General features: G+C 68.9%; 208 protein-coding genes, 2 tRNA genes and 1 pseudogene. 111 read left to right on the forward strand and 100 right to left on the reverse strand.

The window, feature by feature from the left end; all coding sequences use genetic code 11:
- Positions 1–204: 204 nt before the first annotated feature.
- The 8 genes and pseudogenes from CAL24_RS02080 to CAL24_RS02115 all read right to left on the reverse strand — a co-directional run.
- Positions 205–1,542: an NAD(P)H-dependent oxidoreductase gene (locus tag CAL24_RS02080; protein ID WP_028355145.1), complete on the reverse strand. Its 1,338-nt coding sequence runs from the start codon at positions 1,540–1,542 to the stop codon at positions 205–207.
- The gene (locus tag CAL24_RS02085) at positions 1,539–2,414 is read right to left on the reverse strand and encodes a phytanoyl-CoA dioxygenase family protein (protein WP_028355144.1); all 876 of its coding nucleotides are present in this window, start codon (positions 2,412–2,414) and stop codon (positions 1,539–1,541) included. Before CAL24_RS02085 ends, CAL24_RS02080 begins: the two co-directional genes overlap by 4 nt.
- 78 nt (positions 2,415–2,492) lie before the next feature.
- Positions 2,493–3,167: a GntR family transcriptional regulator gene (locus CAL24_RS02090; protein WP_038853753.1), complete on the reverse strand. Its 675-nt coding sequence runs from the start codon at positions 3,165–3,167 to the stop codon at positions 2,493–2,495.
- Between the two features lie 87 nt (positions 3,168–3,254).
- Positions 3,255–3,815, reverse strand: a complete 561-nt coding sequence (locus CAL24_RS02095) for a 5'-3'-deoxyribonucleotidase (protein WP_028355142.1) — start codon at positions 3,813–3,815, stop codon at positions 3,255–3,257.
- A 56-nt stretch (positions 3,816–3,871) separates the two neighbouring features.
- Positions 3,872–4,438, reverse strand: a complete 567-nt coding sequence (thpR, locus tag CAL24_RS02100) for an RNA 2',3'-cyclic phosphodiesterase (RefSeq protein WP_028355141.1) — start codon at positions 4,436–4,438, stop codon at positions 3,872–3,874.
- 59 nt (positions 4,439–4,497) lie between these two features.
- On the reverse strand, positions 4,498–5,982 hold the full coding sequence (locus tag CAL24_RS02105; RefSeq protein ID WP_094806474.1) for an efflux transporter outer membrane subunit: 1,485 nt from the start codon (positions 5,980–5,982) through the stop codon (positions 4,498–4,500).
- 15 nt (positions 5,983–5,997) lie between these two features.
- Positions 5,998–9,183, reverse strand: a complete 3,186-nt coding sequence (locus tag CAL24_RS02110) for an efflux RND transporter permease subunit (protein ID WP_028355139.1) — start codon at positions 9,181–9,183, stop codon at positions 5,998–6,000.
- Between the two features lie 19 nt (positions 9,184–9,202).
- Positions 9,203–10,393, reverse strand: a pseudogene (locus CAL24_RS02115) (efflux RND transporter periplasmic adaptor subunit); the annotation flags it as partial.
- Positions 10,394–10,639: 246 nt separating this feature from the next.
- Here CAL24_RS02115 and CAL24_RS02120 point away from each other — a divergent pair.
- The 3 genes from CAL24_RS02120 (at position 10,640) to CAL24_RS02130 (ending at position 13,718) form a co-directional block, all read left to right on the forward strand.
- The gene (locus CAL24_RS02120; RefSeq protein ID WP_094806475.1) at positions 10,640–11,653 is read left to right on the forward strand and encodes a LysR family transcriptional regulator; all 1,014 of its coding nucleotides are present in this window, start codon (positions 10,640–10,642) and stop codon (positions 11,651–11,653) included.
- A 173-nt stretch (positions 11,654–11,826) separates the two neighbouring features.
- Positions 11,827–12,930, forward strand: coding sequence for an AI-2E family transporter (locus CAL24_RS02125; RefSeq protein ID WP_028355136.1), 1,104 nt, complete (start codon positions 11,827–11,829; stop codon positions 12,928–12,930).
- Positions 12,931–12,947: 17 nt separating this feature from the next.
- A complete protein-coding gene (locus CAL24_RS02130) occupies positions 12,948–13,718 on the forward strand; it encodes a phytanoyl-CoA dioxygenase family protein (protein ID WP_249278464.1) in 771 nt (256 codons plus the stop codon).
- Here the strand turns inward: CAL24_RS02130 and CAL24_RS02135 are convergent.
- The gene (locus tag CAL24_RS02135) at positions 13,637–15,496 is read right to left on the reverse strand and encodes an ABC transporter ATP-binding protein/permease (protein WP_094805609.1); all 1,860 of its coding nucleotides are present in this window, start codon (positions 15,494–15,496) and stop codon (positions 13,637–13,639) included. The genes CAL24_RS02130 and CAL24_RS02135 overlap by 82 nt on opposite strands.
- A 56-nt stretch (positions 15,497–15,552) precedes the next feature.
- On the reverse strand, positions 15,553–16,461 hold the full coding sequence (locus CAL24_RS02140; protein WP_094805610.1) for a LysR substrate-binding domain-containing protein: 909 nt from the start codon (positions 16,459–16,461) through the stop codon (positions 15,553–15,555).
- 103 nt (positions 16,462–16,564) lie between these two features.
- On the opposite strand from CAL24_RS02140, the gene CAL24_RS02145 reads away from it, so the two are divergent.
- Positions 16,565–17,731: a mandelate racemase/muconate lactonizing enzyme family protein gene (locus CAL24_RS02145; protein WP_094805611.1), complete on the forward strand. Its 1,167-nt coding sequence runs from the start codon at positions 16,565–16,567 to the stop codon at positions 17,729–17,731.
- Positions 17,732–17,752: 21 nt separating this feature from the next.
- On the opposite strand, the gene CAL24_RS02150 is transcribed toward CAL24_RS02145, so the two are convergent.
- Genes CAL24_RS02150 through CAL24_RS02165 form a run of 4 tightly spaced genes read right to left on the reverse strand, consistent with a single transcriptional unit; the run spans position 17,753 to position 20,696 of the window.
- A complete protein-coding gene (locus tag CAL24_RS02150; protein WP_094805612.1) occupies positions 17,753–18,511 on the reverse strand; it encodes a LamB/YcsF family protein in 759 nt (252 codons plus the stop codon).
- Complete coding sequence (locus CAL24_RS02155; RefSeq protein ID WP_028355131.1) at positions 18,508–19,524, reverse strand: biotin-dependent carboxyltransferase family protein; 1,017 nt, start codon at positions 19,522–19,524, stop codon at positions 18,508–18,510. The genes CAL24_RS02150 and CAL24_RS02155 overlap by 4 nt, the downstream gene beginning before the upstream one ends.
- Positions 19,521–20,243 (reverse strand): 5-oxoprolinase subunit PxpB, encoded by a 723-nt coding sequence (pxpB, locus tag CAL24_RS02160; protein ID WP_094805613.1) that lies wholly within the window; start codon positions 20,241–20,243, stop codon positions 19,521–19,523. Before pxpB ends, CAL24_RS02155 begins: the two co-directional genes overlap by 4 nt.
- 21 nt (positions 20,244–20,264) lie before the next feature.
- Positions 20,265–20,696, reverse strand: a complete 432-nt coding sequence (locus tag CAL24_RS02165) for a VOC family protein (protein WP_028355129.1) — start codon at positions 20,694–20,696, stop codon at positions 20,265–20,267.
- A 139-nt stretch (positions 20,697–20,835) separates the two neighbouring features.
- Here CAL24_RS02165 and CAL24_RS02170 point away from each other — a divergent pair, with 139 nt between their 5' ends.
- The gene (locus CAL24_RS02170) at positions 20,836–21,723 is read left to right on the forward strand and encodes a LysR family transcriptional regulator (RefSeq protein ID WP_094805614.1); all 888 of its coding nucleotides are present in this window, start codon (positions 20,836–20,838) and stop codon (positions 21,721–21,723) included.
- On the opposite strand, the gene serA is transcribed toward CAL24_RS02170, so the two are convergent.
- From serA to phoB, 3 genes are all read right to left on the reverse strand, one after another.
- Positions 21,698–22,897, reverse strand: a complete 1,200-nt coding sequence (gene serA, locus CAL24_RS02175; protein WP_028355127.1) for a phosphoglycerate dehydrogenase — start codon at positions 22,895–22,897, stop codon at positions 21,698–21,700. The genes CAL24_RS02170 and serA overlap by 26 nt on opposite strands.
- A gap of 96 nt (positions 22,898–22,993) precedes the next feature.
- Positions 22,994–24,292 (reverse strand): phosphate regulon sensor histidine kinase PhoR, encoded by a 1,299-nt coding sequence (gene phoR, locus CAL24_RS02180; RefSeq protein ID WP_028355126.1) that lies wholly within the window; start codon positions 24,290–24,292, stop codon positions 22,994–22,996.
- 12 nt (positions 24,293–24,304) lie between these two features.
- The gene (gene phoB, locus CAL24_RS02185; RefSeq protein ID WP_028355125.1) at positions 24,305–25,003 is read right to left on the reverse strand and encodes a phosphate regulon transcriptional regulator PhoB; all 699 of its coding nucleotides are present in this window, start codon (positions 25,001–25,003) and stop codon (positions 24,305–24,307) included.
- A 284-nt stretch (positions 25,004–25,287) separates the two neighbouring features.
- On the opposite strand from phoB, the gene ubiE reads away from it, so the two are divergent.
- The 5 genes from ubiE (at position 25,288) to CAL24_RS02210 (ending at position 30,645) form a co-directional block, all read left to right on the forward strand.
- On the forward strand, positions 25,288–26,049 hold the full coding sequence (gene ubiE, locus CAL24_RS02190; protein ID WP_094805615.1) for a bifunctional demethylmenaquinone methyltransferase/2-methoxy-6-polyprenyl-1,4-benzoquinol methylase UbiE: 762 nt from the start codon (positions 25,288–25,290) through the stop codon (positions 26,047–26,049).
- 181 nt (positions 26,050–26,230) lie between these two features.
- The gene (locus tag CAL24_RS02195) at positions 26,231–27,223 is read left to right on the forward strand and encodes a Tim44 domain-containing protein (RefSeq protein ID WP_028355123.1); all 993 of its coding nucleotides are present in this window, start codon (positions 26,231–26,233) and stop codon (positions 27,221–27,223) included.
- A gap of 163 nt (positions 27,224–27,386) precedes the next feature.
- Complete coding sequence (locus CAL24_RS02200) at positions 27,387–28,025, forward strand: ubiquinone biosynthesis accessory factor UbiJ (RefSeq protein WP_094805616.1); 639 nt, start codon at positions 27,387–27,389, stop codon at positions 28,023–28,025.
- A 4-nt stretch (positions 28,026–28,029) separates the two neighbouring features.
- Positions 28,030–29,583 (forward strand): ubiquinone biosynthesis regulatory protein kinase UbiB, encoded by a 1,554-nt coding sequence (gene ubiB, locus CAL24_RS02205; RefSeq protein ID WP_028355121.1) that lies wholly within the window; start codon positions 28,030–28,032, stop codon positions 29,581–29,583.
- Between the two features lie 177 nt (positions 29,584–29,760).
- Complete coding sequence (locus CAL24_RS02210) at positions 29,761–30,645, forward strand: ferritin (RefSeq protein ID WP_028355120.1); 885 nt, start codon at positions 29,761–29,763, stop codon at positions 30,643–30,645.
- A gap of 13 nt (positions 30,646–30,658) precedes the next feature.
- Here CAL24_RS02210 and CAL24_RS02215 read toward each other — a convergent pair whose 3' ends face one another.
- The 3 genes from CAL24_RS02215 to CAL24_RS02225 form a co-directional block, all read right to left on the reverse strand.
- The gene (locus tag CAL24_RS02215; protein WP_094805617.1) at positions 30,659–31,072 is read right to left on the reverse strand and encodes an OsmC family protein; all 414 of its coding nucleotides are present in this window, start codon (positions 31,070–31,072) and stop codon (positions 30,659–30,661) included.
- Between the two features lie 32 nt (positions 31,073–31,104).
- Positions 31,105–31,968: an NAD(P)-dependent oxidoreductase gene (locus CAL24_RS02220; protein WP_419670660.1), complete on the reverse strand. Its 864-nt coding sequence runs from the start codon at positions 31,966–31,968 to the stop codon at positions 31,105–31,107.
- Between the two features lie 107 nt (positions 31,969–32,075).
- Positions 32,076–32,657 carry a TetR/AcrR family transcriptional regulator gene (locus tag CAL24_RS02225; RefSeq protein WP_094805618.1) on the reverse strand — a complete coding sequence of 194 codons (582 nt, stop codon included), beginning with the start codon at positions 32,655–32,657 and terminating at the stop codon, positions 32,076–32,078.
- Positions 32,658–32,754: 97 nt separating this feature from the next.
- On the opposite strand from CAL24_RS02225, the gene rfaE2 reads away from it, so the two are divergent.
- The gene (gene rfaE2 / locus CAL24_RS02230; protein WP_028355117.1) at positions 32,755–33,240 is read left to right on the forward strand and encodes a D-glycero-beta-D-manno-heptose 1-phosphate adenylyltransferase; all 486 of its coding nucleotides are present in this window, start codon (positions 32,755–32,757) and stop codon (positions 33,238–33,240) included.
- Here the strand turns inward: rfaE2 and CAL24_RS02235 are convergent.
- The 6 genes from CAL24_RS02235 to CAL24_RS02260 form a co-directional block, all read right to left on the reverse strand.
- On the reverse strand, positions 33,237–34,568 hold the full coding sequence (locus tag CAL24_RS02235; RefSeq protein ID WP_094805619.1) for a TolC family outer membrane protein: 1,332 nt from the start codon (positions 34,566–34,568) through the stop codon (positions 33,237–33,239). The two genes, rfaE2 and CAL24_RS02235, sit on opposite strands and share 4 nt — an antisense overlap.
- A gap of 10 nt (positions 34,569–34,578) precedes the next feature.
- Positions 34,579–35,259, reverse strand: a complete 681-nt coding sequence (locus tag CAL24_RS02240) for a protein-L-isoaspartate O-methyltransferase family protein (RefSeq protein WP_094805620.1) — start codon at positions 35,257–35,259, stop codon at positions 34,579–34,581.
- A gap of 90 nt (positions 35,260–35,349) precedes the next feature.
- A complete protein-coding gene (gene thiD / locus CAL24_RS02245) occupies positions 35,350–36,192 on the reverse strand; it encodes a bifunctional hydroxymethylpyrimidine kinase/phosphomethylpyrimidine kinase (RefSeq protein WP_028355114.1) in 843 nt (280 codons plus the stop codon).
- Positions 36,189–36,998, reverse strand: coding sequence for a thiazole synthase (locus CAL24_RS02250; protein WP_028355113.1), 810 nt, complete (start codon positions 36,996–36,998; stop codon positions 36,189–36,191). The genes thiD and CAL24_RS02250 overlap by 4 nt, the downstream gene beginning before the upstream one ends.
- Before the next feature lie 199 nt (positions 36,999–37,197).
- A complete protein-coding gene (locus CAL24_RS02255) occupies positions 37,198–38,082 on the reverse strand; it encodes an ABC transporter substrate-binding protein (protein ID WP_249278465.1) in 885 nt (294 codons plus the stop codon).
- A 131-nt stretch (positions 38,083–38,213) separates the two neighbouring features.
- Positions 38,214–40,229, reverse strand: a complete 2,016-nt coding sequence (locus CAL24_RS02260) for a TonB-dependent receptor (protein ID WP_094805622.1) — start codon at positions 40,227–40,229, stop codon at positions 38,214–38,216.
- A gap of 322 nt (positions 40,230–40,551) precedes the next feature.
- Here CAL24_RS02260 and metH point away from each other — a divergent pair, with 322 nt between their 5' ends.
- Positions 40,552–44,325, forward strand: coding sequence for a methionine synthase (gene metH, locus CAL24_RS02265; protein ID WP_094805623.1), 3,774 nt, complete (start codon positions 40,552–40,554; stop codon positions 44,323–44,325).
- A gap of 39 nt (positions 44,326–44,364) precedes the next feature.
- Here metH and CAL24_RS02270 read toward each other — a convergent pair whose 3' ends face one another.
- A complete protein-coding gene (locus CAL24_RS02270) occupies positions 44,365–45,135 on the reverse strand; it encodes a class I SAM-dependent methyltransferase (RefSeq protein WP_094805624.1) in 771 nt (256 codons plus the stop codon).
- 110 nt (positions 45,136–45,245) lie between these two features.
- Here CAL24_RS02270 and CAL24_RS02275 point away from each other — a divergent pair, with 110 nt between their 5' ends.
- Positions 45,246–46,082 carry a helix-turn-helix transcriptional regulator gene (locus CAL24_RS02275; protein WP_094805625.1) on the forward strand — a complete coding sequence of 279 codons (837 nt, stop codon included), beginning with the start codon at positions 45,246–45,248 and terminating at the stop codon, positions 46,080–46,082.
- A 9-nt stretch (positions 46,083–46,091) separates the two neighbouring features.
- On the opposite strand, the gene CAL24_RS02280 is transcribed toward CAL24_RS02275, so the two are convergent.
- Both CAL24_RS02280 and mutY read right to left on the reverse strand, forming a co-directional pair.
- Complete coding sequence (locus CAL24_RS02280) at positions 46,092–46,322, reverse strand: hypothetical protein (RefSeq protein WP_094805626.1); 231 nt, start codon at positions 46,320–46,322, stop codon at positions 46,092–46,094.
- 80 nt (positions 46,323–46,402) lie between these two features.
- The gene (gene mutY / locus CAL24_RS02285; protein WP_094805627.1) at positions 46,403–47,461 is read right to left on the reverse strand and encodes an A/G-specific adenine glycosylase; all 1,059 of its coding nucleotides are present in this window, start codon (positions 47,459–47,461) and stop codon (positions 46,403–46,405) included.
- Positions 47,462–48,204: 743 nt separating this feature from the next.
- Here mutY and CAL24_RS02290 point away from each other — a divergent pair.
- The gene (locus CAL24_RS02290) at positions 48,205–51,810 is read left to right on the forward strand and encodes an indolepyruvate ferredoxin oxidoreductase family protein (RefSeq protein ID WP_094805628.1); all 3,606 of its coding nucleotides are present in this window, start codon (positions 48,205–48,207) and stop codon (positions 51,808–51,810) included.
- A gap of 28 nt (positions 51,811–51,838) precedes the next feature.
- Here CAL24_RS02290 and cheD read toward each other — a convergent pair whose 3' ends face one another.
- The 3 genes from cheD to CAL24_RS02305 all read right to left on the reverse strand — a co-directional run bounded on the left by cheD (position 51,839) and on the right by CAL24_RS02305 (position 54,320).
- Entirely contained in the window at positions 51,839–52,498 is a 660-nt protein-coding gene (gene cheD, locus CAL24_RS02295) for a chemoreceptor glutamine deamidase CheD (RefSeq protein ID WP_028355105.1), read from the reverse strand.
- 248 nt (positions 52,499–52,746) lie between these two features.
- Entirely contained in the window at positions 52,747–53,655 is a 909-nt protein-coding gene (locus CAL24_RS02300; protein ID WP_028355104.1) for a cell division protein FtsX, read from the reverse strand.
- A complete protein-coding gene (locus tag CAL24_RS02305; RefSeq protein ID WP_028355103.1) occupies positions 53,652–54,320 on the reverse strand; it encodes a cell division ATP-binding protein FtsE in 669 nt (222 codons plus the stop codon). Before CAL24_RS02305 ends, CAL24_RS02300 begins: the two co-directional genes overlap by 4 nt.
- A 196-nt stretch (positions 54,321–54,516) precedes the next feature.
- Between CAL24_RS02305 and CAL24_RS02310 the strand changes: the two genes are divergently transcribed.
- The 4 genes from CAL24_RS02310 to CAL24_RS02325 all read left to right on the forward strand — a co-directional run bounded on the left by CAL24_RS02310 (position 54,517) and on the right by CAL24_RS02325 (position 58,753).
- Positions 54,517–55,533 carry an amino acid ABC transporter substrate-binding protein gene (locus tag CAL24_RS02310; protein ID WP_094805629.1) on the forward strand — a complete coding sequence of 339 codons (1,017 nt, stop codon included), beginning with the start codon at positions 54,517–54,519 and terminating at the stop codon, positions 55,531–55,533.
- Positions 55,534–55,659: 126 nt separating this feature from the next.
- Positions 55,660–56,850 carry an amino acid ABC transporter permease gene (locus CAL24_RS02315; RefSeq protein WP_028355101.1) on the forward strand — a complete coding sequence of 397 codons (1,191 nt, stop codon included), beginning with the start codon at positions 55,660–55,662 and terminating at the stop codon, positions 56,848–56,850.
- A gap of 1 nt (position 56,851) precedes the next feature.
- Positions 56,852–57,952, forward strand: a complete 1,101-nt coding sequence (locus CAL24_RS02320) for an amino acid ABC transporter permease (RefSeq protein WP_028355100.1) — start codon at positions 56,852–56,854, stop codon at positions 57,950–57,952.
- Between the two features lie 60 nt (positions 57,953–58,012).
- Complete coding sequence (locus tag CAL24_RS02325; RefSeq protein WP_028355099.1) at positions 58,013–58,753, forward strand: amino acid ABC transporter ATP-binding protein; 741 nt, start codon at positions 58,013–58,015, stop codon at positions 58,751–58,753.
- A gap of 1 nt (position 58,754) precedes the next feature.
- On the opposite strand, the gene CAL24_RS02330 is transcribed toward CAL24_RS02325, so the two are convergent.
- Positions 58,755–59,894, reverse strand: coding sequence for a glycosyltransferase (locus tag CAL24_RS02330; RefSeq protein WP_094805630.1), 1,140 nt, complete (start codon positions 59,892–59,894; stop codon positions 58,755–58,757).
- 178 nt (positions 59,895–60,072) lie between these two features.
- Here CAL24_RS02330 and CAL24_RS02335 point away from each other — a divergent pair, with 178 nt between their 5' ends.
- The gene (locus CAL24_RS02335; RefSeq protein ID WP_094805631.1) at positions 60,073–61,098 is read left to right on the forward strand and encodes a Bug family tripartite tricarboxylate transporter substrate binding protein; all 1,026 of its coding nucleotides are present in this window, start codon (positions 60,073–60,075) and stop codon (positions 61,096–61,098) included.
- A 271-nt stretch (positions 61,099–61,369) separates the two neighbouring features.
- Here CAL24_RS02335 and CAL24_RS02340 read toward each other — a convergent pair whose 3' ends face one another.
- The 9 genes from CAL24_RS02340 to gtdA form a co-directional block, all read right to left on the reverse strand.
- Positions 61,370–62,578 carry a 3-hydroxybenzoate 6-monooxygenase gene (locus tag CAL24_RS02340; RefSeq protein ID WP_094805632.1) on the reverse strand — a complete coding sequence of 403 codons (1,209 nt, stop codon included), beginning with the start codon at positions 62,576–62,578 and terminating at the stop codon, positions 61,370–61,372.
- 64 nt (positions 62,579–62,642) lie between these two features.
- Positions 62,643–63,995 (reverse strand): FAD-dependent oxidoreductase, encoded by a 1,353-nt coding sequence (locus CAL24_RS02345; RefSeq protein ID WP_094805633.1) that lies wholly within the window; start codon positions 63,993–63,995, stop codon positions 62,643–62,645.
- Positions 63,996–64,018: 23 nt separating this feature from the next.
- Complete coding sequence (locus CAL24_RS02350; RefSeq protein ID WP_094805634.1) at positions 64,019–65,011, reverse strand: Bug family tripartite tricarboxylate transporter substrate binding protein; 993 nt, start codon at positions 65,009–65,011, stop codon at positions 64,019–64,021.
- Positions 65,004–65,384 (reverse strand): chorismate mutase, encoded by a 381-nt coding sequence (locus CAL24_RS02355; protein WP_094805635.1) that lies wholly within the window; start codon positions 65,382–65,384, stop codon positions 65,004–65,006. The genes CAL24_RS02350 and CAL24_RS02355 overlap by 8 nt, the downstream gene beginning before the upstream one ends.
- Positions 65,385–65,411: 27 nt before the next feature.
- Complete coding sequence (gene maiA, locus CAL24_RS02360) at positions 65,412–66,050, reverse strand: maleylacetoacetate isomerase (RefSeq protein ID WP_028355093.1); 639 nt, start codon at positions 66,048–66,050, stop codon at positions 65,412–65,414.
- A gap of 53 nt (positions 66,051–66,103) precedes the next feature.
- Positions 66,104–67,069, reverse strand: coding sequence for a tripartite tricarboxylate transporter substrate binding protein (locus tag CAL24_RS02365; RefSeq protein WP_028355092.1), 966 nt, complete (start codon positions 67,067–67,069; stop codon positions 66,104–66,106).
- Between the two features lie 133 nt (positions 67,070–67,202).
- A complete protein-coding gene (locus tag CAL24_RS02370) occupies positions 67,203–68,462 on the reverse strand; it encodes a flavin-dependent oxidoreductase (protein WP_094805636.1) in 1,260 nt (419 codons plus the stop codon).
- A gap of 2 nt (positions 68,463–68,464) precedes the next feature.
- Positions 68,465–69,163, reverse strand: a complete 699-nt coding sequence (locus tag CAL24_RS02375; protein WP_094805637.1) for a fumarylacetoacetate hydrolase family protein — start codon at positions 69,161–69,163, stop codon at positions 68,465–68,467.
- A gap of 37 nt (positions 69,164–69,200) precedes the next feature.
- A complete protein-coding gene (gene gtdA, locus CAL24_RS02380) occupies positions 69,201–70,253 on the reverse strand; it encodes a gentisate 1,2-dioxygenase (RefSeq protein WP_094805638.1) in 1,053 nt (350 codons plus the stop codon).
- A 140-nt stretch (positions 70,254–70,393) separates the two neighbouring features.
- Between gtdA and CAL24_RS02385 the strand changes: the two genes are divergently transcribed.
- Together CAL24_RS02385 and CAL24_RS02390 are read left to right on the forward strand one after the other, a co-directional pair.
- The gene (locus tag CAL24_RS02385; protein ID WP_094805639.1) at positions 70,394–71,329 is read left to right on the forward strand and encodes a LysR substrate-binding domain-containing protein; all 936 of its coding nucleotides are present in this window, start codon (positions 70,394–70,396) and stop codon (positions 71,327–71,329) included.
- 150 nt (positions 71,330–71,479) lie between these two features.
- Positions 71,480–71,905, forward strand: a complete 426-nt coding sequence (locus CAL24_RS02390; RefSeq protein WP_249278466.1) for a DUF3592 domain-containing protein — start codon at positions 71,480–71,482, stop codon at positions 71,903–71,905.
- On the opposite strand, the gene glpK is transcribed toward CAL24_RS02390, so the two are convergent.
- Both glpK and CAL24_RS02400 read right to left on the reverse strand, forming a co-directional pair.
- The gene (glpK, locus tag CAL24_RS02395) at positions 71,902–73,431 is read right to left on the reverse strand and encodes a glycerol kinase GlpK (RefSeq protein ID WP_094805640.1); all 1,530 of its coding nucleotides are present in this window, start codon (positions 73,429–73,431) and stop codon (positions 71,902–71,904) included. The two genes, CAL24_RS02390 and glpK, sit on opposite strands and share 4 nt — an antisense overlap.
- 13 nt (positions 73,432–73,444) lie before the next feature.
- Positions 73,445–74,809: a DHA2 family efflux MFS transporter permease subunit gene (locus CAL24_RS02400; protein ID WP_170947044.1), complete on the reverse strand. Its 1,365-nt coding sequence runs from the start codon at positions 74,807–74,809 to the stop codon at positions 73,445–73,447.
- 166 nt (positions 74,810–74,975) lie between these two features.
- Between CAL24_RS02400 and CAL24_RS02405 the strand changes: the two genes are divergently transcribed.
- The 4 genes from CAL24_RS02405 (at position 74,976) to CAL24_RS02420 (ending at position 77,326) form a co-directional block, all read left to right on the forward strand.
- The gene (locus tag CAL24_RS02405; RefSeq protein ID WP_028355084.1) at positions 74,976–75,164 is read left to right on the forward strand and encodes a DUF3460 family protein; all 189 of its coding nucleotides are present in this window, start codon (positions 74,976–74,978) and stop codon (positions 75,162–75,164) included.
- A 16-nt stretch (positions 75,165–75,180) separates the two neighbouring features.
- Entirely contained in the window at positions 75,181–76,068 is an 888-nt protein-coding gene (locus tag CAL24_RS02410; protein WP_028355083.1) for a segregation and condensation protein A, read from the forward strand.
- A 30-nt stretch (positions 76,069–76,098) separates the two neighbouring features.
- Complete coding sequence (gene panC / locus CAL24_RS02415) at positions 76,099–76,941, forward strand: pantoate--beta-alanine ligase (protein WP_028355082.1); 843 nt, start codon at positions 76,099–76,101, stop codon at positions 76,939–76,941.
- A gap of 142 nt (positions 76,942–77,083) precedes the next feature.
- Positions 77,084–77,326, forward strand: a complete 243-nt coding sequence (locus CAL24_RS02420; RefSeq protein ID WP_051439494.1) for a LuxR C-terminal-related transcriptional regulator — start codon at positions 77,084–77,086, stop codon at positions 77,324–77,326.
- Positions 77,327–77,360: 34 nt separating this feature from the next.
- Here the strand turns inward: CAL24_RS02420 and CAL24_RS02425 are convergent, their stop codons facing one another.
- Both CAL24_RS02425 and CAL24_RS02430 read right to left on the reverse strand, forming a co-directional pair.
- Positions 77,361–79,367 carry a PIG-L family deacetylase gene (locus CAL24_RS02425; RefSeq protein WP_094805641.1) on the reverse strand — a complete coding sequence of 669 codons (2,007 nt, stop codon included), beginning with the start codon at positions 79,365–79,367 and terminating at the stop codon, positions 77,361–77,363.
- A gap of 227 nt (positions 79,368–79,594) precedes the next feature.
- The gene (locus CAL24_RS02430) at positions 79,595–80,326 is read right to left on the reverse strand and encodes a hypothetical protein (RefSeq protein ID WP_028355080.1); all 732 of its coding nucleotides are present in this window, start codon (positions 80,324–80,326) and stop codon (positions 79,595–79,597) included.
- A gap of 182 nt (positions 80,327–80,508) precedes the next feature.
- Here CAL24_RS02430 and CAL24_RS02435 point away from each other — a divergent pair, with 182 nt between their 5' ends.
- The 7 genes from CAL24_RS02435 (at position 80,509) to CAL24_RS02465 (ending at position 91,928) form a co-directional block, all read left to right on the forward strand.
- Complete coding sequence (locus tag CAL24_RS02435; RefSeq protein WP_028355079.1) at positions 80,509–81,357, forward strand: prepilin peptidase; 849 nt, start codon at positions 80,509–80,511, stop codon at positions 81,355–81,357.
- A gap of 70 nt (positions 81,358–81,427) precedes the next feature.
- Positions 81,428–82,072: a dephospho-CoA kinase gene (coaE, locus tag CAL24_RS02440; RefSeq protein ID WP_094805642.1), complete on the forward strand. Its 645-nt coding sequence runs from the start codon at positions 81,428–81,430 to the stop codon at positions 82,070–82,072.
- A 41-nt stretch (positions 82,073–82,113) separates the two neighbouring features.
- Positions 82,114–82,866, forward strand: coding sequence for a cell division protein ZapD (gene zapD / locus CAL24_RS02445; RefSeq protein ID WP_028355077.1), 753 nt, complete (start codon positions 82,114–82,116; stop codon positions 82,864–82,866).
- A gap of 131 nt (positions 82,867–82,997) precedes the next feature.
- Complete coding sequence (locus CAL24_RS02450) at positions 82,998–84,245, forward strand: MdtA/MuxA family multidrug efflux RND transporter periplasmic adaptor subunit (RefSeq protein ID WP_094805643.1); 1,248 nt, start codon at positions 82,998–83,000, stop codon at positions 84,243–84,245.
- Positions 84,242–87,334: an MdtB/MuxB family multidrug efflux RND transporter permease subunit gene (locus tag CAL24_RS02455; RefSeq protein WP_094805644.1), complete on the forward strand. Its 3,093-nt coding sequence runs from the start codon at positions 84,242–84,244 to the stop codon at positions 87,332–87,334. Before CAL24_RS02450 ends, CAL24_RS02455 begins: the two co-directional genes overlap by 4 nt.
- Positions 87,331–90,447, forward strand: a complete 3,117-nt coding sequence (locus tag CAL24_RS02460; protein ID WP_094805645.1) for a multidrug efflux RND transporter permease subunit — start codon at positions 87,331–87,333, stop codon at positions 90,445–90,447. The genes CAL24_RS02455 and CAL24_RS02460 overlap by 4 nt, the downstream gene beginning before the upstream one ends.
- A gap of 2 nt (positions 90,448–90,449) precedes the next feature.
- Positions 90,450–91,928 carry an efflux transporter outer membrane subunit gene (locus tag CAL24_RS02465; RefSeq protein ID WP_094806476.1) on the forward strand — a complete coding sequence of 493 codons (1,479 nt, stop codon included), beginning with the start codon at positions 90,450–90,452 and terminating at the stop codon, positions 91,926–91,928.
- A gap of 132 nt (positions 91,929–92,060) precedes the next feature.
- Here CAL24_RS02465 and CAL24_RS02470 read toward each other — a convergent pair whose 3' ends face one another.
- The 6 genes from CAL24_RS02470 to CAL24_RS02495 all read right to left on the reverse strand — a co-directional run bounded on the left by CAL24_RS02470 (position 92,061) and on the right by CAL24_RS02495 (position 97,838).
- A complete protein-coding gene (locus tag CAL24_RS02470; protein WP_081760450.1) occupies positions 92,061–92,636 on the reverse strand; it encodes a transposase in 576 nt (191 codons plus the stop codon).
- 553 nt (positions 92,637–93,189) lie between these two features.
- Positions 93,190–94,155: a Nudix family hydrolase gene (locus CAL24_RS02475; protein ID WP_094805646.1), complete on the reverse strand. Its 966-nt coding sequence runs from the start codon at positions 94,153–94,155 to the stop codon at positions 93,190–93,192.
- Entirely contained in the window at positions 94,148–95,017 is an 870-nt protein-coding gene (locus CAL24_RS02480) for an ATP-binding protein (protein WP_028355071.1), read from the reverse strand. Before CAL24_RS02480 ends, CAL24_RS02475 begins: the two co-directional genes overlap by 8 nt.
- A gap of 23 nt (positions 95,018–95,040) precedes the next feature.
- Positions 95,041–96,267 carry a bifunctional glutamate N-acetyltransferase/amino-acid acetyltransferase ArgJ gene (gene argJ / locus CAL24_RS02485; protein ID WP_028355070.1) on the reverse strand — a complete coding sequence of 409 codons (1,227 nt, stop codon included), beginning with the start codon at positions 96,265–96,267 and terminating at the stop codon, positions 95,041–95,043.
- A gap of 198 nt (positions 96,268–96,465) precedes the next feature.
- Positions 96,466–96,957 (reverse strand): MarR family winged helix-turn-helix transcriptional regulator, encoded by a 492-nt coding sequence (locus CAL24_RS02490; protein ID WP_094806477.1) that lies wholly within the window; start codon positions 96,955–96,957, stop codon positions 96,466–96,468.
- Positions 96,958–96,965: 8 nt separating this feature from the next.
- Positions 96,966–97,838 (reverse strand): alpha/beta hydrolase, encoded by an 873-nt coding sequence (locus CAL24_RS02495; RefSeq protein WP_094805647.1) that lies wholly within the window; start codon positions 97,836–97,838, stop codon positions 96,966–96,968.
- A 181-nt stretch (positions 97,839–98,019) separates the two neighbouring features.
- Between CAL24_RS02495 and CAL24_RS02500 the strand changes: the two genes are divergently transcribed.
- The 13 genes from CAL24_RS02500 to CAL24_RS02560 all read left to right on the forward strand — a co-directional run bounded on the left by CAL24_RS02500 (position 98,020) and on the right by CAL24_RS02560 (position 110,844).
- On the forward strand, positions 98,020–99,183 hold the full coding sequence (locus CAL24_RS02500) for an ABC transporter substrate-binding protein (RefSeq protein ID WP_094805648.1): 1,164 nt from the start codon (positions 98,020–98,022) through the stop codon (positions 99,181–99,183).
- Between the two features lie 59 nt (positions 99,184–99,242).
- Positions 99,243–100,157 carry a branched-chain amino acid ABC transporter permease gene (locus CAL24_RS02505; RefSeq protein WP_094805649.1) on the forward strand — a complete coding sequence of 305 codons (915 nt, stop codon included), beginning with the start codon at positions 99,243–99,245 and terminating at the stop codon, positions 100,155–100,157.
- A 3-nt stretch (positions 100,158–100,160) separates the two neighbouring features.
- Positions 100,161–101,117, forward strand: a complete 957-nt coding sequence (locus tag CAL24_RS02510) for a branched-chain amino acid ABC transporter permease (RefSeq protein WP_094806478.1) — start codon at positions 100,161–100,163, stop codon at positions 101,115–101,117.
- Positions 101,114–101,923 carry an ABC transporter ATP-binding protein gene (locus tag CAL24_RS02515; protein ID WP_094805650.1) on the forward strand — a complete coding sequence of 270 codons (810 nt, stop codon included), beginning with the start codon at positions 101,114–101,116 and terminating at the stop codon, positions 101,921–101,923. Before CAL24_RS02510 ends, CAL24_RS02515 begins: the two co-directional genes overlap by 4 nt.
- Complete coding sequence (locus CAL24_RS02520) at positions 101,917–102,621, forward strand: ABC transporter ATP-binding protein (protein ID WP_028355063.1); 705 nt, start codon at positions 101,917–101,919, stop codon at positions 102,619–102,621. Before CAL24_RS02515 ends, CAL24_RS02520 begins: the two co-directional genes overlap by 7 nt.
- Positions 102,622–102,681: 60 nt before the next feature.
- Entirely contained in the window at positions 102,682–103,011 is a 330-nt protein-coding gene (locus CAL24_RS02525; RefSeq protein ID WP_094805651.1) for a thioredoxin family protein, read from the forward strand.
- Between the two features lie 133 nt (positions 103,012–103,144).
- Positions 103,145–105,490: a bifunctional salicylyl-CoA 5-hydroxylase/oxidoreductase gene (locus tag CAL24_RS02530; protein ID WP_094805652.1), complete on the forward strand. Its 2,346-nt coding sequence runs from the start codon at positions 103,145–103,147 to the stop codon at positions 105,488–105,490.
- Positions 105,487–106,278: an SDR family NAD(P)-dependent oxidoreductase gene (locus CAL24_RS02535; protein WP_028355060.1), complete on the forward strand. Its 792-nt coding sequence runs from the start codon at positions 105,487–105,489 to the stop codon at positions 106,276–106,278. Before CAL24_RS02530 ends, CAL24_RS02535 begins: the two co-directional genes overlap by 4 nt.
- A 17-nt stretch (positions 106,279–106,295) precedes the next feature.
- On the forward strand, positions 106,296–107,153 hold the full coding sequence (locus CAL24_RS02540; RefSeq protein ID WP_094805653.1) for an enoyl-CoA hydratase family protein: 858 nt from the start codon (positions 106,296–106,298) through the stop codon (positions 107,151–107,153).
- Position 107,154: 1 nt separating this feature from the next.
- Positions 107,155–108,324 carry an acyl-CoA dehydrogenase family protein gene (locus CAL24_RS02545; RefSeq protein ID WP_094805654.1) on the forward strand — a complete coding sequence of 390 codons (1,170 nt, stop codon included), beginning with the start codon at positions 107,155–107,157 and terminating at the stop codon, positions 108,322–108,324.
- A gap of 36 nt (positions 108,325–108,360) precedes the next feature.
- Positions 108,361–110,001 (forward strand): AMP-binding protein, encoded by a 1,641-nt coding sequence (locus CAL24_RS02550; RefSeq protein WP_094805655.1) that lies wholly within the window; start codon positions 108,361–108,363, stop codon positions 109,999–110,001.
- 8 nt (positions 110,002–110,009) lie between these two features.
- Positions 110,010–110,432 (forward strand): acyl-CoA thioesterase, encoded by a 423-nt coding sequence (locus CAL24_RS02555; protein ID WP_094805656.1) that lies wholly within the window; start codon positions 110,010–110,012, stop codon positions 110,430–110,432.
- 4 nt (positions 110,433–110,436) lie between these two features.
- Complete coding sequence (locus CAL24_RS02560) at positions 110,437–110,844, forward strand: RidA family protein (protein WP_028355055.1); 408 nt, start codon at positions 110,437–110,439, stop codon at positions 110,842–110,844.
- A gap of 231 nt (positions 110,845–111,075) precedes the next feature.
- Here CAL24_RS02560 and CAL24_RS02565 read toward each other — a convergent pair whose 3' ends face one another.
- The 4 genes from CAL24_RS02565 to CAL24_RS02580 all read right to left on the reverse strand — a co-directional run bounded on the left by CAL24_RS02565 (position 111,076) and on the right by CAL24_RS02580 (position 115,613).
- Positions 111,076–112,695 carry a FapA family protein gene (locus tag CAL24_RS02565; protein ID WP_094805657.1) on the reverse strand — a complete coding sequence of 540 codons (1,620 nt, stop codon included), beginning with the start codon at positions 112,693–112,695 and terminating at the stop codon, positions 111,076–111,078.
- Between the two features lie 185 nt (positions 112,696–112,880).
- The gene (hemL, locus tag CAL24_RS02570; protein WP_028354939.1) at positions 112,881–114,164 is read right to left on the reverse strand and encodes a glutamate-1-semialdehyde 2,1-aminomutase; all 1,284 of its coding nucleotides are present in this window, start codon (positions 114,162–114,164) and stop codon (positions 112,881–112,883) included.
- Positions 114,165–114,168: 4 nt separating this feature from the next.
- Complete coding sequence (gene thiE / locus CAL24_RS02575; RefSeq protein ID WP_028354938.1) at positions 114,169–114,831, reverse strand: thiamine phosphate synthase; 663 nt, start codon at positions 114,829–114,831, stop codon at positions 114,169–114,171.
- Positions 114,828–115,613: a bifunctional hydroxymethylpyrimidine kinase/phosphomethylpyrimidine kinase gene (locus tag CAL24_RS02580; protein WP_349290565.1), complete on the reverse strand. Its 786-nt coding sequence runs from the start codon at positions 115,611–115,613 to the stop codon at positions 114,828–114,830. The genes thiE and CAL24_RS02580 overlap by 4 nt, the downstream gene beginning before the upstream one ends.
- Positions 115,614–115,795: 182 nt before the next feature.
- On the opposite strand from CAL24_RS02580, the gene CAL24_RS02585 reads away from it, so the two are divergent.
- The 4 genes from CAL24_RS02585 to CAL24_RS02600 all read left to right on the forward strand — a co-directional run bounded on the left by CAL24_RS02585 (position 115,796) and on the right by CAL24_RS02600 (position 117,877).
- Positions 115,796–115,960 carry a rubredoxin gene (locus tag CAL24_RS02585; protein ID WP_003814980.1) on the forward strand — a complete coding sequence of 55 codons (165 nt, stop codon included), beginning with the start codon at positions 115,796–115,798 and terminating at the stop codon, positions 115,958–115,960.
- A 61-nt stretch (positions 115,961–116,021) separates the two neighbouring features.
- Complete coding sequence (locus CAL24_RS02590; protein WP_028354936.1) at positions 116,022–116,636, forward strand: YqgE/AlgH family protein; 615 nt, start codon at positions 116,022–116,024, stop codon at positions 116,634–116,636.
- Positions 116,629–117,024 carry a Holliday junction resolvase RuvX gene (ruvX, locus tag CAL24_RS02595; protein WP_028354935.1) on the forward strand — a complete coding sequence of 132 codons (396 nt, stop codon included), beginning with the start codon at positions 116,629–116,631 and terminating at the stop codon, positions 117,022–117,024. Before CAL24_RS02590 ends, ruvX begins: the two co-directional genes overlap by 8 nt.
- 109 nt (positions 117,025–117,133) lie before the next feature.
- Entirely contained in the window at positions 117,134–117,877 is a 744-nt protein-coding gene (locus tag CAL24_RS02600; protein WP_038853685.1) for a lysophospholipid acyltransferase family protein, read from the forward strand.
- A 159-nt stretch (positions 117,878–118,036) separates the two neighbouring features.
- Here the strand turns inward: CAL24_RS02600 and CAL24_RS02605 are convergent, their stop codons facing one another.
- The 8 genes from CAL24_RS02605 to mpl form a co-directional block, all read right to left on the reverse strand.
- Positions 118,037–118,873, reverse strand: coding sequence for a symmetrical bis(5'-nucleosyl)-tetraphosphatase (locus tag CAL24_RS02605; protein ID WP_028354933.1), 837 nt, complete (start codon positions 118,871–118,873; stop codon positions 118,037–118,039).
- Positions 118,870–120,048 (reverse strand): LPS export ABC transporter permease LptG, encoded by a 1,179-nt coding sequence (gene lptG / locus CAL24_RS02610; RefSeq protein ID WP_028354932.1) that lies wholly within the window; start codon positions 120,046–120,048, stop codon positions 118,870–118,872. The genes CAL24_RS02605 and lptG overlap by 4 nt, the downstream gene beginning before the upstream one ends.
- 106 nt (positions 120,049–120,154) lie before the next feature.
- Positions 120,155–120,898: a monofunctional biosynthetic peptidoglycan transglycosylase gene (mtgA, locus tag CAL24_RS02615; RefSeq protein WP_141218041.1), complete on the reverse strand. Its 744-nt coding sequence runs from the start codon at positions 120,896–120,898 to the stop codon at positions 120,155–120,157.
- A gap of 6 nt (positions 120,899–120,904) precedes the next feature.
- The gene (gene aroE / locus CAL24_RS02620) at positions 120,905–121,768 is read right to left on the reverse strand and encodes a shikimate dehydrogenase (protein WP_028354930.1); all 864 of its coding nucleotides are present in this window, start codon (positions 121,766–121,768) and stop codon (positions 120,905–120,907) included.
- Positions 121,765–122,664 (reverse strand): TonB family protein, encoded by a 900-nt coding sequence (locus tag CAL24_RS02625; RefSeq protein WP_094805658.1) that lies wholly within the window; start codon positions 122,662–122,664, stop codon positions 121,765–121,767. Before CAL24_RS02625 ends, aroE begins: the two co-directional genes overlap by 4 nt.
- A 291-nt stretch (positions 122,665–122,955) precedes the next feature.
- The gene (locus CAL24_RS02630) at positions 122,956–124,839 is read right to left on the reverse strand and encodes a ribonuclease catalytic domain-containing protein (protein ID WP_094805659.1); all 1,884 of its coding nucleotides are present in this window, start codon (positions 124,837–124,839) and stop codon (positions 122,956–122,958) included.
- Positions 124,840–124,920: 81 nt separating this feature from the next.
- Entirely contained in the window at positions 124,921–125,538 is a 618-nt protein-coding gene (locus CAL24_RS02635) for a YqiA/YcfP family alpha/beta fold hydrolase (protein WP_094805660.1), read from the reverse strand.
- Positions 125,535–126,911 carry a UDP-N-acetylmuramate:L-alanyl-gamma-D-glutamyl-meso-diaminopimelate ligase gene (gene mpl, locus CAL24_RS02640; RefSeq protein WP_094805661.1) on the reverse strand — a complete coding sequence of 459 codons (1,377 nt, stop codon included), beginning with the start codon at positions 126,909–126,911 and terminating at the stop codon, positions 125,535–125,537. The genes CAL24_RS02635 and mpl overlap by 4 nt, the downstream gene beginning before the upstream one ends.
- Before the next feature lie 68 nt (positions 126,912–126,979).
- Here mpl and CAL24_RS02645 point away from each other — a divergent pair, with 68 nt between their 5' ends.
- The 8 genes from CAL24_RS02645 (at position 126,980) to CAL24_RS02680 (ending at position 133,727) form a co-directional block, all read left to right on the forward strand.
- Positions 126,980–127,522, forward strand: coding sequence for a TlpA family protein disulfide reductase (locus tag CAL24_RS02645; RefSeq protein WP_028354926.1), 543 nt, complete (start codon positions 126,980–126,982; stop codon positions 127,520–127,522).
- Between the two features lie 136 nt (positions 127,523–127,658).
- Entirely contained in the window at positions 127,659–128,093 is a 435-nt protein-coding gene (gene aroQ, locus CAL24_RS02650) for a type II 3-dehydroquinate dehydratase (RefSeq protein ID WP_028354925.1), read from the forward strand.
- Positions 128,094–128,195: 102 nt separating this feature from the next.
- The gene (accB, locus tag CAL24_RS02655; protein ID WP_028354924.1) at positions 128,196–128,651 is read left to right on the forward strand and encodes an acetyl-CoA carboxylase biotin carboxyl carrier protein; all 456 of its coding nucleotides are present in this window, start codon (positions 128,196–128,198) and stop codon (positions 128,649–128,651) included.
- An 8-nt stretch (positions 128,652–128,659) separates the two neighbouring features.
- Positions 128,660–130,006 (forward strand): acetyl-CoA carboxylase biotin carboxylase subunit, encoded by a 1,347-nt coding sequence (accC, locus tag CAL24_RS02660; RefSeq protein WP_028354923.1) that lies wholly within the window; start codon positions 128,660–128,662, stop codon positions 130,004–130,006.
- Between the two features lie 66 nt (positions 130,007–130,072).
- Complete coding sequence (gene prmA, locus CAL24_RS02665; RefSeq protein ID WP_094805662.1) at positions 130,073–130,996, forward strand: 50S ribosomal protein L11 methyltransferase; 924 nt, start codon at positions 130,073–130,075, stop codon at positions 130,994–130,996.
- Positions 130,997–131,019: 23 nt separating this feature from the next.
- Positions 131,020–132,066: a DUF3426 domain-containing protein gene (locus tag CAL24_RS02670; RefSeq protein ID WP_094805663.1), complete on the forward strand. Its 1,047-nt coding sequence runs from the start codon at positions 131,020–131,022 to the stop codon at positions 132,064–132,066.
- A gap of 11 nt (positions 132,067–132,077) precedes the next feature.
- Positions 132,078–133,022 carry a carbohydrate kinase family protein gene (locus CAL24_RS02675; protein ID WP_094805664.1) on the forward strand — a complete coding sequence of 315 codons (945 nt, stop codon included), beginning with the start codon at positions 132,078–132,080 and terminating at the stop codon, positions 133,020–133,022.
- Positions 133,023–133,223: 201 nt separating this feature from the next.
- Positions 133,224–133,727 (forward strand): glycine zipper 2TM domain-containing protein, encoded by a 504-nt coding sequence (locus CAL24_RS02680; protein ID WP_028354919.1) that lies wholly within the window; start codon positions 133,224–133,226, stop codon positions 133,725–133,727.
- Positions 133,728–133,823: 96 nt separating this feature from the next.
- Here CAL24_RS02680 and CAL24_RS02685 read toward each other — a convergent pair whose 3' ends face one another.
- The 5 genes from CAL24_RS02685 to CAL24_RS02705 all read right to left on the reverse strand — a co-directional run bounded on the left by CAL24_RS02685 (position 133,824) and on the right by CAL24_RS02705 (position 143,401).
- Positions 133,824–134,387, reverse strand: coding sequence for a YggT family protein (locus tag CAL24_RS02685; protein ID WP_028354918.1), 564 nt, complete (start codon positions 134,385–134,387; stop codon positions 133,824–133,826).
- 133 nt (positions 134,388–134,520) lie between these two features.
- Positions 134,521–135,114, reverse strand: a complete 594-nt coding sequence (locus CAL24_RS02690) for a histone H1-like DNA-binding protein (RefSeq protein WP_028354917.1) — start codon at positions 135,112–135,114, stop codon at positions 134,521–134,523.
- 315 nt (positions 135,115–135,429) lie between these two features.
- On the reverse strand, positions 135,430–136,641 hold the full coding sequence (locus CAL24_RS02695; protein WP_028354916.1) for a ribonucleotide-diphosphate reductase subunit beta: 1,212 nt from the start codon (positions 136,639–136,641) through the stop codon (positions 135,430–135,432).
- 27 nt (positions 136,642–136,668) lie between these two features.
- Complete coding sequence (locus CAL24_RS02700; RefSeq protein WP_028354915.1) at positions 136,669–139,590, reverse strand: ribonucleoside-diphosphate reductase subunit alpha; 2,922 nt, start codon at positions 139,588–139,590, stop codon at positions 136,669–136,671.
- 304 nt (positions 139,591–139,894) lie between these two features.
- Positions 139,895–143,401 (reverse strand): indolepyruvate ferredoxin oxidoreductase family protein, encoded by a 3,507-nt coding sequence (locus tag CAL24_RS02705; RefSeq protein ID WP_094805665.1) that lies wholly within the window; start codon positions 143,399–143,401, stop codon positions 139,895–139,897.
- 124 nt (positions 143,402–143,525) lie between these two features.
- Here CAL24_RS02705 and CAL24_RS02710 point away from each other — a divergent pair, with 124 nt between their 5' ends.
- Positions 143,526–143,987, forward strand: a complete 462-nt coding sequence (locus CAL24_RS02710) for an Lrp/AsnC family transcriptional regulator (RefSeq protein WP_028354913.1) — start codon at positions 143,526–143,528, stop codon at positions 143,985–143,987.
- Here CAL24_RS02710 and CAL24_RS02715 read toward each other — a convergent pair.
- Together CAL24_RS02715 and CAL24_RS02720 are read right to left on the reverse strand one after the other, a co-directional pair.
- Positions 143,974–144,924, reverse strand: coding sequence for a Bug family tripartite tricarboxylate transporter substrate binding protein (locus CAL24_RS02715; protein ID WP_094805666.1), 951 nt, complete (start codon positions 144,922–144,924; stop codon positions 143,974–143,976). The two genes, CAL24_RS02710 and CAL24_RS02715, sit on opposite strands and share 14 nt — an antisense overlap.
- Before the next feature lie 82 nt (positions 144,925–145,006).
- Positions 145,007–145,831, reverse strand: coding sequence for an alpha/beta hydrolase (locus tag CAL24_RS02720; protein WP_094805667.1), 825 nt, complete (start codon positions 145,829–145,831; stop codon positions 145,007–145,009).
- 84 nt (positions 145,832–145,915) lie between these two features.
- On the opposite strand from CAL24_RS02720, the gene CAL24_RS02725 reads away from it, so the two are divergent.
- From CAL24_RS02725 to CAL24_RS02735, 3 genes are all read left to right on the forward strand, one after another.
- Positions 145,916–146,800: a LysR family transcriptional regulator gene (locus CAL24_RS02725; RefSeq protein ID WP_028354910.1), complete on the forward strand. Its 885-nt coding sequence runs from the start codon at positions 145,916–145,918 to the stop codon at positions 146,798–146,800.
- Positions 146,801–146,919: 119 nt separating this feature from the next.
- Entirely contained in the window at positions 146,920–147,435 is a 516-nt protein-coding gene (locus CAL24_RS02730; RefSeq protein ID WP_094805668.1) for a hypothetical protein, read from the forward strand.
- A gap of 10 nt (positions 147,436–147,445) precedes the next feature.
- Positions 147,446–148,651: an MFS transporter gene (locus CAL24_RS02735; protein ID WP_094805669.1), complete on the forward strand. Its 1,206-nt coding sequence runs from the start codon at positions 147,446–147,448 to the stop codon at positions 148,649–148,651.
- Between the two features lie 73 nt (positions 148,652–148,724).
- Here the strand turns inward: CAL24_RS02735 and gltX are convergent, their stop codons facing one another.
- Positions 148,725–150,131, reverse strand: coding sequence for a glutamate--tRNA ligase (gltX, locus tag CAL24_RS02740; RefSeq protein WP_094805670.1), 1,407 nt, complete (start codon positions 150,129–150,131; stop codon positions 148,725–148,727).
- 125 nt (positions 150,132–150,256) lie between these two features.
- Here gltX and CAL24_RS02745 point away from each other — a divergent pair, with 125 nt between their 5' ends.
- Entirely contained in the window at positions 150,257–152,710 is a 2,454-nt protein-coding gene (locus tag CAL24_RS02745) for a GNAT family N-acetyltransferase (protein ID WP_094805671.1), read from the forward strand.
- Between the two features lie 201 nt (positions 152,711–152,911).
- On the opposite strand, the gene CAL24_RS02750 is transcribed toward CAL24_RS02745, so the two are convergent.
- Positions 152,912–153,592 carry an alpha/beta hydrolase gene (locus tag CAL24_RS02750; protein ID WP_094805672.1) on the reverse strand — a complete coding sequence of 227 codons (681 nt, stop codon included), beginning with the start codon at positions 153,590–153,592 and terminating at the stop codon, positions 152,912–152,914.
- Positions 153,593–153,630: 38 nt separating this feature from the next.
- Complete coding sequence (yjgA, locus tag CAL24_RS02755; RefSeq protein WP_028354904.1) at positions 153,631–154,182, reverse strand: ribosome biogenesis factor YjgA; 552 nt, start codon at positions 154,180–154,182, stop codon at positions 153,631–153,633.
- Between the two features lie 57 nt (positions 154,183–154,239).
- Between yjgA and pmbA the strand changes: the two genes are divergently transcribed.
- The 7 genes from pmbA to erpA all read left to right on the forward strand — a co-directional run bounded on the left by pmbA (position 154,240) and on the right by erpA (position 160,328).
- A complete protein-coding gene (pmbA, locus tag CAL24_RS02760; protein WP_094805673.1) occupies positions 154,240–155,607 on the forward strand; it encodes a metalloprotease PmbA in 1,368 nt (455 codons plus the stop codon).
- Between the two features lie 110 nt (positions 155,608–155,717).
- A complete protein-coding gene (locus CAL24_RS02765) occupies positions 155,718–156,815 on the forward strand; it encodes a TRAP transporter substrate-binding protein (RefSeq protein WP_028354902.1) in 1,098 nt (365 codons plus the stop codon).
- A 281-nt stretch (positions 156,816–157,096) separates the two neighbouring features.
- Positions 157,097–157,525 (forward strand): 50S ribosomal protein L13, encoded by a 429-nt coding sequence (rplM, locus tag CAL24_RS02770; RefSeq protein WP_028354901.1) that lies wholly within the window; start codon positions 157,097–157,099, stop codon positions 157,523–157,525.
- Positions 157,526–157,534: 9 nt separating this feature from the next.
- Positions 157,535–157,927, forward strand: a complete 393-nt coding sequence (gene rpsI, locus CAL24_RS02775) for a 30S ribosomal protein S9 (RefSeq protein WP_028354900.1) — start codon at positions 157,535–157,537, stop codon at positions 157,925–157,927.
- A 94-nt stretch (positions 157,928–158,021) separates the two neighbouring features.
- Positions 158,022–159,080 (forward strand): N-acetyl-gamma-glutamyl-phosphate reductase, encoded by a 1,059-nt coding sequence (gene argC, locus CAL24_RS02780; protein WP_028354899.1) that lies wholly within the window; start codon positions 158,022–158,024, stop codon positions 159,078–159,080.
- A gap of 43 nt (positions 159,081–159,123) precedes the next feature.
- Complete coding sequence (locus CAL24_RS02785) at positions 159,124–159,873, forward strand: DUF6776 family protein (RefSeq protein ID WP_094805674.1); 750 nt, start codon at positions 159,124–159,126, stop codon at positions 159,871–159,873.
- 86 nt (positions 159,874–159,959) lie between these two features.
- Entirely contained in the window at positions 159,960–160,328 is a 369-nt protein-coding gene (erpA, locus tag CAL24_RS02790; RefSeq protein WP_028354897.1) for an iron-sulfur cluster insertion protein ErpA, read from the forward strand.
- A 103-nt stretch (positions 160,329–160,431) separates the two neighbouring features.
- Here erpA and CAL24_RS02795 read toward each other — a convergent pair whose 3' ends face one another.
- Both CAL24_RS02795 and CAL24_RS02800 read right to left on the reverse strand, forming a co-directional pair.
- Complete coding sequence (locus CAL24_RS02795; protein WP_094805675.1) at positions 160,432–161,568, reverse strand: anhydro-N-acetylmuramic acid kinase; 1,137 nt, start codon at positions 161,566–161,568, stop codon at positions 160,432–160,434.
- Positions 161,569–161,590: 22 nt separating this feature from the next.
- On the reverse strand, positions 161,591–163,006 hold the full coding sequence (locus CAL24_RS02800; protein WP_028354895.1) for a M23 family metallopeptidase: 1,416 nt from the start codon (positions 163,004–163,006) through the stop codon (positions 161,591–161,593).
- A 272-nt stretch (positions 163,007–163,278) separates the two neighbouring features.
- Between CAL24_RS02800 and tyrS the strand changes: the two genes are divergently transcribed.
- Positions 163,279–164,508 carry a tyrosine--tRNA ligase gene (gene tyrS, locus CAL24_RS02805; protein ID WP_028354894.1) on the forward strand — a complete coding sequence of 410 codons (1,230 nt, stop codon included), beginning with the start codon at positions 163,279–163,281 and terminating at the stop codon, positions 164,506–164,508.
- Positions 164,509–164,538: 30 nt separating this feature from the next.
- Entirely contained in the window at positions 164,539–165,192 is a 654-nt protein-coding gene (locus CAL24_RS02810; RefSeq protein WP_028354893.1) for a YbhB/YbcL family Raf kinase inhibitor-like protein, read from the forward strand.
- A 59-nt stretch (positions 165,193–165,251) separates the two neighbouring features.
- Here CAL24_RS02810 and CAL24_RS02815 read toward each other — a convergent pair whose 3' ends face one another.
- Positions 165,252–165,884, reverse strand: a complete 633-nt coding sequence (locus tag CAL24_RS02815) for a LysE family translocator (RefSeq protein ID WP_028354892.1) — start codon at positions 165,882–165,884, stop codon at positions 165,252–165,254.
- Between the two features lie 191 nt (positions 165,885–166,075).
- Between CAL24_RS02815 and glyA the strand changes: the two genes are divergently transcribed.
- From glyA to CAL24_RS02865, 10 genes are all read left to right on the forward strand, one after another.
- Positions 166,076–167,323: a serine hydroxymethyltransferase gene (gene glyA / locus CAL24_RS02820; protein WP_028354891.1), complete on the forward strand. Its 1,248-nt coding sequence runs from the start codon at positions 166,076–166,078 to the stop codon at positions 167,321–167,323.
- A gap of 109 nt (positions 167,324–167,432) precedes the next feature.
- Entirely contained in the window at positions 167,433–167,912 is a 480-nt protein-coding gene (gene nrdR / locus CAL24_RS02825) for a transcriptional regulator NrdR (RefSeq protein WP_028354890.1), read from the forward strand.
- A 52-nt stretch (positions 167,913–167,964) separates the two neighbouring features.
- The gene (ribD, locus tag CAL24_RS02830; protein ID WP_028354889.1) at positions 167,965–169,098 is read left to right on the forward strand and encodes a bifunctional diaminohydroxyphosphoribosylaminopyrimidine deaminase/5-amino-6-(5-phosphoribosylamino)uracil reductase RibD; all 1,134 of its coding nucleotides are present in this window, start codon (positions 167,965–167,967) and stop codon (positions 169,096–169,098) included.
- 36 nt (positions 169,099–169,134) lie between these two features.
- Complete coding sequence (locus CAL24_RS02835) at positions 169,135–169,764, forward strand: riboflavin synthase (RefSeq protein WP_094805676.1); 630 nt, start codon at positions 169,135–169,137, stop codon at positions 169,762–169,764.
- Positions 169,765–170,108: 344 nt separating this feature from the next.
- Complete coding sequence (locus CAL24_RS02840) at positions 170,109–172,034, forward strand: PrkA family serine protein kinase (protein ID WP_170947016.1); 1,926 nt, start codon at positions 170,109–170,111, stop codon at positions 172,032–172,034.
- A 12-nt stretch (positions 172,035–172,046) separates the two neighbouring features.
- A complete protein-coding gene (locus tag CAL24_RS02845) occupies positions 172,047–173,306 on the forward strand; it encodes a YeaH/YhbH family protein (protein WP_028354886.1) in 1,260 nt (419 codons plus the stop codon).
- Positions 173,303–174,868 carry a SpoVR family protein gene (locus tag CAL24_RS02850; RefSeq protein WP_028354885.1) on the forward strand — a complete coding sequence of 522 codons (1,566 nt, stop codon included), beginning with the start codon at positions 173,303–173,305 and terminating at the stop codon, positions 174,866–174,868. The genes CAL24_RS02845 and CAL24_RS02850 overlap by 4 nt, the downstream gene beginning before the upstream one ends.
- 392 nt (positions 174,869–175,260) lie before the next feature.
- Positions 175,261–175,351: transfer RNA gene (locus tag CAL24_RS02855), tRNA-Ser, on the forward strand.
- A gap of 516 nt (positions 175,352–175,867) precedes the next feature.
- Entirely contained in the window at positions 175,868–176,317 is a 450-nt protein-coding gene (locus CAL24_RS02860) for a tripartite tricarboxylate transporter TctB family protein (RefSeq protein WP_094805678.1), read from the forward strand.
- 12 nt (positions 176,318–176,329) lie between these two features.
- Positions 176,330–177,835 carry a tripartite tricarboxylate transporter permease gene (locus tag CAL24_RS02865; protein WP_094805679.1) on the forward strand — a complete coding sequence of 502 codons (1,506 nt, stop codon included), beginning with the start codon at positions 176,330–176,332 and terminating at the stop codon, positions 177,833–177,835.
- Between the two features lie 162 nt (positions 177,836–177,997).
- Here the strand turns inward: CAL24_RS02865 and proP are convergent, their stop codons facing one another.
- Positions 177,998–179,530 carry a glycine betaine/L-proline transporter ProP gene (gene proP, locus CAL24_RS02870; RefSeq protein WP_094805680.1) on the reverse strand — a complete coding sequence of 511 codons (1,533 nt, stop codon included), beginning with the start codon at positions 179,528–179,530 and terminating at the stop codon, positions 177,998–178,000.
- A 198-nt stretch (positions 179,531–179,728) separates the two neighbouring features.
- On the opposite strand from proP, the gene CAL24_RS02875 reads away from it, so the two are divergent.
- Positions 179,729–180,445, forward strand: a complete 717-nt coding sequence (locus CAL24_RS02875; RefSeq protein ID WP_028354881.1) for a LytR/AlgR family response regulator transcription factor — start codon at positions 179,729–179,731, stop codon at positions 180,443–180,445.
- Positions 180,446–180,619: 174 nt separating this feature from the next.
- Here CAL24_RS02875 and CAL24_RS02880 read toward each other — a convergent pair whose 3' ends face one another.
- Complete coding sequence (locus tag CAL24_RS02880) at positions 180,620–181,264, reverse strand: LysE family translocator (protein WP_170947017.1); 645 nt, start codon at positions 181,262–181,264, stop codon at positions 180,620–180,622.
- A gap of 185 nt (positions 181,265–181,449) precedes the next feature.
- On the opposite strand from CAL24_RS02880, the gene CAL24_RS02885 reads away from it, so the two are divergent.
- The 8 genes from CAL24_RS02885 (at position 181,450) to CAL24_RS02920 (ending at position 187,281) form a co-directional block, all read left to right on the forward strand.
- Positions 181,450–181,977, forward strand: coding sequence for a 2,4'-dihydroxyacetophenone dioxygenase family protein (locus CAL24_RS02885; protein WP_028354879.1), 528 nt, complete (start codon positions 181,450–181,452; stop codon positions 181,975–181,977).
- A 53-nt stretch (positions 181,978–182,030) separates the two neighbouring features.
- Positions 182,031–183,005 carry a tripartite tricarboxylate transporter substrate binding protein gene (locus tag CAL24_RS02890; RefSeq protein WP_094805682.1) on the forward strand — a complete coding sequence of 325 codons (975 nt, stop codon included), beginning with the start codon at positions 182,031–182,033 and terminating at the stop codon, positions 183,003–183,005.
- A 25-nt stretch (positions 183,006–183,030) separates the two neighbouring features.
- Positions 183,031–183,822: an SDR family oxidoreductase gene (locus CAL24_RS02895; RefSeq protein WP_094805683.1), complete on the forward strand. Its 792-nt coding sequence runs from the start codon at positions 183,031–183,033 to the stop codon at positions 183,820–183,822.
- 9 nt (positions 183,823–183,831) lie between these two features.
- A complete protein-coding gene (locus tag CAL24_RS02900) occupies positions 183,832–184,551 on the forward strand; it encodes an SDR family NAD(P)-dependent oxidoreductase (RefSeq protein ID WP_028354876.1) in 720 nt (239 codons plus the stop codon).
- A 106-nt stretch (positions 184,552–184,657) separates the two neighbouring features.
- Complete coding sequence (locus CAL24_RS02905) at positions 184,658–185,488, forward strand: IclR family transcriptional regulator (protein WP_094805684.1); 831 nt, start codon at positions 184,658–184,660, stop codon at positions 185,486–185,488.
- A 75-nt stretch (positions 185,489–185,563) separates the two neighbouring features.
- The gene (yghX, locus tag CAL24_RS02910) at positions 185,564–186,451 is read left to right on the forward strand and encodes a YghX family hydrolase (RefSeq protein ID WP_094805685.1); all 888 of its coding nucleotides are present in this window, start codon (positions 185,564–185,566) and stop codon (positions 186,449–186,451) included.
- Positions 186,452–186,545: 94 nt separating this feature from the next.
- Entirely contained in the window at positions 186,546–186,812 is a 267-nt protein-coding gene (locus CAL24_RS02915; RefSeq protein WP_028354873.1) for a hypothetical protein, read from the forward strand.
- Positions 186,813–186,816: 4 nt separating this feature from the next.
- Entirely contained in the window at positions 186,817–187,281 is a 465-nt protein-coding gene (locus CAL24_RS02920) for a YaiI/YqxD family protein (RefSeq protein WP_028354872.1), read from the forward strand.
- A gap of 5 nt (positions 187,282–187,286) precedes the next feature.
- Here CAL24_RS02920 and CAL24_RS02925 read toward each other — a convergent pair whose 3' ends face one another.
- Entirely contained in the window at positions 187,287–187,769 is a 483-nt protein-coding gene (locus CAL24_RS02925; RefSeq protein WP_028354871.1) for a GNAT family N-acetyltransferase, read from the reverse strand.
- A 170-nt stretch (positions 187,770–187,939) separates the two neighbouring features.
- Positions 187,940–188,173, reverse strand: a complete 234-nt coding sequence (locus CAL24_RS02930) for a hypothetical protein (RefSeq protein WP_028354870.1) — start codon at positions 188,171–188,173, stop codon at positions 187,940–187,942.
- 170 nt (positions 188,174–188,343) lie between these two features.
- On the opposite strand from CAL24_RS02930, the gene CAL24_RS02935 reads away from it, so the two are divergent.
- A complete protein-coding gene (locus CAL24_RS02935; RefSeq protein ID WP_170947018.1) occupies positions 188,344–189,285 on the forward strand; it encodes an NUDIX hydrolase in 942 nt (313 codons plus the stop codon).
- Between the two features lie 214 nt (positions 189,286–189,499).
- Positions 189,500–190,366, forward strand: a complete 867-nt coding sequence (nadC, locus tag CAL24_RS02940) for a carboxylating nicotinate-nucleotide diphosphorylase (RefSeq protein WP_094805687.1) — start codon at positions 189,500–189,502, stop codon at positions 190,364–190,366.
- Between the two features lie 64 nt (positions 190,367–190,430).
- Here the strand turns inward: nadC and CAL24_RS02945 are convergent, their stop codons facing one another.
- Positions 190,431–191,111 carry a tellurite resistance TerB family protein gene (locus CAL24_RS02945; RefSeq protein WP_028354867.1) on the reverse strand — a complete coding sequence of 227 codons (681 nt, stop codon included), beginning with the start codon at positions 191,109–191,111 and terminating at the stop codon, positions 190,431–190,433.
- Positions 191,112–191,254: 143 nt separating this feature from the next.
- Here CAL24_RS02945 and CAL24_RS02950 point away from each other — a divergent pair, with 143 nt between their 5' ends.
- Positions 191,255–191,653: an OsmC family protein gene (locus CAL24_RS02950; protein WP_028354866.1), complete on the forward strand. Its 399-nt coding sequence runs from the start codon at positions 191,255–191,257 to the stop codon at positions 191,651–191,653.
- A 30-nt stretch (positions 191,654–191,683) separates the two neighbouring features.
- Here CAL24_RS02950 and fabI read toward each other — a convergent pair whose 3' ends face one another.
- The 3 genes from fabI to gloB form a co-directional block, all read right to left on the reverse strand.
- Positions 191,684–192,469, reverse strand: coding sequence for an enoyl-ACP reductase FabI (gene fabI, locus CAL24_RS02955; protein ID WP_028354865.1), 786 nt, complete (start codon positions 192,467–192,469; stop codon positions 191,684–191,686).
- 86 nt (positions 192,470–192,555) lie between these two features.
- The gene (locus CAL24_RS02960) at positions 192,556–193,923 is read right to left on the reverse strand and encodes a transglycosylase SLT domain-containing protein (protein WP_028354864.1); all 1,368 of its coding nucleotides are present in this window, start codon (positions 193,921–193,923) and stop codon (positions 192,556–192,558) included.
- Between the two features lie 13 nt (positions 193,924–193,936).
- On the reverse strand, positions 193,937–194,746 hold the full coding sequence (gene gloB, locus CAL24_RS02965) for a hydroxyacylglutathione hydrolase (protein WP_038853677.1): 810 nt from the start codon (positions 194,744–194,746) through the stop codon (positions 193,937–193,939).
- Between the two features lie 18 nt (positions 194,747–194,764).
- On the opposite strand from gloB, the gene CAL24_RS02970 reads away from it, so the two are divergent.
- The 6 genes from CAL24_RS02970 (at position 194,765) to CAL24_RS02995 (ending at position 201,289) form a co-directional block, all read left to right on the forward strand.
- Positions 194,765–195,538, forward strand: coding sequence for a methyltransferase domain-containing protein (locus CAL24_RS02970; RefSeq protein WP_094805688.1), 774 nt, complete (start codon positions 194,765–194,767; stop codon positions 195,536–195,538).
- 41 nt (positions 195,539–195,579) lie between these two features.
- Positions 195,580–196,044: a ribonuclease HI gene (gene rnhA / locus CAL24_RS02975; RefSeq protein ID WP_028354861.1), complete on the forward strand. Its 465-nt coding sequence runs from the start codon at positions 195,580–195,582 to the stop codon at positions 196,042–196,044.
- Positions 196,045–196,230: 186 nt separating this feature from the next.
- A complete protein-coding gene (locus tag CAL24_RS02980; protein WP_094805689.1) occupies positions 196,231–197,340 on the forward strand; it encodes an efflux RND transporter periplasmic adaptor subunit in 1,110 nt (369 codons plus the stop codon).
- Entirely contained in the window at positions 197,337–200,423 is a 3,087-nt protein-coding gene (locus CAL24_RS02985) for an efflux RND transporter permease subunit (RefSeq protein ID WP_094805690.1), read from the forward strand. Before CAL24_RS02980 ends, CAL24_RS02985 begins: the two co-directional genes overlap by 4 nt.
- Before the next feature lie 5 nt (positions 200,424–200,428).
- On the forward strand, positions 200,429–201,151 hold the full coding sequence (gene dnaQ / locus CAL24_RS02990) for a DNA polymerase III subunit epsilon (RefSeq protein ID WP_028354858.1): 723 nt from the start codon (positions 200,429–200,431) through the stop codon (positions 201,149–201,151).
- Positions 201,152–201,214: 63 nt separating this feature from the next.
- Positions 201,215–201,289, forward strand: a tRNA-Val gene (locus CAL24_RS02995).
- 64 nt (positions 201,290–201,353) lie between these two features.
- Here the strand turns inward: CAL24_RS02995 and CAL24_RS03000 are convergent.
- Positions 201,354–201,872, reverse strand: coding sequence for a GNAT family N-acetyltransferase (locus CAL24_RS03000; protein ID WP_094805691.1), 519 nt, complete (start codon positions 201,870–201,872; stop codon positions 201,354–201,356).
- A gap of 118 nt (positions 201,873–201,990) precedes the next feature.
- Here CAL24_RS03000 and CAL24_RS03005 point away from each other — a divergent pair, with 118 nt between their 5' ends.
- Positions 201,991–202,959 (forward strand): ChbG/HpnK family deacetylase, encoded by a 969-nt coding sequence (locus CAL24_RS03005; RefSeq protein WP_094805692.1) that lies wholly within the window; start codon positions 201,991–201,993, stop codon positions 202,957–202,959.
- Positions 202,960–202,969: 10 nt separating this feature from the next.
- Here CAL24_RS03005 and CAL24_RS03010 read toward each other — a convergent pair whose 3' ends face one another.
- Genes CAL24_RS03010 through CAL24_RS03020 form a run of 3 tightly spaced genes read right to left on the reverse strand, consistent with a single transcriptional unit; the run spans position 202,970 to position 205,462 of the window.
- Positions 202,970–203,884, reverse strand: coding sequence for an alpha/beta hydrolase (locus CAL24_RS03010; RefSeq protein ID WP_094805693.1), 915 nt, complete (start codon positions 203,882–203,884; stop codon positions 202,970–202,972).
- Positions 203,885–203,924: 40 nt separating this feature from the next.
- Complete coding sequence (locus tag CAL24_RS03015) at positions 203,925–204,557, reverse strand: LysE family translocator (protein ID WP_028354844.1); 633 nt, start codon at positions 204,555–204,557, stop codon at positions 203,925–203,927.
- A complete protein-coding gene (locus CAL24_RS03020; protein ID WP_028354843.1) occupies positions 204,554–205,462 on the reverse strand; it encodes a DMT family transporter in 909 nt (302 codons plus the stop codon). Before CAL24_RS03020 ends, CAL24_RS03015 begins: the two co-directional genes overlap by 4 nt.
- A 163-nt stretch (positions 205,463–205,625) precedes the next feature.
- Here CAL24_RS03020 and CAL24_RS03025 point away from each other — a divergent pair, with 163 nt between their 5' ends.
- From CAL24_RS03025 to CAL24_RS03045, 5 genes are all read left to right on the forward strand, one after another.
- A complete protein-coding gene (locus CAL24_RS03025) occupies positions 205,626–207,032 on the forward strand; it encodes a PLP-dependent aminotransferase family protein (RefSeq protein ID WP_094806481.1) in 1,407 nt (468 codons plus the stop codon).
- Between the two features lie 96 nt (positions 207,033–207,128).
- On the forward strand, positions 207,129–207,473 hold the full coding sequence (locus tag CAL24_RS03030) for a TIGR01244 family sulfur transferase (protein WP_094805694.1): 345 nt from the start codon (positions 207,129–207,131) through the stop codon (positions 207,471–207,473).
- 91 nt (positions 207,474–207,564) lie between these two features.
- The gene (locus CAL24_RS03035) at positions 207,565–208,029 is read left to right on the forward strand and encodes a universal stress protein (RefSeq protein WP_028354840.1); all 465 of its coding nucleotides are present in this window, start codon (positions 207,565–207,567) and stop codon (positions 208,027–208,029) included.
- Positions 208,030–208,175: 146 nt separating this feature from the next.
- Complete coding sequence (fusA, locus tag CAL24_RS03040; protein ID WP_028354839.1) at positions 208,176–210,290, forward strand: elongation factor G; 2,115 nt, start codon at positions 208,176–208,178, stop codon at positions 210,288–210,290.
- 69 nt (positions 210,291–210,359) lie between these two features.
- Positions 210,360–211,106, forward strand: coding sequence for a TerC family protein (locus tag CAL24_RS03045; protein ID WP_028354838.1), 747 nt, complete (start codon positions 210,360–210,362; stop codon positions 211,104–211,106).
- A 15-nt stretch (positions 211,107–211,121) separates the two neighbouring features.
- Here CAL24_RS03045 and CAL24_RS03050 read toward each other — a convergent pair whose 3' ends face one another.
- Positions 211,122–211,925 carry an alpha/beta fold hydrolase gene (locus CAL24_RS03050; protein WP_094805695.1) on the reverse strand — a complete coding sequence of 268 codons (804 nt, stop codon included), beginning with the start codon at positions 211,923–211,925 and terminating at the stop codon, positions 211,122–211,124.
- A 123-nt stretch (positions 211,926–212,048) separates the two neighbouring features.
- Between CAL24_RS03050 and CAL24_RS03055 the strand changes: the two genes are divergently transcribed.
- On the forward strand, positions 212,049–212,546 hold the full coding sequence (locus tag CAL24_RS03055) for a YbaK/EbsC family protein (protein WP_028354836.1): 498 nt from the start codon (positions 212,049–212,051) through the stop codon (positions 212,544–212,546).
- Positions 212,547–212,562: 16 nt separating this feature from the next.
- Positions 212,563–213,468: a DMT family transporter gene (locus CAL24_RS03060; protein WP_094805696.1), complete on the forward strand. Its 906-nt coding sequence runs from the start codon at positions 212,563–212,565 to the stop codon at positions 213,466–213,468.
- Positions 213,469–213,498: 30 nt separating this feature from the next.
- Here the strand turns inward: CAL24_RS03060 and ybgF are convergent, their stop codons facing one another.
- The 8 genes from ybgF to CAL24_RS03100 all read right to left on the reverse strand — a co-directional run bounded on the left by ybgF (position 213,499) and on the right by CAL24_RS03100 (position 220,646).
- Positions 213,499–214,179 (reverse strand): tol-pal system protein YbgF, encoded by a 681-nt coding sequence (gene ybgF, locus CAL24_RS03065; protein WP_028354834.1) that lies wholly within the window; start codon positions 214,177–214,179, stop codon positions 213,499–213,501.
- 85 nt (positions 214,180–214,264) lie between these two features.
- Positions 214,265–214,768, reverse strand: coding sequence for a peptidoglycan-associated lipoprotein Pal (gene pal, locus CAL24_RS03070; RefSeq protein WP_028354833.1), 504 nt, complete (start codon positions 214,766–214,768; stop codon positions 214,265–214,267).
- A 33-nt stretch (positions 214,769–214,801) separates the two neighbouring features.
- Complete coding sequence (tolB, locus tag CAL24_RS03075) at positions 214,802–216,121, reverse strand: Tol-Pal system beta propeller repeat protein TolB (protein ID WP_028354832.1); 1,320 nt, start codon at positions 216,119–216,121, stop codon at positions 214,802–214,804.
- Positions 216,122–216,137: 16 nt separating this feature from the next.
- Positions 216,138–217,295, reverse strand: coding sequence for a cell envelope integrity protein TolA (gene tolA / locus CAL24_RS03080; RefSeq protein ID WP_094805697.1), 1,158 nt, complete (start codon positions 217,293–217,295; stop codon positions 216,138–216,140).
- 31 nt (positions 217,296–217,326) lie between these two features.
- On the reverse strand, positions 217,327–217,776 hold the full coding sequence (gene tolR, locus CAL24_RS03085) for a protein TolR (RefSeq protein ID WP_028354830.1): 450 nt from the start codon (positions 217,774–217,776) through the stop codon (positions 217,327–217,329).
- Positions 217,776–218,450 carry a protein TolQ gene (gene tolQ, locus CAL24_RS03090; RefSeq protein ID WP_028354829.1) on the reverse strand — a complete coding sequence of 225 codons (675 nt, stop codon included), beginning with the start codon at positions 218,448–218,450 and terminating at the stop codon, positions 217,776–217,778. Before tolQ ends, tolR begins: the two co-directional genes overlap by 1 nt.
- Before the next feature lie 2 nt (positions 218,451–218,452).
- Entirely contained in the window at positions 218,453–218,875 is a 423-nt protein-coding gene (ybgC, locus tag CAL24_RS03095; protein WP_028354828.1) for a tol-pal system-associated acyl-CoA thioesterase, read from the reverse strand.
- A 40-nt stretch (positions 218,876–218,915) separates the two neighbouring features.
- Positions 218,916–220,646, reverse strand: a complete 1,731-nt coding sequence (locus CAL24_RS03100) for a proline--tRNA ligase (RefSeq protein WP_094805698.1) — start codon at positions 220,644–220,646, stop codon at positions 218,916–218,918.
- A 65-nt stretch (positions 220,647–220,711) separates the two neighbouring features.
- On the opposite strand from CAL24_RS03100, the gene CAL24_RS03105 reads away from it, so the two are divergent.
- From CAL24_RS03105 to CAL24_RS03115, 3 genes are read left to right on the forward strand one after another with little or no spacing between them, the layout of a single operon-like run.
- Positions 220,712–221,284 carry an RNA pyrophosphohydrolase gene (locus tag CAL24_RS03105; RefSeq protein WP_094805699.1) on the forward strand — a complete coding sequence of 191 codons (573 nt, stop codon included), beginning with the start codon at positions 220,712–220,714 and terminating at the stop codon, positions 221,282–221,284.
- On the forward strand, positions 221,265–221,951 hold the full coding sequence (locus CAL24_RS03110) for a response regulator (RefSeq protein ID WP_028354825.1): 687 nt from the start codon (positions 221,265–221,267) through the stop codon (positions 221,949–221,951). Before CAL24_RS03105 ends, CAL24_RS03110 begins: the two co-directional genes overlap by 20 nt.
- A complete protein-coding gene (locus tag CAL24_RS03115) occupies positions 221,932–223,449 on the forward strand; it encodes a sensor histidine kinase (RefSeq protein ID WP_432759276.1) in 1,518 nt (505 codons plus the stop codon). The genes CAL24_RS03110 and CAL24_RS03115 overlap by 20 nt, the downstream gene beginning before the upstream one ends.
- Before the next feature lie 10 nt (positions 223,450–223,459).
- Here the strand turns inward: CAL24_RS03115 and CAL24_RS03120 are convergent, their stop codons facing one another.
- Complete coding sequence (locus CAL24_RS03120; protein ID WP_028354823.1) at positions 223,460–224,392, reverse strand: LysR family transcriptional regulator; 933 nt, start codon at positions 224,390–224,392, stop codon at positions 223,460–223,462.
- 121 nt (positions 224,393–224,513) lie between these two features.
- On the opposite strand from CAL24_RS03120, the gene CAL24_RS03125 reads away from it, so the two are divergent.
- Positions 224,514–225,143, forward strand: a complete 630-nt coding sequence (locus tag CAL24_RS03125; RefSeq protein WP_094805700.1) for an FMN-dependent NADH-azoreductase — start codon at positions 224,514–224,516, stop codon at positions 225,141–225,143.
- A gap of 46 nt (positions 225,144–225,189) precedes the next feature.
- On the opposite strand, the gene CAL24_RS03130 is transcribed toward CAL24_RS03125, so the two are convergent.
- The gene (locus tag CAL24_RS03130; protein ID WP_028354821.1) at positions 225,190–226,095 is read right to left on the reverse strand and encodes an NAD(P)-dependent oxidoreductase; all 906 of its coding nucleotides are present in this window, start codon (positions 226,093–226,095) and stop codon (positions 225,190–225,192) included.
- Positions 226,096–226,163 lie beyond the last annotated feature (68 nt).

Consider the following 226,163-nt stretch of genomic DNA (forward strand, 5'->3'; position numbering starts at 1 on the left):
GGCGTGCCGGTGGGGCCTGGGCGGCCAGTTGGAGCGAGGGCAGCCCCCGCAGGGGGCCGAGGGCGCCTGGTGGCGCGCCCGAGCCGAGCGACGTGGCCGGCCGGGCCCCACCGGCACGCCCGGGCGTCTCAAGAACTCAGAAATCCCCTCGGGCAAGCCCCCAGACCCCTTCACCGACAGCCCCCCCGGGGCTCCCCCGGCAAATCAAGCGAAAGTCTGCTCCATCTCGCGCCGGAACTGCACCGCCGGGGCGCGTTCGTCGAAATCCACGTCGTGCCAGCGGATCGGCTGCGACTGCCGCACCGGATTCTTCAGCTTGACCTTGTGCGCCAGCCCCAGCGGCAAATAGCCGTCCGCCACCGAATCGCGCGCCGGCATCAGCTTGCCGTACACCGTATAGCCGCCCTCGCCGTCCAGCTCGTCGCCCGGCGCAAGGTCGCGCTTGGCGGTGGCGACCACGTCGCCGTGCCAGCCCGAGGCCGAACCGGTGGGCTCGTGCCGCAGGCCCACGCTCGCCACGCTGATGCCCAGCTCAAGCCCGATCAGGTGATACGGCTTGTACATGGCCGCATAGTTGCCGCTCGGGTCCGTGATCAGGCCGTATTCCTTGAAGCAGCGCCGCACGTAGTCGCTGTCCGCCGCCAGGGTCACGTACACCCCCCAGCGCAAGTCGCGGAACACCGGCCGGCCGTCGCGTTCCAGCGACGAGATCACTTCCACCTGCCCGCGGTGATGCAGCATGCCGCCTTCCTCGCGCGGGCGCAGCACGCGCGCCAGGTCGTCCACCCCGCAGGGCGGGAAATGCAGCCCCGACGGCGCCGGCAACAGGCCGGTGGCATTGGCCACCGCGGCCATCTCGATGGCGCTCTTGGTGCCGTCCAGGAAGCTGTTGAACATCTGCGCATTGAAATCGCCCGCCGCCACCATCTCGTCGGTGAACCCGTAGTACGGCCAGACCGTGTCCGGCGTGGACGTGTGAAACTCCGGCAGGTACTTGGTGCCCTTGCCGGCGGCGATGACCTCGAAGCCGCTGGCGCGCGCCCAGTCGACCATCTCGCAGATCAGCGCGGGCTGGTCCCCGTAGGCCAGCGAATAGACAATGCCGGCCTCGCGCGCGCGGCGCGCCAGCAGCGGGCCGGCCAGCGCGTCGGCCTCGACGTTGACCATGATGATGTGCTTGCCGTGCTGGCAGCAGGACTGCACATGGGCGATGCCGGCGGCCGCCTGCCCGGTGGCGTCGATGACGATCTCGACTTCCGGGCTGGCGATCACCGCGGCGGCGTCGTCGCTGAAATAGACCCGCCCGGAGCGCGCCGCGTCGTGCGGGCTCTCGGCGCGCAGCGCGTCGGCCGGCCATCCCACCCGGGTGAGCGCCGCGCGGGCGCGGTCCGGCCGCAAGTCGGCCACCGCCACCAGCTGGATGCCGGGCGTGCGGCGCGCCTGGCTGAGGAACATGGAACCGAACTTGCCGGCGCCGATCAGGGCCACCCGCAGTGGCTTGTGGTCGGCCTGGCGCTGCTTGAGCAGGCGGTGCAGGTTCATTGTGCGGTCTCCTCCAGGCGTTCGAGCGAGGTCCGTGCCGCCTCGGCCGGCGTGCCATTTTTCCATGGCAGTTCCACAGCATAGTCCTTTTGCAGGCAGTCGTCGGGCAGGCACTCGATCGGCGTGAAATCCCGGTGCGCGATCCATTCCACGCGCTTGAAGCGCCGGATATGGTTCGACACCGCGCACAGGCTCAGATAGACGCTGACGCGGTTCCAGGGGCTGAGGTTGGACGACGACGCATGCACCAGGCAGGAATGGAACAGCAGCATCGACCCGGCCGGCCCCTTGGGCGCCACGATGCCGCCGGCGCGGCCCCCGGCCTTGTCCACCATGGTGCGGATGTTGTCGTTGTTGATGGTCCAGAGCGGATAGCTGGTAGTGGTGGTGTCGTGGCCGGCCTCGAGCACGCCCAGCCGGTGGCTGCCCGGGATGAACATCAGCGGCCCGTTGTACTCATTGACCTCGTCCAGGAAGATGGCCACGTTCATGGCGCGCGGGGTGGGCATCAGGTCGTCGTTCAGCCAGGTGCCGTAGTCCTGGTGCCATTGCCAGACATCGCCGTCGAAGGCGTTCTTGCCGTTGATCTTGAACTGGTGCATGTACACGGGCTCGCCGAACAACTGTTCGACCGGGCGCACCATGCGCGGATGCCGGGCCAGCCGCGCGAACGGCGCGCTGTACAGGTGCGCCGCGAAGTTGGTGCGCACCGCGCCGCCGTGCTTTTCGCGCACGTTCTCGGGGCGGTCCTGCGCGTAAAGGCGCGGCACTTCCTCGGTGAGGGTGGCGATTTCCTGCGGGGAAAACAGGGCGGGGAAGAACAGATACCCGTCCCGGTCGAATTGATCGCGTTGCGCTTGGCTGAGTTGCATCGTCGTCTCCGGGTGGGGCCGGCTGCGGCCGGCTCTGGTGCTTCCGGCGTCGCGCGCCGGTGTAGGGAAAATCGCGCCTCAGGCGCGCGGGGTGTCGCGCAGGCGCGGGATCAGTCCCGCCGCGGCGCGTTCGGCATGCTCGCGCGACAAGGCGGCGGCGCGCTCGTCGTCGCCGGCGTTGATCGCGGCCACGATGGCCATGTGCTCGTCCCACAGGCCGGCGCGCGCGCTGGCCGGCTCGGAAACCGCGCACATCACGCGTTCCAGGTGGCCCCATTGCGGCTGCATCACCGAGGCCAGCAGCCGGTTGCCCGAGGCGTCGTAGATGGCGTGGTGCAGCCGCGTATCGGCGGCGATCAGGGCCTGCATGTGGCCGCGCCGCAGGGCCGCCAGGCCGCGCTCGACCAGCGCGGCGGGCAGCGGCGGCGCGGCGCCGGCCGCCACGCGCCGGGCGGCCAGCCGCGCCGCCAGGGCGTCGACTTCGGCGCGCAGCTGATAGAACTCGGCCACCAACTGCGGATCGAGCGGCGCGACCTGCAGGGTGCCGCGGCCGTCGGCGCGTATGGCCAGTCCATCGCGCTCCAGGTGGGCCAGCGCCTGCAGCACCGGTTGGCGCGAGATCCCGAAGCGCGCGGCGAGCTCTTCCTGGCCCAGCCGCAGGCCGGGCGCCAGTTGCCCGCCGATGACGGCTTCGCGCAATTGCGTGTAGACGGTGTGGGCCAGGTCGCTGGCGGGAGGCAAGGGCTTGATCATGGCGGGACCTGTGGATTTCTGTATTCAGAATACAGAAATCCACGGCTGTGTCACGCTGCGGCGCCGCATTGCGCCGGCGCCGGGCCGCTAGCGGTCCGCGCTGTAGAGTTCGCCGGCCAGCACGTTGCGCCAGTTGGCCCAGGTCAGGCGCGGCCGGTCGGTTTCCTGGCGGTTGTAGGGCGCGTCGTAGATGATGTGGCGCCAACTGGGGCGCACCGCGCCGGTGATGCGCGGCTTGTCGTCGATCAGCAGGTCGCCGCGCACCAGGGTCTTGTCGCGGGTCAGGATCAGGCGTTCGGTGGCGGCCCGGCCCAGGTGGCGCTCCACCCACAGGTACTTCTCGGCCACGCAGTTCTCGAACTGGTGCAGCGGCGACGAGCAGATGCGCACGTCCATGCCCAGCGCCGTCAGTTCGCGGTAGGCCTCGATCGCGCCGGCGACCGGCGGCAGGTCGCGGATGAACCCGGGCGCCGTATAGATGGCTTCGGCGCGGGCGCGCAGTTCGGGCGGATAGTCTTCCAGGATGCGGAACGACTGGCGCTGCTCATAGGCGACCGGTTCGATGTCGGGGTGCCGCTGGCGCCAGGCGGCCAGGAAGGCGTGTTCGAAATCGGCCAGGACGCCGTCTTGGTCTAGCAGGATGAGCATGGTGCGCGTGCGGCGGGGGCGGGGCCCCGATTTTGCCATGCGCCGCGGGGCCGCGCTCAGGTTGCCGAGCTGGCCAGCATGCGGTAGCGCGCCGTGCCTTGCTGGGGGCGCGATTCCATCAGCAGGTAGCGGCCGTAGCGCCATTCCACCGGCGGTGGCGCCTGGGCCGGCCAGTCCAGGCTGGCGGCGCGGCGCAGCAGGGTGACGTGCGGGCGGAAGGGCTGCGCCGGGCGGCGCCAGCCCAGCGGCTCGAGCCAGTCCCACAGCTCGTCGTAGGTGCGCCGCAGCGTCGCGCCGACCTCGGGCGGGCCGGCCCAGACGATGCCCTGGCGCGCGAAGGCGCCGTAGCGGTCCAGGGTGATGCTGCCGGGCGTGGCGCGCTGCCGGGCCGTACCGGCGACCAGCGCGGGCACGCGCTCAGCGTCGACCGCGCCCAAAAACGCCAAGGTCAGGTGCAAGGTGTCGGGCCGCATGACGCGCCCGCCGCAGGCGGCCTGGGCTTGTGCGGCCCAATCCGCCAGCGTGGCGGCCAGTGCGGGCCCAGGCCATAGTGCGAAGAACAGCCGAACCCGGCTTGGCGGGGCCGCACTGGCAGGCGCATCGGAAGGGAAAGAGGCGGGCATGACGCCACATTATGGCCGACTCCCGGCTGGCGGGGCGAGGGCCTGCCCCGCCCCGCCGCCTAGCGCTGCGCCAGGGCTGGCGGCAGCGGCGTATCCCAGCCGCCGCCCAGCGCGCGGATCAGGTTGACCGCCGAGCGCGCCCGTTCGCCGTCCAGCTGCACGGCCACGCGCTGCTGCGCCAGCACCGTACGATCGGCTTCGATCACGTCCAGGTAGCTCGAGCCTTCGCGGTATTGCGTCAGCGAAATGCGCGCCGCGCGCTGCGAGGCCTGCAGCGCCGCGTCGTGCACCTCGGTCTGGGTGGACAGGATGCGCAGGTTGGCCAGGTTGTCCTCCACCTCGCGGAAGGCGGTCAGGATCGTCTGGCGGTAATTGGCGACGTCCTCCTCGTATTGTGCGCGGGCGCGGTCCAGGCCGGCCTGGCGGCGGCCGCCGTCGAAGATCGGCAGCGACAAGGCGGCCCCCACCAGCGGTCCCAGCAGGAAGGTGCGGCTGGACCATTCGAACAGGTCGCCCAGTTCCGCCGATTCGAAGCCGGCCGCGCCGGTGATGTTCAGGCTCGGGAAGAACGCCGACTTGGCCACGCCGATGCGCGCATTGGCGGCCGCCATGGCGCGTTCGGCCGCGGCGATGTCGGGGCGGCGCTCCAGCAGGGTGGACGGCAAGCCCGCCGGCACGTTGATGGAAATCCGCGTCAGGGGCTGCGACGGCAGCGAGAACTCCGACGGCGCCTTGCCCAGCAGCACGGCCAGCGCGTGTTCGGCATTGGCGCGGCGGCGTTCGAAGCCCAGCGCTTCCGAGCGCGCCGATTCCAGTTCCGAGCGGGCGCGCGCCAGGTCCAGTTCGCTGATGTCGCCGGCGTCGTAGCGGCGCTGGATCAGCTGCAGCGTGTCCTCGCGCAGCTTGACCGTCTGCCGGTACAACTGCAGGCCGGCGTCCAGCTCGCGCACCTGGAAGTAGGCCGACGCCACGTCGGCCTGCAGGGCCAGCAGCACCGAGCGGTACAAGGCCTCGCTCTGCTGCGCGTCGGCGGTGGCGGCATCCACATTGGAGGCCACCCGGCCGAACAGGTCCACCTCGTAGGACACGCCCGCCTGGGCGCGCCACAGCGTCGACGGGTCGGTCGAGGCGTCCGCCGCCAGGCCCTGCGAAGCCGGCGAGGGGCGCTGGCGCGTGGGGCCGAAGCCCGCGTCCAGGGTGGGGAACTGGTCCGAGCGCGCGGCGCCCAGCAGCGCCCGGGCCTGCTTCAGGCGGGCGGCGGCGGCCTGCAGGTTCTGGTTGGCCTGCTGAGCCTCGGCTTCCAGCGCGTCAAGGGTGGCGTCGCCGAACAGCTTCCACCATTCGCCGCGCAGGGCCTGCTCGGCGGGTTGGGCGGCTTGCCAGCTGCCGGCTTCGTGCGGGGCCAGGGCGGGTTGCGCCTGGGCTTCTTTGTAGGCGGCCGGGATGGCGACGTCGGGCCGCTGGTATTCGGGTCCCACCGCGCAGCCGGCCAGCACCAGCAGCATGGCCAGCAGGGCGGGGACACGAGTCGTTGAGTGCTTCATGATCAATCTTTCTCTTCAATGGCTGGCGTGCGGCGCGGTCACCGGCGCCTCGTGCGGGGCGGCCGAATGCAGCTTGCGCGCGCCCAGGGAGCGCAACAGCACATAGAACACCGGCGTCAGGAACAGGCCGAACAGGGTCACGCCCAGCATGCCGAAGAACACCGCCACGCCCATGGCGTGCCGCATTTCGGAGCCGGCGCCGGAGGACAGCACCAGCGGCACCACGCCCATGATGAACGCGATCGAGGTCATCAGGATGGGACGCAGGCGCAGGCGGCTGGCCTCGATGGCGGCCTGCAGCGGCGTGCTGCCCTGCATTTCCAGCTCGCGCGCGAACTCCACGATCAGGATGGCGTTCTTGGCCGACAGCCCCACCAGCACCATCAGGCCGATCTGCGTGAAGATGTTGTTGTCGCCGCCGGTCAGCCACACGCCGGTCAGCGCCGCCAGGATGCTCATCGGCACGATCAGGATGACCGCCAGCGGCAGCGTCAGGCTTTCGTACAGCGCGGCCAGCACCAGGAACACCAGCAGCACGCTGATGGGGAACACCCAGATGCCGGCGTTGCCCGCCAGGATCTGCTGGTAGGTCAGGTCGGTCCACTCGAACTTGATGCCGCGCGGCAGCGTTTCGGCGGCGATGCGCTCGGCCGCGTCCTGCGCCTGGTCCGACGAATACCCGGGCGCCGGGCCGCCGTTGATGTCGGCGGCGGTGAAGCCGTTGTAGCGCACCACCATTTCCGGGCCGTAGGTCTGCTTGACGTCGACCAGGGCCGACAGCGGCACCATCTGGCCGTCCAGGTTGCGCGTCTTCAACTGCAGGATGTCGTCCGGATGCGAGCGGTACGGCGCGTCGGCCTGGGCCCGCACCTGGAACACACGGCCGAAGCGGTTGAAGTCGTTCACGTACATCGAGCCCAGGTAGATCTGCAGCGTATCGAACACGTCGGTGACCGGCACGCCCAGCTGCTTGGCCTTGACCCGGTCCAGGTCGACGTCCAGCTGCGGCACGTTGATCTGGTAGTTCGAGAACGTCGGCCCCAGTTCGGGCGTCTGGCGCGCCTTGGCCAGGAAGGCCTGGGTGGCCTTGTCCAGCTCGGCGTAGCCCAGCGCGGCGCGGTCCTCGATCTGCAGCTTGAAGCCGCCCATGGTGCCCAGCCCCATCACCGGCGGGGGCGGGAATACCGCGATGAACGCGTCCTTGATGCCGGCGAACTTGGCATTCAGGCTGCCGGTGATGGCGTCGCCCGACAGCTCGGCGCCATGGCGCTCGGCGAACGGCTTGAGCGTCACGAACACGATGCCGGCGCTGGAGCTGTTGGTGAAGCCGTTGATCGACAGGCCGGGGAAGGCGATGGCGCTTTCCACGCCGGGCTCTTTCAGGGCGATGTCCGACATGCGGCGGATCACGTCCTCGGTGCGGTCCAGCGAGGCGCCGTTGGGCAGCTGCGCGAACCCGATCAGGTACTGCTTGTCCTGCGCCGGCACGAAGCCGCCGGGCACGATGTACGAGATGCCCACCGTGGCCGCCAGCAGCAGCGCGTACACGCCCATGGCGCCGGCCTTGCGGCGGATGACGCCGGTCACGCCGGTGGCGTACGCATCCGACGAGCGTCCGAAGAAATCATTGAACCAGTTGAAGAACCGGCCGAACACCCGGTTCATGGCGCGCGTCAGCCAGTCGGGCTTGTCGTGGTGGCCCTTGAGCAGCAGGGCCGACAGCGCCGGCGACAAGGTCAGCGAATTGAACGCCGAGATCACCGTCGAGATGGCGATGGTCATGGCGAACTGCTTGTAGAACTGTCCCGACAGGCCGGTCATGAACGCCAGCGGCACGAACACCGCGCACAGCGTCAGCGCGATGGCGATGATGGGCCCGCTGACCTCGCGCATGGCGCGGTAGGTGGCCTCGCGCGGCGTCAATCCGGCGGCGATGTTGCGCTCGACGTTTTCCACCACCACGATCGCGTCGTCCACCACGATGCCGATGGCCAGCACCATGCCGAACAGCGACAGCGCGTTGATCGAATAGCCGAACAGCAGCAGCAGCGAGAAGGTGCCCACGATCGACACCGGCACCGCCAGCAGCGGGATGATGGAAGCCCGCCAGGTCTGCAGGAACACGATCACCACCAGCACCACCAGCGCGATGGCTTCCAGCAGGGTCGAGATCACCGCCTTGATGCTGGCCCGCACGAACTGCGTGGGGTCGTACTCGATGCGGTATTCCACCGACGGCGGGAAATCGGCCGACAGTTCCTGCATCACTTCGCGCACCTGGGCCGATACGTCCAGCGCGTTGGCGCCGGGCGACTGCATGATGCCCATGCCGATGGCCGGCTTGTTGTTCAGCAGCGAGCGCAGGCCGTATTCCTGCGCGCCCAGCTCGATGCGGGCCACGTCCGACAGGCGCGTCACGGCGCCGTCGGGCGAGGACTTCAGGATGATGTTGCCGAACTCCCGCTCATCCTGCAGCCGGCCCTGCGCATTGACCGAGAATTGCATGGGCACGTCGCCCTGGGTGGGCGAGGCGCCGATCACGCCCGCCGCCACCTGCACGTTCTGTTCGCGGATGGCGTTGACCACGTCCATGGCGGTCAGGCCGCGCTGGGCGACCTTCTGCGGGTCGAGCCAGACCCGCATCGAGTAGCTGCCCGAGCCCCAGATCTGCACTTCGCCCACGCCGCTGATGCGCGACAGGCGGTCCTTGATGTTCAGGACCGCGTAGTTGCGCAGGTAGGTGATGTCGTAGCGGTCGTCCGGCGAGATCAGGTGCACCACCAGGGTCAGGGTGGGCGAGCTCTTGGTGGTGGTCACGCCCAGGCGCTGCACGTCCGGCGGCAGGCGCGGCAGCGCCTGCGACACGCGGTTCTGCACCAATTGCTGGGCCTTGTCCGGGTCCACGCCGAGCTTGAAGTACACCGTCACCGCCAGGTTGCCGTCGCTGTTGGCCTGCGACTGCATGTACAGCATGTCTTCCACGCCGTTGATGGATTCTTCCAGCGGCGAGGCGACGGTGGCGGCGATGACTTTCGGGTTGGCGCCGGGATACTGGGCCCGCACCACCACCGAGGGCGGCACGACCTCGGGGTACTCGGAGATGGGCAGCTGGAACATGGCCAGCAGGCCCGCCAGCAGCACCACCACCGACAGCACGCCCGCGAAGATCGGCCGATCGATGAAGAATTTGGAGATATTCATGCTTGTGTCCGGTGACTTGCTTCAGGCTGGCCGCGGCGGTCTGGACAGCGGCCGGGGGCGTGTCCATGGAGACCAGGTTGGGGGCCACCGTCTCGCCCGGGCGCACGCGCTGCAGCCCGTTGACGACGATGCGTTCGCCGGCCTGCAGGCCGCTGGTGATGACGCGCAGCTTGCCCTGGCTGGCCCCCAGCGAGACCTGCCGGTAGGCGGTGCGGTTGGCTTCGTCCACCACCAGCACGAAGCGCTTGTCCTGGTCGGTGCCGATGGCGCGCTCCTCGACCAGCACGGCCTCGCGCGGCTCGGTGCCGCCCAGGCGGATGCGGGCGTACATGCCCGGCACCAGCAGGCCGTCGGCGTTGTCGAACACCGCGCGCACGCGGATGGTGCCCGAGGCGGTATCGATGCGGTTGTCCACCGAATACACCACGCCCTGGCGCGAATAGCCGGCCTCGTTGGACAGGCCCAGTTGCACCGGCACCTGCGCGGCGCCGCCGCGGGCCGGGCTGACATACTTCAGGTAGGCTTCTTCGTCGACGTCGAAGGCCGCGTACATGCGCGACACCGACACCAGCGTGGTCAGCGGCACCGAACTGGCGCCGGCCGCCACCACGTTGCCGACGGTCACCTCGGCGCGCGATACCCGGCCGGACACGGGCGCCACGATATTGGTGTAGCCGAGGTTCAGGCGGGCGGCCTCCAGCGCGGCCTCGGCGGCCTGCAGGTTGGCGGCCGCTTCGCGCGCGTCATTGCGCTTGGATTCGAAATCGCGCCGGGCGATGGCGTTCTCGGCCAGCAGGCGCTTGCCGCGCGCCAGTTCCGAGGCGGTGAAGGCCACCCGCGCGCGGGTCGCCGCCAGCTGCGCCTCGGCGCGGGCCACTTCGGCCGCGTAGGGGCGCGGGTCGATGGTGAACAGCGGGTCGCCCTTCTTGACCAGGCTGCCGTCCTGGAAATGCACGGCGGTCAGGGTGCCCGACACCAGCGGCCGGATATCGACCCGGTCGATGGCCTCCAGGCGGCCGGAATAGTCCTGCCAGTCGATAATGGTCTTGCCCAGGGCGGGCGCCACGTCCACCGAAGGCGCCGGCGGGGCGGCCTGGGCCTGGGCCGTGCCGGTACCGGCCGGGCCGCGCAACAGGGTATAGCCGCCGCCGGCGGCGATCAGGGTCGCGAAAACCGCCAGCAATACAATGCGTTGGCGCGAAACAATCATGGTGTTTCCTTGAGCAGAATAGGGGACGAATGACCGGGGCAGGCGGGCGGGGGAGGGGGCCCCTGCGGGCTATGGCCAGCGCGTTTGCGTTGGCCTCAGGCTATCGGTCGATCCAAGACGATTGCATTCTGAATGTTTTGTGGTGGGGGATAAACATCGCCGGGGCGTCAACACTGTTCGCCATGAACGAACAATATCGGCACAAAGCGCGGTATGCTGACGCACTTCACCATCCAGGACACGACCATGGACCGCTTTCAAGCCATGCAGGTCTTCGTGCGCGTTGTCGACGCCAATAGCTTTACCCGCGCGGCCGACAGCCTGGCGTTGTCCCGCACCACTGTCACGACTGCCATTCAGAATCTGGAGCGCCGCCTCGGCGTGCGCCTGCTCAACCGCACCACGCGCCGCATCAGCCTGACGCCGGATGGCGCGGCCTACTATGAACACAGCACCCGCATCCTGGCCGAGGTCGAGGAAACCGAGGCCTGCTTCCAGGAAGCCGCCCTGCGGCCCAAGGGCAAGCTGCGCATCGACGTGCCGGCCAGCATCGGCCGCCTCATCCTGATCCCGTCGTTGTGTGAATTCCACACTCACTATCCCGACGTGGAACTGGTCATCGGCATGGGCGACCGGCGGGTCGACATGGTGCAGGAGGCCGTCGACTGCGTGATCCGCGGCGGCGAGCTCGAAGATTCCAGCCTGGTGGCGCGCCGCATCGGCACCTTCCAGAGCCTGACCTGCGCGGCGCCGTCGTATCTCGAACGCCACGGCATGCCGCACACGCTCGAAGACCTGAAGAGCCATTACGCGGTCCATTATTTTTCGAGCCGCTCCGGGCGCAACTGCAACTGGGATTTCGTCATCGACGGCAAGACGCGCGAAGTGGACGTGCCCGGCTGCGTCTCGGTCAACGACTGGAGCGCCCACCTGGCCTGCGCCCTGCAGGGCTTCGGGCTGGTGCAGACCGCGCGCTTCATGGCCCTGCCGCACCTGCAGGCGGGCGAGCTGATCGAGGTGCTGCCGCAATGGAAGCCGCGCCCGCTGCCGATCTCGCTGCTGTATCCGCAAAGCCGCCAGCTGTCGCCCAAAGTGCGGGTGTTCTCCGACTGGGTGGCCGAGCTGTTCGCGCGCTGCCCGCTGCTCAGCGGCGGCGACGGCACCGAAGGCTGCTATGGCATCGAGAAAGCCGAGCTGACGCCGGCCGCCGAAAAAGCCACCCGGCGCGGCGTGGCGGTGGAAGCCGAATACGTCCTCTGACGCCCCCCGGGGCGCTGCGTGCTGCCCCCAGGGACGACGCTGGCGGGCCGGCGGAACCGGCCCCGCGGCCGCCCGGTCTGGCCGCGCCCGCCGGGGCGGTCCGCCCCGCCGATGGCGGGCGGACTGGTACTGTATATTTGGGCGTCGCTTCCACCCCCAGCCATCGCCCGCCCATGCAGCAGCCCGTCCTACCCGCGTACCTGATCGCCCGCTGGCTACTTTTGCTGGTGCTGTTGGCGGGCGCCTATTTCCTGAGCGGTTTCCTGGTCCCGGCCCTGGCGGCGCTGATCATCGGGCTGGCCACCTGGCCGCTTTACCGGCGGCTGGTCGAACGCTGCGGCGGGCGGACCGTGCCGGCCGCCACGCTGGCCCTGATCGGCGTCATCCTGGTGCTGATCATCCCCCTGACGCTGGCGCTGTCGTACGCCGTGCAGGAAGCCAGCAACTTCTTCGCCTGGGCGCTGGCCGCCAACCGCCATGGCGTGGCGGTGCCTGGCTGGATTTCCTCCCTGCCGGTGATCGGCCCGCGGCTGTCGGTCTATTGGCAGACTTACCTGGGCGAGCCGCATGCGCTGGGGGCCCTGGTCGAGATGGTCAGCGGCGAACACCTGGGCAACATCTACCGCATGGTCCTGTCGGCCACCGGCAACGCGTTCCAGCTGCTGCTGAACGTGGTGTTCATGCTGATCACCCTGTTCTTCGTCTACAAGGACGGCGACCGCATGATCGCGCAGCTCGACGTGCTGGGCGAACGCATCCTGCCCTCGCGCTGGCTGCGCTTTTCGCGCGTGGTGCCGGCCACGGTCGGGTCCACGGTCACCGGCATGAGCCTGATCGCCGTGGGCGAGGGCGTGGTGCTGGGCCTGGCGTACTGGGTGGCCGGCGTGCCGTCGCCCGTGCTGCTGGGCGTGGTCACCGGCTTCATGGCGCTGATCCCCGGCGGCGCGCCGCTGTCGTTCACGCTGGTGTCGCTGTACCTGGTCGGGTCCGGCCACCTGGCGGCCGGCCTGGCGCTGTTCGCCTGGGGTACCATCGAATTGTTCATCGTCGACAAGACGCTGCGTCCGCGCCTGGTGGGCGGGCCGGTCAAGCTGCCGTTCCTGCCCACTTTCTTCGGCCTGATCGGCGGCGTCAAGACGATGGGCATCGTCGGGCTGTTCGTCGGCCCGGTGCTGATGGCGCTGCTGGTGGCAGTGTGGCGCGAATGGGTGCGCAACGTCGAGCGCGAGCGCGACGCCGCCCGCCTGGAAGGCGCCGGCGAGCCGCGCGGCGACTGACCTCGGAGGAAGCATTCGTGTCGACCATCGCCGATCAGGTGGCGATATTGCGCCAGCAGGGTTTCGTGGTGGCGCGGCAGTTCGCCGCGCCGGATGTGGTGGCCGCGTTGCGCGGCGAGGCCGAGCGCCAGCTGGCGCAGGCCGTCGGCCCGCTCGAGTACGAGGCCGACCTGCAGTATCCCGGCGCGCCGGCCTCGCGCCAGGCGCAGGGCGGCGCCACCGTGCGCCGGCTGCTGGGCGCCTACGGGCGCGGGCCGCTGTTCCGCCAGTGGGCCACCACGCCGGCCGTCGCCGCATGGCTGCGGGCCTACTTCAATGACACGCCGGTGCTGTCCACCGTGCACCACAACTGCGTGATGACCAAGCATCCGGCCTACGGCAGCCTGACGGGCTGGCACCAGGACATCCGCTACTGGTCGTTCAGCGCGTCCGACCTGGTGTCGACCTGGCTGGCGCTGGGCAACGAAACCGCCGACAACGGCGGCCTGTTCTTCCTGCCCGGCTCGCACGCTGCCTCGTTCCCGGCCGGGCGGTTCGACGACAAGAAATTCTTCCGGCCGGAACTGGCTGAGAACCACGCCTGGATCGAGCGCGCGGTGTGCCCTGAACTGCAGCCGGGCGACGTGGTGTTCTTCCACTGCCGCACGCTGCACGCCGCGCGCCAGAACAGCAGCGACCGCGTCAAGCTGTCGCTGGTGCACACGTATCATCCCGCCAGCTGTACGCCGCTGCCCGGCACGCGCTCGGCATCGTCGCCGGGCGTGCCGCTGGACCCCGCCGGGCGCTGAATCCATCCTCCGCGGCCGTCCAGCCGCAAGACCTGGTCGTGAAACGCGTCCAGGGTATTGCGGTGCCCCACGCTGACCACCGTGCAGTCCGGCAGCGCGCCGCGCAGCAGGCTGTAGAGCGCGTGTTCCAGGTCGTCGTCGGTGGCCGACGTGGCCTCGTCCAGGAACACGATGGCCGGGCGATTGAACAGCACGCGCGCGAATGCCAGGCGCTGCTGCTCGCCCAGCGACAGCACGCGCGTCCAGTCCGCCGCCTGGTCCAGCATGGCGCACAGGTGGCCCAGGTTGACGCGCCGCAGGATCCCGGCGATGCGCGCATCGTCCGCGGCGGTGGCCGCGGCCGGATAGGCTACCGCGGTGCGCAGGTCGCCCAGCGGCAGGTAGGGGCGCTGCGACAGGAACAGCGCGCGTGCGCCGAGGGGCCGCCACACCTGTCCGCTCGCGTATGGCCACAGGCCCGCCACGGCGCGCAGCAGCGTGGTCTTGCCGCTGCCCGAGGGGCCTTTGACCAGCAGCGCCTGGCCGGGCGCCAGCCGCAGTTGCAGCCCGGCGAGCAGCGGGCGGCCGTCCGGATAGCGCACATCCAGCGCATCGATGCGCAAGCCATGCCGGCAGTCGCCGGTCTCGACGCGGGGCAGGGCGCGGGCCTGCCGGTTGGCGTCCTGGAAACCGTCCAGCCGCGCCAGCGTGGCGCGGTATTGCGCAAAGCTGTCATACGACATGCGGAAGAACGACAGCGCGTCCTGTACCTGGCCGAATGCCTGGGACGTCTGCATGACGTCGCCCAGCTTGATGGCGCCACTGAAAAAGCGCGGCGCCTGCAGCATGAACGGGAACACCACCGCCACCTGGCTGATGGCCAGGTTCAGGCCGCTGAACTTCAGCGTGCGGCGCACCAGCGCCCACAAGTTGGCGATATACGCCGCGAAGCGCGCGCGCAGGGTCCGGCGTTCGACCTCCGCGCCTCTGTAGAAAGCGATGTTCTCGGCATTCTCGCGCAGCCGCACCAGCGCGTAGCGGAAATTGGCGGCCAGTTGCTCGCCCAGGAAATTCAGGCGGATCAGCGGCCGGCCTATCTTGAACGCCAGCAGCGTGGCCAGGATCACATACAGGTAGACCAGCAGCACCATGGCGCGTGGCAACTGCAGCCCGCCCAGTTGCAGCGGGCCCGACAGGTCCCACAGGATGAGCGTGAACTCCACCAGCGACACCAGCGCGCCGACCGCGCCCAACGCCAGCGTGCGCGAGCCGCTGACAAAGGCGGCGATATCCAGCTCGATGCGCTGGTCGGGGTTGTCGACCGGCGAGTCCAGAAACTGGCCGCGGTAATAGGCGCTGCCGGCCAGCCAGTCGTGCGTCAGGGCTTCATTCAGCCAGCTGCGCCAGCCGATCTCGAACGACTGGCCGACGTAGTAGTCCAGCAGCGCGCGCAGCACGTGCACCGTCGCCAGTACGCCGAACACGGCCAGCATCGTCCAGAACGCGCGCGCGTTCAGCGCTTGCAGCGCGTTGTAGAACCCCTTGTACCAGTACGAGAACAGCACGGTCATGCGCACCGACCACAGGGCCAGCAGCAGTTGCAGCGCCAGGCTGGCAAGCGGCCGCCAGGCGCGCCGCGGCGTCAGGTAGGGCCAGGCCAGGCGCCAGAATTGCCGGCCCCAGCGCGTGCCGCGGACCAGGGCCCAGGCCACCGCGATGGCGCCGGCGCCGGCGATGGCCCAGGCGTAAAGCAGCCAGAGCAGGCTGTCGCCCAGTTGCCGTTGCCAATTCAGGTCCATGAAAGGTGCGTCTTGTTCTTTTGCAGGTTAGACGCGCCCTGGAAGAATAGTTCCTGCTAGCCGGGGTGGGCGGCCGCCGCCGCGTCCCAGAAGGCCTCGGCCGCCGGCGTCTGCGCGGCGGTGGCGCGGAACAGGCGGATCTCGGCCTGCAGCCGCCAGGCCGCGTCGCCCGCCTCGACCAGCCGCCGCTCGCGCAGTTCGGCATCCACCATGCTGTGCGGCAGCCAGGCCACGCCGCGCCCGTCCAGCGCCATACTCTTGAGCACCGCCGCCAGGTGCGCCGTGAACACCGGCTCGACCCGGGTGCGCTGCAGGGCCGGCCCCAGCAAGGCGCTCACCAGGCGGCCCAGGCCGGACTCGGCGCTGTAGGCCAGCATGGGCACGGCCTTGCGCGCGCCGCCGCCGACGGCGTGGCGCGGCCGGCCCGCGCGGTCCGGCGCGCATACCGGCACCAGCGTCTCGGCGCCGACCCGCAGCGAACGGTAGGCGGACGTATCCAGGCGGCCCGGCGCCTGGGGATGGGTGTGGCACAGCAGGAACTGCACCCGGCCCTGCTGCATCCAGGCCTCGCACTGCTGCAGCATGTCCGAGACCAGTTGGATGGGGCCGACCGGCACGCGCGATTCCAGGCCACGCAGCCACTGTGGCAGGAAGGTCAGCGACAGCGCGTGGGTGGCGGCGAAGCGCAGCGTCGCCGCGCCGGCCTGCGCCACGGCGCGCGCCTCGTCGGGCACGCGCGCCACGCGCGCGAGGATTTCCTGCGCCGTGGCGCGGAACCATTCGCCGGTTTCGGTCAGCGTGACCGGGTGGGTAGCGCGGTCGAACAGCGTCACGTCCAGCCAGGACTCCAGCGCGCGGATGCGGCGGCTGAAGGCCGGCTGGGTCATGTGGCGCTCTTGCGCCGCGCGCGAGAAATTGCCGCTGGCGGCCAGCGCCAGGAAGTCTTCCAGCCAGGACAGGTTCATGGGCGATGCCGGGAAAGCATGAAGGCAGAAAAAAACGGCATTGGGCAAGCCCGCCGCACGGCTCCGATAATACGCCGCATCATCCCCTTGCCGGAGACCCGCCATGCAAATCGTCGACATCCGCGAATCGACGCGCCCCATACAGTCCAACATCCGCAACGCCTACATCGATTTTTCCAAGATGACCCTGAGCCTGGTGGCGGTGGTGACCGACGTGGTGCGCGATGGCAAGCCGGTGGTGGGCTACGGCTTCAATTCGAACGGCCGCTATGGGCAGGGCGGGCTGATCCGCGAGCGCTTCGCGCCGCGCGTGCTGGCCGCCGATCCCGCCAGCCTGCGCGACGACGCGCGCGACAACCTCGACCCGCACAAGATCTGGGCCGCCATGATGACCAATGAGAAGCCCGGCGGCCACGGCGAACGCTCCGTCGCGGTCGGCACCATCGACATGGCGGTATGGGACGCGGTGGCCAAGATCGAGGGCAAGCCGCTGTACCAGCTGCTGGCCGAGCGCTATGGCGACGGCCAGGCCAGGCGCGAGGTGTTCGTCTATGCCGCCGGCGGCTATTACTGGCCGGGACAGGGGCTGGACGGCCTGCGCCGCGAGATGCAGAGCTACCTGGACCGCGGCTATTCCGTGGTCAAGAAGAAGATCGGCGGCGCCTCGCTGGCCGAGGATTGCGCGCGCATCGAGGCCGTGCTGAAGCTGCTGGGGCCGGGCCAGCGCCTGGCGGTCGACGCCAACGGCCGCTTCGACCTGCCGACGGCCATTGCGTACGCCAAGGCGCTGTCGCAATACGACCTGTTCTGGTATGAGGAAGCGGGCGATCCGCTCGACTATGCCCTGCAGGCCGAGCTGGCCGATCACTATGCCGGCCCGATGGCCACCGGCGAAAACCTGTTCTCCATGCAGGACGCGCGCAACCTGATCCGCTACGGCGGCATGCGGCCCGACCGCGACTGGCTGCAGTTCGACTGCGCGCTGAGCTACGGGCTGGTCGAGTACCTGCGCACCCTGGACATGCTCGAGCAATACGGCTGGTCCGCCAGCCGCTGCATCCCGCACGGCGGCCACCAGATGTCGCTGGCCATCGCGGCCGGGCTGGGATTGGGCGGCAACGAATCGTATCCCGACCTGTTCCAGCCCTATGGCGGCTTTCCGGACGGCGTGCAGGTGCGCGACAGCATCGTGACCCTGCCGGAACTGCCGGGCATCGGCTTCGAGGGCAAGGCCGACCTGTACGCGGAAATGCGCGCGCTGGCGGCGTAGCGGCGGGCCGCGCGGCGCGCGTCAGGGCGCGCGCACGGCGATGCCGGCGTCGCGCAGCGCGTCGCGCAGGCCCTGCGCGAACACCAGCGCGTTGGGCTGGTCGCCGTGGATGCACAGGGTATCGGCGCGCACCGGCACCGCGCGGCCATTGACCGAGCGCACCATGCCGTCGCGCACCATGCCCAGCACCTGCGCCACCGCGGCGTCGAGGTCCTCGATCATGGCGCCGGGCTGGCTGCGCGGCGTCAGCGAGCCGTCGTCCTGGTAGGAACGGTCGGCGAACACTTCATGGGCGCCGCGCAGGCCCAGTTCCTGCGCGGCGGCCACCAACTGGCTGCCGGCCAGCCCGTACAGCACCAGGCTGCCGTCCACGTCGCGCACGGCGCGGCAGATGGCCTGCGCCAGGGCGGCGTCCTTGGCGGCCATGTTGTACAGGGCGCCGTGCGCCTTGACGTGGTGCAGGCGGGCGCCCTGCGCGGCGGCCACGGCCGCCAGCGCGCCGACCTGGTAGACCACCATGTCATAGGCTTCCTGCGGCGTGATCTGCATGGGGCGCCGCCCGAAGCCGACCAGGTCGGGCAGGCTGGGATGCGCGCCCACCGCCACGCCGCGCGCCAGCGCCGCCGCGACGGTCTGGCGCATCGTCGACGGATCGCCGCCATGGAAGCCGCAGGCCACGTTGGCCGAGCTGACGAACTGCAGCACGGCCGCGTCGTTGCCCATCTGCCAGGCGCCATAGCTTTCGCCCATGTCGCAATTGAGATCGATGGCGGTACTCACGGCGGGTTTCCTCCGGCAGGCAGCAGCGCGCGCAAGGGATGCAGCGCGCCCTGCAGTTGTATGAATGCTTCTTCGCGTTCGGCATCGAGCCGCTGCGCCTCGTCCAGGCCGACCGGGGCGAAGCGCACCGTCTGGCCGGGCCGGCGCTGCGCCAGCGCGGGCAGATCGACGGTGATCACCTGGGCGATCTTGGGATACCCGCCGGTGGTCTGGCGATCCGCCATCAGCACGATGGCCTCGCCGCCGGCCGGCACCTGCACCGTGCCGTAGCTGGCCGCCTCGGAGAGGATCTGGCGCGGCGTCGTCATGGCCAGGGGCGGGCCGTCCAGGCGGTAGCCCATGCGGTCGGATTGGGCGCTGATGCGGAACTCCGCATGCAGCAGGGCATGGCGCGAAGCTGCGTCGAATTCTTCCCAGTGTACGCCCGGCAGCACCCGCAGATTGGCGCGCGCGCGGCCGGCCAGGCTGGCGGGCAGGTAGGCGCGCACCTGCCACAGTGCCTCGGCCAGGCGCGCCAGCGCGGCCGGATCGCCGGGCAGGGGCGCGCGCAGCCCGATCGAGTCGCCCCTGGCCAGCGCGCGCCCGGCGTGGCCGCCGAAGCCGCCGCGCAGATACGTGCTGGCGCTGCCCATGACGGGCGCGAGCGCGTAGCCGCCATGCACCGCCAGATATGCGCGCAAGCCGGCCTCGGGCGGGGCCGCGCCGAACGCCAGCACGTCGCCGGCGCGCGCCACCAGCGGGCGATGGCACGGCGCCGCGGCGTCGTTCAGGGTGGCGCCCAGGTCGGCCCCGGCAATGGCGAAACAGGCCGGCGCCTCGAAGCGCAGCGTCGGTCCGGCCAGGGTGATCTCGAGCGTGGCGTGGTCGGCCTGGTTGCCGGCCAGCAGGTTGGCCAGGCGGTGGGCCCGTTCGTCCATGGCGCCGCAGACAGGCACGCCCAGGTGCTGGCTGCCGATGCGGCCGCTGTCCTGGAAGGTCGACAGCAGGCCGGGCTTGAGGACGGTCAGGCTCATCGCGCGGCCTCGCGCTGCCGGCGGAACTCGTCGGCGTCGATCGGCACGAAGCGCACCCGGTCGCCCGGCTGCAGCAGGGCGGCCGGCTGGCGCGCCGGGTCGAACATCACCAGCGGCGTGGCGCCGATGATGTTCCAGCCGCCCGGCGACTGGCTGGGATAGATCATGCTCTGGCGGTTGGCGACCGCCACCGAGCCGGCCGGCACGGCGGTGCGCGGCGAAGCGCGGCGCGGAATGTTCAGGCGTTCGTCGTGCACGCCCAGGTAGGCGGCGCCGGGCGCGAAGCCCAGCATGAACACCAGGTTGCCGGGCTGCCCATGCAGGGCCACGACTTCCTGGGTCGAAACGCCGGCATGGCGTGCCACGTCTTCCAGGTCGGGACCGTGGTCGCCGCCATAGCACACCGGGATCTCGACTTCGCGCCCGGCCAGGGCGTCAGGCGCGACGCCGCGCGCCAGGATCTGCTCGATCTGCTCGACCCGCTGCGCATAGCGCGGGCCATCCCGGCCATCGGGCCGGTAGTGCACCGCCACCGCCACGAACGAGGGCACCACGTCGGTCACGCCGGGCAGCCGCGCCTCGCGCAGCAGGCGCGCCGCGGCCAGGCACAGGCGGCCGGTGTGGATGTCGATGCCGTCGCCGAAGTAGACGAGCAGGCAGCGGTCGCCTTGCGGCTGGATGCGCCAGGCGACCGTGGCGCGGGTGGCGGTATCGTTCAACGGCGCGGCAGCCTCCGTGGCTTACTTGGCGAACAGGGAATCCAGGTTCTTGAACGACTTGAATTCCAGCGCGTTGCCCGACGGATCCAGGAAGAACATGGTGGCCTGCTCGCCGACTTCGCCCTTGAAGCGGACGTACGGCTCGATGACGAACTTGGTGCCCGCCTCGGTCAGCTTGCTGGCCAGCGCTTCCCAGTCCTGCATGGGCAGGACGGCGCCGAAGTGGCGCACCGGCACGTCGTGGGAGTCGACCGAACTGGTGGACTTGTGGCCGCACTCATCGGGCGACAGGTGGGCGACGATCTGGTGGCCGTAGAAATTGAAATCGACCCATTCATCGGAGCTGCGGCCCTCGGGACAGCCCAGCAGTTCGCCGTAGAACTTGCGGGCCTCGGCCAGGTCGCGGACGGGGAAGGCCAGGTGGAAAGGGGGCAGGGTGGCTTGTGCGGTCATGGAATGCTCCGGATTCGGCAAGAGTAAAACAAAACGTCCGGCTCCGCCGGGGGCGGGGCCTGCTTGCTTATCATTCTAGTGATTGTTTTTTTGATCGAAAAACGATATTTTTTTGCCCTGAGCATCGAAAAAATCGATTGTGATACGCGAATTCAAGACCTTCATCGCGGTCGCGCGCGACGGCACCTTCACCGGCGCGGGCCGCCAGCTGGGGCTGACCCAGTCGGCCGTCAGCGCACAGATGCGCCGGCTGGAAGACTACCTGGGCGTCGAACTGTTCGAGCGCACCGGCAAGTCGGCGGCGCTGAACGCGGCCGGCCGCGAAATGCTGCCGCAGGCCGAAGAACTGGTTGGCATGGCCGAGCGCATGGTCAGCACCGCCGGGGCCGGCCACGTCAGCGGGCTGTTGCGGGTCGGCGCGATCGCCTCGGTGCAGCAGGACGCGCTGGTGGGCGCGCTGGCGGATTTCCGCGAGATCTTTCCCGATGTGCGGGTACGCGTCGTGCCGGGCGTGTCGCTGTCGCTGCTGGGCCAGGTCGATGCCGGCGAGATCGACTTGGCCGTGCTGATCCGCCCGCCGTTCGCGCTGCCGCCGGAACTGGCATGGCGCCCCTTGCTGCGCGAGCCGGTGGTGCTGGCCGCGCCGGCCGGCCTGCCGCGGCAGCCCTGGCGCGAGCTGCTGGCCAGCCAGCCGTTCATCCGCTACGACCGTTCCTCGTTCGGCGGGCGCCTGGTGGACCTGTTCCTGAAGAAGCAGCGCATCGCGGTGCGCGAGGCCGTCGAGCTGGACGAAATGGACGCCATCGCCAACCTGGTGCGGCGCGGGCTCGGCGTGGCGCTGCTGCCGCGCACGCGGCAGCTCGATCCCCGCGGCCTGCGCCTGTACGACCTGGGCGAGGCCGGCTTCGACCGGGAGATCGGCCTGGTGGCCCGCCTGCCGCACGACCCGGCCACGCCGGCCGGGCGTCTCGCCGACTGCCTGGCGCGCGCCGCCGCGGCGCCTACAGCAGGTCGCAGCGCACCGTGACCGGGTGGCCGCGCAGCGCCGCCATCACGGAGTCGCTCACTTCGCCGTCCACGTCGGTGACCACGTAGCCGATCTGGCCGCGCGTCTGCAGGCTCTGGCTGACGATGTTGAGGCCCTGCTCGGCCAGCAGGTTGTCGAGCGCGCCCAGCGCGCCGGGGGCGTTGCGGTGCACGTGCAGGATGCGGGCCGCGCCGGCGCGTTCCAGGTAGGGCAGTTCGGGGAAGTTGACCGCGCTCTTGGTGGTGCCCGCCTGCAGGAAGCGCACCAGTTTCTCAGCCACTTCGCGGCCGATGTTCTCTTGCGATTCCTGCGTGCTGCCGCCGATGTGCGGCGTGAGCAGCACATTGGGCAGGCCGATCAGCGGGCTGGCCAGCGGTTCGTCGACGCCCTTGGGCTCGGTGGGGAAGACATCCAGCGCGGCGCCGGCCAGGTGGCCGGACGTCAGCGCCGCGTGCAGCGCCGCGATGTCGACCACCGTGCCGCGCGAGGCATTGATGAGGATGGCGCCGCGCTTCATCTGCTTGAGGGCGGCGGCATCGATGAGGTTCTCGGTGCCCTTGCCGCCGGGCACGTGCAGCGTGACCACGTCGGCCTGGCCGAGCAGTTCAGCCAGCGAGCCGGCCGCGCGGGCGTTGCCCAGCGGCAGCTTGGCCTCGACGTCGTGGAAGATCACGCGCATGCCGATGCTCTCGGCCAGGGTGCTGATCTGCGAGCCGATGTTGCCGTAGCCGACGATGCCGAGCGTCTTGCCGCGCGTTTCGAAGGCGCCGGCGGCCGACTTGTCCCAGTGGCCCAGGTGCACGCGCGCGTTTTTCTCGGGGATGCGCCGCAGCAGCAGGATGGTTTCGCCCAGCACCAGCTCGGCCACCGAGCGGGTGTTCGAGAACGGCGCGTTGAACACCGGAATGCCGCGCTGCATGGCGTTGTTGAGGTCGACCTGGTTGGTGCCGATGCAGAAGCAGCCCACCACGCGCAGGTCGGGCGCGGCGCCCAGCAGCTCGGCATCCAGGTGGGTGCGCGAGCGGATCCCCGCCACCTGCGCGCCGCGCAGGGCCTCGCGCAGCTCGGCCGGCGGCAGCGCGGACGCATGCGTGGCGATGTCGGTGTAGCCGGCCGCCGCGAAGACTTCGCGCGCGCTGGGATGGATATTCTCGAACAGGACGATTTGGGCCATGACTGCTGCAACGGGGAAGGGTGGAAGAAAAGCCTGCCCCTATTGTGGCGCAGTTTGGCGCGCCGACCGCCAGAGGCCATTCGGCCGGTGTGGCGATCAGGCGGACACGATGCGTTCGGCCGGGAACTGCAGCGAAAAGGTGCTGCCCTTGCCCACTTCGCTGGCGATCAGCAATTCGGCGTCGTGGCGGATGGCGATGTGCTTGGTGATGGCCAGGCCCAGGCCGGTGCCGCCGGCGGCGCGCGAACGGCCCCGGTCGACGCGGTAGAAGCGCTCGGTCAGGCGCGGGATGTGCAGGGCGGCGATGCCGATGCCGGTGTCCTGCACGCTGAAGCAGGCCCCGCCGTCGGCCGCGCTGCGCCAGCGCACGGTGATCGAGCCGCCGTCCGGGGTATAGCGCACGGCGTTGGTCAGCAGGTTCGACACGGCCGATGCCAGCTCGGTCTCGGCGCCCAGCACGTCGAGCGATTCGTCGATGTGCCAGGTGAAGCCGTGGCGCCCGGCCGACAGCGCCTCGATCTGCTGGCGGGCGGTCTGCAGCAGGGCCGGCAAGTTGACCGCGCGCGGGTCCGAGCCGGGCGACGATTCCAGCGTCGACAGCGTCAGCAGGTCTTCGACAATGGCCTGCATGCGCTGCGCCTGCTCATGCATCATGGTCAGGTATTGCTCGCGCTGTTCATCGCTGAGCGCCTCGGCCGGCATGTCGCGCAGGGTCTCCAGAAAGCCGGCCAGCACGGTCAGCGGCGTGCGCAGCTCGTGCGAGACGTTGGCCACGAAATCCCGGCGCGTGGTCTCGAGCTTTTCGATCTGCGTGACATCGCGCGAGATCAGCAGCCGGCGATTGCTGGCGTAGGCCGCCAGGTGCATCATCATGACGCGCTCCTGGCCGCCGTGCGCCAGGCGCACCAGGATGGGCTCGGGCCAGTCGTCGCGATGCGCATAGGCGACGAATTCCGGGGCGCGCAGCAGGTTCAGCAGGTTGTGGCCGCGGTCGGCCGGCAGGCTCAGCCCCAGGTGATGGCGCGCCATGCGGTTGCACCACTCGATCTGGAAATCCTCGTTGAGCGTCACCACGCCGTCGGGCAGCGCCTGCGCGGCGGCCAGCATGCCCTGCATGGTGCCGCGCGTTTCGGCCAGCTCGCGCGCGCGGGCCCGCGTGTAGCGGTACAAGGGCGCCAGGATGTCGTCCCAGGGGCCCACCGAGGCGGGCGGCGAGGTCTCGGGGTGATGGGCCCAGTGCGACACCGCGCGCAGCCGCCAGCTGCGCCAGAACAGCATCACCAGCAGGGCCGCGCAGAACACCACCCAGCCGGCCGGATCGCCGACCAGCCATTGGGCAAGCAGGGCCATGATCGCCCACAGGGCGACCAGGAAGAAAGTGCGCAGCCAGATCATCGTGGCGATGTTTTACCGTGTCGGCAGCTGTGCGGTAAACCGGTAGCCGCTGCCCCGCACGGTTTCCACGTGGGCATCGTGGCCGGTGGGTTCCAGGGCCTTGCGCAGGCGGCGGATGTGCACGTCGACGGTGCGTTCCTCGACGAATACGTGATCGCCCCAGACCTGGTCGAGCAATTGCGAGCGCGAGAACACACGCTCCGGATGGGTCATGAAGAAATGCAGCAGGCGGAACTCGGTCGGGCCGATCGACAGCGCCTGGTCGTTGCCGGACAGGCGGTGGGTGACCGGGTCGAGCTTCAGGCCGCTGACATCGATGATGTCGTCGGTCAGTTGGGGCGCGCGGCGGCGCAGCACCGCCTTGATGCGCGCCATCAGCTCCTTGGGCGAGAACGGCTTGGTGATGTAGTCGTCGGCGCCGGCTTCCAGGCCGTCGACCTTGTCCTGTTCGGCGCCCTTGGCGGTCAGCATGATGACCGGCACGGCGCGCGTGCGCTCGTCGTCGCGCAGCTTGCGGGCCAGCGTCAGGCCGGAGGTGCCGGGCAGCATCCAGTCGAGCAGGATCAGGTCGGGCAGCTCGGCGCGGATGAGCGTCTGCGCCTGCTCGGCGTCGAAGGCACGCAAGACTTTATGGCCGGCGAACGACAGATTGACGGCGATCAGTTCCTGGATGGCGGGTTCGTCTTCGACGACGAGAATGGTGCTGGACATGGCGGCGTGGAATCGGGGCGGTGAGCGCCGTGCGGCGCGAACATTGCGATAGTATGGCCAGAATATTTCAGGTATGTGACCGAGGGCGGATGGTTCCGGGTTCTTGACGCGTCGGCGGGCGGCGGCCTTGCGCTTCCTCGCGCAGGTGTCAGACACCCCTTGCGCACCGTCCTGCCTGGCGGGATGACGCACAAGGGGTGTCTGACACCTATTTCCCCAGGCGCCGCCCGTACGTCCGCGCTGCCTCGATCGGCTACCATTGAGCCATATATTGGGATCCGACCATGCAAAACCCCGCTTCTTCTTCCGATTCGTCCACCACCCATTTCGGCTTTCAATCTGTCCCTGAAAGCGAGAAGGCCCGCAAGGTGGCGGAGGTCTTTCATTCGGTGGCCTCGCGCTACGACGTCATGAACGACCTGATGTCGGGCGGCCTGCATCGCGCCTGGAAGGCCTTCACCATCGGCCGGGCGGCCATCCGGCCGGGCATGAAGGTGCTGGACATCGCCGGCGGCACGGGCGACCTGGCGCGCGCGTTCGCGCGCCGCGCCGGGCCGACGGGCGAGGTCTGGCTCACCGACATCAACGATTCCATGCTGCGGGTCGGCCGCGACCGGCTGACCGATGCCGGGCTGCTGCTGCCCACGGCGGTCTGCGACGCCGAGCGCCTGCCTTTTCCGAGCGGGCATTTCGACCGGGTCAGCGTGGCCTTCGGGCTACGCAACATGACCCACAAGGACCGCGCGCTGGCCGAAATGACCCGGGTGCTCAAGCCCGGCGGCAAGCTGCTGGTGCTGGAATTCTCCCGGGTGGCCAAGCCCCTGGCGCCCGCCTACGACTGGTATTCCTTCAATGTGCTGCCCTGGCTGGGCAAGAAAGTGGCCGGCGACGAAGCCAGCTACCGCTACCTGGCCGAGTCCATCCGCATGCACCCCGACCAGGACACCCTGGCGGACATGATGCGCACCGCCGGCCTGGAGCGCGTGCAGTACTTCAACCTGACCGCCGGCGTGGTCGCCCTGCACGAGGGCGTGCGGCTGGCCTGAGCGCCGCCGCGGGGGCGCCGCGACACCCGGCGGGGAACTTGTCGCCCGTCGGCTTGTCCGTTATTCTTCAAGTGTTCAGTTTTTTGTAAGAAAACCCCGACCAGAAAAAATGCCGGCGCCTCGCGGGGGCCGGCGGCGCCGGCCAGCCGGCCGGCGCCATGCGCTCTAGGAGTCACACAACATGTCCCGATCCGGATTCACCCGGCTGTTTGCCGCCGCCTTGATCGCCGTTGCCGGCACCGCCATGCTGGCGGTGTCCTTCGACGCCGAGGCGCGTCGCATGGGCGGGGGCAGCAGCGTTGGCCGCCAGTCCACCAACATCACCCAGCAGCGCCAGGCCGTGACGCCGCCGGCCGCCACCACCACCAACCGCAGCGCGGCGCCGGCCGCCGGCGCCGCTGGCACCGCCGCGGCGGGCACGGCCGCCAAGAGCGGCATGTCGCGCTGGCTGGGCCCCATTGCCGGCATCGCCGCCGGCCTGGGCATCGCCGCCTTGCTGTCGCACCTGGGCCTGTCCGGCGCGTTCGCCGAATTCCTGTCCAGCATGCTGCTGATCGCCCTGGTGGTGTTCGCCGTGCTGTTCATCGTGCGCCGCCTGCGCGGCGCCGGCCCGCGCCACGCCACGCAGGGCGCCTATGGCGCCGGCGCGGCCCGCGAGGCCAGCCAGCAGCAATCCCAGCCGGCCTGGCGCGAGGCGCTGCAGCCGTCCGCCGCGCCGGCACCCGCCGCCGCCCCGGCAGCGGCAGCGGCCGCCCCGCTGCCGGCCGCGGGCGCCGAGGACAACTGGTACATCCCCGGCGACTTCAACAGCACCGAGTTCCTCAAGCACGCCAAGGACCAGTTCGTGCGCATCCAGGCCATCTGGGACAGCGGCGACACCGACCGCCTGCGCGAGTTCCTGACCGACGACCTGATCGCCGAGCTCAAGCAGCAACTGGCCGAGCGCGGCGCCACGCCGAACAAGACCGAAGTGGTGCTGCTCAACGCCGAACTGCTGGGCATCGAGACCGTCTCCGACGGCCACCTGGCCAGCGTCCGGTTCTCCGGCATGCTGCGCGAGGCGCCGGGCACCGAGGCCTTCCGCTTCGAGGAAGTCTGGAACCTGTTCAAGCCCGAGCAAGGCGGCTGGCTGCTGGCCGGCATCCAGCAGATCCCGGTCGAATACGCCAGCTGACGGGCCGCCGGGCGCCCTGCGCGTCCGGCCAGCCCGGGCGCGCGGCCCGCTGCGCGGGCGGCGCGCCGCTGCGCTTTCAGGGTGAAAGCGCCTCAACCCGGTAAACTCCGGGTTTGTCCTTTTTTCCGGCCGGGCTTGCCACGCGCCAGTCCGGCAAGCGTCGATGCTGCCCTTCTCCATTTTGCCCACTCCGCCGCGGCTGGCCGTGCGCGCGCTGAACACGCTGCTGGCGCGTGAAGCCTGGGCGCGCGAGCGCCTGGCGCGCCATGCCGGCAAGACGGTGCGCTTCGCCGCGGGCGGCTTCACCGCAGGGCTGGCGATCGACAGCGAAGGGTATGCCGACCTGGCCGACGCCGCCGTGGCGCCCGACGTGACCCTGACGGTCGACCTGGCCAAGCTCAACCCGCTGCGCCTGCTGCCCGGCCAGGACAAGCCCGACATGGCCGAGGCCACCCATATCGAGGGCGACGCTGCCCTGGCGCGGGTGGTGGCCGACCTGGCCGCCGACCTGCGCTGGGATGCCGAGGACGATCTGGCGCGCCTGGTGGGCGACATCCCCGCCGCGCGGCTGGTGGCCGGCCTGCGCGCCGCCGGCGAAGGCGCGCGCGGCGCGGCCGGGCGGCTCGGCCGGAATCTGTCCGAGTACCTCTCTGAAGAACGGCCCGTGCTGGCCGGCGCGCCGCTGCTGGGGCAGTGGCGCCAGGACCTGGCCGAACTGAGCGCGCGCACCGACGGGCTGGCGCGCGCCGCCGAGGCCCTGGATGCGCGCCTGGCGAGCCTGGCCGCGCGACGGGGCGCCTGACGTCATGCCGAGCCTGCTGCGCGTACTCCGCATTCTGTATGTATCGTTCCGGTTCGGCCTGGACGACCTGGTGCTGTCCAGCCTGAATCACCCGCTGGCCTCGGCCCTGCGCTGGCTGATCCGGCTCGGCATGCGGCCGCGCGCGCCGCGCGGCCTGCGGCTGCGCCGTGCGCTGGAATCGCTCGGGCCCATCTTCGTGAAGTTCGGCCAGGTGCTGTCGACCCGCCGCGACCTCATCCCCGCCGATATCGCCGACGAACTGGCATTGCTGCAGGACCGCGTGCCGCCGTTTCCGTCCGCCCAGGCGGCCGCCTGCATCGAGGCGGCGCTGGGCGCGCCTCCCGCGCAGCTGTTCGCGCAGTTCGAGGTCGATCCGGTCGCGTCGGCCTCGATCGCCCAGGTGCATTTCGCCGTGCTGCACGACGGCCGCGAGGTGGCCGTCAAGGTGCTGCGCCCCGGCATGCGGCAGGCCATCGAGCGCGATCTGGCCTTGTTGCGCATCGTGGCGGGCATCGTCGAGCGGGCCGGCGCCGATGGCCGCCGCCTGAAGCCGCGCGAAGTGGTGGCCGAGTTCGACAACTACCTGCACGACGAGCTCGACCTGGTGCGCGAGGCCTCCAACTGCAGCCAGCTGCGGCGCAATTTCGACGCGGCCTCGGGGCGCGGCGACATGCTGATCGTGCCCGAAGTCATCTGGGAATACACGACCTCCACGGTGTTCACCATGGAGCGCATGTACGGCATCCCGGTAGGGCAGGTCGACCGCCTGCGCGCCGCCGGCATCGACATTCCCAAGCTGGCGCGCAGCGGCGTGGACATCTTCTTCACCCAGGTGTTTTCCGACGGCTTCTTCCATGCCGACATGCACCCGGGCAACATCTATGTATCCGACCGCCCCGAGACGCTGGGGCGCTATATCGCCCTGGACTTCGGCATCGTCGGCTCGCTGTCCGAATTCGACAAGAACTACCTGGCGCAGAACTTCCTGGCGTTCTTCCACCGCGACTACCGGCGCGTCGCGCAACTGCATATCGAGTCGGGCTGGGTGCCGCCTGATACGCGCGAAGAAGAGCTCGAAGGCGCCGTGCGCGCCGTCTGCGAACCCTATTTCGATCGCCCGCTGGCCGAGATCTCGCTCGGGCAGGTCCTGCTGCGGCTGTTCCAGACCTCGCGCCGCTTCAATGTCGAGATCCAGCCGCAACTGGTGCTGCTGCAGAAGACCCTGCTGAACGTCGAGGGCCTGGGCCGCCAGCTCGATCCCAACCTCGATCTCTGGAAGACCGCCAAGCCTTATCTGGAAAACTGGATGCGGCAGCGCATGGGCCTGGACGGCCTGCGCAAGGCCCTGGCCAAGGAAGCCACGCAGTGGTCGCAGACACTGCCGGCGCTGCCGAGGCTGCTGCACGAGCGGCTGAGCCGGCCCGACCCGGCGCCGGCGCTGCTGCTCGAAATGACCCGCCTGCGCAGAGCGCAGGAACAGGGCAACCGCCTGCTGGCCGCGCTGACGGCCGTGCTGGCGGTGGCCGTGGGCGTGGCTCTGTGGGCGCTGACCCGCTGATGAAGCCGCGTTCCTGTCGTCGCGCCACGCTTGTCATGAATTCGTCACCGAATTGTCATGACAGTTTCGTACGGGGCGGCGATAAATAACCCTGCGCAAACCACGCGCGCGGTCCGGGCCGTGCATGCACGGCACTTCTCTTTACAAAGCCCCATGCGGGACCAACAAGGGCACACCATGCTTTATCCTGAACTCTTCAAGACCATGGAAGCCGTGCGCTGGAACATGGCGAGCGACATTCCGTGGGACGACTTCGACCGCAGCAAGCTCTCGGACGAGCAGGCGTACACCATCAAGATGAATGCCATCACTGAATGGGCGGCATTGCCGGCGACCGAGATGTTCCTGCGCGACAACCGCGAAGACAGCGACTTCTGCGCATTCATGTCGGTGTGGTTCTTCGAAGAGCAGAAGCACGCGCTGGTGCTGATCGAGTACCTGCGCCGCTTCCGCCCCGACCTGGTGCCGACCGAGGAAGAGCTGCACAAGGTGCGCTTCGAGTTCGATCCCGCGCCCGAGCTCGAGACGCTGATGCTGCACTTCTGCGGCGAGATCCGGCTCAACCACTGGTACCGGCGCGCCGCCGAGTGGCACACCGAGCCGGTCATCAAGGCCATCTACCAGACCATCTCGCGCGACGAGGCGCGGCACGCCGGCGCCTACCTGCAGTACATGCGCCGCGCGCTGCACGATCGCGGCCAGCGCATCAGCGAGCAGGCGCGCCTGGCGTTCTCGAAGATCGGCGTGCTGATGGCCTCGGCCAGCCGCACCGCGCAGGCCATGCATCCCACCAACCTGCACGTCAACAAGGCGCTGTTCCCGAACGACACGGTGCAGTCGCGCCTGCCCGAGCCGGGCTGGCTGGAGCACTGGCTGGACACGCAGATCCGCTTCGACGGCGTATGGGAGCAGAAGGTGGCCAGCCGCATCCTGCACATCCTGTCCAAGCTGATGGACCGCAGCTTCGAGAGCGTCAAGGATCTCAACCGCTACCGCAAGGAAATGGCCAGCCTGGTGATGCCCGCGGGGCAGCCGGAACTGATCGTGCCCGCCGGGGCGTGAGCCCGCGCCGGCTTCAGCCTGGTTCGGCCAGCAGCACCGTCGCCCGCGGCCCCAGCGCCCCCAGGTAGGGGCACTGGCGCCGCGCCTGGTCCGCCAGCGCCCGGGCGTCGCCCGGCGTGCGTCCGGGCAGGCTCACGCGCAGCACCACGCCCAGCTCGAAACGCCGCCCGGCGGTGGCATATAGCGCGGCCTCGGCCCGCACTGCCGACTCGCCGCCGGCGATGCGGCCCAGCGTCGCATGGAACCCCGCCGCGCAGGCCGCCGCGAAGACCTGCAGCGGCGCGATCCGGGTGTCCTCGGCCGTGACGGCCTGGCCGGCCGCCAGCAGGTCCAGGTCCAGCAGGCCGTCCGCGCCTTGCACGTGGGCATGGCGCGCGTCGCGGGTCGAGACCGCGTCGGCCGAGTCCAGGCGGAAGCGGGCTCGCATGGCGCATTCCTCGTGTCGCATGCCGGCGCGGCTCAGGCCAGGTGCGAGGCCGCCATGTCCTTGTCGGCATGGCCGGCCGCGAGCGCCCGCTGGAACCGTTGCAGGCCGGCGGCGGCGCCGTCCAGCGTGATGCCGGCCTGTGCCGCCGCCTGGACGATCAGCCGCGAGTCCTTCAGCGCGTTGGCGACCGAGAAGCTGGGAGTGTAGTCGCCGCTCAGCATGGCGGCCGACTTGCCCTGGAAGTAGCCGTTGTCCAGCGGGCCGCCGCTCACGGCCTCGATTACCAGCGCCGGGTCGACGCCCAGGCCCTTGGCCAGCGCCAGGCTTTCGGCCACGCCGTGCGTCAGCGCGAAGACCCAGTGATTCAGCGCCAGCTTCAGCCGGCTGCTGGCGCCGCTCTGCTCGGACACCCAGATGGTGCGCTTGCCGATCGCGTCGAACGCCGGCTGGACGGCTGCGCGCGCGTCCGCCGGCCCGGCCGCCAGGATGATCAACTGGCCTTGCTCGGCGGGCTGGCGGGTGCCCAGGACCGGCGCGTCGTAGAACACCAGGCCCAGGTCGCGGGCCTGCGCGGCCAACTGGTCGATCTCGGCGATGCCGACCGTGCTGAGCTGCAGCCACACGGCGCCGGGCGCCAGGCCCGGCGCGGCGGCCTGCATGGCCTGGCGCACCGCCGCGCCGTCGTTGAGCGCGGTCAGCACCAGGGCGGCGTCGCGCACCGCCTCCGCCGGCGTGTCGCAGGGCTGCACGCCATCCGCGGCCAGGGCCTGCGCCTTGGCCGCGGTGCGGTTCCAGGCGCGCACCGTGAAACCGTGCTTGCGCAGGTTGCGCGCCACCGGCGCGCCGATGATGCCCGTGCCCAGCACGGCGATGGTCCGCTCGTTCGACATAAGAATGCTCCTGTGATGTAACGCGCCGCGCCGCCACGGCGCCGCACGGTTTTGAACTGATCAGTCCAGAATTGACAAAAAGAAACGCGCCCCACGGCGCGGCGGGCCGGCCATTACAGATTGCTCATGGCGACCTCGACGATGTCGTGCAGGCGCTGGCGCCGGTGCCGGCGCGCGCTGCCCTTGCCCAGCACCCGCAGGCCCTGGATGGTGCACAGCAGGAAGCTGGCGAGCGCGCGGGGCGGCTGGCGGGCGGCGATCTCGCCGCTCTGCTGGCCTTCGCGCAGCGCCGCTTCCAGCGCGTTCTCCGGGCGCAGGAAATTCTGCCCGGTGAGTTCCGCCACCGCCTCGTCGTGGCCCGCCAGTTCGACCGCCGCATTGACCGCCATGCAGCCGCGCCGCAGCGGGTTGCCGAGTTCGTCCTCGACGATGCGCGCCAGCAGTTGGCGGATGCGGTCCTTGACGGGGCCAGGCCCGGCCAGCAGGGCGACATTGGCCGCCGTGAACGCCTGGTAGCGCTGCAGGGCGCGCTGGTACAGGCCGTGCTTGCTGTCGAAGGCGTTGTACAGGCTGCTGCGCGCCAGGCCGGTGCCCTCGACCAGGTCTTGCACCGACGTCGCCGCATAGCCCCGCTGCCAGAATACCTGCAGGGCGGCGTCGGCCACGTCGTCGGGTTCGAAATCCTTGGGGCGCATGGCGAAAGCTATTTTGGAATGATCGTTCCCAAACTGTAGCCGCCGCGCCGCGCGTGTGTCAAGCCGCGCGCCGCGCGGGGGACGTACAATCCGGCACATGCCCGCCGCCCGCTTCGAATCCAAGATCCTGTCCCGCGACGCCGTCGCCGCCGCCATTGCCCAGGGCAAGCTGCCCCGGCCGCTGGTGTTCACCAATGGCGTCTTCGACATCCTGCACCGCGGTCACGCCACCTACCTGGACCAGGCCGCGCAATTGGGCGCCACGCTGGTGGTGGCCATCAATACCGACGCTTCCGTGCGCCGCCTGGGCAAGGGCGCCGACCGCCCGCTCAACGGCCAGGACGACCGCGCCGCGCTGCTGGCGGCGCTGGGCTGCGTCAGCGCGGTGACCATGTTCCATGAAGACACGCCGGTGGAAATCATCGGCGAACTGCGCCCCGACCTGATCGTCAAGGGCGGCGACTACGACATGGAAACCCTGCCGGAAACCGCCCTGGTCAAGAGCTGGGGCGGCCGCGCCGTGGCCATCCCGTTCGAATTCCAGCGCTCCACGACGACCCTGGTGAAGAAGATCCGCGGTTAATCCGGCAGCCGCAGCAGCCGGTTGATGGCTTCCAGGTCGGCTTCGGCCAGGATGCCGCCGGCCGCCTTGAGCCGCAGCCCGTCGAGCAGGGTGCGATAGCGCGCCTGCGCCAGGTCGCGCTGGGTGGCGTACAGCTGCTGCTGCGCATTGAGCACGTCCAGGTTGATCCGCACTCCGATCTCGTAGCCGGTCTGGTTGGCCTGGACCGCCGCGCGGCTGGATTTCTCGCCCGCTTCGAGCGCGCGGATGCGCGCCAGCCCGGCCACCACGCCGGTGTAGTACTGGCGCGCCGACTGCACCGCCTGCCGGCGCGCCGCTTCGTAGTCCTTGCGCGCTTTTTGTTCGAGCTGGACTTTTTCCGTTACCTGGGAGGAGACGCCGCCGCCGGAATAAATCGGCACGGACAGCACCAGCCCGATGCTGCTGTCGACCGCCCGGCCGCCCGCGCTGTTGCGGTTGTTGCCGTCGGCGTTGCCGCTGGTGGCTCGCAGGCTCAGGGTGGGGTAGTGGCCGCTGCGGGCGACCTGGATGTCGCGCGAGGCGATGCGGGTCTGCAATTGCGCGCGCGCCACTTCCAGGCTGGCGGCCTCGGCCTGGGTGGCCCAGTCGCTCAGGCGGGCCGGCTGGGGCGGCGGCAGCGCCAGGCCGGGCGGCAGCTCGGCCAGGGCGCCGGGCGGCTCGCCGATGATCTTGGCGAGCTGGTCGCGCAGCACGGCCAGGGTGTTTTCCTGCAGCAGCGCCTGGGCGACCACCAGGTCGTAGCGCGACTGCGCTTCGTAAGTGTCGGCGATGGTGGCGTTGCCCAGCTCGAAGTTGCGCTTGGCGGACTCGAGCTGCGCGGCCACGGCGGCCTTTTCGCCCTCGGTGGCGGTCAGGGTGTCCTGGGCGGCCAGCACATTGAAATAGGCGTCGGCGACGCGCAGGATCAGGTCCTGGTAGGCCTGCTGCAGCTGCAGTTCGGCGTCGGCCACTCCCAGCTTGGCCTGCTCGTACTGCTGCCAGCGCGACCAGTCGTACAGGGGCTGGGTCAGGACCAGGTCCCAGGTGCCGCGGGTGCCGTCGCGGCTGCGCGCTGAGAAGCTGCGCGTGGCGCGGGTTTCTTCGTAGCGGCCGCCGAGTTCGGCGCTGACGGCCGGCAGCAGGCCCGCGCGGGCCTGGGGCAGTTGTTCGATGGAGGCGCGATAGGACGCGCGCGCGGCGGCGTAGGTGGGGTCGTTGGCGAGCGCGTCGCGCCAGATCTGCAGCAGGTCCTGGGCCTGGACCGCGGCCGCCGCGCACCAGGCTCCCAGCGCCAGGACCAGCGTAGCCGCAAGTGGTCTGGCGCGCATGCCAGTGGCGTCAGAACTTGAACTGCGACACCGTGGCGCCGCGCAGCGGTTTGACGACCGTTTCGAACAGATTGACGGTTTCGAAGCTGGCGGCGGTGGTGCGGGTGATGCGACAGGCGGTCATGATGGGGGCCTGGCCCACGATGACGACCAGGCGGCCGCCGACGCGCAACTGGTACTTGAGGGCGTCGGGCACGACGGGCACCGAGCCGGTGACCAGGATGGCGTCGTATTCGGTGGTGCCCCAGCCGTTGCGGCCGTCGCCGGTCTCGATCTTGACGTTGGTGACGTTGTTCATCTGCAGGTTCTGCTGCGCGAACGCCACCAGGCGGTTGTCGATCTCGACCGAAGTGACCTGCTGGGCCAGGTGCGCCAGCAGGGCGGCCTGGTAGCCCGAGCCGGTGCCGATCTCGAGCACGCAATCGGTGGGGGTGAGCTGCAGTTCCTGGGCCAGGCGGGCCTCGACCTTGGGCGCCAGCATGTTCTGGCGGGTGTCGACGGCGTTGATTTCCAGGGGGATTTCCAGGTCGGAGAACGCCAGCGCGCGCATCGCCGGCGGCACGAATTGTTCGCGGCGCACCGCGAACAGGGCGTCGAGCACCTTTTGGTCGAGCACCTCCCAGGGGCGGATTTGCTGCTCCACCATGTTGAAACGGGCTTTTTCTACATCGGGCAGGGTCGAAGCGTTCATGACGGCAAAGAGGAAATCAGGAAGAACCAACCGGACATTGTACTGATTCGTAGCATTTCTGCCCGGTGGCGTCCCCGGATAGGACCAGGCTTACCACCAGGCGTGGAAATGATGGGCCGGGCCGTGGCCCGAGCCCACGTCCAGACGGTCGGCGTGGCGCAGCGCCTCGGCCAGGTAGGCCTTGGCGCGGCGCGCCGCTTCCGGCACGTCGGCGGCCTGCGGCAGCAGGGCGGCCAGCGCGGCCGACAGCGTGCAGCCGGTGCCGTGGGTATTGCGGGTCTCGACGCGCTGGCCCGGCAGTTCGATCATGCGGTCGCCGTCGTGCAGCAGGTCGATGGTGTCGTTGCCCGGCAGGTGGCCGCCCTTGAGCATGACCCAGCGGTGCCCGGCGTGGGTCATCTGGTTGCGCAGGCGTTCGGCCACCCGGCGCATTTCCTTGAGGGTCTCGACCGGGCGCTCGCCCAGCAGGACGCCCGCCTCGGGCAGGTTGGGGGTCAGCAGGGTGGCCTGCGGCACCAGCGCCTCGCGCAGCGCCCCCACGGCGTCGCGCTCGAGCAGCAGGTCGCCGCTCTTGGCCACCATGACCGGGTCCAGCACTACGTGCGGCGGCTGCCAGCGGGCCAGCTTCTCGGCCACCACGACCGTGACCGGCTGCTGGCCCAGCATGCCGATCTTGACCGCGTCGATGCGCACGTCGGCGAACAGTGTGTCGATCTGCTGGCCCACGAAGGCCGGCGGGACCGGCGCGATGCCGGTGACGCCCTGGGTGTTCTGGGCGGTCAGCGCGGCGATGACTGCGCAGCCGTAGGCGCCCAGCGCGCTCATGGCCTTGACGTCGGCCAGCACGCCGGCGCCGCCGGAGGGATCGACGCCGGCGATGCTCAGCGCATTGGGAATGGGCCGCTCGCTGGCGGCCCGGCGCGGGGCGTTCATCGGGCGGCGGCCGGAGCGGCGGTGATCAGGCCTTCGGTGGGCGAGCTGGGCGCGCCGCTGTACAGCTTGCGCGGCATGCGGCCGGCACGGTAGGCCTCGCGGCCGGCCTCGACCGCCTTTTTCATGGCGCTGGCCATCAGGATCGGGTCCTGCGCGCCGGCGATCGCGGTGTTCATCAGCACCCCGTCGCAGCCCAGTTCCATGGCAATGGCGGCATCGGAGGCGGTGCCGACCCCGGCATCGACCAGCACCGGCACGCGCGCCTGGTCGATGATCAGGCGCAGGTTCCACGGGTTGAGGATGCCCATGCCCGAGCCGATCAGCGAAGCCAGCGGCATGACGGCCACCACGCCCAGGTCTTCCAGCATGCGGCACTGGATCGGGTCGTCGGTGCAATAGACCATCACCTTGAAGCCGTCATCGACCAGCGTCTTGGCGGCCCGCAGGGTTTCCGGCATGTTGGGGAACAGCGTGTGCGAGTCGCCCAGGACCTCGAGCTTGACCAGGTCGTGGCCGTCGAGCAGTTCGCGCGCCAGGCGCAGCGTGCGCACGGCGTCGTCGGCCGTATAGCAGCCCGCCGTGTTGGGCAGCAGGGTGAATTGCGCGGGCGGGACGTAGTCGAGCAGGCTCGGCTCGCCGGGATTCTGGCCGATATTGGTGCGGCGGATGGCGACCGTGACGATCTGCGTGCCGCTGGCGTCCAGCGCGGCGCGGGTCTGCTCGAAATCTTTGTACTTGCCGGTGCCCACCAGCAGGCGCGACTGGTATTCGCGGCCAGCGATGGTCAGGGTGTCTGGAGAGGTCATGGCGGTGCTTGCAAATAAGAGGAGGCGCCGGCCGCGCGCGGCGCGGCCGGCGATATCTTCATGATAAAGCACGCGGCGGCGGCCGACGGCACGGGCGCATGGGCACGGCGCAGTATGCCAGATCGCCGCGCCCGGCGCGGGGCGCGCCGTTCCGGATTTGGCGTTTCGCGTCGCGCGCGGGGGAAGCCCGCGGCCGGCGTCAGCGCCGCGCCTGGTCCAGCGCCGCGCAGAGCTGTTCGGCGGCATCCACCAGGCGTGGGCCGGGCCGGTACAGCATGTCGGCATCGAGGCTGATCACCTGTCCGGGCGCCGCCGCCGGCAGGCCGTGCTCGCGCCACGCGCGCCGGCTGGCCTCGGCATCGGCGGGCCCGAGCACGCCGGCCACCACGGCCTGCGGCCGCGCCGCCAGCACGCTTTCCAGCGACACTTGCGGGGCCAGCACGGGCGCGTCGGCGAACACGTTGATGCCGCCGCACAGGCGCACCGCATCGCTGACGATGCTGGCGCCGTTGAGGGTATAGAGCGGTTGCAGGCCGGCCTGGATGAACACCCGCACCGGCTGGCGTCCCGCATAGCGCGCCTGCAGCGCCGCCAGGCGGGCGCGCAGGGCGGCCGCGGCGGGCCCGGCCTGGGCCTCGGTGCCGAACAGCCGGCCGAGTGTTTCCACCGAGTCGGCTATGGCCGCCAGTGTGCGCGGATCGCTGTAGTACACCGGCACGCCCAGCCGCCGCATCAGGTCGGGCAGCGGCTCCGGCACGGCGGGCTGCCAGGCGATCAGCAGGTCGGGCCGCAGCGCCACGGCGCGCTCCAGGCCGGGCCGCAGGCTGTCGCCGATGGACGGCAGGGCGCGGGCTTCTGGCGGATAGTCGCTGCCGAGCACGGTGCCCGCCAGGTAGCCGCCGGCGCCGGCCGCGTAGGCCAGCTCGGTGGCGTGCGGCGCGGTGCTGATGGCGCGCCGCGCCGGGGCCTGCAGTGTCACGTGGCGGCCCTGGTCGTCGCGCACGGTGATGGGGCCATCCGCCGCCGGCGCGGCAGCCGCGGCGCAGGCCAGCGCCGCCGCCAGCCAGCGCCGCCGTCCCGCCACGCGGCCAGCGATCGAGGCAGCGGCTGCGGACTTCGGTGTCTGACACCCTTGGGGTGTCAGACACCTGGCGGCCGAGCCGGTGATCGAGGCAGCCGCTGCGGACTGCGGTGCGGGGGTGGGGCGCATGCGTATCAATAGCGGATGGTCAGCGCGGCCTGCACGTTGCGGCCGGGCGCCGGGTACAGGTTGTACGCGCCGGTCGGCCCCGTGCTGCCGGAGCGGATGCCATAGGTGGCGTACTCGCGATCGAACAGGTTGTTGACCGCCAGGGTGCCGGACACATGCTCGGTGAAGGCATAGCCGATCTTGCCGTTGACCAGCACGTAGTCGTCGAGGCGGGTGTCGAATTCATTGGCCTGGTCGTTGTCCATGCGGGCCTTGCCGACGTACTGTGCCGCCACGCTGACGAACAGCCGGTCGTCGGGCCGCCAGGTGGCGCCCAGGTTGGCCATCCACTTGGGCACCAGCGGCACCGTCTTGCCGGCCAGGTCCACGCCGCCGTAGGTGCCGGCGCGGAATTCGGCCTGCAGCCAGGTCACATTGGCGTCCAGCGTCAGCGAGCGCGTCAGGGCGTGGCGGCCTTCCAGCTCGACGCCCTGGCGCCGGGTCGGCTCCAGGTTGGTGTTGGAGAACGTCACCGGGTTGTACTGGATCTCGTTGCTCAGATCGTAGCGGAACCACGCCAGCCGCGCGCTGGAGGCGTCCGATTGCCACAGGATGCCCAGCTCCTTGTCGGTGGAGGTCTGCGGCTTGAGCGGGGTGGCCACGTACAGCAGCTCGTCGGAGTTGGCCAGGCGGAAACTGCGGCCGACCTTGCCGTAGGCGCTGAAGCCGCCGCCCACTTCCTGGCGCAGCGCCAGCTGCCAGGCGCCCAGGTGGCGCGTCTCGTCGGAATTGCCGCTGAAGCCCGACAGGGTCTCGAGCTGGTCGCGCGCGTATTGCCGCCGGCCGCCCAGCGTCACGCGGGTGCTGTCGGTGGCCTGGATCTGTGCCTCGGCGAAGACGCCATGCTGGCGCTGCCGCGCTTTCCAGCGGTCGCCCACGGGCGAGAACGAGTATTGATTGGTGGCGTCCAGGTCGCTGTCGCGCATGTCCACGCCCACCACCAGGGCGTGCCGCTGCGCCACGGGCAGGTGGTAGCGCAGGCTGCCCGTGGTCTCGTCCAGGTCCTGGGTGCGCGTGGTGTCGCCGAAGGCGCTGCCGCTGAAGCCGGTCAGCGATTTGTCGCGCTGGCCCAGGTCGGCGTACAGCGTGCCGGCGCCCAGCCGCTGCTCGACCTGCACGCCGAAGGCGTCGGTCTGGGTCCTGATGAAGTCGTCGGGGGTGGAAGTGCCGCGCGGGTCGTCCTCGTATTCGTCCAGGCCGGTGGCCGGGTCGACCCGGCGCGGGCCGGGCAGCCCCAGCTTCTGGCGCGTGGTGCGCGCATACAGGCGCACCGAGCCGCTGTCGTGGTGCAGGCCGATGCCCACGCCGCCGCTGTCGCGGCTTTCCCGGTTGTTGTCGCGATAGTTGTCGGTGCGCAGCGTCTGGCCGTAGACATCCACGGTGACATGCTGGTTCTGCAGGCCGATGGCCGCGTCGAGCTGGTGCAGGCCGTAGCTGCCCACGGTGCCGGTCACGCTGGCCGAGACGGGCTTGCCGGAAGCATTGCCGCGCTTGGTGATGATGTTGATGACGCCGCCGGTGGCGCCGCCGCCGTATTGCACGGAGCCGCTGCCGCGCACGATCTCGATGCGCTCGATGCGCTCCAGCGGCACGGTGCCCAGCGAGGGCGCCGACAGGTCATTGTTGTTCTGCGGCACGCCGTCGATCAGCACCAGCGTGTTGCTCGGGCCCGTCAGGCCGAAGCCGCGGATGTCGACCGACGCCTGCTCGGCCGCGCCGGTGCTGTTGATGACGTGGATGCCGGCCTGGCCGGAGAGCAGTTCCTGCACCGTGACGGCGCTGCTGGTGCGGATCTGCTCCGCGGTCAGCACCGATACCTGGACTGGCTGGTCGCGCGCCTCGGTGGGCACTCGCGAGGCGGTGACGGTGACGGTGTCGAGCTGCGGGACGGCGGCAGCGGCCGGATCTTGCTGGGCGGCGGCCAGGGCGGGCACGGCGCAAGCCAGCACGCCGGCCGTGCGCCGGAGGAGGGGGGATTTCATCGGCGAACCTCGGTGTGACGCGCGACCCCGCACGTCGTTCTCGGTATGGGGGCGCGCCAGGCGCGTCCCCGGTGGGCGAACCGGCCGGTATCGGGCTGCCATGCGGTGCGGGGCGCGGCATGGGGACCGTTGCGGGGGCAGCACAGGCTGGGCGCGCGGCGCCTTCCTGTTTCCCGTTTACCTTCCGCGCGCGGGCTGCGCCGGAAGCACCAGTTCGGGGCGGAACTGTATCATCCGCCGGCGGGTGGCGATCCATTTTGTTACCATCAAGCGTTGGTTTTCGGGCGTTTTTTGCCTTTTCGCCACATTTCCGAGACTCGCCGTGCCGTATCCCCGCCTGCCCTATCCGCCATCGTCGTACACCCGTGGTGGCGACTTCGCCCGCCTGCTCGGCGAACGCATCCTCGTCCTTGACGGCGCCATGGGCACGATGATCCAGCGCTACAAGCTGGGCGAGGCCGATTTCCGCGGCGAGCGCTTCGCCGGCCACGGCAAGGACCTGAAGGGCGACAACGAATTGCTGTCGCTGGTGCGGCCCGACATCATCGACGAGATCCATCGCCAATACCTCGAGGCCGGCGCCGACGTCATCGAGACCAACACCTTCGGCGCCACCTCGGTGGCGCAGGCCGACTACGACCTGCCGGAGCTGGCCTACGAGCTGAACCTGGCCTCGGCGCGGCTGGCGCGCGCCGCCTGCGACGCCTACAGCACGCCCGACCGGCCGCGCTTCGTGGCCGGCGCGCTGGGGCCGCAGCCCAAGACGGCGTCCATTTCGCCCGACGTCAACGACCCGGGGGCGCGCAACATTACTTTCGATGAATTGCGCGACGCCTATATCGAGCAGCTCAACGGCCTGCTCGATGGCGGCATCGACATCGTGCTGATCGAGACCATCTTCGATACGCTGAACGCCAAGGCCGCCATCTTCGCGGTCGAATCGGTGTTCGAGGAACGCGGCGTGCGCCTGCCGGTCATGATCTCCGGCACCGTCACCGACGCCTCGGGCCGCATCCTGTCGGGCCAGACGGTCGAGGCATTCTGGAATTCGGTGCGCCACGCGCGGCCCATCACGATCGGCCTGAACTGCGCGCTGGGCGCGGCCCTGATGCGCCCCTATGTGGCCGAGCTGGCCAAGATCTGCGACACCTACGTCTGCGTGTATCCGAATGCCGGCCTGCCCAATCCCATGGCCGAGACCGGTTTCGACGAAACCCCGGCCGATACCTCCGGCCTGCTGGAAGAGTTCGCGCGCGCCGGCCTGGTGAACATGTCGGGCGGCTGCTGCGGCACCACGCCCGATCACATCCGCGCCATTGCCGCCAAGGTTGCCGGGCTGGCGCCGCGCGTGGTGTCCGAGGTCCCGGTCAAGACGCGCCTGTCGGGCCTGGAGCCGCTCAACATCGACGAGGAATCGCTGTTCGTCAACGTCGGCGAGCGTACCAACGTCACCGGCAGTAAGATGTTCGCGCGCCTGATCCGCGAGGAAAAATACGACGAGGCCCTGGCCGTGGCCCGCCAGCAGGTGGAGAACGGCGCGCAGATCATCGACATCAACATGGACGAGGCCATGCTGGATTCGGTGGCCTGCATGCGCCGCTTCCTCAACCTGATCGCCTCCGAGCCCGACATCGCGCGCGTGCCGATCATGATCGACAGCTCCAAGTGGGAAGTGATCGAGGCCGGCCTGAAGTGCGTGCAAGGCAAGCCGGTGGTGAACTCGATTTCCATGAAGGAAGGCGAGCAGGCCTTCCGCGAGCAGGCGCGCCTGTGCCGCCGCTATGGCGCGGCGGTGGTGGTGATGGCCTTCGACGAGCAGGGCCAGGCGGACACGCTGGCGCGCCGCCAGGAAATCTGCGGGCGCGCCTACAAGATACTGGTCGAGCAAGAACAGTTCCCGCCCGAGGACATCATCTTCGACCCCAACGTGTTCGCGGTCGCGACCGGTATCGACGAGCACAACCATTATGCGATGGACTTCATCGAGGGCACTCGCTGGATCCGCCAGAACCTGCCGCACGCGCGCATCTCGGGCGGCATCTCGAACGTCAGCTTCTCGTTCCGCGGCAACGAGCCCATGCGCGAGGCCATCCATACGGTGTTCCTGTATTACGCCATCCGCGAAGGCCTGACGATGGGCATCGTCAATGCCGGGCAGCTGGGCGTGTACGCCGACCTGGCGCCGCAACTGCGCGACCTGGTCGAGGACGTCATCCTGGACCGGGCCGAGCCGGTCGGCCGGCAGGACGCCGCCGACGATCGCAGCCCCACCGAGCGCCTGGTGCAGTTCGCCGACAGCGTCAAGGGCGCCGGCGCCAAGAAGGAAGAAGACCTGGCCTGGCGCGCCGGCCCGGTCGAGGACCGCCTGTCGCACGCGCTGGTGCATGGCATCACCACCTTCATCGTCGAAGACACCGAGGAGGTGCGCCAGAAGATCGCCGCGCGCGGCGGCCGTCCCATCGAAGTGATCGAGGGCCCGCTGATGGACGGCATGAACATCGTGGGCGACCTGTTCGGCGCCGGCAAGATGTTCCTGCCGCAGGTGGTGAAGTCGGCGCGCGTCATGAAGCAGGCGGTGGCCCACCTGATTCCCTTCATCGAGGAAGAAAAGCGCCAGATCGCCGCCGCCGGCGGCGATGTGCGCGCCAAGGGCAAGATGGTCATCGCCACCGTCAAGGGCGACGTGCACGATATCGGCAAGAACATCGTCTCGGTGGTCCTGCAGTGCAACAACTTCGAGGTGGTGAACATGGGCGTGATGGTGCCCTGTGCGCAGATCCTCGAAAAAGCCAAGGAAGAGCAGGCCGATATCGTCGGCCTGTCGGGCCTGATCACGCCCAGCCTCGAGGAAATGGCCTACGTGGCTTCGGAAATGCAGCGCGACCCGTATTTCCGCGAGCGCAAGATCCCGCTGATGATCGGCGGCGCCACCACCAGCCGCGTGCACACGGCGGTCAAGATCGCGCCGAACTATGACGGGCCGGTCATCTATACGCCGGATGCCAGCCGCGCGGTCGGGGTGGCCGCCAACCTGGTGTCGGACCAGGCGCAGGCCTATATCGACGAAGTGGCGCAGGAATACGAGGAAGTACGCCGGCGCCACGCCAACCGCAAGGCCACGCCGCTGATCCCGCTGGCCGAGGCGCGCGCGGCGCGCCCGCAGATCGACTGGTCGGCCTATGCGCCGCCGCGCCCCAAGTTCATCGGCCGGCGCGCCTTCAAGAGCTACGACCTGGCCGAGATCGCCAAGTACCTGGACTGGACGCCGTTCTTCCAGACCTGGAGTCTGTTCGGGCAGTTCCCCGCCATCCTGGAGGACAAGGTGGTGGGCGAGCAGGCGCAAAAGGTCTATGCCGATGGCCAGGCCATGCTCAAGCGCATCATCGACGGCCGCTGGCTGACCGCCAACGGCGCGGTGGCGTTCTATCCCGCCAACACCGTCAATGACGAGGACATCGAGGTCTACGCCGACGAGTCGCGCAGCGAGGTGCTGTTCACCTATCGCAACCTGCGCCAGCAGGGCGCCAAGCGCGAGGGCGTCAGCAACAAGTGCCTGGCCGATTTCATCGCGCCCAAGTCGAGCGGCGTGCCGGACTATATCGGCATGTTCGCGGTGACGGCCGGGCTCGGCATCGAGAAAAAAGAGGCCGAGTTCCAGGCCGCGCTGGACGACTATTCCAGCATCATGCTCAAGGCCATGGCGGACCGCCTGGCCGAGGCGTTCGCCGAATGCCTGCACGCGCGGGTGCGCCAGGACCTGTGGGGCTATGCGCCGGACGAGGCATTGTCCAACGACGACATGATCGCCGAGAAATACACCGGCATCCGTCCCGCGCCGGGTTATCCGGCCTGCCCGGAGCACGTGGTCAAGCGCGACTTGTTCCGCGTGCTGGATGGCGACGACATCGGCATGACCCTGACCGACAGCTACGCGATGTACCCCGCATCCAGCGTATCGGGCTTCTACTTCAGCCACCCGCAATCGCAGTACTTCAACGTGGGCACCATCGGCGCCGACCAGCTGGCCGACTATGTCGCGCGCAGCGGCCGCAGCGAGGAAGACGTGCGCCGCACGCTGGCCTCCAGCCTGGGATGACCGGCGACGGCCGGCGCGCCGGCCGTCGGGTAGTGCGGATCAGGCGCGTTGCGCCACCAGGGTGGCCGTGTCGCTGCTGAACGAGCCGTCCGCGGCCACGGCATAGTGGCGGTGCACCGGCTCCGGCGCATGGGCCAGCATGTGGCGCAGCGCCGCCACCAGCGGGGCGGGCGTGCGCATGCGTTCGACCCACGCGGCGAAATCCAGGGTGATGCGGCGCGGGGTGCAGCCGCGCAGCACGAAGCCGGACTCGGCCAGCAGGCGCAGCCATTCGGCCACCGAGTAGTTGCGCACGTGCGAGCTGTCGCGCAGCACTTCCAGGGCCTGCAGCCAGGTATCGAGCAGCGGCTCGCCCGGCGACACCACGTCGGCGAACGCGGCGACGCCGCCCGGCTTGAGCACGCGCCGCGCTTCGCGCAGCGCCAGGCCCGGGTCCTGCCAGTGATGGGTGGAGTAACGGCACAGCACCAGGTCGAATTCGCCGTCGGCGAACGGCAGGCGCTCGGCCTTGCCGCGGCACGTGGCCAGGTTGTCGAGCCCGCGCCGCGCGGCTTCGGCCGCCACTACGTCCAGCATCGCCTGCGACAGGTCGTAGGCCGTCACGTGCGCCGCGTGCGGCGCCACCTGGAAGCTCACGTGTCCGCCGCCACAGCCCAGGTCGAGCACGCGCGCGCCGGCATGCTCGCGCGCCAGCGCGGCGAACTGTTCCAGGTCCGCGCCTTGCGCATGGACCGCGCTGCTCAGGTAGGCGGCGGCGCGCGGGCCGAACTGGCGGTCCACTACCTGGTCGTGGGAAACGGGTGAATTCATGGTTGGTCCTGTCAGTGAAGGGAAACGGCCGGTGCCGGCCGCGGCACGGCGTGCCGGGGAGTAAGATAGGCACCTCGCCATACGCGTACAAGACCATTGCTTATCCTGGTATGAATGCTGCCCCCCAAGCCGGCCCGGCGGCCGTCCACGAGAGTTCCGCGCGGCGCCGCCAGGCGCTCGGCGAGTTCGTGCGCGCGGCCCGCGCGCGCATCACGCCGCAGATGGCCGGCCTGCCCGAAGGCATGCGGCGCCGCACCCCGGGGCTGCGCCGCGAAGAAGTCGCCCAGCTGTGCGGCATCAGCGTCACCTGGTATACGCGGATCGAGCAGGGCCGCGAAGTGTCGGTGTCGCCCGCCGTATGGGCGCGCATTGCCGGCGTCCTGCAGCTGGCGCGCGCGGAGCGGGCTTATCTGTTCGAGCTGGCCGAGTGCGCCGACCCCCGGCATCCGCGCGACGACGCGAGCGAGGCCCCCGGCCTGCTGCGCGAGTGCGTGGATGTCATAGCGACCCCGGCCTATGTGCTGGACCGGGCCTGGAACGTGCTGGTGTACAACGCGCCCATGCGCGACCTGTTCGACGACTGGCCGGCGCGCGACCCGCGTCCCAACCTGTTGCGTTATATCTTCCTGGACCCGGCCGCGCGGCAGTTGGTGGTGGACTGGGATCAGCGTGCGCGCCGGGTGGTGGCGGAATTCCGCGCCGACGCGGGCGCGCACCTGGACGAGCCGGATGTGCTGGCGCTGCTCGACGAGCTGAACCGCGACAGCGAGGTGTTCGCCCATTGGTGGACGCGCCATGCCGTGGTGGAGCGCGAAGGCGGCCTGCGGGAATTCCAGCACCCGCGCCGCGGCCGGCTGGCCTACCAGCAGACGACCTTCCGCCTGGCCACGCACCCGGACCTGAAGCTGGTGATGCTGCTGGAAGGCGCCGCGGCCGGCGATGCCTGAGGCGCGCGCCTACCCGCCCACGCGGGTGATGACATAGACGGCGCTGGTCAACAGGGTGCAGATGCCCGTGGTCCAGGCGATGACCTTGCAGGTGAGCTTGCCGATTTCGTGGTGCAGGTCGGCCTTGGTGGTGTAGTTCGACAGCACGACCGCCAGGTCCTGGCGGATGAGCGCGACGTTGTGTTCCAGCGTGTTGACGCGGTTTGGCACGGGACAGGCTTTCTTGCGCGGAAGTTCCATGAGCGCAGGATAGGCTTGGCCGCGCCGCCGGTCTAGGCGTAGTTGCCGAAGTCAGACTGTCGGCATGATTCCACGCAAGCTCATTCCGGCAGGCCCGCCGCCAGCAGGCCGTCCAGCAGTTTGCGGATGGGCGCCGGCAGCGCCAGGCCGGGCAGTTCGGCGGCGCCGGCCCAGCGCTGCGGCAGGCCCGGTTCGGCCAGCGCGGCGGCCGGTTGCACCGGCAGGTACCAGGGCTTGATGTGCAGGCGGTAGTGCGTGAACGTATGCGCGAAGGCGGCCAGTTCGTAGCGTTGCAGCGGTTCCAGGCCGAGCCGGCGCGACGCCTGCGTCGGGTCGCCGCCGGCGTCGAATTCGGGCAGGCTCCAGAGCCCGCCCCAGATGCCGGGAGCGGGCCGCTGTTGCAACAGGATGGCGCCGTCGCGCTGCAGTACCAGCATGCCGGTCTGGCGCTCGGGGATGGTCTTGCGTGCCTTGGGGCTGGGCAGTTCCGCCTGGCGGCCGTCGCGCCGCGCGATACAGGTGTCGGCCACCGGGCAGCGCGCGCAATCGGGCTTGCCGCGCGTGCACAGGGTGGCGCCCAGGTCCATCAGGCCCTGGGTGTAGGCGGCCATGTCCAGGCCGGGCGCGGCGGCGACTTGCGCCTCGGCCAGGGCCCACAGCCGCTGCTCGACTTCGCGGCGCGCCGGGTCGCCGTCGATGCCGAAATGCCGGGTGAACACCCGCTTGACGTTGCCGTCCAGGATGGGCGAGCGCTCGCCGTAGGCGAAGGCCGCGATGGCGGCGGCGGTAGAGCGGCCGATGCCGGGCAGGGTGGCGATCTGTCCGGCCGTGGGAGGAAAGCGCCCGCCCCAGTCGCGCACCACCGCCTGTGCGCAGCGATGCAAGTTGCGCGCGCGCGCGTAGTAGCCCAGCCCGGCCCAATAAGGCATGACGTCTTCCTGGCTGGCGGCCGCCAGGGTGGCCACGTCGGGAAAGCGTTCGAGGAAGCGCTGGTAGTACGGGATGACGGTGGCTACCTGGGTCTGCTGCAGCATGATTTCCGACAGCCAGATCCGGTAGGGGTCTTGCGTGCGCTGCCAGGGCAGGCCGTGACGGCCGTGGCTGGCCTGCCAGGCGACGATGCGGGGGGCGAAATCCATGATGGGGGATTATCGCATTGCCATGCCGTCATGGTTGCCGGGCTTGAGTCTGGGCGTGGACGGGATGTGTTCTTGTCCCCGTTCCGCGGCGTCCGGGCGGGGTCGGCGACTGGCAGACACATGCCGCGCCGATGAGATGTCAGAGACCCGGATGAGGCAGGCGCATGCCCACGAGGTGTCAGACACCCGGCGAGCAAGCGCGGCAGATTCCGGACTGTCTCCCCAGGGTGTCAGACACCTGGATGAAGCAGGCGCATGCTCATGAGGTGTCAGACACCCGGCGAGAAAGCGTGGCAGATTCCTGACTGTCTCCCCAGGGTGTCTGACACCTGGATGAAGCAGACGCATGCTCATGAGGTGTCAGTCACCTGGATGAGATGTTGCCAGCCTCGTCGCTGCGGGCTTGGGGCGGGCGAGTTGGACGGCGGGGGAGCCTGCGCAGCAGGCCGAGGGCGCCTGGTGTTGCGCCCGAGCCCGACGGACGTCGCCCGCCCCAAGCCCGCAGCGGCGAGGCGACTCAAGAACCCAGAAAGCACCGCAGCCAAGACACCGCCCGCAAAGCACCCCACGCACAGCGCCGCCGCCCCTCTATCGCTACGCCCTATTGCGCCAACCTGGCGCCCCGGGTACAACCTGGATCAGAACAAAGCACAAAGGCACCCAGCCCGGACCGGCCCGCCCCCCGCTTCACGAGAGCCGGCGCGCGCGGCCTGCCCGGGCATTCCTGGATCCTCGGAGTAGACATGAATGCCCCTCTCACGCCCGCGCAGCGCGCGGCGCTCGAATCCGTCCAGCTGGACGACAAATACACCCTGGAAACCGGCCGCGCCTGGATGAGCGGCATCCATGCGCTGGTGCGTCTGCCCATGATGCAGCGCGTGCGCGACCAGCGCGCCGGGCTCAACACCGCCGGCTTCATCTCGGGCTACCGCGGCTCGCCGCTGGGCGGCGTCGACCTGAACATGTGGAAGGCCGCCAAATATCTCAAGGCGCACCACGTCGAGTTCCAGCCGGGCATCAACGAAGACCTGGCCGCCACCGCGGTGTGGGGCTCGCAGCAGGTCAACCTGTTTCCCGGCGCGCGCTATGACGGCGTGTTCGGCATGTGGTACGGCAAGGGCCCGGGCGTGGACCGCTGCGGCGACGTCTTCAAGCACGCCAACGCCGCCGGCACCTCGCCGCACGGCGGCGTGCTGGTGGTGGCGGGCGACGACCATCCCGCCAAGTCGTCCACCCTGCCGCACCAGAGCGACCACATCCTGAAAGCCTGCATGATCCCGGTGCTGTTCCCGGCCAGCGTGCAGGAAGTGCTGGACTACGGCCTGCACGGCTGGGCCATGAGCCGCTACGCCGGCGTCTGGGCCGGCATGAAGTGCATCACCGATATCGTCGAGGTGTCCGCCTCGGTCGAGGTCGATCCCGAGCGCGTGCAGATCGTGCTGCCGGACGACTTCCAGCTGCCGCCCGACGGGCTCAACATCCGCCTGCCCGACACGCCCTTGCAGCAGGAAGCCCGCCTGCTCGACTACAAACTGTACGCCGCGCTCGCCTATGCGCGCGCCAACCGGCTCAACCGCGAGCTGTGGCATGTGCCCAATGGCGAGGCGCGCTTCGGCATCATGACGTCCGGCAAGGCCTACCTGGATACGCGCCAGGCCCTGGTCGACCTGGGCCTGAGCGAGCCGGTATGCCGTCGCATCGGCCTGCGCCTGTTCAAGGTGGGCATGGTATGGCCGCTGGAAGCGACCGGCATGCAGCAGTTCGCCGAAGGACTGGACGAGATCCTGGTGGTCGAGGAAAAGCGCCAGGTGCTCGAATACCAGCTGAAGGAGGAGCTGTTCAGCTGGATCGGCACCGGCAAGAAGATCCCGCGCGTGGTGGGCAAGTTCGACGACAAGGATGGCGGCGAATGGTCGGTGCCGCAGGGCAACTGGCTGCTGCCGGCGCACTACGAGTTTTCGCCCGCCATGGTGGCCAAGGCGGTGGGGGCGCGCCTGCTGCGCTTCGCGCTGCCCGACGACGTGCGCGCCGGCATCGAGGCGCGCCTGGCGTTCATCGAGGCGCGCGAGCGGGCGCTGGCCAGGCCGCGCGTCACCGCCGAGCGCAAGCCGTGGTTCTGTTCGGGCTGTCCGCACAATACCTCGACGCGCGTGCCGGAAGGTTCGCGCGGCATGGCCGGCATCGGCTGCCACTACATGGTGACCTGGATGGGCCGCAACACCCAGGCCTATACCCAGATGGGCGGCGAGGGCGTACCCTGGCTCGGGCAGGCGCCGTTCACCGACGAAAAGCACGTGTTCGCCAACCTGGGCGACGGCACCTACTATCACTCCGGCCTGCTGGCGATTCGCGCCGCGGTGGCGGCCAAGGCGCCCATCACCTACAAGATCCTGTTCAACGACGCGGTGGCCATGACCGGCGGCCAGCCGGTGGACGGGCCGATCGACGTGCCGATGATCACGCGCCAGGTGGCGGCCGAGGGTGTCGAGAAAATCGTCATCGTCACCGACGAGCCGGATAAGTACCGGAGCGTCGCCAACCTGGCGCCCGGCGTGCCGGTGCGCCATCGCGACGAGCTGGACGCGGTCATGCGCGAACTGCGCGACCATCCCGGTGTGTCGGCCCTGATCTACGACCAGACCTGCGCCACCGAAAAGCGGCGCCGCCGCAAGCGCAATGCCTACCCCGACCCGGCGCGCCGGGTGGTCATCAACGAGCGGGTCTGCGAGGGGTGCGGCGACTGTTCCGAGCAATCGCATTGCCTGTCGGTCGAGCCGCTCGAGACCGAGTTCGGCCGCAAGCGCACCATTAACCAGTCCAGCTGCAACAAGGACTATTCCTGCCTGAAGGGCTTCTGCCCCAGCCTGGTCACCGTCGAAGGCGGCGCCTTGCGCAAACCGAAGGCGCTGGCGCAGGAAGGCGATATCGATGGCGGCCTGCCGCAGCCGCCGCTGCCGGGCCTGGCGCAGCCTTATGGCGTGTTCATCGCCGGCGTGGGCGGCACGGGGGTGGTCACCATCGGGCAATTGCTCGGCATGGCCGCCCACCTGGAAGGCAAGGGCTGTTCCGTGCTGGACATGGCGGGGCTGGCGCAGAAGGGCGGCGCGGTGTTCTCGCACGTGATGCTGACGCAGGCGCCCGATGGGCTGCTCAACACGCGGGTGGCCATGGGCGAGGCCGACCTGGTGCTGGCCGGCGACCTGGTGGTGGCCGCCAGCCAGGAATCGGTGGCGCGCATGCGCGCCGGCCGCACGCGGCTGCTGCTCAACAGCGACGTGGCGCCCACCGCCGCGTTCGTCCAGGACCCGGACTGGCGCCTGCCCGGCGCCGACCTGCAGGCGGACCTGCGCGCCGCCTGCGGCGAGGGCGGGGTGGACGCGGTCGATGCCGCTGCGCTGGCGCTGGGCCTGCTGGGCGACGCCATCTATGCCAACCCGCTGATGCTGGGCTATGCCTACCAGAAGGGCTGGCTGCCGCTGGGCGAAGCGGCGTTGCGGCGCGCCATCGAACTCAACGGGCAGCAGGTGGCCAGCAACCTGGCCGCCTTCGCCTGGGGCCGGCGCGCCGCCCACGACCTGGCCGAGGTGCAGCGCCTGGCCGGCCGCGCCGCCGCGCCGCAGGACGACGGCTTCGTCGAGGTGCGGCGCGGGCAGGCCGGCGCGGCCGTGCTCGACATGCGGCGTCCGGCCGGCGAGGTCGACGCGCTGGTGGCGGTGCGCAGCGAGTTCCTCACCGCATACCAGAACGCCGCCTATGCGGCGCGCTACCGTGAACTGGTCGAGCAGGTGGCGCGGGCCGAGCAGGCCGCGACCGGCACCACGCGGCTGGCCGCGGCGGTGGCGCGCTACTACTTCAAGCTGATGGCCTACAAGGACGAGTACGAAGTGGCGCGCCTGTACACCGACGGAGAATTCCTGCGGCAGGTCGACGCCCAGTTCGAGGGCGACTGGAAGCTGCGCCTGCACCTGGCGCCGCCCCTGCTGGCCCGCCGCGATGCCCAGGGCCGGCTGATCAAGCGCGCCTACGGGCCAGGCGTCCTCAAGCTGTTCCGCGTGCTGGCGCGCCTGCGCTTCCTGCGCGGCACGCCGCTGGACGTCTTCGGCCATACCGCGGAGCGGCGGGCCGAGCGCGCGCTGATCGACACCTACCGCAGCGACCTGCTGGCGATCCTGCCCAAGCTGACGCGCGCCAACCTGGACCGCGCGGTGGCGCTGGCCAGCCTGCCGGACACGATCCGCGGCTATGGCCACGTCAAGGAAGCCGCCATGCAGCGGGCCGCCGTCCGCCGGGCGGAATTGCTGGACGGGTTCAGCGCGACGGTGGTGCCGATCGGGACCCGCGCGGCCTAGAACGCACCGGCCGGGGCGCGCGGCGGGCTCAGCCCGCCGTGGCGCCGGGGCGGCTGAAGCGCTCGAAGCGGGGCGCGCCGAACCGTTCGACGCGGGTCGGCTTGTGCGCCGCCGCCTGCGCCGTCTGGGCCGCCGCCTGCTCGCGCTGCGCGATCAGCGCCTCAGCCTTGTGGTGATGCGGCGCCAGCCGGCGCACCATGACCCGTCCGTCGCGCGGGAAATAGCCGATGCGTCGCGCGTGTACGTCGCCCAGGTCCTGGGCCAGCACCGGGATGCCTTCCGTCTGCAGATAGTTCAGCACGAAGCGGGCATTGCGCTCGCCGATATTCAGCTGCTGCATGGCGCTCAGCACCGCGCCGCCGCCGAACACCTTGGCCTCCAGGCGTTCGCGCGCCGCGCCCGCCTTGAGCAATTCGTTGACTAGCACTTCCATCGCGAATGCGCCGTAGCGCATGGTGGCCGAGGCGGGCGATTCGGTGTCGCCCTCGGGCAGCATGAAGTGGTTCATGCCGCCCACGCCGGCGCGCGGGTCGCGGATACAGGCCGCCACGCATGACCCCAGCACCGTCGAGATCATGATGTCGTCGCGGGTGACGTAGTATTCATTGGGCAGCACCTTGACCGCAGCGCAATGGAACGCGCTATCAAAATAGTGACGCGTTGCGCGGGCATCGGGGCGAGAGGACATAGGAACACGCGAAGAGGGCGCGGGCAACGAAGCGGGGATGACCTCATTGCCCGGCCGGAGGGATCGGGGCAAACATCTTGTGTAACTAAATTTGTCGACTTTGGCAATGCCATCCAGGCCGTCGGCGGCCCGGCGGGCGTGCTGTAAGCGCACGCGCCCAAAATGCGTCCCCAATTTTTATCGGGCTGGCGCCGTGCGATGCCCACTGTAACGGGCGCCAGCCCTTTCCTTTTGGAGTATTAACGGCCTTAAAAGCGGGTATTGCGCGTGACTGACCAGCGCGCCGCCAGGGCGCCCAGGATGCTGGTGCCCAGCACCGCCGCGGCCAGCACTGGCAGCGCCGGCAGGCGCAGGGCGAATTCCGCCCCGTAGCTGCGCGCCAGCCCCAGCAGGGCGTCGTTCAGCGGCGCCAGCGCCAGCGCCGCCGCGCCGATGGCCAGCAGGGCCGCCAGCGCGCCCGACAGGGCGCCCAGGTACAGGAACGGCCGCCGGACGAACGATTCGGTGGCCCCCACCAGGCGCGCCACGGCGATTTCCTCGCGTTGCAGCATGGCCTGCATGCGCACCGTATTGAAGACGGCGGCCAGCACCACGGCGGCCACGCAAGCGGCCAGGAACAGCAGGCCGACGCGCGCGAAGCGCAGGATGGCTTCCAGCCGCTGCACCCAGGCGCTGTCGAGCTGCACCTGGTCGACGTGCTCCCATTGGCGCCAGGCCTGGGCCAGCACGTCGGCGCGGCCCGCCAGGTTGTCGCCTTCGGTGAGCGTGGCGACCACCGCGTCGGGCAGCGGGTTGCCCGGCAGCACGGCGAGCGCCTGTTCCCAGGCCGGGTCCTGGCGCAGGGCGGCCAGCGCCTCGTCGCGCGGCACCACGCGCACGGCCTGCACCTGGCCGGCGTACTCGGCGCCGATGCGGCGCGAGATGTCCGCCGCCGCCCCCGCGGGCGCGCCGGGCTGCAGGAACAGGGTCAGTTCGGGCGTGACCGACACTTGCCGCGCCACCGGCTGGGCCGATACGAGGATGGCGCCGCCCAGCAGCGGCAAGGCCAGGGCCAGGGCCATGACCAGCAGGTTGGCCAGCGACGAGAAGGGCTGCTTGGCCAGGCGCCGCAGGGTGACGGTCAGGGCGTAGCGGTGCTGTCGTAGCCAGGATTTCATGCTTGGGCTCCCGAGTCGTGGAACTTGCCCGGCTCCAGGCGCAGGGTGCGCGTGGCGTATTGCGCCAGCAGTTGCTCGTCGTGCGAGGCAATCAGGGTGGTGACCCCGACGCGGTTGAAGTCGCGGAACACGTTCAGGATGCGCCGGGCGGTGTCGTGGTCCAGGTTGGCGGTGGGCTCGTCGGCGATCAGGATGGCGGGCCGGTTCACGATGGCGCGCGCGATCGCCAGCCGCTGCTGTTCGCCGCCGGACAGCTCGATGGGATTCATGTCTTCCTTGCCTGCCAGGCCGACCTTGTCGAGCGCGGCGCGCGCGCGGGCGCCGGCCGAATCGGGCGACTGGCCGGTCACCGCCAGCGGCAGCATGACGTTCTGCAGGGCGCTGCGGTCGTACAGCAGGTGGGTGTCCTGCAGGATGACGCCGACGGCGCGGCGCAGGTAGGGGCGCGCGCGCGCCGGCAGTTTGTCGAGCCGCTGGCCGTTGACCTGGATGGAACCGCGGCTGGCGGGCTCCAGCCCGCCGATCAGTTTGAGCAATGTGGATTTGCCGGCGCCGGAGGCGCCTGACACGAAGATGAATTCGCCGGCGCTGACGCGGAAGTTGATATCGGCCAGGATGTTGCGGCCGCGCCCGTACGATTTGAAGACGTGCTGGAATTCGATCATGGCGGCAGGGTCGAGATGAAGCAGCAATAGTACCGCGCGGCGATCGGCCGCACGTTTGCATATATTTCCGTCCCTTTTTTTCTATGGATTCGTCAAGGGATTTCCCCCATGTCCCCGAATAACCCCAGCCGCTACCATGCCGGCGATGCTTTATGCACCCACCTCTGCATGAAAAGCTTCCTACAGGAGATCAATGATGAAAGCACTGAAATTAGCCGCCGTGGCGGCCGCACTGTGCGCGGCGTCCACGGCGGCCAACGCTGGCGCGACCTTCGATAGCGTCAAGAAAAAAGGCTTCGTCCAGTGCGGTGTGTCCACCGGCATCCCGGGCTTCTCCATGGCGGACAGCAAGGGCCAGTGGCAGGGCATCGACGTCGACATGTGCCGCGCCATCGCCGCCACCATGTTCAATGACGCGAGCAAGTTCAAGGTCACGCCGCTCAACACGCAGCAGCGCTTCACCGCGCTGCAGTCGGGCGAAGTCGACGTGCTGACCCGCAACACCACCCAGACCCTGACGCGCGACACCACGCTCGGCCTGATCGGCGCCGGCGTCAACTACTACGACAGCCAGGGCGTGATGGTGTCCAAGGAACTGGGCGTCAAGAGCGCCAAGGAACTGAACGGCGCCACCATCTGCGTGCAGCCGGGCACCACCACCGAACTCAACCTGGCGGACTGGTTCCGCGGCCAGAAGATCGAGTTCAAGCCGGTGGTGATCGACAAGTACGACGAGATCATCCGCGCCTTCTCGGCCGGGCGCTGCGACGCCTTCACGACCGACAAGTCGCAGCTGGCCTCGACCCGCACCACGCTGGAGAACCCCGACAACTACGTCATCCTGCCGGAAGACTTCTCCAAGGAGCCGCTGGGCCCCATGGTGCGCCAGGGCGACGAGCAGTGGTTCAACGTGGTGCGCTGGTCGCTCAACGCCATGCTGGAAGCCGAGGAGTACGGCATCACGTCCAAGAACGTCGACGAGATGACCAAGAGCTCCAACCCAAACATCCAGCGCATCCTGGGCGTGACGCCCGGCATGGGCAAGAACCTGGGCGTGGATGACAAGTGGGCCTACAACATCATCAAGCAAGTGGGCAACTACGGCGAGAGCTTTGAGCGCACGCTGGGCATGAGCAGCGCCATGAAGCTCGAGCGCGGCCTGAACGCGTCGTACAAGAACGGCGGTCTGATGTACGGCTGGCCGGTGCGCTGAGCACGGCAGCTGCCGGGCAGGGCGGGGTTCCCCCGCCTTGCCGAGCCCGCCTGCGGCGGGCGGCAGGAGCAAGGTGGCATGAGGATTTTCCCGGCCATTCCTGTTCGACTTCTGTAGATTCATCCCATGACGACAAACAATCAGCAAGTCCCGGTGAGTGCGCCCAAGCGCAGTCTCAGCTGGAACGATCCCGGCGTGCGCGCCGTGGTCTATCAGGTCGTCGCGCTGGCTTTGGTCGCCCTGGCCGTGTGGTTCCTGGTGTCCAACACGCTGAACAACCTGGCAGTACGCAATATCTCCACCGGCTTCGATTTCATCGGGCGCGAGGCCGGCTTCGCCATCGGCGAGACGCCCATCGCCTATTCCCCCGCCGACACCTACGGCCGCGCCATCTGGGTCGGCCTGCTCAACACGCTGCGCGCGGCCGTGCTGGGCATCGTGCTGGCCACCATCCTGGGCACCCTGATCGGGGTGGGCCGGCTGTCGAAGAACTGGCTCATGGCCAAGGTGTGCTCGATCTATGTCGAGATCATGCGCAACGTGCCCCTGCTGCTGCAGCTGTTCTTCTGGTATGCGCTGATCACCGAGAACATGCCAGGCCCGCGGCAGGCGCTCAACCCGCTGCCCGGCGTGTTCATTTCCAATCGCGGCCTGAAGGTGCCGGGGCTGGAAGGCGGTTCGCTGGACTGGATACTGGCCGGGCTGGCGCTGGCCATCGTCGGCACCATCGTCGCGGCGCACTGGGGCAAGAAGCGCCAGGAGGCCACCGGCCGGGTATTCCCGCTGGGCCGCGCGGCGCTGGGCCTGTTCATCGTCCTGCCCGTCCTGGGCTGGCTGGTGGGCGGCGCCTCCCTGACGCTGGACATGCCGGAGCTCAAGGGCTTCAACTTCGCCGGCGGCCTGACGCTTTCGCCGGAGTTCGCCGCGCTGCTGGCCGGCCTGGTGATCTACACCTCGGCCTTCATCGCCGAAGTGGTGCGCTCGGGCATCCAGGCCGTCAACCAGGGCCAATGGGAAGCGGCCGGCTCGCTGGGCCTGCGCCGTTCGCGCATCCTGCGCCTGGTGGTGCTGCCGCAGGCGCTGCGCGTGATCATCCCGCCGATGACCAGCCAGTACCTGAACCTGACCAAGAACAGCTCGCTGGCGGTGGCGATCGGCTATCCGGACATTGTCTCGGTGGTCAACACCACCATGAACCAGACCGGGCAGGCCATCGAGGGCATTCTCATCATCATGGCGGCCTACCTGACGGTCAGCCTGTCCATATCGGTCTTCATGAACTGGTACAACAAGCGCATCGCGCTGGTGGAGCGTTGACATGAGCACGACTACGCATATCCCCAGCGAAGGCCTGCCGCCGCCCAGCAACCAGGTGGGCGTGTGGCCCTGGCTCAAAGAGCGGCTGTTCTCCTCGCCCCTGAGCATCCTGGCCACGGTGCTGGTGGCCTGGCTGCTGCTGATGGCGGTGCCGGCGCTGGTCGAATGGGCCTTCCTGCAGGCCGACTTCACTTCGGCGACCTCGCAGGAATGCCGCAAGGCGGCCGGCGCGTGCTGGGCGTTCATCGTCGAGAAGCACCGCCTGATCCTGTTCGGCACCTATCCGTACGATGAGCAGTGGCGGCCCCTGCTAGCCACCATCATCCTCATCGCGGTGATCGTCTGCAGCGGCCTGCGGCGTTTCTGGAACTTGCGCCTGGCGCTGATCTGGGTGGTCGGCCTGACCGCCGTGGCGGTGCTGATGTGGGGCGGCGTGCTGGGCCTGACCTATGTCGAGAACTCGCGCTGGGGCGGCCTGCCGCTGACCCTGATCCTGTCGACCTTCGGCATCGCCTTCGCCTTCCCGCTGGGCGTGCTGCTGGCGCTGGGCCGCAAGTCGAAGATGCCGGCCATCAAGGCGCTGTGCGTCGTGTACATCGAGCTGATCCGCGGCGTGCCGCTGATCAGCCTGCTGTTCATGTCGTCGGTGATGCTGCCGCTGTTCCTGCCGGTGGGCTTTTCCATCGACAAGCTGCTGCGCGCCCAGATCGCCATCATCATGTTCGCGGCGGCCTACATCGCCGAGACCGTGCGTGGCGGCCTGCAGGCCATCCCGAAGGGGCAGTACGAGGGCGCCGATTCGCTGGGCCTGAGCTACTGGCAGCAGATGCGCAAGATCATCCTGCCGCAGGCGCTGCGCATCGTCATCCCGCCGCTGGTCAGCATTTTCATCGCCCTGTTCAAGGACACGTCGCTGGTGGTGATCATCGGCATCTTCGACCTCACGCTGGCGGCCAAGGCGGCCCTGTCGGACGCGGCCTGGCGCGGGTTCGGGGTGGAAGCCTATGTCTTCATCTCGCTGATCTACTTCGTGTTCTGCTTTTCAATGTCGAAATACAGCCAACGCCTGGAAAAACGCCTGGCGACCGGACACAAACGATAGCCGCCGGGCCCGCGCCCGCCGACGGCGGGCCGGGCCGGCGCACCTTATGGGAGTACAGGCATGAGCGATGCCATCATCCGCATGCAGAACGTGAACAAGTGGTACGGCCAGTTCCACGTGCTGCGCAACATCAACCTGGACGTGGCGCCGGGCGAGCGCATCGTGGTGTGCGGCCCCTCGGGCTCCGGCAAGTCGACCATGATCCGCTGCATCAACCGCCTGGAAGAGCACCAGCAGGGCCACATCATCGTCGACGGCACCGAGCTCACCAACGACCTCAAGCACATCGAGACGATCCGCCGCGACGTCGGCATGGTGTTCCAGCACTTCAACCTGTTCCCGCACCTGACCGTGCTGGAGAACCTGACGCTGGGCCCGACCTGGGTGCTGAAGAAGCCGCGCGCCGAGGCCGAGGCCACCGCCATGAAGTACCTGGAGCGCGTGCGCATCCCCGAGCAGGCCAACAAGTATCCCGGCCAGCTCTCGGGCGGCCAGCAGCAGCGCGTGGCGATCGCGCGTTCGCTATGCATGAGCCCCAAGATCATGCTGTTCGACGAGCCCACTTCCGCGCTGGATCCCGAGATGGTCAAGGAAGTGCTGGACGTGATGGTGACGCTGGCCCAGGAAAGCGGCATGACCATGCTGTGCGTGACGCACGAGATGGGCTTCGCGCGCAAGGTGGCCAACCGCGTCATCTTCATGGACCGCGGCGAGATCATCGAGCAGAACAGCCCCGACGAGTTCTTCGACAACCCGCAGAACGAACGCACCAAGCTGTTCCTGAGCCAGATCCTGCACTAGCCTAATGGTGTCCGGGGCCCGCCGGCCGGGCGGCCACCGCGCGGTACACGCGGGCGGTGTCGTCCAGGAAGGGCCGCAAGTCGAATGCCGCGAGGCTTTTCAGGCGCGCGGCCCGGCCCATTTCCGGCAGGTCGTGGGCGCCGCCGGCAACGCCGCGCAGGACCTCGGCCAGCGCCGCCGGCCGGGCCGGCGGGACGATCCAGCCGTCGCGGCCGGCGTCGACGTTTTCGGGCAGGCCGGCGTAGTCGGTCACGATGACGGGCCTGGCCATGGCCATCATTTCCCGGCAGGCGAACGAAATCGTCTCCACGCGCGTGGACAGCACGAAACCGACGTCGATGGCGGCAATGAACGGCCGCACATCCCGCAGCGCGCCCGCGTGGGTGATGTGATCCTGCATGCCCAGGGCCGCCAGTTCGGCGCGCTGCGACGCGCTGAACGGCTCGCCGGCCAGCGCGATGTGGAAGCGGTCGGCGAGTTCGGCGGGCAGCAGCGCGACGGCGCGCACGATGTCGAGCCAGGCCTTGTAAGAGGCCGTGCCCGCGTTGCTGCCAAGCACGATGCGGCCCTCGGCGCGCGCGCCCAGCAGCGTGCGCCGGTGCATGGCCGCGGCCGCTTCGTCGAGCGGCCTGAAGTGCGCGGTGTCCACGCCGTTGAAAATAACGCTCACCGCGCCGGCGCCGTAGGGGCTGGCGCGGAAGCGCTGTTCGACGTGCCGGCATACGGCGATCACGTGGTGCGTGCCGAAGCGGGCGCGCAGCGCCGCGCTGGCGCGGGCGATGGGAATGGTGTTGTGCTTGGTGAAGACGATGCGCGGCGGGTCTTTCATGAGCCGCGTCGCCAGGATCGCCAGCCGATGGTCGGCCGAGCCGTTGACGTGGACGACGTCGAACCGTTCCGCCCGCAGCAGGGCGCGCAGTGTGCGCAAGGCAGCGGGAAGCTTGTAGAAGCGCGAAGGATAGTCCTGCGCATGCGCCGTGATGCCGGGCATCTGCGTGGCGAGCGCGTACAAGGCGCTGGAGGCCGGCGCCGCCACGGCGATGCGGAACTGCCCCGACAGGCCCGCGGCCAGCCGGGAGACATAGACCGTGTGTCCGCCAATGTCCGGGCCGGAGTGGAAATTCGTGTAGAGGATCTTCATGGGTGTGGGCGCCGGGGTGGACCTTCCCCCACCATACGCGCTGCCGCATGTCGATCCGCTGTCCGTCCGCTGACAAATCCGTCAGCACGCGCGGCGCGCCGGCCGGCCTTGCCGGGCGGCCAGGGCCGCTGGAGTATGCTACGTGCCGCACAGAAGCACATCCTGGAGACCAGAACAAATGCGCAATCCGCATGCTTTCCCCGTTTCGTCCGTCCGCCGCGCCCTGGTGGGCGGCGCCGTGGCCCTGGCCGCGACCCTGTCCTGCCTGGCGCCGGCCGCCGCGCAGGACACCGACTCCCCCACCAAGCCGCTGCGCTTCGTGGTGCCGTACCCGCCCGGCGGCCCGCTCGATTCGACCGCCCGCCTGCTGGCCGAGAAAGTGCGCGCCTCGCTGGGCCAGCCCATCATCGTCGAGAACCGCTCCGGGGCGGGCGGCAACATCGGCGCCGACCTGGTGGCCAAGGCCGCCCCTGACGGCTACACGCTGGTGATGGGAGCGGTGGCCACGCATGCCATCAATCCGTGGCTGTTCGCGAACCTGCCGTACGATCCCATCAAGGATTTCGCGCCGGTCACCATCGTGGCGGCGGTGCCCAACGTGCTGGTGATGAACGTCGACTTCGCCAAGAAGAACGGCATCGAGTCGCTGGCCGACCTGATCGCCTACGCCAAGAAGAATCCGGACCGGCTGAATTACGGCTCGGGCGGCAACGGCAGCGCCGGCCACCTGGCGGGCGAACTGCTGAAGGCGCGCGCCGGCATCAAGGCGGTGCACATCCCGTACCAGGGCGCGTCGCCGGCGCAGCTGGCGCTGCTGGGCGGCCAGTCCGACTTCATGTTCGACAACCTGGCCTCCGCGGCGCCGCTGATCAAGGACGGCAAGGTCAAGGCGCTGGCCGTGACCACGCTGCAGCGCTCCTCGCTGCTGGCCGACGTGCCCACCATGGACGAGGCCGGCGTCAAGGGCTTCGACCTGGGCACCTGGTTCGGCGTGTTCACCACCGGCGGTACGCCGGCCGCCGTGGTCGCCAAGCTGAACCAGGCCTATGCCGAAGCGCTGCGCCAGCCCGACGTGCGCCAGCGCCTGCTGGCCATGGGGTCGGAAGCGCAACCCATGACGGCCGAGGCGTTCGCCGCGTTCGTCAAGAAAGAGAAAGACAAGTACCAGGAAATCGTCAAGCTCTCGGGCGCCAGCCTGAACTGAGCCGCCCGGCATGCCGCGCCAATGAGGCGCGGTGTCTGACACCCCATGCGACGTCCGCGGCCGGCCCACGGTGGGGTGGGGGGTGTCAGACACCTATCCAGCTGAGTCGCCTGGCAGCCGCGCCGCTGAGGCGCGGTGTCTGACACCTGTTCCGTTCGAGCACCTGCCGTGGCGCGCTGGTGGGGGGCGGTGTCTGACACCCCGTGCGATGTCCGTGGCCGGCCTCGGGGTGGGGCATGGGGTGTCAGACACCTTGCATCCACCCCGGCGGCTATTCCTGGGCGCCGGCCAGGCAGTTTTCCACCTTCCACCCGTACAGCCATTGCAGCGCGTCGTAGAACTGCGCCTGGGTGCGGCCGGTCCACAGGCTGTTGCGCACCTGGCGCTCGACGCCCTGGGCGTGGTAGATGCGGCCCATCTCGCGGGTCGACCACACCACGCGCGCGCTGCGCGGGATGCGCACCGACTCGTACAGCCGGAAGGCCGCCTGCAGGTCGCCGTCGCGGGCCTTGACCGCCTCGCCCAGCGTGGCCGCGTCCTCCAGCGCCATGCAGGCGCCCTGGGCCATGTACTGGGTCATCGGGTGGGCCGCGTCGCCCAGCAGCGTGATGCGGCCCTGGCCCCAATGCTCGACCGGCTCGCGGTCGGCCGTGGCCCAGCGCCGCCATGACGTCGGGCGGTCCAGCATCTGGTGCGGGCGCGGGTGGATGCCCTGGAAATAGCTCAGCACCTCTTCCTTGCTGCCTTCGCGCACGCCCCATTCCTCCTGCTCGCGGCTGTGGAAGGTGACCACCAGGTTGTACTGCTGGCCGCCGCGCAGCGGGTAGTGCACCAGGTGGCAGCGCGGGCCCGCCCACAGCACCGGCGCATTGATGCGCAATTCCTCCGGCATGTTGTCGCGCTCGACCACCGCGCGGTAGACCACGTGGCCGGTCACGCGGGCGGGATCGCCCACCATGCGCTCGCGCACCACCGACTTGACCCCGTCGCAGCCGACCAGCGCGTCGCCGCGGTAGCGCCGGCCCTGGGCATCCGTCACCTCGACCTGCGCGCCGTCCTGGCGCACTTCGACGATCTGCGTCGAGGTATGGAAACTGATCAGCGGATCGCGCTGCACGGCCTCCAGGATCGACAGGTGGATGTCGGCGCGATGGATGACCGCGTAGGGGCCGCCGAAGCGCGCGCGGAAGTCGGCGCCGGTGTCGATGCGCACCACTTCACGGGCATCGACCGCGTCCATCATGATGATGTGGTCGGTGTACACGGCGCGGCCGCGCGCCGTCGCCCCCACGCCCAGCGCGTCCAGCGCCGCGAAGGCATTGGGCCCGAGCTGGATGCCGGCGCCGATCTCGCCGATGTGGCTGGCCTGTTCCAGCAATTGCACGGCGATGCCCTGGCGGGTCAGCGCCAGCGCCGCGGCCAGGCCGCCGATGCCGCCGCCCACCACGATGGCGGTTTGAGTCGTCGTTGTGCTGCTCATATGCGTTGCTCCTGCTGACTGGCTGGGCCGGCCCGCCGGGCCGGCGGCCGGGGATGGCGCGGCCTCATGCCGGCTCGCCCAGGAAGGCGCCCTGGCGGCGCAACTGTTCCTGCACCGTCGAGGCCGGCAGCCGGCCGGGCGCCACGCCGGCTTGCAGCGCCAGCGCCGCGGCCGTGCCGGCGGCCTCGCCCATGACGAAGCAGCTGCCGCTGACGCGGGCGGCCGACTGGCCTTCGTGCGTCATGCCGGCGCAACGGCCCGCCACCAGGACGTTGGATGGCGCGCCCGCCTGCTGGCGCGGCACGATCATGCGCAGCGGCAGCTGGTTGTAGCCGCGCGACTCGGGAATGGGCGGCCAGACCCATTGCACGTCGCCCGCCACATGGATCTCCAGCGGCCAGCCGTTGACGCCGATGCTGTCCGCGAAGTCGGCGCAGCCCAGCACGTCGTCGCGGCTGAGCATGTATTCGGCCACTACCCGGCGCGTCTCGCGGATGCCCAGCTGCGGCGCGATGTCCAGCACATAAGCCTGTTCGAAGCCGGGCACCCGGGCGCGCAGGAACGCCAGGTAGTCGACGATCTGGCGGCGGCCTTCCAGCTCGCCGGCCGACAGCGACAGCGCATCGGTGCCGTCGGCGGCCGACCCGTCGGGGTTGCTGAGTTGGGTCACGTTGACGCGCCATTCGTAGTCGTGCTTCTGCGGCCGTACGATGGCGCCGCGCCGCGGGAAATGGAAGTCGCCGCTGGCCTCGGCCTCGTCCATCAGCTGGGGGATGATCTTCCACGCTTCGCGCGCGCGTTCGCCATCGACGTTGCCGACCTTGAACATCAGCGTCGGGTACATCATGTGGCCTTGTCCGTCGCCTTTCTCGAAGGGCAGGCCGGCCCAGTGCGCGAGGTCGGCGTCGCCCGAACAGTCGATGAAGACGCGGCCGCGCACCGCCCGGCGGCCCGACTTGGTTTCCAGCAGCAGGGCGTCGACCGCGCCGTCCGCGCCGCGCACGATGCCGCCTGCCAGGGCGTGGAACAGCACCTGCGCGCCGCTGTCGCGCAGCAGGCCGTCGGCGGCGCACTTGAATGCGGATATGTCGTACGCCTGGGCGTGGATCTTGCCCAGGATCAGGTGCGGGTCGTTCAGGCCGTCGAGCGCGCGCATGCGGTCCAGCAGCTCGTCGGCCATGCCGTGCACCACCTGGCGGATGTCGCCGTGCACATTGGCGTGCAGCCCGCAGAAATTGGAAACGCCCGCCGCCGTGCCCATGCCGCCCAGAAAGCCGTAGCGTTCGAGCAGCAGCACGCTGGCGCCGTTGCGGGCCGCGCTGGCGGCGGCCAGCAGGCCGGCCGGGCCGCCGCCCAGCACGACCACGTCGTATTCGCCGTGCAGCGGGACCTGGCGGGATGGTTCGGTAACGTACATCGGTTGCTCCTCCGGGGCGCGCATTACTGCGCCTGGATGCCCAATTGCTTGATCAAGGGCGCCCAGCGCCGCAGCTCGTCGTCCATGTAGGCGCGGAATTCGGCGGGTGTGCCGCCGACCGGCTCCATGAACTGGGCCTGCAGGCGCTGCTGCACGGCCGGGTCGCCAATCGCCTGGATCAGCGCATCGGCCAGCCTCTTCTGGATATCGGCCGGTACCTTGGACGATACGACAAAGCCGATCCAGGCCGAGCCTTCGATGCCCTGCACGCCCACTTCGGCCAGCGTGGGAATGTCGGGCAGCAGCGCCGAGCGCTTGGACGAAGTGACCGCCAGCGCTTTCAGGCGGCCGTCCCGCACCATCGGCATCACCGCGATGGGCGGCAGCGCGGCGAACTGGGTATCGCCGGCCAGCACCGAGCTCAACGCGGCCGGCGACGAGGGGTAGGGCACGTGCACGGCCTTGGCGCCGATGCGCTGCAGCAGCAGTTCGACCGACAGGTGCGAGACGGTGCCGGCGCCGGGCGACGGGAAGTTGTACTTGTCCGGCTGCGCCTTGAGCGCCTCCAGCAGTTGCCCGATGTCGGCGATGCCGGACTTGGCGGGCACCACCAGCACGTTGGGCTGGTGCACCGCCAGGGTCAGCGCGGCCAGGTCCTTGAAGGGGTCGTAGGGCAACTGCTCGAACAGCACGGTGTTGTTGACCAGCGGGCCGGTGATCGACACGCCGAAGGTGTAGCCGTCGGGCTTGGCATTGGCGATGGCGGCGGTGCCGATATTGCCGCTGGCGCCCGGCTTGTTCTCGACCACGATGGTCTGGCCGAGGATGCTGCCGGCCTTGTCGCCAACGACGCGCGCCACCTGGTCGGGGCTGGAGCCGGGGCCGAACGGCACGATCAGCTTGAGGGGCTGCGCGGGCCAGCCGGCCGCCTGGGCGCCGGCCAGCGGCGCCAGCGCCGCGGCCAGCATCGCGGCGCCAAGGCGGCGGCGCCAGCGGTGTGCGATGACATCATTCATGCCGGTCTCCTGTGGGTGTCATTTTTTCGAAGTAGTGCTGCTCGTTGGCGATGAAAGCCGCCACCATGGCGCGGTAAGTGGCCTCGACCACTTCTTCCAGGTTCTCGAAGCCGCGGTCGTGGCGGCGCGCCAGTTGCCGCGCCCGCGCATAGACCTCGGCCTGGCGCGCCGGCGCGCTGACCTGGAACGCGTCGCGCTTGAAGCGGGCGGCATCCTTGACATACATGGCGCGTTCGGCGATCAGCCGCACGATTTCGTCGTCCAGGCGGTCGATGTGGGCGCGCACTTCGGCCAGCGTGGCGCACAGCGGCCGGTAGGCCGGGTCCTGGTAGGCGCGCAGCGGGCCCGCCTGGGGATCGGGTTCGATGGGCATGGTGCGGGTCTCCCTATGCAAGTGGTCTCAGCCGGCGAAGTCCGGCTGCTGGCGCGGCGCGGCGGCCTGGAAAGCGGGCTGCGCGCTGCAGTGCCCGGCCACGCGCATGACGTTGGGGTAGGCCGACAGGTCGCAGCCCATGCGCTGCGCGTTGGCGACCTGCGGCACCAGGCAGCAGTCGGCCAGCGTGGGGGCCGCGCCGAAGCAATAGGGGCCATCGCCGTGGCGGGCCAGCAGCGTCTCGACCGTGGCCATGCCCTCGCCGATCCAGTGGCGGTACCAGGCGTTCTTCTGCTCGTCCGAGGCGCCCAGCACCTCCTGCAGGTAGCGCAGGATGCGCAGGTTGTTCACCGGATGGATGTCGCAGGCGATGGCGTACGACAACTCCAGCACGCGGGCGCGCCGCGCCGCGTCGGCCGGGATCAGGCGCGGCTCGGGATGCGCGGCGTCCAGGTAGTCGATGATGGCCAGCGACTGGCCCAGCGCGAACTGGCCGTCTTCCAGCAGCGGCACGTTGGCCGACGGGTTGCGCGCCACGTAGTCGTCGGCCCGGTGTTCGAGCCGGCGGATATTCACGGGCCGGTAGTCGTAGGGCAGGCCCTTGAGGGCGAGCGCGATGCGCACCCGGTACGAGGTCGAGCTGTTGAAGAAGCTGTGCAGTTGCATGGAATCTACGGAGTGGGTGGCGGGAAGGGCAGGGGCGCCGCGCAGCCGGCGGCCTAGTCGGCGCTGATGCCGGTGCGCGTGATGACGTCGTCCCAGCGCTTGGCGTCCTTGGCGACCAGTGCGCCGAACTCGGCCGGGGTGGAGGTGGCCGGCACCATGCCTTGCGCGTCGAACGCGGTGGCGGTGGCCGGGTCTTGCAGGATCACGTTGATCGCCTCGTTCATGCGCTGGATGATGGCGGCCGGCGTGCCGGCGGGCGCCAGCACGCCGTACCACATGTCGACATCGGCGCCCTGCAGGCCCGCCTCGGTCAGGGTCGGCACGTCCGGCAATTGGGGCAGGCGCTTGGGGCTGCCGGTGGCAATGACCTTGAGCTTGCCGGCGCGCACCTGCGGCAGCGCCACGTGGACCGGCAGGAACATGTAGTCCAGGCGTCCGCCCAGCATGTCGGTCACCGCGCCCGCGGTGCCCTTGTAGGGCACGTGCAGCATGTCGGCCTGGATGCGGTCCAGGAACAAGGCCATCGACAGGTGGTGCGGGGTGCCCACGCCGGGCGTGCCGTAGGTGAGCTTGCCGGGCGCCGCCTGGGCGGCCCGGGCCACATCGGCCACCGTGGCGGCCGGATTGGACGGATGCGTGACCAGCAGCAGCGAGCCCCACGAGGTCTGGCCGACCGGGGCGAAGTCCTTGAGCGGATCGAAATGCAGCTTGCCCTTGTACAGGCTGCTGTTCATCACCAGCGTGTTGACGGTGACCAGGAAGGTATAGCCATCGGGGGCGGCGCGCGCCGCCTTCTCGGTGCCGATGTTGCCGCTGGCGCCCGGCAGGTTTTCCACCACCACCGGCTGGCCCAGCTTGCCGGGCAGGTGCGCCGACAACTGGCGGGCGATCAGGTCAATACCGGTGCCCGGCGTGAACGGCACGATCAGGGTGATGGGGCGCTCGGGCCAGGCGGCCTGGCTGGCGGCGGCCGCCAGCGACAGGGTCAGCGCGCCCAGGGCGCGTATGAGGGTAAGCATGTTTGTCTCTCCTGGTGTTGTTGTTGTGTCGTGGCCTTGCGAGGTGTCTTATGAGGTGTCAGACACCCTGCGGGTGTCTGACACCTGTTCATCCTTCCGCGTGCCTGCCAGCTGGCCGTCTGTGCGGCGGCCCCTACAGGAACGACGCGCGTGCCTTCAGGCTGGCCGGGTCGAAGCCGGCGATCTGCTTGTAGCGGTTCGAGATGCCTTCCAGTTCCGCGCGGCTGATCACGTCGTCGATGCGCTGGTACGGCCGGTCGCCGGAACGTTCGTAGACTTCCCGCAGGATGGCGTCGGGCGGGTTGGCGCGGTTGGTCAGCACCACGCGCGTGGTGGCCTCGACGCGCACGCGGTCGTACTCCTGCAACGCCGCCGTGCCCAGGCCCTGCCGCTTCAGCTGGCCGGCCAGGAAGCGCGCGTCGATCACCGCCTGGCCGGCGCCGTTCGAGCCGCGCGGCACCATCGGGTGGGCGGCGTCGCCCAGCAGCGTCACGCGCCCGCGCGTCCAGGTGGGCAGCGGGTCCTGGTCCACCATGGGATATTCCAGGATCGATTCGGCGTTGCGGATCAGCGCGGCCACGTCGAGCCAGTCGAATTGCCAGTCGGCGAAAGCGGGGTAGAAGTCGTCGAGCCGGCCGGCGCGGTTCCAGTCGCGCTGCGCGGGCACCGGCGCCTCGATCTCGGCCACCCAGTTGATCAACTGGTTGCCGTCGGCGTCGATGGCGTCGCGGATCGGATAGATGACCATCTTGCCGGTCGCCAGCCAGCCGGCGCGCACCATGCTGCCGCCGCTCAGGAACGGCCGGTGGCGCGTCACGCCGCGCCACATGTTGACGCCGGAATAGCGCGGCGGCCCTTCGTCGGGATAGAGCTGCTTGCGCAGCGCCGAATGGATGCCATCGCAGCCCACCGCGATGGCGCCGCGCACCGGCGGCAGCGCCTGGCCGGCCGCGTCGGTGAAGTGCGCCGTGACGCCGTCGTCGTCCTGGTCGACCCGCAGGCAGCGGTGGCCGGTCACTACGCTGTCCGGGCCCAGGCGCTCGCGCACTGCCGCCAGCAGCGCCATTTGCAGGTCGCCGCGGTGGATCGAGTATTGGGGCCAGTCGTAGCCGGCCGCCTTGCCGGCCGGCTCGCTGTAGATGAACTGGCCGTGGCGGGTGAAGAAGATCGACTCGCGGGTGTGCACGCCCAGCGCATCCAGCGCCGGCAGCAAGCCCAGTTCGTCGAGTTCGCGTGCGGCGTGCGGCAGCAGGTTGATGCCCACGCCCAGCGGCCGGATCTCGGCCACGGCTTCATAGACGCGGCAGCCGATGCCGGCCTGGTGCAGGCTCAGCGCCAGTACCAGGCCGCCCACGCCGGCGCCGACAATGACGACTTCGGTGTCGCGCTGCATGGCTACACCACCTTCACGCGCAGCGTATCCAGCCCGTCGACGCCGCCTTCCATGAGGTCGCCGGCGACCACCGGGCCCACGCCCTCGGGCGTGCCGGTGTAGATCAGGTCGCCCGGCTCCAGCCGGAAGTAGCGCGACAGGTAGGCGATGGTCTCGGCCACCGACCAGATCAGCTTGGCGGTGTCGCTGCGCTGCCGGTCCTGGCCATTGACTTGCAGCCAGATCGCCGCGCGCGACAGGTCGCCCGCCTCGGCGGCGCGATGCAGCGGCGAGATGGGCGCGCTCTGGTCGAACGCCTTGCCCAGCTCCCAGGGCCGGCCGGCCTCGCGCACTTTCATCTGCAGGTCGCGGCGCGTCATGTCCAGGCCCACGGCATAGCCCCAGACGTGGGCCAGCGCGTCGTCCACCGCGATATTGCTGCCCGCCTTGCCGATGGCCGCCACCAGTTCGATCTCGTAGTGATAGTTGGCGGTCTCGGCCGGATAGGGGATCTCCAGCGTGGCGCCCGGCGCGGCCGGCACCACCGCGTCGGCCGGCTTGCAGAAGAAGAACGGCGGCTCGCGGTCGGGATCGAAGCCCATTTCGCGGGCGTGTGCGGCGTAGTTGCGGCCCACACAATAGACGCGGCGCACGGGGAAGCGCTCCTGGCTGCCGGCCACGGCAATGGTGGTCGGCGCGGCGGGCGGGAAGACGAGAGACATGGGCAGACCTTCGGTGTTGCGTAAAAGGGAAAAGGGATCAGGCCTCGCGCGACTCGCGCAGCAGGCCCAGCGCGGCCTGCACGGGCCGGTCGGAATAACTGAACAGCGTGGCGTCCTCGAGCGCGCCGAGCTGCACCGGCTGCCAGGACGGCGCCACGAAGATGTCGCGCGGGCCGAAATCGAACTGCTGGTCGCCGATGCGCGCCGTGCCGCGGCCTTCCACCACGCTGTAGACGGTGGAGTCGGTGCTGCGGTAGGTCCGGCCATGAAAGCCGGCCGGCAGGAACTGCATGAAGGTGGCCATGGTCGGCATCGGGTAGCCGCCGGTGGCGGGGTTCACATAGCGCAGCTTGACGCCGTCCCACGCGTCGAGCTCGCCATGGCGGTACAGCTGGTCCAGCGCCTCGCGGCTGCGCTCGTACGGGTAGTTGAAGATCGGCGAGGAGCCGCCGCCCGGCTGGTAGCGCACCGGCAGCATGTTGTGGCTGAAGCGCGCGGCGCTGTCGCCCTCGGGCCGGCTGACCGGCTGCGTGGCGGTCGGATAGTTCTCGGCGAAGCCGGCATCCAGGAACCGCAGCAGGGGAATGTCCAGGCCGTCCAGCCAGATGACCGGCTCGCCGCCGTCGGCGGCCTCCGGGTTGCCGTGGTCGTGCCATGTCCACGACGGCGTGATGATGAAGTCGCCGGGCCGCATGGTGGTGCGCTCGCCGTCCACGGCGGTGTAGGCCCCGCGCCCTTCGACGATGAAGCGCAGCGCCGACTGCGTATGCCGGTGGCTGGGGGCGATCTCGCCGGGCAGGATCAGCTGCAGCCCGGCGTACAGGGTCTGGGTGATGCTGGCCTGGCCCGGCAGCCCGGGGTTCTCCAGGATCAGCACGCGGCGCACGGCCTCTTCGGCGCTGATCAGCTCGCCGGAGGCCAGCACGTCGGCGCGCACGTTCTCGTACTTCCAGATGGCCGGCAGGCAGCGCGAGGCCGGCTGGCGCGGCACCAGGTTGTGCAGCGATTCCCACAGCGGGGCCATGTGCTTCTGGGCGATGCCGGCGTAGTAGGCGGCGCGCGCGTCGGCGTTGACTGGGCCGTCGGGCATGATTTGTCTCCGGTTCGGGCCGGCCGGGCGTGGCCGGCCGCTGCTGGCGATGTTGTTTCAGCCATTATGCGGCGCCAGGTATGCTCATTAAAATGAAATAATCTTATTATTCATACGTAAAACAATATGGGTGGAGACTCATGGACTGGACCCACCGGCTGCGCCTGCGCAACCTGAAAATGCTGTTGAGCCTGGCGCAGACGCGCAACATCAGCCATTCGGCCGCCATGCTCAACACCACCCAGCCGGGCCTGTCGAAGTGGCTCAAGGACCTGGAAGAGGACATCGGCCTGCCGCTGTTCGAGCGCCATGCGCGCGGCCTGCGGCCCACCCCCTACGGCGATGCGCTGATCGCCCATGCCCAGCGCATCGATGCGCAGCTCGACCGCGCCAGCGGCGACATGGCGGCGCTGCGCGAAGGCGGGGGCGGGCGCGTGGTCATCGGGGCGTCGGGCGCCTCGGCGTCGGACACCGTGCCGCTGGCGGTCATCCGCCTGCTCGAGCGCATGCCGCAGGCCCGCGTCAAGCTGGTCGAGGGCACCACCGACCGCCTGCTGGCGCAGCTGGCCCAGGGCGAGCTGGACATCGTGGTGGGCCGCTACGCCCCGGAACACCACGACCCGGCGATCCAGTCCGAAGCCCTGTACCTGGAGCCCATCCACCTGGTGGCGCGGCCCCGCCATCCGCTATTCGCCCTGGCCGCGCCGCAGTGGGCCGACCTGCGCGCCTACCGCTGGATCCTCTGGCCCAAGGGCACGCCCATCCGCAACGCGCTCGACACCGCGCTGGAAGCCGTCGGCCTGTCGGCGCCGGCCGACGCGGTGGAGTCGAATTCGGTCACGGTGAACCTCACGCTGATCAACAACAGCGACATGATCGGCGTGGCCTCGCATCGCGCCGCCCTGCGCTTTTCGCAGATGAACGCGATGCGCATCGTGCCCTTGCGCCTGTCGGGCTTCGGCTCGGTGGCCATGTACTGGCGCCGCGAGACCTTCCTGCCGGCCGCGGTCGAAGCCGCCATGGCCTGCCTGCGCCAGGCGGTCGCCGACCATGCCCCGGGCGGCGCGGCGCGCTGAACGGCCGCGCTTTCGCAGGCGCGGGCAATACCCGCTGCGGCGCCGGGCCCGGGAGCGCCCGCCGCTGTCCCTTGAACTGAAGTATTGGCGTCATCCGGCTTGCCTAGCATTGTCGCGGATTCAAACCCTTATTCAAGGACGCCTGCAGGGATGAGCAATGCCGGATGGTGGGTGATCGGTACCGTGGCCGGGCTGGCGTTCGTGGCGTTCGTGGCCATGATCGTGCGCGACGCGGCCCGTCCGTACGAGGACGAGCGCTCGCTGGCGGAGCGCCTGGCGCGCACCGGCCAGCAGGCCGTGGCCGAGGTGCTGAACCTCGAGCGCCAGCCCGGCGGCGATGTCTACGCCGTGCCGATGAAGCTCGGCCTGCGCTATGGCGATGCGCACGGCCGCCAGCAGCATGTGGACCTCAGGGTGTACATCGACCGCGAACTGCTGTCGGCTTTCATGCCGGGCAAGATCGTGCATGTGCGCTACGACGCCCGGCATCCCCTCGCGCATCGCCGTCGACCGGCAGCTCAGCCCCACCGAGATCCCCGCCGCCTGGCGCGAGAAATAGGCGCGGCCGCGCGCTAGGCCGTGTCGCCGGCGCGCGCCCAGCCCTTGGCGTGTTCCACTGCCTGGCGCCAGCGGGCCAGGCGGGCGGCGCGGCGGTCGGCATTCCAGGTCGGCTCGAAGCGCCGTTCGGCTTCCCACTGGCCGGCGAATTCGTCCAGTCCGGCCCAGAAGCCGGTGGCCAGGCCGGCCAGCCCGGCCGCGCCGCGCGCCGTCGATTCGGATACGCGCGGGCGCACCACCGGCACGCCCAGCAGGTCGGCCTGCATCTGCATCAGCAGGTCGTTGCGGGCCGCGCCGCCGTCGACCCGCAGCTCGGACAGCTCGATGCCGCTGTCGGCGTTCATGCAGGTCAGCAGTTCGGCGCTCTGCAGCGCGATGGCCTCCAGCGTGGCGCGCGCGACGTGCGCGGCGGTGGTGCCGCGGGTCAGGCCCACCAGGGTGCCGCGCGCGTACGGGTCCCAGTCGGGGGCGCCCAGGCCGGCGAAGGCCGGCACCAGGAAGACGTCGTCGGTATCCGGCACGCTGGCGGCCAGCGCCTCGACCTGGTCGGAGCGCTGGATGATGCCGAGCCCGTCGCGCAGCCATTGCACCGCCGCGCCGGCCATGAATACGCCGCCTTCCAGCATGTAGGTGGGCCGCCCGCCCGGGCCGGCGCCGTCGGCGGGCAGGCCCCAGCCCACGGTGGACAGCAGGTTGTTGCGCGACGCCACCGGGGCGTCGCCCACGTTCATCAGCATGAAGCAGCCGGTGCCGTAAGTGTTCTTGGCCATGCCCGGCACGAAGCACGCCTGCCCGAAGGTGGCGGCCTGCTGGTCGCCGGCGATGCCCGCAATCGGGATGGGGCCGCCGAACCACTCGGGCAGGGCCTGGCCGACCTCGGCGCTGCTGGGCGCCAGCGACGGCAGCACGCTGCGGGGAATGTCGAACAGCGCCAGGATCTCGTCGCTCCAGTCTTGCGTGTGGATGTCGAACAGCAAGGTGCGCGAAGCGTTGCTGGGATCGGTGCTGTGCACCGCGCCGCCGGTCAGCTGCCACACCAGCCAGGTGTCGACCGTGCCGAAGGCCAGCTCGCCGCGCCGGGCGGCCTGGCGCGCGCCGGGCACGTGGTCGAGCAGCCAGGCCAGCTTGGTGCCGGAGAAGTACGCGTCCAGCACCAGCCCGGTGCGTTCCTGCAGCAGGCGGTCGTGGCCCTGCTCGCGCAGCTTGTCGCACAGCGGGGCGGTGCGGCGGTCCTGCCAGACCAGCGCATGCGCCAGCGGGCGGCCGCTGGCGCGGTCCCAGATAAGGGTGGTCTCGCGCTGATTGGTGATGCCGATGGCGGCCACGTCGGCGGCCGTGGCGCCGGCGTTGCGCAGCGCCTCGCGGGCGACGTCGAGCTGGCTCTGCCAGATCTCGCCGGCGTCGTGCTCGACCCAGCCCGGCTGCGGATAGTATTGACGGAATTCGCGCTGGCCCACGCCGCGCGCATGGCCGTCGCGGTCGAACACAATGGCGCGCGAACTGGTGGTGCCCTGGTCCAGCGCCAGGATGAACGATCTCGTCACGGTACCTCCCTGCCTACGACCCCTGCAATTGGGCGCCGGCGGTCGGCGCCAGCCTCCGGAACGACAGGAGGGAGGCCACGCACAGGCCGCCGATCACCAGGAACGCCACCATCACGTCGCCGATGGCGACATGCTGCGCGCCGCGCGCGGCCATGCTGAGATTCAGCGTGACGGCCGCCACCCCCACGCCCAGGCTGATGCCCAGTTGCTGGGCCATGGCGGCGAAACTGCTGGCGCTGCTCATGCGCGCGGGCGCGATATCGGCATAGGTTAGCGTATTTACGGCGGTGAACTGCAGCGAGCGGAAGAACCCGCCGGCCAGCAGGATGGCGATCATCAGCCATACCGGCGTGGCCGGCGTGAAGGCCGCGCAGGCGACGATGAACAAGCCGGTCAGGATGGCGTTGAGGGTCAGCACGCGGCGGAAGCCGAAGCGCTGCACGATGGGCGTGGCGACGAATTTCATCAGCAGCGCCCCGGCCGCGCTGGCGAAGGTGATCAGGCCCGCCGAGAACGGCGTCAGGCCGAAGCCCACCTGCAATTGCACCGCCAGCAGGAAGGGCATGGCGCCCACCGCGAAGCGGCACAGGTTGCCGCCCAGCACAGAAATGGCGAAGGTGGGCTCGCGCAGCAGGGTCAGGTCGATGATGGGGTGCTCGGCGCGCCTGGCATGCAGGACATACAGCGCGCCGCACAGCAGGCCCACGGCGGCCAGCGCCGCCACCGCCAGCGGCGGGATCAGGCTGTGGCCCAGCGCCTCGAAGGCGCTGACGAGGGTCGCCAGGCACACCGCGCTGAGCAGGAAGCCCGGCCAGTCCAGGCGCGGCGTGCCCGCCTCGCGGATTTCCGGCACGTAGCGGCGCACCAGCGCGATGCCCAGGATGCCGATCGGGATGTTGATCAGGAAGATCCAGTGCCATGACATGTAGGTAACCATGAAGCCGCCCAGCGGCGGCCCGATCACCGGGCCCAGCAGGGCGGGAATCGACAGGAACGACATGGCCTTGAGGAGGTCCTGCTTGGGCACCACGCGCAGCAGGATGATGCGCCCGACCGGCACCATCATGGCGCCGGCGATGCCTTGCGCCACGCGCGCCAGCACCAGGTGGGTCAGGTTCTGCGCCAGCGCGCAGGCCACCGAGCTGAGGGTGAACAGGGCGATGGCCGCCATGAAGACGCGCCGCGCGCCGTGGCGGTCGGCCGCCCAGCCGCTGACCGGCACGAACACCGCCACCGCCAGCAGATACGAGGTAATGGCCACGTTCAGCCGCACCGGGGTCGAGCCGAGCGCCTGGGCCATCGCCGGCAGCGCCGTGGCGACCACGGTGGAGTCGAGCATCTGCATGAACAGCGCGCACCCGACGATGAAGGGAATCATCCGCGCCGCGCGGGCGGCGTCCGGGAAAGAGGAATGAGAAGGGGAATTACTGGCGGATTCGGCGGACATGTCGGATGAGGGCGGGGCGGCAGGTCGATTGTAACGCCGGCAATCGCCCCGGGCTGAAGTAAACTTGCCGTATCCGCAACCTGTTGAATCCGGTGCCATGGCAAGCAACTACGAATCTGAAATCACCCGCTTCCTCAAGGCGTACAAGGCGGCGCACCCCGACGTGGAGCAGCGCCAGCGCGAGGGCCGCGCCCGCCTGTGGGACAAGCCCCAGGATACGGAGCTGCTCGAAGGCTTCCGCGCCGCCCGCGTGCCGCAGAAGCCGTACGTGTACCAGGCCGACTGAGTCCCAGCGGCCCCTCATGCCCTCCCAGCCCCCTGTTTCCGGCGAAGCCCTGGCCGCGCTGGTGGAACCCCCGGTGGACAGCACGCCCGACGTGGTCGACAGCGTGGCGTTCGCGCGCCTGTATGGCGAACCGCTGTTCCAGCTGCCCACCGATCTCTACATTCCGCCCGACGCGCTCGAGATCTTCCTGGAAACCTTCGAGGGGCCGCTCGACCTGCTGCTGTACCTGATCCGCAAGCAGAATTTCAACGTGCTGGACATCCCCATGGCGGATGTCACGCGCCAGTACCTGTCGTACGTCGAGCAGATCCGCCTGCACAACCTCGAACTGGCCGCGGAATACCTGCTGATGGCCGCGATGCTCATCGAGATCAAGTCGCGCATGCTGCTGCCGGTCAAGAAGACCGACACCGGCGAAGAGCCCGAGGACCCGCGCGCCGAACTGGTGCGGCGCCTGCTCGAATACGAGCAGATGAAGCTCGCCGCGCAGAAGCTCGATGCCATGCCGCAGCTGGGGCGCGACTTCACCCGCGCGCAGGCGGTGGCCGACCTCAGCGTCGAACGCATGCTGCCCGAGGTCAGCGTCGACGACCTGCGCGCCGCCTGGGCCGACATCCTCAAGCGCGCCAAGCTGAACCAGCACCATCACATCACGCGCGAGCAGCTCTCGGTGCGCGATCACATGACCCACATCCTGCGCCGCCTCAACGACGTGCGCTTCATGGAATTCGGCGAGCTCTTCATGGAGCGCATCCGCGAGGGCGCGCCGGTGGCGGTGGTGGTGGTGCATTTCATCGCCATGCTCGAACTGGCGCGCGAATCCCTGCTGGACATCACGCAGGCCGAACCCTACGCGCCCATCTACGTCCGCCTGGCCTATACCAGCGTGGCGGCGGCGGCCTGAGCCGGCCGCCGGCCGTCCCCGGAGACTCCCGTGAAAGTCGTACACACGATCCAAGAATTGCGCGACCACCTGCGCGGCCAGAACCGCGTGTCGTTCGTGCCGACCATGGGCAACCTGCACGAAGGCCACCTGGCCCTGATGAAACTGGCGCGCCAGCATGGCGACCCGGTGGTGGCCAGCATCTTCGTCAACCGCCTGCAATTCGGCCCCAACGAGGATTTCGACCGCTATCCGCGCACCTTGCGCGACGACATCGACAAGCTCGAGCGCCAGCGCGACGTCTACGTGCTGTTCGCGCCCGACGAGCGCGAGATGTACCCCGAGCCGCAGAACTACCGGGTGCAGCCGCCCGACGACCTGGGCGACATCCTGGAAGGCGAGTTCCGGCCGGGCTTCTTCGGCGGCGTCAGCACCGTGGTGCTCAAGCTGCTGTCGTGCGTGCAGCCGCGTGTGGCCGTGTTCGGCAAGAAGGACTACCAGCAGCTGATGATCGTGCGCAACATGTGCCGCCAGTTCCAACTGCCTGTGGAGATCGTCGCGCACGAAACCGTGCGCGCCGACGACGGCCTGGCGCTGTCCTCGCGCAATCGCTATTTGTCCGAATCCGAGCGGGCGGAGGCGCCGGCCCTGTATGCGGCGCTGCAGTCCATCAAGCAGCGCGTCGCCGATGGCGGGCACGACCTGCCGGCCATCGAGCGCGAAGCCGTCCAGGCGCTCGCCGGGCGCGGCTGGCAGGTGGACTATCTCGCCGTGCGCCGCCAGCGCGACCTGCAGCCGCCGTCGGCCGACGAAGTGCGGGCCGGCGAGCCGCTGGTGGCCCTGGCGGCCGCCAAGCTGGGCAACACGCGCCTGATCGACAACCTCGAGCTGTAGCCGCCCGCGAGGCCGCGCGCCCGTGCAATCTCGAAGCCGGATGAAATAATCCTGTGCGGATTGCCAGCTTTCTAGCAAAAAGATTGCCATGGCAGACTCTCCTGCAACCTTGCAATACAAGAGAGCCTTCAAGAGAGTCTTCATGCTGGATCCCACCGAGCCGCCCGGCGCCGATGCCGTTACCCGGTTGACCGCGCGCGAGCAGCAAATCGTGGCCTATCTGGCCGCCGGCAAACCCAACAAAGTCGTCGCCATAGAGCTCGGTATTTCCCTGCGCACCGCGGAAGCCCATCGCGCGCGCATTTTCCGCAAACTGGGCGTGCGCAACGCGCTGGAGCTGGCGTGCCGCCTGTGCCGCCATCGCCGCCGCTCCATCCATTCCTGACCGGCGGCCGGCCCCGCCTGCCGATGTTGCGCCTTCAGGGGCGCGCCGGCGCCGTGGCCGGCTTGACGCCCGAAACCGCCAGCACGCCCGGGCTGCGCGCGACGCCGCCGAACGGGCCGCCGCCATTGAGGGGCAAGTCCCCGATCGACGCCGCGGCGGCCCATACGCCGTTGCTGCGCGCCAGCACTTGGTAAGTTTGCAGCCGCCCGGCGGCGCGGGCCACGATATACAGGGTGCCGTGCACGAAGCGCATGGCCGGCAGCGATGCGGCATGGGCCTCCAGCTTGGTCGCCCGGCCGTCCTCGACGAGCCATAGCGGCCCGCCCTGGCGTTCCAGCACGGCGACCGCCACGTCGCCGTTGCGGTCCGCGCCGATGGCGGGCTTGCCCACGTATTCCACGCCCAGGTCGACGGCGGCGCTCCAGCGCAGGGCCGCGTCATCGGCGGGAATGGCCGGATCCTGCACGATGCGCAGCAGGCGGCGGCTGTCGCGGGCGCGCAGGTAGAGTTCGATCAGCCCCTCGGCGTTGCGGATGGCCGCCAGGCCGCCGCCGCAGGCCGGCGCCGGCACGACGCGCCAGGGCGACCAGGCAGCTGGGTTGCCGGCGCTGCGCTGCGCGCTGGCGTACAGGCGCCCGGCCTGGTCGATGGCGAAGACCACATAGCGATTGGCGCCGTCGCGGGCAATAGCGGCATTGCCCATGGCGCCGGGCAGCGGGGGCAGCGCCTGCCAGGGCGTCCAGCTGTGGTCCAGGCCCGTCAGGGTAGTCCAGTGGTACAGGCCGTCGTTGCCCATCACCACGGCGGCCGCGTCGCCGCGCGGCGCTACTGCCGGCGCGCGGGCCGCCCGCACGCCGGCCATGGCTTGCCAGCCTTTCCAGGTGCCGTCGAGGCTCTGCTTGTTGAGCCACAGGCCGCCCAGCGTGTCGCGGGCGAACAGGCCGACGGTCGAATCCGGGTAGGCGAACGACACCAGCGGCCCGGCGGTGCGCCCGCCCAGCGTGTTCCAGCGGCGATTGCGCTCGTCCCACATGTTGACCGCATCGTTGGCCTCGCCCGCGGCAAACACCATCAGGCCGCCCTGCGGATCGGGGAACAGCTCCGGCGCGACGTCGTGGCGCGACACGTAGTACGAGCGGCGCACCCAGGCCGCGGCGGGACCGGCCGGCTCCATGCAGCCCTGCGGGCCCGAGCAATAGTGATAGTCGTTCCAGGCATACTGCCGGAAGATCTCCGACTTGCTGGCGATCTCCGCGTCGGCGAGGTTGGCGTCGCGTTCCTGGCTGGGGTAGTCGACATAGCCGGTCTCGGCATAATTGCCCGGCACGCGCGCCATGGCCTCGCGCACCAGGCGGGCGCTGGCGATGTGGTCGGGGTGCCCGTGGCCGGCGCAGCGCCAGCACAACTGGGTGTAGGGCACGCTGATCGTGTCGTCGAGGTGCCGCACGGCGGTCGGGCCGTAGCCCTCGATGATGGCCGCGAGCGTGCGCACCAGGTCGTCCCGGGTATAGACATCGCGGTACGGGCCCAGCGTGCCGGCGGTCTTGCCCGGCACGGATTCGGCCTGGCTCAGCGGCGTCAAGCTGCCCCAGCCGTTGCCCAGCCAGGGATCCGCCAGGCGCATGTGCCACAGCTGCACGCGCGGATTGCCCTGCAGCACGAAACGGGCGATATGGTAGGCGCCCACCTCGACCGTGTCTTCCTTCCACAGGTCGGGCTGGCCGGCCATGTAGGCGTAGGCGGCCCGCACGCCGCGCTCGCGGCCCAGCATGTAGCGTTCGCCCTCGCCGGCATCGCTGGCGGTCAGGTACACCACCTGCACGCAGCCGCCCGCGCCGATGTTGGCGGCGATGTCCGGGTTCATGAACAGCAGGTCGTCATCCAGGTGGGCGACGAAGGCCAGGTCCTTGATGCCATGGCATTCGCCCAGGGGCGGGGCCGGGGGAGCCGCGCGGGCCGCGCCCGCGCATAGGGCGAGGCAGGCCAGCCATGGCAGCGCGAGGCGGACGGCGCGAAGAAGACGGGCCGGAAAAGCGGGCATGATGAGTCAGGCGGCGGGCATCCCGACACGGGGCCTGGCGATGTCCTGCATCAGCCCGTGTATCTTGGTATGACGTAACGTTGGTTTTTATGTTGCGCGCTGAGTATAGCGGCTAAGGCCCGCTTGCGGACGCACGCGGGCGCGCGGCCCGGGCGGGCCGCCGGGGCGTTCACCCGGGCCCGTTGCCGTTTGCCCGCAGTCCGGCTATGGATTGACCGCCGCCGCGGTCAGGAGCACTTGGGCGCGCCCTGGCCGGACAGTTCGTCGATGGGGTCCAGGTCGGGCTGGCGCGTCATGCTGTAGTTCAGGTTGGGCGTCTTGCCCAGCACCGATTTGACGCGCAGTACGTTATTGGCGGCGACCACGAATTCGACCCGCAGGTTGCCGGCGGCATCGGACAGCAGCACGCGGGCCGGGCGTTCCGCCGTCGCGTCCCAGCAGCCCTGCTCGGCGGTGGGTTCGCTGAGCTTGCCGGCGTTGTCGAGGAAGGCGGTGCGGCTGCGCCAGCGGCCGTTGGGGGCGAGGGTCAGGGTGACGCGCTGCGCCACGCATTGCAGCGAGGGCGTCAGGCACGGCAGGGTGCCCATGTAGGTTTGCGCCTGCGGCACCAGCGCCTGCGCGGCGGGCGAGTGGCCGGCCGGCGCGTTGGCGGCGGCCACCGCCTGCTGTTCGGCCTCGGCTTCGGCGGGCTCGCCGGCATTGCCGGGCTTGCCCTGCTGGCCGGGCGGGCGGCCTTTCAGTTCGATCTGGAGTTGCGAGGGCGCGTGCACCACCTGGCGATAGCCGGCCCCCTGGCCCTGGTATTGGGCGTCGGTGATGGTGCTGGCCGCCGGCGGGTTGTAGTAGCCCTCGGTGCGCTGCTGGGCGCAGCCGGCCATCAGCGCCGCGCCGGCCAGGGCGGCCGCGAGCAGGGTGGGGGCGCTGCGGCGGGGCGCCGGGGCGGGCACGGGATCAGGCATGATGGCGGTTCGCGGTAGTTGGATATGTACGGAATTCTACGCATTTATGCAAACATCCGATACGCGCGTCCCGGCCACCGTCGTAGTTTGAACAATTCGCCGCATGCCGGAATAATGCGGCGTCGCCGGTGCCGATCCCGGCTCCGGCCCCGCGCGGGTGTTTCTTTGTATTGTCGAATTCCATGTGGCATGCCTTTGCAGTCGATCCAGGTTGGGCGATCGTCCTGGCCGCGGTACTGGGGCTGGTGGTGGGCGGCTGGCTGACCGTGCTGGCGCACCGCCTGCCGCGCATGATGGAGCGCGAATGGCTGCAGCAATGCCAGGAGGCCCGCCAGGCCGATCCGGCGCGGCATGAGCCAGCGGGCGAATACAGCCTGTGGCGCCCGGCCTGGCATTGCCCCGCCTGCGAGGCGCCGGTGCGCGGCTGGCGCCGCCTGCCGCTGGCCGGCTGGGCGCTGTTGCGCGGCCGCTGCGCCGATTGCGGCGCGGCGATCGGCTGGCGCTATCCGCTCACCGAGGCCCTGACCGCCCTGTTGTTCGCGCTGTGCGCGTGGCGCTTCGGTCCCACGCCGCTCGCCCTGTGCGCCATGGGGCTGTGCGCGGCGTTGCTGGCGCTGGCCTGGATCGACCTGCAGGCCAGCCTGCTGCCCGACGCGATCACGCTGCCGCTGGCCTGGGCCGGGCTGCTGGTGAACCTGGGCGGCGCGCTGGCGCCGCTGCCGCTGGCCGTACTGGGCGCCGTGGTAGGGTATGCGTTCCTGTGGCTGCTGTTCCACATGTTCCGCCTGCTGACCGGCCGCGAAGGCATGGGCTATGGCGACTTCAAGCTGCTGGCGGCGCTCGGCGCCTGGTTCGGCCTGGCCGCGCTGCCCGGCGTGCTGCTGGTGGCATCGCTGGCCGGCGTGGCGGGCGCGGGCATCCTGCGGCTGACCGGCCAGGCCCAGCGCGGCCAGCCGCTGCCGTTCGGGCCTTACCTGGCGCTGGCCGGCGTGGTCATGCTGCTGGCCATGGGGCGGCCCGCCTGGTTCTAGCGGCGCGCTGAATTCGCCGCCCGATGGGCGTATGCTGGCTGGCAACGGAGTTTTTCATGAGCGACCAGGTATGTACAAGATCGGCCTGACCGGCGGCATCGGCTCGGGCAAGACCCGGGTGGCGGACATGCTGGCCGAATGGGGCGCCGCCCTGATCGACACCGACGAGATCTCGCACGCGCTGACCGCGCCCGGCGGCGCGGCCATGCCGGCCATCCGCGACGCCTTCGGCGCCGCCGCCGTGACCGCCGATGGCGCGCTCGACCGCGCCTGGATGCGCGACCTAGTGTTCCGCCAGCCCGAGGCGCGCGCGCGCCTGGAAGCCGTGCTGCATCCCCTGATCGGCCTGCATACCGCGCGCGCGGCTGAAACCGCGCAAGGAACCTACCTGGTGTTCGTGGTGCCGCTGCTGGTCGAGTCGGGACGCTGGCGCGACCGGGTGGACCGCATCTGCGTGGTCGACTGCGATCCCGAAACCCAGGTGGCCCGGGTGCAGGCCCGCAGCGGGCTGACGGAGCCTGCCATCAGGCGTATCATGGCGGCACAGGCCGCGCGGGCAACCCGGCTCGCCGCAGCGGACGACGTCATCGTCAACGACGGCGCCACCTCTGCCGAGCAGTTGCGCGCGCGGGCAAAGGCTCTGCACGACCGCTGGTGCCGGCTGGCGACGGCATCGCGCCGGCCGCCGCATTCCGCGGCCGGCTTCCCTGAATAACCTCGGCCCGCGGGTCGACCACCAACAGGCCTGTATCAAGCGTGATTCTTTACGAATATCCTTTCAACGAGCGTATCCGCGCCTATCTTCGCCTGGAATATCTGTTCGACAGATTGTCCTATTTCGCGCGCGAAGGCGACCCCCGCCAGCACCAGATCGCGGTCGCCACCTTGTTCGATATTCTTGACGCCACTGAACGCACCGACATCAAGACCTCCGTCCTGCAAGACCTCGAACGGCAGCGCGTGGCGCTGCTGGCGCTGCGCGACCATCCCGGCGTCGCGCAGGACGCCCTGGAAGCCATGCTGACCGACATGGAACGCACCGTCGGCGCGCTGGCCGCGCAAGGGCGGGCCGGCCAGCCCCTGCGCGAGAACGAATGGCTGGTCAGCCTGCGCGGCCGGCTGGCCGTGCCGGGCGGCGCCACCCAGGTGGACATGCCTTCGTACCATGCCTGGCAGCACAAGGCCGGGCCGGCGCGCTGCGCCGACCTGCAGGCCTGGTCCGCGCCGCTGCGGCCGCTGCAAGACGCGGTGTCCATGGCGCTGCGGCTGCTGCGCGAATCGGGCCGCCGCTCCGACATCGTGGCCGAGCAGGGCGGCTACCAGCAGATGCTTGCCGGCAAGCTGTTCCAGTTGCTGCGCGTCTGGATCGACCCGGCCGCCGGCGTTTTCCCGGAAATCAGCGCCAACAAGTACATGATCTGGATCCGCTTCTCGGCGCAGGACGGCGATGCCAAGCCCCAGCAGGTGGCGCGCGACATCGGTTTCCAGATGTCGCTTTGCAGCGCCTGAGGGCGGTTCGCATCGACCGGAACCCGGCCCGGATTCCTGTTGCGGTGTATTTCAAGGCGGCCCGGCCGGCGTCGTAAACGCGCGTACTTGGTAGACAATAGCGGCTCCTGCCGCCTTGCGCCCGAAGTTCGATGCCCGACAGCCGCCCCGCCGATTCCGCCTCCCGCCGCTCCCGCCTGATCGCACTCGTCCTGGCGCTGGCGGCCGTGGCCATTGTCGCGTGGCTGGTGCTCAAGCCCGACGGCAGCGGCGGCAATGGCGTCCAGCGGTTCGGCCGGGGCGGCAACGGCGCTGGCATGGACATGGCCGTGCCGGTGCGGGTGGCGCAGGCCGGCACGCAGGACATCGACATCGTGCTGCGCGCCCTGGGCACGGTTACCGCCTACAACACCGTCACGGTGCGCAGCCGGGTCGACGGCGAGCTGGTGAGCGTCGCGTTCGACGAAGGCCAGCACGTCAAGGCCGGCGACCTGCTGGCGCAGATCGACCCGCGTCCCTTCGAAGTGGCGCTGGCCCAGGCGCAAGGCCAGCAGCAGCAGAACCAGGCCTTGCTGGCCAATGCCCGGCGCGACCTGCAGCGCTACCAGACGCTGTACAAGCAGGATTCGATCGCGCGCCAGCAGCTCGACACCCAGGCCGCGCTGGTGCGCCAGTACGAAGGCACGCAGAAGATCGACCAGGCCGCGGTGGACGATGCCAAGCTGCAGCTCGGCTACACCCGCATCACCGCGCCCATCAGCGGGCGGCTGGGCCTGCGCAAGGTCGACCCGGGCAACCTGGTGTCCACCGGCGACACCGATGGGCTGGTGGTCATCACCCAGACGCAGCCGATCTCGGTGGTGTTCTCCCTGCCCGAGACGCAGCTGCCGGAGGTGCTCGCGCAGGTGCGCGCCGGGCGCACGCTGGCCGTGCAGGCCTACGACCGCACCGATACGCAGGCCATCGCCGCGGGGCGGCTCGAAACCATCGACAACCAGATCGACGTCGCCACCGGCACCGTCAAGCTCAAGGCGCGTTTCGACAATGCCGACGAGGCGCTGTTTCCCAACCAGTTCGTCAATGTGCGGCTGCTGGTGCAGACGCGCGACGATGCCACCGTCATTCCCACGGCGGCGGTGCAGCAGGGTTCGGCCGGCGCGTTCGTATTCCTGCTGCGCGACGACGGCACGGTGGAGGTCCGCCAGGTGCAGCTCGGCGCCATCAATGGCGACCGCGTCGCCGTCAATGAAGGCCTGGCGCCCGGCGACCGCGTGGTGGTCGAGGGCACCGACCGCCTGCGCACCGGCTCCAAAGTGAATGTCGTCACCGACGCGGCTGCCATCCCCGCCACGCCCGGCCAATCCCTGGGCGCCGGCAAGCCGGCCCTGAAGGCGCCGTGAGCCCGTCGCGCCTGTTCATCCTGAGGCCGGTCGCCACCACGCTCTCGATGGTGGCGATCCTGATCGCCGGCTTCATCGCGTACCGCCTGTTGCCCGTGTCGGCGCTGCCCGAGGTGGACTATCCCACCATCCAGGTAGTGACGCTGTATCCGGGTGCCAGTCCCGATGTCATGACATCGCTGGTCACCTCGCCGCTGGAGCGCCAGTTCGGCCAGATGCCCGGGCTGAACCAGATGTCCTCCACCAGCTCGGGCGGGGCCTCGGTCATCACGCTGCAGTTCAGCCTCGACCTGCCGCTGGACGTGGCCGAACAAGAAGTCCAGGCGGCCATCAACGCGGCCTCGAACCTGTTGCCCGACGACCTGCCGGTGCCGCCGGTCTACAACAAGGTCAACCCCGCCGACGCGCCGGTGCTGACCCTGGCCATCAGTTCGCCGACCATGCCGCTGCCCCAGGTGCGCGACCTGGTCGATACGCGCATGGCGCAAAAGCTGTCGCAGATCCCGGGGGTGGGGCTGGTCAGCGTGGCCGGCGGCCAGCGGCCGGCCGTGCGCATCCAGGCCAACCCGCGCGCGCTGGCCGCCGCCGGCCTGTCGCTGGCCGACCTGCGCACGGCGGTGGTGGGCGCCAACGTCAACCAGCCCAAGGGCAACCTGGACGGGCCGGAGCGTTCCACCACCATCGACGCCAATGACCAGCTCAAGTCGCCCACCGACTACAACGACCTGATCATCGCCTACCGCAACAACGCGCCGCTGCGCCTGTCCGACGTGGCGCGCGCGGTGCAGGGCGCCGAGGACGTGCGCCAGGCCGCCTGGGCGGGCGAGCAGCCGGCCGTCCTCCTGAACGTGCAGCGCCAGCCGGGCGCCAACGTCATCGACGTGGTCGACCGCATCCAGGGGCTGTTGCCGCAATTGCGCGAAGCCCTGCCGGCCACGCTGGATGTGAGCGTCGTGTCGGACCGCACCCAGACCATCCGCGAGTCGGTGGCCGACGTGCAATTCGAGATGCTGCTGGCGGTGGCCCTGGTGGTCATGGTGACCTTCCTGTTCCTGCGCAGCCTGACGGCCACGCTGATTCCCAGCGTGGTGGTGCCGCTGTCGCTGATCGGCACCTTCGGCATCATGTACCTGGCGGGTTTCAGTATCAACAACCTGACGCTGATGGCCCTGACCATCGCCACCGGCTTCGTGGTCGACGACGCCATCGTCATGATCGAGAACATCGCGCGCCACCTCGAAGAAGGCGAGACCCCGCTGCAGGCCGCGCTCAAGGGCGCCGCCCAGATCGGCTTCACGCTGATCTCGCTGACCTTCTCGCTGATCGCGGTGCTGATCCCGCTGCTGTTCATGACCGAAGTGGTGGGGCGCCTGTTCCGCGAATTCGCCATTACGCTGGCGGTCGCGATCCTGATCTCGCTGGTGGTGTCGCTGACGCTCACGCCGATGATGTGCGCGCGCCTGCTGCGGCCCGAGTCGGAGCAGCGCCACGGCCGCTTCCACCGGGCCACCGGCGCCTTCATCGACCGCGTCATTGCCGGCTACGACCGCATGCTGCAGCGAGTGCTGGCGCACCAGCCGCTGACGCTGCTGGTCGCGGTGGGCACTTTCGTGTTGACCGCGCTGCTGTATCTCGCCATTCCGAAGGGGTTCTTCCCGCAGCAGGACAGCGGCATGATCCAGGCCATCACGCAGGCGCCGGCCTCGGTGTCCTTCACCTCCATGGCCGCGCGCCAGCAGGAGGCCGCCCGCATCATCCTGCGGAATCCCGACGTGGCGTCGGTCTCGTCCTTCATCGGCGTGGACGGCACCAACGCCACGCTCAACACCGGCCGCATGCAGATCGCGCTCAAGCCGCACGACGAGCGCGCCGGCGACCTGGCCGGCGTCATCGCCAGCCTGCAGGAAGCCCTGCGTGCGCAGCAGGGCCTGACCGTCTACATGCAGCCTGTGCAGGATCTCACCATCGAGGACCGCGTCAGCCGCACGCAGTACCAGATGACGCTGTCCAACCCGGACCTGGCCGTGCTGGCCGAGTGGGCGCCCCGGCTGGTCGAGCGCCTGGAGCGCCTGCCCGAGCTCACCGACGTGGCCCACGATCTGCAGAACGACGGCCTGCAGACCTGGGTCGAGATCGACCGCGACGCCGCCTCGCGCCTGGGCATTTCCACCGCGACCATCGACGAGGCGCTCTACAACGCCTTCGGCCAGCGGCTCATTTCGACCATCTTCACGCAGTCCAACCAGTATCGCGTCGTGCTGGAGGTGCTGCCGCAGTTCAGCCAGTCGCCCGAGGCGCTCGGCCAGATCCACCTGCCCACCGCGTCGGGAGCGGTGGTGCCGCTGTCGACGGTGGCGCGCATTTCGCAGGGGCGCACCATGCTGGCCATCAGCCGGCTCGACCAGTTCCCCATGACCACGGTGTCGTTCAACCTGGCGCCGGGCGCCTCGCTGTCGGCGGCGGTCCAGGCCATCGAGGCGGCCGAGGCCGAGATCGGCATGCCCGGCGCCATTGAGGTGCGCTACCAGGGGGCGGCGCTGGCGTTCCAGAATTCGCTGTCGAGCACCCTGTGGCTGATCCTGGCGGCGGTGGTCACCATGTACATCGTGCTGGGCGTGCTGTACGAAAGCTACATCCACCCCATCACGATCCTTTCCACGCTGCCGTCGGCGGCGGTGGGGGCGCTGCTGGCGCTGATGATCACCGGCACCGAGCTCGACATGATCGGCATCATCGGCATCATCCTGCTCATCGGCATCGTCAAGAAGAACGCGATCATGATGATCGACTTCGCCCTCGAGGCCGAGCGCAAGCGCGGGCTGGCGCCGCGCGCGGCCATCCATGAGGCGGCGCTGCTGCGCTTCCGGCCCATCCTCATGACCACGCTGGCGGCGCTGTTCGGCGCGCTGCCGCTGATGCTGTCGACCGGCACCGGCGCCGAGTTGCGCCAGCCGCTGGGCCTGGTCATGGTGGGCGGCCTGCTGCTCAGCCAGGTGTTGACGCTGTTCACCACGCCGGTCATCTACCTGATGTTCGACCGCCTGGCGCGGCGCCGCCCGCGGCCCGCCGCGGCGCCGGAGCAGCCATGATCCTGTCGGCGCCCTTCATCGTCCGCCCCGTGGCCACCGTGCTGCTGTGCCTGGGGCTGGTGCTGGCGGGCGTGCTGTCGTTCCGCCTGCTGCCGGTGGCGCCGCTGCCCGAGGTCGACCTGCCCATCATTTCGGTGACGGCCAGCCTGCCCGGCGCCAGCCCCGAGACCATGGCTTCCAGCGTGGCCACGCCGCTGGAGCGCTCGCTGGGCAGCATCGCGGGCGTGACAGAGATGACGTCGCGCAATTCGCAGGGCTCGACCCGCATCACCCTGCAGTTCGACCTGAGCCGCGACATCAACGGCGCGGCGCGCGACGTGCAGGCCGCCATCAATGCCGCGCGCTCGCTGCTGCCGACCGGCCTGCGCAGCAACCCGACCTATCGCAAGGTCAACCCCTCGTCGGCGCCCATCATGGTGCTGGCGCTGACCTCCGACACGCTCAGCCAGGGCAAGCTGTACGACCTGGCCTCCACCATCGTGGCGCAGAAGGTGGCGCAGATCAACGGCATCGGCGAGGTCTCGGTGGGCGGCAGCTCGCTGCCGGCCGTGCGCGTCAACCTGATCCCCGGGGCCTTGTCCAGCCGCGGCGTGTCGCTCGACGAGGTGCGCACCGCGCTGACCCAGGCCAACGCCAACCGCCCCAAGGGCATGATCGAGAACGATGACTACCATTGGCAGATCATGGCCAGCGACCAGCTCGAGCGCGCCGAACAGTACCGCCCGCTGATCGTCGCCTGGCGCGATGGCTCGGCCGTGCGGCTGTCCGACGTGGCCACGGTGGAGGACTCGGTCGAGGATCTCTACCAGACCGGCTTCTACAACAACAGCAAGGCCATCCTGCTCATCCTGCGCCGCCAGGCCGGGGCCAACATCATCGAGACGGTGGACGCGGTGCGCGCCCAGTTGCCGCAGCTGGCCGAGCTGCTGCCCGGCGATGTCGACCTGACGGTGGCGCAGGACCGCACCCCCAGCATCCGCGCCTCGCTGCACGAGGCCGAGCTGACGCTGGTGATCGCCGTGGGCCTGGTGATGCTGGTGGTGCTGCTGTTCCTGCGGCACTGGCGCGCCGCGCTGATCCCCAGCGTGGCGGTGCCGGTCTCGCTGATCGGCACCTTCTGCGTCATGTACTTGTGCGGCTACACGCTCAACACCATCTCGCTGATGGCGCTGATCGTTGCCACCGGTTTCGTGGTGGATGACGCCATCGTGGTGCTGGAAAATATCATCCGCCACATCGAGCAGGGCGCCTCGCCCATGCGCGCGGCGCTGCGCGGTTCGCGCGAAGTGGGCTTCACGGTGTTGTCCATGAGCCTGTCGCTGGTGGCGGTGTTCATTCCGATCCTGCTCATGGGCGGGGTGGTGGGGCGGCTGTTTCGCGAGTTCGCCGTGACGCTCTCGGCCGCCATCATGGTGTCGCTGGTGGTGTCGCTGACGCTCACGCCCATGATGTGCGCGCGGCTGCTGCGGCGCGTGCCCGCGCCGCGGCAGCGCGCGGCGCCGGGCCGGATGGCGGCCGCGCTGGAGCGCGGCTTCGACGCGCTGCTGGCGCAGTACCGGCGCACCCTGTCGTGGGCGCTGGCCCACGGCCGCATCATGATGCTGATCCTGGCCGCCACCATCGGCCTGAACGTGTACTTGTACGCGGTGGTGCCCAAGGGCTTCTTTCCGCAGCAGGATACCGGCCAGCTGCTGGGCTTCTTCCGGGTCGACCAGGGGACGTCCTTCCAGGCGTCGGCGCCCAAGCTGGAGTACTTCCGCAAGGTCATTCTGGCCGATCCGGCCGTGCAGAGCATCACGGCCCATGCGGGCGGGCGCGGCGGCAGCAACAGCAGCTTCATGATGATCCAGCTCAAGCCGCAGGCCGAGCGCAAGGCCAGCGCCAACGACGTGGTCAACCGCTTGCGCGCGCGCCTGCAGAATACGCCGGGCGCGCGCGTGTTCCTGGTGCCGCAGCAGGACATCTTCCTTGGCGGCGGCCAGGGCAGCGGCTCGTACGACTACACCCTGCTGGCTGGCGAACTATCGCTGCTGCGCACCTGGATGCCCCGGGTGCAGCGCGCCATGGCGGCCCTGCCCGAGATCACCGACGTGGACACCAGCGTCGAGGACAAGGGCCGCCAGGTCGAGCTGGTCATCGATCGCGAGGCGGCCACCCGCCTGGGCATCAGCATGTCGGACATCTCCGCGGTGCTGAACAACTCGTTCAGCCAGCGCCAGGTGTCGGTCATGTACGGCCCGCTGAACCAGTACCACGTCGTCATGGGGGTGGACCCGCGCTTCGCCCAGGATGCCGAGTCGCTCAAGCAGGTGCACGTCATTACCCAGGACGGCGAGCGCGTGCCGCTGTCCGCCTTCGCCCGCTTCGAGACCGGCAATGCGCCGCTCAGCGTGCAGCACAACGGGCTGTTCGCGGCCGACGATATCTCGTTCAACCTGGCGCCCGGGGTGTCGCTGGACCAGGCCATCGCCGCCATCGACGCCGCCGTGGCGCGCATCGGGCTGCCTTCGGACCAGATCCAGGCCGGCTTCCTCGGCACGGCCGCGGCGCAGCAGCAGGTGCAGAGCCAGCAGCCATGGCTGATCCTCGCGGCGCTGGTCACCATGTATATCGTGCTGGGCATCCTGTACGAGAACCTGGTGCATCCGCTCACCATTCTCTCGACCTTGCCGTCGGCCGGCATCGGCGCGCTGCTGGCCCTGATGCTGGTGGGCAGCGAGTTCACCATCATCGCCTTGATCGGCGTGTTCCTGCTGATCGGCATCGTCAAGAAGAACGCCATCATGATGGTCGATTTCGCCCTGGAGGCCGAGCGGCGGCGCGGCCTGACGCCGCGCGACGCCATTTTCGAGGCCTGCCTGACGCGCTTCCGCCCCATCATGATGACTACCCTGGCCGCCATCTTCGGCGCGCTGCCCCTGGTGCTGGCCACCGGCGCCGGCGTCGAGATCCGCCAGCCGCTGGGCGTTACCATCGTGGGCGGCCTGGTCCTCAGCCAGATCCTCACGCTGTACACCACGCCCGTGGTGTACCTCTACCTGGACCGCTTCCGCCTGTGGGCCCGGCGCCGCCGCGCCGGCCGCCATGTCACCGGCCCGCAACCCGACGCATGACCATGAGCCGCGCATTTTCCCGTCTTCCCGCTTCCCCTGGCTCGCGCGCGCCGCGCTGGGCCGGCATCGCGTTGTGCTGCGCGCTGCTGGGCGCCTGCGCGGTCGGCCCCGACTATCGGCGGCCCGCTATCGATGTGGGCGCAGCCTACAAGGAAGGCCAGGGCCAGGTGCCCGGCTGGACCCCGGCGCAGCCGCGCGATACCGCCGACCGCGGCGCATGGTGGCAGGTCTATGGCGACGCCACCCTGGACGGCCTGATGGAACGCCTGAACGCGTCCAACCTGTCGGTCGCCCAGGCCGAGGCCAATTACCGGCAGGCGCAGGCCCTGGTGCAGGGCGCGCGCGCCGGGTTCTTCCCCATCGTGGGCGCCAACGCCGGCGCCACCCGCTCGGGGGCCGGCAGCCGCGCCGGCGCCACCGGCGTGACCAACCAGTACAGCCTGGGCGGCACGGTCAGCTGGGAAGCCGATCTGTGGGGCCGCGTGCGCCGCGACGTCGAGGCCAGCCGCGCCGAGGCCGAGGCGAGCCTGGCCGACCTGGCGGGCACGCGGCTCAGCGCCCAGGCGGCGCTCACGCAAAACTACTTCCAGTTGCGCGTCCTGGACGAGCAGAAGCGGCTGCTCGAAACCACCGTGGCCACCTACGAGCGCTCGTTGCAGTTGACGCAGAACCGCTACCAGGCCGGCGTGGCCGGCAAGAGCGACGTGTCGGTGGCGCTCGCCCAGCTCGAGGGCGCGCGCGCCCAGCTGGTCGACCTGGAATGGCAGCGCGGCCAGTTCGAGCACGCCATCGCGGTGCTGGTCGGGCTGGCGCCATCGCGTTTCACGCTGCCGCCCGAGCCGTTCGGCCAGCAACTGCCGCAGATCCCGGTCGGCATGCCGTCGCAACTGCTCGAGCGCCGGCCCGACGTGGCTGCGGCCGAGCGCCGGGCCGCGGCGGCCAATGCGCAGATCGGCGTGGCCACGGCGGCCTGGTTCCCCGACCTGGTGCTGAGCGCCGATGGCGGCTTCCGCAGCGGCCAGTTCGCGCAATGGCTGACCGCCCCGGCCCGCTACTGGTCGCTCGGCCCGGCGCTGGCGCTGACCTTGTTCGACGGCGGCGCGCGCCAGGCGCAGATCGACCAGGCCCGCGCCGCCTACGATGCGCAGGCAGCCGCCTACCGCCAGACCGTGCTGGGAGCCCTGCAGGAAGTGGAGGACTACCTCATCCAGCTGCGCGTGCTCGAGCAAGAGCAGGTGGTGCAGCAGCGCGCCCTCGAAGCGGCCCGCGAATCGCTGCGCCTGGCGCGCAACCAGTACCAGGCGGGCCTGATCGGCTACCTGGACGTCGCAGTGCTGGAAACCACCGCCCTCAACAGCGAACGCACCGCCCTGACCCTGCTGGGCAACCATCTCACCGCCAGCGTCCAGCTGATCGCCGCGCTGGGCGGCGGATGGCAGGGGGTGGATGCCGAACTGGCCGAGCGCACAAGCGGCCAGTAAAGGCTTAGTGCTTGCTTAGGTGTCAGACACCCCACGGGTGTCTGACACCTTGTATCTTGTGCGCGAATTCTAAGGAGGTGTCAGACACCCCATGGGTGTCTGACACCTGTACGCCAGTGTTTTGCCGCCTAATTAATGGGTGTCCACCAGTCTTGGCCGTGCACATTCTGTCAAAAAGAGGCGATAAGCCTCGCGTCTGGCCTCATCGCTGTTGCCCATGGCCAGATATAACGGGTGGAAAGTCAGCAGACGGGATGCCGCCATGCCCATGCGCTCGCGGCAACTCGACCAGGGATAGCCGTCTGGCGTGCGCGCCAGTCCGGCGCGTACCGGATTCAGTTCGATATAGCGGCAGCATTCCAGCAGGTAGCGTTCCTCGTCGACGACCCGGGACTTGAACCTGGCTTCCCAGAGCGAGCCTGTCGTCCGTCTCCGGGCGTTCCAGCGTACCGTTGCCCGCCGGGCAAGATACTGCAGTACCCGGGAAATCGTCCGGGGGTCGTCGCCAGGGGTCAAGAGTAGATGGACATGATTCGGCATCAGGCACCAGGCATGCACTGCCACGCCGAGCGCGGATGTTTGCTGGTACAGGTCGCTCAGATAAGCGCGATAGTCTGACGGAATGCGGAAAACGGCTTCTTGCCGATGCCCGCGCTGGACGATGTGATGCGGCTGGTGTGCGAGCAGGATACGGGGAGATCTGGGCATGGCTGCGGCCGGAGAACCAATCACGTGGAAGAATACGGCGCGGGGATGCCGTTCGGCGTGGCAGGTAGGCTCGATTGGTCATGCCCGGTGCGCGGAAGGGAGGCCAGAGGTGTCAGACACCCTGCGGGTGTCTGACACCTGACGCGCAAGAATCGCCCTCGTCCACGATGACAGGGGAGGTGTCAGACACCCTGTGGGTGTCTGACACCTGATGCGCAAGAATTGCTCTCCCAGGTGCGATGAAGGGGAGGTGTCAGACACCCTATGGGTGTCTGACACCTGATACGCGCTGGGCGGCGGATGGCAGGGGGTGGATGCCGAACTGGCCGAGCGCACAAGCGGCCAATAAAGGCTTAGTGCTTGCTTAGGTGTCAGACACCCCACGGGTGTCTGACACCTTGTATCTTGTGCGCGAATTCTAAGGAGGTGTCAGACACCCCATGGGTGTCTGACACCTTTGTCGTGGTCGGCCGGTCTTGTGCAACCCGGGTGCCACCTCGCCGTGGCGGCCGCGCGGCCGCGAGCCCGCACAGCCGGCGAACGGCCGTCTCTGCTATGCGATGATCCCGCGGATTCCCGCCACGCCATGCGCGCCGTGCTGGCGCGCTTCGGCCAGGGTGTCGGCGGATTGCCCGCCGAGCGCGAACACCGGCAGGCCGGCGTCCCGGTTGCCGGCGACGAAGCCCTGCCAGCCGATGCCCGGCGCGCCGGGATGCGAGGGGGTTGCCAGTACCGGCCCCAGCACCGCGAAGTCGGCGCCCAGCTCGCGCGCATGCGTCACCTGGGCGTTGTCGTGCGCCGAGACGCCCACCAGCGCGCCGGCCGGCAGTTCGGGCCGGACATGCAGCGCGGCGGCTTCGGCCCAGCGCAGGTGGACGCCGTCGGCCTGCCGCCACCAGGCGGCCGGGTGGATGCTGTTGACCAGCAGGCGCGCGCCGGCGGCGTGGCAGAGCCGCAGCACCGCCTGCATGGCGTCACGCAGCGAGGTTGCGCCCGGGCCGTCGGGCCAGTCCGGTTCGCGCAGCTGGACCAGCTTGAGGCCGCGCGCCAGGGCCCGTTCCAGGCGCTCCAGGAACGCCGGCAGGCCGGCGCGACCGCCGATCGACGAGATGCCGTAGGTATTGGGCAGCTGCAGCCAGCGCAGCGGCGGCAGGGTGGCGGGCAGCAAGTCGCCGACCGCGCCGGCGTGGGCCGGGTCCACCCATTCGAGCCGCTGGTTCTCGAGCCCGCGCGGCTCGCCGCGCCAGCCCGTGACGTGGCAGAAGGCCAGCCGCACGGTGGTGTGCGGATAGGCATGCACATACGTGACCCACGGCACGGCTTGCGTGATCTCGATGCCGATTTCTTCGCGCAGCTCGCGCGCCAGCGCCTGCAGCACCGTTTCGCCCGGCTCGAGCTTGCCGCCGGGCAGTTCCCACCAGCCGGCCCAGGGCTTGTCGGCGGGGCGCTGTCCCAGCAGCAACTGGCCGTCGGCGCGCAGGATCAGGCCGGCGGCGACGTCGATGATGCGCTCAGACATGGCGCGCGGCCCAGTCGCGGGCGAACTGGTAGGCGACCCGGCCCGAACGCGAGCCGCGTTCGAGCGCCCATTGCAGCGCCTCGGTGCGGCTGGCCTCGATCTGTTCGGCCGGACAGCCCAGTTCGCGCAGCCAGTGGTGGACGATGTCGAGGTAGTCGTCCTGCTTGAAGGGGTGGAACGACAGCCACAGCCCGAAGCGTTCCGACAGCGAGATTTTTTCTTCCACCGTTTCGCCGGGGTGGATCTCGCCGTCGGGCTGGTGCCTGGCCTGCAGGTTCTCGCTCATGTATTCCGGCATCAGGTGGCGCCGGTTCGAGGTGGCGTAGATGAGCACGTTGTCGCCCGCGGCCGATACCGAGCCGTCCAGCACCGACTTGAGCGCCTTGTAGCCGGCCTCGCCTTCCTCGAACGAGAGGTCGTCGCAGAATACGATGTAGCGCTCGGGGCGGGCCGCGACCAGTTCGACGATGTCGGGCAGGTCGCCCAGGTCGGATTTGTCGACCTCGATCAGGCGCAGTCCCTGGTCGCCATAGGCGGCCAGCATGGCCTTGACCAGCGAGCTCTTGCCGGTGCCGCGCGCGCCCGTCATGAGCACGTTGTTGGCGGGTTTCTTCTGCAGGAACTGGCGCGTATTGCGGTCGATGATGCCCTTCTGGCGCTCGATATGCTGCAAGTCGGCCAGGTCGATGCGGGCCACATGGCGCACCGCGTCGAGCCAGCCGCGCGCGCCGCCGCGCTTGCGCCAGCGGTAGGCGTGCGCGGACCAGTCGATCTCGGGCGGAGCGGCCGGCAGCCAGGCTTCCAGTTGGGCCAGCACGCGCTCGGCGCGCTCGATCAGGACGGAAAAGTCGGAAGAAGTCACTGCGGTTGTCCGGGGCCGTGGGTTCAGGAACGGTAGTCGGCGTTGATGCTGACGTATTCGTGCGAGAAGTCGCAGGTATAGACCGTGTCGGCGGCGCGGCCGCGCGCCAGCGCGATGCGCACGCCGATCTCGGCCTGCTTCATGACGCGCTGGCCGTCGGCTTCCTGGTAGTCGGGGTTGCGGCCGCCGTCGCGCGCCACCAGCACGTCGTCCAGCCACAGGCGCAGCTTGGAGACATCCAGGTCGTCGATGCCGGCATAGCCGATGGCGGCCAGGATACGGCCCAGGTTGGGGTCGGACGCGAAGAACGCCGTCTTGACCAGCGGCGAATGCGCCACCGAGTAGGCCACCTTGAGGGCTTCCTCGGTGGTCATGGCTTCTTCGACGCGGATGGTGATGAATTTGGTGGCGCCTTCGGCGTCGCGCACGATTTTCTGGGCCAGGTCCAGCGCGGCGGCCGCCAGCGCGTCGCGCACGGCGGCATAGTGCGGGTCGGCTTCCGAGGCGATGTCGATGCCCGACTGGCCGGTGGCGGCGATGATGAACGAGTCGTTGGTCGAGGTGTCGCCGTCGACCGTGATGCGGTTGAACGAGCGGTTGGCGATTTCCAGCGCCAGCTTGCGCAGCACCGGCTGGGCGATGCCGGCATCGGTGGCCAGGAAGCTCAGCATGGTGGCCATGTTGGGCCGGATCATGCCGGCGCCCTTGCTGATGCCGGTGAAGGTGACCGTCTTGCCGCCGATCTGCGCGCGCTGCGAATGGATCTTGGGCAGCGTGTCGGTGGTCATGATGCCGTGCGCGGCGTTGAACCACTGGTCGGGGCCCAGGTTGGCCAGCGCGGCGGGCAGGGCGGCGGTCAGGCGGTCCAGCGGCAGCGGTTCGAGGATGACGCCGGTGGAGAAGGGCAGGATCTGCTGGGCCGGCACGCCCATCAGCTGGCCCAGGGCGACGCAGGTGTCCTGCGCCTTCTGCAGGCCCTCGGCGCCGGTGCCGGCATTGGCGTTGCCGGTGTTGATGACCAGGGCGCGGATGGGGCCGCCGGCCGCCAAGTGGGCCTCGCAGACTTGCACCGGGGCGGCGCGAAAGCGGTTGCGGGTGAATACGCCCGCCACGTTGGTGCCCTGCGCCAGGCGGAAAACGGTCAGATCGCGTCGGTTGGCCTTGCGGATGCCGGCTTCGGTAACACCGATTTCAACGCCGGCAACGGGGAAAATATCGGACTCGGAGGGGATCTGCAGGTTAACGGCCATGACGTGGTCTCTGGGGCTTTGGGAGGGAATGCCGCCGTTCGGGCGGGGTGAAACCTCCTATTATCCCACTGCCGGAACGGGGCATCGCCGGGCGGCGCGGGGCTCCAGTTTCCGCGGGGCGGGGCATTCCCCCTGGGCGGCGGCGCGGCGCCTTCACGAGCGCGCGGCGGGCAGGGCCGGCCGGGGCCAGCCGCCGGCTCAGCGCGGCCCGTAGCCGCGCGCGGCCACCACCTGCAGCTTGAGTTCGCCCAGCGCCTGGTACAGCGCGTCGCGGCTGGCCTCGGGCAGGTCGTTGAACATGCCCTTGACCCAGCTTTCGTGGGCGCGCGCCATGCGCGCGAAGACGCGGCGGCCCTGCGGGGTGAGCTTGAGCACCGAGCTGCGCCGGTCGGTTTCCATCTTGGTGCGCATCACCAGGCCTTCTTTCTCGAGCTGGTCGGTAATGCCGGTGATGTTGCCGTTGGTGACCATCATGCGGCGCGACAGTTCGCCCATTTTCATGCCCTTGGGCGCGCGCTGCAGTTGCGCCATCAGGTCGAAGCGCGGCAGCGTGGTGTCGAACTCGGTGCGCAGGCGGCCGCGGATCTCGGTTTCGATCAGGTTGCAGCAGGTCAGCATGCGCAGCCACAGACGCAAGGCATGGTGATCGTCGGGCGCGGCGCGCGTTTCCAGGTCGGGGGCGTCGGTCATGGTGAGCATCAGTCGGCCGCCAGGCCCATCTGCGCGAAGATGGCGCGGGTCAGGGGGCTGGCGGGGTCGTTCAGCGTGAGCACGATGTCGTAGTGGTTGGTGTCCGGCATGGGCACATAGCGGGCGGGCAGGCTGCGCGCGCGCCAGGCTTGCAGGTAGTCGTCGGTCTGGCGCTTGAATTCGTCGGTCTCGGTGGCGCCGTAGCTGGCCAGCAGCGGGCAGGCCGCGCCGGGCGGCAGCAGGGCGGGGCTGTTGCGCTCGGCGTCGGCCGGGCTCATGCGCATCCATTCGTTGACGTGCGTGTGCACCAGCGGACGCAGGTCGAACAGGCCCGACAGCGGCGCCGCGCCGGCCACCACGTCGGCGGGCACGCCGTACCGGGCATGCCAGCCGCCCGCCAGCAGCATGCCCACCAGGTGGCCGCCGGCCGAACTGCCGCATACATGAATGCACCGCGGATCGCCGCCATGGCGGGCGATGTGGCGGTAGACCCACGCCAGCGCGCGGCGGTTCTGGTCGACGATGCGGTCCAGCGTCACGGCCGGAGCCAGCGAATAGTTCACCGTGACCACCACGGCGCCGGCCCGCGTGAAGGCGGGCGCCATGTTGCAGGAATCGTCTTTCGACAGCAGCCGCCAGTAGCCGCCATGGATGAACACGAACACCGGCGCGCCCGCGCGCGGCGCGGCGGGGAAGATGTCGAGCAGCTCGTCGGGATGGTCGCCGTAGGCGACGTCGGCCACGCAGGGCAGCGTCTCGCGCGCGGCCCGGCTTTGCGCCGTGTATTGCGCCAGGATGGGCTGGATATCCGGCACGGTGGCGCGCGCGTTGTACTGCACGTCGAGCGCGGCGCGATCGTATTGGCGATAGAGGGCGGGCATGGCGTGGGCGGCAACCTTGGTAAAAACCCTAGGCTTGTCTTGCCGAATACTTTAAACCTAAACTATGCGGCACGCCAGCCCTTGCCGCGTCGTCCGGGCGATGCCGGGCTGGCGACAGAAGCATCCGCAATCGAACTATTCCATAAAAACGTCCGCTGCGCGTCGCGCAAGGAGCTTCAAGATGCGTTTCCTGACTACCCTGGTGGCCGCCGCCGCGCTGGTGCCCGCGCTGTCGGTGGCCGATTCCATCAAGGTCGGCATCGCCAATGATATCTCGGGGCCGTTCTCGGCGCTCGGCGCCGAGGCGCGCGATGGCTTCAACCTGGCGATCAAGCAGCTGGGCGGCAAGCTGGGCGGCCAGCCCGCCGAGTTCCTGCAGACCGACATGGGCGGCAACCCCGACCAGGCGCGCCAGCTCGTGACCCGCTACATCCAGCGCGACGACATCGATTTCTTCACCGGGCCGATCGGCTCGAACGTGGCGCTGGCCGTGGGGCCGGCGCTGTTCGCGGCCAAGGTGCCATACCTTTCCAACAACCCTGGCCCCAGCCAGTACGCGGGCGCGCGCTGCAATCCGTACTGGTTCGGAACTTCCTACCAGAACGACGCCTTCCACGAGGCTGCCGGCAAGGTCGCGGCCGACCGCGGCTTCAAGAAGGTATTGATCATGGCGCCCGACTACCCGGCGGGCAAGGACGCGCTCACCGGCTTCAAGCGCGGCTACCAGGCCGAGGTGGCCGAAGAGGTCTACACCAAGCTCGGCCAGCTCGACTACGCCGCCGAGCTGGCGCAGATCCGCGCCGCCAAGCCGGACGCGGTGTTCATCTTCCTGCCGGGCGGGATGGGCATCAATTTCATCAAGCAGTTCGTGTCCACCGGCCTGTCGCAGAGCATCAAGCTGATCGGGCCGGGCTTTTCGGCCGACGAGGACGTGATCCAGGCGGTGGGCGAGCCCATGCTGGGCATGTACAACACCGCGCAATGGGCCCACGACCTGGATGTGCCGCAGAACAAGGAATTCGTGGCGGCGTTCCGCAAGGAGTATGGCGGCCGCTATCCGTCCGTGTACGCGGCCCAGGCCTATGACGTGATCATGGCCATGGACGCCGCCGTCAAGCAGGCCGGCGGCAAGGCGTCGGACCGCGAAGCCATCGTGCAGGCGCTGGCCAAGGCCGACTTCCCCTCGGTGCGGGGCAAGTTCACCTACGGCAAGAACCACTATCCCATCCAGGCCTACTACCTGCGCGTCATCGAGAAAGACGGCGAAGGCCGCATCACCAACAAGCTGGTCGGCAAGGTGTTCGACCAGTACCAGGACGTGTACGTGGGCGAGTGCAAGCTGTAGCCGCAAGACGCGCGCGGGGCGCCGGCGCGGCGCACCCGCGCCACAGGGGATGAGGTTTCATGACGCTGGTCGTCGAACAACTGCTGAATGGGCTGCAATTCGGGCTGATGCTGTTCCTGATCGCCGCCGGGCTGACCCTCGTGTTCGGCATCATGGACATCATGAACCTGGCGCACGGCTCGCTGTACATGGCCGGCGCCTATGTGGCGGCCGAGACGATGCAGCGCACCGGCTCGTTCACTGCCGCGGTGCTGGCCGCCGCGCTGGCCACCGGCCTGGTCGGCGTGGCGCTGGAACTGGTGCTGGTGCGCCGCCTGGCGGTGCGCGACCATCTGGCCCAGGTGCTGGGCACCTATGCGGTCATCCTGATCGCGAATGACCTGGTCAAGATGATCTGGGGGCCCGCGCCGATGATGCTGAACATGCCGGCCGCGCTCTCCGGGCCGGTGCGGCTGCTGCCCGACCTGCTGTATCCCGCCTATCGCCTGATGATCATCGTGTGCGGCCTGGCCGCCGCCGCGGGGCTGTATTGGTTCGTCACGCGCACCCGCGCCGGCGTGCTGGTGCGCGCCGGCGCGTCCAACCGGCAGATGGCCACCTTGATGGGCGTGCGGGTGCCGTTGTTGTTCCTGGGCGTGTTCGCGCTGGGCGCCGTGCTGGCGGCGGTGGCCGGCGCGCTGCTGGGGCCGATCACCGCCGTGCAGATCGGCATGGGCGAGGAGATCCTGATCCTGGTGCTGGTGTGCATCGTCATCGGCGGCATCGGCTCGATCCGCGGCGCGTTCGTGGGCGCGCTGCTGGTCGGCATGGTCGACACCGCGGGCCGGGCCTTCCTGCCCATGCTGCTGCGCGAAGTATTGCCGCCGGCCATGGCGTCGAGCCTGGCGGCCACGCTGGCGGCGATTTCGATTTATCTGCTCATGGCCGGCGTGCTGGTATTCCGGCCGGCCGGGCTGTTTCCGGCGCGCGGGTGAATGATGCGCAGATCGACATTCTGGTGCCTCGGCCTGCTGCTGGCATTGGCGCTGTTTCCTTATATTGCCGCGGCGCTCGGCCTGGACTTCTACGTCTCGCTGGTGCGCCGGGTGCTGATCTATGCGCTGGCCGCCACCAGCCTGAACCTGATCCTGGGCTATGGCGGCATGGTGGCGCTCGGCCACGCCGCATTTTTCGGCGCCGGCGCCTATGTGGTGGGCATCCTGGACGCCGCCGGCGTGCATGCGGCGCTGGTGGCCTGGCCCACGGCCGCGGCCTTGGTGGGCCTGCTGGCGCTGGTGATCGGCGCGGTGTCGCTGCGCACGCGCGGCGTGTATTTCATCATGATCACCCTGGCGTTCGCGCAGATGGTGTACTACCTGTTCATCTCGCTGCGCCAGTATGGCGGCGAAGACGGCCTGAACCTGTCGGGCTATTCCCTGCTGCCCGGGCTGGACCTGGCCGACAGCCGCACGTTCTACTACCTGGTGCTGGCGCTGTTCGCCGTGCTGCTGTGGCTGTTCGGCCGCCTGGTGGATTCGCGCTTCGGCGCGGCGCTGCAAGGCATCCGCGAGAACGAGTCGCGCATGGAAGCGCTGGGCTACCCGGTGTACCGGCTCAAGCTGGCCGCCTTCGTCATCAGCGGCGCGGCCGCCGGCCTGGCCGGCGCGCTGCTGGCCAACCACAACCTGTTTATCTCGCCGAGCCTGATGCACTGGACGCAGTCGGCCAACCTGCTGGTCATGGTGCTGGTGGGCGGCATCGGCCTGCGCTACGGCGGCGTGGCGGGCGCCGTCGTGATGCTGGCGCTGGAAGAAACGCTGCGCATGTGGACGGAGTACTGGCACCTGCCGCTGGGCGTGCTGCTGCTGTGCGTGGTGTTCGGCGCGCCGCGCGGTGTCGCCGGGCTGGTGGGGCCATGGTTCGCCGGGACGGCGGCGCGCGGAGGACGGCCATGACGGCAGCCGGCATTTCGCCTGCCGGCGCGGCCGCGCCGGCCCTGCAGGCCAGCGGCCTGGTGCGGCGCTTCGGCGCGCTGCTGGCCACCGACCATGTGTCGCTGACCCTGGCGCCCGGGGAGATCCATGCCTTGATCGGCCCCAACGGCGCCGGCAAGTCGACGCTGATCCACCTGCTGTCCGGCACGCTGGCGGCCGACGCGGGCCGGCTGGAACTGGCCGGCGCCGACATCACCCGCTTGAACGCGCACCAGAGAGTGGCGGCCGGGCTGTCGCGCTCGTACCAGATCACCAATATCTTCAAGTCGTTCAGCGTGCGCGACAACCTGCTGCTGGCCGCGCAGGCTCATGCGGGCAGCAGCTTCCGCTGCTGGAAACCGCGCGCGGCCGATGCCGCACTGCATGACGCGGCGCATGCGCTGGCGCGCCAGTGCGCCATCGATGCCGGCCTGCTGGATCGTCCCGCTGGGACGCTGCCGCATGGCGAGCAGCGCAAACTGGAATTCGCCCTGGCCCTGGCCGCGCGCCCCAGCGTCCTGCTGCTGGACGAGCCCATGGCCGGCATGGGCCCCGACGAGACCCTGCGGCTGACCGAATTGATCGAATCGCTGCGCGGGCAGGCCGCCATGCTGCTGGTCGAGCACGACATGCAGGCCGTATTCCGCCTGGCCGACCGCGTCTCGGTGCTGGTGTACGGGCGCATCATCGCCACCGGCACGCCCGATGAAATCCGGGCCAACCCGGAGGTGCGGCAGGCCTATCTGGGCGAAGACGAGGCCGCGGTCCGGGAGCAGGCGCCATGCTGAACATGCGGGCAGTGGAAAGCGGCTATGGCGCCAGCCAGGTGCTGTTCGGCGTCGATCTGGAAATCGGCGCCGGGCAGGTGGTGACCCTGCTGGGCCGCAACGGCATGGGCAAGAGCACCCTGCTGCGCACCCTGTTCGGCCAGTTGCCCCTGCGGGCCGGCAGCGTCCGCTTCGCCGGGCAGGACATCGGCGGCTGGGCGCCCGACCGGATTGCCCGCGCCGGCCTGGCCATCGTGCCCGAAGGCAGGCAGTGCTTTCCCAATCTGACCGTGCGCGAGCACCTGACCGCTTTCACCGCCAGGCGCAACCCGGACATCGCCGAGCCCTGGACGGCCGGGCGCGTATTCGAGCTGTTCCCGCGCTTGAAGGAGCGCGCCGGCAACATGGGCAACCAGCTATCCGGCGGGGAGCAGCAGATGCTGGCCATCGGCCGCGCGCTGGTGACCAACCCGCGCCTGCTGGTGCTGGACGAGGCCACCGAAGGGCTGGCGCCGCTGGTGCGCGAGGAGATATGGGCCTGCCTGGCCACCTTGCGGGCGGCCGGCCAGACCATCCTGGTGATCGACAAGTACGTCGAGCGCTTGCTGGCCCTGGCCGACCGGCACGTCATCCTGGAGCGGGGCCGGGTCGTATGGAGCGGCGATTCCGCCGCGCTGGACGGCGACCGCGGCCTGTGGGAACGCTACCTCGGCGTATAGCGCGGCCCGCTGGGCCGGCACGCCGATTGCTGCCCCGCGGGCGGCCATCTGGAGCACATCATGGGCATGACACACACCTACGCCACTGAGTCCGAGGCGCCCGCGCGGGCGGATATCGATCGCTGGCCCGCGGCCCTGGTCCTGGAGTTCGGCACCGGCTGGTGCGGCTATTGCCAGGCGGCCCAGCCGCTCATCGAACAGGCCTTCGCGGCTTATCCGCAGGTGGACCACCTGAAGATCGAGGACGGCAGCGGCCGCGCGCTGGGCCGCTCGTTCCGCGTCAAGCTGTGGCCCACGCTGGTCTTCCTGCGCGACGGCCAGGAAGTGGCGCGCCTGGTGCGCCCGGCCGGCGTACAGGAGATTGCCCGGGCGCTGGGGCAGATCGCCTGATCTGCGCGGCCCGCCGTCGTGCGCGGCATTTCTTGCATGAGACCTGCTTGCGGTATATAGTTGAAGCCTAAACTAATTACGGCGCTTCGCATCCTGGGGGATGGCCGCGCGGTTTCACGGAGCCTGTAGCGCAATGAAGATCGTCTGCCTGGGCGGCGGCCCCGCCGGCCTGTATTTCGGCCTGCTGATGAAGCTGCAGGATCCCGCCAACGAAGTCACCGTCATCGAGCGCAACCGGCCGTACGACACGTTCGGCTGGGGCGTGGTGTTCTCGGACGCCACCATGGAGAACCTGCGCGAGGCCGACCCGGTCTCGGCGCAGACCATCGGCGACGCGTTCAACCACTGGGACGACATCGATATCCACTTCAAGGGCCGCAGCGTGCGCACCAGCGGCCACGGCTTCATCGGCATCGGCCGCAAGAAGCTGCTGAACATCCTGCAGGCGCGCTGCGAAGCGGTGGGCGTCAAGCTGGTGTTCGAGACCTTCGTGCAGGACGACCAGGCCGTCGCGCTGCAGTACGACGCGGACCTGGTCATCGCTTCCGATGGCATCAACAGCCAGGCCCGCACCCGCTATGCCGACACTTTCCAGCCGGATATCGACACGCGGCGCTGCCGCTTCGTCTGGCTGGGCACCACCAAGGTCTTCGACGCCTTCACGTTCGCCTTCGTGCAGACCGAGCACGGCTGGTTCCAGGCGCACGCCTATCGCTTCGAAGACGGGCTGTCCACCTTCATCGTCGAGACGCCGGAAGAGACCTGGCAGGCCGCCGGCATCGGCGCGATGAGCCAGGAAGAGGGCATCGCCTATTGCGAACGGCTGTTCGCCCCCTGGCTGGAGGGCCATCCGCTCATCAGCAATGCCAAGCACCTGCGCGGCGCCGCCATCTGGATCCGCTTCCCGCGGGTGATCTGCCGCACCTGGGTGCACTGGAACACCCTCGACACTCCGCGCGGCCAGCGCCGCGTGCCGGTGGTGCTGATGGGCGACGCGGCCCATACCGCGCATTTTTCCATCGGGTCCGGCACCAAGCTGGCCCTGGAAGACGCCATCGAGCTGGCGCGCTGCCTGAGCGGCGCGGAGGGTGGCCTGCCGCAGGGCCTGCGGCACTATGAAGAGGTGCGCAGCGTCGAAGTCCTGAAGATCCAGAACGCCGCGCGCAATTCGACCGAATGGTTCGAGAACGTGGCGCGTTATGCCGGCTTCGACCCCGAGCAGTTCGCCTACTCGCTGCTGACGCGTTCGCAGCGCATCTCGCACGAGAACCTGCGCCTGCGCGACCCGGGCTGGCTGGAGGGCTATGAACGCTGGCTGGCGGGCCGCGCCGGGGCGTCCGACAGCGGCGCCGGCCGGCCGCCCCTGCCCATGTTCACGCCATACCGCGTGCGCGGCGTCGAACTGAAGAACCGCGTGGTCGTGTCGCCCATGGCCATGTACTCGTGCGTGGACGGCGTGCCGGGCGAGTTCCATCTGGTGCACCTGGGCGCGCGCGCCATGGGCGGTGCCGGGCTGGTCATGGTGGAAATGACCTGCCCCTCGTCCGACGCGCGCATCACGCCGGGCTGCCCGGGCCTGTGGAACGACGAGCAGGCGCGCGCCTTCGGCCGCATCGTCGATTTCGTGCACGCGCACAGCGAGGCGCGCATCGGCATGCAGCTCGGCCACGCGGGCCGCAAGGGCTCGACCCAGCTGGGCTGGCAGCAGATGGACCACCCGCTGCCGGCCGGCAACTGGCCCTTGCTGTCGGCTTCGCCGCTGCCGTACCTGCCCGGCATTTCCCAGACGCCGCGCGCCATGGACCGGGCCGACATGGACCGCGTGCGCGACGATTTCGTCGCCGCCGCGCAGCGCGCCGCCCAGGCCGGCTTCGACTGGCTGGAGCTGCACTGCGCGCACGGCTACCTGCTCTCCAGCTTCATTTCTCCCTTGACCAACCGGCGCGACGATGAATACGGCGGCAGCCTGGACAACCGGCTGCGCTATCCGCTGGAAGTGTTCCGCGCCGTGCGCGAGGTCTGGCCGCAGGACTTGCCCATGTCGGTGCGCATCTCGGCGCATGACTGGGTCGAAGGCGGCATCACCGCCGACGACGCGGTGGAGATCGCGCGCCGCTTCAAGGCGGCGGGGGCGGACATGATCGACTGCTCGTCGGGCCAGGTCAGCCCCGAACAGCACCCGGTGTACGGCCGCATGTACCAGACGCCGTTCGCCGACCGGGTGCGCAACGAGGCCGGCATCGCCACCATCGCGGTGGGCGCCATCTTCGAGGCGGACCACGTCAACGGCATCATCGCCTCCGGCCGCGCCGACTTGTGCGCCCTGGCGCGTCCGCACCTGGCCGACGCCTCCTGGACGCTGCGCGAGGCCGCCCGGGTGGGGTATTGCGATACGGCCTGGCCGCGCCAGTACGCGGCCGGCAAGCGCCAGCTGGAAACCAATTTCGAGCGGGCCCAGGCCCAGCAGGAGTACAAATGACCACTTCCGTGCCTGTGTTGCAGGGGCGCCATGCGCTGGTCACCGGCGGCGCACGCGGCATCGGCCTGGCGTGCGCGCGCGCGCTGCTGCAGCGCGGCGCCACGGTGACTCTGCTGGGGCGCGACCGCGCGGCCCTGGACGCCGCGGCGGGCGGCCTGGCCGCGCTCGGCCGGGTCCATGCGGTGACCGCCGACATCGCCGACGCGGCGGCGGTGCGCGCGGCCTTCGAGCAGGCCGCCCATGCGGCCGGCGCCGTCGACATCCTGGTCAACAATGCCGGCCAGGCGGTCAGCCAGCGCTTCGACCGCACCGACGCCGCGCTGTGGCAGGCCATGCTGGCGGTCAACCTGACCGGCACCTTCCATTGCGTGCAGGCGGCGCTGCCGGCCATGCTCGCCGCCGGTTGGGGCCGGGTCATCAACGTGGCGAGCACGGCCGGCCTGATCGGTTACCCCTACGTCACGGCGTACTGCGCCGCCAAGCACGGCGTGGTGGGCCTGACCCGGGCGCTGGCGCTGGAGGTGGCGCGCAAGGGCGTCACCGTGAACGCGGTGTGCCCCGGCTTCACGGATACCGACATCGTGCGCGGCGCGGTCGACAACATCGTGCAGAAGACCGGCCGCACGGCCGAGGCCGCCCGCGCCGAACTGGCCGCGCGCAACCCGCAGGGCCGGCTGGTGCAGCCCGCGGAAGTGGCCGAGGCCGTGGCCTGGCTGGCCCTGCCGGCATCCGCCTCGATCAATGGGCAGGCCATCGCCGTGGACGGCGGTGAAGTCATGCCCGGCTGATTTCCCCAGGAGAGACCATGAGCAGCGCGTCCCCCGAACACACCATGAAGCATCACCGGCGCCCCTATGCCGGCTATGCGGCCCGCACCTTCCTGTGGCAGGTGTCCGATGACGGCAAGGTCGGCACCATCGTGCTGAACCGGCCGGAACGCAAGAACCCGCTGACCTTCGATTCGTACGCCGAGTTGCGCGACCTGTTCCGCGGCCTGGTGTATGCCACCGACATCAAGGCGGTGGTCATCGCCGGTGCCGGCGGCAATTTCTGCTCGGGCGGCGACGTGCACGAGATCATCGGCCCGCTGACCCGCATGAGCATGCCCGAACTGCTGGACTTCACGCGCATGACGGGCGACCTGGTCAAGGCCATGCGCGCCTGCCCGCAACCGGTGGTGGCGGCGGTCGACGGCGTATGCGCCGGCGCCGGCGCCATGCTGGCCCTGGCGTCCGACCTGCGGCTGGGCACGCCCGCCGCCCGCACCGCCTTCCTGTTCACCCGGGTCGGCCTGGCCGGCGCCGACATGGGCGCCTGCACATTGCTGCCGCGCGTGATCGGCCAGGGCCGCGCCTCGGAACTGCTGTACACCGGCCGCGCCATGAGCGCCGACGAGGGCGTGCAATGGGGTTTCTTCAACAGCCTGCACGACGGCGCCGGGCTGCTCGCGGCAGCCCAGGCCCTGGCCGCCCAGTTGGCGGCCGGCCCGACGTTCGCCCACGGCGTGACCAAGAAGCTGCTGCATCAGGAATGGAACATGGGCGTGGACGAAGCCATCGAGGCCGAGGCCGAGGCGCAGGCCATCTGCATGCAGACGCGCGACTTCCGCCGCGCCTACGAGGCCTTTGTGGCCAAGCGCAAACCGGTATTCGAAGGAGACTGACGTGGCCGATACCTCGTGGCTGGACTGGCCGTTCTTCGATGAGCGCCATCGCGCCATGGCGGGCGAGCTGGAGGCGTGGTGCATCGATGCGCTGGCGGATATCGACCATCGCGATACCGATGCCGCCTGCCGCGCGCTGGTCGCGTCGCTGGGCCAGGCGGGCTGGCTGCGCTACTGCGTGCCGGCCGGCCCCGATGGCGCCTGGGGCGGCGCGCTGCCCGAGGTCGATTCGCGCATGGTGTGCATCCTGCGCGAGACCCTGGCGCGCCACGACGGCCTGGCCGATTTCGCGCTGGCCATGCAGGGCCTGGGCAGCGGCGCGATCGCGCTGATGGGGTCCGAGGAACTGCGCCGTCGCTATCTGCCGCGCGTGGCGGCCGGGCAGGCCATCGCGGCGTTCGCCCTGTCCGAGCCGGACGCCGGGTCCGATGTGGCGGCGCTGTCGTGCGCGGCGCGGGCCGATGGCGACCACTATGTGCTCGATGGCGCCAAGACCTGGATATCCAACGGCGGCATCGCCGATTTCTATTGCGTGTTCGCGCGCACCGGCGAGGCGCCGGGCGCGCGCGGCATCAGCGCGTTCGTGGTCGAGGCCGGCACGCCGGGTTTCGAGATCGCCGAGCGTATCGAGGTCATGGCGCCGCATCCGCTGGCCACGCTGACCTTCGACAATTGCCGCATCCCGGCCACGCAGCGGCTGGGCGAGCCCGGGCAGGGCTTCAAGCTGGCGATGATGACCTTGGACATTTTCCGCGCCTCGGTGGCCGCCGCCGCGCTGGGCTTCGCGCGCCGCGCGCTGGACGAGGCGCTGGGGCGCGCGCGCGGGCGCCGCATGTTCGGCCAGGCGCTGGCCGACCTGCAACTGACCCAGGCGGCGCTGGGCGAGATGGCCACCGCCATCGACGGCGCCGCGCTGCTGACCTACCGCGCGGCCTGGCTGCGCGATGTGCAGGGCAAGCGCACCACGCGCGAAGCGGCCATGGCCAAGATGGCCGCCACCGAGTCGGCGCAGGCGGTCATCGACCGCGCACTGCAGATGTTCGGCGGGGCCGGCGTGGTATCGGGCATGCCGGTGGAAAAACTGTACCGGGAGATCCGCGCGCTGCGTATCTACGAAGGCGCGACCGAAGTCCAGAAACTGATCATCGCCAGAGAGCTGCTCAAGGCCTGAAGGCAGCCGTTCACCGCATTGCCAAGGGGAATTTTCATGGAACGTTCCGCACACCTGGATACCTACGCCCGCGACCACCTGCCCCCGGCCGATGAATGGCCCGAGTTCCTGCTCGACGGGCCGGACGTGGCGTATCCCGCCCGCTTCAATTGCGCGGTCGAGCTGGTCGACGCCGTGGTGGCGCGCGGCGACGGCGCGCGGGTGGCATTGCGCTGGCGCCGCGACGGCGCCGCGGCCACCATGACCTACGCCGAACTGCAGGCCCTCACCAACCGCGTGGCCCGCGTGCTGGTCGAAGACATGGGCCTGGTGCCCGGCAACCGCCTGCTGCTGCGCGGTCCCAACAACCCCATGATGGCGGCTGCCTGGCTGGCCGCCATCAAGGCGGGGCTGGTCACCGTGCCCACCATGCCGCTGCTGCGCGCCAAGGAACTCAAGCAGATCATCGACAAGGCGCAGGTGTCGGCCATGTTGTGCGACGCGCGGCTGGCCGAAGAGGCCCGGCACTGCATGCAGCCCGGGCACGAGCACTATTGCGGCGGGCTGGCGCAGATCATGCTGTTCAATGACCCAGCGGCGGACGCGCTCGACGCGCGCGCGGCGGCCAAGCCCGACGATTTCGCGGCCTGCGATACAGCTTCCGACGATGTCTGCCTGATCGCCTTCACCAGCGGCACCACCGGCCTGCCCAAGGGCTGCATGCATTTCCATCGCGATGTGCTGGCGATGTGCGACCTGTTCCCGCGCCACGTCATCAAGCCGGGCCCGGACGACATTTTCTGCGGCACGCCGCCGCTGGCCTTCACGTTCGGCCTGGGCGGACTGCTGTGCTTCCCGCTGCGGGTGGGCGCCAGCACCGTGCTGGCCGAGAAGCTCACGCCGGACAGCCTGCTGGAGCTGATCCAGGACTTCCGCGCCACGATCGTCTTCACCGCGCCCACGTTCTATCGCCAGATGGCGGCGCTGGCCGGCAAGTACGACATCAGTTCGCTGAAAAAGAGCGTATCCGCCGGCGAGGCCCTGCCCGACGCCACGCGCCAGCTCTGGAAACAGGCCACCGGCATCGAGATGATCGACGGCATCGGCGGCACCGAGATGATCCACGTATTCGTCTCTAGCCCGCCCGAGGAAGTGCGGCCCGGCGCCATCGGCAAGGTAGTGCCGGGGTATGTGGCGTGCGTGGTGGACGAGAACATGCAGCCGGTGCCCAACGGTACGCCGGGGCGGCTGGCGCTCAAGGGCCCCACGGGTTGCCGCTACCTGGCCGACGAACGCCAGCGCCGCTTCGTGCAGCAGGGCTGGAACCTGCCGGGCGACACCTTCGTGCGGGACGACGACGGCTACTTCTTCTACCAGGCGCGCAACGACGACATGATCGTCTCGGCCGGCTACAACATCGCCGGGCCGGAGGTCGAGGACGCGCTGCTGCGCCACGAGGCGGTGGCCGAGTGCGGCGTGGTGGGCGCGCCCGATGACGAGCGCGGCCAGCTGGTCAAGGCGTTCGTGGTGCTCAAGCCGGGCTACCAGCCGGGGCCGGAGATGGCCGCGGCGCTGCAGGCGTTCGTGAAGGCGAGCATTGCTCCCTACAAGTACCCGCGCGCGATCGTGTTCGTCGAATCGTTGCCGCGCACCGAGACCGGCAAGCTGCAGCGCTTCGCGCTGCGCAAGATGGCGTGAGGCCGGCCATGGCGGCGCCGTTCGCGAGCGAGGTGGAAGTGCGGTTCCGGCATTGCGACCCGGCCGGCATCGTGTTCTACCCGCGCTACTTCGAGATGATCAACGATTTTGTCGAGGAATGGTTCGACAAGGGCATGGATCTGCCGTTTCATGCGCTGCATGTCGAACGGCAGATCGGCACGCCGCTGGTGTCGGTGCAATGCGATTTCTGCGCGCCCAGCCGCTGGCATGAGAAGTTGCGCCAGGAGCTGACGGTGCAGCGCATCGGCGGCGCGTCGTTCAGCGCCGCGGTGCGCTTCCTGGGGCCCGACGGCGCCACGCGCCTGGCCGCCGCGCTGACCATTGTCACGGTGGACTTGCGCAACATGCACTCCACGCCTCTTCCCGACGACCTGCGTCAGCGCATGCAGGCGTTTCTTACTACAGGATGACTCCATGAAAATTCTGCAACCGCCCGGCTGGCTGCCGCCGCGGGGTTATTCGAACGGCGTGATGACGCAGGTGGCGGCCGGGGATCGCCTGCTGTTCGTGGGCGGCCAGATAGGCTGGAACGGCCAGCAGCAGTTCGAGACCGACGATTTCGCCGAGCAGGTCCGGCAGACGCTGGTCAACATCGTGGCCATCCTGGCCGAGGGCGGGGCGGGGCCCGAGCACATCGTACGCATGACCTGGTACGTGAAGGACAAGCACGAGTACGTGGCTTCGTATCCGGAGATCGGCAAGCACTACCGGGAAGTGATCGGCCGGCATTTCCCGCCGATGACGGCGTTCCAGGTCGCCGACCTGATCGAGGATCGGGCCAAGGTGGAGATCGAAGTGACGGCGGTGGTGCCGGGAGGGTGATGCGATCGGGGTTTTTGCGGTGGGCGCGTGCGTGTTCGTAGGGCGTCCGGGGCGGGGCCCGTCGGCCGATCGGCGGGACTTTCGAACTCAAGGTGTCAGACACCCTATGGGTGTCTGACACCTTCTTGGAAGGCATTGGCGTCCATTCCCGTCGGATGACCGGTCGGCCCCACAGGTGTCAGACACCCTTCGGGTGTCTGACACCTTCTTCGAACGTATCGGTGCCCATCCCTAGCGTATGACGAGCTGGCCGGCTTCCAGGCCGGCCTTGCCGCCTACCTGGTCTTCGAGCAGGTGGGTCACCTTGATGCCTATTTGCAGCGTGGTGCCGCCGTAGAACCGCTTGGCCGCCGTGATGGTGGCCGATTGCAGCGGCTGCAGCTGGCGCTCCAGGGCCGCCTGCTGGCGGTCCAGGTCTTGCAGCCCGGCCGCCAGCCGGGCATGCGTGTTGGCGGCGCGTTCGCCGATGCCGCCGGCGGCCTTGTCGGGGTGGGCGCGCAGGAACTCCAGCAGCTTGTCGAGCTTGGCCTTCTCTTCGTCGAGCTGCTGGCGCTCGGCCTGCAGCGCGGCGCGGCGCGCATCGGCGTGCGGATCGAGCCCCACGCGCACCGAAGTGGCCACCCCGGCCATCGAGCCCAGCGTGCCGGCCCGCACCGAGTGCAGGGCGCATACTTCGCCACCGGTGACCGCGCCCTGGTGGGAGCCCGGCGGGCCGACCGTCACGCTATGCCCGGCGATGATGCGGCTATTGCGGATTTCGCGCTCGGCCGCGACGTGCTGGCCGGCGCTGACCTCGGCGTTCTCGATGAAGCGCGCCTTGACCGACCCCGCGCATTGCACCTGGGCGGTGCGTGCCGCCTGGCCGCGTTCGCCAGGGGCCGCCTCGGCCATGCCGATAATGCCGCCGCTGACCGTCAGGCTGCCGCCGGCCTGGACCTGCGCCGCCTCGACCGTGCCGGCCACGACGATGTCGCCGCTGACCCGCACCGTCATGCCGCTGGTAATGTCGCCCTTCACGCGCAGCGTGCCGTCGAAATCGATGTTGCCGGTGTTCAGGTCCACCGCCGCCACCTCGACCACCGAGTTCACCTGGACGCCTTGCGGCAGCAGCATGGGGGCGCCGGCCACCGCCGCGCGCAGGAGACAGGGGTCGTCGTCGTCCACCGCCACGCCGGCCAGGCCGTGCGCGAACGGCAGGTCGGGCACGGGTTCGGCAGCCACTGGCTGGCCGCAGACGTCCAGGCCGGCCGTGCCAGGCTCGGCCGGTACGCGCCGCATCAGCGGCGTGCCGGGCTGGACCAGCACCAGGCTGCCCAGCGTGCGATAGTCGACCGGCGCATTGTCGTCGTCCCGGTTCGCCGGCGGCCCGACCTGCAGGCTGACGAAGCGCGTGGGCACGCCCGGCGTCGGCGGGGTGCCGCGGGCGATCACCAGGGCTTCGCAGCGGCCCTGCGCCAGCGCCTGGCGCACGGCCGCTGCGTCGATGCCCGCCACGACGCCCTGCGCGGCCAGCCCGGCATGGATATCGTCCGCCGCGATGGCCCGCCCGCCCCGTGGCGCGACGAGCGTGAGCAAGGCGCTCATGCGGTCGGCTTCGATCTCGATGGCGAAACTGCCGTCGTACACGGCGCCGACGGGCGCGGTGACCGTGCCGGAGGTGTCGCGGCACTGCGCGCAGAACGCCGCCACCTGGGCGGAATCCAGCGCCTCGGCGCTCCAGCCGCCGGCCTGCGCCGCCGCTGCCAGGTCGTCCCAGGACGGCGGCGGGGCCGATGCATCGGCGGGCGCATACGTGGCCGACAACACGCGCGTGTCCGGGTCCAGCGCGAGCTGGAGCGGTTCGTTACCCATGGCTGCTCCTGTGCGGGCGCTCCCAGAGGAATTATTAATTAGTAAAACACAGAAATATTAAGTCATACAAACGGCGCGCGCGGGCTTTTTCGGCGTCGGGGCGACGCAAATCAAGCGCGGAATTCGTGGAGCGGGGATGGCGTGCCAGGCACCCGGCGGTGCCCGGCAACGGTGTGGCGAGGGGCCTAGGCCTTCATGCCGGCGAACACGGCCTCGGCGGCGTCCAGGGTGGCGTCGATGACGGCGTCGTCGTGGGTGGCCGACACGAAACCGGCCTCGTAGGCCGAGGGCGCGAAATGCACGCCGCGCTCCAGCATGGCGTGGAAGAACCGCTTGAAGGCGTCGACATCGCCGTCCGATACCTCCGCGAACGAGGTGGGCACGCTGTCGCGGAAGTACAGGCCGAACATGCCGCCGATGGCGTCGGCGGCGAACGGGATGCCGGCCGCCTGGGCGCGCTGCCGCAGACCGTCGGTCAGGCGCAGCGTCTGGGCGGCCAGCCGCTCGTAGAAGCCGGGCTGGCCGATCAGGCGCAGCGTGGCCAGCCCGGCCGCCACGGCGACCGGGTTGCCCGACAGGGTGCCGGCCTGGTAGACCCCGCCCAGCGGCGCCAGGTGGGCCATGAGGTCGGCGCGGCCGCCCACGGCGCCCACTGGCATGCCGCCGCCGATCACCTTGGCCAGCGTGGTCAGGTCGGGCTTGATGCCGGTCAGGCCCTGCACGCCCTGCGGGCCGACCCGGAAGCCGGTCATGACTTCGTCGAAGATCAGCACGGCGCCATGGCGCGTGCACAGCTCGCGCAGGCCTTCCAGGAAGCCCGGCGCGGGCTTGATCAGGTTCATGTTGCCGGCCACCGGCTCGACGATCACGCAGGCGATGTCGGCGCCATGCTCGGCGAAGGCCGCCTGCACCGCCGCCAGGCTGTTGTATTCCAGGGTCAGCGTGTGCGAGACGAACTCGGGCGGCACCCCGGCCGAGCTGGGATTGCCGAAGGTGAGCAGGCCCGAGCCCGCCTTGACCAGCAGGCTGTCCGAGTGGCCGTGGTAACAGCCCTCGAACTTGACGATCTTGGCCCGCCCGGTCGCGCCGCGCGCCAGCCGGATGGCGGTCATGGTGGCCTCGGTGCCGGAACTGACCAGCCGCAGCTGGTCCAGCGAGGGCAGGCGCTGGATCAGGACTTCGGCCAGTTCCACTTCGGCGCGCGTGGGCGCCCCGAACGACAGGCCGTCGAGCGCGGCCGCGCGCACGGCCTCGACCACCTCGGGATGGGCGTGTCCCAGGATGGCCGGCCCCCAGGAGCCGACGTAGTCGATGTAGCGGGTGTCCTCTTCGTCCCACACGTACGGGCCTTGCGCGCGCTTGATGAAGCGCGGCGTGCCGCCCACCGAGCGGAAGGCCCGCACGGGCGAATTGACGCCGCCGGGAATGCTGCGGCAGGCGCGGTCGAAGAGTTCGGCGTTGCTGGACATGGTGTTACGGCTTGGAGTTGGAGTGAAGGAAAGGCGCCGCGCAGGCCAGCGCGGCCGCCTTGATGTCGGGCGCCTCGAACAGGCCCGAAATGACGGCGATGCTGTCGGCCCCGGCCTCGACCGCCTGCGCGGCGTTGCCTGGGGTGATGCCGCCGATGGCCACCACGGCGGGGCGGGGCGTCGCGCGGCTCGCCGCCAGCGCGCGCGCCTGGCCGAGCAGCGGCAGCGGCGCATGCACCGCCTGGGGCTTGGTGGACGAGGGAAACACCGCCCCGAAGGCGATGTAGTCGGCGCCCGCGTCGAGCAGCTCGCGGGCGCGCTGCAGGTCGTTGTAGCAGGACGCGCCCAGGATCAGGTCCGGGCCGGCGGCGGCGCGCGCCTGCGCCAGGTCGCCGTCGTCGCGCCCCAGGTGGGCGCCGTCGGCGCCGACTTCCAGCGCCAGGCGCCAGTGGTCGTTGACCAGGAATACCACCCCCAGTTCGCGGCACAGCGGGGCCAGCGCGCGCGCCAGCGCGGCGCGCTGGGCGTCGCTGCATTGCTTGCTGCGCAGCTGCAGCGCCCGCATGCCTCCGGCGGCGGCTTCGCGCACGGCGGCGAGCAGGCGGCCGGCGTCGGTCCAGTCGGGCGTGACGCCGTACAGGCCGGCGGGGAAGCGCAGCGTGCTCATGGCGTGCCGATCCGGTTGGGAATGCGCCGGCCCATGCCCGCCAGGAAGGCCGCGCTGAGCGTTTCATCGGCGTGGCGCAGGGCCTGTTCGACCGCCTTGGGCATCTCCAGCCCCTGGGCCAGCATGGCGGCCACCGCGGTGGCCGCCACGCCGCCGGTGTCGCCGTTGCGGTCCGGCGGGGCCTGCCAGGGCCAGGTGGCGGTTTCGCCGCTGGGGCCCAGCAGCACGTTGGCCTGGTGCCCCGGGCGCACGGGCGCGCCGAGCACCAGCACCCACTGGGCGCCGCCGGCGACCAGCGCATGCATGGGGCTGGGCGCGTCGCCGATGTCGATGTCGCCGTCGGCATGCCATTGCGCCAGCCGCAGGTGCTCGACCACCACCAGGTCGGTCTGCGGCAGCACCAGTTCCAGCGTGGCCGCCAGCAGGTCGTCGGCGTCGTCCTGCGCGGCCGCGTCGTGCGCCGGCAGGCCGCGCTGGCCCAGGTGCAGCACCAGCGGCACCTGGCTGTAGTCGGCGGCGATCTGGGCGGCCACGCTGGCCGCCTCGGCGGTGTGCAGGCCGCCCACCTTGATCGCCTGCACCGGCATGTCTTCGAGCAGGCAGCGGGCCTGGTCGTCGAGCAGGTCGGGCGAGACGGGGTGGATTTCCTCGATGCCGGCGGTGTCCTGCACCGTCAGCGCCGTGGCCGCGGCCAGGGCGTGGCAGCCCAGGCGCGCGCAGGTCACCGCGTCGGCCGGCAGCCCGTCGGCGCCGGAGGGGTCGACCGGACCGAAAATCAGGATAAGGGGGGGGAGTCACTGAGGCCACACGCTGCGTGAAAGGACGGGGCGGCTCCGGCTGCGTGGCGGCAAATCGGGCAACCCCTGTTGGGTTTCGGTAAGATTGCCCCATTCTAATGGATGCGACCCGTGCTTTGCCCGCTTCCGGGGACGGCGACGGTTGATGTAACAGAGAATAGAGAACTATGCGTACTTGGATGTGTCTGATCTGTGGCTGGGTATACGATGAAGAGGCAGGCTTGCCCGACGAAGGCATCGCCCCCGGCACCCGCTGGGAAGATGTCCCGCCGAACTGGGTGTGTCCCGAATGCGGTGCCCGCAAGGAAGACTTCGAACTGATGGAAATCTGATCGTGCGCAAGTCCGGGCCGTTCGCGGCGCGGCCGCTCGTGACGGGCTCCAGGGGGTTGCCATGAAAGACGAAAACCACGATACGCACGACGACGATGCCGACGGCGGCAACGCCGATGCGCCGGCCACCGATTTTTCCAACCAGTTCCTGATCGCCATGCCCCACATGGTCGAGGGCAGCCTGGCGGGATCGGTCATCTATGTGTGCGAGCACACCACGCGCGGCGCCCTGGGCCTGGTCATCAACCGGCCCACCGACCTGACCCTGGCCAGCCTGTTCGAGCGCATCGACCTCAAGCTCGAGATCCGCCCGGCCAAGGACGAGCCCGTGTTCTTCGGCGGCCCCGTCCAGACCGACCGCGGCTTCGTGCTGCACGCCCCGGCCGGCGACTACAGCTCCAGCATCAAGCTCGGCGACCTGGCCCTGACCACTTCGCGCGACGTGCTGCAGGCGGTGGCCGATGGCAACGGGCCGGCGCGCATGCTGGTCACGCTCGGCTACGCGGGGTGGGGCGCGGGCCAGCTCGAAAGCGAAATGGCCCAGAACGCCTGGCTGAGCGTGGGCGCCGACGCCGACATCATCTTCGACGTGCCTCCCGAGGAACGCTACCCGGCCGCGTTGAAGTTGCTGGGCATCGATCCGGTCATGCTGTCCGGCGGCGCCGGACATGCCTGAGGAAACCCTGCTGGCGTTCGATTTCGGCGAAAAGAAAATCGGCATCGCCATCGGCAACACCCTGACGCGCCAGGCGCGCCCGCTCGAGATCATTTTTTCCGAGACGCGCGAGGCGCGCTTCGGCCGCATCGCCCAGCTGCTGCAGGAATGGCAGCCGCAGCGCGCGGTGGTCGGCCTGGCGCTGGCCGCCGATGGCGGCGAGCAGCCGGCCACGGCGCGCTGCCGCCGTTTCGCCAACCAGCTGCATGGCCGCTTCGGCCTGGCCGTCGAGCTGGTCGACGAGCGCGGTTCCAGCATGGAAGCCCAGCGCCTGCTGGGCACCCACGCACCCGACGACGCCATGGCGGCGGCTGTGATCCTGCAGCGTTATCTCGACGCCTTGCCGTGACGCCCGCCCGGCTCCCCCGCCATCCGCGCGATCCGTTCGCGGGTATGATGCTGGCCGGCCGGACGCGCGCCACGGGGGTGGCTGCCGGACCGGCCTGGGAGTCCTAGACTTGCTCAAGCTGCTGCGCGTCGTCCTGCGCCTTTTCCTGGTAATACCCTGGATTCTGTTCGGCCTGTTGTGCGTCGGACTGGCCTACCCCTTCATGAGCCTGCCCGCGCGCGCCGGCCTGAACCGCTTCTGGTCGCGCTGCCTGATGCGCATGTGCGGCATCCGGGTGGCGGTCAGCGGCGAGGCGCTGCGCAGCGGCCCGGTGCTGTGGGTGGCCAACCATGTGTCCTGGATCGACATTTTCGTGGTCAATTCGGTGCGCGCCACCGCCTTCGTGGCCAAGAGCGAGATCCGCGCCTGGCCCGTGATCGGCTGGCTGGCCGCCGGCGCCGGCACCCTGTTCATCGAGCGCGGCCAGCGCCATGCCGTGCACGCCGTCAGCGAGGCGGTGCAGGCGCGTTTCCGGCAAGGGGTGGCGGTGGGGCTGTTCCCGGAAGGCACCACCACCGAAGGCGACATGCTGCGGCCGTTCCATGCCAGCCTGTTCGAGCCCGCCCGCGCCGCGGGGGTGCCCATCCAGCCGGTGGTGTTGCGCTTCCTGCAGCATGGCCGGCGCAGCGCGCTGGCGGCATTCGTGGGCGAGGAAACCCTGGCGGCCAATCTGTGGCGCGTCCTGGGCGCCACCGGCCTGGCCGTCGAAGTCGAGTTCCTGCCGCCGCTGGCGGCCTGTCATGTCGATGGCCAGCCCGCCACGCGCCTCGAACTGTCCAAGCAGGCGCGCGCGGCCATCGCGGCGCGGCTTTGAAGCGTCATTGAGCGGGCTTTGATCGAGGCGGTGTCTGACACCTTCTGAGACACCCCGACAGGCAGCAAACATCTCCCCAGGGTGTCAGACACCTGGCGAAGCGCCGGCGTCGTTCCAGAAGGTGTCAGACACCTGCCGGCGACACCCGCCGCCCGGGCCTCAATCGGCCGTGGGGTCCTGGAATTGCGAGCACTTCACCTGCACCAGCTTGCGGTCCTGCAGGCGCATGGCGGTCAGCGATCCGCCCCATACGCAGCCGGTGTCCAGGCAGATGACGTCTTCGCGCATCATCAGGCCCAGGGTGGACCAATGCCCGAACACCACGGTGACGTCGCGCGTGGCGCGGCGCGGCACGTCGAACCACGGCACCAGTCCGGGCGGCCAGGCGCCGGGCGCCACCTTGGTGGCGAATTCCATGTGGCCAGCCGGTGTGCACAGGCGGATGCGCGTCAGCGCATTGATGATCACGCGCAGCCGCTTGCCGCCTTTGTGGCGGTCTTTCCATTGCACGGGCTCGTTGCCGTACATCTTCTGCAGGGCCTTCTGCCAGTTCGGCCCGCGCAGCAGCTCCTGTACTTCGGCCGCTAGCGCGAGCGTCTTGGGCACGTCCCATTTCGCCAGCACGCCGGCATGGACCAACAGGTGGCCATGTTCGAAATGCGCCAGCGGGCGCTGGCGCAGCCAGTCGATCAGGTCGGCGGCATCGGGGGCCTGCAGGATGTCGTCGATGGTGTCGGACTTGGACGGCTTGCGCACGCCGGCGGCGGCCGCCAGCAGGTGCAGGTCGTGGTTGCCCAGCACCGCCACCGCGCGCTCGCCCAGCTCGATGATGCGGCGCAGGCTGGCGAGCGACTGCGGCCCGCGGTTGACCAGGTCGCCGGCGAACCAGAAGCGCGCGTCGTCTTCGCCTGCAATGTCGGGATGGTTCAGAAGTTGGTCCAGCGGCGCGCAGCAGCCCTGCACGTCGCCGATCATCCAGATGCTGCTGCCTTTCATGCGGGGCTTCTTCTCCAGGGCCAGCGCGCCTGCGCGAAGCGGGCCGTCGCATGGCGGTATTCCATCAGGCTGAGCGCGCCCAGCGCCAGCAGGACAGCCCCGACGTTGGGGCCCAGCGCGGTCAGCCAGGGCGGCCAGCGGCTGAGCATGCCGACGTTCAGGGCCAGTTGATTCAGCATGAAGAAGCCCACGCCCAGCAGGATGCCGATGAACACCTTGGCGCCTACGCCGCCGCGGCGAGTCTGCATGAAGCCGATGGGCGCGGCGATGGTGATCATCACCAGCAGCGTGAACGGGTAGGCGACCTTGCGCCACAGGGCGACCACCTGCCGCCCCGCGTCGAGCTGGTTGTGGTGCAGGTAGTCGATGTAGTCGAGCAGCGTGGCCAGCGACATGCGTTCCGGCGTGAGCACGCGCGCCAGCAGGCGCTCCGGGCTGAGGGTGGTGTCCAGCTCGCGCTGCGGCAGCTTGACGACCTGCGCCGGCGGCTTGACCGGCTGCTTGGCGTTGGCCAGCGCCTCGGCCGCGGCGTCGTCGATGCGCGTCTCGGCCACGTCCTTGAGCACCAGCTTGTCGCCCGAGAAGGCCCCGGTGGCGGCCTGGGAGAGCGAGCGCAGTTCCAGGCCCGGCTTGAATTCGTACAGCGTCACGTCCTCGACGTTGCCGTCGGCAAGCAGCTTGCCGATGTTGATGATCCGGGTGCCGCCGTCGCGGGTGGGTTCCTTGAACCAATAGCCGCTGTCCATGAGGTTGCCGCTGGCCTTGCCGCGGAACACCAGCGCCGCCTCGCCGCTCTTGATTTCGGCGGCGGGGGTGACGAACTCCGACAACAGCGTGGCGCCGATCATCAGCGGCACGGTGATCAGCCACAGCATGCGCAGCAGGCGCATGCCGCTGACGCCCGAGACGCGCAGGATGACCAGCTCGTTGCGCTGCGCCAGCCCGGCCAGCGCCAGGATCGCGCCGATCAGCAGGCCGATCGGCAGCAGGTCGTACAGGCGGGTGGGCAGGGCCAGGGCCTGCATGTACAGCAGGGCCGGCATGCTGAACTTGTCGCCGACGTTGTCCAGGTCGTCCACCAGGGCGAAGAACGTGAACAGCCCCAGCAGGGCGAGCAGGACCACTGCGCAAGAGCGATAGATTTCGCGGGCCAGGTAGCGGCGGGCTGTACGCATGGAATGGAAGACGTCGGTATGCGCGTAAACGTGAAAGCTTACCAAAATCCGGGGGGCGGACAGGCGCCGCCGGCCAGTGCGCGGTTCTCTTTAGTGTGAACAGGCCCTACGGAATGTCAACCATGCGCATGCGCCGGGTCAGGGTGGCGGTGCGCGAGTTCAGGTAACTGGTGTTGCCGCGCTTGTCGTAATAGCGCGGGTTGGGCAGCATGGCGGCCAGCCGGGCCGCCTGGGTGGTGCCCAGGCGCGCCGCGCTGGTCTTGTAATAGTGGCGCGCCGCCGCTTCCGCGCCGAACACGCCCACGCCCCATTCGGCCACATTCAGATACAGCTCCAGGATGCGCTGCTTGGTCATGACGTGCTCGATCATGTAGGTCAGCACCAGTTCCTGGCCCTTGCGCAGGTAACTGCGCGAACTGGACAGGAACAGGTTCTTGGCCAGCTGCTGGGTGATGGTCGAGCCGCCGCGCATCTTGTGGCGCCCCAGCTCTTCCTGGCGTTGGTTGTATTCCCAGGCCTTGCGGATGGCATCCCATTCGACCCCGTCGTGCTCGGTGAAGTTGGCGTCTTCCGAGGCCACCACCGCGCGCTTGAGCGAATTGCTGATGCGGTCGTAGGGCACCCATTGGTACTGCAGTTCGGCGTCGGGGTCGGACTCGCGCAGGCGCGACAGCTCCTGGCGCATGATGGCGCTGCTGCCCGGGTCGCGGTAGGCATACCAGACCACCAGGCAGAACATCCACAGCTGGTACATCAGGATGAGGCACAACAGCGCCATGAAGCCGGCGCCGATGACCCGGCCCCAGCGGATCCGGCTCGCGGTGGAGCGGGCAGAGCGGCGCGCGGGCATCGCCGGTCAGTCCTTGGCCAGCAGCGCGGCGCGCAGGGCGGTCAGCACCGGCGAGGGGTCAGGCCGCACGCCGTGCCAGATCAGGAAGCTCTCGGCGGCCTGGCCCACCAGCATGCCCAGCCCATCGGCGGTGCGCGCGGCGCCGTCGGCGGTGGCCTGGCGCATGAACGGCGTGGGGTGGGCGGCGTACATCATGTCGTAGGCCAGGGCGTCGGGGCCATAGAGGCCCGGCGGCAGCTCGGGCGCGCCGCCCTGCAGGCTGCTGGCCGTGGCGTTGATCGCCACATTCCAGCCGCCGGCCACGCCGGCCTCGGCCAGGCCGCCGGCCGTGACGCGCGTGCCCGGCGCCACGCCGGCCGCCGACCAGGCGGCGGCCAGTTCGTGCGCGCGCGCGGCCGTGCGGTTGACCACGTGGATGCGCGCGCAGCCCGCCTCGGCCAGCGGCTGGAGCACGCCGCGCGCCGCGCCGCCCGCGCCCACCAGCAGCACGCGCGCGCCTTCCAGTACCACGCCCAGCCGCAGCAGGTCGCTCACCAGCCCCACTCCGTCGGTATTGCAGCCGTGCCAGGCGCCGTCCCGCAGCCACAGGGTGTTGACCGCGCCGGCCAGCCGGGCGCGCTCGCTCAGGCGGGCGCCGGCCAGGACGCGCGCTTCTTCCTTGAACGGCACCGTCACGTTCAACCCTACGCCTCCCTGCTCGCGAAACGCCTGCACGGTCGCCGCGAAGCCGTCCAGCGGCGCCAGCAGCCGTTCGTATTGCAGCGGCTTGCCGGTCTGCGCCGAAAACATGGCGTGGATCTGCGGCGAGCGGCTGTGGGCGATCGGGTTGCCGATCACGGCGTAGCGGGGCAGGGGGCTGGCCGGGCTCATGGGGCTTGGGTTTCCAGAGAGTCGTTGACGAAATGCCAGGTGCGCGTGATGACCAGCATGTCGGCCTCGCGCGCCAGCTCGGGCGGAAATGGCGGGAAGGGCGCCGCCATCTGCACGATGCGCCGCGCCGCCTGGTTCAGGACGGCGTGTTCGGACGGGCGGTCGATCTCGACTGCGGCCACGCTGCCATCGGCGCGCACCGACACCGTGATCTGCAGCGAGCCGTAGATCCGGCCGCGCGCTTCTTCGGGGTAGTGCTGCGTGCCGATGGTCTCGATGCGCGTGCGCCAGGTATCCAGGTAGGCCGCATACCGCGAGGCCCGCGCCGACGGCGCCACGAATTCCTTGCGCGGCTGGGCGTTGTAGGACTGCACCCGCGCCGCCAGCGCCGCCACCTGGGCATTCTGCACCAGTCCGGGCTGGTCGTGCACGTCTTCGCCCGGCGCGGTGGCGTCGGGCCAGGGATACACCGGCTGGCGCTCGGTGCCGGTCTTGGCCTGCGCCTGCAGCTGGCTCAGCAGGCGGGCCTGCTCGGCCTCGAGCTGCGCCTGGCGCTTGCGCATCGCCTGCAGCACGATGGTCTCGGCCGACTGGCCGGCGCGCGGCAGGGGCGTGGCGGCCACGCCGCGCGCGGCATTGCCGCCGCCGTCCACCTGGCTCTGCGCGATCACCCGCGGCCGGGCCGGGGCCGATTCGGTGCGGGCATTGACCAGCATGATTTCCAGGGCGGGCTGCGCGGGCCGGGCCGGCGCCGGCGCGCCGAACCGCCACGCCAGCACACCGGCGTGCAGCAGCAGCGAGATCGCGATGCCGATCCGCAAGTAGTGCTGGGCAGGCGCAGTCAGCCAGTGCAGGAACCGGCCCGGCGTCGGGTGAGTGTCAGCAGAACGTTGCACGCGGGCATTTTAGACCCCTGAGGCGGACAAGGAACGATGGAGGCGTCGACGACGGTGTCTGACACCCCTCGCGACGCCCTGGGCGGGCGGATGCCGCCGCATGGGGTGTCAGACACCTGGGGGTTGCGGAAGGTGTCGGGCACCGTGTGACGAAGGTGTCTGACTCCCCCCGCAACGCCCTGGGCGGGCGGACGTCGCCGCATGGGGTGTCAGACACCTTGGGCTGTGCAGAGGCGTCGGAGGCCTGGGCGGCTCCGCTGGCGTGGGGCCGGCGGGCAGGGCGCCGCCTTGTTACGCCGCCGGTCCGGCATACCGGCAGTCCAGCTCCAGGGCCAGCTCGTCCATTCCCATGATGTCCACCTCGACCGCCGCGCCGCGCTCCAGTTCGGGCATGCCGCCCACGCGGGTGACGAGCGGCGCGTTGCCCAGCCGCACCAGGTCCTCGCGCAGCACATGGGCCACCGCGCGCGTGATGCCCTGCTGCTTCAGCCAGCGCAGGCACCAATAGCGCTCCATATTGCCCTGGAACTCGTTCCAGGCCGCATACTGGGCGTCGAACGCGCCGATGATGGCGAACAGGTCGGCGTCGCGCGGCTTGAAGGGCGCCACCAGCCGCGCCGATACGCCGTGCTCGACCGCGGCGATCAACTGCCACTGGTTCACCAGGTCGACGTAGCGGCGCAGCGGCGACGTGCTCCAGGCATAGTGCGGCACGCCGATGGCCTCGTGGGGCAGGGCCTGGGTGCTCATGCGCACCCGGCCCGCCTGCTGCGAGCGGTAGATGCCCGGCACGCCGTGCTGGTGCAGCAAGCCGCCCCACAGGTTGTTCGCCAGGATCATGTATTCCGCCACCATGCGGTCCAGCGGCGCATTGCGCTGGCGCGGCACCAGGCGCACCGGGGTGTCCGGATCGTCCGGGCTGCCGTCCAGGTAGAAGCTGTACTCGACCCGGGTGTTGTTTTCCGGCTTGCCGCGCACCGCGTCGCGCTGGGCCGACAGGGCCGACGCCAGCCGCCACAGCGGGCGCAGCCAGTGCCCGTAGGGCAGGGAGGCATCCGGGTCGTTCAGCGCGGCCTCGGTGATCTGCCCGTCCAGGTCGTTGTGCCGCAGGTTGGCGCGCACCACAATGCGTTCCAGGCGGGTTTCCGACGCGGCGATCTCGCCGGTGGCCGGATCGGCCGTCACATACAGCGACACGGCCGGGACTTCGCGGCCCGCATCCAGCGAAAACGCCTGGATGACGTGGTCGGGCTGCATCGGAATCTTCTCGCCGGGCATGTAGACCGTCGACAGGCGCGCCCGCGCCAGCTTGTCCAGCTCGCTGCCGCGCGTCACCGCCAGGCCGGGGGCCGCCACGTGGATGCCGACCCGCAGCTTGCCGTCGGGCAGTTCGACGACCGACAGGGCGTCGTCGATCTCGGTCGTGGTGACGTCGTCGACCGAATAGATCTCGGCCTCGGCCAGCGGCAGCTCGCGCTCGATCGCCGGCACCGGCACGTCCGGGAAACCCGTGCCGCGCGGGAAATGCGTGGCCAGGAAGCGGCGCTTGTGCAGTGCCAGCGGGTGCGGCCAGGCGCCCAGTTCGAGCAGCAGGCGGTCGGGGCTTTTCTGCAGCCGGGCGCAGGCGGCGTCCAGCGCCTTCCATTGCATGCTGTTCTTGTCGGGCCGGATCAGCAGCGACTCGGCGGCCTGGGCGATCTCGCCGGGCAGGCGGCCGGCCGCCATTTCGTCGACCCATTGCTGCTGCTGTTCGGCCTGTTTCTGCTTTTTTTCCAGGGCGGCCAGCGCGGCCGCCAGGATGTCCGGCGGCGCCGGCCGGTAGCGGCCCTTGCCGCGCCGGTGGAAATACGCCGGCGCGCCGTGCAGGCGCATCAGCAGGGCGGCCTGCTCGACGGCGGTCGGAGCGTGGCCGAAATAGTCGGCGGCCAGCGCGGCCGAATCGAACTCTTCCTGCGGCGCGCATTCCCACAGGAATTGCAGGTCCAGCGTCTCGGCCAGCTGGGCCGCCTCCGCCATCAGCGCGGCCGGGGCCGGTTCGGCGAAAGTGAACAGCGTGTTGGCCCGCTTGATCTTGCTGCGCTTGCCCGATTCCGACTCCACCTGCAGGCTCGCATCGGTCTCGGACAGGATATTGCCGGCCTTGAAGCTGCCGTCCTCTTCGTAAAACACGTACATAATCAGTCCATAGGGCGCGGCATCGGCGCCGCCGGCGCCAGGCGGGCGCCGTTGTCCATATTCAATATAGTAGGGTGCGGGTCAGGGGGCGGGAGCCTCTTGCGAGGGCGGCGGCTCCAGCGCGAAATCCAGCACTTCGGGCAGCCAGCGCGCGAAATCCGACAGGCCGTGGTCGCTGCCCTGCACGATGCGCTGGCGGCAGCCGGCGTAGCGGTCGCGCATCTCGCGCCAATCCAGCACCTCGTCGCCCGTGGCGGCCACCAGGAAATACCGTTCGGGCTGCGTGACGGCCGCCACGCGGACCCGGGCCAGTTCATCGACGTATTCGGCGCGGAACTCGAACGGCGCGTCGGAATGATACATGCGGTGCTGGCCCACCTGCGTGGCCAGGTCGCGCGCCGCCTCCACGGCGGGGTTCAGCAGCACGGCCTTGCAGCCGAGTTGCTCGGCCAGCCAGGTGGCGTAGTAGCCGCCCAGCGAGGAGCCGACGATGGTCAGGGCGCGCGGATCGGCCGCGCCGGCAAGCTGGCCGCGCGCCAGGCCCAGCGCCAGGTCGAGCGCCGCGCGCGGGCTTGCGGGCAGTTGCGGGCACTGCCAGTCGCGCGGGCCGTCCAGCCCGCGCGCGGCCAGGGCATCGGCCATCAGCCGGGCCTTGAACGATCCGGGCGACGAGCGGAAGCCATGCAGGTACAGAATCATCGCGCATCCCGCCGGGCCAGCGCCTCGAGCAGCTTGCCGTGCACGCCGCCGAAGCTGCCGTTGCTCATGACGAGCACATGGTCGCCCGGCCGGGCCGCCGCGGCGACCGCCTCGACCAGGGCGTCCAGGTCATCGTAGCTGGAGGCGCGCTCGCCCAGCGGGGCCAGCACCTCGGCCGGATTCCAGCCCAGCGCGTGCTTGCCGCTGCGGGCGCCGAAGCAGAAGACCTGGTCGGCCTGGCGCAGCGAGTCCGGCAGGCGGGCCGCCATGGCGCCCAGCTTCATGGTGTTGGAACGCGGCTCCAGCACGGCCAGGATGCGGTCCTGCCCGACCTGGCGGCGCAGGCCGTCCAGGGTGGTCTCGATGGCGGTGGGGTGATGGGCGAAGTCGTCGTAGACCTTTACGCCGCCGGCCGTGCCGCGCAGTTCCATGCGGCGCTTCACGCCGCCGAAGCGGCTGAGCGCCGCCACCCCGTCGGCCGGCGCCACGCCGGCGTGTTCCGCCGCCGCCAGCGCCGCCAGGGCATTCAGGCGATTGTGGGCGCCGCCCAGCGTCCAGCGCACCGTGCCCAGCGCCCGGTCGCCGTGGCGGACCTCGAAGGCGCCGGACTCGTCCGCCGGGCCGGCCTGCCAGGCGCCGCCGGCGCCGAAGGTGGCCGTCTCCGACCAGCAGCCGCGCGCCAGCACGCGCTCGAGCGCTTCGCTGCCAGTGGGCACGACGATGCGCCCGCTGGCCGGGATGGTGCGCACCAGGTGGTGGAATTGCGTCTCGATGGCCGCGAGGTCGGGGAAAATGTCGGCGTGATCGTATTCCAGGTTGTTCAGGATCGCCGTGCGCGGCCGATAGTGGACGAACTTGGAACGCTTGTCGAAGAACGCCGTGTCGTACTCGTCCGCCTCGATCACGAACGGCCGGACCGAATGGTCGTAGCGGGCCGACACCTTCAGGTCGTGCGCCACGCCGCCGATCAGGAAGTTGGGCCGCTTGCCGCAGGCTTCGAGTATCCATGCCAGCATCGAGCTGGTGGTGGTCTTGCCGTGCGTGCCGGCCACGGCCAGCACGTGGGCGCCGGGCAGCACGTTGTCGCCCAGCCATTGCGGACCGGACACGTAGCGCGCGCCGGCGTCCAGGATGGCTTCCATCAGGGGGTTGCCGCGCGTGACCACGTTGCCGATCACGAACAGGTCCGGGGCCAGGGCGAGCTGGTCGGCGCCGTACCCCTCGATCAGCTCGATGCCCTGCTCGGCCAGCTGGGTGCTCATCGGCGGGTAGACGCCCGCGTCGCAGCCCGTGACCCGATGTCCGGCGGCCCGCGCGATCAGCGCCAGGCCGCCCATGAAAGTGCCGCAAATGCCAAGAATATGCAGGTGCATTGATGTTCTCCTGCGCGCATTGTAGAGGCTGCCTGCCGCCCGCCGCCGCCTGCGGTTATGATCTGGCCATGAATCGTCGTCTTTTCATGTATGTCGGCGCGGCCGCCGCTGTGGCGGTCGCCGGTGGCTATGCCTGGCGCGAGCGCGCCCGCCCGCAGCCGCCAGCCGCCACGCCGCCGGCCGATCCCGCGGACGCCGTCGCGGCCCTGCGCAGCCTGTCGCTGCCCGATCTCGACGGCCAGCCCCACACCCTGGCCGCCTGGCAGGGCCGTCCCATGGTGGTCAATTTCTGGGCCACCTGGTGCGCTCCCTGCGTGAAGGAAATGCCCGAACTGCAGGCCTTGCACGAAAAGTACCCTGGCATCCAGTTTGTCGGCATTGGCGTGGATAAAGCGGAAAACATGCGCCAATTCCTGCAAAAAGTGCCGGTTTCCTACCCGCTGCTGGTCATGGGGGCGGGGGCGGTCGACACCCTGCGCGGCCTCGGCAATCCGGCCGGCGGCTTGCCGTTTACCCTGATTTTCAACGCAGATGGCGGCGTGAACCGTAAAATACTCGGCCAGATCCAGCCTGACGACCTCGACCGCACGCTCGCCGGCCTGGCCTCCTGATCCCGCCCTTCGCCACGGCTGGTGCCCGGCGGGGGCGCCCGGCGCGCTGTTGGACAAATGGCGTGAATAGGCGTAAAAAGGCGGTTTATCGTTAGTTTTGCCTACACTTTGTGGCAAGCCTTCCGGCGCAACCTTCATGGCGCAACACATCCTGGTATTGCACGGCCCCAACCTGAACCTGCTGGGTTCACGCGAGCCCCATCTCTACGGCAGCCTGACGCTGGCGCAGATCAACCAGGGTCTCGAAGCGCTGGCCGCGCAACTGGGAGTCGGGCTCACCACCTGGCAGGGCAACCACGAAGGCGCACTCGTCGAACGCATCCAGGCGGCGCGCCAGGATGGCACCGATTTCATCGTCATCAATGCGGCTGCGTACACGCACACCAGCGTGGCGGTGCGCGATGCGTTGGCGGCGGTCGCAATTCCTTTTGTTGAAGTACATTTGTCGAACCTGTATAAACGCGAGCCATTCCGGCAGCACTCCTACTTGTCCGACCTGGCCGTCGGCCTGGTCTGCGGCCTGGGCGCAGACGGCTACGAGGCGGCGGTGCGTTATGCGGCACGGCATTAGCGCCGCATTTCAACTCCGGTTTCAACGTCTTCAATCCACATACTAGATACGGCGCGGCCCTGATGCAGACGCGCCGCCAACACTAATCGGGAAGCAGCTTCTATGGATCTCCGAAAACTCAAGACCCTGATCGACCTGGTGGCGGAATCGGGCATTGCCGAGCTTGAAATCACCGAGGGCGAGGGCAAGGTGCGCATCGTCAAGTTCTCGCAGACCGTGCAGCCGGTGGCCTACCACGTGCCCGAAGCGCCTGCCGCGGCCGCGCCCGCCGCCGCGGCTCCGGCCGCTCCCGCGCCGGCCGCCGAGGCCGCGCCGGCCATCCAGGGCCATGTCGTCAAGGCGCCGATGGTCGGCACGTTCTACCGCGCGCCCAACCCGGGCGCGGCGCCCTTCGTGGATGTCGGCCAGTCGGTCAAGGAAGGCGACCCGCTGTGCATCATCGAGGCCATGAAGCTGCTCAACGAAATCGAGGCCGACAAGGCCGGCGTCATCAAAGAGATCCTCGTTGAAAACGGCGAGCCCGTCGAGTACGGCCAACCGCTGTTCGTCATTGGCTGATTGCTGATATGTTCGAAAAAATCCTGATCGCCAATCGCGGCGAGATCGCGCTGCGCATCCAACGCGCCTGCCGCGAGCTCGGCATCAAGACGGTGGTGGTGCACTCCGAGGCCGATCGCGACGCCAAGTACGTGCGCCTGGCCGACGAATCCGTGTGCATCGGGCCGGCGCCCTCGCGCGAAAGCTACCTGAACATGCCGGCCATCATCTCGGCCGCCGAAGTCACCGATTCCGAAGCCATCCACCCGGGCTATGGCTTCCTGTCCGAGAACGCCGATTTCGCCGAACGCGTCGAAAAGAGCGGTTTCGTGTTCATCGGCCCGCGTCCCGAGACCATCCGCCTGATGGGCGACAAGGTCAGCGCCAAGCGCGCCATGATCGAAGCCGGCGTGCCGGTGGTGCCCGGTTCGGAAGGCGCCTTGCCCGACGATCCCCAGGAAATCCTGCGCACCGCGCGCGAAGTGGGCTACCCGGTGATCATCAAGGCCGCGGGCGGCGGCGGCGGCCGTGGCATGCGGGTGGTCTACACCGAGGCCGCGCTGCTCAATGCCGTCGCCATGACCCGCTCGGAAGCCGGCGCGGCCTTCAACAACCCGGAAGTCTACATGGAGAAGTTCCTCGAGAACCCGCGCCATGTGGAAATCCAGGTGCTGGCCGACGGCGGGCGCAATGCTGTCTGGCTGGGCGAGCGCGACTGCTCCATGCAGCGCCGCCACCAGAAGGTCATCGAAGAGGCGCCGGCGCCCGGCATCGCCCGCCGCCTGATCGAGCGCATCGGCGACCGCTGCGCCGACGCCTGCCGCAAAATGGGCTACCGCGGCGCCGGCACGTTCGAATTCCTGTACGAGAACGGCGAGTTCTATTTCATCGAAATGAACACCCGTATCCAGGTCGAGCATCCGGTCACCGAGCTGATCACCGGCGTGGACCTGGTCCAGCAGCAGATCCGCATCGCCTCCGGCGAGAAATTCCTGCTGCGCCAGCGCGACATCGCCTTCAAGGGCCATGCCATCGAGTGCCGCATCAACGCCGAGGATCCGTTCCGCTTCGTGCCCAGCCCTGGCCGCATCACCAACTGGCATACGCCGGGCGGGCCGGGCGTGCGTATCGATTCGCATGCCTTCAACGGCTATTTCGTGCCGCCCAACTACGACTCGATGATCGCCAAGGTCATCACCTACGGCGACAACCGCGAGCAGGCCCTGGCCCGCATGCGTATCGCGCTGTCCGAAATGGTGGTCGAAGGCATTTCCACCAACATTCCGCTGCACCGGGAATTGCTGCAGGACGCCCGCTTCATCGAGGGCGGCACCAGCATCCATTATCTCGAGCACAAGCTGTCCCAGCGCCCCTGATGCGCCGGCGGGCGCGGGTCCTGTCATCCGCCAGGGCCCCCGGTCCGCCGCACCGGAAGAACCGTCATGCGTGAACTCGTGCTCCACTGTCTCGAGGCGCAGGCCGAAGCGCTCTCCGATGCGCTGCTCGAGGCCGGCGTGCTGTCGGTCTCGGTGGAGGATGCCGACCTCGGCACCGAGGCCGAGCGGCCTCTGTTCGGCGAGCCCGGCACCGAGCCCGATGTCCAGGCCTGGGATCGCAACCGCGTGGTGGCGCTGTTGCCCGACGGCGTCGACCCGGCCCAGATCTACGAGCAGGCCATGGCCGGCGCCGGCATGGACCCGATCCAGGCCGGCGGCTGGACCCTGCGCGAGGTGCCGGACGCCGACTGGGTGCGCCTGACGCAATCGCAGTTCGGCCCGATCCATATCGCCGAGCGGCTCTGGGTCGTGCCCAGCTGGCATCGCGACGATCCGGCCGTGCCCGGGCCGGCCGCGCCGGCCGAGGCGGGGGCCATCCACATCGAGCTCGATCCGGGCCTGGCCTTCGGCACCGGCAGCCATCCCACCACGCACCTGTGCCTGGCCTGGCTGGAAGCCGAACTGCCGGCCGGCGCCACTGTGCTCGACTACGGCTGCGGGTCCGGCATCCTGGCAATTGCCGCGCGCAAGCTCGGCGCCGGCGCCACCGATGCGGTCGATATCGACCCGCAGGCGGTGCAGGCCACGGCCGACAACGCTCGCGTCAATCATGCCGAATTGCGGGCCATGCTGCCCGACGCGCTGTCCGACGGCACGTACCAGGTCGTGGTGGCCAACATCCTGTCCAATCCGCTCAAAGTGCTGGCGCCCATGCTGGCGGGCCGGGTGGCGCCCGGCGGCAGCCTGGTGCTGTCGGGCGTGCTCGAGCGCCAGGCCGAGGAAGTGGCCGCGGCCTATGCGCCCTGGCTCGCGCTGTCCGTCTGGCAGGCTCGCGATGGCTGGGTCTGCCTGCACGGGCGCAAGACCTGAGCCCGCATTCCCGGGGGAACGCCATGGCCATGACGACCCGTTGCCCGCAGTGCGGCACCGCCTTCAAGGTGGTGCCGGACCAGTTGCGGGTGCGCAATGGCCTGGTGCGCTGCGGCGCCTGCGAGACGGTGTTCGACGGGCGCGCCTGCCTGGTGGCGCAGATTCCCCAGTCGGCGCCTGCGGAAACGGCATTCCAGCCGCCGCCTGCCGCGCCGCCGCCGGTTGCGCCGCCGGCCGTGTCGCCCGTTCCGCCGCCGCAGGCCGTGCCGCGCGCCGAGCCGGTGCTGGCCGCCGAAGCCTCGCCCGCCGTGCTGCGCGGACGCGCCGATATCCAGCGCCAGGACCCTTTCATGGGCGATACGCCGCGCGACGAGGACGAAACCGACGACGAGATCCACCTCGTCCAGGCCGACGACGAGCGCACGGATGCGCCCGGATACGAGCCGGCGCCCGAGTCCCACGTGACGGTCGCGCCGGCGGTGCTGGGCGAGGCGCGCACCCGCTACTTCGGCGCCACCGACGTGGGCCGCACCCCGCCCGAATTCCTCGACGCGGACTGCTTGCGCAGCAAGCGGCTGGCGCGCAGCCTGTGGGGCTATGGCTGCCTGCTCGGCTTGCTGTTGCTGGCAGCGCAACTGGTGTTCGTCTACCGCTCGGCCATCGCCGAAGCCTCGCCGGCGCTGCGGCCCGCGCTCGAATCGCTGTGCCGGCCGCTGGGCTGCGAGGTCGGCTATGCGCGCCGCATCGAACGCATTTTCATTACCTCGTCTTCCCTACAGCCGCCGCGCGGCCAGGCCGGCGCGCCCGATGACGAGCCGCGCCGCCTGGTGCTGCGGATCTCGCTGCGCAACCGCTACGATCAGCCGCAGCATTGGCCGGCGCTGCGGCTGTCCCTGACGGACATGTCCGATACGGTGGTGGTGCGCAGGGTCCTGCAACCCGCCGACTACCTGCCCAAGGATCTCGTCGACCGCCCCTTCGAGCCGGGCGCCGAGATCAACGCCGCCGTGCCCATCGAAGTTTCCGGCGCGCAGGTCAACGGCTATCAACTCGACAAGTTCTTTCCCTGAAGGATGACAGCATGACGGCTCCCGTACTGGTTTGCGGCTCGATGGCGTTCGACACCATCGCGGTGTTCGACGGCAAGTTCAAGGACCACATCCTGCCGGACCGCATGCAATCGCTCAGCGTGTCTTTCCTGGTGCCGGCCATGCGCAAGGAATACGGCGGCTGCGCCGGCAATATCGCCTACAACATGAAGCTGCTGGGCGGCCATCCCGTGCCGGTGGCCACGGTGGGCGACGATGCCGCGGAATATCTCGACCGCTTCGCCGGCCTGGGCATCGATGTTTCGCGCCTGCGTGTCATGCCGGGCACTTTTACCGCGCAGTGCTTCATCACCACCGACCTCGAAGACAACCAGATCGCCGCGTTCCATCCCGGCGCGATGGAACTGTCGGCCGAGAATGACCTGAGCGGGGCCGAGGCGGCCTGGGCCATCGTCGCGCCGGACGCCAAGGCTGGCATGTTCGCCCACGCCGAGCGCCTGCGCGCCGCCGGCATCCCGTTCATCTTCGACCTGGGCCAGGCCATGCCGTTGTTCGACGGCGCCGACCTGGACCGCATGCTGGAACTGGCGCAGGCGCTGACCGTAAACGATTACGAGGCCGGCGTGGTCGAGCAGCGCACCGGCCGCAGCATGGAACAGATCGCCGCCCGGCTGCAGGCGGTGGTCGTGACGCGCGGTGCCGAAGGCGCCACGCTGCTGGCCGGCGGCGTAACCACCCACGTGCCGCCGGTGCGGCCCGCCGGGGTGGTGGACCCCACCGGCTGCGGCGACGCTCACCGCGCCGGCCTGCTCTACGGCCTGACCAGCGGCTGGAGCTGGCTGGACAGCTGCCGCCTGGCCAATCTGATGGGCGCCATCAAGATCGCCTCGCGCGGCCCCCAGAATCATGCGCCGACACGGGCCGAGATCGACGCCCAGTTGCGTGCCGCCTACGGCATGGGCCTGCCGGCCCAATGAGACGATTCCCGGCCCAGGAACCGCCGGGCCGGCCGGCGGTCGAATTGCGCACCGGCCTGTTGAAATATCGGTGACGGACGCTTTACGCCGCGTTGCGGCACTGTTTTAAAAGTTGCATGCTGTTTCGTACCCTTTTTTTTGGTGCCTGGCGGAGTATCATCAAGCCCATAAAGAAGAGTGGTTACCGACCAAGGAGTCCACATGAGCCAAACCCTGTCCCCCTCTGTGATCGCGCCGCGCACTGGCCGCTGGCTGGCCGTGGCCGCGGTGGTTGCGTCCGTGGCAGTCCTGGGCGGCTGCGCCAACCGCAGCGCTTCCAGCGGCGTCTATAGCTACGACCAGGCCCAACGCGAACAGATCGTCCGCATTGGCACGGTGACCGGCGTGCGCCCCATCACCATCCAGGACGACAAGTCCAGCGGCGTGGGCATGGTCGCCGGCGGCGCGCTGGGCGGCGTGGCTGGCAATGCCGTCGGCGGGGGCACCGGTCGCGCCCTGGCCACTGTCGGCGGCGCCATCCTGGGCGCGCTGGCGGGCAATGCCATCGAGAACCGCGCGGGCCGCGCCTCGGGCCTGGAGATCACGGTGCGCCTGGATAACGGCGAAACCCGCGTGGTCGCTCAGGAAGCCGACGTGCCCATCAGCGTGGGCCAGCGCGTGCAGGTCATCAGCGGGGCCGGCCCCACGCGGGTCGCTCCGTATTGATGCGGCGGGCGCCGCCCGGCGGCGCCTGCGTTCCGTCATGCAGCGATGCAGCGCGCCCGCCTCTGGCGGGCGCTTGTCATTGTGAGAGCGCCGCGCTCAGATGCCGAACAGGCCGTATGTCAGGCGGCCCAGCATCATCAGCGCGACCTGTGCCAGTATCAGCAATACCAGCGGCGAGAAATCGATCGCCGCGCCGCGCGGCAGGATGCGCCGGATGGGGTCGAGCAGCGGCGCGGTCAGGGTCTGCAGCAGGGCCATCAGGGGCGACATGGGGTTGATCCATGACAGTATCGCCTGCAGCAGCGTCAGCCAGACGATCAGGTTGAGCGCCCATTTCACCACCAGCAGCAGCGACGAGCCCACCGCCGACGGCAGCATCGAGGCCGGCACCAGCGTGCCGGCCGCCACCAGCCAGATCAGCACCAGGTAGACCAGGGCGGCGAGCCAGGCGGCCACCAGGCTGGACCAGTCGACGGAATGGCCGGCGGGGATGAGCTTGCGAAGGGGCAGCACCAGCCAGTTGGTGGCCTGGTAGATGGCCCGCGCCAGCGGGTTGAACGGGTGCAGGCGCACGGCGTGGATCCAGGCGCGCGCGATGAGGGCTGCGCCGAACAACGTGAAAGTGATTTCGAGCAGGAAGCGGAGGATGTCGCCGAACATGTAGACGGTCTGCCAAAAAAAGACGGCTTTTATTGTCGCATGGCCACATGGGGGCGCGCCGCGCCCGAACGCAAAAGCCGCCTGGCCGAAGCCAGGCGGCTGAGGGTACCGCTAGTGAACGGTTCCGCCCGTATTACGGACGGCCGCCCGTCGGGAACGGCCACGACGCGGCGGGGTTCAGCGCGGTCTTCGCGCCCGGGGCGGCAGCCGTGGACGGCGGCGTGGCGGGCTTCTTCGGCGCAGCCTTCTTGGCCGCAGGCTTCTTCGCGGCAGGCTTCTTGGCGGCGGCCTTCTTGGCCGGCGCCTTCTTGGCTACGGCTTTCTTGGCAGCCTTCTTGGCCGGGGCGGCTTTCTTGGCGGCCTTCTTGGCAGGCGCCTTCTTGACCGCCTTCTTGGCGACGGCCTTCTTGGCTACTGCTTTCTTGGCCGGAGCCTTCTTGACCGCTTTCTTGACGGCCTTCTTGGCCGGGGCCTTCTTGACCGCCTTCTTGGCGACCGCTTTCTTCACAGCCTTCTTGGCGGCGGCTTTCTTCACGGTCTTCTTGGCGGCGGTCTTCTTCACTGCCGGCTTCTTGGCCGCCGTCTTCTTCACGGCGGGTTTCTTGGCCGCAACCTTCTTCACGGCGACCTTCTTCACGGCCTTCTTGGCCGGGGCTTTCTTGGCCGCGGCTTTCTTGGCCGGGGCTTTCTTCACCGCCTTCTTGGCGGCTTTCTTGGCTGTTGCCATGGTTATGCTCCTTAGGTTCAGGGGTCCCAGAACTTAAACCCGTGCCGCAATCCGTCGGAGGACGGACGGCGCCCCGGGCTATTCATCGGCGCATGCCGCTGCCCCATGCGGGCGACAGCTACTACGGTTTGCGCTAATGAATTCGGCACAGCCATTTGATATGGCCCCCGCACTGTGCGCGAGCCATCTCAAATGGCGCCGGCAGGCGGCCCATGGGGCCGCCTACCGCTTGGTACTGCGTATTCGAATACCTAGGCCGACGGAGCTGTCATCGGGCGCCGCGCGAAGCCACTTCGCGCGCGGCGCCGATGCGCGTCATTCCCAGCTCAGCGTACCGCCGGTCTGGTATTCGATCACGCGTGTTTCAAAAAAGTTGCGTTCCTTTTTAAGATCGATCATTTCCGCCATCCACGGGAAGGGGTTTTCTTCCTGCGGGAACAGCGGCTCTATCCCAATTTGCTGGCAACGACGATTGGCGATGAAGCGCAGGTACGACTTGAACATGGGGGCGTTCAAGCCCAGCACGCCGCGCGGCATCGTGTCTTCGGCGTAAGCGTATTCGAGTTCTACCGCCTTCTGGAACAGCTCGCGGATTTCCTCGCGGAACTCCGGCGTCCACAGGTGCGGGTTTTCCAGCTTGATGGTGTTGATCAGGTCGATGCCGAAATTGCAGTGCATGGATTCATCGCGCAGGATGTACATGTACTGCTCGGCGGCGCCGGTCATCTTGTTCTGGCGGCCCAGCGCCAGGATCTGCGTGAACCCCACATAGAAGAACAGGCCTTCCATCAGGCACGCGAACACGATCAGCGACTTCAGCAGTTTCTGGTCGGCTTCGGGCGTGCCCGTGTGGAAGTTGGGGTCGGCGATCGCGTCGATGAACGGGATCAGGAATTCGTCCTTGGCCCGGATGGACGGCACTTCGTTGTAGGCGTTGAAGATCTCGGCTTCGTCCAGGTCGAGGCTTTCGACGATGTACTGATAGGCGTGCGTGTGGATGGCTTCCTCGAACGCCTGGCGCAGCAGGAACTGGCGGCACTCGGGCGCCGTGATGTGGCGATAGGTGCCCAGCACGATGTTGTTCGCGGCCAGGGAGTCGGCCGTGACGAAGAAGCCCAGGTTGCGCTTGACGATGCGTCGCTCGTCCTCGGTGAGCCCGTTGGGGTTCTTCCAGAGCGAGATGTCGCGCGACATGTTGATTTCCTGCGGCATCCAGTGGTTGGCGCAGGTGGCCAGGTATTTTTCCCAGGCCCACTTGTATTTGAACGGAACCAGCTGGTTGACGTCGGTCTTGCCGTTGATGATGCGCTTGTCGGCGACCTTGACGCGGTGAGCGGCGGCATCGCCGCTGCCCTGCAGGTTGGCGGCGTGCTGCGGCGCGGCCGGGGTGGGCAGCGCCGCGTCGCCGAACACGCCGGTGGCGGCGCGGGCCGGCTGGGCCGCAGGCGCAGCCGGCTGCCCGCCCGCCGCGGGGGCGGGCGATTGCGCCGGTTTGACTGCGAGGTTGTCTTCTTCCCAATTAAGCATGAATGAATTCTCCGGAGGCGGTGTGGACTACTGGCAGGCTTCGCACTCTTCGAAGCCGGGGTCGCCCGGCCTCATGGTGCAAACCGCCCCGAGAACTTCGGGTTCCGGCAAAACAGGGGCTGCCGCGGCCGCGACCGCCGTGGCGGTCCCGGCGCTGACGGCGTTCAGTTCGCCGCCGCGGCCCGTGGACTTTTCAGCGCTGGTGGCGCCCAGCGTACGCAGGTAGTAGGTGGTCTTCAGGCCACGCTGCCACGCGAGCTTGTAGGTGTCGTCGAGTTTCTTGCCCGAGGCGCCCGCCATGTAGATGTTGAGCGATTGGGCCTGGTCGATCCACTTTTGCCGGCGCGCCGCGCACTCGACCAGCCAGCGCGGTTCGACTTCGAACGCGGTGGCGTAGAGTTCGCGGAGTTCGGAAGGTACGCGATCGATACGGGACAGGCTGCCGTCGAAGTACTTGAGGTCGGCGACCATGACTTCGTCCCAGAGACCGAGTTTCTTCAGGTCACGCACGAGGTAATCGTTTACGACCGTGAACTCGCCGGAGAGATTCGATTTGACGTACAAGTTCTGGAAAGTGGGTTCGATGCACGCAGATACACCAATGATATTGGAAATTGTCGCAGTTGGGGCAATTGCAATGCAGTTGGAGTTGCGCATGCCATGTTCTTTGATGCGTTCGCGCAACGCATTCCAATCGAGCGTGCTCGATTCATCGACTTCGACATGGCCGCCGCGCGCATCGCGCAGCATCGCCAAGGTGTCTTGCGGCAAGATGCCGCGCGACCACAGCGAGCCTTCATACGAAGGATAGCGGCCACGTTCCTGCGCCAGTTCGCTCGACGCCCAGTAGGCGTGATAGCACACCGCTTCCATCGAGCGGTCGGCGAATTCGACGGCGGCTTGCGAGGCGTACGGCACGCGCATCATTTGCAGGCAGTCCTGGAAGCCCATGATGCCCATGCCCACCGGACGGTGGCGTTCGTTGGAGTCCTTGGCTTTCTTGACGGCGTAGTAATTGATGTCGATCACGTTGTCGAGCATGCGCATGGCGATGCCGACGGTGCGCTTGAGCTTGTCGTGGTCGAGTTCGAAACCGCCGGCGGCGGCCGGCTTCATGTGCGCGACCAGGTTCACCGAACCCAGGTTGCAAACGGCGATTTCAGATTCGTTGGTGTTCAGGGTGATCTCGGTGCACAGGTTCGAGCTGTGCACCACGCCCACGTGCTGCTGCGGCGAACGGATGTTGCACGGGTCCTTGAAGGTGATCCAGGGATGGCCGGTTTCGAACAGCATCGACAGCATCTTGCGCCACAGCGAGACGGCCGGCATTTTCTTGAACAGCTTCAGCTCGCCGCTGGCCACCTTGGCTTCGTAGCCCAGGTAGGCCTGCTCGAATTCCTTGCCGTACTTGTCGTGCAGGTCGGGGCAGTCCGACGGCGAGAACAGGGTCCATTCGCCGTTTTCCATCACCCGCTTCATGAACAGGTCCGGGATCCAGTTGGCCGTGTTCATGTCGTGCGTGCGGCGGCGCTCGTCGCCGGTGTTCTTGCGCAGTTCGAGGAATTCCTCGATGTCCAGGTGCCAGGTTTCCAGGTAGGTGCAGACCGCGCCCTTGCGCTTGCCGCCCTGGTTCACCGCCACGGCGGTGTCGTTGACGACCTTCAGGAACGGCACCACGCCCTGGCTTTCGCCGTTGGTGCCCTTGATGTGGCTGCGCAGCGCGCGCACCGGGGTCCAGTCGTTGCCCAGGCCGCCGGCGTACTTGGCCAGCAGCGCGTTTTCCTTGATGGCGTCGTAGATGCCTTCCAGGTCGTCGGACACGGTGGTCAGGTAGCACGACGACAGCTGCGAGTGCAGGGTGCCCGAGTTGAACAGCGTCGGGGTCGAACTCATGAAGTCGAACGACGACAGGATTTCATAGAACTCGATGGCGCGCGCCTCGCGGTCGGTTTCGCGCAGGGCCAGGCCCATCGCGACGCGCATGAAGAACACCTGCGGCAGCTCGATGCGGGTGCCGCGGATGTGCAGGAAATAGCGGTCGTAGAGGGTCTGCAGGCCCAGGTAGCCGAACTGCAGGTCGCGGCGGGCGTCCAGCGCCGCGGCCACGCGCGCCAGGTCGTAGTCGGCCAGTTGCGGGTCGATCAGCCCGCCTTCGATGCCGCGCTGGATGAAAGTGGGGAAATAGTCGGCGTAGCGGGTGGCCATGTCGGCTTGCGAGACTTCCTCGCCCAGCACTTCCTTGCGGATCGTGTGCAGCAGGAGGCGCGCCGTGACCTGGCTGTAGGCCGGGTCTTTCTCGACCAGCGCGCGCGCCGACAGGATGGCGGACTTGAATACTTCGTCGACGGGGATGCCGTCGTACAAGTTCTTCACCGTTTCCTTCAGGATGGCCTCGGTGTCGATGAATTCGGCCAGGCCTTCGCCGGCCGCCTCGATGGTGGCGCGCAGCGCGGCCAGGTCGAGCGGGCGGCGCACGCCGTTGTCCACCACGTTCAGGTGGCTCTCCTGGGCGGCGGCGGGGGCCTTGTCCAGCACTTCGGCGGCCGCGGCGCGCTCTTGGGCGCGCTTCTCGCGGTACAGCACGTAGGCGCGGGCCACATCGTGCTCGCCCGAGCGCATCAGGGCCAGTTCGACCTGGTCCTGGATGTCTTCAATATGGAAGGTGCCGCCGGCCGGGCGGTTGCGGACCAGCGCATTGACTGCCTGCGAGGTCAGCGTCTCGACCAGTTCGCGCACGCGCGCGGAGGCCGCGCCCTGGCCGCCATTGACGGCCAGGAAGGCCTTGGTCATGGCGATGGCGATCTTGCTGGGTTCGAAACCCACCACGGAGCCATTGCGCCGGATGACGTTGTAACTGGCCCACTTGCCGCCATTGGCATCGGCCTGGGTTTCGGTTTCGGAAGGCGGCACGGCGGAAGGCCGGGTCACAGAGGCGATCGTAGTCTGCATGGAAGCTCCTGTGGAATAGCGTCGATAAAAGGCATGGGCAGGCCCATGCCAGGTGCTGAATGTATTTGGGGAGGGGTCGCGCCGAGCCGGAACGAACGCCCGGCAGCGCCAGGCGGAAGAGAATCCGATAATTCTGACGACCACTACATATAGTGTAACACCCCTCGTATGGCACTAATTCTAGTGATCGAGGGGGGAGGGAACAAGGAGAACGATTGCCAAGCTTGCCAATTAATTGTGACAAAATACGACATACGCGCCGGTGAGGCGCGTACGGCGTAGTGTTCGCTCTCAGGTCGCCGTTTTATGCGCTTTTGCGCAAGGAAACGTCCGGAGAGGCAGGCGGACCGTAGTGTTGCAGCATTTGCTGCAAGCTCCTGCGATAGCTGGCCACACTGGCCGCCTTGACGTGCCCGAAGCCCCGCACCTTGTCGGGCAGGGCCGCGATGCTGGCGGCCTGCGGCAGGTTGGCCGGCGACAGGTGGTCGAGCAGGGTCTGCACCACGCGGCGGTATTCGTCGATCAGTTCCCGCTCCATGCGCCGTTCGGCGCTGTGGCCGAACGGGTCCAGCCAGCTGCCGCGCAGGCCCTTGAGCCGCGCCAGGACCCGCATGACGGGCAGGGTGGCCGGGCCCAGCGCGATCTTGCGCGGGATGCCGGTGTGCGGGTCCTTGCGCGCCAGCAGCGGCGGCGCCATGTGGAAGCGCAGCGTGTAGTCGCCCTCGAACTGCTCGCGCAACTGTTGCTGGAAGCCGCCATCGGTGTAGAGCCGGGCCACTTCGTACTCGTCCTTGTAGGCCATCAGCTTGAACAGATTGCGCGCCACCGCCATGGCCAGCCGCGGGGTGCGCGCCTCGGGCGCCAGTTGGCGCTCGCGTTGCGCGACGCGTTCGACCAGCTGCCGGTATTGCTCCGCGTAGGCGGCGTTCTGGTAGGCCGTCAGGTCGCGCACCCGGCGCTCCACGGCGCGCTCGAACGATTCGGGTACATGCAGCTGCACCACCTGGGCGCGCGGCCGCAGCGCGGCTTCCAGCGCCTGCGGCTCGTGCGCGGCCAGCCGGCCGGCCTCGAACGCATCGCGGTTGGCCTGTACCGCCACGCCGTTCAACTCGATGGCGCGCACCAGGGCGGCATGCGACAGCGGTACGCCGCCGCGCTGCCAGGCGTGACCCAGCATGAACATGTTCGACAGGATGCTGTCGCCGAACAGCGCCAGCGCGGCCTGGTGCGCGTCCAGCGCGGCCGTGTTGGCCGCGCCGGCGGCATGCTGGATCTTGGCCAGCAGCGCCTCGGGCCGCAGCGCGGCGTCGGGGTCGCGGGTGAATTCGGAGACCGGCGCCACGTAGGTGTTGACGGTGACGCGGGTATGGCCGCGGCGCAGCGCGCCCAGCGAGTCGGGCGCCACCGCCGCGACGGGATCGCACAGGATGGCCGCGTCGGCTTGCTGCCAGTCCAGCCGCACCGGGCCGCCGACCGCGCCGGCAGGCGCCAGGCGGATGTGGCTGACCACGGTGCCGCCTTTCTGGGCCAGGCCGGTCAGGTCCAGCACCGAGGGCGACAGGCCCTGCAGGTGCGCGGCCATCGATACGATGGCGCCGATGGTGATCACGCCGGTGCCGCCCATGCCGGCCACCAGCAGCCGGTAGGGTTGGTCGGGCGCATGGACCGGCGGCAGGGGCAGCGCGTCCAGGCGCTGCCGCCAGGCCGGCGCGCGGTCGGCCGGCGCGGCCTGCTTGCGCAGCTTGCCGCCCAGCACCGACACGAAGCTGGGGCAGAAGCCTTCGGCACAGGAATAGTCCTTGTTGCAGCTCGACTGGTCGATGGCGCGCTTGCGTCCGTAAGGCGTCTCCAGCGGCACGATGGACAGGCAGTTGGACTGCGCGCCGCAATCGCCGCAGCCTTCGCATACGGCGCTGTTGATCAGCAGCCGGCGCGGCGGGTCGGGGAACTGGTTCTTCTTGCGGCGCCGGCGCTTTTCCGCCGCGCAGGTCTGGTCGTGGATCAGCACGGTCACGCCGGGGGTGGCCCGCAATTCGCGCTGCAGGGCGTCGAGTTCGCGCCGATGGTGCACGGTGACGCCGGCGGGCAGGGCGACGCCCTGGTACTTGTCCGGCTCGTCGGTGGTCACCACGATGCGCGCCACGTTCTCGCCGCGCAGTTGCTGGCAGATCTGCGGCACCGAGATCGGCCCGTCCACCGGCTGGCCGCCGGTCATGGCCACCGCGTCATTGAACAGTATCTTGTAGGTGATGTTGGCGCGCGCGGCCACCGCCTGGCGTATGGCCAAGTAGCCGGAATGGTAGTAGGTGCCTTCGCCCATGTTCTGGAACACGTGCGGCATATCTATATAGCGGGACAGGCCGATCCAGTCGACGCCTTCGCCGCCCATCTGGGTCAGGCCGCCGGTGTCGCGGTCCATCCAGGCCGCCATGTAATGGCAACCCACGCCCGCCAGCGCCTGGCTGCCTTCCGGCACCTTGGTCGAGGTGTTGTGCGGGCAGCCCGAACAGAAATAGGGGCGCCGCCGCATGCCGTCCGCGTCGTTGGACAGCGGCGCGGGACAGGCGAACGCGGCGGGGTCGGCGGTGCTGCGCAGCCCGGCGGTGCGCGCCAGCCAGGCCGCCAGCGGCGCGGCCAGCAGCGACGGGCGCAATTGCCCGGCCGCCGGAATCAGCGGCGCGCCGTCCAGCCCGGTCTTGCCGGCCACGCTGGGGCGCTCGGCGCGGTTGTACAGCAGGTCCTTGATCTGGCTTTCGACCACCGCACCTTTTTCCTCGATCACCAGGATGTGCGACAGGCCGCGCGCGAAGTCATACAGCCGCTCGGCGTCCAGCGGCCAGGTCAGGCCGGGCCGGTAGATGCGCACCGGCGTGTGGGCGGCCCGCGGGTCGATACCCAGGCGGGCCAGCGCTTCCATGACGTCCAGGTGCGCCTTGCCGACCGTCACCAGCCCCACCGTGGCGTGCGGCGCGGCGCATTCCAGCTTGTCGATCGAATGGCGGCGCGCGAACGCGCGCACGGCTTGCAGGCGCGTCTGCATGCGCGTCTCGACGGCCGGCGACAGGAAGTCGCGCGCCGTGTATTCCAGCGCCTCGCGCGGCAGGTCCGGGTCGGCCGGCATGTCATAGCACGCCGGCGGCGCCGGCTCGAACGCCTGGCCGCTTTCCACGGTTTCCGAGATGGCCTTGAAGGCCACCCAGGTGCCGCTGTGGCGCGACAGCGCCCAGCCCCACAGCCCGAAGGTCTCGTATTCCTCGATCGTGGCCGGGTGCACGATGGGCATCTGCCAGCCGATCAGCGAGGCTTCGCTGGCATGCGGGATCGACGAGGACACGGCGGTATGGTCGTCGCCCACCACCACCAGCACGCCGCCATGGCGCGAGGCGCCGGCGGCGTTGCCGTGGTGCAGGGCATCGCCGGCGCGGTCCACGCCCGGGCCCTTGCCGTACCACAGCGCGAATACGCCATCGACTTTCCGGTCGGCGCGCACGCCGGCCTGCTGGGTGCCCATGATGGCGGTCGCCGCCATGTCTTCATTGATGCCGGGCACGAAGCTGACCTGGTGGGCGTCGAGGATCTCTTTGGATTTCCACATCGCCATGTCCACGCCGCCCAGCGGCGAGCCGCGATAGCCCGACACGAAGCCGGCGGTGTTCAGGCCCCGTTCGCGGTCCAGGCGGCGCTGTGTCAGCAACATGCGCACCAGCGCCTGCGTGCCGGTCAGGAATACGCGCCCGCGGGTGCGGGTCAGGTTGTCTTGCAGTCGGTAATCCAGATCCAGGATCGGCTCGGCCGCCGGGGTTCCGTCCATGATGGCGCTCCTATGGTTCTACCCATGATAGGTGCGCAGCACTGGCGATTTATTGCGTTATCGGATCGTGAAATCCCTATAATTTGAAATAAACATTTCGTTTTGGGATAAAAGGAGGTGCGGCGTGGACAAAACCGATATCGGCATCCTGCGGGCATTGCAGGAGGACGGCCGCGCATCGGCCCAGCAGTTGTCCGAGCGGGTGGGCTTGTCGACCGCGCCGGTGTGGCGCCGGGTCAAGGCGCTGGAGGCCGCCGGCGTCATCCGCGGCTACAGCGCGCAAGTCGATCGCGCCCAGGTCGGGCTGCACGGCTGCATGTTCGCGCAGATCAGCCTGGAACGGCATTCGGCCAGCACGGTCGAGAACTTCGAGCGTTCCGTGCGCGATGCGCCGGAGGTCCTGGAATGCTATGCGGTGACGGGCGATTCCGATTTCCTGCTGAAGATCCTGGTGGAAAGCCCGGAGGCCTACGACCGCTTCCTGCACCGTTTCCTGTTCAACCTGCCGGGCATCCGCCAGACCCGCACCATCGTGGCGCTGCGCGAGATCAAGCACGAGGTGCGGTTGCCGCTCAACGCGGCTTGAGGCCGGCGATGTCCACCCATTCTTTCCAGCGCGCCGTGTCTTCCTTGACGAAGGCATCGAACTGCGCCACATCCATCGACTCGGGTTGCAGCCCCAGCTCGCGGAATTTGCGCACCGTCTCGGCGTCCGCCAGGGCGGCGCGCATATGTTCGTTCATCTTCTGCACGATGGCCGGCGGCGTGCCGGCGGGCGCCGACAGGCCCAGCCATCCCGCGACCGCGTAGCCCGGATAGTAAGTGGCCATCGTGGGCACGTCGGGCCAGGCGGGATTGGGCGCGGCGGCGCTCACGGCAATCGGCCGCAGGCCCTTGCCCTGGATTTGTCCCATGGCCGTCAGGTAGTCGACGAAGGCAAAGCCGATCTGCTTGCCGCGCAAGTCGGTGATGATCTGCGTGATGTTCTTGTAGGCCGCGCCGTTGATCTCGATCCCGGCGCGCGCCTTGAACAGTTCCGCTGGCACCTGCGACGACGAGCTGTAATAGCCGAAGAACACTTCGCCCGGATGCTTGCGCGCGTACTCCACCAGTTCGGGAACGTTGCGGTAAGGGGCGTCCGGCGCCACGATGCCGACCGAGCCGAACGTGCCGAACAGGCCGACCTGGACGAAATCTTTCTGGGCGTCGTAGGGCAGCGACTTGTACAGGAACTGGTTGGCGCTGTGCGTGGAGTTGGTCGACAGCAAATATGTATAGCCGTCGGCGGCCGCCTTGCTGGCGGCCTGTGTGCCGACGATGCCGCCGGCGCCCGGGCGGTCTTCCACCACCACCGTCTGGCCGGTGCGCTGGCCCAGGTACTGCGCGAAGGTGCGGGCGGTGAGGTCGGCGGCGCCGCCGGGTGCCGATGGCACGATCAGGGTCACGGTCTTGGCCGGCCATCCGGCCGCGTCGGCGTCGCCGGCGGCGCGGGTGGACGCGAGCGGCAGCAACATGGCCAGCATGACTGGCGCGACGCGAATGATGCGGGGGGGTGGGCATGGGGGTTCCTCCTTTGCTGTCTCGTTGTCTTCTATGGGCGCGCGGCTATGAAAGACGAGGCGCCGCCCAGTCATGGATGGCCTGGGCGCTTTGCCGCCAATTGCGCGAATACATCATGCAGTGCGGCTGCTCGGCCAGCCGCTGGTGCGAGAAGCCGAACAGGTCCGCCACCGCGCGGTCCTGGCCGGCGGGATGGCGCTCGGGCGTATCCAGGCCGGCTTCCAGGCACAGGCCAGGCGCGCCGACCTGGGCCGGGTCCACCGGCACGCGCAGCCGATAGCGGTCGTTGATGACCTCCGGGCTTTCCGGGCACAGGCGCCGGGCGACCAGGGCGGCCTCCGATGGATCGCAGGGGCCCAGGAAGCGCGCACCGATCTGCTCCGGGCCGGGGGGCGGCACCGCGAGCCCCCGCGGCACCGCGTCCAGGGCCCGTGCGCCAGCCAAGTTGGCCGGCGGCGAGGGCGCCATCAGCACCACGCCCGCCACTGGCCGCGCGGCGGCGCATAGCAGCGTCGGCAGGGCGCCCATGCTGTGTCCCGCGACGATGACCGGCCCGCCGATCCGGTCGCAGGCGCCCACCACGCAGGCCGCCAGGTCGGCGATGGCGATTCGCGCGAAATGGTCCGGCTGGGACAGGCCGCCGTGGCCGGGCAGGTCCAGGGCCGCGCAGGCGACGCCCCGCGCGGCGAAGAAGCGCAGGAAGTGCGCATAACACCAGGCGCCGTGGAATGCGCCTGGCACGAACAGCAGCGTGGGCGCGCCCGGGCGGGCGGCCCGTCCGGTGACCAGGCGGCCGCCGCCAATGGACTGGGCGGCCAACGTATCGATGAAACTGAAATCCAGGTGGGGCGGGATCGGTCTGCTCGGCATCCCGGCATCTTAGGCTGGCGCTTTTTATCAGAAAATTTTATTTTTCATATCGAAAAATAAGTCCATCAAATCAGAGGCCAGACCATGTCCCGCCTGCCCGAGCTGTCCGTGCAGCACTACCGGCATTTCCTGCTGGTGGCCGAATTGCGCAGCTTTCGCGCCGCCGCCGCGCGCGCCTGCCGTTCGCAGCCGGCCTTGTCGTTGTCGATCAAGGAAATGGAGCACCGGCTGGGCCAGCCGCTGTTCGAGCGCGGCAGCCGGGTCGTGCTGACCCGCTACGGCCAGGAATGCCTGCCGCTGGCGCGCGAGCTGGTCGAGCATCACGACCGCGTCGCCGGCGCGCTGGGCGGCCTGGCCCGCAACGAAGGGGGGCTGCTGGCCCTGGCGTCGGTGGCTACCGTCGCCATGCACTGGCTGCCGGAGTTGGTGGCCGCCTATCGCCTGCAGTATCCCGGCGTATCGCTGCGCATCTTCGATGACAACTCCGAAGGCGTGGAGCGCATGGTGCTGGCGGGCGAAGTCGAATTGGGCGTGTGCAGCCCGGTAGCGCGCGATCGCCGGCTCGAGTTCGAGCCGCTGCTCCACGACGCCTTCGGCCTGGTGTGTCACAAGAAGCATCCGCTGGCCGGCCGCAAATCCGTCACTTGGCGCGAGATCGCCGCGCTGCCGCTGGTGGGAACGGTGGCGCACCGCCAACTGGCCGGACACCCGCAAGCGGCTTTCATGATGGATCGTCCCGTATTTGTCTCCAATATGATGTCGCTGCTCGCCATGCTGGAGCGCGGCGTCGGCGTGACCGTACTGGCCCGGCTGGGCGTGCCGCCGGATTCCGGCCGGCTGGCCTTCGTGCCGCTCAGCCGTCCGCGCATCGAGCGGCAACTGGGCATCATGCGCCTGGCGGGCCGGACGCTGTCGCCCGCGGCGGCGGCCATGCAGGCCCTGCTGCGCGGCAAGGCGGCCGGCGGCTAGGCGCACTGTTGCTCCCGCACACCAGATGTCGGATGTGTTCATTGCATCCGCGGCGCGCCGTCATTAGAGTGCGTGCTTGCATACGCAAGCCGCACGGCGCGCGTCGTTTCGAGGAAGTCATGAATAGTGTGTTGTGGTATCGCCGTATCGGCGCCCTGGGCGCCGCGCTGATCCTGGCCGGTTGCGCCGCTCGTAAAACCGCCGAAGCGCCCGCTGCGCCCCGCGCGCCGGCCGCGCCTCCCGCCCCGGCCGCTTGCGTGCCGGCCGCGGCGGGCAGCCCCTTGACCGGAACCTGGCTGTCGAATACCCGGCCGCGCGGCGTGGCCGGCGAATTCCGCGCGCTGATCGTACTGGGCGCCGACGGCACGCTGCGCTACGAGACGCAACTGAAAGTCGGCAAGCGTACCCGCCCGGCGTTGCGGGAAACCGGCTGCTGGCTGCTGGACAACGGCGTGCTGACCCTGCAGACCACGCGCTCCAACGGCGAGCTGGTCGATACCGCGGATCCCATCTACCAGAATCGCTATCGCGTCGAGAAAACCGAGGCGGCGCGCCTGACGCTGCGCGAACTGCGCGCGGGCGGACAGGTGATCACGGCGCGCCGCATGCCGGCCGGCTATCGCCTGCCCGATTGACGGTCCCGCGATGCCGCCGATCCAGTCCCGCAATCGTGCCATCGCGCTGCTGGCGCTGGCTGCCTTCGTCAGCGCCAGCGCCTTCCGCATCTGCGATCCCATGCTGCCCCGGCTGGCCAGCGAATTCGGCACGTCTACCGGGCAGGCGGCCGCCACGGTGACTGCGTTCGCCATCGCCTATGGGTTGCTGCAGATGTTCTTCGGCCCGGTCGGCGACCGCTACGGCAAGTACCGCGTGGTGGCGGTCGCCACCTTCGCCTGCGCCATCGGCAGCGCCGGCGCGGTGCTGGCCCCCTCGCTGGATGTGCTGGTGCTGTGCCGCGCGCTGTCTGGCGCGGCCGGCGCGGGCATCGTGCCCCTGTCGATGGCGTGGATCGGCGATACCGTGCCCTACGAAGAGCGCCAGGCCACCCTGGCGCGCTTTCTCACCGGCACCATCCTGGGCATGGCCGCGGGCCAGTTGGCTGGCGGCTGGTTCGCCGACACGATCGGTTGGCGCTGGGCCTTCGGCGCGCTGGTGGCGGGCTACCTGGTCGTCGGCCTGCTGCTGTGGCGCGAAGTCGGCCGCCAGTCGGCCGATGCCGCGGCGGCGACCACGCCGGCGGCCGCGCCGCGCCAGGGATTCGTGGCGCAGGTGCGCACGGTCCTGGGCGTGCGCTGGGCGCGCATCGTGCTGGCCACGGTATTCATCGAGGGCTTGCTGGTGTTCGGCACGCTGGCGTTCGCGCCCGCCTATCTGCACGAGCGCTTCGGCCTGTCGCTGACCGCGGCCGGCGCGGCGGTGGCGGTCTATGCGCTGGGCGGGCTCATGTACACGCTGGTGGCCGGGCCGGTGCTGCGCCGCCTGGGCGAGCGCGGCCTGGCCAATGCGGGCGGCCTGGTGCTGTGCGCGGCATTCGCCACCTACCTGTTCGGTCCCGCGTGGGGCTGGAGCCTGCTGGCCAGCATACTGGCCGGGTTCGGCTATTACTTGCTGCACGCCACGCTGCAGACGCATGCCACCCAGATGGTGCCCAGCGCGCGCGGCACGGCGGTGGCCTGGTTCGCCTCCTGCCTGTTCCTGGGGCAGGCGGTGGGCGTGGCCCTGGCAGGGCTGGTGGTCGACGCGGCGGGCGCGGCGGCGCTGTTCGGCGCGGCCGCGGTGCTGCTGCCGCTGCTGGGCGGCAGCTTCGCGTGGGCCCTGCGCCGCCGGCTGGCCGCGTCCACGGCGCGCTGATGGCGCCTGGTCTTTCGCAGGCCCAGGCAGGCAGGTGCCAGGGTCCCGCCGGGCGCCCGGCACTTGGCCCGGTTCACAGCGCGGCCAGGCGCTCCAGCACGGCGTTCTTGCCGATCAGCGCCAGCACGGCGTCGACCGCCGGCGTCTGCGGCTGGCCCACCACCGCCACGCGCAGCGGGATCGCCAGTTGCGGCATCTTCAGGCCGCGCTCGGCCAGCACCGTCTTGATCAGCGCGGCAATCGCCTCGCGGGTCCAGTCGATGTCCTGGGCGCGCCGGGCGAAATCGGCCAGCGCCTCGCGCGCGGCCGGAGTCAGGTGCTGCTCGGCCAGTTCCGCGCTGGCGGGGTGGTGCGGTCCGCAGAACAGCATGGCAGCCTCGGCCAATTGCTCCAGCGTTTCGGCGCGGTCTTTCAGCAGCCCCATCGCGCCGGGCAGGTCGACTGCGGCGGGATTGCCGCCGCGCCGCTCGATGCGAGGCGCCACGCGCCCGGCCAGCTCGGCGTCGTCCATCTGCTTGATGTAGTGCGCGTTGACCCAGTTCAGTTTCTTGGGGTCCCATTGCGATGCCGACTTGGACAGGTGGCGCGTGTCGAACCACTGCACCAGCTGGTCCCGCGTGAACAGTTCGTCGTCGCCGTGGCTCCAGCCCAGGCGGGCCAGGTAGTTCACCATGGCTTCCGGCAGGTAGCCCTGGGCGTCGTATTCCATGACGTTGACCGCGCCGTGGCGCTTGGACAGCTTTTCGCCGTCCGGGCCGAGGATCATCGGCACGTGGCCGTATTCCGGCAGCGTCGCGCCCAGCGCGCGCAGGATGTTGATCTGGCGCGGCGTGTTGTTGACGTGGTCGTCGCCGCGCAGCACATGGGTGATGCCCATGTCCCAGTCGTCGACCACCACGCAGAAGTTATAGGTGGGGGTGCCGTCGGGGCGGGCGATGATCAGGTCGTCCAGCTCGGCGTTGTCGAAGCTGATGGGGCCCTTGACCATGTCGTTCCAGCCGGTGGCGCCGTCCTGCGGGTTTTTGAAGCGCACCACCGGCTGGCGGCCGGCCGGCACGGGCGGCAGCGTCTTGCCGGGCTCGGGGCGCCAGGTGCCGTCGTAGCGCGGCTTCAGGCCCTTGGCGCGCGCGGCTTCGCGCATCGCCTCGACTTCCTCGGGCGAGCTGTAGCAATGGTACGCCGTGCCGTCCTTGAGCATCTGCGCGATGACTTCGCGGTAGCGGTCCATGCGCTGCATCTGATAGAACGGCCCTTCGTCGGGCTGCATGCCGAGCCAGTCCATGCTGTCCAGGATGGCCTGCACCGCTTCGGGCGTGGAGCGTTCGAGGTCGGTGTCTTCGATGCGCAGCACGAACACGCCCTGGTGGTGGCGCGCGAACGCCCAGGAAAACAGCGCGGTGCGCGCGCCGCCCAGGTGCAGGAAACCGGTGGGCGAGGGCGCGAAGCGGGTACGGATGGTTGCGGGAGCGTTCGAGGTCATAGGCGGCTGCAAAAAACGGCGGGACGAAGTGCCGCGCCAGGGCGGGGAAGCATGGGCTGCGTCATGGCGATCGCGTGCCCGTCTTGTTACGATGGCCGTATTTTAGAATAGCGCCCGACTCGCTCATGCTGCGCCACGCTCTCGCTCCGCTGTTCGAACCCGGTTCGCTGCTCATCGTGGCCGATCGCGGCCTGCCCGCCGCCGCGACGCTGCCGCCCGAGCTGCGGGCCCGCACCGCGGTGGTCGACGCCGCGCCGGGCCTGGCGCCCGAGCTGCCCGCTTCCGGCGCCGAACTCGCCTGCGGCCAGCGGCCCGACCTGGCGCTGGTATGCGTGTCGCCCGCGGTCCTGCCGGAAACCCTGCGCCGCCTCGCGCCGCTGCAGCCGCGCGCCCTCATCGTGCTGCCGCACGAACTGCCCGACCCATATCCCGGCGGCACCCTGGCGCTGTGCCGGACCTGGGCCCAGGAAACCGGCTGCGCGCTGCTCGGTCCGCGCGCCTTCGGCGCGCAGCGTCCGCATGCCGGCCTGAACCTCAGCCAGCATCCCACCCTGGCGCGCTCCGGCCGCGTGGCGCTGGTGGCGCAGTCGCGCTCCATCACCGCCGCCGTGATGGACTGGGCCGAGGACGTCCACATCGGTTTTTCCACTGCCGTGTCGCTGGGCGACGAAGCGGCCGTCGGGCTGGGCCAGGTGCTCGATTTCCTGGCCAGCGATCCGCGCACCGACAGCATCGTGCTCTACCTGGAAGACGTCGGCACCGCGCGCGAATTCATGAGCGCGCTGCGTTCCGCCGCCAGCGTCAAGCCGGTCATCGTGCTCAAGGCGGGGCGCGACGGCCCGCCCGGCAGCGACGCCGCGCTCGATGCCGCCCTGCGCCGCGCCGGCGCCGTGCGGGTGCGTTATTTCGTCCAGCTATTCTCGGCCGTCAAGGTGCTGGGCTACACGCGCCGGCCGCGCGGCCGCCGCGTCGCCCTGCTGTCCAACGGCAGCGGCCCGCCGCAACTGGCGCTCGATCTCATCGGCCCGGACGCCGCCGTGCTCAAGGCCGAACTGGCGCCCGCCACCCGCCGCGCGCTGGCCGCGCTGCTCGAACCGGACGCCTCCATCGCCAACCCGGTCATCACCTGCGTGCCGCTCACCCCCGAACGCATCCAGGCCGTGCTGGACGCCCTCATCGACGACAACGGGGTCGACGGCGTGCTGGTGCTGCTGGCGCCCGACCCGCTGGCCGACATGCCGGCCGTGGCCCGCCAGCTCGCCCAGATCGCCCCCAAGGCGCGCAAGCCGGTGGTGACCTGTTTCATGGGCGATGCCGGCATGCGGCCGCTGCGCCGCATGCTGGACGACGCCGGCACCTCGGCCTTCCGCACGCCCGAGTCCGCCGCCGACGCGTTCGGCGTGCTCGCCACCCACTATTACAACCAGCAACTGCTGCTGCAGACGCTGCCGCCCGAGCCGCCTGCCCGCCTGCCGGACCTGGCCCGCGCGCGCGCCATCCTCGACGCCGCGCGGGCCGAGGGCCGGCGCGACTTGTCCATCGCCGAATGCCGCAGCCTGCTGGACGCCTTCCACGTCCCCCTGCGCGACGTTCCCGCCGGCGTGCTGCCCGGCGAGCCCGAGTCACGGCCCATGGCCATCCGGGTGCGCCGCGATCCGCGCTTCGGGCCCACCATCCAGTTCGGCATCGGCGGTCCCGACGCGCTCCTGACCAGCGCCCCCGACCGCGGCATGGACCTGCCCCCGCTCAACGGCTTCCTGGCCCGCCAATTGGTCGAGCGCAGCCGCGCCTGGCGGCGGGTGCTGGCGCCCCACATCAGCGGCGCGGCCGCCGAGGCGGTACAGCATGCCCTGGTGCAGGTCTCCGAACTGATCTCCGAGCTGCCCGACATCGAATCGCTCGACATCGACCCGCTCTACGCCGGCGAGGCGCAATTGCGCGCCGCCGGGCTGCGCGTCACGCTGTGCGCCGAGCCGGCCTGCGCCACGCCGCGCGCCAGCGGCTATCCGCACATGGCCATCCACCCGTATCCGGCCCGGCTGGTGCGCACCCGCCAGTTCGAGGACGGCACGCAATGGACCATCCGCCCGATCCGCCCCGAAGACGGCCAGTCGCTGCAGGACTTCATCCGCGGCCTGTCCGAGCGGTCGCGCTACATGCGTTTCGTGTCCATGATGCGTGAACTGACGCCGCGCATGGTGGCGCGCTACACCCAGATCGACTACCACCGCGAGCTCGCCCTGGTGGCCACCACGCAGGTTCCCAACCCCGAGAACCGCGGCCACCCGCGCGAAGTCATCATCGGTTTCGCCCACTACCTGCGCAACGCCGACGGGCGCGGCGCCGAATATGCCCTGGTCATCGGCGACGACTGGCAGCGCCGCAAGCTGGGCGGGCAGCTGATGGAAGCGCTGATCGACGCCGCGCGCGAACAGGGGCTGGAATACATCGACGGCCTGGTGCTGGCCAACAACCGTCCCATGCTCACGCTGATGACCCGCCTGGGCTTCACCAACGACCCGGATCCCGAAGACCCGTCCATGCGGCGCGTCTGGCTGGACCTGCATCCCGCCGGATAGCCCGGTCCGCGCGCAGGGTGCCAGGTTCCGCAGGGGTGCCGTGCCTCGGTGTCTGACACCCTGGCGGGAGTCAGACTCCTGTCGCAAGGGGGGGCAGGTGTCAGGCTCCGCAGGTGCCTGACACCCGTTTGCGCAGGTGCTCGAGACACGTCTCCATGCCCGCCGCGCGCGGGGCAGGCATTTGCCGACCTGCCGCGCCGGCTATGCCTTCAGCACTTCCTGCAGGAACGCCGCGATATCGGCGATTTCCGGCGCGCACACCGAGTGCGGCATCGGATAGGTGTGCCAGCGCACGTCGTAGCCCAGCGCCTGCAATTGCGCCAGCGACGCCTGCGCGCGGGGCAGGGCCACCACGGGGTCGAAGGTACCGTGGGCCAGGAAGATCGGCGTGTCGGCGTTGGCGCCATGGCGTTCGGCGGCCGCCGTGTCCAGCAGCGGCAGGTAGCCCGACAGGCCGATCATGCCGGCCAGTTTTTCTTCGAGTCGCAGGCCGGTGTGCAAGGTCATGGCGCAGCCTTGCGAAAACCCCGCCAGCACGATGCGGGACGTCGGGATGCCGCGCGCGTTTTCCCGCGCGATCAGGGCGCGCACCGCGGCTTCCGATTGGCGGATGCCGGCGGCGTCCTCCTGCCGCACCAGGTCGGTGACCAGGATGTCGTACCAGGAGCGCATCGCCATGCCGCCATTGATGGTCACCGGCTGCACCGGCGCGTGCGGAAAAATGAAGCGCACCGCGGGGCTGGCGCCCAGCCGCAGCTCCGGCACGATGGGCGCGAAATCGTTGCCGTCGGCGCCCAGGCCGTGCAGCCAGATGACGGCGTGGGTGGGGTTGGGGGCGGTTTCGAGCTGGATGCAGTCGAGCAGGGCGGAGTCGGCGCTCATGATGGGAGAGTCGGGTCGGTTCAGGACAGGGCCGCCCGTCAGGCGGCCAGCGATTTCAGGGCCTGGAACAGGGCGCGGTAGTGCTTGCGCTGCGGGTCCTGGCCCGGCTGCAGGGCGGCATTGTGCTGCGCTTCCTTGCGCGCCGCCCGGATCGTCGCGCGCAATTGCTGCGCATCGGCGTCGGGGTGGGCATCCAGCAGCTCGGTGAGCGCCTCGTCGTCGGCCAGCAGGCGTTCGCGCAGGGCTTCCAGCCGGTGCATGGCGGCGGTTTCCTCGCGCGAGCCGTTCTGCCAGGTGTCGAGCTGGGCGCGGATCTCGTCGGCCGGCGCATCGCGCATCAGCTTGCCCACGAAATGCGTCTGCCGGCGCCGGCCCTCGCGGCTGGTGGTGCGCTGCGCCAGGCGGATGGCCTCGTACAGGCGCTCGGCCAGCGGCAATTGCTTGAGACGGTCGTCGGGCAGGTCGATCAGTTGCTTGCCCAGGTCCAGCAGGGCATGCATTTCGCGCTTGACCTGCGATTTGCTGGGACGGTCGTAGCCGTTGTCGTCGAATTCGGCCTGGTCGGCCGGATCGGGGGTAGGGAAAGTCATGGAAACAGCGCAAAGACGGACTTGGCTATGATAACCGTCTCTGTACACTGGACAGCAATGGTCAACTCTCCCACCTCCTCCTTGCCCCTGGCCGCCAACCAGGCCCGTTTCAGCGAATTGGTCGAGCAGGCGCTGGCCCACGCGCGCCGCATCGGCGCCAGCGACGCGGTCGCCGAAGTCTCGGAAAGCCTGGGCCTGTCGGTCACGGTGCGCAAGAACGACATCGAAACCGTCGAACAGACCCGCGACCGCTCGCTTGACCTCACCGTCTATGCCGGCCAGAGCCGCGGTTCGGCCTCGACCTCCGATTTTTCCGAAGAAGCGCTGCGCCAGACCGTCGAGGCGGCCTGGCACATTGCCCGCCACACTGCCGCCGACCCGGCCGCCGGCCTGCCCGACGCCGACCAGCTGGCCACCGACATCCCGGACCTGGCGCTGCACTACCCCTGGCCGATCGCCACCGAAGAGGCGGCCGAACTGGCCCTGCGCGCCGAGCGCGCGGCCCGCGCGGTCGACCCGCGCATTACCAATACCGACGGCGCCACCGTGGGCACCTACGAGGGCCAGTTCGTCATGGGCAATACCCGCGGCTTCCTGGGCGGGTACCCCTATTCGCGCCACAGCCTGTCGGTCGCGCCCATCGCCGGCCGGGGCGACCACATGCAGCGCGACTACTGGTACACCTCCGAGCGCGATCCGGCCCGCCTGGCCAGCCCGGAAGCCATCGGCCGCTATGCCGCCGAACGCACCCTGTCGCGCCTGTCGGCGCGCCGCATCCGCACCGGCAAGTTCCCCGTCCTGTTCGAGGCGCCGCTGGCGCTGGGCCTGCTGGGCGCCTTCACCCAGGCCACCAGCGGCGGGGCGCTGTACCGCAAGGCCAGCTTCCTGGTCGACGCGCTGGGCAAGCCGGTTTTCTCGGACCACATCGACATTGCCGAGGACCCGCACGTGCCGGGCGCCATGGGCAGCTCGCCGTTCGACGATGAAGGCGTGCGCACCCGGGCCCGCAGCGTGGTGGCGGGCGGCGTGCTGGAAGGCTACTTCCTGTCCAGTTACACGGCGCGCAAGCTGGGCCTGGCCACCACCGGCAACGCCGGCGGCTCGCACAACCTGACGCTGTCGTCGCGCCACACCCGGCCCGGCGACGATTTCGAAGCCATGCTGCGCAAGCTCGGCACGGGTTTCCTGGTCACAGAACTCATCGGCCAGGGGGTCAACTACGTCACCGGCGACTACTCCCGCGGGGCCTTCGGCTACTGGGTCGAGAACGGCCGCATCCAGCATGCCGTCCAGGAAGTCACCATCGCCGGCAACCTGGCCGACATGTTCCGCCAGATCGTCGCCGTGGGCACCGACACCATCGCGCGCGGCACCAAGCGCACCGGCTCCATCCTGATCGAGCAGATGGCCATTGCCGGCGCCTGAGGGGCGCCGCCTTCGGATATCCCCGTGGTCCGCTCAGGTATGACAACGTGTAATATCCGCCAGTATCGCTTGCGATATCCCATACCGAGTTGCCACCGAGGAGCCAACAAATGCAACGTCGTTCCTTCCTGAAACAAGCCGGCCTGGGCGCCGTGGCGGGTAGCGCCGCGGTCGCCGCGCCGGTGTTCGCGCAAGACGCGCCCACCCTGAACTGGCGCATGGCGTCCAGCTTCCCGCGCAGCCTGGACACGCTGTTCGGCACGGGCGAGATTTTCTGCAAATTCGTCAACGAGGCCTCGGGCGGCAAGTTCACCATCCGCCACTTCCCCGGCGGCGAAATCGTCCCGGCGCTGCAGGTCATGGACTCGGTGTCCAACAACACCATCGAGTGCGGCCATACCGTTTCGTACTACTACTACGGCAAGAACCCGGCGTTCTGCTTCGATGCCGCCGTGCCGTTCGGCCTGAACGCCCGCCAGATGAACGCCTGGATGTTCGACGCCGACGGCATGAAGCTGACCCGCGAAATGTTCAAGCCGCACAAGATCGTCAACTTCCCCATGGGCAACACCGGCGTCCAGATGGGCGGCTGGTACCGCAAGGAAATCAAGTCGGTCGAGGACCTCAAGGGCCTGAAGATGCGCACCGCGGGCTTCGCCGGCGAAGTGCTGTCGCGCCTGGGCGTGGTGCCCCAGCAGCTGGCCGGCGGCGACGTCTACCCGTCGCTCGAAAAAGGCACGCTGGATGCCGTCGAGTTCGTCGGCCCGTACGACGACGAAAAGCTCGGCTTCAACAAGGTGGCCAAGTACTACTACTACCCGGGCTGGTGGGAAGGCGGCCCGCAGGTATCGCTGTACTTGAACGAAGGCGCCTGGAACGGCCTGCCCAAGTCCTACCAGGCCATCGTCGAGGCCGCCAGCCGCGTGGCCCACGTGGCCATGACCTCGCGCTACGATGCCGTGAACCCGGGCGCGCTGCGCAAGCTCATCGCCGGCGGCGCCGAACTGCGCCCCTTCCCGCGCTCGGTCATGGACGCCTCGTACGAGGCCGCCCAGACGGTCTACAAGGAATTCTCCGACAAAGACCCGAAATTCAAGGCCTTGTACGAGAACTACATGGGCTTCCGCGACAGCGTGGTGCCCTGGTTCCGCCTGGCCGAAGGCTCGTACGACCAATACCTCGGCGTGGCGATGTCGGCCAAGAAGTAACCCGAAGCCACGGACGCAGCCGGCCCCGCCGGCGCGTCCCGGGCATCCGGTGGGGCGGGCGCCATGCCCGCCCCGCTTGCATTCCGGGGCCGATTGCCCAATATTTGCGCAATCGTGCTAGAATCATCAGCTTTCCCTTATTCCGGTTGGTAGCACGGGCGGGTAATAACGCTTAGGCCGGTCTTGGGTTGACCCCAGGTTTTCCATCAAGACACAACGGAATAGGAAAAAATTCTTGCCGGGCTCTTCTGGCAGGAAAATCTTTATATTAGGAACCAATCATGAAGACCTTTGTGGCCAAGCCGCATGAAGTCCAGCGTGACTGGTTTGTGATCGACGCCAAGGGCAAAGTCCTCGGTCGTGTGGCCAGCGAAGTCGCACGCCGCCTGCGTGGCAAGCACAAACCCGAATTCACGCCGCACGTTGATACCGGCGATTACATCGTCATCATCAACGCCTCCGAGATCGTCGTTACGGGCAACAAGGCGCAAGACAAGAAGTACTTCCGCCACACCACCTACCCGGGCGGCATCCGCGAAACGAACTTCGAGAAAATGCAGCAGCGTTTTCCCGGCCGCGCCATCCAGAAGGCCGTCAAGGGCATGCTGCCCAAGGGTCCGCTGGGCTACGCCATGATCAAGAAACTCAAGGTGTACGCCGGTGCCGAGCACCCGCACACCGCTCAGCAGCCCAAGCCGCTGGATATCTAAGGAAACGCCATGATCGGTAACTGGAACTACGGAACCGGCCGTCGCAAAACCTCGGTGGCTCGTGTTTTCATCAAGAAAGGTTCGGGCAAGATCATCGTCAACGGCAAGCCCGTCGACGAGTTCTTCGCGCGCGAAACCGGCCGCATGATCGTGCGCCAGCCGCTCGAGCTCACCGGCCACCTCGAATCGTTCGACATCAAGGTCAACGTGCACGGTGGCGGCGAAACCGGCCAGGCCGGCGCGGTGCGTCACGGCATCACCCGTGCCCTGATCGACTACGACGCGGCGCTCAAGCCCTCGCTGTCGCAAGCTGGCTTCGTCACCCGCGACGCCCGAGAAGTCGAACGCAAGAAAGTCGGCTTCCGCAAGGCACGTCGGCGCAAGCAGTTCAGCAAGCGCTAATGTCCCCGAAAAGGCCGCGAAAGCGGCCTTTTTGTTTCAGGGCGCGGCACGCGAAGCGATACAATCTTTTTTCGTCCTACGGAAGCACCACACCATGGCCAACGCATCGAACTCCCGCATCAAGGTCGGCATCGTCGGCGGCACCGGCTATACCGGCGTCGAACTGCTGCGCCTGCTGTCGCAGCATCCCAACGTGGAACTCACCGCCATCACGTCCCGCAAGGAAGACGGGCTGCCGGTGGCCGATATGTTCCCGAACCTGCGCGGCCGCGTGAAGCTGGCGTTCTCCACGCCCGAAAAAGCCAACCTGGCCGATTGCGACGTGGTGTTCTTCGCCACCCCGCATGGCGTGGCCATGGCGCAGGCGCAGGAACTGCTCGCCGCCGGCACGCGCATCATCGACCTGGCCGCCGATTTCCGGCTGCAGGACACGGCCACGTTCGAGCGCTGGTACAAAATGCCGCACAGCTGCCCCGACATCCTGGCCGAATCGGTGTACGGTCTGGTCGAACTCAACCGCGAAGCCGTGGCCAAGGCTCGCGTCGTCGGCAACCCCGGCTGCTATCCCACCACCGTACTGCTGGGCCTGGCACCGCTGCTCGAGAACGGCCTGGTGGATACCCAGACCCTCATCGCCGACTGCAAGTCGGGCGTTTCCGGCGCTGGCCGCAAGGCCGAGGTGGGCACGCTGTTCTCCGAGGCAAGCGACAACTTCAAGGCCTACGGCGTGGCGGGCCATCGCCATCACCCCGAGATCACCGAGCAGCTCGAAAAGCTGGCCGGCGGCAAGGTCGGGCTGACCTTCGTGCCCCACCTGGTGCCCATGATCCGCGGCATGTTCTCGACACTCTATGCGCGCATCCGCCCGGAAGCCCTCGGCACGGATTTCCAGGCGCTGTACGAAAAGCGCTACGCCGACGAAGCCTTCGTGGACGTCATGCCGGCCGGCAGCCAGCCCGAGACGCGCTCGGTGCGCGGTTCCAACAACCTGCGCATCGCCGTGCAGCGTCCCGGCAACGGCGACCTGCTGATCGTGCTGGTCATCCAGGACAACCTGGTCAAGGGCGCTTCCGGCCAGGCGGTGCAGAACATGAACCTCATGTTCGGCCTGCCCGAGTCGGCCGGCCTGGACCAGGTCGCCATCCTGCCGTAATGCCTTGCCGGGCCGTCCCTGCGCGGGCGGCCCGGCGGACACGATGCAAGCCGTTCCCGAACCGACCCCCGCGCGCCGATCCGGCTCCGTGATGCGATGGCTGGCCGCGCTCTGCGTACTGGCCGTGGGGGTGGCGCTGGGCGCCGCGGCGGGCTATCGCTATGCCCAGCACATGGCCGATACGCCGGGCAGCGTAATGCTGACCGCCGACCAGGCCGCTGCCCAGGAGGCCGCCGTCCGGCAAAGCCAGGCGGAAAGCCGCTTCCTGCGCGCCCAATTGGATACGGCCGACGGCGAGATCGCCGTCGAGCGCGCCGCGCGCCAGGAACTGGAAACCCAGCTGCGCAGCACCCAGGAAGAACTCGGCCGGGTGCGCGACCGGCTGGCCTTCTTCGAGCAGCTCCTGCCGCCGGGCCCGGAAGGGGCGGTCGATATCCGCGGCGCCGAGATCCAGCGCGAAGGCCCGGGGTTGCGCTACCGGGTGCTGTTGATGCGCAGCGGCCGCGGCGACACCCCCTTCACGGGCATGCTGCGATTCCAGGCGGCCGGCATCCTGAAGGGCGAGACCGTCTCGGTGGACCTGGCGCCCATGCAGGTCAAGGCCGATACGCCGGCCGACCCCGGCGCGGCGTCGGCCGCGGATGCCAGCCCCCTGGCCCTGCGGTTCGACCAGTACCAGCGCAGCCAGGGCATGCTGCAATTGCCCGAGGGATTTGTCCCCGAAACCGTCACCGTCAGCGTGCTGGAAGGCAGCACCGTGCGGGCGTCGCGCACCGTCAAACTGGAATTTTGAACGGCGCCGCGTCTGCGCTATAGTGAACCCATGCAGGCGGCATCGCCGCCCGATCCCATATGGCCGACACGGCCAGGAGCTCCACCATGAATGCAGTCACTGAAACCGTCGATCTCCAGGCGCCTCCGTCGCCGCTGGTCTTCACCGATTCCGCCGCGGCCAAGGTCAAGGACCTGCTGGCCGAAGAGGGCAACCCCGAACTGAAACTGCGCGTGTTCGTGCAGGGCGGCGGCTGTTCCGGCTTCCAGTACGGCTTCACCTTCGACGAAGCCGTCAACGAAGACGACACCGTGCTCGACAAGAACGGCGTGCAATTGCTGGTCGATCCCATGAGCTTCCAATACCTGGTCGGCGCCGAGATCGACTACAAGGAAGACCTCGAAGGCGCGCAATTCGTCATCCGCAATCCCAACGCCACCACCACCTGCGGCTGCGGCTCGTCGTTCTCGGTCTGAGGCGGCGCGGGCGCTGCGGCGCGCGCATCCAATCCAAGCCCCCGCCCTGGCGGGGGCTTGTCATTGAGGCATGCAGGCGGGCGTGGCCCGGCTTGCGTGCCTTTCAAGCGGGATACAACGCCCCCAGCACGCGCGGGCCGCGCGCGCCGGTGACTTCCGGCACGCCGGCCGGCGTGCGGTCCAGGCAGGCCTGGGCCAGCCAGGCGAAGGCCATGGCCTCTACCCATTGGGCCGGCACGCCGGCCGCGTCGGTGGGCTGCACGGGCCGCTGCAGGCAGTAGGCCAGTTCACGCATCAACCCCGTGTTGCGGGCGCCGCCGCCGCACACCAGCACATCGCGCGTGGCCGGCGCGCTGGCCTCCAGAGCATCGGCCACCGTGCGGGCGGTGAAGCGCTGCAGCGTGGCCTGTACGTCTTCGGGCGCGGGGCGGACGCCGTCGTAGCTTTGCAGGCGCTGGTCCAGCCAGGCGGCATCGAACAGGTCGCGCCCGGTGGATTTGGGCGGCGGCAGGGCCAGCCACGGTTCGCTGGCGATCAGGTGTTCGAGCAGGTCCGGCAGCACCCGGCCGGACGCGGCCCAGCGGCCGTCGGCGTCGTAGGCTTGCCCGGTATGTCGGTGGCACCAGGTGTCCAGCAGCACGTTGGCGGGGCCGGTGTCGAAGCCGCGCGGCGGCTGCCCGGCCTGCAGCAGGGTAAGGTTGGCGATGCCGCCCAGGTTGAGCACGGCGCGCGGGTGCGCGGCCTGGAACATGGCGGCGTGGAAGGGCGGCACCAGCGGCGCGCCCTGGCCCCCGGCCGCCACGTCGCGGCTGCGGAAGTCGGCCACCACATCTATGCCGGTGAGTTCGGCCAGCAGGGCGGGCGCATTGAGCTGCAGGGTATAGCCCAGGTCGGGCCGGTGGCGCACCGTCTGGCCATGCGCCCCGATGGCGCTGACGGCCGAGGCGGGCTGGCCCGCCTGTTCCAGCAGGGTTTGTACCGTGCGCGCATACAGGCGCGCCAGGCCTTGCGCCGCCACGGCGGCGCGATGCAGTTCGTCGGCGCCGCTGGCGTTCAGCGCCAGCAGCTCGGCGCGCAGATCCGGCGGCATGGGCAGCCCGGCGCTGGCCAGCACTTGCGGCGCCGCGCCGGGCGCCAGGCGTGCCAGCACGCCATCGGCGCCGTCCAGGCTGGTGCCCGACATCAAGCCAATGAAAAGGCGGCCCGACGTCGGGGAACGCGGGCCGCCGGATCGAGTCATGGGCGTGCCGGCCGAGCCGGACCTAGCGGCTGGCCACGTTGGTGGCGGATTCGGGCAGGGTCTGCTGGAATTCCGTCAGCAGGGCGATCTGCTGCTTGTAGGGCAGCACGGCTTCCTTGAATTTGCGGGCCTCGGCGGCGTCCAGCGGGCGGCTGACCGGCAGGTCGGCCGCCAGGGGGTCGACCGGCTGGTTGTCGATGCGGAATTCGTAGTGCAGGTGCGGCCCGGTGGCCCAGCCGGTGGAGCCCACGTAGCCGATGAGCTGGCCCTGCGCGACTTTGGCGCCGCGCTTGATGCCCGCGGCGATGCGGCTCTGGTGGGCGTAGACGGTGGAGTACTTGCCGAAGTGCTTGATGATGACCACATTGCCGTAGCCGCGCTGCTGGCCGGCGAACTCGACCGTGCCGTCGGCGGTGGAGTGGATCGGCGTGCCGGTGGGGGCGGCGTAGTCCACGCCCTTGTGTCCCGTCCAGGTTTTGTGGATGGGGTGCATGCGCATGCCGAACGTGGAGCTGATGCGCGAGAACTTCAGGGCGGTGCGCAGGAACGCGCCGCGCAGGCTGACGCCGTCGAAGTCGTAGTAGGCGCCCGACTTGCCGTCGGGGCTGAACCAGACGGCGTTGTAGGTCTTGCCGTTGTTGACGAACTCCAGCGCCAGCACGCGGCCGGCGCCGGCGTAGCGGCCCTGGTGCGAGCGGACTTCGTACACCACGCGGAACTGGTCGCCGCGCCGGATGTCGCGCAGGAAATCGACCTTGGAATTGAGGATGTCGGCCATCTGCATGGTGACCGAATCCGGGACCCCGGCGGCATCGGTGGCGCCGAACAGCGACGAGCGGATGGTGCCGACCGCGACGCGGGTCTGGCGGTCGGTGTTGTCGGAGATCTCGCGGGCGACGTAGGAGTCTTCCGACGGCGTCACCAGCAGCATCTTGGTGGTGATCTGGCCGTTTTCCTCGTCGCCGGGCGTATGGATGTAGCGCAGCCAGACCAGCTTGCCTTCGGCGTCGGTGGCGGCCTGCACCGAGCGGCCCGGATACAGCTTGTAGATGCTGCGGGCGCTGGGCGCCTGGGTCAGGAAACGCTGCAGGCCGGGGGCGTCGATATCCAGGCGCTGCAGCACGGCAGCCAGGGTGTCGCCGCGCCGGATGCGGGTTTCGCTGATGTACGGGGCGGCGTCGTCGATATTGCTGATGCTGACCTGCCCGGCCTGCAGCGGCAGGACGCTTTCGATCTGCCGGGACGGCGGCAGCTCGGTGCGGTCCGGTTGCTGGACCATGCCGAGCGCGGCGGCGCCGGCGAACAGGCCGATGGCGGAAACCAGGAGCGTGCGGCGGAAGAGACCGGCGCGGCGGGACGTGGACTCGGGGCGGGGGGCGAACAGGGCGGCGGCCTTGGCGCGCAGGCTGCCTGCCAGACTGTTGGAGCCACGATTCATCGTGTAGGACCTTTCAGGGTGGCGTGAGTCCCCAGGATGCTTGCGCAGGTACAGGCCGGCCTGGCATGCGCGCTGGCACGCGGGGGCCTGGGCCCTGCGACACATCTGTGAACAACGGGTGTTTAGCCGGGACAGCAACTGCGACGGCGGCAGTTGCGTATGATTAGGGCAGTATCCTAGCTGATTCAGCTAGAATTTTCGACTTCTTTTTGACTTATTTTGGTACTTTTTTCACGATTTTGCCGGTACCAGCCCCCGTTTCTGCACTCATCATGTCCCAACCCCAAGCTCCCATCACTTCCGAGGTCGAAGCCGACCTGCGCGTCGCCACCCGTGGCTGCGACGAACTGCTGGTCGAATCCGAGTTCGCCCAGAAGCTGGCCAACAGCCGGGCCAGCGGCGTGCCGCTGCGCATCAAGCTGGGGCTGGATCCCACCGCGCCCGACATCCACCTGGGCCACACGGTGGTGCTCAACAAAATGCGGCAACTGCAAGACCTGGGGCATACGGTCATCTTCCTGATCGGCGATTTCACCTCCATGATCGGCGATCCGAGCGGGCGCAATTCCACTCGGCCGCCGCTCACCCGGGAACAGATCGAGACCAACGCGCAGACCTACTACGCCCAGGCCAGCCTGGTGCTGGACCCGGCGCGCACCGAGATCCGCTACAACTCCGAATGGAACGACCAGCTCGGCGCGCGCGGGCTGATCCAGCTGGCTTCGCGCTATACCGTGGCGCGCATGATGGAGCGCGACGATTTCACCAAGCGCTTCAAGGGCGGCGTGCCGATCGCGGTGCACGAGTTCCTGTACCCGCTGATGCAGGGCTATGACTCGGTCGTGCTCAAGGCCGACCTGGAACTGGGCGGCACCGACCAGAAGTTCAACCTGCTGGTGGGCCGCGAGCTGCAGAAGGAATATGGCCAGGCGCCGCAGTGCGTGCTGACCATGCCGCTGCTCGAAGGGACCGACGGCGTCGAGAAAATGTCCAAGTCCAAGGGCAATTACATCGGCATCTCGGAAACCCCCGAATCCATGTTCGGCAAGCTGATGTCCATCTCGGACACGCTGATGTGGCGCTACTACGAACTGCTGTCGTTCCGGTCGCTCGACGACATCGCGGCGCTCAAGGCCGCCACCGAGGCGGGCGCCAACCCGCGCGACGCCAAGGTCGCGCTGGCGCAGGAAATCGTCGCGCGGTTCCATTCCGCCCAGGCGGCCGAGGCCGCGCTGGCGGCCTTCCAGGCCCGCTTCCGCGACGGCGCCATGCCCGAAGACATGCCCGAGATCAATGTGGCCGGCGCGCCGCTCGGTATCCTGAAGGTATTGCGCGAGGCCGGGCTGGTGGCTTCCGGCGCCGAGGCGCAGCGCAATGTCGAGCAGGGCGGGGTGCGGGTCAACGGCGATCGCGTCGAAGACAAATCGTTGCAATTACAGGCCGGCACCTATGTCCTGCAAGTGGGCAAGCGCAAGTTCGCCCGTGTTAACTTGGCAGGGTAGGAAGCGCCTACGGCCTCGCAGGAGCACGACATGAAACTTTCGAGTCTATCTTTTTCCGATAACGAGTCGATTCCCGATCGCTACGCTTTCGGCAAGATCGACCCGCAGTCGCACGTCGCACTCGCGGACAACTTCAATCCCCAGTTCTCGTGGGACGACGTGCCCGAGGGCACCCGCTCGTTCGTCCTGATCTGCCACGATCCCGACGTGCCGTCCAAGCCCGACGACGTCAACCAGGAAGGGCGGACCGTGCCGGCCGACCTGCCGCGCGTCGATTTCTTCCATTGGGTGCTGATCGACCTCTCCGCCGACCTGCGCGAGATCGAAGAAGGCGCCTTTTCCAACGGCATCACCCCGCGCGGCAAGGGCGGCCCGCTGGCGCCCAACGACGCGCGCCAGGGCATCAACGACTACACCTCGTGGTTCGCCGCCGACCGCGACATGAACGGCGACTACTTCGGCTACGACGGCCCGTGCCCGCCCTGGAACGACGAAATCCCCCACCGCTACGTGTTCACCCTGTACGCGGTCGACGTGCCCCAGCTCGACGTGCAGGGCACCTTCAACGGCAATGACGTGCTCAAGGCGCTGCAGGGCCACGTGCTGGCCCAGGCCAGCCTGACCGGCGTGTACACCTTGAACCCGGAACTGGCGCCGCGGCAGATCGGCGACACGTCGGCCTGAGCCCGCGGCATCCCGCCCGGCGCCTCCGGCCGGCCGGCCCCGGCGCCCGGGGGGCGGGGTCAGTTGGCGGCCCGCCGCAGGCGCAGCAGGGCGAGGCCGAACGACACGAAGGCCGCGCCGATGGCGCGGTTCAACCACAGCACGACCGTCGGGCGGCGCAGCAGCCCGCGCGCCTGCCGCGCCAGGCCGCCGTACAGCAGCAGGCTGGCGCATGAAATCGCCATGAAGAGCCCGGTCAGCACGAAGAACTGCGGCAACAGCGGCCGGGCGGTATCCAGGAACTGCGGGAAGAAGGCGCTGAAGAACAGGATCGGCTTGGGATTCAACCCGGCCACCAGCAGCGCCTCGGCATACAGCCGCAGCGGGCTGCGCGGCGTCGCGGCGGCCGGCTCCGGCGGTGCCAGCCGGACGCGGCCGGCCAGGTGGCGCAGGCCCATGTAGATCAGGTAGCAGGCGCCGGCCACCTTCACCATGGCGAATGCCAGGGCGGAGGTCTGCAGCAGCACGCCCAGCCCCAGCATGGCGGCCGCCGACAGCAGGAACAGCCCGGTGATGTTGCCCAGCGTGGACGGCACTACGGCCCGCCAGCCGCCGCTCGCGCCGTTGCGCATGGCCAGCAGGACCGCGGGGCCGGGGCTCATGATGTTGAGCGCGGCGACCAGGACGAAAGCGAGCAGGGTCTGAGTGTCCATGAAAGTTCCTCACGCTGGGTTGAGCGGATTTGCGGGTTGGGCGGCGTTGCGCGTTTTTGGGCGGCCCGCAAGCGTCATTTTGCGCGTTTTCGGCCCCGGCGGGGCGCGGACGGGGCCGGTCGGCGCGGTAAACTAGCGGCCATTCCCGCATTTCGGCTTTCCCCTTTTTGCCGCTCCAGGAACCCTCCGCCATGTTCGACCGCAAACTGACCCTGTCCCAGGTAGACCCCGACGTCTGGGCCGCCATCCAGAAAGAAGAAGTCCGCCAGGAACAGCACATCGAGCTGATCGCGTCGGAAAACTACGCCAGCCCCGCCGTCATGCAGGCGCAGGGCACCCAGCTCACCAACAAGTACGCCGAAGGCTATCCGGGCAAGCGCTACTACGGCGGCTGCGAGTACGTCGACGTGGTCGAGCAGCTCGCCATCGACCGCCTCAAGCAGCTGTTCGGCGCCGAGGCCGCCAATGTGCAGCCCAACTCCGGTTCGCAGGCCAACCAGGGCGTGTACATGGCGGTGCTCAAGCCGGGCGACACCGTGCTGGGCATGAGCCTGGCCGAAGGCGGCCACCTGACGCACGGCGCCTCGGTCAATGCCTCCGGCAAGCTGTACAACTTCATCTCGTACGGCCTGGACGCCAACGAAGTGCTCGACTACGCCCAGGTCGAGAAGCTGGCCAAGGAGCACAAGCCCAAGCTGGTCGTGGCCGGCGCCTCCGCCTATTCCCTGCATATCGACTTCGAGCGGCTGGCCCGCATCGCCCACGACAACGGCGCGCTGCTGATGGTCGACATTGCCCACTACGCCGGCCTGGTGGCCGGCGGCGCGTATCCCAACCCGGTGCCGCACGCCGATTTCGTCACCTCGACCACCCACAAGTCGCTGCGCGGGCCGCGCGGCGGGGTGATCATGATGAAGGCCGAGTACGAGAAGATCATCAATTCGGCCATCTTCCCGGGCATCCAGGGCGGCCCGCTGATGCACGTCATCGCCGCCAAGGCGGTGGCTTTCCAGGAAGCCCTGTCGCCCGAGTTCAAGCTGTATGCCGAGCAGGTGGCCAAGAACGCCAAGGTGCTGGCCGAGACCCTGGTCAAGCGCGGCCTGCGCATCGTGTCCGGCCGCACCGAAAGCCATGTGATGCTGGTGGACCTGCGTCCCAAGGGCATCACCGGCAAGGAAGCCGAGGCCGTGCTGGGCCAGGCCCACATCACGGTCAACAAGAACGCCATCCCGAACGACCCGGAAAAGCCCTTCGTGACCAGCGGCATCCGCCTGGGCACGCCGGCCATGACCACCCGCGGCTTCAAGGAAGCCGAGGCCGAGCTGACCGCCAACCTGATCGCCGACGTGCTCGACAACCCCCGCGACGAGGCCAACATCGCCGCGGTGCGCGCCCGCGTCAACGAACTGACGGCCCGCCTGCCGGTCTACGGCGGCTGATCCGGCCCGGCCCCGGCGGCCAGGGCCGCCGTTTTGGCGTATTTTTCGCGCCGGCACCGACACACGGTGCCGGCGTCATTACAATACGCCAAACTAATGGGGGGCGCACATGAGATGCCCATTCTGCGGCAACGCCGACACGCAAGTGGTAGACAGCCGGGTGTCCGAAGAGGGCGACACCATCCGCCGGCGCCGCCGCTGCCTGTCCTGTGACAAGCGTTTCACCACCTACGAGCGCATCGAACTGGCGATGCCCTCGGTAGTCAAGCGCAACGGCAGCCGCAGCGACTACGACACCGCCAAGCTGCGCGCCAGCCTGGCGCTGGCGCTGCGCAAGCGGCCCGTGAGCACCGACGAGGTCGACAGCGTGGTGGCGCGCATCGAGGAAACCCTGCTGGCCAGCGGCCAGCGCGAGGTCTCCACCGAGCGCATCGGCGAGCTGGTCATGGCGGAACTCAAGAAGCTCGACAAGGTCGCCTACGTGCGCTTCGCCTCGGTTTACAAGAATTTCGAGGATATCGGCGAATTCGTCGACGCCATCCGCGAAATGCAGGGCCCCAAGCTGCCGGGCAAGCTGCGCAAGGAATGAAACAGCGGCGGCCGCTTCCGCGGCCGCCGCGCATACAATCGCGGTGACCATCATGTCCGACGCCGACGATATCTACTGGATGCGGCGCGCGCTGGCCCTGGCGCGCTCCGTCATGTACACCACCACGCCCAACCCGCGCGTCGGCTGCGTCATCGTGCGCGACGGCCGTGTGGTGGGCGAGGGCGCCACCCAGCCGCCCGGCGGCCCGCACGCCGAGATCCGCGCCTTGCGCGACGCCGCGGCGCGCGGCGAATCGGTGCGCGGCGCCACCTTCTACGTCACGCTGGAACCCTGCAGCCATTTCGGCCGCACGCCGCCCTGCGCCGACGCGGTGGTCGATGCCGGCCCGGCCCGCGTGGTGGTCGCCATGGGCGACCCCAACCCGCAGGTCGGCGGCCGCGGCCTGGCGCGCCTGCGCGAGGCCGGCATCGCCGTCACCACCGATGTCTGCCTGGAAGAAGCGCTCGAGATCAACGCCGGTTTCGTCGCGCGCATGAGCCGCGGCACCCCCTGGGCATGGGTGAAAATGGCCGCCTCGCTGGACGGCCGCAGCGCCTTGCACAATGGCGTGTCGCAATGGATCACTGGCGAGGCCGCGCGCGCCGACGGGCATGCCTGGCGCGCGCGCAGTTGCGTCGTGCTGACCGGCATGGGCACCGTGCTGAAAGACGACCCGCGCCTCAATGTGCGCGGCGTGCTGACCACCCGGCCGCCGCGCAAGGCGGTGGTCGACGGCCGCTTCGAGATCCCCGAGGACGCGCGCTTGTTCGACGGCACCGAAGTACTGGTCTTCACGGCCCGGCCGGACGCCGCCAAGGCCGAGCGCCTGGCCGGCCGCAATGCGCGCGTGGTGGCCCTGCCGGACGGCGATTCCGACCGGGTCGACCTGCCCGCCATGATGCGCTGGCTGGGCGAGCACGAATTCAATGAAGTCCATGTCGAGGCCGGCGCCGGCCTGGCCGGCGCGCTGGTGTCGGCCGGCTGCGTGGACGAATTGCTGCTGTACCTGGCGCCAGTGCTGCTGGGCGACGCCGCGGCCATGCTGCGCTTGCCGCTGCTCGAGCACCTGGAAGGCGCCCGGCGTTTCGAATTCACCGATACCCAGCGCATCGGCGCCGACCTGCGCCTGCGCGCGCGCGACCCGGCGCGCTGGCAGGCGTTGCGCGAGCCGGTCGCCTGCCGCTAGGGTATTGTTTATTGCATCGTTTTCAGGAGATTTTCCATGTTCACCGGTCTGGTTGCTGCAGTGGGCCGTATCGTGCGCCTCGAACCGCTCGGCGGCGCCGAGCAGGACGGCGTGCGCCTGGACATCGACGCCGGCGGCCTGGACCTGAGCGACGTCGGCATCGGCGATTCGATCGCCGTGCAGGGCGCCTGCATGACCGTCGTGGCGCTCGACGCCCCGCGGTTCCAGGTCGAAGTCTCGCGCGAGAGCCTCAACCTGACGACCGGCCTGGATCGCCTTGGCGAAGTCAACCTGGAGAAGTCCCTGCGCGTGGGCGACCAGATCGGCGGCCACCTGGTGTCCGGCCACGTCGACGGCATGGGCGAGGTGCTGCGCTTTGCCGAAGTCGGCGAGTCGCGCGAGCTCGTGATCCGCGTGCCGCAGCACCTGGCGCGCTTCCTGGCGTACAAGGGCTCGATCACGGTCAACGGCATCAGCCTGACTGTCAACCGCGTTACCGATGTCGCTGACGGATGCGACATCAGTATCAACATCATTCCGCACACCCAGGCGGTGACCACGCTGCGCAACGTGAAGCCGGGCGACCGCGTCAACCTGGAAGTGGACACCATTGCGCGCTATGTCGAGCGCATGCTGGCCGCTCCGCGCCTCGATGACATGAAATAGCCCGGCGGCGGCGCGAGCGCGCCGCTGGCTGCTAGCGCTCGGCAGGCACGGCTGCCAATTTCGCTGCGGGTCCGCGGCTTGCTACCTCATGGGCAAGCATGGCGGCACGCTACGCCTTGAAACGTCCACGCATGAATCTTTTCGCGCGTTATGCAACTTGTTTCACAGCATGGCGGCCTAATCGTAAATAGGTCCACCCGACCCAATCTATGGTGTGTGGCGAAAGCAACATATCAAGATGATGTGCATGATCCCATTACCATAAAGTCTAGCGGCAATGGGCAATGAGGAACACAATGGGATGACGGACCTATTAACCGACCATGCGCTGTAGGAGGTTATCCGTGCAAAACATCGTCGAAGGTTTCAAGTCGCTGTACGCGAAAGACCAGGAAACCGAGCTCTCTCTCGAGGACTACCTGGCACTGGCCAAGAAAGACCCCATGGCTTATGCCAGCCCCGCCGAACGCATGCTGGCGGCGATCGGCGAGCCGGAACTCATCGATTCCCGCAACGATCCACGGCTGTCCCGGCTGTTTTCCAACCGGATCGTGCGGCGGTACCCTGCCTTCAAGGAATTCTTCGGGCTGGAAGAGGTCATCGACCAGATCGTCGCATTCTTCAAGCACGCCGCGCAGGGGCTGGAAGAGCGCAAGCAGATCCTCTACCTGCTGGGGCCGGTGGGCGGCGGCAAGTCGTCGATCGCCGAGCGCCTGAAGGCGCTGATGGAAGCCTATCCCATCTACGCGCTCAAGGGTTCGCCCGTGAACGAGTCGCCGCTGGGGCTGTTCCATCCCGATCGCTTCGGCGACACACTCGAGAAAGAGTATGGCATCCCGCGGCGCTACCTGACCGGCATCATGTCGCCGTGGGCGGTCAAGCGCCTGAAAGAATTCGACGGAGATATTTCACAATTCCGCGTGGTGCGGCTCAACCCCTCGGTGCTGCGCCAGGTCGCCATCGCCAAGACCGAGCCGGGCGACGAGAACAACCAGGACATTTCCTCGCTGGTCGGCAAGGTCGATATCCGCAAGCTCGACCGCCACTCGCAGGACGACCCGGACGCCTATAGCTACTCGGGCGGGCTGTGCCTGGCCAACCAGGGCCTGCTGGAATTCGTCGAGATGTTCAAGGCGCCCATCAAGATGCTGCACCCGCTGCTGACCGCCACGCAGGAAGGCAACTTCAAGGGCACCGAGGGTTTCTCCGCCATTCCGTTCAATGGCCTGATCCTGGCGCACTCGAACGAATCGGAATGGCAGACCTTCCGCAACAACAAGCACAACGAGGCGTTCCTCGACCGTATCTACATCGTCAAGGTGCCGTACTGCCTGCAGGTGACCGAGGAAGTCGAGATCTACAAGAAACTGCTGCGCAACAGCTCGCTCGCCACGGCGCCGTGCGCGCCGGGCACGCTCGACATGATGGCCCAGTTCTCGGTGCTGACCCGCCTGAAAGAGCCCGAGAATTCCAGCATCTATTCGAAGCTGCGGGTCTATGACGGGGAGTCGCTGAAAGACGTCGACCCCAAGGCCAAGGCGCTGCAGGAATACAAGGACTACGCCGGCACCGACGAGGGCATGACCGGGGTATCGACGCGCTTCGCGTACAAGATACTGTCCAGCGTGTTCAACCACGACCAGACCGAAGTGGCCGCCAACCCGGTGCACCTGATGTACGTGCTGGAGCAGCGCATCGGGCGGGAGGACTACCCCGAGGAAATCCGCCGGCGCTACCTGGATTTCATCAAGGGCTACCTGGCGCCGCGCTATGCCGAATTCATCGGCAAGGAGATCCAGGCCGCCTACCTGGAATCGTATTCCGAGTACGGCCAGAACATCTTCGACCGCTATGTCACCTTTGCCGACTGCTGGATCCAGGACGAGGAGTTCCGCGACCCGGAAACCGGCGAAAGCTTCGACCGCGCCGCGCTGAACGACGAACTGGAGAAAATCGAGAAGCCGGCCGGCATCGCCAACCCGAAGGACTTCCGCAACGAGATCGTCAACTTCGTGCTGCGCGCCCGCGCCAACAACGCCGGCCGCAACCCGACCTGGACCAGCTACGAGAAGCTGCGCGAAGTGATCGAGAAGAAGATGTTCTCGAACACCGAAGACCTGCTGCCTGTCATCTCGTTCAACGCCAAGGCTTCGGCCGAGGACAAGAGCAAGCACCAGAGCTTCGTCGACCGCATGGTCGACAAGGGCTACACGGAGAAGCAGGTGCGCCTGCTGTGCGAGTGGTACTTGAGAGTGAGGAAGTCATCCTGAGCGAGGTGAATCATGAATTCACTCATCGATCGGCGTCTGAACGGCCGCAATAAAAGCGCGGTCAACCGCGAACGCTTTCTCAGGCGATACAAGGACCAGATCCGCAAGGCCGTACAGGATCTGGTGCGCGAAAGGTCCATCGAAGACATGGACCAGGGCGGGGAAATCAACCTGCCCGCGCGCGACATCTCCGAGCCGCACTTCCGGCATGGCCCGGGGGGCGACCGCGAGCTGGTGCACCCCGGCAACCGCGAGTTCGCCAAGGGCGATACCTTCCCGCGCCCCAACGGTTCGGAAGGCGGGGGCGGCTCCGAGCCGGGCGAGGGCGAATCGGTGGACCAGTTCACCTTCAGCCTGTCGCGCGCCGAATTCCTCAACCTGTTCTTCGAAGACCTGGAGCTGCCGCACCTGATACGCACGCAGCTGGGCGACGTCACCCAGAAGAAATGGCAGCGCGCCGGCTACACCACCACCGGCTCGCCCAGCTTGTTGAGCGTCAGCCGCACGCTCAAGGCCTCGTTGTCGCGCCGGGTGGCGCTGAGCGTGGCGGCGCGCGCCGAACTGGAGGCGGCCCAGGCCAAGCTGGATGCCGCCATTGCCGCCGGCGCGCCGCAAGCCGAGATCGACGCGCTGCGCCAGGAAGTGGAAGACTGCGCCAACCGGTTGGAACGCCTGCCGTTCCTGGACGACCTGGACCTGCGCTACCGCAACCGTATTTCCGTGGCCATGCCGATGGCGCGCGCGGTGATGTTCTGCCTGATGGACGTGTCCGGTTCCATGGACGAAGGCAAGAAGGACCTGGCCAAGCGCTTCTTCACGCTGCTGTACCTGTTCCTGTCGCGCAAGTACGAGCACGTCGACGTGGTGTTCATCCGCCACACCGACAACGCCGAGGAAGTCGACGAGCAGACCTTCTTCTACGATCCCAAGAGCGGCGGCACCATCGTGCTGTCGGCCCTGGAGCTGATGCACGAGATCGTGCAGGAACGCTACCCGCCCAGCGCCTGGAATGTGTACGCGGCCCAGGCGAGCGACGGCGATTCATTCGGCGCCGACGCGGGCAAGAGCGCGCGCTTCCTGGCCGAGAACCTGCTGCCGGCCACGCGCTATTTCGCGTACATCGAAATCCCCGACTCGCAGGAAGCACGCAAGAGCAGCCTGTGGGCCGAGTACGAGCAGGAAACGGCGCCGCATTTCGCCATGCGCCGGATCTGCGAACGCGGCGAGATCTATCCCGTGTTCCATGATCTGTTCAAAAAGGAAACAGCATGAATGCCATCGTGGGCTCTCGTGCCGAGCTGGAGGCCCTTGGGAAGGCCCGGCCCCTTTCCGAAGGTTCAGAGTGGACGTTCGAACTCATCCAGCGCTATGACGAAGCCATCGCCGAAGTGGCCGAGGAATTCGGCCTGGATACCTACCCGAACCAGATCGAGGTGATCACGTCCGAGCAGATGCTCGACGCCTATGCGTCGGCGGGGCTGCCCATCGGCTACCCGCACTGGTCGTACGGCAAGGAATTCATCCGCAACGAGCAGTTCTACCGGCGCGGCATGCAGGGCCTGGCCTACGAGATCGTGATCAACTCCAACCCCTGCATCTCGTACCTGATGGAAGAGAATTCCATGGCGATGCAGGCGCTGGTGATCGCGCACGCCTGCTACGGCCACAATTCGTTCTTCAAGGGCAATTATCTGTTCCGCCAATGGACCGACGCGGACAGCATCCTCGACTACCTGGTGTTCGCCCGCAAGTACGTCATGGACTGCGAAAGCCGCTACGGCATCGACGCCGTGGAGGCCATCCTGGATTCCTGCCATGCGCTCACCCCGCACGGGGTGGACCGCTACAAGCGGCCCGCGCCGGTTTCCTACAAGGAAGAAGCGCAGCGCCAGGCCGAGCGCGAGGAACATGCCCGCCTGCAGTACAACGACCTGTGGCGCACCCTGCCGCAGGTCGACTCCGACCCCGCCGAAGAGCGGCGCCGCACCGTCTTCCCGCCCGAGCCCGAAGAAAACCTGCTGTACTTCATCGAGAAGCACTCGCCCAAGCTCGAACCGTGGCAAAAGGAACTGGTGCGCATCGTGCGCAAGATCGCCCAGTACTTCTACCCGCAGGGCCAGACCAAGGTCATGAACGAAGGCTGGGCCACCTTCTGGCACTACACCATCCTGAACCGCCTGCACCAGAAAGGCCTGGTCACCGACGGCTTCATGATGGAGTTTTTGCAGAGCCACACCAACGTCGTCAGCCAGCGCGGCTTCGACGAGCGCGGCTATGGCGGCATCAACCCCTATGCGCTGGGCTTCGCCATGATGTCGGACATTCGCCGCATCTGCGAATCGCCCACCCCGGAGGACCGGCAGTGGTTCCCGGACATCGCCGGCAGCGACTGGCTGAAGACCCTGGACTTCGCCATGCGGAACTTCAAGGACGAGTCCTTCATTTCCCAGTACCTGTCGCCGCGCCTGATCCGCGAATTCCGCTTCTTCGCCATCGCCGACCACCAGGCCAGCCCCGTGCTGGAAGTAGCCGCCATCCACGACGACGAGGGCTACCGGCAGATCCGCAAGCTGCTGGCGGAGCAGCACAACCGCGACAACCAGGTGCCCGACATCCAGATCGTGCGCTACCGCCGCGAGTCTGACCGCTCCCTGGTGCTGCGCCACTTGCAGACCCGCGGCCGTCCGCTGGCCGGCGAGGACGCCGATCAGGTCATGAAGCACCTGGGCCGGCTGTGGGGCTTCAAGGTGCGCCTGGAAGAAACCGAGCCGGACGGCACCGTCAGCGCCTACCGGGAAGTGAACCCGACGAATACGTATCGCGAGGGGAATTGAAGCGCGGCGCCGGCGGGGGCGCGAGCGGGTGTCGGGCATTTCTTTGGGCAGCGTGTTGCTTGTAGGGCGGGTGTCAGACACCCCATGAGATGCTCGTTGCTTGCCAACCGTATTTAAAGGGGTGTCTGACACCTACATCAGCAGCAAGATGCACACGTCCTCCCAGGCGTAGCCCTCGCAGGTGTCAGACACCCTTTGAGGCGGATTGCCCAGGCAAAGAGCCTCTCTTGGGTGTCTGACACCTTTCCCCTTCCGCCCGCTGCGCTCTCATGTGTCCCCTTATTCATCGGATCACATCCGGCTGTCACTATCCCGCCGTTCTGCTAGAATCGCGGATTCGCATTCGTGCGCACCCGGCCCGCCCGGTACCCGCCGCGAACGCATCCCGATCAGGACAGGTGGCCGAGTGGTTGAAGGCGCACGCCTGGAAAGCGTGTATACGTGATAAGCGTATCGGGGGTTCGAATCCCCCTCTGTCCGCCAAGAATTCAGAAAAGCCCTTGATAATAAAGGGCTTTTTTTGCGTTTCTTGGAACCACGCCTCGCCAGCCGGTCCGAATGCGTCCGCCACCCGGAACCGAGCGCGTGGGCCAGATCCCGCTTACGTCGAAGCTCGGCCGCTCCCTGTTGGCCACCTCGCAATAGCCCATGCATTGGGGTCGTGGGACGGGCTCCCGTAGCAGGACCACGCAACAGGTTTGGATTATCTGACGCCAACCCTGGGCTCAGCATGGCAGTGCATTTTCCGATTTTTCCACGGCCCGCATGAATGATCGGCAGCCCTGCTGTCGATGATGAATCTGCTGGCGCAGTTGCATCATCGACGCCGTTCCACGGCCGAGTGTTTCATGAGGATCGAGCCTCGAAAAGCCGAAACATGGCCAAATGGTTAGGAAAAGGTAACTTGACGCAGGGAAGCGGCCAAAAGGAACATCTGCGATCTCAGTTTCGCGCATTCGAGCGGAACGGTGTTCGAGAATATTCCAAGGAGATAACTGCATGCGTAGAGTCGACTACCGGGATTTGATCGGTGGCGGATTGACCACGCTTGCCGGGGCTGCAGCGATGTACCACTCATTGACTGCGTTTACCGTCGGTACGGCCGACCGGATGGGTCCAGGCTTCTTCCCCGCCCTCGTAGGCGGCCTCTTGGTGCTGTGCGGATTCATGATATGGATCCCCGCGCTGCGGCGTGCAGGGCCCATGCCCAAGGTCGAGGTGAGGCCGCTGTTCTGGATCAGTATTTCGGTGCTCGCATTCGCCTTGCTGATCCTGCCATTCGGCTTGGTGCCCGCGATCATCGCGCAGAGTGTCCTTGCCGGTCTTGCGGATTGCAAGCTGTCTTGGCGCGGTTCGTTGATCCTGGCCGGGGCGCTTTCCATCGGGGCTACTCTGGTCTTCAAAATCGGGCTGGGGGTAATCCTGCCAACCTTCGCATGGCCGTGGTAGGGGAACTCAAAGATGGAACTGCTTGACAACGTCGTGTTGGGTCTGACGACCGCGCTCGACTGGAACAATCTTCTCTGGTGCTTCGTCGGGGTTTCGCTGGGTACGCTGATAGGGGTGATCCCGGGCGTGGGGACATTGGCGACGATGTCGCTGCTGTTTCCGATCACCTACGTCCTGGAGCCCACCGCCGCGCTGATCATGTTGGCCGGTATCTGGTACGGCAGCACGTACGGCGGCTCGACGGCCTCGATCCTGCTGAATCTTCCCGGAACGCCAGCCAATGCCGTGACGTGTCTGGATGGGTTTCCCATGGCCAAGCAGGGGAGGGCCGGTGTTGCGCTGTTGATGACGACCGTGGCCTCGTTCTACGGGGCCACCGTTGGCATCGTGATGATGATGCTGTTCTCGCCGCTCGTTGCGGAGGTCGCGTTCAAGTTCGGCCCCGCCGAGTACTTTGCGATCATGGTGCTGGGGCTGGTGGCGGCCTCTGTGGTGTCGTCCGGTTCGGCGATCAAGGCCATCACGATGGTCGTCGGCGGTGTGCTGCTGGGCATGGTCGGTACCGATGTCAATTCGGGCGTTGCGCGCTTCGATTTCGGATTTCCCGAACTCCAGGATGGCGTGCAGATCGTCGCGCTTGCCATGGGCTTGTTCGGCGTAACCGAGATTATCGCCAGCATCAACCATGTGAAGGCGGCTGGACGCAAGATCGACGTATCGATGAAAGCCATGCTGCCCACCCGTGACGAAATCAAGCGCTCGTGGGGGCCAATGGCTCGCGGATCGGGCCTGGGATCATTCTTCGGCGTGTTGCCCGGCGTGGGCCCGACCGTGGCCGCCTTCATGGCGTATGCGCTTGAGAAGCGGACTTCCAAGACGCCCGAACGCTTCGGTCATGGTGCAATCGAGGGGATCATGGCGCCGGAGTCAGCCAACAACGCATCGGATCAGGCCTCCTTCATCCCGACAATGACACTCGGCATTCCCGGCAGCGTGACGATGGCGCTGATCATTGGCGCGTTGATGATCCACGGCATCCAGCCCGGCCCGCAAATGCTGACCGAACACCCCGATATGTTCTGGGGTCTGGTGATGAGCTTCTGGATTGGCAACATCGTCCTGGTGATCCTGAACGTGCCGATGATCGGCTTGTGGGTCCGGGTATTGACGATCCCGTATCACATCCTCTACCCGGCGATCGTGATGTTCATCTGCATCGGCACCTATGCAGTCAACAACAATGTCTTCGATGTCTACGCAGTTCTGGTGTTCGGCATCGCCGGCTATGTAATGCGGGTGCTTGGTTTCGAGCCCGCTCCGTTGCTGCTCGGCTACGTGCTGGGCCCGATGCTGGAGGAAAACTTCCGGCGCGCCATGCTGCTTTCACGCGGCAGCTTCCAGACCTTCATCGAGCGCCCCATCAGTATGTGGGTGCTGCTCTTGACGGCCGTCTTGCTGGTGTGGGGAGTCCGGAGCAGCTTGCGCCAGCGCACGACTGCGCCTATGGTCCAGACCTGATCCGCACCGATAGGGTGCGGGAAAGCTGCCCTGCCACGATATGCGCGATGCTGGCTGGCGGGGCTGCATGCTTCAGGCTGATGGGCTCTTCTATGTTCCGGTAGCAGCGGCGGGCGCAGGAGCGCTCCCGCATGCCAGCGCGAATCAATAAAAAAGAATGCCTCACTCCAGATGCGGATGCCTGTCCACCAGCCGCTGGCGCCGCTGCCGCAGGGCTTCCAGCATTTGCTCCAGTTCGGCGATCTCTTCCTCGACTTCCTGGAGGTTTTCCTCGATGTGGGCGTAGGCTTGCTGCAGCAGCAGCTTCGCTTCGCGCCGGCTGGAGGCGTTGGGGGTGTCGCCGCGCAGCGGGCGGTTGGCGGTCTCGGGCAGGAAGAACGAGGTGATCAGGCCGACGACGGCCGCCGCCATCAGGTAGAAGGCGGGCATCATCAGGTTGCCGGTTCCTTCCACCAGCCAGGCCGCCACGGTCGGGGTCAGGCCGGCGATGATGATCGCCACATTGAATGAGCTGGCCAGGGCGCTGTAGCGGATGCGGGTGGGGAACAGCGCGGGCAGGGTGGAGGCCATGACGCCGGTCAGGCAGTTCAGCAGCACCGCGATGATGAGCAGGCCCAGGAAGATCAGGCCGGTGTTGTCGGTGCCGATGAACTGGTAGGCGGGCAGCGCCAGCAGCAGCAGGCCGACGCTGCCGGTCAGCAGGAAAGGCTTGCGGCCGACCTTGTCGCTGAAGAAGCCCACCACCGGCTGCACGAACAGCATGCCGATCATGACCACGACGATGATCAGCACGCCGTGCTCTTCGGAATAGCCCAGGCTGCTGGACAGGTAGGTGGGCATGTAGGTCAGCAGCATGTAGTAGGTGATGTTGGTCACCAGCACCATGCCGATGCAGACCAGCAGGGCCTTGCGGTACTTGGAGAAGACCTCGCGGAACGATACGGACGGCCGTTCTTGCACCGCGTCGCGGTCTTCTTTTTCCATCTTCGCCAGCTGTTCCGTGAAGGCCGGGGTTTCTTCGGCGGCGTGGCGCAGGTACAGGCCCAGCAGTCCGAGCGGCCCGGCCACGAAGAACGGCACGCGCCAGCCCCAGTCGAGGAAGGCCTGTTCGCCGAGCGTGGACTGCAGCAGCACCACCAGCCCCGCGCCCAGCACGAAACCGGCGATGGAGCCGAAGTCCAGCCAACTGCCGAGGAAGCCGCGCCGGCGGTCGGGCGCATACTCGGCCACGAAGATGGCCGCGCCGGTGTATTCGCCGCCCACCGAGAAGCCCTGGGCCAGTTTGCACAGCAGCAGCAGGATCGGCGCCCACAGGCCGATGGCGGCGTACGAGGGGATCAGGCCGATGCAGAAGGTGCTGATCGCCATGATGATGATGGTGAGCGACAGCACTTTCTGCCGGCCGAAGCGGTCGCCCATCAGGCCGAAGAACACGCCGCCCAGCGGGCGGACCAGGAAGGGCACCGAGAACGTCCCCAGCGCGGCGATGGTCTGCACGGCGGGCGAGGCGTCCGGGAAGAACACTTTGCCCAGCGCGAAGGCCACGAAACCATAGACGCCGAAGTCGAACCACTCCATGGCATTGCCCAGGGCGGCCGCCGTGACGGCCTTCTTCAGCTTGGTGTTGTCGATGACGGTGATGTCATCGATCTGCAATGGCCGGGCCGGCTGTGATGCGGTGGATGTCTGTGTCATGGATCTGCTTCCCGTGGTGTGCAAGACAGGTGCCTGCGGATGAAACCCTTGCTGACCATCGCGCGGGCCTGGCGAACTTGCCCGGCCCGCGCCTCTCCCCACGGAAATTCTACTGCGCCGCGCCCCTGGCGCTTCTCTTTTGCCCGCATTTTCGACGACAATGCTGCTCTTCGCCCTCCAACCCCCGCGGGCCGAGCCATGCTGCGTATCGTGATCGTCGATGATGAAGCTCCCGCCCGCCGGTACTTGCGCCGGCTCATCGAGTCCCTGGATGGACCACGGGTGGTGGACGAGGCCGGGGGCGTGACTACCGCGATCGAGTGCATCAACCTGCACCAGCCCGATGTGGTGTTCCTGGATATCGAGCTCACGCGGGGCAATTCGTTCGATGTGCTGGCCTCGCTCAACTGCAAGCCGTGCGTGGTGTTCGTCACGGCCCATGCTCCCTATGCTACGCGCGCCTTCGACGTGGACGCGGTCGACTATCTGCTCAAGCCGGTCGATATCGAGCGGCTGCGCACGACCATCCAGCGCTTGTATGCCCGCCTGAACCGCCCCTGGACGGATACGCCGTTCCTGACCATCCGCAACCAGGGGCAAAGCCGGATCATCCGCGTGCAGTCGCTGGCGGCGCTGGTCGCGCAGCGCGACTATGTGCAGCTGCATGCCGAGGGCGGGGAAACCGTGCTGATGCACGCCACCCTGAAAGGCCTGCTGCCGCAGCTGGCGACGCTGCCTTTTGCGCAGGTGTCGCGGTCCATCGTGGTCAACCTGGAGCAGGTGGGCAAGGTGGTGGCAGAGGGCAATCTGTCGGCGCGGGTCGATTTCCTCAACGGCGCGCAGCCGCTGGAGCTGGGGCGCACGGCCTTCGTGCGCTTGCGCGGGGCGCTCGATGAGCTGCGCCGGACTGCCTGATGCGGCGTTGCCCGAGCAAAGCCATGCTGGCCTGATACCGCAGCAAGATGCCAGTGTCTGACACCCCGTGGCACGCCCGGGGCTGGCCACGCTTGTCGCGTGGGGTGTCAGACACCTCAGGACCTCAGGGCGAGAAAACTCGGGGACCCCGGCGCGGCCCGGCGTCGCGGCCTGTCACCTGCCGGGCGCCGGGTCCCGGTTGAAGATGAGATACCCCGCGATCGCGATCATGGTGACCCCCAGGGTGGCCTGCTGGGCGCGCAGGAACCAGCGGTTGCGCACCAGCCAGTGGCGGATGCGGGCCGCGCCGTAGGCGAAGGTGGCGCCGGAGCACAGGCCGAACAGCTTGGAGAAGCAGGCCAGGAACAGCATCTGCTGCCAGACCGGCCCGCGCGCGGGATCGGTGAACTGCGGCAGGAAGGCGATCAGGAAAATGAAGACCTTGGGATTGAGCAGGTTGGTCAGGAACCCCTGGATGAACACGGCCCGTCCTTCGCCGCGCGCGGCCACTGCCGCCAATGCCTGCGGCTGGCGGCTGCGCAGGATGGCGCGGATGCCCAGGTAGACCAGGTAGCACGCGCCCATCAGCTTCACGGCCAGGAACAGCCGGGGCGACTCCTGGAACACGGCGGCCAGGCCCAGCACTACCAGGGGAATCTGCACCGCCCCGGCGGCGAAGGTGCCCAGCACGCTCAGCCAGGCGATGCGGAAGCCTTGCGTCATGCCGCGCGTCAGGGTCAGGGCCATGTCCGGCCCCGGCGTCAGCTTGAGGGCGAGGTCGGCAGCCAGGAACAGCAGGAACATGTGCAGGGAAGGCATCGGGGCCGCCGTCGGTGGTGGGAGGAGGGCGCACCAGTATAGGGATTCCCGCGCCGCGCCGGATCCACGGGTTCCATGCTGTGCTGCAGCTTAGGGTAAGCCCTGGCATCACCGTCCGGGCGCCACTGTCTATACTTTGTCCATTACATAAACATATTGTCCATAATATAGACAAGGACGCAAGCATGCCAGTCGACCGGCCCGATGCCGACCCCATGATGCCGTACCAGCATCCCAACCCGCCCGAGGCGTTGCCGGAACTGGTGGTGCCCAACGCCATCCCCACCGACGAGCGCCTCTGGGTGCCGCAGGCCGAGAACGTGTGGTTCCGGCCGCTGTGCCTGAACGCCAGCCAGGGCTACTGGATGAACCTGCTGCGGGTGCGCAAGTCCGGCGTGCTGAGCCGCCACCGGCATCCGCAGGCCGTACATGGCTTCGTGCTGAAGGGGCGCTGGCGCTACCTGGAACACGATTGGGAAGCCACCGAGGGCAGCTATGTGTTCGAGCCGCCCGGCGAGACGCACACGCTGTACGTGCCGCCCGATGTCGAGGAAATGATCACGTATTTCCAGGTCAACGGGATCATGTATTACACCGACCCCTGGGGCAAGGGCATGGGCTACGAGGATGTCTTCACCAAGATCGACATGTGCCGCAGGCATTTCGTCGACGTGGGCCTGGGCGAAGACTATGTGCGGCAATTCATCCGGTGACGGGATTCCCCGCGCCGATCCCCTAAAGCAATAAAACCTGAATCGGAGACATCATGAACCGTCGTGCGTTCAATCGCTGCTTGTTGCCTGTGCTGCTTGGCGGGGCCGCCGTGCTGGCCGCCGTCCCGGCGGCGCAGGCGGCGGATTTTCCCAGCCATTCGATCGAGCTGGTCGTGCCGTTCGCCGCCGGCGGCGGCACCGACGCGATGGCGCGCGCCATGTCGGATGCGTCGCGCGCGCACTTGCCGGAGCCGATCGTGGTGCTGAACAAACCCGGCGCGGCGGGCGGCATCGGCCTGACCGAGGTGGCCAACAGCAAGCCCGATGGCTACAAGCTGGCGCTGGTGACGGCCGACATGGTGATCATCCCGCACTTGGGGCTGACCAAGACCACCTACGAGAAGTTCACGCCCATCATCCAGCTCAATGCCGACCCGTCGGCGATTACCGTGGCCGCCGACTCGCCCTACAACACCATCGAGGAGTTCCTCGACGCGGCGCGCGCCAAGCCCGAGATGATGCAGGTTGGCAACGCCGGCATCGGCTCGATCTGGCACCTGGCGGCGGCCGCGCTGGAGGACAAGACGGGCGCCAAGTTCAACCACATTCCCTTCAACGGCGGCAATCCGGCGGTGCTGGCCCTGCTGGGCGGCCATATCGACGCGGTGGCCGTGAGCCCCGCGGAAGTGATCCAGTATGTCAAGGCCGGCAAGCTCAAGACCCTGGCGGTGATGGCGGACCAGCGGGTGGCCGGTTTCGAGAATGTGCCGACGTTGAAGGAACGCAATATCGATTTGTCCATCGGCACGTGGCGCGGCATTGCCGCGCCCCAGGGCACGCCGCAGCCGGTGCTGGACACGCTGGGCGCCGCGTTCCGCAAGGCGGCCGCCGAGGACAGCCTGAAGAAGTTCATGGCCGAGCAGAACCTCGGCTATGTGGTGGCGGACCAGCGGGCCTTCACCGCGCTCATGGAGCGCGACAACGCCACGTTCAAGAGCCTGATCGAGAAGTTCGGCATGCGCCAGTAGGCGGGCCGCGTCAAAGGGAGCAGAGATGGATCTGGGTATCGCGGGCCGCACGGCCCTGGTGGGCGGCGCGAGCAAGGGGCTGGGCTATGGCTGCGCCCTGGCCCTGGTGCGCGAGGGCGTGAACGTCGTGATCGTCGCGCGCGGAGCGGAGGACCTGGCGGCCGCCGAACAGCGGCTGTTGCGGGAGCGCCCGCGCGGCGACAGTTTCGTGAAGGCGGTCGCCGCCGATATCACCACGCCGCAGGGGCGCGACGCGGTATTCGCGGCGCAGCCCGACTACGACATCGTGGTCACCAACGCCGGCGGGCCGCCGCCGGGCGACTTCCGCGACTGGGAGCAGGAGCACTGGCTGCGCGCCATCGAAGCCAACATGCTGGCGCCGATCGCGCTGATCAAGGCCACCGTCGACGGCATGGCCGAGCGCGGCTTCGGCCGCATCGTCAACATCACCTCCAGCGCGGTCAAAGCGCCGATCGACGTGCTGGGCCTGTCGAACGGCGCCCGCAGCGGCCTGACCGGCTTCGTCGCAGGGGTGGCGCGCAGCGGCATCGCGGCGCGCGGCGTCACCATCAACAACCTGCTGCCCGGCGCGTTCGATACCGACCGCCTGCGCTCCGGGATGGCGATCGCCGCCAGCAAGTCGGGCCAGGACATCGCGGCCGTGCGGGCCGCCCGCCAGGCCGGGATTCCCGCCGGCCGCTTCGGCAATGCCGAGGAGTTCGGCGCCATCTGCGCCTTCCTCTGCAGCGTCCACGCGGCCTATGTCACCGGCCAGAATGTGCTGGCCGACGGCGGCGCCTATCCCGGCACTTTCTGAGCGAGCGCGATGACCTACCAAGCAGATCTGTTTGCCGGCAAGACGGCGCTGGTCACCGGCGCGACGCAGGGCATCGGCGCGGCTATCGCCAACCGCCTGGCGGCGCTGGGCGCGCGCACCATCGCCGCCGGGCTGGCGTCCGACGCCGCCGAACTCGACCCCGGCATCGAGGTGCGCATCGGCGACGTCAGCCATGCCGATGACGTGCAGGCGCTGATGCGGGGCCTGGACGCGCTGGACATCGTCGTCAATTGCGCCGGCATCATCCGGCGCGGCGCCGAGCACGATCCCGTCGTCTTCGAGCAGGTGCTGGCGATCAATCTCACCGGCACCATGCGGGTGTGCAGCGCCGCGCGCGAGCGGCTGGCCGGCCGCGGCGGGTGCATCGTCAACACCGCCTCGATGCTCAGTTTCTTCGGCGGCTCGCTGGTGCCCGCCTATGCCGCCAGCAAGGGCGGGGTGGCGCAGTTGACCAAGTCGCTGGCGCTGGCCTATGCGGCCGACGGCATCCGCGTCAACGCCGTGGCGCCCGGCTGGATCGCCACGCCGCTGACGCAGGCGCTGCAGGACGACCCGCAGCGTTCCGGCCCCATCCTGGCGCGCACGCCGCTGGGGCGCTGGGGGCGGCCGCAGGACGTGGCCGAGGCGGTGGCGTTCCTGTGCGCGCCGGCCGCGGCGTTCATGACAGGCGTGATCCTGCCGGTCGATGGCGGCTACCTGGTCGCCTGAGCGGCCCGGGCGGCGCCGGGCCATGTACGGCGCCGCGCATTTGCGGGGATAATGGCGCCAGGCGCCGCGCCGCGCCCGCCGTTTCCGTCATTCCACGCGTCCAGCCATGCCAGGATCCCAGCCCGTTTCCCGACCGCCCGCCGCGCAGGTGGCGGGCACCGCCGCATTCTCCAAGTTCATGCACTTGATGCAGCTGGTCGCGGACACGCCCGAGCCCATGACCGTGGCCGAGCTCAGCAAGCTCAGCGGCTATCCCCGGCCCACGGTGTACCGCACCGTGGCGGCGCTGCTGGCCGAGCGCCTGCTGGCCGAGCATCCGCGCACCGGCAGGCTCACCCTGGGCCCGCGGCTGATCCAGCTCGCCAGCCGCAGCTGGGGGCGTTCCGAACTGCGGCTGGCCGCCGTCGAGGATCTCAAGCACCTGCGCGACGTCACTGGCGAAACCGTGCACCTGGCCGTGCCCAACGGCCCCCATATGGTCTACATCGAGAAACTGGAAAGCCCCAGCGCGGTGCAAATGGCCTCCCGCATCGGCACCAGCGTGTCCATGCACTCGACCGCGGTGGGCAAGGCCTACCTGGCCATGCTGGACGACGCGGCCCGCCAAGCCGTGCTGGACACACTGCCGCAACCGTTCCCGTGCCATACTCCCAACACGGTGAAGGACCTCGCCGCGCTGGGCCGGCAGCTCGAGCAGGTGCGCGCGCGCGGCTGGGCCGTGGACGACGAGGAAAACGAGGCCGGCATCTATTGCTTCGGGGCGCCGCTGTTCGGCGAAGGCGGCGTGCCGGTGGCCGCCATCAGCGTCAGCACCCTGCGCTTTCGCCAGAAGGACGACCCCCAAACAGCCTATGTGGCGCCGCTGCTGGAGGCCTGCCGGGCCATCACGCAGCGTATCGCCGGCACGCCGGCCTTGTCGGCGGCGGACGTGTTGTAGTGCAACGTGTTGTAGTGCAATCAGGCGACGGCGAGTTGCCGTCTTCAGCCGTGGAAGTACCGCAAGGAGAACGCCATGTCACGCATGACCGCCAAAGACTTCGCCCCGGAACTGCTCGAGCTGTACGACTTCTACGTGCACGGGAAGATCACCAAGCGCGAGTTCCTGGCCCGCTCCGCCAAGTTCGCCGTCGGCGGGCTCACGGCGGCCGGCCTGCTGGCCGCGCTGATGCCCGACTACGCCCTGGCCCAGCAGGTCTCGTTCACCGATCCCGACATCGTCGCCGAATACATCATGTACCCGTCGCCGCGCGGCCATGGCCAGGTGCGCGGGTACCTGGTCAAGCCCGCCAAGGCGGCCGGCAAGCTGCCCGCCGTCGTGGTGGTGCACGAGAACCGCGGGCTCAATCCGTACATCGAGGACGTGGCGCGCCGCGTGGCCAAGGCCGGCTATATCGCGCTGGCTCCCGACGGCCTGACGTCCAAGGGCGGCTACCCGGGCAATGACGACAAGGGGCGCGAGCTGCAAAAGCAGGTCGATCCCGAAAAGCTGATGAACGACTTCTTCGCCGCTGTCGAGTTCATGGCCGCCTACGAGGGCGCGACCGGCAAGGTCGGCATCACGGGCTTCTGCTACGGCGGGGGCGTGGCCAACGCGGCGGCGGTGGCCTACCCGGAACTGGCCGCCGCGGTGCCGTTCTATGGCCGCCAGGCCAGCGCCCAGGACGTGCCCAAGATCCAGGCGCCGCTGCTGCTGCACTATGCGGAGAACGACGCCAATGTCAACAAGGGCTGGCCCGACTACGAGGCGGCCCTGAAGGCCAACGGCAAGACCTACGAGGCCTACATCTACCCCGGCACCAACCACGGCTTCCACAACGACTCGACGCCGCGCTACGACAAGACCGCGGCCGAGCTGGCCTGGAGCCGCACGCTGGACTGGTTCAAGCGCCACCTGGCGTAGCCGTCGCGGGCGGCCGGGCACGCGCGCCGGGCCGGGCGTGGTACAAGCACTCACCCGCGCATTCGCCGCGGGCCTGCGACGCTATCCGGACCCCATGAAAAAGACCGATCTCGAAAAATCCAAGGCCCTGAAATTGATGGGCAAGCTCAACGCGGCCGCGCCGCCCGCCCGCTATGCCGGCAGCGCCCCCGTGCCGGACCGCCGCGAGCAGCGCCGGCTGGACCAGGCCGCCGGGCTGGTGGCGTTCCCCGTGAAGCTGCGCCAGCCGCTCATCGACGCCTTGCGGGCCAGGGCCGAAGCGGATGGCGTGGGCGTCAATGAACTGGTCAATACCTTGCTGGCCGCCGCGCTGAAAGGGTAGCGCCGTGCATATCTGGGTCGACGCCGACGCATGTCCCGCGGTCATCAAGGACATCCTGTACCGGGCGGCGCACCGATGGCAGCATCCGCTGACCCTGGTGGCGAACCAGATGCTGCGCACGCCGCCCTCGACCTTGATCCGCGCCGTGCAGGTGCCGCGTGGCTTCGACGTGGCGGACGCCTATATCGTCAACCATGTGCAGGCCGGCGACTTGGTCATTACCGGGGATATTCCCCTGGCCGCCCAGGTGCTGGACAAGCATGCCCTGGTGCTCGACCCGCGCGGCGAGCGCCACACGGCCGACACCATACGCGAGCGCCTGGCCCTGCGGGACATGATGGAGGACTTGCGCAATGCCGGCGTCGATACCGGTGGCCCGGCGGCGCTCAGTCAGGCCGATCGGCGCGCCTTCGGCAACGCGCTGGATCGCCTGATGGCCGCGCACGGGGCAGCGGCGCGCCGCGGGTAGACGCGTCAGGCGGCGGCCGCGAACTCCCGCAGCGCCTCGCCCGCCAGGCGGTACCTTACCCATTCGTCCATCGGCTGCGCGCCGATCGAACGGTAGAAGTCGATCGCTGGCTGGTTCCAGTCCAGCACGCTCCATTCCAGGCGGCCGCACTGGTTGGCCACGGCTTCGCGGGCCAGGTGGCGCAGCAGCAGGCGGCCGGCCCCGGTGCCGCGGTGGGCGGGGGTGACGTACAAGTCTTCCAGGTAGATGCCGTTGCGCCCCAGCCAGGTGGAGTAGCTGTAGAAATACACGGCGAAGCCGATGGGCGCGCCATCGCGCAGGCACAGCACGGCGCGGGCCGGCGCGCCGGGCGCGAACAGCGTGCGTTCGACGTCCTCGACGCTGGCGATGACTTCATGCGCCGCGCGCTCGTATTCGGCCAGCTCGTTGATGAAGCTGAAGATCTGGGCCGCGTCGGCGGGTCGGGCGGGGCGGATTTCCAGTGACAAGGCAAGGGCTCCAACATGGCAAAGGCTGCCATGCTAGCCGGTCCAGGCAATGACTGGAAGAGCCGGGCGCAGCGTGGAACCACGCGGTCGCGGGACATCCGCGGTTCGCATGACGCCGGGGCAATCATGCAATCCGGCGTTGCTTTCGTGCACCAACGGGCCGTGCGTCTTCAGCGGTTGCGGCGATGCAGGTGTGACGTATCCAGCACGTCGTCCTCGGGCGTGATGACGCCCGGGTCGCCGGGCTCGGCGACCGCGCGGCCCCGCCGGGGGCGGCCCGCGACGTCGGGCGCCTCGTCCGGCATGGGCATCGTGTCGGTGCCCTTGTTGACGTTGGCGGGTTGCTTGGGCCAGCGGTCGTCCGCATGTTCAGCAGGGACGGCCTGGCGGGCGGTCTTGTTCATGATGCCTCCGTTTGCGGGGCTGCGCGGCCGCATGCCGCTGCCCGCATCATGGCTTCATGTTAGGCCGGCGCCGCGCCTGCGTCGCTTTCCGCATGTGTCGTTTGCAAGCGGCTGTTGCGGGGCGCCGGCTCTTATAATCCAGGCTTCGTCCTATTGCGCCGCGCCCGCCCTTGACCGATCCCATCGAACGCTCCGTTTCCGCCGAACTCGTCGCCGTGCTCGTGGCCGTCACGCAAGGCCAGCCGCGCGTGCTGACGACCGAAGACGCGAGCGCGCTGCCGGCCGGGCCGTTCGAACTGGCGCATCGCTCGCTGCAGGCCGGCTTGCGCGACTGGGTCGAGACCCAGACGCACCACCCGCTCGGTTATGTCGAGCAGCTCTACACCTTTGCCGACCGCGACCGTTCCGACGACGGCGCGGGGCGGCGCGCGATTTCGGTCAGCTATCTGGGGCTGACCCGCGAAGCGGGCGCCACCGGCGTGGCGCAGGTGGGCTGGCAGGACTGGTATCGCTATTTCCCCTGGGAAGACCATCGCGATGGCGTGCCGGCGCTGGTCGGCGAGTTCATCGCGCCGCGCTTGCGCGCCTGGGCGCGCGCCGGCGCCGACCGGGCGGCGCAGGCGCAGAGGCGCCAGCGGGCGGCCTTGACGTTCGGGCTGGAAGGCGCCGCCTGGAACGAGGACATGGTCTTGCAGCGCTATGAGCTGCTGTTCGAGGCGGGGCTGGTGCCCGAGGCTTCCCGGCGCGGCCAGGCCGCCGCCGCGGAACTGGTGCCCGGCCAGGCGATGCGCCACGATCATCGCCGCATCCTGGCCACCGGTATTGCCCGGCTGCGCGCCAAGATCAAGTACCGCCCGGTGGTCTTCGAGCTCATGCCGCCGGAGTTCACCTTGCTGCAATTGCAGCTGACCGTCGAGGCGCTGGCCGGCCGGGGCTTGCACAAGCAGAATTTCCGCCGCCTGATCGAGCAGCAGGCGCTGGTCGAGGAGACCGGCGACATGGCCAGCGGCACCACCGGCCGGCCCGCCAAGCTGTTCCGCTTCCGCCGCGACGTGCTGCTGGAGCGCGCCATCGCCGGCAGCAAGCTGCCCCTGGCGCGGCAGCCGAAGTAGGCGCCAGGATAAAGTGTCCCGCATGTCGTCTGGCAGCCCGCCGGTGCCAGGCGCCTGCGCGCGGGATGGCCGCCCAGTATCTATCGGTGTCTGACACCCATGCGTGTCAGACACCGCCCATAGCCGCCTTGACACGAGTTATGCTCAGTCATAGCATAAGGTTGCGGTCCGCCGCCTTTTTTTGACCTTCACAATACTCAATCTGAGCATAATCATGAACAAGCCCGTCGATATCGTTCCGGTCGCGCCCCTGCCGGCCGTCATGCTCGAGCCGCTGGTGCGCGCCGCCTTGTTGGAAGACCTCGGGCGCGCCGGCGACATCACCACCGACGCCATCGTGCCGGCCGATGCGCAGGCCCGCACGCGCCTGGTCGCGCGCCAGGAGGGCGTGCTGGCCGGGCTGGACCTGGCTCGGCTGGCGTTCCGCCTGATGGACGCCGGCATCGACTTCCAGCCGTTGCTGGCCGACGGCGCACGTCTGCGGCCTGGCTCGGAGATCGCCGTCATCAGCGGCCCGGCGCGCGGCATGCTGACGGCCGAGCGGACCGCCCTGAATTTCCTGGGCCATCTGAGCGGGGTGGCCACCGCCACCGCGTCGATCGCCGACGCCATCTGGCCCCATGGCGCCAAGGTGACATGCACGCGCAAGACCGTGCCCGGCCTGCGCGCCCTGCAGAAGTATGCCGTGCGGGTGGGCGGCGGCAGCAATCACCGCTATGGGCTGGACGACGCGGTGCTGATCAAGGACAACCACGTGGCCGTGGCCGGCGGGGTGCGCCAGGCGGTGCAGCGTGCGCGGGCGGCCGTGGGGCATATGGTGAAGATCGAACTGGAAGTGGACACGCTGGCCCAGCTCGACGAGGCGCTGGAGATCGGCGTGGATGTGGTGCTGCTGGACAACATGGACGTGGCCACGCTGCGCGAGGCGGTGCGCCGCGTGGATGGCCGCGCCGTCACCGAGGCCTCGGGCCGCATCACCCCCGAATCGGCGCCGGGCGTGGCAGCCACGGGGGTCGACCTGATCGCGGTGGGCTGGCTGACGCACAGCGCGCGGGTCCTGGATATCGGCCTGGATAGCTGACTGGGCCAGTGTCCGGCTTCCGCCAAGGGGCGGAATGCCCCAGGCCGCGGTTGCACGGTTGGTGTCAGGCCGGCATCCTGACCTGGGCCTCCAGCTGCGCCTTGAGGTCGGGCGCCAGCTGCAGCTGGCGCGCCAGTTCGTCCAGGTAGGCGCGCTCCATGTAGCTTTCTTCGTCGACCACGAGGAGGCTGGCCAGATACATTTCGGCAGCCATTTCGGGCGTCTGGGCCGCCTTGGCGACGGCCGCCGGGTCGAGCGGGCGGGCCAGCTCGGTTTCCAGCCAGCGGCGGTCCGCGGCGTCGCCCGACAGCTTGCCCAGTTCGGTTTCGAGCAACTGGCGTTCTTCGGGGCCGATGTGGCCGTCGGCCTTGGCCGCGCCGATCATGGCGGTCAGCACGGCGCTGCTGTGCTGTTCGGCCTGGGCGGGGGGCAGGCGGTCGAGGGTCTGCGGCGCGGCGGCGGGCGCCTCGGCCTGCTTGCGCTGCCAGTCGCCATAGGCGCGGTAGGCCAGCGCGCCCAGCGCCGCCATGCCGCCGTACATGGCGACCTTGCCGCCGATCTTGCGGGCCTTCTTGTTGCCCATCAGCAGCCCCAGCGCGCCCGCGCCCAGCGCGCCGCCGCCCAGCCCCGCCAGGAACGACGAGCCGTTGCCGCCGGAGGTGGCCGATTGCACGCGCGCGGAGGCGTCGCGGGCCAGGCCCTGGCCGGATTGCAGAAGTTGATCGAGTAGCTGGCGGGCGCTCATGGAAGGCTCCTGTCGAGAATGCGGAACTCAATCAGACCACAGTTGCGGCCGGGAGTTCAGTTTGCCGTCAGCAAGCAATTCATGGCCGGAGATGCTACAAAAGACGTCGACGGCCCGCCGGGCCGTGCCAGCCGGAGACGCCAATGACCATCCGCGTGCGCCAGAATGCCCCCCGCACCCTGCAATTCACCGCCACCGCCGAGGGCCATGCGCTGCCGCTGGATATGCCGCAGCCCCAGGGCGCCGGGCCGGACCCGCACGATTATTTCGACACCGCGCTGGGCGGCTGCAAGGCGATGACGCTGATGCTGTACGCGCAGCGCAAGGAGATCCCGCTGGAATCCGTCGATGTGGACGTGGTGCGCGATGCCGGCGAGGAGCGCAAGGGCATCTATCGCCTGACCGCCAAGCTGACCCTGCACGGCGCGCTCAGCGATGCGCAGATAGACGAACTACATGCGGTCGCCGAGAAATGCCCGGTGCACAAGCTGATGACCGCGGTCGACGTGCAGGTGTCGACCCTGGTGGTGCGGCCGGCGTAGCGCGGGGCGCGCCCCGCGCCGGGCCGCCGTTTATTCTTCCATGCCGGGGGTCACGGTCGAGAAGCCCGCGTCGACATGGGTGATCTCGCCCGTGACGCCGGTGGCCAGGTCGGACAACAGGAACGCGGCCACGTTGCCGACTTCTTCGATGGTGACGTTGCGGCGCAGCGGCGCATGGGCCTCGACGAACTTCAGGATGACCGAGAAATCCTTGATGCCGCTAGCGGCCAGGGTCTTGATCGGGCCGGCCGAAATGCCGTTGGCGCGAATGCCGCGCGGGCCGAGCGCCGTGGCCAGGTAGCGCACGCTGGCTTCCAGCGAGGCCTTGGCCAGGCCCATGGTGTTGTAGTTGGGCACCACGCGCTCGGCGCCCAGGTAGGTGAGCGTCAGCACCGACGCCTTGCGGCCTTCCATCAGCGGCAGCGCCGCCTTTGCCATGGCCGGGAAGCTGTAGGCCGAGATGTCGTGCGCGATGCGGAAATTCTCGCGCGACAGGCCGTCCAGAAAGTTGCCGGCAATGGCCTCGCGCGGCGCGAAGCCGATGGAGTGCACCAGGCCGTCCAGGCCGTCCCAGCGCTTGCCCAGTTCGGCGAACGCGGCCTCGATCTGGTTGTCTTCGGCAACGTCACAGGGCAGGACGATGTCGCTGCCGAACTCGGCGGCGAACTCGCCGACGCGGTCCTTGAAGCGTTCGCCGACATAAGTGAATGCCAGTTCGGCGCCTTGCTGGTGGCAGGCTTGCGCGATGCCGTAGGCGATGGAACGGTTGGAAAGCACCCCGGTGACCAGGATGCGCTTGCCGGCGAGAAAGCCCATGTGTCGTGTCCTTAAATTCCGTGCGGAAGGCGGCTATTTTAGAGCGGAACCGCGCCGCGCCGCCGCCCGGGGCGGCGCCGGCCCGGTCAGCCGCGCGCGCCGGTGCCCGGAATGCGCAATTGCGAGCCGACTTTCAGGTTGTTGCCCTTCAGGTTGTTGAGCGCCCGCAGCGCGCCGACCGTGGTGCCGTAGCGCCGCGCCAGGGCGAACAGCGTATCGCCGGAACGAACTTTGTGGGTGCGCACGTTGGGGCGGCGGCCACTGCGCGTGACGGGCGCCGCTTCGAGCGCGCCGGGCGGGGTCTCCAGCGAAGCCAGCTGTACCCCGCCGCCCTGGGCGCCGCCCGGCACCAGCAGGGTGCCGCCGGTGGCGACCTTGCGGCGCCGGGGCACGTCGTTGGCCTGGCGCAGCTCGGCCTCCGATACGCCGAAGCGCTGGGCGATGGCGGCGTACGATTCGCCGCGCCGGGGCTTGTAGACCTTCCAGGAGCTCAGGTCGCCCTTGTAGGCCTGCAGGTTGGCATTGAAGGTGGCCACCCGGTCGGTGGGCAGCAACAGCGTAGGCTGGTGCTCGCCGCGGATCAGCGGGCGGTTGAAGGAGGGGTTGAGCGCCTTGAACTCCTCGAGCGGCATCTCGGCCAGCCTGGCGGCGACCTCCAGGTCGATGTCGCGGTCCTTGCGGACCATGGCGAAGTAGGGCGTGTTCTCGACCGGCGGCAGCACCACGGCGTACTTGCGCGGATTGGCGATGATGTTCTTGATGGCCTGCAGCTTCGGCACGTAATTGCGGGTTTCCTCGGGCATGTCCAGCGACAGGTAGTCCGACGGCCGGCCGGCGGCCTCGTTCTTGGCCATGGCGCGCTGCACCGAGCCTTCGCCCCAGTTGTACGACGCCAGCGCCAGGTACCAGTCGCCCTGCATCTCGAACAGCTTTTCCAGGTAGTCGAGCGCCGCGTAGGTCGAGGCGATCGGGTCGCGCCGCTCGTCGCGCCACCAGTCCTGCTTCAGGTTGAAGTAGGTGCCGGTGGACGGCACGAACTGCCACAGGCCGGAAGCCTGCGAGCGCGACAGCGCGGTGGGGTTGTAGGCGCTCTCGACGAAGGGCAGCAGGGCCAGCTCGGTGGGCAGGCCGCGGCGGTTGATTTCGTCGACGATGAAATACAGGTACTTGCCGGCGCGTTCGGCCATGCGCTGCACCGATTCAGGGTGCGCGGCGTAGTAGTCGGTCCATTCCTGGGCCAGGTCGGTGTTCAGGTTGGGGATGGCGAAGCCGCGGCGGATGCGGTCCCAGGCGTCGGCCGGCGGGCTGGTCAGGTCGACGGTGCGGGAAGTGTCTTTGGCGACGTAGGGCTGTTTGGCGGTGCCGACGGCCTGTACCTGGGATTGACGCGGAGTGCCGGCGCAGCCGGCGAGTATGGCGAGAAAAAGGGGTAGCAGGAGTCGGAACAGGGTCATCGGCGGGTCGTCGTCACTTGAAATTGTTCTTCCATTCGCGCAAGGCCGCAAACACGGCCACGGGCGTGGCCAGGGCGCCTCCGGAATGGCTTGCGGCGGCCGCGGCCACGGCGGCTTGCCGGGTACGCAGGAACGGATTGGTGTCCCGCTCCAGCCCCAGCGTGGATGGCAGCGTGGGACGGCCTTGCTCGCGCAGTTGCCGGGCCTGCTGATACCACTGCTGGAGGGCGCGGTTGGCCGGTTCGACAGCGGTGGCCCAGCGCAAGTTCGCTAGAGTGTACTCGTGTGCGCAGCAAACCTGTGTATCGGCCGGTAAAGCGGCGAACTTTTCCAGCGATGCGTGCATCTGTTCAGGCGTGCCCTCGAACAGCCGGCCGCAGCCGCCGGCGAACAGCGTGTCGCCGCAGAACAGCAGCGGCGACTGCCCGGCCGCCCGGCCGTGATAGGCGATGTGGCCCGCGGTGTGGCCCGGCACGTCCAGCACCGCCAGGTCCAGGTCGAGCTCGGGCAGGGCCACCCGGTCGCCCTCGGCCAGCCGCACGTCGCAGTGCGGCAGCTGCTCGTGGGCCGGGCCATACACGGTGGCCGGCCCCTGGCGCAGCAGTTCCAGCACCCCGCCGACGTGGTCGCCATGATGATGGGTGAGTAGAATGGCGCGCAGTTGCAGGCCGCGCCGCGCCAGGAAGTCGAGCACCGGGCCGGCTTCCCCCGGGTCCACCACGGCGGCCTTGTCGCCGCGCACGATGGCCCAGATATAGTTGTCTGAAAAAGCGGGCAGCGGCAGGACGGCGCCGTCGCCGGGGTAGGCTGGCATGGCTTGCATAATTTCAGGAACGTCGACGTGACCGAAGAAACTCCGCCGATTGTAGAACTGGCCGAATGGTTCCAGACACCGCCGGGCGAATACGTCCTGGCCTGGGAGCGCGCGCAGTTCGACGCCATGGTGGCGGATGTCTTCGGATATTACGCCTGGCAGGTCGGCCTGGCCGAGATCGACCTGCTGCGCGCCAACCGGATGCCCTTCAAGGGCTGGGTGGGCGTGCCCATGCCCGGCCCCGGGCAGGCCGCGTCTTGGCAGGCCTGCGTGGCGGCCCGCCCCGACGCGCTGCCGTTCGAGTCGCAGAGCATCGACCTGCTGGTGCTGCCACATGTCTTCGAGTGCACCGACGCGCCGCACGACGTGCTGCGCGAGGCCGAGCGGGTGCTGGTGCCCGAGGGGCGGCTGGTCATCTCGGGTTTCAACCCCTGGAGCCTCTGGGGGGCGCGCAATCGCATGCCCGGCATGGAGCCCTGGCTGCCGCACCCGCCTTCGGCTCAGGTATCCTTGCCGCGCCTGAAGGACTGGCTGAAGCTGCTCTCGTTCGACGTCGGGCCGGGCCGTTTCGGCTGCTATTCGCCGGCCTGCCGCACCGAAAAGTGGCTGCGGCGCTGGCACTTCATGGAAGCCTACGGGCAACGCTGGTGGGCGCTGGGCGGGGCGGTCTACGTGGTGTCGGCGGTCAAGCGCGTGGCCGGCATGCGGCTGATCGGGCCGGCCTGGAAGAAATCGCGCCGCAAGCGCGCCCGGGCGGCATCGGTGGCGGTCAACCGCCACGCCGACCCCGGCGACATCTGATTGGCGGCCGCACCGGCGGCCGCCGCTTCATATTCGGAACAATGCAGACAAACAATACGGAAGACGGCCAGCAGGTCGAAATGTGGACCGACGGCGCCTGCAAGGGCAACCCGGGGCCAGGCGGATGGGGCGTGCTGATGCGCGCCGGCGCGCACGAAAAGACGCTGCACGGCGGCGAGGCCGGCACCACCAACAACCGCATGGAACTGCTGGCCGTCATCGAGGGCCTGCGCGCCTTGAAGCGCCCCTGCCGGGTGCTGATCCACACCGATTCGCAATACGTCATGAAGGGCATGACCGAGTGGCTGGCCAACTGGAAGCGGCGCGGCTGGCTCACCGCCGACAAGAAGCCGGTCAAGAATGCCGAGCTGTGGCAGGCCCTGGACGAGCAGGTCGCGCGGCACCAGGTGGCCTGGCGCTGGGTGCGCGGCCATGCCGGCGACCCCGGCAACGAACGCGCCGACGCGCTCGCCAACCTGGGGGTGCAGAGCGTCCGCAAGGCCTGAACGCCCCGATTGCCCCTGCCAGGCATCGGGGAATACCCTGGTAACCGCCTTTGCGCAACCCGGGGCACATCTGTTTGTGCCAGTATGTAAGCGCTGGCGCCGATGCGCCATGCAATATCCCCGTTTTCACCGCGCCCGGGGCCGCTGCCGGCAGCCGGGCGCTCTTACGCACCGCGATCGTCGCGCATGAAAAAAGCTGTACTGGTGGCCGCCGTGGCGGCCGGGCTCGCCGCGGGCGTGGCCTTGGGGTTCTGGGCGCCGCGCTGGCTGGGCGGCGCCGGCGGCGCCACGTCCGCCGGGCCGGCCGCGCCGGCGCCGCAGGCCGAGACGGTCCGCGTCCAGACCGCGCGCGTCGAGCAGCTCAGCTTCACCCGTGGCATTTCCGCGGTGGGCAGCCTGCGTTCCGATGAGTCCGTCATGTTGCGCCCGGAAGTCGCCGGCCGCATCCAGCATATCGACTTCCAGGAGGGCCAGCCGGTCGAGCGCGGCCAGGTGCTGGTGCGCCTGGACGACTCCGTGCCCCGCGCCGAACTGGCCCAGGCTCAGGCCAACCTGGCGCTGGCGCAAAGCCACTACCGGCGGGCCGTGGACCTGCAAGGGCGCGGCTTCGTCAGCCGGCAGGCGCGCGACGAGGCCGCCAGCAACCTCAAGGTGCAGCAGGCCGCCGCCGCGCTGGCTCAGGCGCGCCTGGACAAGATGACCATCCGCGCGCCGTTCGCCGGCATCGCCGGCCTGCGCAGCATGTCGGTGGGCGACTACGTCGACCAGGGGCAGGACCTGGCCCCGCTCGAGGCCATCGACCCGCTGAAAGTGGATTTCCGCGTGCCCGAGATGTACTTCAGCCGGGTCCAGGTCGGTCAGGCGCTGACCGTGCGCCTGGACGCCATGCCCGGCGAAGAGCGCGAAGGCCGGGTCTACGCCGTCAGCCCGCTGGTCGACGCGGGCGGCCGCTCGGTGCTGCTGCGCGCCACCGTGGCCAACCCCGATGCCCGGCTGCGCCCCGGCATGTTCGCGCGGGTGCAGTTGCTGTTCGGCACCGACCAGGTGCTGGCCGTGCCCGAGGCGGCGCTGGCGCCCTCGGGGCAATCGCAGTACGTATTCAACGTGCGCGAGGGCCGGGCGCATCGCGCCGAGGTCACGCTGGGCGAGCGGCGCGACGGCAAGGTCGAGATCCTCACCGGCGTGGCCGCGGGCGACCAGGTCGTGGTGGCCGGCTTCCAGCGCCTGACTGACGGCGCGCCGGTCGAGGTAGTGGCCGACCCCGACGCCGCACAGGCGCAGGCGCGGCGGCCATGATCCTGTCCGATGTCTGCATCCGGCGGCCGGTGTTCGCATCGGTGCTGTCGCTGCTCATCGTGCTGATCGGGCTGATTTCGTATTCCCGCCTGACGGTGCGCGAATACCCCAACATCGACGAGCCCATCGTTTCGGTGAATACGACCTACAAGGGGGCGTCGCCCGAGGTCATCGAGTCGCAGGTCACCAAGCCGCTCGAAGACCAGCTCGCCGGGATCGAGGGCGTGAACGTCATGACCTCGCGCAGCCGCACCGAGCGCAGCCAGATCAACATCAAGTTCGACCTGTCGCGCGATCCGGACGCGGCCGCCGCCGAGGTGCGCGACAAGGTCTCGCGCGCGCGCCGCTACCTGCCGGACGAAATCGACGAGCCCATCATCGGCAAGGTCGAGGCCGACGCGCTGCCCATCATCTACATCGCGGTCGAGTCCGGCTCGCTGTCCGCCATCCGGACCTCCGACTACATCCACCGCTACATCAAGACGCGCTTGTCGGTGCTGCCCGGCGCGGCCGAGGTGCGCGTCTACGGCGAGCGGCTGCCGTCCATGCGCATCTATGTCGACCGCGACAAGCTCGCGGCGTACAGCCTGACGGTGCAGGACGTCGAAACGGCGCTGGCCAGCCAGAACGTCGAGATCCCGGCCGGCCGCATCGAGTCGCGCGACCGCGAGTTCTCGGTGGTGTCCTCCACCGACCTGCAGACGCCGCCCCAGTTCGCCGCCATCATCGTGGCCAACGTCAAGGGCTATCCCGTGCGCCTGGGCGATGTCGCCAGGGTCGAGATCGGCGCCGCGGAAGACCGCATCCTGTCGCGCTTCAACGGCCGGCCGGCCATCAATATCGGCCTGACGCGGCAATCCACCGCCAACCCGCTCGACCTGTCCAAGGCCGTGCGCGCCGAAGTCGCGCAGCTCAACGAGACGCTGCCGGCCGGCATGAAACTGAACATCGCCTACGACTCGTCGGTGTTCATCGAGCGCTCGATCCAGTCGGTGTTCCATACCATCGGCGAGGCCATCGTGCTGGTGGTGCTGGTCATTTTTTTCTTCCTGCGCAACCTGCGGGCCAGCATCATTCCCATCGTCACCATCCCGGTTTCGCTGATCGGCGCCTGCGGGCTCATGTACCTGTTCGGGTTCTCGGTCAATACGCTGACCCTGCTGGCCATGGTGCTGGCCATCGGGCTGGTGGTGGACGACGCCATCGTGGTGCTCGAGAACATCTTCCGGCACATCGAAGAGGGCGTGCCGCGCCGCCAGGCGGCGTTCCAGGGGGCCCGGGAAATCGGTTTCGCGGTGGTGGCCATGACGCTGACGCTGGTCACGGTGTATGCGCCGCTGGCCTTCGCCACGGGCCGCACCGGCCGCCTGTTCATCGAGTTCGCGCTGACGCTGGCCGGCGCGGTGCTGGTGTCCGGTTTCGTGGCGCTCACCCTCACGCCCATGATGTGCTCGGTGCTGCTGCGCCACGAGCCGCGCCACAGCCGCTGGTACAACCTGGTGGAAGGCTGGCTCGACGGCCTGGCGCGCGGCTATCGGCGCGCGCTGGCGGCGGCGCTGCGCCATCGCGCGGCGGTGCTGGGCCTGGGGCTGCTGGTGGCGGCGGCCAGCGGCGTGCTGTTCTCGGTGGTCAAGAGCGAGCTGGCGCCCATCGAGGACCGCGGCGTGATCTTCGGCACGGTCAGCGCGCCCGAGGGCGCCACCCTGAACTACACGCTGGAAAGCATGCTCGACATCGAGCACTACTACCAGGACATTCCGGAGGCGGAGGCCTACCAGGTGTCGGTCGGCTATCCCACTGTCAGCGACGCCACGGCCATCCTGCGCCTGAAGCCCTGGGAGCAGCGCGAGCGCCGCCAGCAGGAGATCGCGCGCGAGCTGCAGCCGAAGTTCGCCGCGCTGCCCGGCGTCAGGGCCTTTCCCACCAATCCGCCGTCCCTCGGGCAGTCGGCCCGCTCCAAGCCGGTGGAATTCGTGATCATGAGCCAGGCGTCGTACCCGGAACTGGCCCGCATGGTCGACGTCTACCTGGACGCGCTGCGCGGCTATCCCGGGCTGCAGAACCTCGACACCGACCTGCGCCTGAACACGCCGGAGCTGCGCGTCCAGGTGGATCGCGACAAGATGGCCGACGTGGGGGCGGGCGTCGACGTGGTGGGGCGCACGCTGGAGTCCATGCTGGGCGGGCGCCAGGTCACCCGCTTCAAGGACCAGGGCGAGCAATACGACGTCATCGTGCAGGTGCTGCCGCGCGACCGCGCCAACCCGGCCGATATCTCGGGCATCTACGTGCGCACGCGCGACGGCGGCATGGTCCAGCTGGACAACCTGCTGTCGGTGCATGAAAGCGTCTCGCCGCAGTCGCTCAACCATTTCAACCGCCTGCGCGCCGTCAAGGTAGAGGCGGCCGTGGCGCCGGGCTATGCGCTGGGCGAGGTGCTGGCCCACATGCAGGACGTGGCCCGCGAGGTGCTGCCGCATACGGTGGTCACCGACCTGGACGGCCAGGCGCGCGAGTTCCGCGACTCCTCCGGCAGCATCTACCTGGCGTTCGCCATGGCGCTGGCCTTCATCTACCTGGTGATGGCGGCCCAGTTCGAAAGCTGGCGCCACCCGTTCATCATCATGCTGTCGGTGCCGCTGTCCATGACCGGCGCGCTGCTGGCCCTGTGGCTCAGCGGCGGCACGCTGTCCATCTACAGCCAGATCGGCCTGATCACCCTGGTGGGGCTGATCACCAAGCACGGCATCCTGATCGTCGAATTCGCCAACCAGCTGCGCGACCAGGGCCGCGAAATGATCGACGCGGTGGTCGAGGCCAGCGTGCTGCGGCTGCGCCCCATCCTCATGACCACCGGCGCCATGGTGCTGGGCACGCTGCCGCTGGCGGTCTCGCAGGGCGCCGGCGCCGAATCGCGCCAGCAGATCGGCTGGGTCCTGGTGGGCGGGCTGATGCTGGGTACACTATTGACTTTGTTCGTGGTGCCGGTGGCCTACACCCTGGTCGCGAAGGCGCGCCAGCCCTCGGGCCGCGCCGCGTCCGGCCATGCCGCGCCCGGCATTACGCCCCCCGCTTCAGAATAGTCGCCATGCGCCAAATCATCTTCGATACCGAAACCACCGGACTGGACCCCGCGCAGGGCCACCGCATCGTCGAAATCGGCTGCGTCGAGATCGTCAACCGCACCGTCACCGGCAACAACCTGCACATTTACCTGAATCCCGACCGCGACAGCGATCCCGAAGCGCTGGCGGTGCACGGGCTCACCACCGAGTTCCTGTCCGACAAGCCGCGCTTCGCCGACGTCGCCGCGCAATTCCTCGAGTTCATCCGCGGCGCCGAGCTCATCGCCCACAACGCCAGCTTCGACGTCAAGTTCTTCAATGCCGAACTGGCCCGTATCGGCCACGGCGAAATCACCGAGCATTGCGCCCAGATCACCGATTCGCTGCTGCATGCCCGCACGCTGTACCCGGGCAAGCGCAACTCGCTGGATGCCCTGTGCGACCGCCACGGTATTTCCAACGCGCACCGTACCCTGCACGGCGCCTTGCTCGACTCGCAGCTGCTGGCGGAAGTCTGGCTGGCCATGACGCGCGGCCAGGACGCCCTGTTGATCGAGGTCGACGACGGCGGGCAGCAGGGCGGCGCCGGCATCGCCCTGGGGGCGTTCGACGCGTCGGTGCTGCAGGTCGTGCCCGCCTCGGCCGAGGAACTGGCCGAGCACGAGGAATACCTCGCCAGCCTCGACAAGGCGGTGGGCGGCACCTGCGTCTGGCGCGTCGTGGATGCGCCCGCACAGGCGGCCTGAACCCGGCGTGATTGCCGCCCGTTTGCGCAGGGCGGATTTTCCGTGCTAGAATTTCGCCTCTTTGGGTGGTTAGCTCAGTGGTAGAGCACTGCCTTCACACGGCAGGGGTCACAAGTTCGAACCTTGTACCACCCACCAAAAACCGGAAGGGCCGGCAACGCATGTTGCCGGCCCTTCGTCATTGGGGCGCCGCGCCGGCGCGTCAGGTGGGCGCCGCCAGGGCGCGCACCATGTAGCGGGCGCCCTGGCCGTACTGCGCCAGCTTGCCGCGCAGCGCGGCATCGGCGGCCACCGCGCGGTAGCCCAGGCGCTCCCAGTAGCCCACCGCCGAGCGCAAGGCCACCAGGCTGGTGTGCCGCAAGCCGCGGGTGTGCGCGACGGCCAGGCCGCCGTGCAGCAGGGCCTGGGCGACGCCCAGCCCCTGGGCCGCCGGCAGCACGGCGCAGTCGTGTACGAACCAGCTGTCGGCGTCTTCCGGCAGCGTGTCCAGCGGGGTGTCGAGCGCCGGCGGGCGGTCCGCCCGCCACGGGTACGCGATCAGGTAGCCCAGCAGGCCGGCCCCGCTTTCGGCGACCAGGCAGGTGCCGGGGGAAATCTGCAGGCGGTTCTGGAACAGGGTGGCGCCTTCCAGCAGCGCGGCGGGATAGACGCTGGACTGGATACGCAGCACCGGTTCGACATCCTCCGGCCGCATCGGCCGGACACGGTGGCGCGGGATCATCGGGGCTCCTTGACGATGCCGTCATTGTATCGATGCGGGGCTTTGCGCGCGCTGCAATCAAGCGGAAACCCGCGGCGGTTATGGTCTGGCCACGATGCACCGTGGCGAAGGCAAGCCGATGACGACCCGTGACCGATCCGATGAACGCAGCCAGTCATTTCCCCGCGGCCAGGCGCGCCATGCCCGGCCATTGCCGGCCGGCGCCGCCGCGCGCGCTCCGCATTTGTTCGGCCGGGGCGGGCAGGGCGGAGCGGGTCCAGGCGCAGGGCAGGGCGAAGGCTGCTGGTGGAAGCGCATTGTCGTGTGCGGCGACGACTTCGGCATGAACGCGGGTATCGATGCCGGCATGCTGCGGCTGGCCCGGCTGGGCCGGCTCAGCGCCGTCAGTTGCCTGGCGCAGGGGCCCAGCTTCGCGGCCAATGGGCCGGGCCTGCGCGACTTCGACCTGGACCTGGGCGTGCACCTGAATCTGACCGAGGCCTTCGACGCGCCGGCGCAGGCCGCCGTGATGCCCCTGTCGACGCTGATCGCCCGCGCCTACGCGGGCCGCCTGGACGGCGCCTGGCTGGACGACCAGCTCGAGCGTCAATTCGACGCCTTCGAGCGCGTGCTGGGCCGGGCGCCCGACTATGTCGATGGACACCAGCACGTGCATCAATTGCCCGGCGTGCTGCCGCGGCTGCTGGACATGCTGCAGCGGCGCTACGGCGAGCGCCCGCCGTGGCTGCGCCACACGGCGCCCGGCATGCAGGAGGGGATTCCCCTGCGCGAGTCCGCCCGGGCGCGGCTGGTCGGCGCATTGGGCGCCGGGGCGGTGGCCCGGGTGGCCAGCCGCGACGGCTGGCGCACCAATCGGCGCCTGCTCGGCGTCTACGGCCAGCAGGGCGGCGCGCGGCGCTATGCGCGGCTGTTGCAGCACTGGCTGCACAACGCGCGCGATGGCGACCTGCTGCTCTGCCATCCGGCCCTGCCGGGCGCGACGGACGCGCTGGCGAGCCAGCGGGCGGCGGAATTCGACGTGCTGGCCCGCCCCGAGCTGGGCGACTGGATGCGCCTGAATGGCGTGCGGGTGGCGCGGCCGGCCTAGCGCGGGACGTTCAGAGAGGCCCGGCGGCCGCCATGCTGCCGCCGGCGGCCGGCGCGTAGGCGCGGCTGGCGTCGCGGATGAAGCCGCGCACGGCGGTCTCGTAGGCCGCGCCGCTGCGGATCGCGCCCGAGTGCGAAGCTCCGTCGATCTTCACCAGCCGTTTCAGGCCGGGCGGCGCCTTCAGGGCGGCGGCGAACAGTTCGTCGCTCATGGTGTGAGGCACCACGCGGTCGGCCGTGCCGTGCAGGAACAGCATCGGCGTGGTCAGGGTCGCGATTTTCTCGACCGAGGCAAACGGCTGGGTGACCAGCAGGCTGGCGCCGGGCAGCTTGCCCCACTTGAGAGTGCCCAGCATGGCGGCCACGCTGGTGAAGCTGGATTCGACGATCAGCCCGGCGAAGGCCGGCATGTCGGGCCGCGCCGCCAGGTCGATGGCGATGGCGCCGCCCAGGCTGTGGCCGTACACGAAGCGCTTCGCCGCATCGGGCTGGCGGCGCGCCAGTTCGCGCAGGGCGGCGGCCGCGTCTTCGAAAGCGGTCTCTTCGGAGGGCAGCAGCGGGGTCGATTCGCCGAAGCCGCGGTAGTCGATGGCCAGCACGGAATAGCCCATGCGGGTCCAGCCTTCCATGCGGAACGCGCTGCCGTTCAGGTTCCAGCGTGCGCCGTGCAGGTACAGGACCGCCGGCGCGTCGGCGCGCGGGTGCTGCCAGTACCAGGCGTGGACCTTGTCGCCGTCCGCCAGGGCCAGGTCGAAGACCTCGGTGCCGGCGGGCGGCTCGCGCCACCAGCGCTGCTGGTCGGCCTCGGGCGAGAAGATCGCCTGCCGCTGCCAGGCGTCGAGCTGGGTGCAGCCGACCGCGCTGGCGGCGGCCACCAGGCCGACGCCCAGCAGGCGGCGCAGGGAAAGACGGGGCAGCAGGGACATGAGCGGTATGACCGCGCCGGGCGCGGCGGGTTCCGCAGTCCTAGACCAGCGCGGCCAGCTCCTGGGCCACCGGGTACAGCGAGGCCACCAGCAGCAGCGCCATGCCGATGTTGAACAGCCGGATCGCCATCGGGCGGTGCAGCACATGTTGCAGCGCCGCGCCGAAGGCGGCCCAGATGCCGATGCTGGGCAGGTTGACCAGGCAGCACACCAGGGCCGCCAGCATCAAGTTGAAGTAGAAGCCGGCCTGCGGCGTATAGGTGGCGATGACCCCCACCGCCATGACCCAGGCCTTGGGGTTCACCCACTGGAACAGCGCCGCCTGCAGGAACGTGAAAGGCTGGCCGCGCTGCGCGCCGCTTTCCAGCGGCCCGGCCAGGGCGATCTTCCAGGCCAGGTACAGCAGGTAGAGCGCCCCGGCGTACTTCAGCACCGTATAGAGCCACGGAAACTGCTCGAAGGCGGCGCCCAGCCCCACCCCCACCAGCACCAGCATCAGGGTGAAGCCCAGGTTCACGCCCAGCATGTGCGGAATCGTGCGCCGGAAGCCGAAGGTCAGCCCCGACGAGGCCAGCATGATGTTGTTGGGCCCCGGGGTGATGGAACTGACCAGCGCGAACAGCGCCAGCGGCCCCAGCAGCACCCACATCTGTCCGTCGGCGGGATGGTTCATGATGCGCTCCGGACGATGGCGTGGCGGCCGCCGGCAATGACGACAATGACGGCCAGCGCGAACAGGAAAGTAGCCGGCTCGACGGCCTCGTGGAACAGCAGCGCCGCCGCCGCCACCGTGAGGAACGGCTGCAGCAGCTGCACCTGGCCGACCCGCGCGATGCCGCCCACGGCCAGGCCGCGATACCAGGCGAAGAACCCCAGGAACATCGAGCCGAAGGCCAGATAGCCGAAGGCGGCGACGGTCGCGGCGCTGGGCCAGGCGGTATCCACGCCCAGCCATGCCACCGGCACCGCCACGACCGGCGCGCTCACGACCAGCGCCCAGCAGATGGTGCGCCAGCCGCCCAGCGTGCGCGAGGCGCGCGCGCCCTCGGCATAACCCATTCCGCCCAGCAATACCGCCAGCAGCAGCCAGAGGTCGCCGGTCTGCAGGGCGCCATGGCCCTGGCGCAGCGCGAAAGCCATAACCAGGATCGCGCCCGCCACCGCCCAGGCCCAGAATGCCGGGGAGGGACGCTCCCCGCTGCGCCAGGCGGCGAACAGCGCCGTCGACAGCGGCAACAGCCCGTTGAACACCGCGCCATGGGCCGCCGGCACGCTCGCCATGGCTAGCGTCGAGGCCAGCGGCCAGCCGACCACGATGCCCAGCGCGGCCAGCAGCACGCCGGTCCATTCGCCGCGCGCGGGCAGGCGGCTGCGGGTCGCCCACAGCAGCAGCGCCGCCGGCACGGCCGCCAGCAGCGCCCTGCCCAGCCCGATCAGCAGGGGCGGCAGCTCGGCCACCGCCACCCGGGTCATGGGCAGGGTCAGCGAAAACACCAGCACACCCAGCAGGCCGTAGCCATAGCCCTCCCAGAGCGGCGTGGCGGGGGATGGGGCGGCGTAGGCGGCGGGGCGTGGCATGGGGGCGGCTTCAGGGGCTTGCTGACAAGCGGGATTCCTGCCACTCTACGCAAATCGGGCAGTACAGTACCGATACACTTCACCATATCAGCTTGATTACTGGCCTGGTAACTCGACCATGACAGTTGTGTCCCCTTCCGAGGCCGCCGCCGATTGGCGGCCCGTGCGCCAGGCAGATGCCACCCTGGTGGCCCAGCTGGCCGACGACGTGGCCCGCCGCATCGACGACCAGGGCCTGCGCCCCGGCACCCGGCTGCCGTCCATACGCAAGATGGCCGAACAGGCCGGCGTGAGCCGTTTCACCGTGGTCGAAGCCTACGACCGGCTGGTCGCGCGCGGACTGGTGCAATCCCGGCGCGGTGCGGGCTTTTTCGTGCGGGCGCGCCGGGGGCCCCTGGCGGCGGCGGCCGTGCGTAGCCCGGCCGGCGGGCAGGCCGCGCCGGTGCGCATCGACGTCGCCTGGCTGCTGCGCAGCATGTTCCGCGAGCCGGACTCGGCCATGCCCGGCGGCGCCGGGCTGCTGCCGGCCGACTGGCTCGACCCCGGCATGGTGGCGGCCGCGGTGCGGGCGGTCGGCCGCTCGGTGCGCGGCCAGCTGGTGACCTACGGCTCGCCGCTCGGCTATGCGCCGTTGCGGCAGCAACTGGCATCGCGCCTGCAGGCCGACGGCGTGCCCGCTCATCCCGACCACAACCTGCTCACCACTAACGGCGTCACGCATGGGCTCGACCTGGTCGCCCGCCATTTCATCCGGCCGGGCGACGCCGTACTGGTCGAAGACCCGGCCTGGTTCGTCATCTTCGGCCGGCTGGCCGCATTCGGCGCCCGCCTCATCGGGGTGCCGCGCGGCCCGGACGGCCCCGACATCGAGCAGTTGGACCGCCTGGCCGCCCTGCACAAGCCGCGGCTCTTCATCATCAACAGCGCGGTGCACAACCCGACCGGCCACACCTTGTCGGCCGGCGCCGCCTACGACATCCTGCGGCTGGCCGAGCGGCACGATTTCCTGGTGGTGGAAGACGACACGTATGGCGAACTCCACCCCGGCGGGGCCATGAAGCTGGCCTCGCTCGACCGCCTCAACCGGGTGATCCTGGCCGGCGGGTTTTCCAAGATGCTGGCCGCCAGCCTGCGCGTGGGCTATCTGGCCGGCAACGCCGAACTGGTGCAGAAGCTGGCCGACCTGAAAATGCTGGCCGGGCTAACCACCCCGGAGCTGGGCGAGCGGGTGGTGCACCGCGTGCTGGTCGAGGGCCAGTACCGCCGCCACGTCGAGCGGGTACGGGCACGCGTCAATGCCGCCCGCCAGCAGTGCCTGGCCGCCCTGGCCGAACTGGGGCTCGGCATCCCGCACGAGCCCCACGCCGGCATGTTCGTCTGGGCCGATTGCGGCCGCGATGCCGAAGGCCTGGCGCGCACGGCCGCCGATCGCGGCCTGCTGCTGGCCCCGGGCAGCCTGTTTTCGCCCGTGCAGGCGCCGTCGTCCATGCTGCGTTTTTCCGTGGCCATGGTCAGCACGCCGGGTATCTGGAAGGCAGTGGCCGAGGTGCTGGCGGCGCCGGGTCGCTGAGGAGCCGATTGCCGGCGGGGCCGCCGGGCGTCCCGGGCGCGGAAGACATATACTGTTCTTCTCTCTTTCCCAGGCTTCATCATTCGAGGAATTCCCATGGCTGTCCCCATCAAGCCGCTGACCGAGCAGTTCGCCGTCGCCCCGCAGTTGTCGCCCGAAGACATGGCCGACGTGGCGGCAGCCGGGTATAAAAGCGTCATCATCAACCGCCCTGATTTCGAAGGCGGTCCCGACCAGCCCACCGCCGCCGCGGTCTCGAAGGCAGCCCTGGAAGCCGGCCTGCAGGTCGAGTACCAGCCCGTCATCGGCAGCGCCATGACCGCCGCCGACGTCGCGCGCTTCGCCGAGCTGCTGCGCACGCTGCCCGGCCCCGTGCTGGCGTATTGCCGCACCGGCACGCGTTGCACTAATCTGTTCGTGGCATCGCAGCAGATGCCTTGATGGCTCTCAACGCTGCGGGAAGACCGCAATGCGGAAAGCATAGGTTTTCCGGTAGCATGAGTGCTCTTACCAGCAGACAGGAGCAGGCAACATGTTCAAGAAAATCCTGATTCCCACCGACGGCTCCCCGCTTTCGGCGCAGGCCGCGAACGCGGGCATTTGCTTCGCGCGATCGGTCGGCGCCGAAGTCGTTGCCCTGCACGTCACCCAGCCCTTCGCCGCCACCATCGGCTTCGACGGCATGGCCGCGGCCTATGCCATCACCGACGAAGACTACGAAAAAGCCTCCGCCGAGCAGGCCGAAAAGTACCTGAAGGCCATCCTCGACCGCGCCGAGACGGCGGGCGTCAAGGCGCAGTCGCGCGCCGTGTCGAATTTCAACGTGGCCGACGGCATCGTCCAGGCCGCCTCCGAAAACGGCTGCGACCTGATCTTCATCGGCAGCCATGGCCGCAGCGGCCTGTCCCGGCTGTTGCTGGGCAGCGTCACCGCCAAGGTGCTGTCGCTGGCCACCACCGCGGTGCTGGTCTACCGCGTCAAGGAAGACAAGAAGTAATCCCCCGGCCCGCCGCGCCACCCATACCTGTGGCGCGGACAGGGCTATATGGCGTCCGGCAACCATGCGCGCGTAATATCGGCGATGGCGCAAGCCCCGTGGGCTTGCCCGCCATCCCAGCCGGATTCACCTGACCAGGGGCCGCCATGACTCGCAAGACGCGCATCGAACAATACCGCAACATCGGCATCAGCGCTCACATCGACGCGGGCAAGACCACGACCACCGAGCGCATCCTCTTCTATACCGGCATCACCCACAAGCTGGGCGAAGTCCATGACGGCGCGGCCACCATGGACTGGATGGAGCAGGAACAGGAACGCGGCATCACCATCACGTCGGCGGCCACCACCGCGTTCTGGCGCGGCATGGCGGGCAATTATCCCGAGCATCGCATCAACATCATCGATACGCCCGGCCACGTCGATTTCACCATCGAGGTCGAGCGCTCCATGCGCGTGCTCGACGGCGCCTGCATGGTCTACGACGCGGTCGGCGGCGTGCAGCCGCAGTCCGAGACCGTCTGGCGGCAGGCCAACAAGTACGGCGTGCCGCGCATCGCGTTCGTCAACAAGATGGACCGCGTCGGCGCCGATTTCTTCCGCGTGCACAAGCAGATCGCCGAGCGCCTCAAGGGCGATGCCGTGCCCATCCAGATCCCGGTCGGCGCCGAGGACCACTTCGAGGGCGTGGTGGATCTGGTCAAGATGAAGGCCATCATCTGGGACGAGGCCAGCCAGGGCGTGAAGTTCGAGTATCGCGACATCCCGGCCGAACTCGCCGACACGGCGCAGCAGTGGCACGACCGCATGGTCGAGAAGGCCGCCGAGGCCGACGAGGCGCTGCTCGAAAAATACCTGTCGGGCGAGCCGCTGTCCGAAGACGATATCAAGCGCGGCCTGCGCCTGCGCACCATCGCCAACGAAATCGTCCCCATGCTGTGCGGCAGCGCGTTCAAGAACAAGGGCGTGCAGGCGATGCTGGACGCGGTCATCGACTACCTGCCTTCGCCGGTCGACGTGCCCGCCATCAAGGGCCACGACGAGCGCGACCGCGAGATCGAGCGGCATCCGGCCGACAACGAGCCGTTCTCGGCCCTGGCCTTCAAGATCATGACCGACCCGTTCGTCGGTCAACTGGTGTTCTTCCGCGTGTATTCCGGCGTGGTCAAGTCGGGCGATTCGGTGCTCAACCCGCTCAAGGGCAAGAAAGAGCGGCTCGGCCGCATCCTGCAGATGCACGCCAACGAGCGCCGCGAGATCAGCGAGGTCTATGCCGGCGACATCGCCGCGGCGGTGGGCATCAAGGACGTCACCACCGGCGACACGCTGACCGACCCGGCGCACGTGATCATCCTCGAACGCATGTCCTTCCCCGAGCCGGTCATTTCGCAGGCGGTCGAGCCCAAGACCAAGGCCGACCAGGAAAAAATGAGCCTCGCCCTGAACCGCCTGGCCCAGGAAGACCCGTCGTTCCGCGTGCGCACCGACGAAGAGTCCGGCCAGACCATCATCTCCGGCATGGGCGAGCTGCACCTGGAGATCCTGGTCGACCGCATGAAGCGCGAATTCGGCGTCGAGGCCACGGTGGGCAAGCCCCAGGTCGCGTACCGCGAGACCATCCGCGGCACCTGCGACCAGGTCGAGGGCAAGTTCATCAAGCAGTCCGGCGGACGCGGCCAGTACGGCCACGTGGTGCTCAAGCTCGAGCCGCAGCCGCCGGGCGCGGGCTACGAGTTCGTCGACGCCATCAAGGGCGGCGTGGTGCCGCGCGAGTTCATTCCCGCGGTGGACCGCGGCGTGCGCGAAAGCCTCAATGCCGGCGTGCTGGCGGGGTATCCGGTGGTCGACGTGAAAGTGACCCTGGTGTTCGGCTCCTACCACGACGTCGATTCCAACGAGAACGCTTTCCGCATGGCGGCATCCATGGCGTTCAAGGACGGCATGCGGCGCGCCCGCCCGGCCTTGCTCGAGCCCATGATGCACGTCGAGGTCGAGACGCCCGAGGACTTCACCGGCCATGTCATGGGCGATCTCTCGTCGCGGCGCGGCATGGTGCAGGGCATGGAAGACATCGCCGGCGGCGGCGGCAAGCTGGTGCGGGCGGAAGTGCCGCTGGCCGAGATGTTCGGCTATTCGACGGCGCTGCGCTCGCTGACCCAGGGGCGGGCCACCTACACCATGGAGTTCAAGCACTACGCCGAGGCGCCGCGCCAGGTGGCCGAACAGGTCATCGCCGCCCACGGCGGCACGGTCCGCTAGTGTCGCTACGCCGATATAGCCAGCGCCCATGCGCCCGGCTATGATCGCAACACACCTGCCGGAGGGCTCATGGACTACCTGATTTCGCTTGCCCAGCAACCCGCCGCCTGGGCGGCGCTGGCGACCCTCATCGCCATGGAAGTCGTGCTTGGCATCGACAACCTCATCTTCATTTCCATCCTCACCAACAAGCTGCCCGAGCACCAGCAGGCCCGCGGGCGGCGCATCGGCATCGGCCTGGCGCTCATCCTGCGGCTCGCGCTGCTGGGCACGGTGGCGTTCATCGTGCGGCTCACCACGCCGTTGTTCACGCTGTTCGACCACGGCTTTTCCTGGCGCGACCTCATCCTCATCGCCGGCGGGTTGTTCCTGGTCTGGAAGGCCACCAAGGAAATCCACCACCATGTCGACCCCAACCCCGAGGGCGACATGTTCGAGGGCAAGACCGCCACCATCAGTTTCGCGGCGGCCATCGGCCAGATCCTGATGCTGGACCTGGTGTTCTCCATCGACAGCATCATCACCGCGGTCGGCATGACCGAGCACATTCCCATCATGGTCATCGCCGTCATCGTCGCGGTCACGGTCATGCTGGTGGCGGCCAACCCCCTGGCCAATTTCATCCAGCGCAACCCCACCGTGGTCATGCTGGCGCTGGGCTTCCTGCTCATGATCGGCATGACGCTCATCGCCGAGGGCTTCGGCGCGCATGTGCCCAAGGGGTATATCTATGCCGCGATGGCATTCTCGGCCCTGATCGAAGGCCTCAACATGATGGCGCGGCGCGCGCGGGCGCGCCGCAAGGCGTCCGCCTGAGGCGCCGGCCGGGCTTCAGGCCAGGAAGTTCTCGATCGCCGTGTTGAAGGCGCGCGGATTGCCCAGGTTCATGCCGTGCGAGGAACCGGCGATCACTTCCTTGTGCGCGCCCGGCAGCCATTCCGACAGCATGTCCAGCACGGCGGGATAGGGCGGGGGGCTGAGCGCCCCGCCGATCAGCAGCGTGGGCAGCGCCAGCCGCTGCACTTGTTCGCGGCCCAGGGCCGGCAGGGTTTCCCGCGCCTGGCCGCCCAGCGTCGAGGCGTTGTCGCGCACCATGTCCTTGAACCACGGCACCATGCGGCGCCAGGTGTCCGGTCCGGAAACGGTGTCGACGAACAGGGCCAGCCCGGCGTCGACGTCGCCCGCGTCGATCAGGGCCAGCGCGCGCTGCCGGAACCCGCCCCGCTGGTCATCGGCGCGGCCGGGCAGCGGCAGGCCCGGATCGGCCAGCGTCAGGGAGCGCACGCGCTGCGGCGCCCGCAGGGCCGCCTCCAGCGCCACCCGGGCGCCGCGCGAGTGGCCCACCACGTGCGCCGCGCCTTCGCCGACTGTCTCGATGAAGGCCAGCAGGTCCTCGACATGCCGGGCCAGCGAAAACTCGCCGCCATCCCATTGCTGCGGCCAGTAGTGGCGCAGGCTCGGCGCCAGCACCCGGAAGGAGCGGCCCAGCGGCCCCATCTGCGCTTTCCAGTACCGGCAATCGCACAGCGAGCCGTGCACCAGCACCAGCGGCGTGCCGCGCCCGTATTCGACGTACGCCATGGCGTAGCCGTCCACGTCGGCGGTTTGCAGGGGTAATTGGGGTTCTGAGCGCATGGGGACCGGTACGAGGATGCCAGCGCGTGATTCTAGCGCCCTCCGCGCCGGCCGCTGTTACACTCGGTGGCCTTGTCCCGCGGCCGGCACGCGTCGCGCCGCTTGTCAATGGAACCCTCACGCATGTCCGCTGAAAACGCCCTGTCCCTGCCCGAGTCGGCGCAGCGCGTGGCCCGCCTGCTGCAAGACCTGGGCCACGAGCATCCCGTCGTCATGCTGCCGCAAAGCGGCAAGACCTCCGCCGAGGCCGCCCAAGGCCTGGGCTGCCAGGTCGCGCAGATCGCCAAGTCCATCATTTTCCGCCGGCGCGCCGACGATGCGCCGGTGCTGGTCATCGCCAGCGGCGTGAACCGCGTGGACGAAGCCAAGGTGGCCGGCCTGGTAGGAGAACTCGCCAAGGCGGACGCGCGCTTCGTGCGCGACATGACCGGCTACGCCATCGGCGGCGTCTGCCCCATCGGCCATATCGTCAAGCCCGTCATGCTGCTCGACCAGGACCTGTTCCAGTTCGACACGCTGTGGGCCGCCGCCGGCCACCCGCATGCGGTGTTCCGCCTCAGTCCGCAACAGCTGGCCGGCATGACCGGCGCGCCGGTGGCGGACGTGGCCCAGCGCGCCTGACCGCCAGGCCGCTGTCATGGATTGGACCTGGGTCTGGATTCCCGCCACTATCTTCGCCGCCGCCGCGCAAGCCGGGCGCAACGCGGTGCAGCGCAGCCTGACCGCCACGCTCGGCACGCTGGGCGCCACGCAGGTGCGCTTCCTGTTCGGCTTCCCGTTCGCGCTGCTGTTCCTGGGCGTGGTGCTGGCCGTCGGCGGCGAGCCCGCGCCGGGCGGCAACCGCGAGTTCGCCGGGTTCGTCCTGGGCGGCGCGCTGGCCCAGATCGCCGCCACTGCGCTGATGCTCGCCGCCATGCGCGAGCGCTCGTTCGTGGTGGTGACGGCGTGGACCAAGACCGAGCCGGTCCAGGTGGCCTTGTTCGGTTTCGCGGTGCTGGGCGACCCGCTATCGCTCGCCGGCATCGTCGCGGTGATGCTGGCGACGCTGGGGGTGGTGCTGATGTCGGTGGATCCCGCCGCGGCCGCCGGCCGGGGCAGTCTGCGGCCCGCTTTGCTGGGGCTGGTCTCGGGCGCATTCTTCGCGCTGTCGGCGATCGGCTTTCGCGGCGCCATCCTGGCCCTCGATAGCGGCGGGTTTGTGCTGCGGGCGACCTGGACGCTGGCCTGGTCGCTGGGTGTCCAGACGCTGCTGCTGGTGGTCTGGATGGCGCTGTTCAACCGCGCCCTGCTGCTGGCCTGCATGGCCGCCTGGCGGGCGTCCATCTGGGGCGGGCTGCTGGGCGCCTCGGCCTCGCAGGGCTGGTTCATCGGCTTTGCCCTCACGGCCGCCGCGAATGTGCGCACGCTGGGGCTGGTGGAAGTCCTGTTCGCCCAGATGCTGTCACGCCGCCTGTTCGCGCAAACCGCCAGCCGCCGGGAACTGGCCGGCGTTGCCTTGATCGTCGCGGGCGTGGGCCTGTTGCTGGCGGTGTCGGCCGGGTAGGGCGGCAGGGCGGGCCGGCCGCCGCTACCTCTACTGCAGCAATTGCAGGCGGTTCTGGGCGGTTTCGGCCGCCGGCGTGTTGGGGTAGTCCTTCACGATGCGCTGCAGCGAGGCCTTGGCGCCCGCCCGGTTGTTCAGTTCGATCTGGCTGCCGGCGATCACCAGCAGGGCGTCGGGCGCCCGCGCATTGTCGGGCGACTGCTGCACCAGCGCGTTCAGTTCCTCGATGGCGCCCTTGTAGTCCTTGGCGGCATAGCGGCTGCTGCCCAGGTAGAACTTCGCCGTGGGCGCCAGCTGGCTGTCCGGGTACAGGGCCAGGAACGCGGCCAGCGATTCGCCGGCTTCCTTGTATTGGCCCTTGCGGAACTGGTCGATGGCGCCGTCGTAGGCGGCCTGTTCGTTGGGGTCGCCAGCCGTCACGCCCGGCGGGTTGGTCGCGCCCTGGCCCGGCGGCGCGCTGGGCTGTTGGCGCGACAGCAGTTCGATCTGCTCACGCAGCTGGGTGATCTCCTGCTGCATCGACTGCAGCTGGTCGGCGAGCTGCAGGCGTGCGCGCTGGTTCTGCTCGTTCTGCTGCTGGACCTGTTTGCGCAGGTCCAGGATGGCCCGGCGGGCTTCGTCGTCGGAAAAGGCATGAGCGGGAGCGGCGGCGGCCGCGGCCAGGACGGCCGTCGCGACCAGGGTACGCAGGGGCGGGACTTGAGCGCGCATGAGGGTTTCCACAGTCTAAAAACAAAAACGTCGGAACGGCCGCTTGACCGTTCCGACGCGCGGCAGGGCTAATGCGCCGATATGCTTAGCGCTGGTACTCGATGTCAGCGCGGCGGTTCTCCGCGTAGTCGGCCTCGGAGGTGCCGGTGGCGCGGGGCTTTTCCTTGCCGAAGCTGATGGTTTCGATCTGCGCGTCGCTGACGCCCAGCAGGGTCATCATGCGGCGCACGGCGTCGGCACGGCGCTGGCCCAGGGCCAGATTGTATTCGGCGCCGCCGCGTTCGTCAGTGTTGCCCTGGATCTGGATACGCTGCTGCTGGTTCGAAGCCAGGTAGCGGGCGTGGGTCTCGACCAGGCCACGGTACTGGTCGGGCACCGTGTAGCTGTCGAAGTCGAAGTACACCGAACGCTGTTGCGCCAGGATGCTTTGCGGGTTGAACGGGTCCATGATCTGGCCCGAGGCGGTGCCTTGGCCCGTGCCGGTGGAGCCGGTCTGCCCGGACTGGTCGTCGAGCGGGACGGAGCTGCAAGCGGCCAGGGTGGCAGCCAGGGCGGCAATGGTGAGGCTTTTGGCAATGCGCATCTTCATGATTGTTCCTTTTCCAAAGAAGGTCATACGCGTTTATCGGGTAAATGGTCCCCAAGTCGGCTCACGTATTTCCCCATTCAGTACCGAGAGCGTCTGCCGCACGCGACCATCGCTGGACACGCCAGCCAATACGCTGCGGCCGTTCTGGACCGCGGCGTAAAGTATTTGCATGCCGTTCGGCGCGAAGCTTGGAGCCTGGTCGTCACGACCGTCGGTCAGCAAGGTTTCGGTGCCGGAGGCAAGCTGGAGTGAGGCGATGCGAAACGCGCCGTCGCGTTTCGCAACGTACAGCAACGTGGAGCCGTCGGGGGAAATTCGGGGTGAAATGTTGTAACTACCGTTAAAAGTCAGCCGACGGGCATCGCCTCCGTCGAGGCTGGTTTGATAGATTTGCGGTCCACCGCTGCGATCACTGGTAAAGATAATGGAACGGCCATCGGGCGTAAAGATCGGCTCGGTGTCGATGCCCGGAGAACGCGTAAGACGGCGCATATTCGAGCTTCCGTCGGCTCCGACGATGTAAATTTGCGACAAACCGTCCCGCGTCAGGGCCACCGCCAGCTTGCTGCCGTCGGGCGACCAGGCCGGCGCGCTGTTGTTGCCCTTGAAGTTGGCGACCGGGATGCGCGCGCTGGTGGCCAGGGTGTGCACATAAACCACAGGCTTGCCGGATTCGAAGCTCACGTAGGCCAGTTTGCTGCCGTCGGGCGACCAGGCGGGCGAAATCACCGGCTCGCGCGAACGCAGGGCCACTTGTGGATTCTGGCCGTCGGCGTCGGCGACCTGCAGTTCGTAGGTATTGCCGCGCTTGAGCACGTAGGCGATGCGGGTCGAGAACACGCCACGCACGCCGGTGATCTTTTCGTAGATGCGATCGGCGATCTGGTGCGCCACCCGGCGCAGTTCCTGTTCGGAGCCGGAGAACGCCACGCCGTCGAGCTGGCCTTTCTGGACGGTGTCGGCCAGGCGGTAGCGCACGTCGTAGCGGCCGTCGGCGCCGCGCGTGACGCTGCCATAGGCCAGGAAGTCGGCGCCCTTGTTGCGCCAGTCGTCATGGGCGATGGGAGAATCGACATTCAGCCCCGAGCCGGCGGCGCTGATCAGGCGGAACTGGCCGGTACGGGTCAGGTCGGCGCGGATGACCTCGGCGATCGCGCGGCCGTGGACGTCGTCTACCGCGAAATCGGCAATCGCCACCGGATACTGGGTGGCTCCGGTGCCCGAGATATCGACCCGCAACTGGGCGTGGGCCGGCTGCCAGACCAGCAGGGCGGCGGCCGTCAACAGGGTGAACAGCGCGCCGTACAGGCGCGCGAGCCCTGGCGGAAAGGGGCGGCTGGAGGCGGGAGTCATGGTCAGCAATCTCCTGTCAGTCATACATGCGGTACACGACATCGATGACGGGCGCGTAGCGGCCTGTCGAGGGTTTGGGGAACGGGTTGCAGCGCCGGATGCCGGTTTCCACGGCGCGGTCGAAGCCGCTGTTGCCCGACGAGCGGGTCAGGGTCACGTTGTTGACCCTGCCGTCTGAACTCAACTGTACCCGGTATTGGGCGGTGGGGTTGGCCGAGCCGCTGCGCGGCGGGGTCGGATACGACACGCCGGGCCGCACGCAGGCACGCACCTTGGCGCCGTAGCCGTCGTCGCGGCCGCCGCCGGCCTGGCTGCGGTCGGCGGTGCCGCCCGGGATCCCGGCCGCGCCCAGCGCGTCGTTGCGGAACGCCTCGCGCAGGGCCTTGTCGGCCGCGGCTTTCTTGGCGGCAGCCGCCTTCTCGGCGGCGGCCTTCTTGGCCGCTTCTTCCTTGGCCTTCTTCTCGGCGGCCGCCTTTTCGGCGGCGGCTTTTTCCGCGGCGGCCTTCTGCGCCGCGGCCTTTTTCTCGGCTGCGGCCTTTTCCGCCGCGGCTTTTTCCGCGGCCGCTTTCTCGGCGGCAGCCTTCTCGGCAGCCGCTTTCTCGGCTGCGGCTTTCTTCTCGGCCGCGGCCTTTTCCGCCGCCGCCTTTTCGGCGGCCTTGCGTTCCTGTTCCAGGCGCTGCTTCTCTTTCAGCTCGGCCTGGCGGCGCTCTTCTTCCAGGCGGGCCTTTTCCTTGGCGGCTTCGGCCTCACGGCGGGCCTGTTCTTCCTGTTCGCGCTTCTTGCGCGCTTCTTCGAGCGCGATTTCGGGGTCGGGCTGGGGCGGCATGGGCCGCTCCACCGGCGGCGGCGCAGGTTGCGGCTGCGGCTCGGGTTCCGGCTCGGGCTGCGGCGCCGGCTCCGGTTCAGGCTGTGGCTCGGGTTCGGGCTGGGGCTGGGGTTGCGGCGTCGGCTCGTCGGGTTGTTCTTCCGGCGGCGGCGAGTCGGGCGAGTCGCCCGCGGCCCATAATTCGACCTGCACCGGACCGGGATTCTCGGAGTGCCAGTTGACCCCGAAAATGAGGGCGACCAGCAGCAGCAGGTGCACCAGGATGGCTAGCCCCAGCGCCTTGCGGTTGTCCTGCTTGGCGGGCGTGGCCGGCGCGGTGCTGTCGTGTCGGATGATAGGCGGCGTCATAAGCGTTGCGAAAGCGGCGCGTCCGGGCGCATCAGCGCTTATTGGGTTCCTGAGCCGCGCCGCCCTGGTCGACCAGCAGGCCCAGCCGCGTCACGCCGTTGCTGCGCAACTCGTCCATGATCTTCACCACGGTCTCATAGGGCACCTTGCCGTCGGCCGCGATCACCACCGGCGTCTCGGCCGTGATGCGCTGGCGCACCTGGTCGACCAGCTGGTCGCGCGGGATGTCCTGTGGCGTGGCGCCCGCTTCGCGCATGCGCAGCGCCACCTGGCCGTCTTCCGAGATCTGCACTTCCAGTGGCTTGACCGGCACGTCCGAGGCCTGCCCGACCGAGGGCAGGTTGATCAGCCCGGGGGTGATCAGCGGCGCGGTGACCATGAAGATCACCAGCAGCACCAGCATCACGTCGATATACGGGACGACGTTGATGTCCGCTTTCATGCGGCGGCCCGCGCGGCCGTTCGAACGTACCGAAGGCATCAGCGCACCTGGCGTTGGAGGATGTTCAGGAATTCATCGACGAAGCTGTCGAAGCGGATCGACAGCCGGTCGATGTCGTGGGTGTAGCGGTTGTAGGCCACCACCGCCGGAATGGCGGCGAACAGGCCGATGGCCGTGGCGATCAGCGCCTCGGCGATGCCGGGCGCCACCGAAGCCAGGGTGGCCTGCTGCATGTTCGACAGGCCGATGAACGCGTGCATGATGCCCCACACGGTGCCCAGCAGGCCGATGTACGGGCTGACCGAGCCGGCCGAGGCCAGGAAGTTCAGGTGCGACTCGAGCGAGTCCATCTCGCGCTGGTAGGCAGCGCGCATGGCGCGGCGCGGGCCGTCCAGTATGGTGTTGGCGTCGCCGCCGGCGCGCCGCGCCTTCAGGAATTCGGTCATGCCGGCATCGAAGATGCGCGCCAGCGCGCCCTGTTCGTCGCGCCGGCTGGCGACGGCCTGCTGCAGCATGGACAGGTCGCCGCCTGACCAGAAATCGTCCTCGAAGCGGCGGGTCTGGGCGTGCGCGCGCTTGATCGCCAGCCGCTTGGCGAAGATGTAGGTCCAGGACATGATGGAAATGCCCAGCAGCAACAGCATGATGAGCTGGACGGGGACGCTGGCGTGCGCGATCAGCGAAAGCAACGACATGTCGTTGGTGACTTGCATGGTTATTCCTGAAGGGATTCCAGTTTGGTGCGGACCACTGCCGGCAGGGCCGCCGGCCGCATGTGCACGGCGTCGACACAGCAGACTTGGATATTGCCTTGCGCGAGCAGTTCCCCGTCGCGCTCGGCACGTTGAGCGAAATCGATCGACGCCCGGCCTACTCGAGTGACGCGGCTGCGTATGATAAGCAAATCGTCCAGCCGGGCCGGTTTACGGTAAGACATGTCCAGGGAATGGACGACAAACAGCCGGCCTTCGCCGGCCACCAGCGCCGATTGCTCCACGCCCAGCTCGCGCAGCCATTCGGTGCGCGCGCGTTCCATGTACTTCAGGTAGTTGGCGTAGAACACCACGCCGCCCGCATCCGTGTCTTCGTAGTAGACACGGATGGGCAGGGTGGATTCGGCGGACTTCGGTTCGATCACAATGGCAATGGCAGCGCTCGGTGCCCGCGGGCGGGGCGATCTACAGCGTTTCCAGCTTGGCCAGCACCTGTTCCAGGGCCGACCCGGCGGGAATCCGCGCGGCTTCGCTTTCGCGACGGGCCTGCAATTCCACCACACCGTCGTTGAGGCCGCGTTCTCCAACTGTTACTCGCAGGGGTACGCCGATCAGCTCCCATTCAGCGAACATGACCCCTGGCCGGGCGTCACGGTCGTCCAGGATGACGTCCACGCCGCGAGCGCGCAGTTCGTCATACAATTTTACAGATTCGTTACGCACAGTTTCACTTTTCCCCCAGCCCACCGGGCAGATCACCACTTCGAACGGCGCAATGGCGCGCGGCCAGATGATGCCGCGGGCATCGTGGTTCTGTTCGATGGCGGCGCCGGCGATGCGGGTGATGCCGATGCCGTAGCAGCCCATCTGCAAGGTGGCCGGCTTGCCGGTTTCGTCCAGGAAAGTGGCCTTCAGGGCGTCCGAATACTTGGTGCCCAGGAAAAACACGTGGCCGACCTCGATGCCGCGCTGGATGGCCAGCCGGCCCGTGCCGTCGGGCGCCGGGTCGCCCTCGACCACATTGCGCAGGTCGGCCACCAGTTCGGGCTCGGGCAGGTCGCGGCCCCAGTTCGCGCCGGTGTAGTGGAAATCTTCCCGGTTGGCGCCGCAGACGAAGTCGGCCATGTTGGCGACCGTGCGGTCGGCCACCACGCGGACCGGCAGCGCCGTGCCGATCGGGCCGAGGTAGCCCGGCTTGCAGCCGAAATGCGTGACGATTTCGTCCTCGGTGGCGAAGCGGAAGCCGGCCAGCCCCGGCAGCTTGCCGGTCTTGATTTCGTTGAGTTCGTGGTCGCCGCGCAGCAGCAGCAGCCAGACCTGCACCTTGCCGGGCTCGGGTTCGGTGGCCAGCACGATCGATTTCAGGGTGCGCTCGAGCGGCAGGCCCAACAGGCGGGCCACGTCTTCGCACTTGGCCGCGCCCGGGGTGGGCACCGCTTCCAGGGGCTGGCTGGCCGGCGCGCGCTCGGCCAGCAGGCCGGGGGCTTCGGCCAGCTCGATATTGGCGGCGTACTGGGAATCGGGGTTGTAGACCAACAGGTCCTCGCCCGTGTCGGCGATCACCTGGAATTCATGGCTGCGCGACCCGCCGATCGAGCCGGTATCGGCCGCCACCGCGCGGAATTCCAGCCCGAGCCGGCCGAAGATGCGCATGTAGGCGTCATACATCTTGTCGTAGCTCTGCTGGGCGCCGGCCTCGTCGCGGTCGAACGAATAGGCGTCCTTCATGGTGAACTCGCGGCCCCGCATCAGCCCGAAGCGCGGGCGCCGCTCGTCGCGGAACTTGGTCTGTATATGATAGAAATTCAGCGGCAACTGCCGGTAGCTGTGGATCTCGTTGCGGGCGATGTCGGTGATGACTTCTTCCGAGGTCGGCTGCAGCACGAAATCCCGCTGGTGCCGGTCCTTGATGCGCAATAATTCGGGGCCGTATTGCATCCAGCGGCCCGACTCCTGCCACAGCTCGGCCGGCTGGACCACCGGCATCAGCAGCTCGATGGCGCCGGCGGCGTCCATTTCCTCGCGCACGATCGCCTCGATCTTGCGGATCACCTTCAGGCCCAGCGGCATGTAGGTATAGATCCCGCCGGCCAGTTTGCGGATCATGCCGGCCCGCGTCATCAGCCGGTGGCTGGCGACTTCGGCCTCGGCGGGGGCTTCTTTCAGCGTGTTCAGATGGTAGGTGGATGCGCGCATATTTAAAGGTGGCTGCAGATACGTATAATCGACCGTAATTGTATTGAATTCGGTGGGGGTGGCCCATGCTCGATCGTGAAGGCTACCGCCCCAATGTCGGCATCATTCTCGTCAACGGCAAAAACGAGGTCTTTTGGGGCAAGCGAATCCGGGAACACGCATGGCAATTCCCGCAAGGCGGCATCAAGTACGGCGAAAGCCCGGTGCAGGCCATGTATCGCGAACTCCACGAGGAAGTGGGCTTGAAGCCCGAACATGTCCGCATTTTGGGGCGCACGCGCGGCTGGCTGCGTTATAACGTGCCGGATCATTTCGTCCGGCGTGAGTGGCGTGGCCACTATAAAGGACAAAAGCAGATCTGGTTCCTGCTGCGGCTGGTCGGCCGCGACTGCGACGTGTGCCTGCGTGCCACGTCGCATCCCGAGTTCGACGCCTGGCGCTGGAGCCAATACTGGGTGCCGCTGGATGCCGTCATCGAGTTCAAGCGCGAAGTCTACACGCTGGCGCTGAACGAGCTGTCCGGCATCCTGTTCCGCCGCCAGCACGAAACTCGCTATCTGCGCCAGCGGGTGCATGGCCAGTCGCGTGCGGCCGAGAACGCGCCGGACCCTGACAGCCATGCGCATCTTGCTGGTTGAAGACGAGCTCGAAATGGCGTCGTGGCTGGTGCGCGCCCTGGCGCAGAGCGGCTTTACGCCCGAGCACGCGCCCGACGCCCGCAGCGCCGAGGCGCTCATGGCGGAGCACGAGTACGACGCCATCGTCATGGACCTGCGCCTGCCCGACAAGCACGGGCTGGTGGTGCTGCGCGACATGCGCAGCCGCGACGACCGCACGCCGGTGCTGCTGCTGACCGCGCAAGGGGCGCTGCAGGACCGCGTGCGCGGGCTCAACCTGGGCGCCGACGACTTCCTCACCAAGCCGTTCGCCCTGGAAGAGCTCGAGGCCCGGGTGGCGGCCCTGGTGCGGCGCAGCCGCGGCCGGCAGTTTCCCCGCCTGCAATGCGGCTCGCTGTCCTACGACGGCGAAAGCCGCGCTTTCACCCTGGACGGCGCCCTGTTGTTCCTGACCCCGCGCGAACATGCGGCGCTGGTGGCGCTGCTCACGCGCAGCGGCTATCCGGTCGACAAGGCCCAGTTGTTCGACAAGGTCTTCACCCAGGACAGCGAAGCCAGCCTCGACGCCATCGAAGTGGTGCTGCACCGCCTGCGCAAGAAGCTGGCGGGCAGCGACGTGCGCATCGTCACCGTGCGCGGCCTGGGCTATATGCTGGAAAGCGTCGCCAGTGAGCCCGCCGGAACCTGACCGCCCGCGTTTCCCGCTGCTCGGCATCCGGACCCTGCTGATCACGCTATTGTTGCCTGGCGTGATCCTGCTGCTGGTGATCGACAGCTGGAACGACTACCGCACCCTGGCGGCCATTACCAACGAAGCCTACGACAGCGCGCTGCTCGAGCCGGCGCGCGTGCTCGAGAGCAGCATCGAGTTCACCCCGGAAGGCGAACTGGTCGTTTCCACGCCCGTGTACGCGCAGGTCATCCTGGAATCCAAGGCGGGGCTGCGCAAGTATTTCCGCATCGAAGAGGTGGTGCCGCCGCTGCCGGAAGGGGCGGCCGGCGTGCCGGCGGCGGGCCCGACACTGGCCGGCATGCCGGAAATGCCCCGGCCGCCGGTCTGGCCTTCCGCCCGCGGCGAGCCGGTGTTTTTCAATAGCGTCTATCGCCACGACCCCGTGCGTGTCGTGGCGGTGCTGCGCGACCTCTATTACCGCGGCCAGCACCGGCAGGTGCTGGTGCTGGTGGCGGAAAGCATCGGCCGCCGCCTGCAGGCCGAATCCAATGCGCGGCGCCAGGAACTGTTGCGCGATGCCCGCATGCTGGCGCTGGTCGCGGTGCTGGTGTGGTGGGGGGTGGCCTGGTCGCTGCGCCCGCTGGCCCGCTTGCGCAACGACATCCGGGCGCGCCGGCCCGACGACCTGACGCCGCTGGACGCCTCGCGGGTGCCCGCGGAGGTCATCCCGCTGGTCGAGGCAGTCAACTACCACGTCGCGCGCCACCGGCGGGTGCTGGACGAGCAGTCCCAGTTCCTGGCCGACGCGTCGCATCAGTTGCGGACGCCGCTGGCGATCATGCTGACCCAGGCGCAGTACGCCCTGCGCGAGCCCGATCCCAAACGCGCCCAGGAGGGGTTGCGCGCCATAGTCGACCAGCTCGGGCGCACCCGCCGGTTGACCGAACAATTGCTGTCGCTGGCGCATGCCAGCCAGGCCGAACCCACCGCGCGCCAGCTGCTGGACCTCAACGAGGTCGCGCGCAGCGTCGTGCTGCAGTACCTGCCCTTGTCGCACGAGAAACGGCAAGACCTGGGCTGGGCGGCGGCGCCCGCCGAAGACGGCGCGCGCGGCGCGGCAGTCCCGGTCCTGGGCAGCGAGGTCGAGCTGCACGAGGCCCTCTCCAACCTGGTGCACAACGCCATCCACTATGCGCCCGCCGGCTCGCGCATAACTGTGTCGGTCGCGCGCGCGGACGGGCGCGCCGAGGTCTGTGTCTCGGACAACGGCCCCGGCATCGACGCGCAGGCCCGCGCCCGCGCCTTCGCCCGCTTCGACCGCCTGGGGCCGGGCCGCCCGCCGGCGTCTTCCGGCTCCGGGCTGGGCCTGTCGATCGCGCGCGCCTATGCGCGCCGCAACGAGGGCGACATCGAGTTGCGCGATGGCGAGCCCAACGAGCAGGGCGGAGCAGGCTTGGCGGCGGTGCTGTGGCTGCCGCTGGTCGAGCCCGGCACGGCCGCCGGCCAGGCTTGAGCGTCCCGGTTCAGGCCGAGCCGCCTGTCCCGCGCTCCATCCGCGCATAGACATCCGGCAGCCGGTCGGAAATGAAATCCAGCAGCGCGCGCACCGCGGGCGCCATGCCGCGCCGCGACGGATAAATACAGTGGACGATGCCGGTCGGCGAGCGCCAGTCGGGCAGCACCGGCACGAGCTGGCCCTGGCGCAGTTCCTCATAGGTCGCCACCGTGGGCAGCAGCGCAATGCCGCGGCCGCGCACCGCCGCTTCGGTCAGCACGATGAAATCGTTGCAGCACAGCTGCGGCCGCAGCGGCACCGACACTTCTTCGTCGCGGCTGTTGCGCAAGGGCCAGTGCACTTCCGGTTGCGGGTCGTTGAAGCTCAGGGTGGTATGCGCGGTCAATTCGTGCGGAGTCTCGGGCATGCCATGGCGTTGCACGTAGGCGGGGCTGGCCACCATCGTGCTGCTGGCGACGCCGAGATGCTTGACCACCAATTCGGCGTCGGTATCGAGGCGGGTGCGCACGCGTAGCGCCAGGTCCACGCCTTCGCGTATGACATCGACCCGCCGGTTGGTGGCCAGCAGTTGCACCGACACGGCGGGCCAGGTATCCAGGAACTCGGGCAGCAGCGGCGCCAGCATCTGCTGGGCAATCGAAATCGGGCAGCTCACCACCACCGGCCCGCAGGGCTCGGCCTGGAATTGCCGCATCGCTTCGGTGGCCGCCCGCGCCGAGGCCGTCATTTCGCGACAATAGTGCAGGTAGCGCTCGCCCGCCAGCGTCAGCCGCAGGCGCCGCGTGGTGCGTTGCAGCAGGCGCACGCCCAGCGTTTCCTCCAGCTGCGAGATGCGGCGCGACAGGCGGGACTTGGGGATATTCAGTGCCCGGGAAGCGGCGCTGAAGCCGCCATGCTCCACCACTTGCGAGAAATAGAACAGATCGTTCAGGTCGTGCATGAGGCACCATTGTTCTGAAAATGGAACAAGCAGTTCATCTTACCCGGGTTTATGCATTCAATGGAGATCTTTACAGTGTCTTCATGTCCACAGCGCCGCCACGCGGCTCCAGGAGAACCCCATGAAGACTCTGGTCATCCTCTCGTCCATTCTCGGCGAACGTTCCAATTCCCGGCAGCTGGCCGACCACCTGGTGCAGCGCCTGCGCCAGGTCGAGCCCGGCGGTTCGATCCGCATTCGCGACCTCGGGGCCGATCCCGTCCCTTATTTTGATGGCGCCACGGCTGGCGCGCTCTTCACGCCGGCTGAGCAACGCACCGCGCAGCAGCGCGCCATCGTCGCCCGCAGCGATGAGCTGGTGGCCGAGCTATTCGACGCCGACCGCATCGTGTTCGCGGTGCCGGTCTACAACTTCAGCCTGCCCGCCCAGTTCAAGAGTTATCTGGACTACGTCGCCCGTGCCGGCGTGACATTCCGCTATACCGCTGAGGGGGCGTCGGAAGGGCTGATCAAGAACAAGCAGGTGATAGTGCTCAGTACCCGGGGCGGCAAGGCCGTGGGCACGCCCGACGACACGCTCACGCCGTACCTGGCGCAGATGCTGGCGTTCATCGGGTTGGCGGATCCGGTGTTCGTGCAGGCCGAAGGCATGGCCCTGGGCCAGCCGGTCGCCGAGGCGGGTTTGGCGGCGGCCCGGCAGCGCATCGATGTGCTGCTGCCCGCTGCCGCCGAAGTCCGCCAGGCCGCCTGACGGCGGCCGGCGCGCGCGCCCGTTGCGGGCGGCGCGCCATGCCGGCTCAGTCCCGCAGGCGCTTGATCAGGCTGGAGGTGTCCCAGCGGCCGCCGCCCAGTTTCTGCACGTCGCCATAGAATTGGTCGACCAGCGCGGTAAGCGGCAGGCGGGCGCCATTGTGGCGGGCCTCGGCCAGCACCAGCCCGAGATCCTTGCGCATCCAGTCGACAGCGAAGCCGAAGTCGAACTTGTCGTCGACCATGGTGCTGCCGCGGTTTTCCATCTGCCAGCTCTGCGCGGCCCCTTTGCTGATGACGTCCAGCACCAGCTTCATGTCCAGGTCGGCCGCCTGGCCGAACGCGATGGCCTCGGACAGGCCCTGCACGATACCGGCGATGCAGATCTGGTTCACCATCTTGGCGAGCTGGCCGGCGCCCGGGCCGCCCACGCGCGTCACGGCGCGGCCGTAGGCCTGGGCCACCGGCTTGATGGCGTCGAATACCTGGGCTTCGCCGCCGCACATCACCGTCAGCACGCCATTGACGGCGCCCGCCTGGCCGCCCGAAACCGGTGCGTCGATGAACTGCAGGCCTTGTTCGCGGGCCTTGGCGTAGAGCTCGCGCGCCACGTCGGCCGACGCGGTGGTGTGGTCGACGAAGATGGCGCCGGACGCCATGCCCGCGAACGCGCCGTCTTCACCCAGCACCACACTGCGCAGGTCGTCGTCGTTGCCGACGCAGGCGAACACGATCTGGGCCCCGGCCACGGCTTCCCGTGGCGTGGCGGCGCTCTTGCCGCCGAATTCCTGGGTCCAGGCCTGGGCCTTGGCGGGGGTGCGGTTGTAGACCGTGACCTCGTGGCCGGCGCGCGCCAGGTGGCCCGCCATGGGCAGGCCCATGACTCCCAGGCCGAGGAACGCGACTTTCTGGGCCACGACCTTGTCGTAGTCCCTGGAACCGATGGATGCCATTGCTGTGTCTCCCGGGTTTGAGCAGTGTGGAAAGCAGAACATTACCCCAATCCGCCCGCCGCGCGCGA

The organism is Bordetella genomosp. 2 (genome assembly GCF_002261345.1).
In the GTDB taxonomy this organism is placed as follows: Bacteria; Pseudomonadota; Gammaproteobacteria; order Burkholderiales; family Burkholderiaceae_B; genus Bordetella_A.

Coding starts and splice junctions, on each gene's coding strand:
- CAL24_RS02080 (WP_028355145.1), bottom strand. CDS start 1,542: ATGAACCTGCACCGCCTGCTCAAGCAGCGCCAGGCCGACCACAAGCCA.
- CAL24_RS02085 (WP_028355144.1), bottom strand. CDS start 2,414: ATGCAACTCAGCCAAGCGCAACGCGATCAATTCGACCGGGACGGGTAT.
- CAL24_RS02090 (WP_038853753.1), bottom strand. CDS start 3,167: ATGATCAAGCCCTTGCCTCCCGCCAGCGACCTGGCCCACACCGTCTAC.
- CAL24_RS02095 (WP_028355142.1), bottom strand. CDS start 3,815: ATGCTCATCCTGCTAGACCAAGACGGCGTCCTGGCCGATTTCGAACAC.
- thpR (WP_028355141.1), bottom strand. CDS start 4,438: ATGCCCGCCTCTTTCCCTTCCGATGCGCCTGCCAGTGCGGCCCCGCCA.
- CAL24_RS02105 (WP_094806474.1), bottom strand. CDS start 5,982: ATGAAGCACTCAACGACTCGTGTCCCCGCCCTGCTGGCCATGCTGCTG.
- CAL24_RS02110 (WP_028355139.1), bottom strand. CDS start 9,183: ATGAATATCTCCAAATTCTTCATCGATCGGCCGATCTTCGCGGGCGTG.
- CAL24_RS02120 (WP_094806475.1), top strand. CDS start 10,640: ATGGACCGCTTTCAAGCCATGCAGGTCTTCGTGCGCGTTGTCGACGCC.
- CAL24_RS02125 (WP_028355136.1), top strand. CDS start 11,827: ATGCAGCAGCCCGTCCTACCCGCGTACCTGATCGCCCGCTGGCTACTT.
- CAL24_RS02135 (WP_094805609.1), bottom strand. CDS start 15,496: ATGGACCTGAATTGGCAACGGCAACTGGGCGACAGCCTGCTCTGGCTG.
- CAL24_RS02140 (WP_094805610.1), bottom strand. CDS start 16,461: ATGAACCTGTCCTGGCTGGAAGACTTCCTGGCGCTGGCCGCCAGCGGC.
- CAL24_RS02145 (WP_094805611.1), top strand. CDS start 16,565: ATGCAAATCGTCGACATCCGCGAATCGACGCGCCCCATACAGTCCAAC.
- CAL24_RS02155 (WP_028355131.1), bottom strand. CDS start 19,524: ATGAGCCTGACCGTCCTCAAGCCCGGCCTGCTGTCGACCTTCCAGGAC.
- CAL24_RS02165 (WP_028355129.1), bottom strand. CDS start 20,696: ATGACCGCACAAGCCACCCTGCCCCCTTTCCACCTGGCCTTCCCCGTC.
- serA (WP_028355127.1), bottom strand. CDS start 22,897: ATGGCCCAAATCGTCCTGTTCGAGAATATCCATCCCAGCGCGCGCGAA.
- phoR (WP_028355126.1), bottom strand. CDS start 24,292: ATGATCTGGCTGCGCACTTTCTTCCTGGTCGCCCTGTGGGCGATCATG.
- phoB (WP_028355125.1), bottom strand. CDS start 25,003: ATGTCCAGCACCATTCTCGTCGTCGAAGACGAACCCGCCATCCAGGAA.
- ubiE (WP_094805615.1), top strand. CDS start 25,288: ATGCAAAACCCCGCTTCTTCTTCCGATTCGTCCACCACCCATTTCGGC.
- CAL24_RS02195 (WP_028355123.1), top strand. CDS start 26,231: ATGTCCCGATCCGGATTCACCCGGCTGTTTGCCGCCGCCTTGATCGCC.
- CAL24_RS02200 (WP_094805616.1), top strand. CDS start 27,387: ATGCTGCCCTTCTCCATTTTGCCCACTCCGCCGCGGCTGGCCGTGCGC.
- ubiB (WP_028355121.1), top strand. CDS start 28,030: ATGCCGAGCCTGCTGCGCGTACTCCGCATTCTGTATGTATCGTTCCGG.
- CAL24_RS02210 (WP_028355120.1), top strand. CDS start 29,761: ATGCTTTATCCTGAACTCTTCAAGACCATGGAAGCCGTGCGCTGGAAC.
- CAL24_RS02215 (WP_094805617.1), bottom strand. CDS start 31,072: ATGCGAGCCCGCTTCCGCCTGGACTCGGCCGACGCGGTCTCGACCCGC.
- CAL24_RS02225 (WP_094805618.1), bottom strand. CDS start 32,657: ATGCGCCCCAAGGATTTCGAACCCGACGACGTGGCCGACGCCGCCCTG.
- rfaE2 (WP_028355117.1), top strand. CDS start 32,755: ATGCCCGCCGCCCGCTTCGAATCCAAGATCCTGTCCCGCGACGCCGTC.
- CAL24_RS02235 (WP_094805619.1), bottom strand. CDS start 34,568: ATGCGCGCCAGACCACTTGCGGCTACGCTGGTCCTGGCGCTGGGAGCC.
- CAL24_RS02240 (WP_094805620.1), bottom strand. CDS start 35,259: ATGAACGCTTCGACCCTGCCCGATGTAGAAAAAGCCCGTTTCAACATG.
- thiD (WP_028355114.1), bottom strand. CDS start 36,192: ATGAACGCCCCGCGCCGGGCCGCCAGCGAGCGGCCCATTCCCAATGCG.
- CAL24_RS02250 (WP_028355113.1), bottom strand. CDS start 36,998: ATGACCTCTCCAGACACCCTGACCATCGCTGGCCGCGAATACCAGTCG.
- CAL24_RS02260 (WP_094805622.1), bottom strand. CDS start 40,229: ATGAAATCCCCCCTCCTCCGGCGCACGGCCGGCGTGCTGGCTTGCGCC.
- CAL24_RS02270 (WP_094805624.1), bottom strand. CDS start 45,135: ATGAATTCACCCGTTTCCCACGACCAGGTAGTGGACCGCCAGTTCGGC.
- CAL24_RS02275 (WP_094805625.1), top strand. CDS start 45,246: ATGAATGCTGCCCCCCAAGCCGGCCCGGCGGCCGTCCACGAGAGTTCC.
- CAL24_RS02280 (WP_094805626.1), bottom strand. CDS start 46,322: ATGGAACTTCCGCGCAAGAAAGCCTGTCCCGTGCCAAACCGCGTCAAC.
- mutY (WP_094805627.1), bottom strand. CDS start 47,461: ATGGATTTCGCCCCCCGCATCGTCGCCTGGCAGGCCAGCCACGGCCGT.
- CAL24_RS02290 (WP_094805628.1), top strand. CDS start 48,205: ATGAATGCCCCTCTCACGCCCGCGCAGCGCGCGGCGCTCGAATCCGTC.
- cheD (WP_028355105.1), bottom strand. CDS start 52,498: ATGTCCTCTCGCCCCGATGCCCGCGCAACGCGTCACTATTTTGATAGC.
- CAL24_RS02300 (WP_028355104.1), bottom strand. CDS start 53,655: ATGAAATCCTGGCTACGACAGCACCGCTACGCCCTGACCGTCACCCTG.
- CAL24_RS02305 (WP_028355103.1), bottom strand. CDS start 54,320: ATGATCGAATTCCAGCACGTCTTCAAATCGTACGGGCGCGGCCGCAAC.
- CAL24_RS02310 (WP_094805629.1), top strand. CDS start 54,517: ATGAAAGCACTGAAATTAGCCGCCGTGGCGGCCGCACTGTGCGCGGCG.
- CAL24_RS02315 (WP_028355101.1), top strand. CDS start 55,660: ATGACGACAAACAATCAGCAAGTCCCGGTGAGTGCGCCCAAGCGCAGT.
- CAL24_RS02320 (WP_028355100.1), top strand. CDS start 56,852: ATGAGCACGACTACGCATATCCCCAGCGAAGGCCTGCCGCCGCCCAGC.
- CAL24_RS02325 (WP_028355099.1), top strand. CDS start 58,013: ATGAGCGATGCCATCATCCGCATGCAGAACGTGAACAAGTGGTACGGC.
- CAL24_RS02330 (WP_094805630.1), bottom strand. CDS start 59,894: ATGAAGATCCTCTACACGAATTTCCACTCCGGCCCGGACATTGGCGGA.
- CAL24_RS02335 (WP_094805631.1), top strand. CDS start 60,073: ATGCGCAATCCGCATGCTTTCCCCGTTTCGTCCGTCCGCCGCGCCCTG.
- CAL24_RS02340 (WP_094805632.1), bottom strand. CDS start 62,578: ATGAGCAGCACAACGACGACTCAAACCGCCATCGTGGTGGGCGGCGGC.
- CAL24_RS02345 (WP_094805633.1), bottom strand. CDS start 63,995: ATGTACGTTACCGAACCATCCCGCCAGGTCCCGCTGCACGGCGAATAC.
- CAL24_RS02350 (WP_094805634.1), bottom strand. CDS start 65,011: ATGAATGATGTCATCGCACACCGCTGGCGCCGCCGCCTTGGCGCCGCG.
- CAL24_RS02355 (WP_094805635.1), bottom strand. CDS start 65,384: ATGCCCATCGAACCCGATCCCCAGGCGGGCCCGCTGCGCGCCTACCAG.
- maiA (WP_028355093.1), bottom strand. CDS start 66,050: ATGCAACTGCACAGCTTCTTCAACAGCTCGACCTCGTACCGGGTGCGC.
- CAL24_RS02365 (WP_028355092.1), bottom strand. CDS start 67,069: ATGCTTACCCTCATACGCGCCCTGGGCGCGCTGACCCTGTCGCTGGCG.
- CAL24_RS02370 (WP_094805636.1), bottom strand. CDS start 68,462: ATGCAGCGCGACACCGAAGTCGTCATTGTCGGCGCCGGCGTGGGCGGC.
- CAL24_RS02375 (WP_094805637.1), bottom strand. CDS start 69,163: ATGTCTCTCGTCTTCCCGCCCGCCGCGCCGACCACCATTGCCGTGGCC.
- gtdA (WP_094805638.1), bottom strand. CDS start 70,253: ATGCCCGACGGCCCAGTCAACGCCGACGCGCGCGCCGCCTACTACGCC.
- CAL24_RS02385 (WP_094805639.1), top strand. CDS start 70,394: ATGGACTGGACCCACCGGCTGCGCCTGCGCAACCTGAAAATGCTGTTG.
- CAL24_RS02390 (WP_249278466.1), top strand. CDS start 71,480: ATGAGCAATGCCGGATGGTGGGTGATCGGTACCGTGGCCGGGCTGGCG.
- CAL24_RS02400 (WP_170947044.1), bottom strand. CDS start 74,809: ATGATTCCCTTCATCGTCGGGTGCGCGCTGTTCATGCAGATGCTCGAC.
- CAL24_RS02405 (WP_028355084.1), top strand. CDS start 74,976: ATGGCAAGCAACTACGAATCTGAAATCACCCGCTTCCTCAAGGCGTAC.
- CAL24_RS02410 (WP_028355083.1), top strand. CDS start 75,181: ATGCCCTCCCAGCCCCCTGTTTCCGGCGAAGCCCTGGCCGCGCTGGTG.
- CAL24_RS02420 (WP_051439494.1), top strand. CDS start 77,084: ATGCTGGATCCCACCGAGCCGCCCGGCGCCGATGCCGTTACCCGGTTG.
- CAL24_RS02425 (WP_094805641.1), bottom strand. CDS start 79,367: ATGCCCGCTTTTCCGGCCCGTCTTCTTCGCGCCGTCCGCCTCGCGCTG.
- CAL24_RS02430 (WP_028355080.1), bottom strand. CDS start 80,326: ATGCCTGATCCCGTGCCCGCCCCGGCGCCCCGCCGCAGCGCCCCCACC.
- CAL24_RS02435 (WP_028355079.1), top strand. CDS start 80,509: ATGTGGCATGCCTTTGCAGTCGATCCAGGTTGGGCGATCGTCCTGGCC.
- coaE (WP_094805642.1), top strand. CDS start 81,428: ATGTACAAGATCGGCCTGACCGGCGGCATCGGCTCGGGCAAGACCCGG.
- CAL24_RS02450 (WP_094805643.1), top strand. CDS start 82,998: ATGCCCGACAGCCGCCCCGCCGATTCCGCCTCCCGCCGCTCCCGCCTG.
- CAL24_RS02460 (WP_094805645.1), top strand. CDS start 87,331: ATGATCCTGTCGGCGCCCTTCATCGTCCGCCCCGTGGCCACCGTGCTG.
- CAL24_RS02465 (WP_094806476.1), top strand. CDS start 90,450: ATGAGCCGCGCATTTTCCCGTCTTCCCGCTTCCCCTGGCTCGCGCGCG.
- CAL24_RS02470 (WP_081760450.1), bottom strand. CDS start 92,636: ATGCCCAGATCTCCCCGTATCCTGCTCGCACACCAGCCGCATCACATC.
- CAL24_RS02475 (WP_094805646.1), bottom strand. CDS start 94,155: ATGTCTGAGCGCATCATCGACGTCGCCGCCGGCCTGATCCTGCGCGCC.
- argJ (WP_028355070.1), bottom strand. CDS start 96,267: ATGGCCGTTAACCTGCAGATCCCCTCCGAGTCCGATATTTTCCCCGTT.
- CAL24_RS02490 (WP_094806477.1), bottom strand. CDS start 96,957: ATGACCGACGCCCCCGACCTGGAAACGCGCGCCGCGCCCGACGATCAC.
- CAL24_RS02495 (WP_094805647.1), bottom strand. CDS start 97,838: ATGCCCGCCCTCTATCGCCAATACGATCGCGCCGCGCTCGACGTGCAG.
- CAL24_RS02500 (WP_094805648.1), top strand. CDS start 98,020: ATGCGTTTCCTGACTACCCTGGTGGCCGCCGCCGCGCTGGTGCCCGCG.
- CAL24_RS02505 (WP_094805649.1), top strand. CDS start 99,243: ATGACGCTGGTCGTCGAACAACTGCTGAATGGGCTGCAATTCGGGCTG.
- CAL24_RS02510 (WP_094806478.1), top strand. CDS start 100,161: ATGCGCAGATCGACATTCTGGTGCCTCGGCCTGCTGCTGGCATTGGCG.
- CAL24_RS02515 (WP_094805650.1), top strand. CDS start 101,114: ATGACGGCAGCCGGCATTTCGCCTGCCGGCGCGGCCGCGCCGGCCCTG.
- CAL24_RS02520 (WP_028355063.1), top strand. CDS start 101,917: ATGCTGAACATGCGGGCAGTGGAAAGCGGCTATGGCGCCAGCCAGGTG.
- CAL24_RS02525 (WP_094805651.1), top strand. CDS start 102,682: ATGGGCATGACACACACCTACGCCACTGAGTCCGAGGCGCCCGCGCGG.
- CAL24_RS02530 (WP_094805652.1), top strand. CDS start 103,145: ATGAAGATCGTCTGCCTGGGCGGCGGCCCCGCCGGCCTGTATTTCGGC.
- CAL24_RS02535 (WP_028355060.1), top strand. CDS start 105,487: ATGACCACTTCCGTGCCTGTGTTGCAGGGGCGCCATGCGCTGGTCACC.
- CAL24_RS02540 (WP_094805653.1), top strand. CDS start 106,296: ATGAGCAGCGCGTCCCCCGAACACACCATGAAGCATCACCGGCGCCCC.
- CAL24_RS02550 (WP_094805655.1), top strand. CDS start 108,361: ATGGAACGTTCCGCACACCTGGATACCTACGCCCGCGACCACCTGCCC.
- CAL24_RS02555 (WP_094805656.1), top strand. CDS start 110,010: ATGGCGGCGCCGTTCGCGAGCGAGGTGGAAGTGCGGTTCCGGCATTGC.
- CAL24_RS02560 (WP_028355055.1), top strand. CDS start 110,437: ATGAAAATTCTGCAACCGCCCGGCTGGCTGCCGCCGCGGGGTTATTCG.
- CAL24_RS02565 (WP_094805657.1), bottom strand. CDS start 112,695: ATGGGTAACGAACCGCTCCAGCTCGCGCTGGACCCGGACACGCGCGTG.
- hemL (WP_028354939.1), bottom strand. CDS start 114,164: ATGTCCAGCAACGCCGAACTCTTCGACCGCGCCTGCCGCAGCATTCCC.
- thiE (WP_028354938.1), bottom strand. CDS start 114,831: ATGAGCACGCTGCGCTTCCCCGCCGGCCTGTACGGCGTCACGCCCGAC.
- CAL24_RS02585 (WP_003814980.1), top strand. CDS start 115,796: ATGCGTACTTGGATGTGTCTGATCTGTGGCTGGGTATACGATGAAGAG.
- CAL24_RS02590 (WP_028354936.1), top strand. CDS start 116,022: ATGAAAGACGAAAACCACGATACGCACGACGACGATGCCGACGGCGGC.
- ruvX (WP_028354935.1), top strand. CDS start 116,629: ATGCCTGAGGAAACCCTGCTGGCGTTCGATTTCGGCGAAAAGAAAATC.
- CAL24_RS02605 (WP_028354933.1), bottom strand. CDS start 118,873: ATGAAAGGCAGCAGCATCTGGATGATCGGCGACGTGCAGGGCTGCTGC.
- lptG (WP_028354932.1), bottom strand. CDS start 120,048: ATGCGTACAGCCCGCCGCTACCTGGCCCGCGAAATCTATCGCTCTTGC.
- mtgA (WP_141218041.1), bottom strand. CDS start 120,898: ATGCCCGCGCGCCGCTCTGCCCGCTCCACCGCGAGCCGGATCCGCTGG.
- aroE (WP_028354930.1), bottom strand. CDS start 121,768: ATGAGCCCGGCCAGCCCCCTGCCCCGCTACGCCGTGATCGGCAACCCG.
- CAL24_RS02630 (WP_094805659.1), bottom strand. CDS start 124,839: ATGTACGTGTTTTACGAAGAGGACGGCAGCTTCAAGGCCGGCAATATC.
- CAL24_RS02635 (WP_094805660.1), bottom strand. CDS start 125,538: ATGATTCTGTACCTGCATGGCTTCCGCTCGTCGCCCGGATCGTTCAAG.
- mpl (WP_094805661.1), bottom strand. CDS start 126,911: ATGCACCTGCATATTCTTGGCATTTGCGGCACTTTCATGGGCGGCCTG.
- CAL24_RS02645 (WP_028354926.1), top strand. CDS start 126,980: ATGAATCGTCGTCTTTTCATGTATGTCGGCGCGGCCGCCGCTGTGGCG.
- aroQ (WP_028354925.1), top strand. CDS start 127,659: ATGGCGCAACACATCCTGGTATTGCACGGCCCCAACCTGAACCTGCTG.
- accB (WP_028354924.1), top strand. CDS start 128,196: ATGGATCTCCGAAAACTCAAGACCCTGATCGACCTGGTGGCGGAATCG.
- accC (WP_028354923.1), top strand. CDS start 128,660: ATGTTCGAAAAAATCCTGATCGCCAATCGCGGCGAGATCGCGCTGCGC.
- prmA (WP_094805662.1), top strand. CDS start 130,073: ATGCGTGAACTCGTGCTCCACTGTCTCGAGGCGCAGGCCGAAGCGCTC.
- CAL24_RS02670 (WP_094805663.1), top strand. CDS start 131,020: ATGGCCATGACGACCCGTTGCCCGCAGTGCGGCACCGCCTTCAAGGTG.
- CAL24_RS02675 (WP_094805664.1), top strand. CDS start 132,078: ATGACGGCTCCCGTACTGGTTTGCGGCTCGATGGCGTTCGACACCATC.
- CAL24_RS02680 (WP_028354919.1), top strand. CDS start 133,224: ATGAGCCAAACCCTGTCCCCCTCTGTGATCGCGCCGCGCACTGGCCGC.
- CAL24_RS02685 (WP_028354918.1), bottom strand. CDS start 134,387: ATGTTCGGCGACATCCTCCGCTTCCTGCTCGAAATCACTTTCACGTTG.
- CAL24_RS02690 (WP_028354917.1), bottom strand. CDS start 135,114: ATGGCAACAGCCAAGAAAGCCGCCAAGAAGGCGGTGAAGAAAGCCCCG.
- CAL24_RS02695 (WP_028354916.1), bottom strand. CDS start 136,641: ATGCTTAATTGGGAAGAAGACAACCTCGCAGTCAAACCGGCGCAATCG.
- CAL24_RS02700 (WP_028354915.1), bottom strand. CDS start 139,590: ATGCAGACTACGATCGCCTCTGTGACCCGGCCTTCCGCCGTGCCGCCT.
- CAL24_RS02705 (WP_094805665.1), bottom strand. CDS start 143,401: ATGGACGGAACCCCGGCGGCCGAGCCGATCCTGGATCTGGATTACCGA.
- CAL24_RS02715 (WP_094805666.1), bottom strand. CDS start 144,924: ATGCTGGCCATGTTGCTGCCGCTCGCGTCCACCCGCGCCGCCGGCGAC.
- CAL24_RS02720 (WP_094805667.1), bottom strand. CDS start 145,831: ATGCCGAGCAGACCGATCCCGCCCCACCTGGATTTCAGTTTCATCGAT.
- CAL24_RS02725 (WP_028354910.1), top strand. CDS start 145,916: ATGTCCCGCCTGCCCGAGCTGTCCGTGCAGCACTACCGGCATTTCCTG.
- CAL24_RS02730 (WP_094805668.1), top strand. CDS start 146,920: ATGAATAGTGTGTTGTGGTATCGCCGTATCGGCGCCCTGGGCGCCGCG.
- CAL24_RS02735 (WP_094805669.1), top strand. CDS start 147,446: ATGCCGCCGATCCAGTCCCGCAATCGTGCCATCGCGCTGCTGGCGCTG.
- gltX (WP_094805670.1), bottom strand. CDS start 150,131: ATGACCTCGAACGCTCCCGCAACCATCCGTACCCGCTTCGCGCCCTCG.
- CAL24_RS02745 (WP_094805671.1), top strand. CDS start 150,257: ATGCTGCGCCACGCTCTCGCTCCGCTGTTCGAACCCGGTTCGCTGCTC.
- CAL24_RS02750 (WP_094805672.1), bottom strand. CDS start 153,592: ATGAGCGCCGACTCCGCCCTGCTCGACTGCATCCAGCTCGAAACCGCC.
- yjgA (WP_028354904.1), bottom strand. CDS start 154,182: ATGACTTTCCCTACCCCCGATCCGGCCGACCAGGCCGAATTCGACGAC.
- pmbA (WP_094805673.1), top strand. CDS start 154,240: ATGGTCAACTCTCCCACCTCCTCCTTGCCCCTGGCCGCCAACCAGGCC.
- CAL24_RS02765 (WP_028354902.1), top strand. CDS start 155,718: ATGCAACGTCGTTCCTTCCTGAAACAAGCCGGCCTGGGCGCCGTGGCG.
- rplM (WP_028354901.1), top strand. CDS start 157,097: ATGAAGACCTTTGTGGCCAAGCCGCATGAAGTCCAGCGTGACTGGTTT.
- rpsI (WP_028354900.1), top strand. CDS start 157,535: ATGATCGGTAACTGGAACTACGGAACCGGCCGTCGCAAAACCTCGGTG.
- argC (WP_028354899.1), top strand. CDS start 158,022: ATGGCCAACGCATCGAACTCCCGCATCAAGGTCGGCATCGTCGGCGGC.
- CAL24_RS02785 (WP_094805674.1), top strand. CDS start 159,124: ATGCAAGCCGTTCCCGAACCGACCCCCGCGCGCCGATCCGGCTCCGTG.
- erpA (WP_028354897.1), top strand. CDS start 159,960: ATGAATGCAGTCACTGAAACCGTCGATCTCCAGGCGCCTCCGTCGCCG.
- CAL24_RS02795 (WP_094805675.1), bottom strand. CDS start 161,568: ATGACTCGATCCGGCGGCCCGCGTTCCCCGACGTCGGGCCGCCTTTTC.
- CAL24_RS02800 (WP_028354895.1), bottom strand. CDS start 163,006: ATGAATCGTGGCTCCAACAGTCTGGCAGGCAGCCTGCGCGCCAAGGCC.
- tyrS (WP_028354894.1), top strand. CDS start 163,279: ATGTCCCAACCCCAAGCTCCCATCACTTCCGAGGTCGAAGCCGACCTG.
- CAL24_RS02810 (WP_028354893.1), top strand. CDS start 164,539: ATGAAACTTTCGAGTCTATCTTTTTCCGATAACGAGTCGATTCCCGAT.
- CAL24_RS02815 (WP_028354892.1), bottom strand. CDS start 165,884: ATGGACACTCAGACCCTGCTCGCTTTCGTCCTGGTCGCCGCGCTCAAC.
- glyA (WP_028354891.1), top strand. CDS start 166,076: ATGTTCGACCGCAAACTGACCCTGTCCCAGGTAGACCCCGACGTCTGG.
- nrdR (WP_028354890.1), top strand. CDS start 167,433: ATGAGATGCCCATTCTGCGGCAACGCCGACACGCAAGTGGTAGACAGC.
- ribD (WP_028354889.1), top strand. CDS start 167,965: ATGTCCGACGCCGACGATATCTACTGGATGCGGCGCGCGCTGGCCCTG.
- CAL24_RS02835 (WP_094805676.1), top strand. CDS start 169,135: ATGTTCACCGGTCTGGTTGCTGCAGTGGGCCGTATCGTGCGCCTCGAA.
- CAL24_RS02845 (WP_028354886.1), top strand. CDS start 172,047: ATGAATTCACTCATCGATCGGCGTCTGAACGGCCGCAATAAAAGCGCG.
- CAL24_RS02850 (WP_028354885.1), top strand. CDS start 173,303: ATGAATGCCATCGTGGGCTCTCGTGCCGAGCTGGAGGCCCTTGGGAAG.
- CAL24_RS02860 (WP_094805678.1), top strand. CDS start 175,868: ATGCGTAGAGTCGACTACCGGGATTTGATCGGTGGCGGATTGACCACG.
- CAL24_RS02865 (WP_094805679.1), top strand. CDS start 176,330: ATGGAACTGCTTGACAACGTCGTGTTGGGTCTGACGACCGCGCTCGAC.
- proP (WP_094805680.1), bottom strand. CDS start 179,530: ATGACACAGACATCCACCGCATCACAGCCGGCCCGGCCATTGCAGATC.
- CAL24_RS02875 (WP_028354881.1), top strand. CDS start 179,729: ATGCTGCGTATCGTGATCGTCGATGATGAAGCTCCCGCCCGCCGGTAC.
- CAL24_RS02880 (WP_170947017.1), bottom strand. CDS start 181,264: ATGCCTTCCCTGCACATGTTCCTGCTGTTCCTGGCTGCCGACCTCGCC.
- CAL24_RS02885 (WP_028354879.1), top strand. CDS start 181,450: ATGCCAGTCGACCGGCCCGATGCCGACCCCATGATGCCGTACCAGCAT.
- CAL24_RS02890 (WP_094805682.1), top strand. CDS start 182,031: ATGAACCGTCGTGCGTTCAATCGCTGCTTGTTGCCTGTGCTGCTTGGC.
- CAL24_RS02895 (WP_094805683.1), top strand. CDS start 183,031: ATGGATCTGGGTATCGCGGGCCGCACGGCCCTGGTGGGCGGCGCGAGC.
- CAL24_RS02900 (WP_028354876.1), top strand. CDS start 183,832: ATGACCTACCAAGCAGATCTGTTTGCCGGCAAGACGGCGCTGGTCACC.
- CAL24_RS02905 (WP_094805684.1), top strand. CDS start 184,658: ATGCCAGGATCCCAGCCCGTTTCCCGACCGCCCGCCGCGCAGGTGGCG.
- yghX (WP_094805685.1), top strand. CDS start 185,564: ATGTCACGCATGACCGCCAAAGACTTCGCCCCGGAACTGCTCGAGCTG.
- CAL24_RS02915 (WP_028354873.1), top strand. CDS start 186,546: ATGAAAAAGACCGATCTCGAAAAATCCAAGGCCCTGAAATTGATGGGC.
- CAL24_RS02930 (WP_028354870.1), bottom strand. CDS start 188,173: ATGAACAAGACCGCCCGCCAGGCCGTCCCTGCTGAACATGCGGACGAC.
- nadC (WP_094805687.1), top strand. CDS start 189,500: ATGAACAAGCCCGTCGATATCGTTCCGGTCGCGCCCCTGCCGGCCGTC.
- CAL24_RS02945 (WP_028354867.1), bottom strand. CDS start 191,111: ATGAGCGCCCGCCAGCTACTCGATCAACTTCTGCAATCCGGCCAGGGC.
- CAL24_RS02950 (WP_028354866.1), top strand. CDS start 191,255: ATGACCATCCGCGTGCGCCAGAATGCCCCCCGCACCCTGCAATTCACC.
- fabI (WP_028354865.1), bottom strand. CDS start 192,469: ATGGGCTTTCTCGCCGGCAAGCGCATCCTGGTCACCGGGGTGCTTTCC.
- CAL24_RS02960 (WP_028354864.1), bottom strand. CDS start 193,923: ATGACCCTGTTCCGACTCCTGCTACCCCTTTTTCTCGCCATACTCGCC.
- gloB (WP_038853677.1), bottom strand. CDS start 194,746: ATGCAAGCCATGCCAGCCTACCCCGGCGACGGCGCCGTCCTGCCGCTG.
- rnhA (WP_028354861.1), top strand. CDS start 195,580: ATGCAGACAAACAATACGGAAGACGGCCAGCAGGTCGAAATGTGGACC.
- CAL24_RS02980 (WP_094805689.1), top strand. CDS start 196,231: ATGAAAAAAGCTGTACTGGTGGCCGCCGTGGCGGCCGGGCTCGCCGCG.
- CAL24_RS02985 (WP_094805690.1), top strand. CDS start 197,337: ATGATCCTGTCCGATGTCTGCATCCGGCGGCCGGTGTTCGCATCGGTG.
- dnaQ (WP_028354858.1), top strand. CDS start 200,429: ATGCGCCAAATCATCTTCGATACCGAAACCACCGGACTGGACCCCGCG.
- CAL24_RS03000 (WP_094805691.1), bottom strand. CDS start 201,872: ATGATCCCGCGCCACCGTGTCCGGCCGATGCGGCCGGAGGATGTCGAA.
- CAL24_RS03005 (WP_094805692.1), top strand. CDS start 201,991: ATGACGACCCGTGACCGATCCGATGAACGCAGCCAGTCATTTCCCCGC.
- CAL24_RS03010 (WP_094805693.1), bottom strand. CDS start 203,884: ATGTCCCTGCTGCCCCGTCTTTCCCTGCGCCGCCTGCTGGGCGTCGGC.
- CAL24_RS03015 (WP_028354844.1), bottom strand. CDS start 204,557: ATGAACCATCCCGCCGACGGACAGATGTGGGTGCTGCTGGGGCCGCTG.
- CAL24_RS03020 (WP_028354843.1), bottom strand. CDS start 205,462: ATGCCACGCCCCGCCGCCTACGCCGCCCCATCCCCCGCCACGCCGCTC.
- CAL24_RS03030 (WP_094805694.1), top strand. CDS start 207,129: ATGGCTGTCCCCATCAAGCCGCTGACCGAGCAGTTCGCCGTCGCCCCG.
- CAL24_RS03035 (WP_028354840.1), top strand. CDS start 207,565: ATGTTCAAGAAAATCCTGATTCCCACCGACGGCTCCCCGCTTTCGGCG.
- fusA (WP_028354839.1), top strand. CDS start 208,176: ATGACTCGCAAGACGCGCATCGAACAATACCGCAACATCGGCATCAGC.
- CAL24_RS03045 (WP_028354838.1), top strand. CDS start 210,360: ATGGACTACCTGATTTCGCTTGCCCAGCAACCCGCCGCCTGGGCGGCG.
- CAL24_RS03050 (WP_094805695.1), bottom strand. CDS start 211,925: ATGCGCTCAGAACCCCAATTACCCCTGCAAACCGCCGACGTGGACGGC.
- CAL24_RS03055 (WP_028354836.1), top strand. CDS start 212,049: ATGTCCGCTGAAAACGCCCTGTCCCTGCCCGAGTCGGCGCAGCGCGTG.
- CAL24_RS03060 (WP_094805696.1), top strand. CDS start 212,563: ATGGATTGGACCTGGGTCTGGATTCCCGCCACTATCTTCGCCGCCGCC.
- ybgF (WP_028354834.1), bottom strand. CDS start 214,179: ATGCGCGCTCAAGTCCCGCCCCTGCGTACCCTGGTCGCGACGGCCGTC.
- pal (WP_028354833.1), bottom strand. CDS start 214,768: ATGAAGATGCGCATTGCCAAAAGCCTCACCATTGCCGCCCTGGCTGCC.
- tolB (WP_028354832.1), bottom strand. CDS start 216,121: ATGACTCCCGCCTCCAGCCGCCCCTTTCCGCCAGGGCTCGCGCGCCTG.
- tolA (WP_094805697.1), bottom strand. CDS start 217,295: ATGACGCCGCCTATCATCCGACACGACAGCACCGCGCCGGCCACGCCC.
- tolR (WP_028354830.1), bottom strand. CDS start 217,776: ATGCCTTCGGTACGTTCGAACGGCCGCGCGGGCCGCCGCATGAAAGCG.
- tolQ (WP_028354829.1), bottom strand. CDS start 218,450: ATGCAAGTCACCAACGACATGTCGTTGCTTTCGCTGATCGCGCACGCC.
- CAL24_RS03100 (WP_094805698.1), bottom strand. CDS start 220,646: ATGCGCGCATCCACCTACCATCTGAACACGCTGAAAGAAGCCCCCGCC.
- CAL24_RS03105 (WP_094805699.1), top strand. CDS start 220,712: ATGCTCGATCGTGAAGGCTACCGCCCCAATGTCGGCATCATTCTCGTC.
- CAL24_RS03110 (WP_028354825.1), top strand. CDS start 221,265: ATGCGCATCTTGCTGGTTGAAGACGAGCTCGAAATGGCGTCGTGGCTG.
- CAL24_RS03120 (WP_028354823.1), bottom strand. CDS start 224,392: ATGCACGACCTGAACGATCTGTTCTATTTCTCGCAAGTGGTGGAGCAT.
- CAL24_RS03125 (WP_094805700.1), top strand. CDS start 224,514: ATGAAGACTCTGGTCATCCTCTCGTCCATTCTCGGCGAACGTTCCAAT.
- CAL24_RS03130 (WP_028354821.1), bottom strand. CDS start 226,095: ATGGCATCCATCGGTTCCAGGGACTACGACAAGGTCGTGGCCCAGAAA.